The sequence below is a fragment of the Paenibacillus sp. MT86 genome, from assembly GCF_058792535.1.
In genome coordinates this window covers 3,597,815-3,828,500 of the sequence record NZ_CM179499.1, presented here as the reverse complement: position 1 = coordinate 3,828,500, position 230,686 = coordinate 3,597,815, and the positions used below count along the sequence as shown (strand labels likewise).

The 230,686-nt window shown below is 48.9% G+C and carries 195 protein-coding genes and 4 pseudogenes (2 of these 199 cut by a window edge); 140 read left to right on the top strand and 59 right to left on the bottom strand.

Features of this window, described 5'->3' with window-relative positions; all coding sequences use genetic code 11:
• From AC3RCL_RS16895 to AC3RCL_RS16865, 7 genes are all read left to right on the top strand, one after another.
• Positions 1 to 780, top strand: the 3' portion of a protein-coding gene (locus AC3RCL_RS16895) for a carbohydrate ABC transporter permease (RefSeq protein WP_090913611.1). Its footprint begins 105 nt before the window's first position; 780 of the gene's 885 nt are visible here — the last part of the coding sequence; its start codon lies beyond the left edge, outside the window; the stop codon is at positions 778 to 780.
• A gap of 36 nt (positions 781 to 816) precedes the next feature.
• A complete protein-coding gene (locus AC3RCL_RS16890) occupies positions 817 to 2,343 on the top strand; it encodes an ABC transporter substrate-binding protein (RefSeq protein WP_192572080.1) in 1,527 nt (508 codons plus the stop codon).
• 130 nt (positions 2,344 to 2,473) lie between these two features.
• On the top strand, positions 2,474 to 5,464 hold the full coding sequence (locus tag AC3RCL_RS16885; RefSeq protein ID WP_492530865.1) for a right-handed parallel beta-helix repeat-containing protein: 2,991 nt from the start codon (positions 2,474 to 2,476) through the stop codon (positions 5,462 to 5,464).
• Positions 5,431 to 6,246, top strand: a complete 816-nt coding sequence (locus AC3RCL_RS16880; RefSeq protein WP_492536393.1) for an Ig-like domain-containing protein — start codon at positions 5,431 to 5,433, stop codon at positions 6,244 to 6,246. The genes AC3RCL_RS16885 and AC3RCL_RS16880 overlap by 34 nt, the downstream gene beginning before the upstream one ends.
• Before the next feature lie 120 nt (positions 6,247 to 6,366).
• Positions 6,367 to 7,053, top strand: coding sequence for a hypothetical protein (locus AC3RCL_RS16875; RefSeq protein WP_492530863.1), 687 nt, complete (start codon positions 6,367 to 6,369; stop codon positions 7,051 to 7,053).
• Complete coding sequence (locus tag AC3RCL_RS16870) at positions 7,046 to 11,266, top strand: glycoside hydrolase family 2 protein (protein WP_492530861.1); 4,221 nt, start codon at positions 7,046 to 7,048, stop codon at positions 11,264 to 11,266. Before AC3RCL_RS16875 ends, AC3RCL_RS16870 begins: the two co-directional genes overlap by 8 nt.
• 46 nt (positions 11,267 to 11,312) lie before the next feature.
• Positions 11,313 to 12,473, top strand: coding sequence for a glycoside hydrolase family 88 protein (locus AC3RCL_RS16865; RefSeq protein WP_492530859.1), 1,161 nt, complete (start codon positions 11,313 to 11,315; stop codon positions 12,471 to 12,473).
• A gap of 145 nt (positions 12,474 to 12,618) precedes the next feature.
• Here the strand turns inward: AC3RCL_RS16865 and AC3RCL_RS16860 are convergent, their stop codons facing one another.
• Complete coding sequence (locus AC3RCL_RS16860; RefSeq protein WP_096773537.1) at positions 12,619 to 13,848, bottom strand: cytochrome P450; 1,230 nt, start codon at positions 13,846 to 13,848, stop codon at positions 12,619 to 12,621.
• A 201-nt stretch (positions 13,849 to 14,049) separates the two neighbouring features.
• On the opposite strand from AC3RCL_RS16860, the gene AC3RCL_RS16855 reads away from it, so the two are divergent.
• Positions 14,050 to 14,559 carry a helix-turn-helix transcriptional regulator gene (locus AC3RCL_RS16855; protein ID WP_492530856.1) on the top strand — a complete coding sequence of 170 codons (510 nt, stop codon included), beginning with the start codon at positions 14,050 to 14,052 and terminating at the stop codon, positions 14,557 to 14,559.
• 156 nt (positions 14,560 to 14,715) lie between these two features.
• Here AC3RCL_RS16855 and AC3RCL_RS16850 read toward each other — a convergent pair whose 3' ends face one another.
• Positions 14,716 to 15,354 (bottom strand): pentapeptide repeat-containing protein, encoded by a 639-nt coding sequence (locus AC3RCL_RS16850; protein ID WP_492530855.1) that lies wholly within the window; start codon positions 15,352 to 15,354, stop codon positions 14,716 to 14,718.
• Between the two features lie 216 nt (positions 15,355 to 15,570).
• Here AC3RCL_RS16850 and AC3RCL_RS16845 point away from each other — a divergent pair, with 216 nt between their 5' ends.
• From AC3RCL_RS16845 to AC3RCL_RS16750, 20 genes are all read left to right on the top strand, one after another.
• Positions 15,571 to 17,226 (top strand): DUF6138 family protein, encoded by a 1,656-nt coding sequence (locus tag AC3RCL_RS16845; protein ID WP_492530853.1) that lies wholly within the window; start codon positions 15,571 to 15,573, stop codon positions 17,224 to 17,226.
• A gap of 909 nt (positions 17,227 to 18,135) precedes the next feature.
• Entirely contained in the window at positions 18,136 to 18,531 is a 396-nt protein-coding gene (locus AC3RCL_RS16840) for a hypothetical protein (protein ID WP_492530851.1), read from the top strand.
• Between the two features lie 129 nt (positions 18,532 to 18,660).
• Positions 18,661 to 18,828: a DUF3502 domain-containing protein gene (locus AC3RCL_RS16835; protein WP_492530849.1), complete on the top strand. Its 168-nt coding sequence runs from the start codon at positions 18,661 to 18,663 to the stop codon at positions 18,826 to 18,828.
• Between the two features lie 52 nt (positions 18,829 to 18,880).
• A complete protein-coding gene (locus tag AC3RCL_RS16830; RefSeq protein ID WP_492530847.1) occupies positions 18,881 to 20,251 on the top strand; it encodes a BNR repeat-containing protein in 1,371 nt (456 codons plus the stop codon).
• A gap of 433 nt (positions 20,252 to 20,684) precedes the next feature.
• Complete coding sequence (locus tag AC3RCL_RS16825) at positions 20,685 to 21,323, top strand: spore coat protein (RefSeq protein ID WP_015735056.1); 639 nt, start codon at positions 20,685 to 20,687, stop codon at positions 21,321 to 21,323.
• Between the two features lie 176 nt (positions 21,324 to 21,499).
• On the top strand, positions 21,500 to 22,957 hold the full coding sequence (locus tag AC3RCL_RS16820; RefSeq protein WP_492530845.1) for a helix-turn-helix domain-containing protein: 1,458 nt from the start codon (positions 21,500 to 21,502) through the stop codon (positions 22,955 to 22,957).
• A 227-nt stretch (positions 22,958 to 23,184) separates the two neighbouring features.
• Complete coding sequence (locus AC3RCL_RS16815) at positions 23,185 to 24,144, top strand: ABC transporter substrate-binding protein (RefSeq protein ID WP_492530843.1); 960 nt, start codon at positions 23,185 to 23,187, stop codon at positions 24,142 to 24,144.
• A 312-nt stretch (positions 24,145 to 24,456) separates the two neighbouring features.
• Positions 24,457 to 25,956 (top strand): malate:quinone oxidoreductase, encoded by a 1,500-nt coding sequence (locus AC3RCL_RS16810; RefSeq protein ID WP_015735059.1) that lies wholly within the window; start codon positions 24,457 to 24,459, stop codon positions 25,954 to 25,956.
• A gap of 188 nt (positions 25,957 to 26,144) precedes the next feature.
• Positions 26,145 to 27,161: a glycoside hydrolase family 130 protein gene (locus tag AC3RCL_RS16805; protein WP_492530840.1), complete on the top strand. Its 1,017-nt coding sequence runs from the start codon at positions 26,145 to 26,147 to the stop codon at positions 27,159 to 27,161.
• A 296-nt stretch (positions 27,162 to 27,457) separates the two neighbouring features.
• Complete coding sequence (locus AC3RCL_RS16800; RefSeq protein WP_492530838.1) at positions 27,458 to 28,753, top strand: extracellular solute-binding protein; 1,296 nt, start codon at positions 27,458 to 27,460, stop codon at positions 28,751 to 28,753.
• 99 nt (positions 28,754 to 28,852) lie between these two features.
• Positions 28,853 to 29,725: a carbohydrate ABC transporter permease gene (locus AC3RCL_RS16795; protein WP_015735068.1), complete on the top strand. Its 873-nt coding sequence runs from the start codon at positions 28,853 to 28,855 to the stop codon at positions 29,723 to 29,725.
• 16 nt (positions 29,726 to 29,741) lie between these two features.
• Positions 29,742 to 30,572, top strand: coding sequence for a carbohydrate ABC transporter permease (locus AC3RCL_RS16790; protein ID WP_452520593.1), 831 nt, complete (start codon positions 29,742 to 29,744; stop codon positions 30,570 to 30,572).
• A 47-nt stretch (positions 30,573 to 30,619) separates the two neighbouring features.
• Positions 30,620 to 32,443 carry a sensor histidine kinase gene (locus AC3RCL_RS16785; RefSeq protein WP_015735069.1) on the top strand — a complete coding sequence of 608 codons (1,824 nt, stop codon included), beginning with the start codon at positions 30,620 to 30,622 and terminating at the stop codon, positions 32,441 to 32,443.
• Entirely contained in the window at positions 32,406 to 33,980 is a 1,575-nt protein-coding gene (locus AC3RCL_RS16780) for a response regulator transcription factor (protein ID WP_492530834.1), read from the top strand. Before AC3RCL_RS16785 ends, AC3RCL_RS16780 begins: the two co-directional genes overlap by 38 nt.
• A 40-nt stretch (positions 33,981 to 34,020) precedes the next feature.
• Positions 34,021 to 36,345 carry a glycoside hydrolase family 3 N-terminal domain-containing protein gene (locus tag AC3RCL_RS16775; protein WP_492530832.1) on the top strand — a complete coding sequence of 775 codons (2,325 nt, stop codon included), beginning with the start codon at positions 34,021 to 34,023 and terminating at the stop codon, positions 36,343 to 36,345.
• Positions 36,346 to 36,539: 194 nt separating this feature from the next.
• Positions 36,540 to 37,100 carry a TetR/AcrR family transcriptional regulator gene (locus tag AC3RCL_RS16770; RefSeq protein WP_277748833.1) on the top strand — a complete coding sequence of 187 codons (561 nt, stop codon included), beginning with the start codon at positions 36,540 to 36,542 and terminating at the stop codon, positions 37,098 to 37,100.
• A 38-nt stretch (positions 37,101 to 37,138) separates the two neighbouring features.
• A complete protein-coding gene (locus AC3RCL_RS16765; protein ID WP_277748834.1) occupies positions 37,139 to 37,543 on the top strand; it encodes a YvaD family protein in 405 nt (134 codons plus the stop codon).
• A 203-nt stretch (positions 37,544 to 37,746) separates the two neighbouring features.
• Entirely contained in the window at positions 37,747 to 38,739 is a 993-nt protein-coding gene (locus tag AC3RCL_RS16760; protein ID WP_036663222.1) for a helveticin J family class III bacteriocin, read from the top strand.
• Positions 38,740 to 38,952: 213 nt separating this feature from the next.
• Positions 38,953 to 39,771 carry an endonuclease/exonuclease/phosphatase family protein gene (locus AC3RCL_RS16755; RefSeq protein WP_492530828.1) on the top strand — a complete coding sequence of 273 codons (819 nt, stop codon included), beginning with the start codon at positions 38,953 to 38,955 and terminating at the stop codon, positions 39,769 to 39,771.
• A gap of 194 nt (positions 39,772 to 39,965) precedes the next feature.
• Positions 39,966 to 40,277 (top strand): hypothetical protein, encoded by a 312-nt coding sequence (locus AC3RCL_RS16750; protein WP_492530826.1) that lies wholly within the window; start codon positions 39,966 to 39,968, stop codon positions 40,275 to 40,277.
• A 65-nt stretch (positions 40,278 to 40,342) separates the two neighbouring features.
• Here AC3RCL_RS16750 and AC3RCL_RS16745 read toward each other — a convergent pair whose 3' ends face one another.
• Genes AC3RCL_RS16745 through AC3RCL_RS16730 form a run of 4 tightly spaced genes read right to left on the bottom strand, consistent with a single transcriptional unit; the run spans position 40,343 to position 44,540 of the window.
• Positions 40,343 to 41,578: a Ger(x)C family spore germination protein gene (locus AC3RCL_RS16745; RefSeq protein WP_492530824.1), complete on the bottom strand. Its 1,236-nt coding sequence runs from the start codon at positions 41,576 to 41,578 to the stop codon at positions 40,343 to 40,345.
• Between the two features lie 30 nt (positions 41,579 to 41,608).
• Complete coding sequence (locus AC3RCL_RS16740; RefSeq protein ID WP_096773560.1) at positions 41,609 to 41,818, bottom strand: CLC_0170 family protein; 210 nt, start codon at positions 41,816 to 41,818, stop codon at positions 41,609 to 41,611.
• Complete coding sequence (locus AC3RCL_RS16735) at positions 41,815 to 42,909, bottom strand: GerAB/ArcD/ProY family transporter (protein WP_492530821.1); 1,095 nt, start codon at positions 42,907 to 42,909, stop codon at positions 41,815 to 41,817. The genes AC3RCL_RS16740 and AC3RCL_RS16735 overlap by 4 nt, the downstream gene beginning before the upstream one ends.
• Positions 42,910 to 42,911: 2 nt before the next feature.
• Complete coding sequence (locus AC3RCL_RS16730) at positions 42,912 to 44,540, bottom strand: spore germination protein (RefSeq protein WP_492530819.1); 1,629 nt, start codon at positions 44,538 to 44,540, stop codon at positions 42,912 to 42,914.
• A gap of 170 nt (positions 44,541 to 44,710) precedes the next feature.
• Between AC3RCL_RS16730 and AC3RCL_RS16725 the strand changes: the two genes are divergently transcribed.
• From AC3RCL_RS16725 to cntE, 14 genes are all read left to right on the top strand, one after another.
• Positions 44,711 to 45,376 carry a GntR family transcriptional regulator gene (locus tag AC3RCL_RS16725; RefSeq protein ID WP_096773563.1) on the top strand — a complete coding sequence of 222 codons (666 nt, stop codon included), beginning with the start codon at positions 44,711 to 44,713 and terminating at the stop codon, positions 45,374 to 45,376.
• Positions 45,377 to 45,395: 19 nt separating this feature from the next.
• A complete protein-coding gene (gene ilvD, locus AC3RCL_RS16720; RefSeq protein ID WP_015735080.1) occupies positions 45,396 to 47,087 on the top strand; it encodes a dihydroxy-acid dehydratase in 1,692 nt (563 codons plus the stop codon).
• Between the two features lie 302 nt (positions 47,088 to 47,389).
• Complete coding sequence (gene ric / locus AC3RCL_RS16715; protein ID WP_492530816.1) at positions 47,390 to 48,088, top strand: iron-sulfur cluster repair di-iron protein; 699 nt, start codon at positions 47,390 to 47,392, stop codon at positions 48,086 to 48,088.
• A gap of 202 nt (positions 48,089 to 48,290) precedes the next feature.
• Entirely contained in the window at positions 48,291 to 49,160 is an 870-nt protein-coding gene (locus AC3RCL_RS16710; RefSeq protein WP_192572039.1) for a methyl-accepting chemotaxis protein, read from the top strand.
• A 181-nt stretch (positions 49,161 to 49,341) separates the two neighbouring features.
• Positions 49,342 to 50,064 (top strand): DUF421 domain-containing protein, encoded by a 723-nt coding sequence (locus tag AC3RCL_RS16705; protein WP_492530813.1) that lies wholly within the window; start codon positions 49,342 to 49,344, stop codon positions 50,062 to 50,064.
• A 153-nt stretch (positions 50,065 to 50,217) separates the two neighbouring features.
• On the top strand, positions 50,218 to 51,099 hold the full coding sequence (locus tag AC3RCL_RS16700) for a histidine racemase CntK family protein (protein WP_492530811.1): 882 nt from the start codon (positions 50,218 to 50,220) through the stop codon (positions 51,097 to 51,099).
• On the top strand, positions 51,080 to 51,886 hold the full coding sequence (locus AC3RCL_RS16695; protein ID WP_375119723.1) for a class I SAM-dependent methyltransferase: 807 nt from the start codon (positions 51,080 to 51,082) through the stop codon (positions 51,884 to 51,886). Before AC3RCL_RS16700 ends, AC3RCL_RS16695 begins: the two co-directional genes overlap by 20 nt.
• An 18-nt stretch (positions 51,887 to 51,904) precedes the next feature.
• Positions 51,905 to 53,200, top strand: coding sequence for an opine metallophore biosynthesis dehydrogenase (locus AC3RCL_RS16690; protein ID WP_492530808.1), 1,296 nt, complete (start codon positions 51,905 to 51,907; stop codon positions 53,198 to 53,200).
• 64 nt (positions 53,201 to 53,264) lie between these two features.
• Positions 53,265 to 54,842, top strand: a complete 1,578-nt coding sequence (cntA, locus tag AC3RCL_RS16685; RefSeq protein ID WP_492536391.1) for a staphylopine-dependent metal ABC transporter substrate-binding lipoprotein — start codon at positions 53,265 to 53,267, stop codon at positions 54,840 to 54,842.
• Between the two features lie 32 nt (positions 54,843 to 54,874).
• Positions 54,875 to 55,807, top strand: coding sequence for a nickel/cobalt ABC transporter permease (opp1B, locus tag AC3RCL_RS16680; protein WP_213578432.1), 933 nt, complete (start codon positions 54,875 to 54,877; stop codon positions 55,805 to 55,807).
• Positions 55,807 to 56,694: a staphylopine uptake ABC transporter permease subunit CntC gene (gene cntC, locus AC3RCL_RS16675; protein WP_486048493.1), complete on the top strand. Its 888-nt coding sequence runs from the start codon at positions 55,807 to 55,809 to the stop codon at positions 56,692 to 56,694. The genes opp1B and cntC overlap by 1 nt, the downstream gene beginning before the upstream one ends.
• Entirely contained in the window at positions 56,672 to 57,481 is an 810-nt protein-coding gene (gene cntD / locus AC3RCL_RS16670; RefSeq protein ID WP_492530805.1) for a staphylopine uptake ABC transporter ATP-binding protein CntD, read from the top strand. The genes cntC and cntD overlap by 23 nt, the downstream gene beginning before the upstream one ends.
• Position 57,482: 1 nt before the next feature.
• Positions 57,483 to 58,229: an ABC transporter ATP-binding protein gene (locus AC3RCL_RS16665; protein ID WP_492530803.1), complete on the top strand. Its 747-nt coding sequence runs from the start codon at positions 57,483 to 57,485 to the stop codon at positions 58,227 to 58,229.
• A gap of 30 nt (positions 58,230 to 58,259) precedes the next feature.
• Positions 58,260 to 59,474, top strand: coding sequence for a staphylopine family metallophore export MFS transporter CntE (cntE, locus tag AC3RCL_RS16660; RefSeq protein WP_492530801.1), 1,215 nt, complete (start codon positions 58,260 to 58,262; stop codon positions 59,472 to 59,474).
• A 147-nt stretch (positions 59,475 to 59,621) separates the two neighbouring features.
• Here cntE and AC3RCL_RS16655 read toward each other — a convergent pair whose 3' ends face one another.
• Positions 59,622 to 60,569 (bottom strand): ketopantoate reductase family protein, encoded by a 948-nt coding sequence (locus AC3RCL_RS16655; RefSeq protein ID WP_492530799.1) that lies wholly within the window; start codon positions 60,567 to 60,569, stop codon positions 59,622 to 59,624.
• A 241-nt stretch (positions 60,570 to 60,810) separates the two neighbouring features.
• Here AC3RCL_RS16655 and AC3RCL_RS16650 point away from each other — a divergent pair, with 241 nt between their 5' ends.
• The 4 genes from AC3RCL_RS16650 (at position 60,811) to bahA (ending at position 65,742) form a co-directional block, all read left to right on the top strand.
• Positions 60,811 to 61,380: a TetR/AcrR family transcriptional regulator gene (locus AC3RCL_RS16650; RefSeq protein WP_213578438.1), complete on the top strand. Its 570-nt coding sequence runs from the start codon at positions 60,811 to 60,813 to the stop codon at positions 61,378 to 61,380.
• 138 nt (positions 61,381 to 61,518) lie between these two features.
• A complete protein-coding gene (locus AC3RCL_RS16645) occupies positions 61,519 to 62,232 on the top strand; it encodes a response regulator transcription factor (RefSeq protein WP_492530797.1) in 714 nt (237 codons plus the stop codon).
• Entirely contained in the window at positions 62,229 to 63,386 is a 1,158-nt protein-coding gene (locus AC3RCL_RS16640) for a HAMP domain-containing sensor histidine kinase (protein WP_492530795.1), read from the top strand. Before AC3RCL_RS16645 ends, AC3RCL_RS16640 begins: the two co-directional genes overlap by 4 nt.
• 97 nt (positions 63,387 to 63,483) lie before the next feature.
• Complete coding sequence (bahA, locus tag AC3RCL_RS16635) at positions 63,484 to 65,742, top strand: bacitracin amidohydrolase BahA (protein WP_492530793.1); 2,259 nt, start codon at positions 63,484 to 63,486, stop codon at positions 65,740 to 65,742.
• A gap of 62 nt (positions 65,743 to 65,804) precedes the next feature.
• Here the strand turns inward: bahA and AC3RCL_RS16630 are convergent, their stop codons facing one another.
• Positions 65,805 to 65,975 carry a hypothetical protein gene (locus AC3RCL_RS16630; RefSeq protein WP_452539286.1) on the bottom strand — a complete coding sequence of 57 codons (171 nt, stop codon included), beginning with the start codon at positions 65,973 to 65,975 and terminating at the stop codon, positions 65,805 to 65,807.
• Positions 65,976 to 66,229: 254 nt separating this feature from the next.
• Between AC3RCL_RS16630 and AC3RCL_RS16625 the strand changes: the two genes are divergently transcribed.
• Positions 66,230 to 67,522, top strand: a complete 1,293-nt coding sequence (locus AC3RCL_RS16625; RefSeq protein ID WP_492530790.1) for a class II aldolase/adducin family protein — start codon at positions 66,230 to 66,232, stop codon at positions 67,520 to 67,522.
• 122 nt (positions 67,523 to 67,644) lie between these two features.
• Here the strand turns inward: AC3RCL_RS16625 and AC3RCL_RS16620 are convergent, their stop codons facing one another.
• Positions 67,645 to 69,633: a DUF4832 domain-containing protein gene (locus AC3RCL_RS16620; RefSeq protein WP_492530788.1), complete on the bottom strand. Its 1,989-nt coding sequence runs from the start codon at positions 69,631 to 69,633 to the stop codon at positions 67,645 to 67,647.
• 166 nt (positions 69,634 to 69,799) lie between these two features.
• The gene (locus tag AC3RCL_RS16615; protein WP_096773590.1) at positions 69,800 to 70,822 is read right to left on the bottom strand and encodes a LacI family DNA-binding transcriptional regulator; all 1,023 of its coding nucleotides are present in this window, start codon (positions 70,820 to 70,822) and stop codon (positions 69,800 to 69,802) included.
• Positions 70,823 to 71,172: 350 nt separating this feature from the next.
• Between AC3RCL_RS16615 and AC3RCL_RS16610 the strand changes: the two genes are divergently transcribed.
• The 13 genes from AC3RCL_RS16610 (at position 71,173) to AC3RCL_RS16550 (ending at position 86,688) form a co-directional block, all read left to right on the top strand.
• Positions 71,173 to 72,537, top strand: a complete 1,365-nt coding sequence (locus tag AC3RCL_RS16610; RefSeq protein WP_492530786.1) for a DUF4832 domain-containing protein — start codon at positions 71,173 to 71,175, stop codon at positions 72,535 to 72,537.
• Entirely contained in the window at positions 72,515 to 73,840 is a 1,326-nt protein-coding gene (locus AC3RCL_RS16605; RefSeq protein ID WP_492530784.1) for an acyltransferase domain-containing protein, read from the top strand. Before AC3RCL_RS16610 ends, AC3RCL_RS16605 begins: the two co-directional genes overlap by 23 nt.
• The gene (locus AC3RCL_RS16600; RefSeq protein WP_492530782.1) at positions 73,821 to 74,912 is read left to right on the top strand and encodes a DUF4832 domain-containing protein; all 1,092 of its coding nucleotides are present in this window, start codon (positions 73,821 to 73,823) and stop codon (positions 74,910 to 74,912) included. Before AC3RCL_RS16605 ends, AC3RCL_RS16600 begins: the two co-directional genes overlap by 20 nt.
• A 33-nt stretch (positions 74,913 to 74,945) precedes the next feature.
• Complete coding sequence (locus AC3RCL_RS16595) at positions 74,946 to 76,211, top strand: Gfo/Idh/MocA family protein (RefSeq protein WP_492530780.1); 1,266 nt, start codon at positions 74,946 to 74,948, stop codon at positions 76,209 to 76,211.
• Positions 76,212 to 76,241: 30 nt separating this feature from the next.
• Positions 76,242 to 77,168, top strand: a complete 927-nt coding sequence (locus tag AC3RCL_RS16590; protein WP_492530778.1) for an ABC transporter permease — start codon at positions 76,242 to 76,244, stop codon at positions 77,166 to 77,168.
• The gene (locus AC3RCL_RS16585) at positions 77,168 to 78,064 is read left to right on the top strand and encodes a carbohydrate ABC transporter permease (RefSeq protein WP_009590583.1); all 897 of its coding nucleotides are present in this window, start codon (positions 77,168 to 77,170) and stop codon (positions 78,062 to 78,064) included. Before AC3RCL_RS16590 ends, AC3RCL_RS16585 begins: the two co-directional genes overlap by 1 nt.
• Positions 78,065 to 78,133: 69 nt before the next feature.
• Positions 78,134 to 79,594 carry an ABC transporter substrate-binding protein gene (locus tag AC3RCL_RS16580; RefSeq protein WP_213578490.1) on the top strand — a complete coding sequence of 487 codons (1,461 nt, stop codon included), beginning with the start codon at positions 78,134 to 78,136 and terminating at the stop codon, positions 79,592 to 79,594.
• Between the two features lie 323 nt (positions 79,595 to 79,917).
• Positions 79,918 to 80,400 carry a DUF6530 family protein gene (locus AC3RCL_RS16575; RefSeq protein WP_213579808.1) on the top strand — a complete coding sequence of 161 codons (483 nt, stop codon included), beginning with the start codon at positions 79,918 to 79,920 and terminating at the stop codon, positions 80,398 to 80,400.
• A gap of 78 nt (positions 80,401 to 80,478) precedes the next feature.
• Entirely contained in the window at positions 80,479 to 82,695 is a 2,217-nt protein-coding gene (locus tag AC3RCL_RS16570) for an AAA family ATPase (RefSeq protein WP_492530775.1), read from the top strand.
• A gap of 261 nt (positions 82,696 to 82,956) precedes the next feature.
• Positions 82,957 to 84,114, top strand: coding sequence for an AI-2E family transporter (locus tag AC3RCL_RS16565; protein WP_492530773.1), 1,158 nt, complete (start codon positions 82,957 to 82,959; stop codon positions 84,112 to 84,114).
• A 631-nt stretch (positions 84,115 to 84,745) separates the two neighbouring features.
• Positions 84,746 to 85,231 carry an RrF2 family transcriptional regulator gene (locus AC3RCL_RS16560; RefSeq protein ID WP_492536389.1) on the top strand — a complete coding sequence of 162 codons (486 nt, stop codon included), beginning with the start codon at positions 84,746 to 84,748 and terminating at the stop codon, positions 85,229 to 85,231.
• Positions 85,232 to 85,331: 100 nt separating this feature from the next.
• A complete protein-coding gene (locus AC3RCL_RS16555) occupies positions 85,332 to 86,306 on the top strand; it encodes a DUF1835 domain-containing protein (protein WP_492530771.1) in 975 nt (324 codons plus the stop codon).
• A gap of 145 nt (positions 86,307 to 86,451) precedes the next feature.
• Positions 86,452 to 86,688 carry a DUF896 domain-containing protein gene (locus AC3RCL_RS16550; RefSeq protein WP_009590590.1) on the top strand — a complete coding sequence of 79 codons (237 nt, stop codon included), beginning with the start codon at positions 86,452 to 86,454 and terminating at the stop codon, positions 86,686 to 86,688.
• 181 nt (positions 86,689 to 86,869) lie between these two features.
• On the opposite strand, the gene AC3RCL_RS16545 is transcribed toward AC3RCL_RS16550, so the two are convergent.
• Genes AC3RCL_RS16545 through AC3RCL_RS16530 form a run of 4 tightly spaced genes read right to left on the bottom strand, consistent with a single transcriptional unit; the run spans position 86,870 to position 89,565 of the window.
• A complete protein-coding gene (locus AC3RCL_RS16545) occupies positions 86,870 to 87,631 on the bottom strand; it encodes a DJ-1/PfpI family protein (RefSeq protein WP_486048539.1) in 762 nt (253 codons plus the stop codon).
• Positions 87,628 to 88,266 (bottom strand): DUF2306 domain-containing protein, encoded by a 639-nt coding sequence (locus tag AC3RCL_RS16540; RefSeq protein WP_492530768.1) that lies wholly within the window; start codon positions 88,264 to 88,266, stop codon positions 87,628 to 87,630. Before AC3RCL_RS16540 ends, AC3RCL_RS16545 begins: the two co-directional genes overlap by 4 nt.
• Positions 88,267 to 88,288: 22 nt before the next feature.
• Positions 88,289 to 89,326: a DJ-1/PfpI family protein gene (locus AC3RCL_RS16535; RefSeq protein ID WP_492530766.1), complete on the bottom strand. Its 1,038-nt coding sequence runs from the start codon at positions 89,324 to 89,326 to the stop codon at positions 88,289 to 88,291.
• Positions 89,327 to 89,343: 17 nt separating this feature from the next.
• Positions 89,344 to 89,565, bottom strand: a complete 222-nt coding sequence (locus AC3RCL_RS16530) for an SHOCT domain-containing protein (protein WP_492530764.1) — start codon at positions 89,563 to 89,565, stop codon at positions 89,344 to 89,346.
• A 204-nt stretch (positions 89,566 to 89,769) separates the two neighbouring features.
• On the opposite strand from AC3RCL_RS16530, the gene AC3RCL_RS16525 reads away from it, so the two are divergent.
• Together AC3RCL_RS16525 and AC3RCL_RS16520 are read left to right on the top strand one after the other, a co-directional pair.
• Positions 89,770 to 90,456: a response regulator transcription factor gene (locus AC3RCL_RS16525; RefSeq protein ID WP_492530762.1), complete on the top strand. Its 687-nt coding sequence runs from the start codon at positions 89,770 to 89,772 to the stop codon at positions 90,454 to 90,456.
• Position 90,457: 1 nt separating this feature from the next.
• Complete coding sequence (locus AC3RCL_RS16520; protein ID WP_492530760.1) at positions 90,458 to 91,792, top strand: sensor histidine kinase; 1,335 nt, start codon at positions 90,458 to 90,460, stop codon at positions 91,790 to 91,792.
• Between the two features lie 101 nt (positions 91,793 to 91,893).
• On the opposite strand, the gene AC3RCL_RS16515 is transcribed toward AC3RCL_RS16520, so the two are convergent.
• From AC3RCL_RS16515 to AC3RCL_RS16505, 3 genes are read right to left on the bottom strand one after another with little or no spacing between them, the layout of a single operon-like run.
• Positions 91,894 to 92,985: a GerAB/ArcD/ProY family transporter gene (locus tag AC3RCL_RS16515; RefSeq protein WP_492530758.1), complete on the bottom strand. Its 1,092-nt coding sequence runs from the start codon at positions 92,983 to 92,985 to the stop codon at positions 91,894 to 91,896.
• 34 nt (positions 92,986 to 93,019) lie between these two features.
• Positions 93,020 to 94,237, bottom strand: coding sequence for a Ger(x)C family spore germination protein (locus AC3RCL_RS16510; RefSeq protein ID WP_277748878.1), 1,218 nt, complete (start codon positions 94,235 to 94,237; stop codon positions 93,020 to 93,022).
• Between the two features lie 34 nt (positions 94,238 to 94,271).
• Entirely contained in the window at positions 94,272 to 95,870 is a 1,599-nt protein-coding gene (locus AC3RCL_RS16505; protein ID WP_492530755.1) for a spore germination protein, read from the bottom strand.
• Between the two features lie 272 nt (positions 95,871 to 96,142).
• Here AC3RCL_RS16505 and AC3RCL_RS16500 point away from each other — a divergent pair, with 272 nt between their 5' ends.
• From AC3RCL_RS16500 to AC3RCL_RS16485, 4 genes are all read left to right on the top strand, one after another.
• Positions 96,143 to 96,694 carry a GNAT family N-acetyltransferase gene (locus AC3RCL_RS16500; protein WP_096773615.1) on the top strand — a complete coding sequence of 184 codons (552 nt, stop codon included), beginning with the start codon at positions 96,143 to 96,145 and terminating at the stop codon, positions 96,692 to 96,694.
• Between the two features lie 206 nt (positions 96,695 to 96,900).
• Complete coding sequence (locus tag AC3RCL_RS16495) at positions 96,901 to 97,557, top strand: SGNH/GDSL hydrolase family protein (RefSeq protein ID WP_492530752.1); 657 nt, start codon at positions 96,901 to 96,903, stop codon at positions 97,555 to 97,557.
• Positions 97,558 to 97,577: 20 nt separating this feature from the next.
• Complete coding sequence (locus AC3RCL_RS16490) at positions 97,578 to 98,609, top strand: AraC family transcriptional regulator (RefSeq protein WP_492530750.1); 1,032 nt, start codon at positions 97,578 to 97,580, stop codon at positions 98,607 to 98,609.
• A 66-nt stretch (positions 98,610 to 98,675) separates the two neighbouring features.
• On the top strand, positions 98,676 to 99,470 hold the full coding sequence (locus AC3RCL_RS16485; RefSeq protein ID WP_192571996.1) for an SDR family NAD(P)-dependent oxidoreductase: 795 nt from the start codon (positions 98,676 to 98,678) through the stop codon (positions 99,468 to 99,470).
• Positions 99,471 to 99,567: 97 nt separating this feature from the next.
• Here the strand turns inward: AC3RCL_RS16485 and tatC are convergent, their stop codons facing one another.
• The 3 genes from tatC to AC3RCL_RS16470 are packed head-to-tail and all read right to left on the bottom strand — an operon-like array spanning position 99,568 to position 101,185.
• The gene (tatC, locus tag AC3RCL_RS16480) at positions 99,568 to 100,305 is read right to left on the bottom strand and encodes a twin-arginine translocase subunit TatC (RefSeq protein WP_492530748.1); all 738 of its coding nucleotides are present in this window, start codon (positions 100,303 to 100,305) and stop codon (positions 99,568 to 99,570) included.
• On the bottom strand, positions 100,302 to 100,487 hold the full coding sequence (gene tatA, locus AC3RCL_RS16475; protein ID WP_015735144.1) for a twin-arginine translocase TatA/TatE family subunit: 186 nt from the start codon (positions 100,485 to 100,487) through the stop codon (positions 100,302 to 100,304). Before tatA ends, tatC begins: the two co-directional genes overlap by 4 nt.
• 17 nt (positions 100,488 to 100,504) lie before the next feature.
• A complete protein-coding gene (locus AC3RCL_RS16470; protein WP_015735145.1) occupies positions 100,505 to 101,185 on the bottom strand; it encodes a hypothetical protein in 681 nt (226 codons plus the stop codon).
• Positions 101,186 to 101,308: 123 nt separating this feature from the next.
• Between AC3RCL_RS16470 and AC3RCL_RS16465 the strand changes: the two genes are divergently transcribed.
• From AC3RCL_RS16465 to AC3RCL_RS16425, 9 genes and pseudogenes are all read left to right on the top strand, one after another.
• The gene (locus AC3RCL_RS16465) at positions 101,309 to 102,070 is read left to right on the top strand and encodes a gluconate 2-dehydrogenase subunit 3 family protein (protein ID WP_492530745.1); all 762 of its coding nucleotides are present in this window, start codon (positions 101,309 to 101,311) and stop codon (positions 102,068 to 102,070) included.
• Between the two features lie 30 nt (positions 102,071 to 102,100).
• Complete coding sequence (locus tag AC3RCL_RS16460; protein WP_192571993.1) at positions 102,101 to 103,813, top strand: GMC family oxidoreductase; 1,713 nt, start codon at positions 102,101 to 102,103, stop codon at positions 103,811 to 103,813.
• Between the two features lie 32 nt (positions 103,814 to 103,845).
• Positions 103,846 to 104,226, top strand: coding sequence for a c-type cytochrome (locus AC3RCL_RS16455; protein ID WP_492530742.1), 381 nt, complete (start codon positions 103,846 to 103,848; stop codon positions 104,224 to 104,226).
• A gap of 125 nt (positions 104,227 to 104,351) precedes the next feature.
• Entirely contained in the window at positions 104,352 to 105,065 is a 714-nt protein-coding gene (locus tag AC3RCL_RS16450; protein WP_492530740.1) for an alpha/beta hydrolase family protein, read from the top strand.
• Positions 105,066 to 105,172: 107 nt separating this feature from the next.
• Positions 105,173 to 106,525: an amino acid permease gene (locus tag AC3RCL_RS16445; protein ID WP_096773624.1), complete on the top strand. Its 1,353-nt coding sequence runs from the start codon at positions 105,173 to 105,175 to the stop codon at positions 106,523 to 106,525.
• Positions 106,526 to 106,827: 302 nt separating this feature from the next.
• The gene (locus tag AC3RCL_RS16440; RefSeq protein WP_492536387.1) at positions 106,828 to 107,910 is read left to right on the top strand and encodes a peptidylprolyl isomerase; all 1,083 of its coding nucleotides are present in this window, start codon (positions 106,828 to 106,830) and stop codon (positions 107,908 to 107,910) included.
• A gap of 161 nt (positions 107,911 to 108,071) precedes the next feature.
• On the top strand, positions 108,072 to 108,722 hold the full coding sequence (locus AC3RCL_RS16435) for a hypothetical protein (protein WP_492530737.1): 651 nt from the start codon (positions 108,072 to 108,074) through the stop codon (positions 108,720 to 108,722).
• Entirely contained in the window at positions 108,719 to 111,172 is a 2,454-nt protein-coding gene (locus AC3RCL_RS16430; protein ID WP_492530735.1) for a discoidin domain-containing protein, read from the top strand. The genes AC3RCL_RS16435 and AC3RCL_RS16430 overlap by 4 nt, the downstream gene beginning before the upstream one ends.
• Positions 111,173 to 111,401: 229 nt before the next feature.
• Positions 111,402 to 112,097 (top strand): annotated as a pseudogene (locus tag AC3RCL_RS16425) (alpha/beta fold hydrolase); the annotation flags it as partial.
• A gap of 82 nt (positions 112,098 to 112,179) precedes the next feature.
• Here AC3RCL_RS16425 and AC3RCL_RS16420 read toward each other — a convergent pair.
• The 7 genes from AC3RCL_RS16420 to AC3RCL_RS16390 all read right to left on the bottom strand — a co-directional run bounded on the left by AC3RCL_RS16420 (position 112,180) and on the right by AC3RCL_RS16390 (position 117,865).
• Positions 112,180 to 113,235: a hypothetical protein gene (locus tag AC3RCL_RS16420; RefSeq protein WP_492530732.1), complete on the bottom strand. Its 1,056-nt coding sequence runs from the start codon at positions 113,233 to 113,235 to the stop codon at positions 112,180 to 112,182.
• The gene (locus tag AC3RCL_RS16415; protein ID WP_096773628.1) at positions 113,225 to 113,800 is read right to left on the bottom strand and encodes a sigma-70 family RNA polymerase sigma factor; all 576 of its coding nucleotides are present in this window, start codon (positions 113,798 to 113,800) and stop codon (positions 113,225 to 113,227) included. The genes AC3RCL_RS16420 and AC3RCL_RS16415 overlap by 11 nt, the downstream gene beginning before the upstream one ends.
• Before the next feature lie 401 nt (positions 113,801 to 114,201).
• Positions 114,202 to 114,384 carry a hypothetical protein gene (locus AC3RCL_RS16410; protein WP_009590220.1) on the bottom strand — a complete coding sequence of 61 codons (183 nt, stop codon included), beginning with the start codon at positions 114,382 to 114,384 and terminating at the stop codon, positions 114,202 to 114,204.
• Between the two features lie 75 nt (positions 114,385 to 114,459).
• Positions 114,460 to 115,263, bottom strand: a complete 804-nt coding sequence (phnE, locus tag AC3RCL_RS16405) for a phosphonate ABC transporter, permease protein PhnE (RefSeq protein WP_192571986.1) — start codon at positions 115,261 to 115,263, stop codon at positions 114,460 to 114,462.
• Positions 115,260 to 116,084: a phosphonate ABC transporter, permease protein PhnE gene (gene phnE / locus AC3RCL_RS16400; protein ID WP_452520645.1), complete on the bottom strand. Its 825-nt coding sequence runs from the start codon at positions 116,082 to 116,084 to the stop codon at positions 115,260 to 115,262. The genes phnE (AC3RCL_RS16405) and phnE (AC3RCL_RS16400) overlap by 4 nt, the downstream gene beginning before the upstream one ends.
• Complete coding sequence (gene phnC, locus AC3RCL_RS16395; protein WP_492530729.1) at positions 116,081 to 116,854, bottom strand: phosphonate ABC transporter ATP-binding protein; 774 nt, start codon at positions 116,852 to 116,854, stop codon at positions 116,081 to 116,083. The genes phnE (AC3RCL_RS16400) and phnC overlap by 4 nt, the downstream gene beginning before the upstream one ends.
• A 21-nt stretch (positions 116,855 to 116,875) precedes the next feature.
• On the bottom strand, positions 116,876 to 117,865 hold the full coding sequence (locus tag AC3RCL_RS16390) for a phosphate/phosphite/phosphonate ABC transporter substrate-binding protein (protein ID WP_452520647.1): 990 nt from the start codon (positions 117,863 to 117,865) through the stop codon (positions 116,876 to 116,878).
• A 177-nt stretch (positions 117,866 to 118,042) separates the two neighbouring features.
• On the opposite strand from AC3RCL_RS16390, the gene AC3RCL_RS16385 reads away from it, so the two are divergent.
• From AC3RCL_RS16385 to yedF, 4 genes are all read left to right on the top strand, one after another.
• Entirely contained in the window at positions 118,043 to 119,653 is a 1,611-nt protein-coding gene (locus tag AC3RCL_RS16385; RefSeq protein WP_492530726.1) for a bifunctional metallophosphatase/5'-nucleotidase, read from the top strand.
• A gap of 146 nt (positions 119,654 to 119,799) precedes the next feature.
• Positions 119,800 to 120,300: a DinB family protein gene (locus AC3RCL_RS16380; RefSeq protein ID WP_213578538.1), complete on the top strand. Its 501-nt coding sequence runs from the start codon at positions 119,800 to 119,802 to the stop codon at positions 120,298 to 120,300.
• Positions 120,301 to 120,528: 228 nt separating this feature from the next.
• Complete coding sequence (gene yedE / locus AC3RCL_RS16375) at positions 120,529 to 121,683, top strand: selenium metabolism membrane protein YedE/FdhT (RefSeq protein ID WP_255250530.1); 1,155 nt, start codon at positions 120,529 to 120,531, stop codon at positions 121,681 to 121,683.
• Positions 121,673 to 121,900: a sulfurtransferase-like selenium metabolism protein YedF gene (gene yedF / locus AC3RCL_RS16370; RefSeq protein WP_192571981.1), complete on the top strand. Its 228-nt coding sequence runs from the start codon at positions 121,673 to 121,675 to the stop codon at positions 121,898 to 121,900. The genes yedE and yedF overlap by 11 nt, the downstream gene beginning before the upstream one ends.
• A gap of 175 nt (positions 121,901 to 122,075) precedes the next feature.
• On the opposite strand, the gene AC3RCL_RS16365 is transcribed toward yedF, so the two are convergent.
• Positions 122,076 to 123,011: a tyrosine-type recombinase/integrase gene (locus AC3RCL_RS16365; RefSeq protein ID WP_492530723.1), complete on the bottom strand. Its 936-nt coding sequence runs from the start codon at positions 123,009 to 123,011 to the stop codon at positions 122,076 to 122,078.
• A 245-nt stretch (positions 123,012 to 123,256) separates the two neighbouring features.
• Entirely contained in the window at positions 123,257 to 124,381 is a 1,125-nt protein-coding gene (locus AC3RCL_RS16360; protein ID WP_492530721.1) for a DUF4261 domain-containing protein, read from the bottom strand.
• 215 nt (positions 124,382 to 124,596) lie between these two features.
• Here AC3RCL_RS16360 and AC3RCL_RS16355 point away from each other — a divergent pair, with 215 nt between their 5' ends.
• From AC3RCL_RS16355 to AC3RCL_RS16295, 13 genes and pseudogenes are all read left to right on the top strand, one after another.
• The gene (locus tag AC3RCL_RS16355; protein ID WP_192571978.1) at positions 124,597 to 125,079 is read left to right on the top strand and encodes a GNAT family N-acetyltransferase; all 483 of its coding nucleotides are present in this window, start codon (positions 124,597 to 124,599) and stop codon (positions 125,077 to 125,079) included.
• 80 nt (positions 125,080 to 125,159) lie between these two features.
• Entirely contained in the window at positions 125,160 to 125,552 is a 393-nt protein-coding gene (locus AC3RCL_RS16350; RefSeq protein WP_145036252.1) for a VOC family protein, read from the top strand.
• 10 nt (positions 125,553 to 125,562) lie between these two features.
• Entirely contained in the window at positions 125,563 to 125,988 is a 426-nt protein-coding gene (locus AC3RCL_RS16345; protein ID WP_036663621.1) for a GNAT family N-acetyltransferase, read from the top strand.
• 63 nt (positions 125,989 to 126,051) lie between these two features.
• Positions 126,052 to 126,648 (top strand): AAA family ATPase, encoded by a 597-nt coding sequence (locus AC3RCL_RS16340; protein ID WP_036663100.1) that lies wholly within the window; start codon positions 126,052 to 126,054, stop codon positions 126,646 to 126,648.
• 380 nt (positions 126,649 to 127,028) lie between these two features.
• Entirely contained in the window at positions 127,029 to 128,000 is a 972-nt protein-coding gene (locus AC3RCL_RS16335; RefSeq protein WP_192571977.1) for a metal ABC transporter solute-binding protein, Zn/Mn family, read from the top strand.
• A gap of 1 nt (position 128,001) precedes the next feature.
• Positions 128,002 to 128,730 carry a metal ABC transporter ATP-binding protein gene (locus tag AC3RCL_RS16330; RefSeq protein WP_096773636.1) on the top strand — a complete coding sequence of 243 codons (729 nt, stop codon included), beginning with the start codon at positions 128,002 to 128,004 and terminating at the stop codon, positions 128,728 to 128,730.
• Between the two features lie 3 nt (positions 128,731 to 128,733).
• Positions 128,734 to 129,672 carry a metal ABC transporter permease gene (locus AC3RCL_RS16325; RefSeq protein ID WP_492530716.1) on the top strand — a complete coding sequence of 313 codons (939 nt, stop codon included), beginning with the start codon at positions 128,734 to 128,736 and terminating at the stop codon, positions 129,670 to 129,672.
• Positions 129,669 to 130,571 carry a metal ABC transporter permease gene (locus AC3RCL_RS16320; protein WP_492530714.1) on the top strand — a complete coding sequence of 301 codons (903 nt, stop codon included), beginning with the start codon at positions 129,669 to 129,671 and terminating at the stop codon, positions 130,569 to 130,571. Before AC3RCL_RS16325 ends, AC3RCL_RS16320 begins: the two co-directional genes overlap by 4 nt.
• A 131-nt stretch (positions 130,572 to 130,702) precedes the next feature.
• Complete coding sequence (locus AC3RCL_RS16315) at positions 130,703 to 131,236, top strand: GNAT family N-acetyltransferase (protein WP_036663096.1); 534 nt, start codon at positions 130,703 to 130,705, stop codon at positions 131,234 to 131,236.
• Positions 131,237 to 131,267: 31 nt separating this feature from the next.
• Complete coding sequence (locus AC3RCL_RS16310; RefSeq protein ID WP_192571975.1) at positions 131,268 to 131,777, top strand: NUDIX hydrolase; 510 nt, start codon at positions 131,268 to 131,270, stop codon at positions 131,775 to 131,777.
• Positions 131,778 to 132,091: 314 nt separating this feature from the next.
• A complete protein-coding gene (locus AC3RCL_RS16305) occupies positions 132,092 to 133,036 on the top strand; it encodes a glycosyltransferase (protein ID WP_492530710.1) in 945 nt (314 codons plus the stop codon).
• A 31-nt stretch (positions 133,037 to 133,067) separates the two neighbouring features.
• A pseudogene (locus AC3RCL_RS16300) lies at positions 133,068 to 133,514 on the top strand (hypothetical protein); the annotation flags it as partial.
• Between the two features lie 53 nt (positions 133,515 to 133,567).
• Complete coding sequence (locus AC3RCL_RS16295) at positions 133,568 to 134,098, top strand: phytanoyl-CoA dioxygenase family protein (RefSeq protein WP_492530708.1); 531 nt, start codon at positions 133,568 to 133,570, stop codon at positions 134,096 to 134,098.
• A 208-nt stretch (positions 134,099 to 134,306) separates the two neighbouring features.
• Here AC3RCL_RS16295 and AC3RCL_RS16290 read toward each other — a convergent pair whose 3' ends face one another.
• Positions 134,307 to 135,098, bottom strand: coding sequence for a helix-turn-helix domain-containing protein (locus AC3RCL_RS16290; protein WP_492530705.1), 792 nt, complete (start codon positions 135,096 to 135,098; stop codon positions 134,307 to 134,309).
• A 136-nt stretch (positions 135,099 to 135,234) separates the two neighbouring features.
• Between AC3RCL_RS16290 and AC3RCL_RS16285 the strand changes: the two genes are divergently transcribed.
• From AC3RCL_RS16285 to AC3RCL_RS16250, 8 genes and pseudogenes are all read left to right on the top strand, one after another.
• Positions 135,235 to 137,004 carry a glycoside hydrolase family 2 protein gene (locus AC3RCL_RS16285; protein ID WP_492530703.1) on the top strand — a complete coding sequence of 590 codons (1,770 nt, stop codon included), beginning with the start codon at positions 135,235 to 135,237 and terminating at the stop codon, positions 137,002 to 137,004.
• A 361-nt stretch (positions 137,005 to 137,365) separates the two neighbouring features.
• On the top strand, positions 137,366 to 137,698 hold the full coding sequence (locus AC3RCL_RS16280; protein ID WP_096773909.1) for a winged helix-turn-helix transcriptional regulator: 333 nt from the start codon (positions 137,366 to 137,368) through the stop codon (positions 137,696 to 137,698).
• Between the two features lie 270 nt (positions 137,699 to 137,968).
• Positions 137,969 to 138,697, top strand: a complete 729-nt coding sequence (locus AC3RCL_RS16275) for an NAD(P)-dependent oxidoreductase (RefSeq protein WP_492530701.1) — start codon at positions 137,969 to 137,971, stop codon at positions 138,695 to 138,697.
• A 14-nt stretch (positions 138,698 to 138,711) separates the two neighbouring features.
• Positions 138,712 to 139,170, top strand: coding sequence for a DUF2269 family protein (locus AC3RCL_RS16270; RefSeq protein WP_492530699.1), 459 nt, complete (start codon positions 138,712 to 138,714; stop codon positions 139,168 to 139,170).
• A gap of 69 nt (positions 139,171 to 139,239) precedes the next feature.
• Complete coding sequence (locus AC3RCL_RS16265) at positions 139,240 to 139,392, top strand: hypothetical protein (RefSeq protein WP_492530697.1); 153 nt, start codon at positions 139,240 to 139,242, stop codon at positions 139,390 to 139,392.
• A gap of 152 nt (positions 139,393 to 139,544) precedes the next feature.
• Positions 139,545 to 139,943 (top strand): YkvA family protein, encoded by a 399-nt coding sequence (locus AC3RCL_RS16260; protein ID WP_492530695.1) that lies wholly within the window; start codon positions 139,545 to 139,547, stop codon positions 139,941 to 139,943.
• 317 nt (positions 139,944 to 140,260) lie between these two features.
• Complete coding sequence (locus AC3RCL_RS16255) at positions 140,261 to 141,244, top strand: alpha/beta fold hydrolase (protein WP_492530693.1); 984 nt, start codon at positions 140,261 to 140,263, stop codon at positions 141,242 to 141,244.
• A 261-nt stretch (positions 141,245 to 141,505) separates the two neighbouring features.
• Positions 141,506 to 142,430: pseudogene (locus AC3RCL_RS16250) on the top strand (DUF2268 domain-containing putative Zn-dependent protease).
• Positions 142,431 to 142,667: 237 nt separating this feature from the next.
• Here AC3RCL_RS16250 and AC3RCL_RS16245 read toward each other — a convergent pair.
• Positions 142,668 to 143,498, bottom strand: a complete 831-nt coding sequence (locus AC3RCL_RS16245; RefSeq protein WP_192571739.1) for an ABC transporter permease — start codon at positions 143,496 to 143,498, stop codon at positions 142,668 to 142,670.
• Between the two features lie 2 nt (positions 143,499 to 143,500).
• Complete coding sequence (locus AC3RCL_RS16240; RefSeq protein WP_452515201.1) at positions 143,501 to 144,457, bottom strand: ABC transporter ATP-binding protein; 957 nt, start codon at positions 144,455 to 144,457, stop codon at positions 143,501 to 143,503.
• A gap of 547 nt (positions 144,458 to 145,004) precedes the next feature.
• Here AC3RCL_RS16240 and AC3RCL_RS16235 point away from each other — a divergent pair.
• The gene (locus AC3RCL_RS16235) at positions 145,005 to 147,836 is read left to right on the top strand and encodes a hypothetical protein (protein WP_492530690.1); all 2,832 of its coding nucleotides are present in this window, start codon (positions 145,005 to 145,007) and stop codon (positions 147,834 to 147,836) included.
• A 127-nt stretch (positions 147,837 to 147,963) separates the two neighbouring features.
• Here the strand turns inward: AC3RCL_RS16235 and AC3RCL_RS16230 are convergent, their stop codons facing one another.
• Positions 147,964 to 148,980 (bottom strand): phosphotransferase, encoded by a 1,017-nt coding sequence (locus AC3RCL_RS16230; RefSeq protein ID WP_492530688.1) that lies wholly within the window; start codon positions 148,978 to 148,980, stop codon positions 147,964 to 147,966.
• The gene (gene rsgA / locus AC3RCL_RS16225; protein WP_492530686.1) at positions 148,977 to 150,050 is read right to left on the bottom strand and encodes a ribosome small subunit-dependent GTPase A; all 1,074 of its coding nucleotides are present in this window, start codon (positions 150,048 to 150,050) and stop codon (positions 148,977 to 148,979) included. Before rsgA ends, AC3RCL_RS16230 begins: the two co-directional genes overlap by 4 nt.
• Before the next feature lie 530 nt (positions 150,051 to 150,580).
• Here rsgA and rarD point away from each other — a divergent pair.
• Positions 150,581 to 151,459, top strand: coding sequence for an EamA family transporter RarD (rarD, locus tag AC3RCL_RS16220; RefSeq protein ID WP_492530684.1), 879 nt, complete (start codon positions 150,581 to 150,583; stop codon positions 151,457 to 151,459).
• 173 nt (positions 151,460 to 151,632) lie between these two features.
• Here rarD and AC3RCL_RS16215 read toward each other — a convergent pair whose 3' ends face one another.
• From AC3RCL_RS16215 to AC3RCL_RS16200, 4 genes are all read right to left on the bottom strand, one after another.
• Positions 151,633 to 152,019, bottom strand: coding sequence for a hypothetical protein (locus tag AC3RCL_RS16215; RefSeq protein WP_145036689.1), 387 nt, complete (start codon positions 152,017 to 152,019; stop codon positions 151,633 to 151,635).
• A gap of 464 nt (positions 152,020 to 152,483) precedes the next feature.
• Positions 152,484 to 153,374, bottom strand: a complete 891-nt coding sequence (locus AC3RCL_RS16210) for a carbohydrate ABC transporter permease (RefSeq protein WP_015735575.1) — start codon at positions 153,372 to 153,374, stop codon at positions 152,484 to 152,486.
• A 65-nt stretch (positions 153,375 to 153,439) separates the two neighbouring features.
• Positions 153,440 to 154,330, bottom strand: a complete 891-nt coding sequence (locus AC3RCL_RS16205; protein WP_009590468.1) for an ABC transporter permease — start codon at positions 154,328 to 154,330, stop codon at positions 153,440 to 153,442.
• 97 nt (positions 154,331 to 154,427) lie between these two features.
• Positions 154,428 to 156,128, bottom strand: a complete 1,701-nt coding sequence (locus AC3RCL_RS16200; RefSeq protein ID WP_492530681.1) for an extracellular solute-binding protein — start codon at positions 156,126 to 156,128, stop codon at positions 154,428 to 154,430.
• Positions 156,129 to 156,492: 364 nt separating this feature from the next.
• On the opposite strand from AC3RCL_RS16200, the gene AC3RCL_RS16195 reads away from it, so the two are divergent.
• The 3 genes from AC3RCL_RS16195 (at position 156,493) to AC3RCL_RS16185 (ending at position 162,160) form a co-directional block, all read left to right on the top strand.
• A complete protein-coding gene (locus tag AC3RCL_RS16195) occupies positions 156,493 to 158,238 on the top strand; it encodes a sensor histidine kinase (protein WP_492530679.1) in 1,746 nt (581 codons plus the stop codon).
• Positions 158,235 to 159,659 carry a response regulator transcription factor gene (locus AC3RCL_RS16190; RefSeq protein WP_492530677.1) on the top strand — a complete coding sequence of 475 codons (1,425 nt, stop codon included), beginning with the start codon at positions 158,235 to 158,237 and terminating at the stop codon, positions 159,657 to 159,659. The genes AC3RCL_RS16195 and AC3RCL_RS16190 overlap by 4 nt, the downstream gene beginning before the upstream one ends.
• 725 nt (positions 159,660 to 160,384) lie before the next feature.
• Positions 160,385 to 162,160, top strand: coding sequence for a S41 family peptidase (locus tag AC3RCL_RS16185; RefSeq protein ID WP_492530675.1), 1,776 nt, complete (start codon positions 160,385 to 160,387; stop codon positions 162,158 to 162,160).
• Positions 162,161 to 162,274: 114 nt separating this feature from the next.
• Here AC3RCL_RS16185 and AC3RCL_RS16180 read toward each other — a convergent pair whose 3' ends face one another.
• The 3 genes from AC3RCL_RS16180 to AC3RCL_RS16170 all read right to left on the bottom strand — a co-directional run bounded on the left by AC3RCL_RS16180 (position 162,275) and on the right by AC3RCL_RS16170 (position 167,453).
• Positions 162,275 to 165,355, bottom strand: coding sequence for an FIMAH domain-containing protein (locus AC3RCL_RS16180; protein ID WP_492530673.1), 3,081 nt, complete (start codon positions 165,353 to 165,355; stop codon positions 162,275 to 162,277).
• 278 nt (positions 165,356 to 165,633) lie between these two features.
• Complete coding sequence (locus AC3RCL_RS16175; RefSeq protein ID WP_492530671.1) at positions 165,634 to 166,770, bottom strand: sensor histidine kinase; 1,137 nt, start codon at positions 166,768 to 166,770, stop codon at positions 165,634 to 165,636.
• The gene (locus AC3RCL_RS16170) at positions 166,767 to 167,453 is read right to left on the bottom strand and encodes a response regulator transcription factor (protein WP_096773894.1); all 687 of its coding nucleotides are present in this window, start codon (positions 167,451 to 167,453) and stop codon (positions 166,767 to 166,769) included. The genes AC3RCL_RS16175 and AC3RCL_RS16170 overlap by 4 nt, the downstream gene beginning before the upstream one ends.
• Positions 167,454 to 168,078: 625 nt before the next feature.
• Between AC3RCL_RS16170 and AC3RCL_RS16165 the strand changes: the two genes are divergently transcribed.
• Positions 168,079 to 168,480 (top strand): DUF6223 family protein, encoded by a 402-nt coding sequence (locus AC3RCL_RS16165; protein WP_492530669.1) that lies wholly within the window; start codon positions 168,079 to 168,081, stop codon positions 168,478 to 168,480.
• A 233-nt stretch (positions 168,481 to 168,713) separates the two neighbouring features.
• On the opposite strand, the gene AC3RCL_RS16160 is transcribed toward AC3RCL_RS16165, so the two are convergent.
• From AC3RCL_RS16160 to AC3RCL_RS16150, 3 genes and pseudogenes are all read right to left on the bottom strand, one after another.
• Positions 168,714 to 169,247 carry an efflux permease Rv1217c-related protein gene (locus tag AC3RCL_RS16160; RefSeq protein WP_492530667.1) on the bottom strand — a complete coding sequence of 178 codons (534 nt, stop codon included), beginning with the start codon at positions 169,245 to 169,247 and terminating at the stop codon, positions 168,714 to 168,716.
• The gene (locus AC3RCL_RS16155; RefSeq protein ID WP_492530666.1) at positions 169,213 to 170,328 is read right to left on the bottom strand and encodes an ABC transporter permease; all 1,116 of its coding nucleotides are present in this window, start codon (positions 170,326 to 170,328) and stop codon (positions 169,213 to 169,215) included. The genes AC3RCL_RS16160 and AC3RCL_RS16155 overlap by 35 nt, the downstream gene beginning before the upstream one ends.
• Positions 170,329 to 170,351: 23 nt before the next feature.
• Positions 170,352 to 171,168, bottom strand: a pseudogene (locus tag AC3RCL_RS16150) (ABC transporter ATP-binding protein).
• Positions 171,169 to 171,491: 323 nt separating this feature from the next.
• Between AC3RCL_RS16150 and AC3RCL_RS16145 the strand changes: the two are divergent.
• The gene (locus AC3RCL_RS16145; protein ID WP_492530664.1) at positions 171,492 to 172,088 is read left to right on the top strand and encodes a TetR/AcrR family transcriptional regulator; all 597 of its coding nucleotides are present in this window, start codon (positions 171,492 to 171,494) and stop codon (positions 172,086 to 172,088) included.
• Between the two features lie 157 nt (positions 172,089 to 172,245).
• On the opposite strand, the gene AC3RCL_RS16140 is transcribed toward AC3RCL_RS16145, so the two are convergent.
• On the bottom strand, positions 172,246 to 172,599 hold the full coding sequence (locus tag AC3RCL_RS16140; protein ID WP_036660610.1) for a DoxX family protein: 354 nt from the start codon (positions 172,597 to 172,599) through the stop codon (positions 172,246 to 172,248).
• Between the two features lie 139 nt (positions 172,600 to 172,738).
• Between AC3RCL_RS16140 and AC3RCL_RS16135 the strand changes: the two genes are divergently transcribed.
• On the top strand, positions 172,739 to 173,107 hold the full coding sequence (locus AC3RCL_RS16135; protein WP_492530661.1) for a winged helix-turn-helix transcriptional regulator: 369 nt from the start codon (positions 172,739 to 172,741) through the stop codon (positions 173,105 to 173,107).
• Positions 173,108 to 173,134: 27 nt separating this feature from the next.
• Here the strand turns inward: AC3RCL_RS16135 and AC3RCL_RS16130 are convergent, their stop codons facing one another.
• The 6 genes from AC3RCL_RS16130 to AC3RCL_RS16105 all read right to left on the bottom strand — a co-directional run bounded on the left by AC3RCL_RS16130 (position 173,135) and on the right by AC3RCL_RS16105 (position 178,343).
• Positions 173,135 to 173,875, bottom strand: a complete 741-nt coding sequence (locus AC3RCL_RS16130; RefSeq protein WP_492530659.1) for an ABC transporter permease — start codon at positions 173,873 to 173,875, stop codon at positions 173,135 to 173,137.
• Positions 173,872 to 174,783, bottom strand: coding sequence for an ABC transporter ATP-binding protein (locus AC3RCL_RS16125; RefSeq protein WP_492530657.1), 912 nt, complete (start codon positions 174,781 to 174,783; stop codon positions 173,872 to 173,874). The genes AC3RCL_RS16130 and AC3RCL_RS16125 overlap by 4 nt, the downstream gene beginning before the upstream one ends.
• A 17-nt stretch (positions 174,784 to 174,800) precedes the next feature.
• Complete coding sequence (locus AC3RCL_RS16120) at positions 174,801 to 175,211, bottom strand: DUF3021 domain-containing protein (protein ID WP_096773885.1); 411 nt, start codon at positions 175,209 to 175,211, stop codon at positions 174,801 to 174,803.
• The gene (locus AC3RCL_RS16115; RefSeq protein WP_096773884.1) at positions 175,208 to 175,666 is read right to left on the bottom strand and encodes a LytTR family DNA-binding domain-containing protein; all 459 of its coding nucleotides are present in this window, start codon (positions 175,664 to 175,666) and stop codon (positions 175,208 to 175,210) included. The genes AC3RCL_RS16120 and AC3RCL_RS16115 overlap by 4 nt, the downstream gene beginning before the upstream one ends.
• Before the next feature lie 339 nt (positions 175,667 to 176,005).
• Positions 176,006 to 177,388 (bottom strand): ADP-ribosylglycohydrolase family protein, encoded by a 1,383-nt coding sequence (locus AC3RCL_RS16110; RefSeq protein WP_492530654.1) that lies wholly within the window; start codon positions 177,386 to 177,388, stop codon positions 176,006 to 176,008.
• Between the two features lie 106 nt (positions 177,389 to 177,494).
• Positions 177,495 to 178,343 carry a helix-turn-helix transcriptional regulator gene (locus tag AC3RCL_RS16105; RefSeq protein ID WP_096773882.1) on the bottom strand — a complete coding sequence of 283 codons (849 nt, stop codon included), beginning with the start codon at positions 178,341 to 178,343 and terminating at the stop codon, positions 177,495 to 177,497.
• A 305-nt stretch (positions 178,344 to 178,648) separates the two neighbouring features.
• Here AC3RCL_RS16105 and AC3RCL_RS16100 point away from each other — a divergent pair, with 305 nt between their 5' ends.
• The 9 genes from AC3RCL_RS16100 (at position 178,649) to AC3RCL_RS16060 (ending at position 192,636) form a co-directional block, all read left to right on the top strand.
• Positions 178,649 to 180,322 carry an extracellular solute-binding protein gene (locus AC3RCL_RS16100; RefSeq protein WP_251496283.1) on the top strand — a complete coding sequence of 558 codons (1,674 nt, stop codon included), beginning with the start codon at positions 178,649 to 178,651 and terminating at the stop codon, positions 180,320 to 180,322.
• 114 nt (positions 180,323 to 180,436) lie between these two features.
• Positions 180,437 to 181,342 (top strand): ABC transporter permease, encoded by a 906-nt coding sequence (locus tag AC3RCL_RS16095; protein ID WP_009590100.1) that lies wholly within the window; start codon positions 180,437 to 180,439, stop codon positions 181,340 to 181,342.
• Positions 181,343 to 181,379: 37 nt separating this feature from the next.
• Positions 181,380 to 182,264, top strand: coding sequence for a carbohydrate ABC transporter permease (locus AC3RCL_RS16090; protein ID WP_176502408.1), 885 nt, complete (start codon positions 181,380 to 181,382; stop codon positions 182,262 to 182,264).
• A 40-nt stretch (positions 182,265 to 182,304) separates the two neighbouring features.
• Positions 182,305 to 184,035, top strand: a complete 1,731-nt coding sequence (locus tag AC3RCL_RS16085; RefSeq protein WP_492530649.1) for a sensor histidine kinase — start codon at positions 182,305 to 182,307, stop codon at positions 184,033 to 184,035.
• Between the two features lie 12 nt (positions 184,036 to 184,047).
• On the top strand, positions 184,048 to 185,730 hold the full coding sequence (locus AC3RCL_RS16080) for a response regulator (protein WP_492530647.1): 1,683 nt from the start codon (positions 184,048 to 184,050) through the stop codon (positions 185,728 to 185,730).
• Positions 185,731 to 185,826: 96 nt separating this feature from the next.
• The gene (locus tag AC3RCL_RS16075) at positions 185,827 to 187,101 is read left to right on the top strand and encodes a Gfo/Idh/MocA family protein (RefSeq protein WP_492530645.1); all 1,275 of its coding nucleotides are present in this window, start codon (positions 185,827 to 185,829) and stop codon (positions 187,099 to 187,101) included.
• Between the two features lie 317 nt (positions 187,102 to 187,418).
• Positions 187,419 to 189,905 carry a DUF4855 domain-containing protein gene (locus AC3RCL_RS16070; protein WP_492530643.1) on the top strand — a complete coding sequence of 829 codons (2,487 nt, stop codon included), beginning with the start codon at positions 187,419 to 187,421 and terminating at the stop codon, positions 189,903 to 189,905.
• Between the two features lie 412 nt (positions 189,906 to 190,317).
• Entirely contained in the window at positions 190,318 to 191,736 is a 1,419-nt protein-coding gene (locus AC3RCL_RS16065; protein ID WP_492530641.1) for a leucine-rich repeat domain-containing protein, read from the top strand.
• Positions 191,737 to 191,850: 114 nt separating this feature from the next.
• Positions 191,851 to 192,636: a stalk domain-containing protein gene (locus tag AC3RCL_RS16060; RefSeq protein ID WP_192571761.1), complete on the top strand. Its 786-nt coding sequence runs from the start codon at positions 191,851 to 191,853 to the stop codon at positions 192,634 to 192,636.
• 231 nt (positions 192,637 to 192,867) lie between these two features.
• On the opposite strand, the gene AC3RCL_RS16055 is transcribed toward AC3RCL_RS16060, so the two are convergent.
• Positions 192,868 to 193,779, bottom strand: a complete 912-nt coding sequence (locus tag AC3RCL_RS16055; RefSeq protein ID WP_145036652.1) for a DMT family transporter — start codon at positions 193,777 to 193,779, stop codon at positions 192,868 to 192,870.
• Between the two features lie 153 nt (positions 193,780 to 193,932).
• Between AC3RCL_RS16055 and AC3RCL_RS16050 the strand changes: the two genes are divergently transcribed.
• The 3 genes from AC3RCL_RS16050 to AC3RCL_RS16040 all read left to right on the top strand — a co-directional run bounded on the left by AC3RCL_RS16050 (position 193,933) and on the right by AC3RCL_RS16040 (position 196,919).
• Entirely contained in the window at positions 193,933 to 194,835 is a 903-nt protein-coding gene (locus AC3RCL_RS16050) for an AraC family transcriptional regulator (protein WP_096773874.1), read from the top strand.
• A 75-nt stretch (positions 194,836 to 194,910) separates the two neighbouring features.
• Positions 194,911 to 195,840 (top strand): poly(ethylene terephthalate) hydrolase family protein, encoded by a 930-nt coding sequence (locus AC3RCL_RS16045; protein ID WP_145036650.1) that lies wholly within the window; start codon positions 194,911 to 194,913, stop codon positions 195,838 to 195,840.
• A gap of 209 nt (positions 195,841 to 196,049) precedes the next feature.
• Positions 196,050 to 196,919, top strand: a complete 870-nt coding sequence (locus AC3RCL_RS16040) for a hypothetical protein (RefSeq protein WP_145036648.1) — start codon at positions 196,050 to 196,052, stop codon at positions 196,917 to 196,919.
• A gap of 220 nt (positions 196,920 to 197,139) precedes the next feature.
• Here AC3RCL_RS16040 and AC3RCL_RS16035 read toward each other — a convergent pair whose 3' ends face one another.
• Both AC3RCL_RS16035 and AC3RCL_RS16030 read right to left on the bottom strand, forming a co-directional pair.
• Positions 197,140 to 197,349 (bottom strand): hypothetical protein, encoded by a 210-nt coding sequence (locus AC3RCL_RS16035; protein WP_145036646.1) that lies wholly within the window; start codon positions 197,347 to 197,349, stop codon positions 197,140 to 197,142.
• Between the two features lie 225 nt (positions 197,350 to 197,574).
• Positions 197,575 to 198,033 (bottom strand): DinB family protein, encoded by a 459-nt coding sequence (locus AC3RCL_RS16030; protein ID WP_096773867.1) that lies wholly within the window; start codon positions 198,031 to 198,033, stop codon positions 197,575 to 197,577.
• 254 nt (positions 198,034 to 198,287) lie between these two features.
• Here AC3RCL_RS16030 and AC3RCL_RS16025 point away from each other — a divergent pair, with 254 nt between their 5' ends.
• Positions 198,288 to 198,812: a phosphotransferase-like protein gene (locus tag AC3RCL_RS16025; RefSeq protein ID WP_492530635.1), complete on the top strand. Its 525-nt coding sequence runs from the start codon at positions 198,288 to 198,290 to the stop codon at positions 198,810 to 198,812.
• 248 nt (positions 198,813 to 199,060) lie between these two features.
• Here the strand turns inward: AC3RCL_RS16025 and AC3RCL_RS16020 are convergent, their stop codons facing one another.
• From AC3RCL_RS16020 to AC3RCL_RS16010, 3 genes are all read right to left on the bottom strand, one after another.
• The gene (locus AC3RCL_RS16020; RefSeq protein ID WP_096773865.1) at positions 199,061 to 199,702 is read right to left on the bottom strand and encodes a peroxiredoxin-like family protein; all 642 of its coding nucleotides are present in this window, start codon (positions 199,700 to 199,702) and stop codon (positions 199,061 to 199,063) included.
• 72 nt (positions 199,703 to 199,774) lie between these two features.
• A complete protein-coding gene (locus AC3RCL_RS16015) occupies positions 199,775 to 200,287 on the bottom strand; it encodes a hypothetical protein (RefSeq protein WP_492530633.1) in 513 nt (170 codons plus the stop codon).
• A 319-nt stretch (positions 200,288 to 200,606) separates the two neighbouring features.
• Positions 200,607 to 201,191 (bottom strand): TetR/AcrR family transcriptional regulator, encoded by a 585-nt coding sequence (locus tag AC3RCL_RS16010; protein WP_492530631.1) that lies wholly within the window; start codon positions 201,189 to 201,191, stop codon positions 200,607 to 200,609.
• A gap of 459 nt (positions 201,192 to 201,650) precedes the next feature.
• Between AC3RCL_RS16010 and AC3RCL_RS16005 the strand changes: the two genes are divergently transcribed.
• Positions 201,651 to 202,079 (top strand): SRPBCC family protein, encoded by a 429-nt coding sequence (locus tag AC3RCL_RS16005; protein WP_452515147.1) that lies wholly within the window; start codon positions 201,651 to 201,653, stop codon positions 202,077 to 202,079.
• Between the two features lie 341 nt (positions 202,080 to 202,420).
• Here AC3RCL_RS16005 and AC3RCL_RS16000 read toward each other — a convergent pair whose 3' ends face one another.
• Complete coding sequence (locus AC3RCL_RS16000) at positions 202,421 to 203,110, bottom strand: helix-turn-helix domain-containing protein (protein ID WP_492530628.1); 690 nt, start codon at positions 203,108 to 203,110, stop codon at positions 202,421 to 202,423.
• 301 nt (positions 203,111 to 203,411) lie between these two features.
• On the opposite strand from AC3RCL_RS16000, the gene AC3RCL_RS15995 reads away from it, so the two are divergent.
• The 13 genes from AC3RCL_RS15995 to AC3RCL_RS15935 all read left to right on the top strand — a co-directional run bounded on the left by AC3RCL_RS15995 (position 203,412) and on the right by AC3RCL_RS15935 (position 223,327).
• A complete protein-coding gene (locus AC3RCL_RS15995; RefSeq protein WP_096773860.1) occupies positions 203,412 to 204,803 on the top strand; it encodes an ABC transporter substrate-binding protein in 1,392 nt (463 codons plus the stop codon).
• A 96-nt stretch (positions 204,804 to 204,899) separates the two neighbouring features.
• Positions 204,900 to 207,791, top strand: a complete 2,892-nt coding sequence (locus AC3RCL_RS15990; RefSeq protein WP_492530625.1) for an extracellular solute-binding protein — start codon at positions 204,900 to 204,902, stop codon at positions 207,789 to 207,791.
• A gap of 21 nt (positions 207,792 to 207,812) precedes the next feature.
• Complete coding sequence (locus AC3RCL_RS15985; protein WP_192571771.1) at positions 207,813 to 208,766, top strand: carbohydrate ABC transporter permease; 954 nt, start codon at positions 207,813 to 207,815, stop codon at positions 208,764 to 208,766.
• Positions 208,767 to 208,780: 14 nt separating this feature from the next.
• The gene (locus tag AC3RCL_RS15980; RefSeq protein WP_175495229.1) at positions 208,781 to 209,644 is read left to right on the top strand and encodes a carbohydrate ABC transporter permease; all 864 of its coding nucleotides are present in this window, start codon (positions 208,781 to 208,783) and stop codon (positions 209,642 to 209,644) included.
• Between the two features lie 18 nt (positions 209,645 to 209,662).
• Positions 209,663 to 211,123 (top strand): hypothetical protein, encoded by a 1,461-nt coding sequence (locus tag AC3RCL_RS15975; RefSeq protein ID WP_192571772.1) that lies wholly within the window; start codon positions 209,663 to 209,665, stop codon positions 211,121 to 211,123.
• Entirely contained in the window at positions 211,120 to 211,746 is a 627-nt protein-coding gene (locus AC3RCL_RS15970; protein WP_096773856.1) for a Yip1 family protein, read from the top strand. Before AC3RCL_RS15975 ends, AC3RCL_RS15970 begins: the two co-directional genes overlap by 4 nt.
• 12 nt (positions 211,747 to 211,758) lie before the next feature.
• Positions 211,759 to 214,317 carry a DUF5696 domain-containing protein gene (locus AC3RCL_RS15965; protein WP_492530621.1) on the top strand — a complete coding sequence of 853 codons (2,559 nt, stop codon included), beginning with the start codon at positions 211,759 to 211,761 and terminating at the stop codon, positions 214,315 to 214,317.
• Positions 214,314 to 215,231, top strand: a complete 918-nt coding sequence (locus AC3RCL_RS15960) for a carbohydrate ABC transporter permease (RefSeq protein ID WP_096773854.1) — start codon at positions 214,314 to 214,316, stop codon at positions 215,229 to 215,231. The genes AC3RCL_RS15965 and AC3RCL_RS15960 overlap by 4 nt, the downstream gene beginning before the upstream one ends.
• A 15-nt stretch (positions 215,232 to 215,246) precedes the next feature.
• Positions 215,247 to 216,191, top strand: a complete 945-nt coding sequence (locus AC3RCL_RS15955) for a carbohydrate ABC transporter permease (RefSeq protein WP_492530618.1) — start codon at positions 215,247 to 215,249, stop codon at positions 216,189 to 216,191.
• 196 nt (positions 216,192 to 216,387) lie between these two features.
• Positions 216,388 to 218,040, top strand: a complete 1,653-nt coding sequence (locus AC3RCL_RS15950) for an extracellular solute-binding protein (protein ID WP_374705879.1) — start codon at positions 216,388 to 216,390, stop codon at positions 218,038 to 218,040.
• An 87-nt stretch (positions 218,041 to 218,127) separates the two neighbouring features.
• Positions 218,128 to 219,888 carry a sensor histidine kinase gene (locus AC3RCL_RS15945; protein WP_492530616.1) on the top strand — a complete coding sequence of 587 codons (1,761 nt, stop codon included), beginning with the start codon at positions 218,128 to 218,130 and terminating at the stop codon, positions 219,886 to 219,888.
• The gene (locus AC3RCL_RS15940; protein WP_192571778.1) at positions 219,881 to 221,503 is read left to right on the top strand and encodes a response regulator; all 1,623 of its coding nucleotides are present in this window, start codon (positions 219,881 to 219,883) and stop codon (positions 221,501 to 221,503) included. The genes AC3RCL_RS15945 and AC3RCL_RS15940 overlap by 8 nt, the downstream gene beginning before the upstream one ends.
• A gap of 156 nt (positions 221,504 to 221,659) precedes the next feature.
• Positions 221,660 to 223,327 (top strand): glycoside hydrolase family 43 protein, encoded by a 1,668-nt coding sequence (locus AC3RCL_RS15935; RefSeq protein WP_492530613.1) that lies wholly within the window; start codon positions 221,660 to 221,662, stop codon positions 223,325 to 223,327.
• 105 nt (positions 223,328 to 223,432) lie between these two features.
• Here the strand turns inward: AC3RCL_RS15935 and AC3RCL_RS15930 are convergent, their stop codons facing one another.
• Positions 223,433 to 224,206 carry a helix-turn-helix domain-containing protein gene (locus AC3RCL_RS15930; protein ID WP_192571780.1) on the bottom strand — a complete coding sequence of 258 codons (774 nt, stop codon included), beginning with the start codon at positions 224,204 to 224,206 and terminating at the stop codon, positions 223,433 to 223,435.
• 320 nt (positions 224,207 to 224,526) lie between these two features.
• On the opposite strand from AC3RCL_RS15930, the gene AC3RCL_RS15925 reads away from it, so the two are divergent.
• The 5 genes from AC3RCL_RS15925 to AC3RCL_RS15905 form a co-directional block, all read left to right on the top strand.
• Positions 224,527 to 225,825, top strand: coding sequence for an endo-1,4-beta-xylanase (locus AC3RCL_RS15925; protein WP_492536385.1), 1,299 nt, complete (start codon positions 224,527 to 224,529; stop codon positions 225,823 to 225,825).
• A 98-nt stretch (positions 225,826 to 225,923) separates the two neighbouring features.
• Positions 225,924 to 226,958, top strand: a complete 1,035-nt coding sequence (locus AC3RCL_RS15920; RefSeq protein WP_492536383.1) for an endo-1,4-beta-xylanase — start codon at positions 225,924 to 225,926, stop codon at positions 226,956 to 226,958.
• 49 nt (positions 226,959 to 227,007) lie between these two features.
• Complete coding sequence (locus AC3RCL_RS15915) at positions 227,008 to 228,528, top strand: glycoside hydrolase family 43 protein (protein WP_492530610.1); 1,521 nt, start codon at positions 227,008 to 227,010, stop codon at positions 228,526 to 228,528.
• A 19-nt stretch (positions 228,529 to 228,547) separates the two neighbouring features.
• Positions 228,548 to 230,290 (top strand): SGNH/GDSL hydrolase family protein, encoded by a 1,743-nt coding sequence (locus tag AC3RCL_RS15910; RefSeq protein ID WP_492530608.1) that lies wholly within the window; start codon positions 228,548 to 228,550, stop codon positions 230,288 to 230,290.
• Positions 230,291 to 230,372: 82 nt separating this feature from the next.
• Positions 230,373 to 230,686, top strand: partial view of an alpha/beta hydrolase gene (locus tag AC3RCL_RS15905; protein ID WP_492530606.1) — the start only. 466 nt of this gene lie beyond the right edge of the window; 314 of the gene's 780 nt are visible here — the first part of the coding sequence; the start codon lies at positions 230,373 to 230,375; the stop codon falls past the right edge of the window.

The window sequence follows — 230,686 nt, the reverse complement described above, 5'->3', positions numbered from 1 at the left end:
ACGGACGAAGCGTCGCTTACCGACAAGGGCTATCAGTTTTTTCCAGAAACGTTCAGCTTGGAGGCTTATCGCTATCTTCTCGACGCACCCGACATTTTGCTGCGGGCATACGGGGTCACGATCACGGTGACCGTCATTGGAGCATTGGCAGGGCTTTTGCTCACCGCGATGACCGCATACGTCATCTCGAGACCGGATTACCGCTACAACAGGGTAACGACGTTTTACGTGTTTTTCACGATGCTGTTCAGCGGCGGGCTCGTCCCTTCCTATATTCTCATCACCCAATACCTGCATTTAAAGGACAGCTTGCTTGCCCTAATCCTGCCGGTTCTGCTCTCGCCCTTCAACATCATGGTCATGAAGGGATTCATGTCCAAAATTCCGCTTGAAATCGTGGAATCCGCCAAAATCGACGGGGCAAGGGAGCTGCGCATCTTTTTCCGGATCATATTGCCGCTCTCCACGCCGGCCTTGGCCACGCTGGGTTTGCTTATCTCGTTCACGTACTGGAACGAATGGTTCAACGCCATGCTGTATATCGACGATCCCGACAAGGTGCCGCTGCAGCTGCTGCTTGTGCGAACGCTGGGCAGCATCGAGTTCATAACCTCCAATTCGGAATTCTCGCAGCAGCTGGGCATCGATTTATCCAGCTTCCCGAACAACTCGGCAAGAATGGCGATCGCGGTGCTGGCCGGCGGGCCGATGCTGATCATCTTCCCGTTCTTCCAACGGTTCTTCGTGAAAGGGCTTACGGTTGGCTCCCTTAAGGGTTAACATACATCAACCAATAAACATTCAGGAGGTCATGTCATGAAAAAAAGATTATTCGGATTGCTCGCGGTCATCATGATCGCCATGTCCGCGCTTGCCGGCTGCGGAGGCAGCGGCGGGAAGAGCGATACGGGCAGCGGAACGACCGGCACGCAAGGATCGACACCGGAGGCGAGCGGCGCTAGCGGGCTTGAGCCCGCAGAGCTGACTTGGTATTATCCGCTGCTGCAGCTGCAGCCGGACCAGAAGAAGGTCGAAGAGGAGATCAACAAAATCGTGAAGGAGAAGCTGAACGCCACCGTCAAGCTGATGCCGGTCGCAATCGGGGATTACGTGCAGAAGATGAATACCGTACTGGCGGCAGGCGAGAAGTTCGACATTCTCTGGACCGGTTACATGCTGAAACCGGAAGAGCTTGTACGGAAAGGGGCTATTCAACCGCTGAACGGGCTCCTGGATGAGTACGCGCCGCAGCTGAAGACGGACGTCCCTCAGGTAATGTGGGATGGCCTCTCGGTGGACGGGGAAATTTACGGCATCCCGAATCAGCAAATCAACGGGTCGAGATACGGCTTTATCGTGCAGAAGCGGTTTGCCGACAAATACGGCTTGGATCCATCCACGATCAAAACGATAGCGGATATCGAGCCGTTCCTTGAGCAAATCAAGCAGAACGAGCCGGGCATCATTCCGATCGGCCTGTTCGGCGGCTCGTTTGTCAACCCGCAGGCGCATGACGATCAATATTGGGTCGTTCCGGGGCTTGACGATCATTTCTACATCAAGACCGATGACCCTTCCTATACGCTCCATCGCTATCCGGAGGAGGAGCTGGACAATTTCCGCCTGGCCAGCAAATGGTATAAAGCCGGGTACATCCACAAGGACGCGGCCACGGAAAAAATGACCGACTACCAATCCAAGGGCCAGATCGCGGTCGAGTTCGACGTCACGTTGAAGCCTGGGGTCGAGGCAGAGGTCAAGCCGAAGAACGGCGGAAACGATGTCATCATCATCCCGCTCAGCGATTGGTTCTCCAACGGTTATTCGGCAACGACCAACCAGTCGATCAGCCGCACTTCGCCGAATCCGGAACGGGCCATGATGCTGCTCAATCTGATCAACACCGATAAGGAGCTCTATAACCTGATGATCAACGGCTTAGAGGGAGTGCATTATGAGAAGCTGAGCGGAGAGTATATCAAAGCGATGCCGGATTCCAGGTATCGTCCGAACATGGATTGGGTCTTCGGCAGCGTCTTCAATTCCTACCTGAAGGAAGGCCAACCGGAGAACATATGGGAGGAAACGAAAAAAATCAACGAAAGCTCTGAAATCAATCCGGTCGGCGCCTTCAAGTTCAATTCCGAGCCGGTCAGCACGGAAATCGCGAACCTGAATGCCGTATGGGGCGAGTACAAACGGGGACTCGTGACCGGCACGCTCGATTTCGAGGAGACCTGGCCCGTTCTTTACGGCAAGCTGAAGGAGGCGGGCGAGGATAAATACGTGGAGGAGGTGACGCGTCAGTTCGAGCAATTCCTGAAAGATAAGGGCTTGAAATAATCGGCCAGTAAGCTTATAGACGGATGGAGACGAAACGGGAGAAACCTGCTGCCCGGGTGGGCTTTGACGACACTGCGCACGGCGCAGACAGAGCTGACCGGATTCCACGATGGAGGAAGGGGAGCGATTTATGAAGAAGCTTGTGCTTGCGGCACTGGCGGCAAGCCTGTTGTTTGCGCTGTATCCATTTCTGCCGGCCGCCGAGACGGCGTCGGCTTATGGAAATCCGCACGGGACGGCTTTTTACGTAGCCTTGGACGGAAATGACTCGAACAAAGGGACGATCAACAAACCGTTTCGAACGTTGGAAAAAGCGCGTGACGCCATTCGGGCGTTGAAAGCGAAGAAAGGGCTGCCTCGGGGCGGCGTCACGGTCTATCTTTGGGAAGGCCGGTACGAGCGCGCAGCCAGCTTTGAGCTGGGTTTGCAGGATTCGGGGGAAGCGGGCAAGCCGGTAACCTATACGGCCTATCCGGGCGAAACGGTTATCTTGTCCGGTTCTAAGCAGCTGGAGAAATCCGCATTCGTTCCGGTAGCCGATCCTGCCGTGCTGAACCGCATTATTAGCGAAGAAGCAAGAAACGAAGTGCTGGTCGCCGATCTGGCCGCCCTCGGTATTACCGATTACGGCGAGATGAGCCGGCACGGTTATTTCTTGGCCAACGATTTGAGCAAGGTGCCGCCGATGGAGTTGTACGTGGGCGGGCAAGGGATGACGCTGGCACGCTGGCCGAACGAGGGAACCGTCCAAATGGACGAAATCCTCGATCCCGGACCGACGCGGAAAGATCCGAACGGGGAGGTCCATACAAGAGGCGGGACCTTTACGTATACGTATGACAGACCGCAATACTGGACACAGGCGGACGACATCTGGCTGGATGGCATTTTCGGCTACAGCTGGGAATGGTCCTACAACAAAATCGCTTCCATCGACACCGATGCCAAGAGCATCACGCTCCGGTACGGGGAAATGAGCGGCATTTTCAAAAATTGGTACCCGGATTTCCATTTCGCGCAAAACCTGCTGGAGGAGATCGACATGCCCGGCGAGTATTACATCGACCGCAAGGCCGGAAAGCTCTATTTTCTGCCGAATGCCGAATTTATGACCGCGAATCCTTCCATTGAAGTGACGATGCTGAAGACGCCGATGATCAATGCATTGGAAGCATCCCATATCGATTTCTCTGAGCTGATCCTGGAGAACGGGCGCGATTCGGCGGTCGTCTTCATGGGCGGAAGCCATATGCGCGTCCTCCATAGCGAAATTCGCAACTTCACCAACAGCGGCGTGTTGGTCAACACCCAGAGCCGGTTCCATTATAACGACTTTACGGGGGTTCCCGGAACAGACCACAAGATCGAGTACACCCACATCCACCATATCGGGGGAACCGCCGTCACGCTCACCGGAGGCGACAAGACAACGCTCGCGCCGGGCAACAACGCCGTGGAGAACTCGCACATTCATGATTTTGCCTATTATCATAAGGCTTACAATCCGGGCGTCCTCTTGTCCGGAGTGGGCAACCGCATGTCGCACAACGAGCTGCATGATGCTCCTCATCCCGGTGTGCTGATCTTCGGCAATGATCATCTTGTAGAGTACAACGACATTTATGACGTTTGCAAAACCTTCTCGGATCTCGGCGCCATTTACATGAACGCGGGCGAAACGCCGCAGCAGCGGGGCACCGTCATCCGCCGCAATTACTTCCATAACATCGGCGAAGCCAAGCCCGGCGTGGAAGGGGTATATCCCGATAACTTCACGATGGGATTGAAGATCGACGAGAACATCTTTTATAAAATGGGCAACTCGGCGATCAAAAACAACGGCGGCGCGCATATTCTGACCCGCAACAATATATTCGTGGACAGCAAGATTCCGTACGACTACGCGGATTTGTTTCTCGGCGACGAGCCGGACGATCAGGTTCCGCTGAATTACATGCCGAAGTGGGAGGCGCTGTTCGAGGCCAACAACGACTTCGTCGGGACGCCGTATCTGGCCAAATATCCGGAGCTGGCGAACTTTTTCACGGAAAACCGCTATTATCCGGACACGAACACGTTCCACGGCAACGTCGTATACAATCCGACAGTTCCGCGAAGCTCGACAACCAACGCGGAAGGTGCGTACGACAAATTCAATCTGGTCCAATATGCGGATAACTGGGTTACTAACGAGGATCCTGGTTTCGTCAATCTGGCAGGAGGCGATCTGTCGCTGCGTCCGGATGCGCAAGTATTCCAGGCCATCCCCGGCTTCCCGGATATTCCGTTTCACGAGATCGGCATTAACGGGAGAGCAGGTACCACGAGCAGTCCGGACAGCTATCCGGTGCAAAACGTGGTGGTCTATGACAACCAAATCACGGTAGATCGTTGGAAAACGATGAAGCTGCGCACGGCGGTCCTCCCATGGAACGCGGATAATCCGAAGCTGGTCTTCACGTCGGCCGATCCCGGTGTCGCCACGGTCGATACTAACGGCATCGTCACGGGCCAGGCGGTGGGCCAAACGGTCGTCACCGTGGCGTCGGCGGAGAATCCGCAGCTCACGGCGGCGGTGGGCGTCACGGTCGAAGCCGGAGACGGCGTCATGGATTTCACCAATTTCGAGTCGGGGGCGAACGGCTGGCCGCAGGATGCGAACCGCAGCATCGTCAAAGAAGGCGACAACCGCTGGTATAAGATACTGAACGGGGCTACCGCACTCAGCGAGAAATCCTTCGCCGAATATGAGCTGAGCTTCAAGCTGAAGACGCCCGAGTCGATCGGTGAAAACGCAACGCTGTACGTGTTCGATCGCCAGGCGGGCAGCGGCTCGACCCGCGTCGGTTACAAAACACGTCCGGATGGATCCTCCTCCTGGCTGCTGTATAACGCAGCCTGGACCGTGCTGCGCGAAGAGAAGCTCCCGGCCACGACCTGCAGCCAAACACGGAATACGAGATCAAGGTGCTGGTCAAAGGCGGCGATGTCAGCGTATACGTGGACCGCCAATTCCGTCTCAAGGCTGCCGATCCGGGCCATAATGCGGCAGGCAAGGTCGGATTCTATGTCAACAACGTCAGCCATATGCTGTTTGACGACATCCGGTTCAAGGCGCTGAGCACGGAGCTGGCCGGCATCATACCGTCCGAGCGCGAAATACGGCTTGCCGCCGGCGAGCAGCATCAGATGCAGGTAACGTTCGATCCCGTGAATACCCCGGATACCGGCATGACTTGGCAATCCGCCGATCCATCCGTGGCGGAGGTAAGCGATACGGGCGTCGTCCATGCCGTATATGAAGGACAGACCATCATTACCGCCGTGTCCGTCGTCAATCCGCTTATCAAGGCGGATATCGCGGTGACCGTTTCGGGCCTCATGCACGAAACCGACTTCGAATCGGGCGGCAACGGCTGGCCGGTAGACCCGAACCGCAGCATCGAGGCGGATCTCGGCGGCAATCGCCGATACAAAATTTTGAACGGTGCCACGGGTCTGCTGGACCGCGTCTTTGAATCGTATGTACTCGAATTCAAGCTAAAGACCCCGTCGTCGATGCCGGAGGAAGGAACCTTTTATATTTTCGACCGTCAGGCGGGCAGCGGTTCGACCCGGATCGGCTATCGATCCCGGGCGGATGGAACCTCGTCCTGGATCCTCTACGATTCGGCATGGCAGAAGATCGCCGAGACCCCTTTGCCGACTCGCGACTTATTGCCGGACACGGAATATGCGGTCAAGGTCGTCGTGAAGAATGGGGACGTCGCGGTTTACGTGAACAACGAGCCAAGACTTGCCGCTACGGACCCGAATCATCAGCCTTCAGGCAAAGTGGGCTTCTATGTCAGCGGATTCGATTATATGCTGTTTGACGATATCCGCTTCTCGGTGGTGCCATAAGATATGCGGCGTGTCCTCCCGGTATCAGGGGGGGCCGCCTTTTACTATCGCAAAAGAAAGCTTCAGCTTATTGAAATTGAGACATCCTGTAACATCAAAATTGACAGCAGGAGGTGCTGCATGCCATTCATGCAACGATGTTTATATAGGGCCGAGGAAATCGGGGGAAATATCCGTTCCTGGTTTCGCGGGGAACGGTTTATTCAAGCGGTTGAAGATGCGATGAAGCGGGAGGGCGTACCCCGATTAAGTTTGTTTGCGGATGGAAGCCGGTTGTTTCTTTATTATGAATGCCGAGGTGAGCAGGTCCTTCCGGAAATTCTGCTGCCGGAAGCCAATTCGTGGCTGGCCGTTTGGCCGGGAGGGGGATTAGAACGACCATGGGCGGCCATGACCGATATTTTTCATTACCAAGCCCCCGCTTCGGAGAAGCATTGGGAACGCAGGTATAAAGACAGCGTGCCGTATGGAAGGATCGCCCGGCTGAAGCCCGAAGAGACGGCCAGCTACGTGTACTATCATTACCAGTACCAGGAAGAACGGCCTGGCGATGGAGACAAGTACGGGATCATCGGCCTGCATGAGAATCTGCTCTTCTTCTACTCCGAGCTTCCCGCTACGCTTGAGCCAGCGCCCTACAAAGGGAAGCTGAATACTTCGCTCCGGCCGGATGATTGGGCGGCGGCGATGGACCCGCATTTTATCAAGTGGGAGGAGGCGCCGAGCGGACAGGAGATCTGGCGGGAGCTGGAGCTTGTACGGGAAGTGCGCATCTCCGACGAAAGGCAGGGTACAAAGCATGCGTAACCGATGGTGCCTGAACGGAGAGTGGGACTTCATGCCGCTGTACGATCAGCCGCAGCGCCGGCAGCTTCCGGATGAGATCGTCTACGAGCCGGAGCCCGTCCGAGTTCCTTCCAGCTGGAGACGGTCGTACGAGCAGCCAAACGGCAGAACGTTCGGCGAAATTCACGAGCACGGATATGCTCCGATGGATCTCTACAGCTATCCCAAGGCGTGGGACGCCGCAGAAGCGGGCGTTCTGCACCGCTGCTTCCGGATTCCCGAACACATGGCCGGTCAGCGGATCGTCCTGCGGCTGGACGGCATTATGCAAAAAGCCGTCCTATTTCTCGACGGGGCGGAAGTCGCGGTTTGGGAGGACGGCTACCTGCCGCTGCGGCTCGATATCACGTCGAGCGTAGCGCCGGGCCGCGAGCATCATCTCCATATCCTATGCGGGAGCTTCGACAGAGTGAAGCTGCCGTCCGGCATGGAGAAAGTGACGGGATTGACAGGTTCATGGTTTGGCAATGTCGCCAGAGGGATATGGCAGGATGTCTATCTGGAAAGCTACCCGGTTCTTTCACTGGAGGATGTAACCATTTGCACGTCCGTGCGGAAGAAGTGCTTGGAGCTTGCGGTTATCGCCGGGACGGCCGAAACGGCTCCGGTTCTTGGGCCGATCCATGTGAGGCTGAGCGTGCGGGAACTTGGCGTATTGCGACAGGATGGAGAACTTTCGGAGGCAAGGGATGCCGATTCGTCAGGCAGCGGCACCCATCGATACGGGGTTCAAGATGCGAAGCCGCAGCAAGCTCAGGGCCGTGGAATTGAAACGGAGAGGCACCTCGTGGATAGAAGGACAGGAGGGAGAGCGGAAGCCGAAGACAATCTGGCCGTTCCGGTCCTCCAGGCGGAGCAGCCCGCTGAACAGGTCGATCTCTCTGCTGCCGGGATGCTTCGGTTGTGCGAGAACGAACGCGGCGGAGCGGTTTATCGCGCCTCCTTCACCCTGGATTGGCAGGACGCCAAGCTGTGGAATCCTGACACGCCATTCCTTTATGTCGCGGTGCTTGAACTTGTAGCAGGTGAGCAGGTTCTCGACCGGCGCGAAGAGGTATTCGGTTTCCGCGAATTTTGGTGCGAAGGTCCTCAATTTATGCTGAACGGGATCCCGATCCATCTTCGCGGCGATTCGTGGCATTTTCAAGGCGGACTCCAGCAGACGGAGACGTATATCCGTAATTGGTACCGGATGTGCCGGTCTGTCGGAATCAACAGTATCCGCCTGCATGCCGAACCCTATCCGGAAGATTATGTGCGGATTGCCGACGAGGAGGGCATGATGATTATCGACGAAACGGCCATATACGGATCGGGCAAATCCATGCTCGCCGACCATCCCGAATACTTGGCCCATTGTCGGTTGCATGTTCAGCGGCTCGTTCGGCGCGACAAGAATCATCCTTCGGTCATCATGTGGAGCTTGCAGAACGAAATGCGCTGGGTTGACGGCCGGGACGGCTACAGGTCGCAGATTCCCGGCTTCATGGAGGCAATGCGCGAACTGGATCCAACGCGGCCGATCGTCGCAGAAGGGGACAATCGGCTGCTGTCCAAAGCGCATACGGAAGTGGAGAGCCGTCATTACAACATCGACGGCACCATTGCTCAATGGGACCGTACCGTACCTTTGACCTTCGGCGAACACGGCGGATGGTGGTACATATGCCCGCAGAACGCCAGCATGTACGCAGGGCTGCAGGCCTATCGCGGTACGGACGAAAGCACGGCCGGACTGGCGCACAAGGAACGCCTATTTGTGGAGTATGCGCGGCGGCAAGGCGTCTCGGGCATAGCCACGTTTAATTTCGCCCATTATTTCATGCGGTCGATGCCGGAGAACGACGTCGCAGCTCCGCCGTTGGAACCGGGCTTGCCCGGCGTAAGCCCCAAGACGATCCCGGCTTATTCGCTGACGATCAACAACGGTATGCTCCCGGATCATCCGATGTATCTTCCTAATCCGGCTTTCGCCATCATGGCGGAGGCGATGAAGCCGGTTACGATGTTCGCGGCCGAATACAACGGCTGCTTCTACGACGACGCGCCCATCTCGCGCAGCTTTGACGTCTTCAACGACACGCTGTCCGCACAAGACGTGCGTATTGAATGCGAGGTCATGCAAGGGGAGACGATCGTGCTGGATCGTATCTTCACGTTCCGTCAAGAGCCGGCCGAGTCCAAGGCCATTGAAATCACATGGACTCCCATCCCCGTGGATACGGAAGGGACGGCGCTGCTGAAGGCCTCGCTGTTTCATGGCGAGCGTCTGATGTTTGAGCTGCGCAAGGAATACCGGCTTGTGCCGGGAAGCTTGCTCCATGATCCTGTCGAAGTCGGCCGCCCGGCGGCTTACTGGGGCTCTGAAGAAGATTATATCCGGATCCGCCGGCTAGTACCCGGCTGCCAACGGGCGAACCGCGAAGCGATCGCCTTGCTGTCGTCCGATGATTTGCTGATTATTGGCAGCAATGCGGAGGATTCGGACGGCAGGCTGGAAGCGGAGCTTAAAGCCTTCGTTGCGAGGGGCGGACGCCTGCTTCTGCTGGAGCAGACCGGCCTGTCGCTCGGTCGGCTTACGCTGTCGCGCAGGCCTTTTCTGCGCGCCTATGCCGGGGATTACCGTCATCCGGTGCTGAAGGGCTTGGGCGACGAGGACCTGATGTTCTGGCACGAGGAGCTGCGCGAAGAAGGGCCGTTACCGATCATACGCGCCGCGTTCGAAAAGCCGGTCCATGGCGATTTCACCTTGCTGCTGGAGTGCAGCGCCGGCGATTTCGGCGACGGGGGGGATCTTTGGTCGCCGCTGCTGGAATATCGGAGCGGAAGCGGCATGTTTCTGGCCAATCAGCTGGAGATCATGGCCAATCTAGACCGAGTACCGCAAGCTTGCCTGCTGCTGCGCAACCTGCTGGCTTATGCAGGGCGGGCCGAGGAAGCTGTCGTCCCCGCCGCCATGCGGACGGCAGGAGCGCTGGTAAGCCCTGGCGGGACAGCGGCAGCGTTCCTCGACCGACTTCGGCTGCGTTATAAGGTGCTGGATGCCGCAGCGGTGAGAGGTGAAGCTGCGGAGCGCGAATTCCCCGAGCAATCCTTCGGCCTGCTCGTGGCCGAAGCCCGCCTGCTTGGGTCGCCTGGCGCTGCCGAGGCCGTCAAGCGCTATGCCGAAGCCGGCGGGCATGTGCTTGTCCTGCCGGCGGACAGCAGTCAGCAGGACACGCTTGCCCGTTTGTTGGGCCGGCCGGTACGCGTGGAGCCGCACGAGGCCTACCATCTAGCGGCAGATTACTCCCACGACGCCGTGCGCGGCTTTAGCCCGGTTGATTTGTTCGGCTTCGATAAAGTGTTCCTTTCGCCGCGCGATGTCGTGAACCGGCCGCTGGCCAGCGATCAGCTGGAAGTGCCGGGCATGGCGGATGTGTGCGTAAGCATCGAGGGAACTGCCTGGAAGGACTATTTCGTGGATGGTTACACATCCGAATACAGCCGTCTTGCGTTGGTTGAAATCAACCGCAGGAACGCTCGCCGACCCGGTGCTTTTCTCGTTGGAGAGAGGATAGGGGCAGGTTCCATTCTCTGTTCGCAGCTTCTGACTGATCTTGACAGTGACAAAGCGCAGCGATTGTACACTCGACTTCTCGCCAATCTGGGGTCTGCCTTCGATGACCGCTTACTGGAGAGCGAGAAGGCTGACGGCGCATGGGCAGTGGAAGCGGTCATGGCGCTGCCTTGCCCGCCATACGTCGATTACGAAGCCATGAAAACGTATTATACCGATCCCGAATATTCACTCAATAATTTGGGAGAAGGCTTATACGGCTGGATGCAGAAAAAAGAGCGGAGGTCCGAGGACGGAAAGATGCGGATCGCCCATGCCGCGAACGAGCCATGGTTCTTGAGCTGTTTCGTACAGGTCCCTGAAGGCGCCGAGTCGTACCGCAAGGGATGCATGAGAATTCGATCGGAAACACCGTACGACATTTATTTGAACGGCGAGTTTGTGCCGGAGCCAGAACTTGAGCTTGTCCTGAAGAGCGGCCTTAACCGGCTGATCGCGATTGTCCATGGAAACGGCGGGAATATGGACTTCGGCATGGTCTTACTGCACGCGGATGGATCGTACATGAAGGATTTGGAATACCGCATGACCCTGGACGAAGTCGAGCCGAAATAGCGGTGAGAATGGAAGAGCGGGCTCTGTTTGGATGGAGCCGCACCAAATGAATAAGTTACGGGAGGGCAAGATGGACTGGAACGCTATCATAGAACAAACCTTGCATACGACCAAAGCGAATATCGCCCGGTTTGAAGATCGGTTTCCGCATGTCGGAAACGGAAACGGCAAATACCAACTGGTGGATCATACGGATTGGACGGAAGGATTTTGGCCGGGAATCCTGTGGCTGAGCTGCGAGTACGGTCAGGATTCCTATATCCGTGAAGCTGCAGTCCGATGCACGCATTCATTTCAAGCAAGATTAGCGGAGCATAAAAATCTGGATCATCACGATATCGGTTTCTTGTATTCTTTATCTGCACTGGCGCAATGGATGGTTGAACGGGACGAAGCGGCCAAGATCACGGCTCTTCAGGCGGCTGATGCGCTCATGAGACGATGGAGGCCCACGCTTCAGCTTATCCAGGCGTGGGGCCCTGAACATGACCTCCAAAACGGCGGCCGGATCATCATCGACTGCTTGATGAATTTGCCTTTGTTGTGCTGGGCAACCGAACAGACCGGGAGATCGGCATATGCCGAAGCCGCCCGCATTCATGCTGACAAAAGCCTGAAGTTCCTGGTTCGCGGCGATGCCTCATCCTATCATACCTTTTATTTTGATCCCGAATCGGGGGATGCCGTGCGCGGAGGTACCCATCAAGGATTTCAGGATGGTTCCACGTGGACGCGGGGGCAGGCTTGGGGCATATATGGATTCGCGCTGGCCTACCGTTATTTCGAAGAACCGCAATATTTGGACACGGCGATTCGAATGGCGCGTTATTTCATCGACCGTCTTCCGGATGATCAAGTCGCCTACTGGGATTTCGACGTTCCGCCAACGGCACTTACGCCTAAAGACAGCTCTGCTTCTGCGATTGCCGCTTGCGGGATGCTGGAAATCGCCGACCAGCTGTCAAGCGATGATCCCCGCAGGGAACTTCTCCTTGATGCCGTTCGGCGTTCCATGGATTCCATGGTACAGGGATATTTTACGAAGGGTAATCCGGACGAAGAAGGCTTTTTGCGGCATGGTTCGTATTTTGTCAGAGGGGGAATTGCGCCGGACGATTTTGTCATCTGGGGCGATTATTTCTTCCTGGAAGCGCTCATGCGTTTAAACAACGGGCGGCCCGGTTACTGGTATGAACCCAAGAGGTAAAAAAACAATAGAATGATTTCCTACTAAGCGAGAGACCCTGTCATTTCAGAAGCAGGCAGGGTCTCCCGATATTATAAGCCCTTGCTGTGGAGGGCTTTTTTTGATGTACCATTTGATGTACCAAATAAAATGAGACAGGTCAGTCTTACCGATGAACACGGATAGGAAGCTGAGTCAACATTTGTCCTGCCGCAGAAGGACTCAGGTTATCTTCCAGTTTAAATTCAGGAACGGGTTCAATGCGCGGGAAGAAATCCATGAACCTGCTTATCGCAATATTTGCTTCCAGCCGTGCCAGCGGAGCACCCAGGCAGAAGTGAGCGCCATTCCCAAAGGTTAAATGTTTTTTGTTATTGGTACGGTGGATGTTCAAGGTGAAGGGATCCTCAAATACCTCTTCATCCATATTGGCAGCACTCATCCATGCGACGACGAGATCCCCTTGTTTCATATCTACGCCGAGTACATGATTGTCCTGTTTGACGGTTCGATCCATTTTTGCAATGTTAAACCGATAGCGGAGCATTTCCTCGATGGCATTGGGAAGGAGCTCGCGGTTAGCCTGGATTTCCCCGTAAATTTGGTTGTTGTCATATAAGAACGAATAGAACGTATTAGCTAGCAGATGAGTCGTCGTTTCAATGCCTGCACCCAGGATGAACATCGTCGTTCGGACGATCTCATCGTCCGATAACCGATCCCCGTCCACCTCGGCTTGAATGAGATCGGAGATGATATCGTCCGCGAGATTGGCTCTTTTTTGGACGATATGAGGATAGAGGTAGTTGTAATATTCCTTGGCAGCTTGACGTTTCAGTTCTTGTACATCTTCCGAATGGTTTTTGGGCAGGGGAAGGAACAAATGGTTTACCCATTCCTTGAATAATAACCGGTCTTCGGAAGGAACTCCGAGCAGATCCGCTATAACGATCGTTGGCAGCGCACTGGCATAACTTTGGACGATGTCAATGACATGGGCGTCTCCCATTTCCTGCAGAAGCTGGTCTGCAATCTCTTGAATGCGCGGCTCCCAGAGCTTCAAGCTGCGAGGGGTGAAAGCCGCCGATATCAAGGCACGGCTTTTTTGGTGTTCCGGGGGGTCTGATTGCAGGTTGATCTTGCTCATTTTCTGGCCTTCGTCATTATCGGCGCCAACGCTGATCATCGTCCGCGTTCTAACACTAGAGAAATATTCATGATCCTTGAGAACCCTCTTGACGTCATCGTACCGGAAGACGTTCCAGGTTTGGGTCGCCTGATTATAAACGATGGGCTCATGCTGCAATTTGTGTTTGTACCATTCATAAGGATTGAATTCTTCGATCGGTGAACGGAATTGCGTGATTTCCTCTAAGGAGATGATCTCATGATTCATTACATTCCCTCCAATGCTAGTGTAATATAACATATGTTAATTTAACATATTGATTTAATTGGTCATAGTTTCCAATGACCCATGTCCAAAGTTCTGTTTATATTCTTCCTTGTCGGATTTTGATTGAACATATACGCTAGAGATGTGCTGTTAAATATGCAGCGGTATTGTCAAATCCGTCGACGAAAGGCCTGAACGATCATGTATCTTGAACTTCTCATTCTGATCCAAATCGATAAATCCCCGAAACACGGGTACGAAATAAAAAAAGAAATCCAAAAGGATCTCGGTTATTTGATGGACGTCAATCACAACATGTTATACCCGACATTGCGAAAATTTACGGATGAGGGATTTGTTCGTAAGCATCGAAATGAGCAGGAAGGCAGACCGAATCAGTATGTATATGAAATTACAGAAGCAGGGAGGGAACAAATCGCAAACCTCATTAACGAATTCACCGAAAAAGATGCAAAACATCAAATCGAATTCATGGTTAGAGTGTCCCTGTTCGATCGTATTTCGAAGGAGGACCGGAATCGGATTTTACATAGGAGAAAGAAGGATTTGGAAGAGCTGCTGTCAGATATCGAGAGAAGACTGGATGAAGGTGAGGACGAATTGTTCCGGGACGAGGTTCTACGGTATTCGGTCTCCCAGGTTCAAGGCGAATTGGCGTGGATCGATAGGCTGTTCAGCAGCTTAACCTGATGGGTAAATACGGCTTAGACCAGAGCTTTATTCATCGCAGCATTCAGCGCGACGATGTTTTAGCGCGAGCAAAAGAACCACGAAATCGCGGCTTTTTAACCGTGGATCTTGAGGGCTTTGGTAGTGGATGGGGTGTTGGGCTCGCAGGGTCGAAAATTAAGCAAAGGGTTTTCCGTTGATCTTGACATGCTCCATAATTGTATTATCCCAAACCGGTAGAGCTTCCGCTTCACTTACAAACCGGCTTCCGGATAAGGAGCCGTTATCAAAGATTGCTTCATTGAAACTGCATTCTTCAAAGAGGCAGTACATCAGATGTGCGCCGCTAAAATTAACATTCGAGAAGTTACACCGAATGAAGGCCGCGTCGCGTGCGATGGCGTGACTTAAATTGGCTCCGGTAAAATCGCAATCCTCAAACCTTTCTCCAATCCGGGCTTTTTTTAAATTGGTTTTTCGAAACGAACAATGGTTGAAATGACGCGTCACAAACGAACCGCCAAGTTTCATTCCATCAAAGCGGCAATGCGTAAACCTGGATGAGTTCAGACCCGTTCCGTCCATAAACTTGGCAAAAGATAAATCAACATGCTGAACATCCAGGTACTGGATATTCTCGCTCAAAGTGACACCTCGGAAATCCTCATGCCCTGCATCTGTCAATCCAAAGGGAGAGGAAGGGAATCTCCGTGCTTTTTTATGCATATTATGTTTGCCTGTAACCGCAGCCACAGCCTGATTCACTTCGGTGGTTTGCTCCGTATCCCATCTTGCGCTCCATTGTTTTGCGCTCAATGAACAACCTCCTATTTCCAGAATCGAATGTATGCTCTTAGAAATGATCTTTAAATGAGTCGGTTTTATAGTATCATAGATGAAGCAATAGATTCCAAGATTTGTATGGGGTCAAATCCATGAAGGGGCCGCTAATGGAGGTTTAAGTCATGATCATGGAGATTGTAAGGGTAGATAAGGAACAATACGAAATGATATAAAGGAGCATTGTGGAACATGGATCAGACACTGGAAACACTTTTGAACGAAATGAAACTGGAGATTGACAAATGGATGGCCCATATCAGCGATAAAAACGCGGAGGACATTGTAAAGCGTACTTCGCTGCAGATCGGGATTCACGACTATGCGCTGCTCGAATATGACAAGGGCAGGGTGAGCATGACGGATCATGACCTGGACTTATCGATGCCGATAGACAGGGGGACACCTGGTGAGCCGCTGACCGAAGAACATGTGCGAGAGCACATCGTTCCTGAGCTATCCACTTATATGCAGCATAAATTGGACGAGATGCCGAGCTCGTTAATCGATTATCAGTTTACGTTTAACGGCAAGTTTCGAGTGCGTGAAGGCGACCTGAACCTTTCCATTCTTACATATGCAGATGAGACAAAGAAGAAGCAATTACGGGAACGAATCGCAACCTATATTGCCAATAAGCTAGAAGCGGGAACCTATCCGACGAAACCGTTGGAGACGTTTTTCCTGTCCAGGCACATCCTGGACGAGGGGCTGTATCCTGACGCGGATCCCGCATGGATCATTGCCGTTTTTGAGCGGGTTCAGCAATTGAACAAAGGGAACCATCATCTCGCAGAGCATCGATCTAATCTGATTACGGCTTTACGGAATTGGGCGGAGCAGCGTTGGCTGCCGCGTTATTTCGATAATATCGGGACGCAATGGCAGCGAGAATACAAGAAAAAAATCGACATTCATTTGGAAAATACCGAGCAGGGTCCAATCGAACTGCTGATCTACGCCGCCATCCTGATTCTGAAATACGAGCCCTCTTATAGCAGAAGCACAGGATTGGCTATGTTGAATTGCGCTAAGGAGCTGGGGAGCGAACGGGCCAAACGATTGACTAAGGAAGGAAGCGGGACTTTCGCCAAGGAAGACGTCTGTTTGCGTGACGAAATGGTGGACTGCACGGCCAACGATGTGTTTGCCGAGGTCTCCATAGCCATTAAGCAGGAAACGGGGGAGAGTTACGCTCGCGCCCTCCGGTTTCTGACACGCCTCTTCAGTTTGGGATTCCCGAAAAGCTGCCAAATCAAACTGAAATCTTCGCTCAAGCAGTGGCTGCCGATCAAAGGATTGGCTAAGTCGGGAACGCATCGGTTCTTCGCCAACGCCTTGGAATACCCGGATTTGTATCCCTTCATGGAGGAGTATGCCAAAGCAGCGATGGAGCCGTTTGAATGGTATGCGGATACGGAAGGGGAAAAAAACTGCATGCCGGGAAGTTATGCCGTCTTTGGCCTCGGATTGAAGGATCAAACGTATTTCCCGTTGGTGGGGGAATACATGGGCAAAGTCGATGACGAACACCAATCCGTTCAAAACCATTTCACGGTAGCTTTTAAAGAGCGGCATGGTGTTCATACGGAAACCATTCCAACCTTGATAAAGTGCATGCTGCACTGCACCGATTCGATGAAACTGAAGATGCAATCGGACATGGAACACGATCGAAACGTCAGGCTAGTGCTCGATCAAGTTCGCGGACTCCCGTATTACCAGGTGGAGCATATCGTATATTTGATCTGGGGCGGTACGGACAAGCTGAAGAAGATAGCCGCCAAAGCCGAAGGGGAGAGGGCGCAGTGGCTCACCGAGCTGGCGGAGGCCGCCTGTCGGAAGTAATCGTGTTCACTAAGGCCAACCTTAAATGAGTCAATGATGAGCTGCTGAAAGGCAGCTCTTTTTATCCTTATCTAACCGTTCAAGGAAAAAATGATGCGAAAATGATGGAGTCGAAGCCGTTAATATAGTAGCTAAAGGTAGACGCATTGATATAAAATACGGACAAGAAGACAGGAAATATGAAGGCTGCTCGATAAATTGAAAGCGTTGTCTTTAAGATTCCTGTGGAACCTATGAATGCAGGGGAGGGGCCTTGGAATCCGCACGTTATGGGCATTGCAAATAGAAGAGGCTGAGCTTCGAGCTGGAGTTGCTTTATATTGAGACCATGAGGACAGAGGATTCGCTATTTTGCCGAAATGGGCTCATTATGGTGACCTTGCGGACCCAGGATCCGTTATTACACCATAATCGCAAATGATTCCACGCTAAATCCTGCAATAGCGGATCTCTTGTCCGCATATGGCTGTGAAAACAGGTAAATCAAAGAAATAGCGGAACCAGGGTCCTCTATTATCGCAAATCCATGAAGTTAAACGAGGCTGGATCGATTGCCGTGGTCCTAATGAGGGAAATGGTCATACGACGCAAATCCCTGGTGTTATTTTGGTAATATAGGACGAATATTGAGATCACGAGGACAGAGGATACGCTATTTAACCGAAATGAGCTTATTATGGTGACCTTGCGGACACATGCTCCGTTATTGCACCATAATTGCAAATGATTCCACGATGAATCCTCGCGAGGAAGGGACCCCAGGCATCATTCGCGGTCCAAACGGGCAGCCCGTCGTACAATTGAAGGGCATCACGATGGGCGCGAGCCAGCGAGCGGAATGGATCGTTACTATCAAGCCGCGAGATTCTGGCTGCCCAGGGAAACGCCACCGGCGAAACGCTGGAATGGATGAAAACGGATAAGAAGCCGCTGGAATTCAACAACCATTTCGACGCAGTCAGGAGCGGCTGCATCGGAGTGCTCAAGGAATTGTTTCCCGGGTTCAAGTACGGATGGTTTGATTATTATCTCGACCATGTGCCGAACTACATGCTTTATATGACGCCGGACAACATAACGATGATTTCGGTCGGCGCGCTCTCCAAGCATAAGGAAATTGCGCTTAAGCTGATCGAGAATGCCTTCACAGATCGTATATACCACAATCTCCTGCTGTATGGCGTGGAAGGGGAGAACTACAATCTGGAGGGGGATTACATCAGCTACGCGGGCATCAAGTCGGAGAACAATAAGCCGGGCTGGACGGGATTGTATGACGGCAGCATGAGCCAATTGGAAAAATAACCGGGAGAATGGCAGGCCATCGTTGAGCATTAGCATCCGGAAGGCGCGAAACGGGCCGTAGAGAACGGAGAGAGCCCGCTGGCGGGATTCCTCTTCGATACGGTACCGATAACGGCGGAGCTCGCAGCCATGGAGGCAGTCAGATCGCAATACATCGTACCGTTGACCGTCGGCATGTCCGAAGGTATCGATGCTGATCTTGCATTTGCGAGGCAGCAGATGAGCGAAGCTGGATTCCCGAGCTTCTTGGAGGAGCTGCAGAATCAGCTGGATGCATTCGCTGCCATGAAACGATAGGGGATAATCATGAAGCAATCAAGGATCCGACAAGGAAGCGAGGAGGTCTCAAATGACGAATTCCAATATAAACCTTAATGCTGAACCTGAACGCATCGAACGCATCCCTACCACCCTTACCGGTGATGGTGCCTGGTGCTGGTTTGCCGATCCGAGGGCGCTGCGACATGTCAATGCTGCAACGGGCAGCGACAAGACATACATCGGGTACATCGATGTTGAGGGCAGCATCCAGGCGGTTCAATATGATCATGTGACCTACGAACGCAAGCAAGTGCGGGTGCGGGCGGGTTTCCAGCAGGATGACCATAACAATCCGACGTTTATGGCACTGCCCGACGGCCGGGTGATGATTTTTTATGCCGAGCACTCGACAACCCCATATTTTTATTATCGCGTCACAGCCCGTCCTGACGATCTAGAAACCTTAGGGCCTGAAAAAATCATCGCTACCACGGGATATGGGAACACCACCTATCCTTCTCCCTTCGTGATGACGGATCAGCCCGGTTATTTCTATCTGCTGTGGCGGGGCATGAATTGGCACCCGACCGTCGCTAGGTACACGCTGCCGGATCCGGATGGCGACGTCACTTGCGACATGGAACCGAAACAGATCGTGGATTCCAGGTGTTCTGAACAAGAAACCGGAAAAAGGCCGTATGCCAAGTACGAAACGAACGGCAAAGACAAAATTATGATGACGTATACCTATACGCATCCGGACAATATGATTCCGAATTCATTGTACTATTCGTATTTGGACGTGAATACCCTGACGCTGCATGGCGCTGATGGACATCAGCTCGCAGATCTGCACCGCGGGCCGCTGAAGCTGGATAACAAAGAAACCGATCCGACCTACTTGGTCGATCGCCAGCCGGGCATACGCAACTGGAACTGGGATATAGCCGTCGATAAAGAGGGATACCCGGTGATCTTGTTTGTTAGGATCAGTAGGGATAAGGATCGCCACCATTATTGTTACGCTAAGTGGTCCGGCTCCGATTGGCGGATTACACCGTTGGCGGATGGCGGACGATGGTTCCACCAAAATGATCAAAGAGAATTATGCTATTCCGGGGGCATGACGCTGGATCATAACAACCCTTCCATCGTGTACATGTCAATCCCTGTAAAGGGTACATACGGTGAGGTTTTCGAAATTCATCAATGCGTCATTGCGCATGACGGGACGATCGCCGAAATAAATCAAGTCACCGAAAACTCGACTTATAACAACGTTCGACCTTTCGTTGTCCGCAATGCAGCTCTGGGCGAAGCGTATGATTTGATATGGATGCACGGGGATTACTACTATTGGGATCATTCGCAAGGGCGATTGGGTTATACGACGGGGCTGCGAACCTTGTGTGAAATCGTAGCGATTGAAGACGAAGGGAAGACCGATCCTTCGGCATAAGTCATATATCGGCAACGCCGAAAAGCATCTTGGGAGTCGACCGTTTCCAGATAGGGAGAAACGGTCGATTTTTTATTTGAGGTAAGGAATTTTTGTTAAATAAACTGCTTCCCGATGAAGGCAGCATGGATAATGGCTAAATAAAAGTAGTCCCCAACCCGAGAACTGTAATCGTATCTGAGAATATGCTTTGGGTCCGGCGACATATGGCTAGGCGTGATGATTGTCGTGACTTATGTAACCCCGGTTTTCCAGGTTGCCCTGCCGTTCATGCTGCTGTTGACGATATGGATCAGAAATAAGTCGACTGCCTGAATACTTTTGATTCATGTAATGAACAATAAACCTGGACTGCAAATGCAATCCGTTCGCAGCGCCACCACCGTGGATTTATAGCTGCATAAAAATCGAAAAACCCATAGGAGGTACATGAATGCAATTCGAACAACAGCAAAATCATCAGAACATGGAAACCGGCATGATTCCACCGCAATTGAACCATGGCGGTCATGAAATGTTCGATGTACACGAGGTACTGGCAGGAGCCATTAATACGATGAACACGTATACCATGCTGAGTGGACATGTGCAGGATCCGGAGCTTCGGGATATCTTGCAGCGCCAAAAGCAATTTATGGCGGATGAATATAATATCACCTTGGAATGCTTCAAAACAGGACAAGATCCATCCAAGTCGACGCAAAGCTATAAAATGAAGCAAGGGAACGACTTTATCTACGGCATGAAACCGGGACAACCGAAAAAACCGATGCAGTCCACTGCCGAGATCAATGATGAAACCATCGCGCTCAGCATGCTGAACGCCGTGAAATCCGGCGCTACCATGAAAACGAATGCAGCGATGGAATCCACGAATCCGGTTGTGCGCCGCGTCCTAGCGGATTCCCTTCCCAACTGCATCGAAATGGCGTATGAAATTTCGCTGTATCAAAACAAGCACGGCTACTATCAAGTGCCGCAGCTGCCTCAGCAAGATATGCAGTATATGCAGAACAGCTACGCCACGGCTCCGATCCAGTCGCAAATGCCAGGCAAAATGGCCCCTCACTAAATCCATAAAAGCGCCAAGTCCACAAGGAAATGGCGCTTTTATTTTTTCTGATTTCATCAGATCACATCAGTTATAAGAGAGAATTCAGCTAGAGCTGAACACACTATTTTATTGAGAATGATTATCAATGAGATTATAATAGGTTAAAACAGGAGTTCGTCAGAAGGAGAGCCAGCATGGAAGAAACGCAATATTCGCTGTTGGGAGTACGGTACATAAAGCAAGGTCACGCCGAAGAGCCAGTCGGGGGTTTCATGGAGACGCATACCCTATACCTGATCCATAAAGGCTCCGGCGACTTATATTTGAACGGGGGAAAGCACCGAACGAAGGCGAAGGCTGTCTGTTATTGTCCGCCGGGTTCGATCGTCGACATTCAACGGACGCCGTCTTCGCCGGTGCCGCTGGAGGTTTACGAATTGCGTTATGAAGTATGGGATCTCAAGGATAGCACCGCGTGCAACAGGGTATACATCAAGAATTTGTCTTCACTGATGGACACCGGCAAGCTTCCCTTCGCCGCAACGCACGAAGCTCTTGTCCTGATTCAAGAACTAAGCCAACGAATGCAAGATCAAGCAGGAGGCGGAGGACTTGCAGCTCGTCTTTGCATCGACGCGGTATTCAAACAGTTGTTGAGTGCGCTGCTGCGATCAACGAACGATAAGAATCGGGAAGAGGATTGGCTTGAGCGTATGAGACTTGCAGTTGAATATATGGAGAAGCATTATCACATAGCCTTAACGCGTAACGACATGGCAAAGAGAGCTGGATTTACGCCGGAGCACTTTTCCGTATCGTTCAAAAAAGCAACGGGCTCCGGTTTCACGGAGTATTTAACCCGGCTGCGACTCGAGAAAGCCAGAGAGGCATTGCTTGACGGCGACGATCGCAATCTCGACCGCATTGCACGGGAGGTCGGATACCAAGACGGCATGTATTTAAGCCGGAAATTCAAGCAGCATTTCGGCCACTCTCCACGCGATTATATGCAGCGGCCGAAGCGTATTGTGGCGCTGCAATATCTGGGCCACCTGCTGGCGCTCGGACTTACGCCCGTGGGAACGTCATCGAATCTGCTGCGCGCCCGCCCCTACAGGGGAATGCTTAAGCATGTAGCGGATATCGGAGATGCCAAATCGCACCATGCGATTGCTTCCGTGCAGCCTGATCTGATCGTCACGTCCGGACCCAACAGCGAGCCTTTGTCCCGGCTTGCTCCAACGATCTACCTTCCATGGGGGCAGGAAGACTCCTTAGACGAGCTGCTCCGGTTGGGCAGAGCGCTGAATCGCGAGCGGGAGGCGGAGAATTGGATTACTGCGTTTCGGGCGAAAGAGGAAGCTGCAGCCTCGATAGTCGCCGACAAAATCAGTACTCATAACGCGACGGCAGTTGTACTGGAGTTTTGGCAGGACCGGTTATGGGCGGTCAATGTCGCCTATGGCAGAGGCCTTCGCAATTTATACCGGACCTTTTCCTTTCGGCCGCCGGAGCCGCTGACTGATTACGTCCTGGGAGAAGGAATCGGCTTGGTATTAACGCCGGATATGCTTGCCGCGCATGCGGCGGATTATATATTCGTAACGTGTGGGAAGCGGGAGGAGGTGCAGCATATGCAAAACGGGTTATGAACACCAAGGAATGGAGGAGCCTGCCCGCCGTTCGCAACGGCAAAGTGTTCTTACTCGATCTGGAGCTGTTTAAGCATAATGACCCGTTAGCGTTAGAGCAGCAATTAAGCATCCAAACCGAACTTCTTACAAATGTCCATAGAACCGCAAACGGAGCGCAATAGACGAGCCTTCTCCCTATTAATATAATAATGATAATCATTATCAATAGGTGGAGGGTTTAATGGATGCAGTGGCTTAAAGGATGGAAACTGGCTCTGATCGGAAGTTTGGTCATCGTATTGGGAGCATGCGGGGATTCTGGACAGCAAAGCGAGAAGGTGGTGAACCAAGCGGGTCAACAAACAGAAGCAACACGAAAATTCGAAACGGTTATGGGAGAGATCGAGATTCCGAAGGAACCGAAGCGAATCGTTGCGACGCAATACCTGGGCCATTTGTTGACCTTGGGCGTTAAGCCGGTCGGGGCAGGTACGGCCAGCTTGAATCAATATTTTTTGCAGGACCTGACGGACGGAATCGAGGATATCGGCGATGATCAAGCGGCGCTTGAGAAAATCGTGTCCCTTGATCCCGACCTAATTATTCGGCCTTTGGATAAGAATTATGAACAATTCGCCAAAATCGCGCCGACGATTGTCATTCCTTGGGGAGCCAAAGATTTGTATGCTGAGCTGCGGGACTTCGGCGACTTTCTCGGGAAATCGGAGGAAGCCGAGGAGGCGATCCGGCATTACGAGGAGAAGCTCGCTGAGGCCAGAATCAAACTGAACGGCGTAGTCAAGGAAGGAGAAACCGTTGGCGTTTACGAGATTTGGGCGAAAAACTTCTGGGTTGTGGGAGAAAGCTTTGGCCGCGGAACCCGTAATCTCTATTCCGGTCTCGGCTATCAGCCGCCTGAAGCCGTGAAAGGGCAGGTCGTAAACGGAGGCGCCGGTTTGGACATTTCGCTGGAATCGCTGCCGGACATGGCCGCGGATTACATGTTCGTGACCGTCTACGATGCGGACGGGGGCGGGGAACGAGCCAACGAGATATTGGAGAGCGCGCTGTGGAAATCCCTTCCGGCTTACAAAAACAACCGCATCTTTACGCTGGATATCAACCAGTTCTCCGCAGGCGACCTGATCTCGCTTGAAAAGCAATTGGAGATTCAGACGAATCTGCTGCTCGGCAACGTGAAATAGCCGCAACACGGGAAAACCATGTCGAAACCCGCTTAAAGTCGCGATCCTCGCGGCTTTTTTTGTTATGACGTTAGCCGGATTATCAGTTGTCGGATATTGTGGAGGATCTTCTCACTTTGTTAACAACTTGAAATCGTTTATAATGATTAGATAATAGTAGATATTTTAATCTATCAATATTTATAATAGACTATAATATGGTGATTATTGACACAGAAAAGGTGTGTTTTCAGAAGACGCCTTGCTTTTTATCGACATTATTAGCAGGGACGCCTACTCTTTTTTCAAATATATGGGATAAGGAAGGGTATAATGAGCAACATGGACAAAAAAACAGACGTAATCTTGATTGGTGCCGGCGTCATGAGCGCGACATTGGGAGCCTTACTGAAGGAGCTGGTGCCCGAATGGGAGATCAAAGTGTTCGAGAAACTCGCAAGCGCGGGGGAGGAAAGCTCCAATGAATGGAATAATGCGGGGACCGGCCATTCCGCACTATGCGAGCTTAACTATACATCCGAAAAACCTGACGGATCTATAGACATCAGCAAAGCGATCAACATCAACGAGCAGTTTCAGGTCTCAAGGCAGTTCTGGTCTTATCTGGTAAGCAGCAATCTGATTCGCAATCCGCAGGATTTTATCATGCCTATACCTCATATGAGCTTGGTTCAGGGCGAAAAAGACGTGGCCTTTTTGAAAAAACGTTTTGAAGCGCTGTCAAATCATCCTCTCTTTCAAGGAATGGAATATTCCGAGGATCCCGAGCAGCTGAAGGAATGGATTCCGCTTATTATGGAAGGGCGCACATCGAACGAACCGTTAGCGGCAACCAAAATCGATTCCGGGACGGACATTAACTTTGGCGCTTTAACGCGCATGCTGTTTGAGCATCTGAAGAACAAAGACGTGGAGGTCAACTATAAGCACAGCGTGAAGGATATCAAGCGTACTCCCGATGGCTCGTGGAAAGTAAAAGTGTTGGATATCGATAACGGCAGAACCGAGTTCCATACGGCCAAGTTCGTCTTTATCGGCGGCGGAGGCGGCAGCCTGCATTTACTGCAAAAAACCGGCATCCCCGAATCCAAGCATATCGGAGGGTTCCCGGTAAGCGGTCTGTTCATGGTCTGCAAGAATCAAGAAGTCGTTGCGCAGCATCATGCCAAGGTATACGGAAAAGCCAAGGTTGGAGCTCCTCCGATGTCGGTGCCCCATCTGGACACAAGATACATCGATAACCAAAAAGCACTGCTCTTCGGTCCGTTTGCCGGCTTCTCGCCGAAGTTCCTAAAAACGGGTTCGAATTTCGATTTGATCGGTTCCGTCAAGCCGAATAACGTCTTCACGATGCTGGCGGCGGGGGTTAAAGAAATGGCGTTGACCCGATACCTGATCCAGCAGGTGGTGCTATCGAATGAGAAGCGCATGGAAGAGCTGCGCGAGTTCATCCCGAACGCGAAGAGCGAGGATTGGGAAATCGTCGTGGCGGGCCAACGCGTACAAGTCATTAAGGATACGGCTAACGGAAAGGGCACGCTGCAGTTCGGGACCGAAGTGGTTAGTGCCGCGGATGGTTCGGTCGCAGCCCTGCTCGGTGCTTCGCCCGGGGCTTCGACGGCCGTTCACGTGATGCTTGAGGTATTGCAGAAATGCTTCCCGCAGCAGATGAAGGAATGGGAACCGAAAATCAAGGAAATGATTCCTTCTTACGGGATGTCGCTTTCGAAGAATCCGGCCCTCTTTGAAGAAATTCAAGATACGACTTCAGAAACGCTAGGTTTAAGCTTAAAAGCACTGGTGCATAGTTAATCCCTTCCATGACGAAGACCAACCCGGTATACCGGGTTGGTTTTTTTATGCTGCCAAGCATCACAGATAACAATATTTCGGATAATATTGAAAGTTTACAGGATATTATGAATGGACCAAGCCTCTTATAATGAGTTAAAGAAAGCAGCTTGATAACACTTACATAGCAATCATGAGGAGGCTTATCCATGAAAATCACCCGGCATGCGGAAAATCCGATAGTAGTGCCTGGACTCTACGATTGGAGAAAGGTGACGGTATTCAATCCGGCCGTCATTATCGATAACGGAAAATTCTATATGATTGAACGGACGGCAGGATCCCTGACTCCCTGCAAGAACTACCTAGGTTTGCTGGAAAGCACGGACGGCGTGCATTTCACCCATGTGCTGGACGAACCGGTGGTAACGCCGGACCAGCTGGGATTCCCCTATGGCAGCATCCAGGACCCGCGAATCGTCAAGATCGACGACACCTTTTATTTGATCTATGCCTTGCGCCCGTGCGCCATGAACTATTACCCGACGGGAGCCGGCATCCCCGAACGCTCGATTCCCGAATATCCGGACGGCTGGGGCGAAGAGGAAGGCCATTGGCTGACGCGGTCCGGGATCCTGACTTCGAAGGATCTCATTCATTGGGAGTACCTGTGCGATACAACGCCGCTTGATATCAATGATCGCGACAACATTCTGTTCCCGGAGAAAATCAACGGCAAGTATGTGCTGCTTCGCAGACCGGAAGAATATGTAGGGGAGGAATACGGAACCGAAAAAGCGGCCATGTGGATCAGCTACTCCGAAGACTTGGTGCATTGGGACGAGCCGAAGCTGTTGGCAAAAGCCGAGAACAACGATTGGGAGTTTAAAAAAATCGGCGGCTCGACGCCTCCGGTTCGGACGGACAAAGGCTGGCTGGTGCTCTACCACGGCGTAGACCAAGATACGGTGTATCGCGTGGGGGCTTTGCTGCTGGATCTGGAGAATCCCGAGAAAATCATCGCCAGAACCCGCCGGTTCATTATGGAGCCGGAGACGTATTATGAAAAATTCGGCTATCAGATCCCGAACGTCATTTTCCCGACAGGCAATGTGGTCAAGGACGGTCTCCTCTATATCTATTACGGCGTAACCGATACGGCAATTGCCCTCGCAACGGTACCGTTGGATGACTTAGTGGATTATATTTTGAACGAACCGCAATAAAGACGCTTCAGGGCGTGGCAAATGACTTAGTTCAATGCCACGCTTTCCGTAGAACCTAAGATGTAAGCGATACCATTAAAATGGAAAAACGTGAATTTAATGTAATGAAAATTAACGCATTTGAGAGAAATATGATGAATAAGAAGCCCGTTTTGTCCAAAATGACTTAAAAAAATTAGATGAAATCGTTTTTTTAGCGGATATTGGGATCGCTAACCCGATTGTATAATTAATATATCTTATATTGTTAAATATAAGAACATGATATGTAATGTATAAAGAGAGGGGTATATTAAATGAAAACGTCTAAGAAGCTTAGAACGATGCTGCTCACCGGAACAGCTGCGCTGCTGCTCATGTCAACCGTCGCTTGCGGCTCCGGAGAGAAAGACGCTACCGAACCGGAAAAGGTTACCTTGAACATCATGCATCCATGGACATCGCCGAACGTGGATAACGAGGTGTATAAAGAGCGGATCGCCGAATTCGAAAAACAGCATCCCGACATTATCATCAAGCAGGACGGGGTAGCGGCAACGGAGTATAAAACGAAGCTGCGCACGTTGGCTGCCGCCAACAACCTGTCGGATATCAACGTCGTATGGCCTGGTGCCGACCTGGCTCCTCTGGTAGCCGGGGATCTGCTGATGCCGCTGGATGACCTGATGGATAACTGGAATGATATTTTGCCTGAGGACGCATTGGCCGGATTTAACCAGAACGGCAGTCAATTCGCCGTGCCGACCAAACAAACCTTCGTGGACATTATTTATTACAATAAAGAGATGTTCGCCGGGGTCGGTTATGACCAATTTCCGGCTACCTACGACGAATTCATCGATGCGGTGAAAAAGCTGAAGGAAGCCGGCATTACGCCGATCTCCTTGGGCAACAAAGAGAAATGGCCGCTTCAATCGTCCTTCTTGTCGATTATCGGGGACCGTTACGTAGGCAGTGACTTCTTGCAGAAAATTCTGAACAAGGAAGCCAAATTTACCGATCCCGAATACGTGAAAGCGATTGCCGTCATCGACGAACTGTCCAAGCTGGGAGCATTCAATACGGATGCGAACAACATGGATTCCGTCCAAGGGCAGGACTATTTCATTCAAGGCAAAGCAGCGATGCATATTTCTTCTTCTACCGTTGACGGGAGAATCCGCATCAATAACGAGGAAGGTGACAAATTCGGCATTGCGCTCTTCCCGAGCGTCCCTGGCGGATCCGGCGATCCGGTGAAAAGCGCGGGCGTCGTTCAGTACGGCATCTCCATTAAAAAAGGATTGAGCGATGAAAAGAAAGCGGCTGCCGAGGAATTCATTAAGTTTTTTGTCAATGAGGACCTGTACAAAGATCTGATCAGTAAAGGCGTTGTCGTACCGGCCAACGTTGAAATTCCTGAAGATGCGAGCCCGTATCTCAAGGAGATGCTGGAGTTGACCAACAAGGGAACGGCACCGGTGTTCGACAGCGTCATTCCGACGCAAGTTACCGACGTCATGCAGAACGGATTGCAGGCTCTGACCATCGGCAGAGGGACGCCGGAGGAACTCGCCCAAGAGGTTCAGGAAGCTTTCGACAGCATGAAGTAAGTTGCGAATTTCCTTCCTTAAGTCAAGATCATGATGGCACAAAGAAAAACCCGGCAGCGGGTTTTTCTTATTAAAGGCAGAAAGAAAGGAGTTAAGCCAATGCATACGCTTAAGCATACGAAATGGGCTATATTCTTGGGCTTGGCGCCAGCACTCATTATCTATATATGTATTGCCATATTTCCCATCGGCTTATCGGTTTATTATTCATTAATGAACTGGGACGGAATCACGCCCATGCGTTTTATCGGGCTGGACAATTTCGTAGATATTTTCAAGGATGATATTTTTTGGCTGTCCGTTAAGAACAACATCATTATCATGTTTACCGGGATAGCGGGTCAGATTCCGCTTGGCCTGCTGCTGGCCCTGCTGCTGAATCGAGGACTCAAGGGCTCCAGCTTCTTCCGGACCATCGGATTCCTGCCGGTCGTCATTTCATCGGTTATGGTATCCCTGATCTGGGGCATGGTGTACAACACGGAATACGGGATGCTGAATAACCTGCTCGGCGTTCTGGGTCTTGAGAGCTGGCAGCAAAATTGGCTGGGGGATCCGTTCTGGTCCATGATCTCCATCAGCATCGCTTATATATGGCAAAACTGCGGCTTATATATGATCATTCTATTGGCCGCGCTGCAGAATATCCCCGATGAAGTCAATGAGGCGGCTGCCCTGGACGGCGCGACTGGTCTAAGCCGGATCATGCGGATTACGATCCCGATGATCCGAGGAACATTGCTCGTGTCCGTTGTCTACAGCATCAGCAATTCGTTCCGCGTGTTCGATCTGATCCAGATCATGACGGGCGGCGGACCGGCACATGCGACGGAGGTTATGACCGTCTATATGTACAACAACTCGTTTATGAATATGAGATTCGGCTACGGCAGTGCAGTGTCCGTATTGATTCTGCTGTTTAGCCTTATCGTCATCACGATCGTAAATCGATTGGCGAGAGAAAAGGAATAGAAGGGAGAGGGAGGAGATGTACAGACAAACGAAATGGTTCCATTTATCGGCATACACTTTTTTGGGGATATTCGCTATTATTAATATAATCCCTTTCTTTTGGATGATCGTAGATTCGTTCAAAACCGAGCAGGAATATGCGGCGAACCCGTTCTCCATACCGACCGAGCTGCAGTTCTCCAATTACGCGAAGGCATGGGAAGTGGCGAATATGGATACCTACTTCCTTAACAGCATCATCGTAACGATCGTATCGTTGGTCGTGACGGTCCTTCTAGGATCGCTTGCGGCATACTTCTTGGCAAGGTTCAATTTTAAGCTGCGCGGTGCAACTTACGCGATATTTCTGCTGGGCATGGTCGTTCCGATTCATGCGACCTTGATTCCGATTTTCTTGATCATGCGGAATCTGCATTTGCTGGATACCCACTTATCGCTGATTCTTCCATACACGGCGTTCCATTTGTCCTTGACGATCTTTATCCTGGAGGGTTTCATGAGAGGGTTTCCGAAGGATTTGGAGGAGTCGGGCGTCATGGACGGCGCGGGCGTATTCAAGATATTCTGGTCGATCATATTACCGATCACGCGTCCGGCGATTTCAACCGTCGTGATCTTGAACTTTATCTATAATTGGAACGAGTACTTGTTCGCACTCGTCTTGATCAGTTCATCGTCGCTGAAAACATTGCCGCTTGGGCTCGCCAACTTTGTCGGCATTGAGACGGCCAGCCTTACGCTGCAAATGGCTGCGTTGACGATCGCGCTTATACCGATCATTATTTTTTACCTGCTCCTGCAAAAGCAGCTCGTTAACGGCATGACGGCAGGCGCAGTCAAAGGTTAATCCGGTTTCAGCTCAACATCATGAAGACATCGAAAGAGGGAATGGACATGCGCAGCAGTTTGGGCTGGATCGGGAATTATGGTCTGAAACAGAAGGCTCTGGTCATTTTCCTCTTTTTTGTCATTCTGCCTACGCTGGGGGTCGGCGTCCTGGCCCAAGACAAGCTGAACGAAGTGCTGCGCGGCCAATTTATCCAATCAAGCCAGCGCAGCCTGGAGATCGTAACGAACCAGCTGGAAGAACAAACGGCCATGATCGAGGATATCGCCGATTATTTGATATTGAGCAATGACATGCGCCAATACCTGCGCCTTGATCCACCGCCAGAGAGCGGGAGGGCGGAGCAGTTGAAGCAGAATCTCGAAGGATTCCTGACGTTTCAGCTCATGTCCAAAAACTATATCAAATCCATTTCGATTACCGGCTTTAACGGCAATTCCATTGAGATGGGCGAGCCGATTCACGGCAACGAAGAGTCTTGGAACCGGCTGGCGGACGAGCATAAAGGCGGAATCGTGTGGAGCAACGGCTATCCTTCCACCAGCGGCTGGTATGGTGAAGTAAACCTCGTCTCATTGTTCCGGGTTCTGAATTCCTATGACGAGATCACGCTCCCGCTGGCTAGGCTCGTCATCCGCATGGATGAAGCCAGTATTCTTAAACAGCTGCAGCGGGGGTTGACGCGGGACGAAGGCATGGTATTCATTGTGAATGCCGAAGGACAAATCGTACTGCCCTCCAAAGAATTGCTATCCTTGGATATCGGCGATGGGAAAGCGATTACGGATATCATAACCGCCGGGACGATGGGCTCTTCCACGTACCGACACGACGGGGAAGCGTATTTGACATTTCATCAACGGATGGAGAATACCGATTGGACGATCGTTTCCATGGTGCCCAAGGCTGCGTTGGATCAGGATGTACGCGGCGTATCCATCTTGATGCAGGTTATTCTCATCGGAATTCTCCTGTTGGGCTTATCGGCCTTGATCGGGTTCCACTATACGATTATCAGGCCGATCCTGCGCCTGAAGATTGAGACCAATCGCGTAAAGCTCGGCGATTTCAACGCTCGGGTCCCCATTCGTTCCAAGGATGAGATTTCCGAGCTGAACCGCAGGTTTAACGATATGGTCTCCACGATTCAGGAACTGATCGAGCATAAATACAAGCTGGAACTGAGGGAGCGCGAATCCGAGCTGCGCCTGCTGCAGGAGCAGATGGATCCGCATTTTCTCTATAATACACTGGATATGATCCGCTGGACCGCCAGGCTGGAGAAGGCCGTCGAGTCCAGCCAGCTCATCGAAATTTTGTCCCGATTCCTGCGTTCCAGTCTGAACAATGGCCATTACGAGACCAGCCTTGCTAAAGAAATGGAATTCGTACGCTCTTATTTGTATTTGCAGCAGAGACGGCTGGGGCGTAAACTGAAATATGCGCTGTACATGGAATATGATCTGGCGAATTCGCTTACCTTGAAGGCTACCATTCAGCCTTTGGTCGAGAATTTTCTCAAGCATGGCCTTGATCGGCGCGAGCCGGTCGCCAGAATAACGGTCATCGCGTATAAGCGGGAGGACGAGATTTGGATCGACGTGCAGGATAACGGCCGGGGTATGGACGATTCTACTTTGGAAGAAGTCAGGGAATCCCTGCGAATCGGAGTCCAAGCCGGCCGCACACGAGGTGCGCTCAGCAACATTCATGAACGTTTATACCTATTTTTCGGAGAACGCTACGGACTGGAAGTGATTGAGGCTTCATCGCAAGGAACCTTGATTCGCCTCAAGCTTCCATATTCTGAAACCTACGGTGGTGAATCGTACGATGCAACACGTGAAGACAGTAAAAATGCTGATCGTTGACGATGAACCGGTGATCTGTCAGGGCTTGCACTATACCATTGACTGGGCGGATTATGGAGTCGAGGTCGTCGCCGAGGCTTATGACGGCAATGAAGCTTTGCAGGTGGTGCAGGAACACGAGATTGATCTGGTTCTGACGGACATCCGAATGGAGGGAATGGACGGGCTTCAGCTTGCTAAGGAGCTGAAGCTCCGTCATCCTCAGATTCGGGTCATCATGATCAGCGGTTATGAGGAATTCGAGTATGCCCGCCAAGCCATCAAGCTTGATGTAACCGATTACTTGCTGAAACCCGTCGATATTGACGAATTGGTGGCCGCCGTGACCGGAATCGCGGAAGACATTCGCAACCAAGATATCCGTGTCGACGGATCATCGAAGGATGCCGAGCTGTGGCTTTCCGACATGGCAGCGCATAATGAAACTTCATTGGCCAAGGCGGTGCCCGGCGATTTAGTAAACGGTGCCGAATATAAACTCATGGCTACGCAGCTGGAAAAGTTCTCGAACCTTGCAGCTTCCGTATCGGAACAGGATTTAACGATGCTGCAGCATGTATGGATCCGGACGGTTCGTGAAAACCTCGAAACCAGCGGAATTCGTCAAGTATCCGTGTTTGTGCATAAAAATCTGCTATTGACCCTGCTGATGACGGATCAGCCGCGCCCGAAGCGGCAGTGGGATGAAATTCTGCAGGCGATGCTGGATGCCTGGCCGGAAGAGCATCGTTTGTATGGCGCGGTATCGGATGCTTACGCTTCCCTGGACCAAACGGCAGCCATCTGCTCGCAGGTGCGAGCGTTATTGCCTTATTATGCCTTGGAACAGCGCCCCTTGCTGGATCGCGAATATAAGTCCGAGGTGGATAACGGCCGGTCCAAGCACGATTTCGACAGTGCCGATATGGTCTCGAAACTGTCCGTGCCTTTATTCAAGCAGGATGCCGAAATGCTGGAAGAGCTAATCGACGGCATGTTCCGATTCTTCCGGGATCAGCGGTACCTGTTGACGGATATGGTGAACGTGTGTGATGAACTGTCCATCATGCTGCGGCAGCGACTTCGTCAAAGCGGCCTGACCCAGCTGGAGCATGGCCTGGAGAGAACGATCGACCTGGAGGTGTTCAATCATCCCGACGCGATTCGTCTGGCGATATCCACGGAAGTGTTTGATCTGCTGCAGCTGATCGACAGGGTCGGCATCGACAGATCGTTCTGGATCATTGAGAAGGCCAAGAAGTATATGGCGGATCATTATCTGAGCGACCTGAAAGCGTCGGAAGTGGCAGCGTATTTAAAGATTACGCCCAGCTACTTCAGCAATATTTTTAAACAAAGCACGGGAAAAAGCTTCAGCGAATACATGAACGAATTGCGCATCAACGAGGCGAGAAAGCTGCTGCTGACGACGCAGGACAAGGTGTTTGAGATTGCCGACCGCGTCGGCTACAAAGAATACAAGTATTTTGTATCCGTCTTCAAACTGTACACGGGCATGACGCCCAAGAAATATCGGGTCTTGAATATCAAAGAATGATTAAAAGCATGACGACCAGGATGGAAGGAGTATGGGGAATATGGAGAAATATCGGAATGCTGCGCTCCCCGTAGACGAGCGCGTAGAGGATTTATTGTCCAGAATGACGCTGCGGGAGAAGGTCGGGCAGCTGAACCAGCACTTGTACGGCTGGATGGCATATCGGCGAAGCGAAGGGACCGAAACGGAGTTTGAACTGACCGACCTATTCAAGGAGCATGTTGAATGGGGGGCCGGCATGGGGGCGCTGTACGGTCTGTTCCGGGCGGATCCTTGGTCCGGGGTGACCTATGAGAACGGGATTCCTACGCAGGACAACGCGAAGGTGGCGAACGCCATTCAGCGTTACGTGATCGAACACAGCCGGCTCGGCATTCCCGTCCTGCTCTCGGAGGAATGCCCCCACGGCCATCAAGCGCTAGACGGAACGCTTCTGCCCGTCAATACGGCCATCGGTTCCACCTGGAATCCCGAATTAATTGAAAGCGCCTATTCCCATGTGGCCTCCGAGATCCGCAGCCGAGGCGCGCATTTAGGCTTGGTTTCGGTACTGGACATCCTGCAGGATCCGCGGTGGGGACGCTCCGAGGAATGTTACGGAGAAGATCCTTACCTGGCTGCGCGAATGACGGAGGCGGTTGTGTTTGGCATGCAGGGAAGAAACCCGGAAGAATGGAAGAGACACGATAAGGCAGCTGCCGTGCTCAAGCATCTATGCGCTCAAGGAGCAGGGCAGGGCGGACGGAACGCAGGCCCGGTTCCCTCAGGCGAGCGCGAGCTGCGGGAAATCCACCTGCCTGCCGCGGAGGCGGGGATCAAGGCAGGGGCGGCTGGCGTCATGGCGGCCTATAATGAACTCGACGGCATTCCATGTCATGCCAATGATAAGCTGTTAACCGGTATTCTGAGAGATGAATGGGGATTTGATGGGATTGTTATGGCGGATGGAACGGCCATCGACCGTTTGGTGTCCATTACGGGAGACTATGAGTCGGCAGCGGCGCTTGCTCTCTCATCCGGGGTGGATCTAAGCCTGTGGGACAAGTCGTTCACGACGCTTGAACAAGCGGTGGAGCAAGGAAAGGCCGATATGGAGAGCATCGACCGCGCGGTTGGTCGGGTGCTTGGCCTGAAATTCCGGTTGGGGCTGTTCGAGCAGCCGTACGTTGACGAGGGCTTGGCTGCTTCGACAGTGAACAATGCAGCCGCCCGAGCGTTGAACGTTTCCGTTGCAAGAGAAGCGGTTGTGCTTCTTAAAAACGATGAAGGCGTACTGCCATTGAATCACAGCAGTATCAAACGGCTGGCGGTCATCGGTCCTAATGCGGACCGTCTCTACAACCAGCTCGGGGATTACACCAGCGTTCAGCGCGAGGGCAGCGGAGTCACGGCGCTTCAAGGCATTCGGATGGCTGCTCCCGAAGGCACGGACATCGTCTTCGCTCCAGGATGCAGCGTTCGAGGCATGTCCACCCAGGGCTTGCCTGAAGCAATCGAAGCGGCCCGTTCCGCGGACGCGGTCGTGCTCGTGCTTGGCGGCAGCAGTGCTCGTCAATTCGGAGGCACGTTTGACAATAACGGCGCAGCGATCGTAGCGGAGGGGGATCCGACGGAAATGGACTGCGGGGAAGGAGTCGATCTAGCCGAACTTCGCTTAGGCGGGATACAGGAGCAGTTGGTTCGGGAAATTCACGCGATCGGCAAACCGGTGATCACCGTGCTCATTCAGGGACGTCCGCTCGCCGTCGGCGAGGTGGGCGAGCTTAGCGATGCCTTGCTGTGCGCTTGGTATCCCGGCAGCGAAGGGGGCCGTGCCATCGGAGAAATCCTGTTTGGCCAAGTGAACCCGAGCGGAAAGCTGCCCGTCTCGATTCCACGCTCCGTAGGTCAATTGCCGGTTTATTATAATCAGAAAAACGCAGGGCGCCCTCGTCCCTATGTCGATATGCCGTCCAAACCGTTATATCCGTTCGGATTCGGCTTGAGTTACAGCTCGTTTGAATATGGATCTCCGGCCATCTCCCAGAATGAAGTAACGCTTGACGAGCTTCGCTCCGGAAGTCGTGTCGAGGTGTGCGCGGAGGTGAAGAACAGCGGAAAGCTGAAGGGGGACGAAGTCGTACAGCTTTACATACAAGCCGATCAATCAGGGATTACCCGCCGACTTCGAGAATTGAAGGGATTCAAGAAGGTTATGCTGGAGCCCGGGGACAGCACCACCGTTACGTTCGAGCTCGGCTTCGAGGAACTGGCCATCTGGAACCGCAACATGGATTACGATGTCGTCCCTTGCCGAGTTAACATCGTTGTAGGCGGCCACTCGGATTGGGAGAACGGTGTTGTTGAGTTGAAGGTAAAAGCCTGAAGCGTAAGCCTCTTTCAAAGGGTTTGCCTATATGTCTAAGCTATCGATGTTTTTGGAGACAGCATTCCATGCTGTCTCTTTTCGATGTGATCAGCCGCCTTTCGTTTGACACAAAGAAGGAATCGGGATAATATGTAAGGAAAATGCGGAAAATGATATTGTTTATATATTTTCCGGGGTAGGAGGGAATTTCTATGAGAGAACGAATTGTCGAGGCGGCAAGCAAGGAAATCCGGAGAAGCGGATTGCGATTTACGATGGGTGAACTGGCCAAACAGTTGGGAATGAGCACGAAAACTCTGTATGGCGTTTTCCCTTCCAAAGATGAGCTAATTGCCGAAATTCTCGAGGGGGCGATCGATGAGCTTCAGCATAAAGAGAAGGAAATCATGAATAACGCGAGCCTCAGCACATTGGAGAAACTTAGACGATGTCTGATTCTTATCCCGGCTGATTTTCAGTTTATCGAGCTAAACCTCATCACGGAGCTGCAGCGTTATTATCCTAACCAATGGAACCGCCTCGACCAATTTCTAAATGAGCAATGGGGCAGCATTGCCGAATTATTTCAGGAAGGCATTCGTCAAGGCTTGCTCCGGCCGTTTAACGCCAAAATATTCATTGATCTGTATGTAGGGGGCTTATATCGGTTAATGGAGGACTCGGCGGCAAACAGGAGCAGTATGACCCTTCAGGAGGGCCTGGGCGATATGGGAGAGATTCTTTTGGCCGGTATCATTAAGAGGGAAACTTGAGCCAACGATAGACCACGAAGGAGAAGAGAGGGTATGCCTTGAGCAAAACATTAAAAGGTTTGTTCTTAGTGACGGATATCGGATTTATTATGTATTGGGTCATTACCGCACTGGCCTTAATTCCTAAAGAGTATCTATATCAGGATTATACCAATGAGCTGCTGGTTATTTGGAATTGGTCGTTCTTTCCGCTGGACATATTCATATCCGTTACCGGGATGTACAGTCTGTATTTACATAAACGAAGAAATGCGAAATGGAAAAATCTCGCCCTTATCTCGCTTACCCTGACGTTTTGTTCCGGGCTGCAGGCGATCGTTTTTTGGATTATCAAGTCGGATTTCGACCTCATGTGGTGGGTGCCCAACCTGTACCTTTTGTTGTATCCGTTGTTATTCATCCCTAAACTGCTAGAGACAAAGGAAGCATTCGCCGAATCTTAAAGCGGATGCTCCTTTTCTTTATGATCTCTAGGGCATTTAATCGAAAAAAAAGGGCTAAAGGACCATGATTTCCTAAAACATTAAGTATGATAAGCACAGGAAATCCTTGAGGGAAATGGTAAACTCAAAGTGTACATTCACTACCTAGGAAAGGGGGCGCCGAGGAACTCACGGTATTCTATCATATTCATGGAGGTGGATTGATGTTTGACGTTCAAGGGCTGAGCCTTAAGAAAAGGCAATTTAAATTACTCACGTCCTTCATCCTTGCAATGCTTATCTTTTGTATGTCCGGTTTGCCCGCGTTCGCGGCAACCCCAGAGAAAACCGTCAACGCTTCGGCAACGCTTGCCTACAATTTAAAGGGACTTCAACACAACGTGGCTGTTCAAAAAGCCTACATCGCGGATAAATATCTGTATGTCACGCAGCGTTCCAAGGGAACCTGCTATCTTTCAAGATTGCTCATTAACGGCAATGACGCTACTTTTGTAGATAAAATGACCGTCACCAACACGGGGCACTGTCAAACGCTGGATATGTATACGTACAACGGCGTCAATTATTTCTATTTCAGTTCAAAAGCGGATCCTTCAACCGATTACTACTGGTCGCTTCAGGTAGCAAGACTGCAATATTCGGCCGGCAAGACGGTCGATTATACGGATCTGCATCGCTTTACCTATATGAATTACGCCAATAAAACGGGAGCAAGGCTGGGCGAGACCTACCGGGTTGATGGCGGCGGCAACAGTACGCATACGGTGTTCCGCGTTCAGACGAAGGAAGGAACCGTGACCTGGTCCATTTATGACACGGTCGCGCTCAATAAGCTGCTTGACAGCAATGAACAGGTGCGGATGGACAGCGCAGCCGCGGTGAACGCAGCGGTTGGCAGCTTCACGCAATCGGGCAGCGGCATCGTTAGACCGAACGGATCCTTCCAGGGGGCGGATATGCTCGGCCAAACGAAAATCTATACGTCAGGCGGAGCCGAAGGCGAAACCCCGCAGATTGCCATGATGACGAATACCGGGACTTTCAAAACCCTCGTGAAAATTACGAATGTAGGCAACCATGAAATCGAGGGAGTTCAGACCAAGAACGGCAACGTATATTTTACGATCGTGACGGATCCGGTCAATAAGCAGAATACGCAGAAGGTATATTACGTTCCGGACAGCATTTTTAATTGATGCGCAGGCGGTTTTGACTCATTGAATAGTTGCGATCAACCAAGCGAATGTAAGTCGCAGGTCACAGGCTGGACCATATTAAGTGTGTCTAGTCTGTTTCTTTTTTACCATTTTAAAGGAGCAGCTCGTGGCTTGATCTGGCGAAAATAAAACCCGTATATAATCAATTTGATTCTTACGATATTAATCTGACTAATGGAAGGAGATTCGTTCATGAAAAAATGCCTCATTTCGCTAATCGCTTGTTTGTTCCTCATTCCCCTGTTTGCAACGGGCGTCATGGCAGCGGGAAAGGGTCAAGGCAAAGAAGTAAGCACCACCGTAATGTCTTACAATATCCATCATGGGGTAGGAATCGATGGTCAGCTGAGCCTGCAGAGAATTGCGGATGTGATCCGCGACTCCGGCGCTGAGATTGTCGGGCTTCAAGAAGTGGATCGGCATTACGGGGAACGAAGCGATTTTAAAGACCAAGCCAAGGAATTGGCTGATTTGCTCGGCTATCATTACGCTTACGGCGCGAATCTTGATTTGGAACCGGGGGAAGGACAAACAAACAACCGTCAATACGGGACAGCCATCGTGAGCAAGTATCCGATACTCCGATCCGAGAATACATGGTTAAGCAGCTTCGGGAAGGAACAGCGCGGCGTTCTTCATGCCATCGTTAATCTGAGAGGAATCCATGTAGATGTTTACAACACGCATCTCGGGCTGGATGTCACCAGCAGAACGGCACAGGCTCAGGAAATCATTGACCTTGCTTCCGGCTCCCAGGGACCTGCGCTTCTCCTGGGGGATTTTAATGCGGAACCGAACAGTTCAGAGTTTCAATTACTGTTAAACAGCGGTTTATTCGTAAACAGCTTTGAGGGAATAGACGATGCCTATACGTTCCCTGTCATCAATCCGTCGGCAACCATCGATTATATTCTGACTTCCCCTAACGTCCGGCATGCCAATCAACGCGTGATCCAAACCGAAGCATCGGATCATCTGCCGATTGCAGCCGATGTGGAATTCAAGCGATAGGTACTAGCATCGGGGAGAATAAGTTCTAATTGTATCTCAGCATGACCGGGGGCTTCCACCAAGCAATTGCTTGGTGGAAGCCTCTTTGCATTTAGGAGATGAATCGATTTTCTTCCCTTTACAGTTTTTTTACCGTCCTGTCTATATCGATAAAATAGGTTATGCTACGATACAAGCACAGGGAGGGAGTGTGCATGATAACTTGGAGATTACCGCTGATTGTATTGACGTGCCTAAGCATGGCCGTAACAGGCTGCATGCAACGCAGCAGCGGGCAGGGCACGGACGGCATATTTTCGCACTCGGCAGCTTCGAAAATGGCCGTTACAGGTGCAAAGACAAAGCTTAAGTTCTGGTCGACGGGGCGACATGACGCGAACTATATCAAAGAGGTGATTCATCGCTATAACCAAGAGAATCCCGATAACATTGAGGTTTATGGCAAACAGCGGTCCAATCCTCCGCTAACCGCCCGTGATGTCGGCCCGAACGCCTGGATAAAATAAAGCAGCGCCGTGGGGACCCATCGTGTCTGCTGATCCACGTCGCCTGTCGCACGCATTCAGCGCCATCATTCGGCCTTCATGCCGACTCTTCGGACTTTCGATGTTACACGGAAATCAAAGGTTGTATTTTTATAAATTTCACTCCATTGATCCGCGGTTTTGACATGGCTGTTCCAATAGGATGGTTTTCTGGCTCGTACCAATTCGCCGAATCCGAAAATATCGGATTCTTTTTTTTGCGTTTTTTGGATTAGTCCGAGCATGAGTTCTTTAACGGATCGTTCGTTCTCCCTTGCAATTTCTTCAAGAATATGCGAGTTATCAAGCGGGAGGGTTTCCGTGTTTTTTTCTTCGACATTCACTTCCGTCACTGCCGTGATCGTAAAATGAGGAAGCCCGTTCTTGATGTCTACCTTGATTTCCGATTCCCGGTTCGTTGCATGGATGGTGACGACCTGAGAGTCGTCTCCAACATGAATGATTCCGCGATAACCTGCCGGACTGATTCCCTTAATGACCAAGTATCCGGCAATTTCAAACGGTTTAGTCACGCCGACCAGTGTGGCACCTTTGAAAAAAGCCATGCCGCTGATTTCCACGTTATCGCCCTTCATGATTTGGATGTAAGGCAGAAATCCTTCCTGGCCCTTCTTCGACGAATTGTTCCAGAAGGTTCCGATATAGTCGCTCGGGAACTTGCCATGCTTAACGGCGTCGTCCAGCGTGGAGGACAAATACAATGCCGGGACGCGCTCCAGCTTCGGAGCTGCTTCCATCAGTTCTCTCGCTTTCCCTTTGGATACCATCAGCCAGGCCATACGGCGAACTTCCGCGTTTCGGTGAAGATAGTCGTTTAAATTCTCCATTCCCTTTCTGGCAAATTCTTCAGAAACGACGATGACACGGAGATGTCCAAAAAACAATTTGCCTGATATTTGCTGCTGGAGATTCATCATCGCATCATCGACGGTATGTCCCACAACATCAAGCACCCACACAGTTTCTTGGGCGCCTTCGCCTGAAGCACCGCCTTCGCCGGGTCCGAGCGGTATTCTGCCGGGAAGAGCGATTTGAACGGATAACTGGATCATTTCTTGTTTCGGTGCGGGATATTTCCCTCGAAGATGAGAAATTTCATCTTCACGAATCTCGGCATCCTTGCCGGCCGAGTCGATTGATATACCTAGAACGACCGCGCGTTCCTCAATCTCCATCCGATCCCAGCAGCCTGTCAGAAGTGAGCAGAGGAGAAGAAGGATCATGAATTTTAGGTTAAAGCCGGCGTTTACTCTCTTACTCATTGAGATCCTCCTGAACTCAGACATCTAAACTCACACGAAGACTTTAACAAGGACGATAACCAGAAACCAAACCGTTACGATACCGATATTGATCCAACCCAGCACGCGGGATACTTTTTTTTCCTTGGTCATGTTCGATTGTCTGTACTTATTCGTGTCGATGAACAGATTGAACAAGCCGCAGAAGAGCCAGATCAGAATGGCAACATCCAAATAACCGCTGTAAATTTCCCCGATCATTTGGCTGCACCTCTTTTTTTGCGCAGAATGGCGATGATCAGAAGGATTCCGGGATACGCGATAGTAATCAGCAGTCCATATTTGGATATCATGCCGTTCACTTCATTCAATTGAATCAAGCTTTGGGGCAGCATGGCCAACACGAACAGAAAGGGTAGTATGAAGAAGGACAACATCCCATGATCCGCTAACCGGAATAACTTGCTTATCGAGTAAAGCGTAAAGTAGTAACAAGAGAACAAGGATGTAAATACAGCCGTTACCCATACGGCTAAAAAGACTGCATCCAAGCGTTCCAGCACATTGGCAGGCAATGAAGTGGCTTTGGCAAGCTCCAGTGTAGGCCACAACAGCTTTTTGGTTTCCTCGGCTCCGAACACACCCACGGTGGCAGCCACGATCAAAATATACAAAGCGCCGGTTACTAACATGGCCCATAGGCTGGACCGCATCGCTCTTTCAGGTTTGCACATGGCCGGAATGACCATCATCATAATAAAGTATCCTTGGAACACGGTGGAGAGCGTAATAATGCCTGCCGGTATGCCTCCGGGTTCAATTCCCCAAAGAGGGAGAACATTGACCAAGTCTGCATTTTTTAATGAAAGGGCGACGATCAAAAGGGCAGGTATCAGAATAAAGGGGCTGTAAAATAAGTGGATATACGCAAAGGTCATAATATTTCGACGTGAAGAAAATGCAGCCAGGAGCAGCATGACTAGCACCGTTACCTCCAGCGGTGTATTTTTCAGGACGGCCGTAACGACAACCTCACCGAATTCTCTGGCGACCAGAGAGGTCAAAACCGCAAAAAACCCAATCGAGACCAAGCTTGCGATTCGACCGAACCACTTGCCGATGATGACTTCGGTGTACTCCACGTACGAGTCATTCGGAAACCGCATGCCGAGCCGGGTCATGAAGAAAAGTCCGACAAACGCCAGCAGCATTCCCAAAAAAGTAACGAACGGAGCCCCGGCATCCGCAGCTTTGACCGCAGACAAAGGGAGTGCAAGAACGCCTACTCCCACGATGGTGCTGATCGTAATGGCAGAGGCTTGCAGAACCGTGATTTGGCGCTGTTCATTCATGGTTATCGACCTTTCTCGTCATTAGGTTGGACGGGATTCATGATATTGGTTGAGGAATGATCCACCTGCTCCTTCATTTGATCACCGAGCCTTGATGTGTCAAGCGGGTGGAGGAAGGAAGGCCTGTTCTTCATCTTCCACAGCGGTCCGCGAGTCAGAAGATCCCGCATGCCTTGAAAGTTGCCTGGGACGAATGGGCTTAGATAAGGAACTCCGAACGATTTAAGCGACAAAAGATGATTGGTAATCAGGATGATGCCGACCATGACGCCGTACAATCCGAAGATCCCGGCCAATATGATCAGCGGAAAACGCAGCAGACGGAGCGCAAGCGCCGCGTTGTAGGCCGGCGTTGCGAAAGATCCGATGGTCGTTAATGCAATGATGACGATGGTAATTGGACTAGCGAACCCGGCAGATACCGCGGCTTGCCCGATGACGAGCACGCCGACAATGGATAATGCGCCGCCCACCTGCTGCGGCAACCGGATCGTGGCTTCCCGCAAAACCTCCATCGAAATTTCAATAACGAGCACTTCGACCATCGCCGGAAAAGGGACGCCTGCACGTCCGCCTGCGACGGCGACGGCAAATTCCGTGGGAATCAGCTCAGGATTAAAGGAGATAATCGCCACATACAACGAGGGAAAAACCAAGGAAAATACCAAAGCCACCAGGCGGGACAGCCGAATTGCGCTCATCAATAGAAATCGTTCGGTATAATCTTCGACCGTTTGATAGAACTGGCTGAATACGGTTGGAGCGATCAAGGCGAGCGGAGAACCGTCGACCAGAATGGCCACTCGGCCTTCCAGCAGATTCGCCACGACTTTGTCGGGCCGCTCCGTATACTGGATTTGCGGAAACGGAGACCAATGATTGTCTTCGATAAACTGTTCCAGATACCCCGAATCCAGCACGGCATCGATTTCAATGGCGTCCAGGCGCTTATTCACTTCTTTAACGATGCCGGGATTGGTGATGCCATCCATGTAACAGACCGCAACCTTGGATTTCGTTTTCGTTCCGATCTCCATGGATTTCACGCGGAAATCCGGCGTTTGCAGCCGGTAGCGGAGCAGGGAAATGTTGGTGCCGAGCGTCTCGATGAATCCTTCCCGGGCCCCGCGGATCACCTGTTCCGTCGCCGGCTGCTCTATTGAACGCTGCGATATTTTTCGTGTATCAATGATAATGGCCTCGTCCAGCCCTTCGATCGCTACGACAGACTGTCCCCTTAGAAGATTGTCGGTGAGCACGGAGATTTTTCGTTCCGCGTATCCTTCGCTGTGATAAAGCGTATCCTTCATCAAAGTGTCCATCAACGCATGGCGAGGGAGGTCTGAAACATCGAGATGGCGAGGTCCATATTTAAGTGGTCTTAATAAAGTATTATTAATGACGGCGTGATCCGTCATATCGGAGAAATAAAACAATACGGCCGGATGCTGCCCGAACACATGGAAGGGATGTATCATAAAATCGTCGTTATCGCCGAGAATTTTCTTGATTTCGGATGTGGTCTCTTCTAAGCTCTCCGATATGTTCCGGCCATCTGAACTTGCATTATTTGAGTTGGAAGAGACTTCGTTACGGGATTGGTTTGAACCCGTCCATGTGGAAAATGGCATTGTTGTTTACACCTCACTTGTTTAAACGGTGGTCCTTAGCTGTTGGATAGTTTGATTAAGTATTTCCTCTGTTTGTTATTTTTATCAAACGAAGCCCTCTAAGTATTGTATTTAATATATGAATGCGATATATTGCATATAACAAACTTGAAGAGTAAGGATGATAAGCCATGCCAGTTCCTAAGAATTATGTCTCTCCCGTACGGATGACCGCAAAAGAAAGAGCCTTCTCCCAAATTCAACGGTGGATTATCGATGGCACGCTTCAGCCCGGCGAGAAATTGCTCGACGCCGAATTGGCGGAATCGCTTGGCGTAAGCCGAACGCCCATCCGGGAAGCTTTTCAACTGCTTGAAGTACAAGGACTCGTGTCCACGCACCCCGGGAAAGAAACAAAAGTTACGGCCATTGAAAGGGAAGATATCTTTAAGATGTATTCGACCATGGCCGTTCTTCAAGCATTGGCTGCCGAAGTGACCACTACCATCATTGTTCCGGAGCAGATCCAGCAATTGCGGGCGATGAATCTGGATTTTGAAAATGCCATGAAGAGCGGGCAAGCTTATCAAGCCATGGAGTTGGATGAACAGTTTCATAATTTCATCGTGGAGCTGTCAGATAATCCTTATGTCGCTGCATATAGTGCCTCGCTTCAGATGCATATCCGGCGGTTTAAGTACGTGTTCTTAAAACAGCCGATTGCTGCCGCACAGGCTTCAGTCGATGAGCATGCCTCGATCATCAGCGCTTTCGAGCAGAAGGACGGTGATCGGGCGCAAGCTATGATGAAACAAAACTTCATGCGTCCCATGCAGGAACTACACGGGTTACTCTAAATAGAGGGGAGAAGGAAGGATGACAAACAAAAAAGATTTACGCATTCGCAGTAAGGTAATCAGTGAGGGCGTCAACAGGGTACCGAACAGGGCGATGCTGCGGGCTGTTGGTTTCACGGATGCGGATTTTAAGAAACCGATGATTGGCGTAGCCAGCACTTGGAGCGAAGTGACCCCTTGTAATATGCATATCGACAAGCTAGCCATAGAGGCCAAGCAAGGGGTACGCAACCATGGCGGCGCTCCGCTTATTTTCAACACGATCACGGTTTCGGATGGCATTTCGATGGGACACGGCGGCATGCTGTTCTCCCTGCCCAGCCGAGAAGCCATCGCAGATTCGATTGAGATCGTGACGGGGGCCGAACGTTTCGATGGTCTGGTGGCGATCGGCGGTTGCGACAAGAATACGCCCGCCTGCCTGATGGCAATCGGACGGATGAATCTTCCTGCGGTTTATGTTTACGGCGGTACGATACAGCCCGGGAAGCTCGATGGCAAGAACGTGGATATCGTCACGGCTTTCGAAGCGGTCGGGCAATATCATGACGGAAAAATGACGGAGGAGCAGTTACATAAGGTGGAATGCAGCGTCTGCCCGGGACCGGGCTCTTGCGGGGGCATGTATACAGCCAATACGATGGCCGCTGCGGCAGAAGCCATGGGGATGAGCCTGCCCGGTTCCTCTTCCACGCCGGCTATTTCACCAGACAAAGCAGCGGAATGCGCTGCGGCTGGAAGGCAGGTCCTCTCCTTGTTGGAGCAAGAAATCTATCCCAGGGACATCATGACCAAAAAAGCGTTTGAGAATGCGATAACCGTCGTCATGGCTTTGGGCGGTTCAACCAACGCGTTCCTGCATTTGCTTGCGATCGCTCATTCGGTTGGCGTAGATTTGACGTTAGACGATTTCGAGCGAATCCGTTTGCGAGTTCCCCACCTTGCAGACCTGAAGCCAAGCGGACGACATGCCATGCAGGACTTAAACGAAGTCGGCGGCGTACCGGGCGTCATGAAATTATTGCTCGCCGAGGGGCTTCTGCATGGCGATTGTCTAACGGTCACAGGTAAATCATTGGCAGAGAATCTGGCGGAAGCTGCGCCGTTAGAGGGCAGCCAGGAAATCATTCGCCCCATTGATAAGCCGCTGAAGCCGAACGGGCCATTGGTTGTATTAAGAGGCAATCTCGCGCCAGAAGGTGCGGTCGCCAAAATGTCGGGTATGAAGAAGCTGCGTTTTGTCGGACCGGCCAAGGTGTATGACAGCGAGGAGGATGCAACCGAAGCGATTTTGAGAGATGAAATATGCAAGGGCGACGTGTTAGTCATTCGTTATTGCGGTCCTAAGGGCGGCCCGGGTATGCCGGAGATGCTGTCGGTCACGGCACTCATTGTAGGCAAGGGTCTTGGCGGAGAGGTTGCGCTGATTACGGACGGCAGATTCTCGGGCGGCTCGCATGGGTTCGTTGTCGGTCACGTAGCGCCTGAAGCACAGGTAGGCGGGCCGATCGCGCTGCTGAGGAATGGAGACATGATCACGATCGACAGCGAAACGCAAGAAATGACGTTCGACGTATCGGATTCCGAATTGGCTGCAAGGGCACAAGCATGGCAGCAGCCTCCACTCAAAGTTTCCACGGGCGTATTGTACAAATATGCAAAATTAGTGTCCTCAGCATCGAGAGGCGCGGTTACCGACTCTGCAGAATAAGTGGAATTTCCAGCCCGAATTAAAGCTTATAGTCAATATCTCGGCGAAGACAGGCATCGGTCCGAAGGCCGAGTAATGTGAACGATGACGAAGAAACGGGGCAGCTTTGAGAACAAAACAGGGATGATTTCATCCCTGTTTGTTGTTGTCCTGGCTACCGTGGTCCTTTCGATACTATCGTTCACATAGTGTTACATTTCAGTATGACTGCAATCACATGTGCGGGGATGGGAGTTTCATATACTTGAGTTGTAAGAGTGAAAAAGTTCACAAACACGTATTAAGTCTAGGGAGGTTTGAATATGAGTTCATTCACGCTTCAGAGCCAAGTATCCGATATTGTGACATCCATCCCGCAAACCGCGGATTTATTTCGATCCCTCCGCATCGATTTTTGTTGTGGCGGCCAGGTGCCTTTGGAAGAGGCAGCCAAGCAGCGTCTTTTGGATCCAGCCGCCGTTCTGGAGCAGATTCGGTCCGTAGAGAGCAAGTTTGCCGATTACCAGGAAAGCCGTCCCGCTTCATTGAAGGAATCCGAACTGATTGATCACATCCAACAAAAACATCATGCCTTCCTCCGTGATGAATTACCGGCATTAACGCCCTATGTAACGAAATTGGCCCGTGTGCATGGAGAGCATCATCCCGAGCTGCTTCGCGTGCAGGAGCTCTTCTCGGAATTGAAAAAGGAGCTGCTGGAGCATACGAAGGACGAGGACGAACATGTATTTCCGCTCATCTTGAAATTTGTGGCGGACCCTAGCCACCAAGCGGCAGCAGAGCTTAAGCCGCACTTATCCGAACTGGAACATGAACATGCTCATGCCGGCAGCTTGCTGCAGGAGCTCCGGGACGTAACATCCGATTTCGAGCTTCCGGCTGATGCCTGCGGTACGTATCGGCTTGTCTTTCAACGGTTAGCCATGCTTGAAAAGGATACCTTCGAGCATATCCATCTGGAAAACAACATATTGTTTGAGCGGCTGCGCCAAGCGGTATAACCTTTCGACAACGTCCCTTCCTCACCGAATGAGGAAGGGATATTTATTGTTCCAGCCCGTCATCCTACTCAACGATTCGCTGCATTCGGACGATAAATATCGTGATCAGAAGGGAAGATGCAGTTCCCAATGATACGCCAATAAGCTTAAGGACACGGTATGGCGGACAATAGCACCCGTATGAAGGGTTGGGGGAGATAGCATGAGCAATGTAACTGAAGAACAAACACAGCACGAGATGATAGGGGCCTTTGTCAAGGTAGCTCCACTTCTGAAAAGTCTTACGAATGATGACATCACGATTGGCATTTACGACACGGAGAAGCTCATCATCAACATTCCGGGAAGAACCTTTTCGCTGAACGTCAAGCCTGGGGACCCGCTCGTGGAGGGGGATATCGTAACCGATGCCATCCGCAATAATAAAGCTATATCGGCAGTCGTTCCGAAAGAGCTGTTTGGATTTCCGCTTGCTGCACGGGCGATCCCGCTGCATGACGAGTTTGGCAGGGTAATCGGCGGCGTAGGCATGGGTACAAGCCTAGAAAAAGCGAATATGCTGTTTGAGATGGCCGAGAGCTTTTCCGCGATTGTCGAGCAGACCACCGCATCCATTGAAGATATTAACCAATCCATCGCTCGCCTTACCGATCGGGTGTCGGACGTAACCGGCCAAATGTCGGAGGTTAGCTCCAGTGCGCAGCAGATCGGCAAGATTTCCACCGTCGTCAAGGAAATTTCGGATCAGAGCAGCATGTTAGGCCTTAATGCTTCTATCGAAGCGGCAAGGGCTGGGGAAGTCGGTAGGGGGTTCTCGGTCGTTGCCGATGAGATTCGGAAGCTGGCGACAAGCTCCAAAGAGAACGTGGACCAGATTAATGGCATCACCAAGAATATTCAAGAATTTTTGCAGCGGCTAAATCATGCTTTTGCCGATATCCACACGCTGACCGATACCCAGTCAAGGACGATTCAGGAGTTCTCGGCAACGATTCATGAGATTAGCATCAAGGCTGAGGAACTAGCACAGGTTGCTGAAGAAACCTTGTATTCCAAAGAAAATAAGCAATAGGATAACCGAAACTCTCCTAATTCTTTAATTTTATTTTGCAAGGAAGAAGAAATACGCTGATGTATTTCTTCTTTTTTTATTTGATTTATGATCTCCCTTATATACTCGATCTTGTATAGAGATTGAAGCATAAGGGGAACTTACTGAATATGTCAGATTTTGTGGGAAAGGGCTGAAGGAATTGGATTTTTTTGAAAGCCAAGAAACGCTGACGTCCGTCCAATGGATCTTAAGAGGCATCGTTAGCTTTGTGTTTTTACTTTTAGTAACGAAAGCAATGGGGCAGCGCTCCATATCCCAATTAAGATTTCTAGATTTCATTGTCGCTCTCATTCTCGGCAATATAATTGCTCACCCGCTTTCAGACGAGGGATTGGGCTTGGAAGGATCGATGATCACCACCATCGTGATCATTGTGTTGTATGTTACGGCAACATGGCTGAGCCTGAAGTGGCCGTTCATCAAACGATATCTAGATCCGCCACCCATTACGCTCGTTACAAATGGTCTCATCCAATTCCATAACCTGTCTAAAGCAAGGATCTCTGTCGATTATTTATTCTCCGAGCTTAGAAAAGAGAAAATAGAGGATATACAGAAAGTATCTCTGGCTTTGTGGGAACCGGGGGGATCCGTTTCCGTATTCGTGGACACCCCATACCAACCGGTTACTCCGGCTGATATGAACATCAGGACCCAACCATTTACGATCTCAAGGCCGATTATCGTTGATGGAAAAATCGATATGCTGCTCCTTCAGGAAATCGGTAAGGATCTTGATTGGCTCAAATCAAAAGTAACGCCCGTTCATAAGAATATTCAAGATGTGGCATTAGCCACCATTAACGATCATGAAGACTTGCGCTTTTATTCCATCCAAGGCAGCCAATATACGCATAAATAACTCTTCCGATGATGACGTCGAAAGAGTTTTTTTTGTGCAAAAATGTTGACTATTTCAAATGGCCATGCTATATTCTCATCATTCTAAATCGTAAATATTACGAATAAGGACATCAAGCCAACTGGCAATCCATTGGAACAGAGGGAGCCCGTGATGAAGCAAAAGATCGATTTTGTGAAATGCAATCCCACGCAGAACATGACGATTCTCATTAACACCAAGCTTCCGCCCGATGAACATAAACGCGTCGCTGCTAAAATCATGTCGTACGACAACGTTTATGCAGAGCAGGTTGGTTTTATCGAACAATCCAAGATAGATCATGCGGATGCGTTTCTGCGGATGGCAGGAGGTGAATTTTGCGGGAATGCTTGCATGGCCTTAGCGGCATACCTGGCAGAGGTTCAAGGGATGAAACGTCATATAACAACTGAATTTCGACTGGAGGTTTCAGGCGCGGAGCGGTTAGTGTCATGCTATGTAACAAAAAACAAGGAGGATTATTGCTGCCGGGTCAACATGCCGCTTCCGGTGACAATTGATCAAACGGTCCTTCAAGATGGGTGCTCCCTTGTTGACGCGGTTGTCGTTCGATACAACGATTTTGTTCATTTCGTGATTGAAGTGGAGCGCTGCGATGCGCAAATGAACAGCAGCATATTGGCCATGGCCAAGCACATCGGACCCTCTCTCGATACGGGAATGGTCGGGATCCTGTTATACAACTCCCGCACTAGGGAACTGACTCCGCTCATTTATGTACCGGAGCTTAATAGCGCGGTGTGGGAAAGAGGTTGCGGATCCGGAACGGCTTCCGTAGGCGCCTACTTAGCTTGGAAGCATAAGAGGGATGTCGAGGCTTCCATCAAACAGCCCGGCGGAACGATTCATGTAAAGGCACTATTTGATCAAAACCGGGTGACGCATCTGGAAATCGAAGGGGCCGTTGGCATTGCGGCTCAAGGCATCGCATTCATTGATCTGGATGAAGACCATATCGCGGGGGTGGGAATTCGTGAAACTAACCATGTTTGATCAATCCTTGGCTGATTATTTAACAAGGTTTAAGTACTTCGCAGACCGCTTCGATCATATTTCCCGTCACCGAACCGAGCTGGAACGTCTGGTCGATGATTATTCAACGTTTATCACCGACGAGTCCAACTCCAATATATGGGATGGGCTGGAGCGGCAAGGAACTGGAGGTTTAAACGGGCTTGCGGAGGAATTGAGAGCGTATTCGGCACGCTGCGTAGCGACCCTGGAGAAATATCGCGCATTGAAATTGATCAAGGGAGACACGGGGATCACCGATTATTTCAGGAATATCGAAGAATGCATCGAGAAAGAGTTCGGAAGCTTCCAAGTGACTTCGAAGTCGATCGTACTGCTGGTTGGCTCCGGCGCATTTCCGATGACGGCTCTATTGATCGCCAAGCGAACGGGAGCCGAGGTGATCGGCATCGACATTGACGATGAGGCCATTGGGCTCGGGGTCAAGGTTATCGAGGCATTGGGCCCGGAGCTGAAGATCCGGCTGATAAATACACCAGTAGAAAATCTTGATTACATACAAGAGGTCACCCATATCATTTTCAGTTCAACGGTTGCTGAAAAGTACGACATGTTGGAGCGGTTACATCCATTAACGAACGAAGAGGTCGTTGTGGCCATGAGGCACGGAAACGGTTTGAAGTCTTTATTCAATTACCCCATGAAAGAAACGGATGACGACAAATGGAAACTAGTTGATACGGTATTGCGCCAAAACGATATATTCGACATCGCGTTGTACAAAAAAGGCACCATAACACATGGCTAAACGAAGTGAGGTGTTCTTATGAGAGATATGGAGCGAGTCCTGATATTGGGAACGGGTCCAGCCGCCTTGCAGCTGGCAGTGATCCTTAAGAAAGGGGACCGTTGTCATTTGGGCATTGCGGGCCGGGAATCGGTCCGTTCCGCGGATTTCTTTGAATCGCTTTCGGCCAGCGGTCAAAGGGTTCGCGTAAGCATCCAAAATGAAAAACATCATGCCTTGGAAGGCGAGTGCCGTTTGGACGGCGTATTTCGTGGGATTGAGACGATCGAAGGCCAGTGGGATACCCTGATTTTGGCAGTGACCACCGACGCCTATTTGGAAGTCATGCGACAGATCGACCAAGACGTTCTGCGAAAAGTAAACAGCTTGGTGCTGATCTCCCCGACGTTCGGTTCCAACAGCTTGGTAACCGGTTATATCGGGCAATTGAATCCGGGTGCGGAAGTCATAAGCTTTTCTACATATATCGGGGACACCAGATGGGTGGGTGACCGGGTTTCCAATCATGTCATAACGACGGGGGTCAAGAAAAAAGTCTATATCGGCTCGACACGGGGCCGCTCAGATCTTGTTGACAGGCTGTGCGGTCTGTATAAGCAATCGGACATTGAAGTGGAATTCATGAGGACGCCCCTGGAGGCAGAAGCGCGAAATATTTCGTTATATGTCCATCCCGCTTTATTCATGAATGACTTCTCATTAAACGCCATTTTTGACGAATCGGGTACTCGCAAGTATGTCTATAAGCTATTCCCCGAAGGCCCTATTACGCAGGAACTGATCCGCAATATGTTATCCCAGTGGAAAGAAATGATGAACATTTTGGGTCGATTAGGGATGAGAAGCATCAATTTGCTGAAGTTTATGACGGATGATAACTATCCGGTGAGAAATGAGAGTTTATCACGCCGGGATATTGACAGCTTCGAGCACTTGGAAAGCATTCATCAAGAGTATTTATTGTATATCCGTTACGCCTCATTGTTGATCGATCCCTTCTCTGAGCCGGATCCTGAGGGAAAGTACTTTGATTTCTCGGCGGTACCGATCCGGAGATTATTTATCAATCTGGAAGGCTGCCTGGATATCCCGAGAATGCCGAAGGAGGACTATTATCGGATCAAGATCATACAAGGCATCGCCGGCTTCTTAAAGGTGGAATGTCCAACCATCGATCGGTTCATATCAGCATATGAAAGCAAAATCGTCAGCGTGGCACTTGCTCATAAGGACCGGTCGTTGTCCGGCGCCTTCGCGGTTCAGAGTTTCGGAGAAGAACTGGCCATGATATGCAAGGACCTAACCAATACATGAACGTTAACATAATCAAGTGGGTAGCAGGAGGGAAACCGTGAAAAGAAAAACCGTAATCATATGGATGTTTTTATGCACGATGGCGCTTTTGGCAGGCTGCGGAGAGACGAATCAGGCAAACAAATCCGCATCGGCTGTCCAGGAAGAATTAATCTATGCGACAGCAAAAGATATTCATGATATGAACCCGCATTTGTACACGGGGTCCATGCCGGCTCAGGGCATGGTATACGAGTCGCTGGTGGAGAACACGAAGGAGGGCATCAAGCCGCTGCTTGCGGAATCTTGGGACCTTTCCGAAGACGGCCGGACCTATACCTTTCATTTAAGAAAAGACGTGAAGTTCCATGATGGAGAACCGTTTAATGCCGAAGCGGTCAAATTGAACATCGACGCCGTGCAGCGTAATGCCGAAAAACATGCTTGGATTAAGCTGTCGAGCAAAATCAAAAACGTGAAGGTCGTGGATGAATACACTGTCCAATTGATCTTAAGCGAAGCTTATTACCCAACGCTGGTCGAATTGTCCATGACGCGGCCGTATGTATTCCTATCGCCGAAGGACTTCATTCAAGGAGAAACGAAGGATGGCGTTAACGGCCATAACGGTACAGGTCCTTACAAGTTCACGGAGCATAAAATCGATGAGTACGCCGTCTTTACCGCCAATGAAGAATACTGGAACGGTGCGCCGAAAATCAAGAAAATTACGGCCAAGGTGCTGCCTGCCGGCGAGACGACGTTTCTGGCCATGCAGAAAGGAGAGGTGAACTTCGTATTCACCGATGATCGGGGGGCAGACAGCATCGACGTGCAAGCGATGAATCAACTGGTTGACGCCGGAACCTATCAGCTTGTTCGCAGCGAAGCCATGAATACGAAAATGATTGTCGCCAACAGCAGCAAATCGGACAGCCCGGTAAGCGAAACCGCGGTGCGTGAGGCATTCTGGTATGCAATCGATCGCGAAACGATCAGCAAGGACATATTCGAAGGAACCGAAGCCGAGGCGAACAGACTGTTCTCCTCCAACGTGAACTATGCGGATGTCGAATTGAAGGAACGCGGCCATGATCCGGGAGCGGCCGAGTTAATCTTGGAACAAGCCGGATGGAAAAAAGGCAGCGGCGACGAGGCCCGGACCAAGTCCGGGCAGCAGCTGGCCATGAACTTATATTATGACAGCAATTCATCTTCGCAAAAAACACAGGCGGAATTCATTCAGCATGCGCTAATGCAGATCGGAATAAAGCTGGATATCATCGGCGAAGAATCGAGTTCGATCGCGAATCGAAGGTCTACGGGCGACTACGAGTTATTGTTTAATCAGACCTGGGGATTGGCGTATGACCCCCAAAGCACCATCGCTGCGTTCACTTCCGAGGCTTCTTATCTGCATACGACCAAAGGGATCGCCGAAGCAGATCATCTCTATGACCGGATACAGCAGGTTATGGTATCGACTGACGAGGAAGCCAGAAAGGCGTTGTATGCCGAGATCATGCGGACGGTTCACGATGAAGCCGTATTTATCCCGATTTCGAGCGGGAGCGTCACGGTTCTCGCACCGAAGAACTTGAAAGGCATTACGTTCAAGCAAACCCAATTTGAGCTGCCTTTTGAACAAATGTATTTCGAATAGGCTGCGTGCTCATCAATCGATAAGGAGTCATTATGGGAAGTTATATAGCTAAACGATTATTGCTGTCCGTTCCGATTCTGCTCATGATTTCATTCTTGACCTTTCTATTGATCAACCTGTCGCCCATGGATCCTGCCGAAGTGGTGCTCCGCGCCCAGGAAGTTCCCGAAATCACGGAGGAACTGATCGCTAAGACGCGTGAAGAGCTGGGACTGAATCAACCGTTCCTGAAGCAATATGCCGACTGGGTGATGGCCTGTCTTCAATTGGATTTCGGAGAGTCCTACGTCACGGGACAATCGGTGTGGTCCTTGATCAGCCCGGCGTTTCTCAACACGTTAAAGCTAACGTTGGTTTCGTCGATCATCATCATCGTCATGTCCGTCGTCTTGGGGGTTGTCTGCGCATTAAACGAAGGCAAAATGCTGGATCGATCGGTAAGAGGCGTTTCCTTCTTTCTGACGGCGATGCCTTCTTATTGGCTGGCTTCGATCATGATCTGGTATTTCTCCGTCCGGCTGGACTTGCTGCCGACCAGCGGCATGGACTCCTATCAAAGCTATATTCTTCCCGTAACGGTCATATCGGTGAGTTATGTCGGCATTTACTTCAGAAACGTAAGAAGCTCCATGCTGGGCCACTTGCATGAAGACTATGTGGTTTATGGGAGAGCTTGCGGTTTGCCCGAGAAGAAGATTACGAAACATATTCTAAGAAATTCGCTGCAAGTCGCCGTATCCATCTTTTGCATGGCGATCCCTATTATACTGGGCAGTACCGTAGTCATTGAAAATGTATTTGCATGGCCGGGACTTGGGCGACTGAGCGTGAAATCCATATTGAGCAGGGACTTTCCGGTCATTCAGGCCTATGTCCTGATACTGGCTGTAGCCTTTGTCTTATTCAACACCTTGTCGGACATGATCAATGCTGCGTTCAATCCGAAATTAAGGAAGGAAATCTGATGAGAGCACTGAAAAATCTGAGCAAAGACAAGCTGGCCAGCCTGTCACTGCTCCTTATTGCCGCAATCGTAATCTTGGGGCTGTTCGCCCCTATATTCGCGCCGCACGATCCGAACCATGTCGATATGAAGCTGCGTTATGCCGGCTCGTCCTGGGCGTATTGGTTCGGCAACGACCATTTGGGGAGATGCATCCTGTCCCGGCTGATTTATGGCATACGTCCCAGTATATTATGGGTTCTGGCCGCCTTGTTGGCATCGGTAGGCGTAGGTGCGGCCGTTGGATTCCTGGCAGGCTACTTCAAAGGCAAAACGGACGCGATTCTGATGAGAATTTGCGATATCATGCTTTCTTTTCCCGGGTATGTCATGACGTTAGCGGTTGTCGGCATTCTGGGTGCAGGCCTTGAGAACATCCTGATTGCCTTTGTTGCCATGAAATGGGCGTGGTTTGCCCGCGTCATCCGAACGTCGGTCCAGCAGTATGCCGAAATGGATTATGTGAGGTTTTCAAAAGCTGCCGGCATCAGCAATCGTAGAATCATTATGAAGCATATCGTTCCCGTAACATTCTCGGATATTGCCGTCATTGCCAGTGGTTCGATGTGTTCCATGATATTGCAAATCTCCGGATTATCCTTCTTGGGGCTGGGCATCAAGGCCCCTCACGCCGAATGGGGGATGATGCTGAATGAAGCGAGAGAGGTTATGTTTTCACATCCCGAGCTGATGTTGGCGCCCGGCTTGGCGATCGTCATTGCCGTATCGGCATTTAATTTTCTGGCGGATGGGCTTCAGGTCGCGCTGGATCCCAAACGAATGAACTCCGGCAAGCAGCCGCGAATTGCAAAGGTGGAGAAACCGAATGTTGAATATGCTAGAGGTTAACCATTTGAGGGTATGGGATTCGAATGAGGGCAAAGAGATCATCCGTGACAGCTCTTTTCGGTTAAAGCCCCAAACCTGCCTGGCAATCGTAGGGGAAAGCGGGAGCGGAAAATCCCTTACGTGCAGATCGATCATCCGATTGCATAAGCCCTGGATTCGTCAATCCGGAGAGATTCTGTTCAAAGGCGAGAATTTGAATCAACTTTCGGATAAAGAAATGAGAAGAAGAAGGGGTAAACAGATTGGGATGATCATGCAGAACGGCATGGGAGCGTTTGATCCATCTTCCGTAGTCGGCGTTCATTTCCAAGAGACGTTAAAAGCGCATTTCGGCTGGAGCAAGAGCCAAGTCGAAACCGCGATGAAAAAAGCGATGGAGAGCGTGATGCTCAACCATCCGATCGAAATCATGAATAAGTACCCTTACCAACTATCGGGCGGCATGCTGCAGCGCTTGATGATTGCGCTCACGCTGGTTCTTTCGCCCGACATCGTGATCGCCGACGAGCCGACGACGGCACTCGATACCATCTCGCAGTACGAGGTCGTTGAACAATTCATCCAGCTCCGCGAGCGAATGGGAGGCTCCATGATTTTTGTGTCCCACGACTTGGGGGTCGTGAAGAAGATTGCCGATGAAGTAATGGTCATGAGAAACGGCGTCATTGTAGAAAGCGGGAGCGTTGAAGAGGTATTATCGGCACCGCGGCATCCCTATACGCAGCACCTGGTTTCTACCCGTCTTGAGCTGAGCAGCCATTTCAACGAGATCATGAGGGGGGAGTAACGTGCTGAAGGTAGAGAACGTTCATAAATCCTACCGGGTAGGCGGCCTGTTTTCGAGGAAAAAGCAGCAAATTCTGCACGATGTAAGCTTCGAATGCAGAAGCGGCGAATGCCTTGGCATCATCGGCGAGAGCGGAAGCGGAAAATCTACCCTTGGACGATTGATTTTGGGTATTGAACAACCGGACCAAGGGGCCGTCTTATTCGAAGGAAACAATGTGAGGAATCGTCATGTGCGTTCCGGCAATATGAGTGCCGTTTTTCAGGATTATACGTCTTCGATCAACCCGTTCTATACCGTGAAGGAAGCCATTATGGAGCCCTTAACGGCGCAGGGGCAGGTACGTTCCGACCAAGACGCCCGAGTCGATCGTTTGCTGCATCAGGTCGGGTTGAACGCTTCCTACAAAACGAAATATGCGCATGAGTTATCCGGCGGAGAGGCGCAGAGAGTTTGCATTGCCAGAGCGATTGCCACGGAGCCCAAGTGCATCGTGCTCGACGAGGCGATCAGCTCTTTGGACGTATCCGTACAGATACAAGTCCTCCGCTTATTGAAGGAGCTTAAAGACATCTATCAGATGAGTTACGTTTTCATCACGCACGACATTCAAGCTGCCGCTTATATTTGCGACAGGGTACTTATTTTCAGGAGCGGCAAGGTGGAGGAGACGATCGACGTCAAGCAATTAAAGCATGTTCAGTCGGATTATGCCAAAAAATTAATGGAGCATTTGATTACGTTCTAACGTTTACACCCAAGCAGGAGGAGAAATATAGTGAGTGGAGCGATGTCTTGGCCGTTTTTGCGTTTATATATGCTGGCCCTGCTTTATTTCAGCGCCAATGCCTTACTCAACGTCATCATTCCGCTTCAAGGAGCCGCATGGGGAGCCAGCAGCACAACCATCGGTCTCGTCATGGGGGCTTACATGCTGACAACGATGTTCTTTCGGCCCTGGGCCGGGCATTTGATCCAAAAGCATGGGCCCGTTAAGGTGCTGCGCCTGGTTCTGTTGGTAAACGGCACTGCCCTGATTCTGTACACTTGTACCGGATTAGGGGGATACCTCATGGCTCGAATTTTGCAAGGCATATGCACGGCTTTTTTTTCGATGGCATTACAGATCGGCATCATTGATGCGCTGCCTGAGAAGGAGCGTTCGCAAGGCATTTCATTTTATTCATTGTTCACTTATATCCCGGGCGTGATCGGTCCGGTTCTCGCATTAGGCCTCTGGCAGACGGACGGCATGGATTCATTCACCGTTATTCTTGTTGCGATCGCCATTTGTACAGGTTTATTCGGGTACAGCGTCAAGATGGACAAAGAGAATGCCCCACCGGAACAAGCGACAAGCCGTTCAGGCGTGTTTCATTCCTTCGGGCAAATCGTCAAGAATCGGTTCCTGTTCCGATGCAGTGTCTTGATGCTGTCGGCATCCATCGTATTCGGAGCGGTCACCACGTTTATGCCTTTATACGGCGAGCAGCTGAACAGCGGCAGCGCCGGCATTTACTTGATGCTCCAGGCTTCGGTCGTAGTCGCTTCGCGGTTTGTCCTGAGAAAACGAATTCCGTCCGATGGCAGATGGCATTCATGGTTTATCATGGGTACCATGCTTCTTGTAACCCTGGCTTCGGCATGCATCAGCCTGTCTTCAGAGTTGGGAAGCATGCTGCTCTACGCAGGCGCCATTCTTATGGGCATGGCCCAGGCGCTGCTGTACCCTACCTTAACGACTTATTTGTCATTTGTATTGCCCTCGTCCAACCGCAACGTGTTAATCGGTTTGTTCATTGCGATGGCCGATTTAGGCGTATCCTTGGGCGGGGTCGCGATGGGACCGATCGCCGATTATTTGTCCTACTCCACCATGTATATGATCTGTGCAATGTTAAGCATGATGATGGTTATTTTCGCTTACGAGCGAAAAGGAAGCTTTGCTGCTTCAAACTCCACCCATATCAGGGAGAGAGAAGGGGATGTTTAGCAATGTGCTGTACTTTTCTCCCGATTCCCCAATAATCACATTCCACCTGAAGGTTCAAGAATCTCTGCTCGCTAGTTGAGCAGAGATTCTTTTTAATTTACTCTAAAGCTTCTTATACTGGCTACGTGATCGATCCATAGCCATCAACTATGAGCTCTGCCGCTCAGGCGGGGAATATTGTTGAAGCTCATCCCAATGCGGCGTCGCCATATTCGCGCTTTTCTTTAATTCGGCAAAAGCTTGCTGCAGCGCTGTTACCTCGTTGGCCGACACCGCCTTATCACTTAACAGAATTCTGCTGATCGGGATAGACAGCATCATCTTCAATAGAACGTAAAAGAGCTTTCTGTTTTTGCGGGTGAACTGCTTTTGAGCGGCAGGCGTAACCGTGAACCCGTTTTTCTCCAATACTTGATGCCCCTCATCCATAGCATGGATGACAAGATGAAGAAGCTTCCTGTCTTTAGCGGCTCTGCGCAAATTCCCGTTATATGTAGAAGCAATGGAATTTAAAGCCAAGATCATAACATAATGGCTCTTCAGCCACTCATTCATATTGTTTTGGTAGGTCCATGCATATTTGGTGTTTGCCAGAGCCTGATCGATGAACGGCCGCCAAGACAGATCCTCGCCTAAACCTCCGATATTGATTTTGGTTCTTGGGCCGCGCACGCTAATGACAAGGCCGTTCTCTCTCCAGCCGGCGATCGATTGAAAAGCGAAGGCCACATGTTTCGTTACGGGGCTATGGGCTTGCAAGTAGGTTTGCATATCCTGAGGGCTTGCATTGTTGCCCATGATCACGACATGGCGGCTGTGATTCGCAGCCAGTGCAGGCAATACGGCCTCGAAATCCGGATATTTCATCACGACAAAAATAAGGTCATATACATCGTCCGGCTCTAGCTCGCGGATGACCCTCACGTTATGAACCGTAGTTTTGAATTGAAAATAATGACGGATGACATTGCCGTTCTTCTCCAGCTCATCCGCTCTTTGTCCTCTGGCCAGCATCGTGACGTTGTGTCCTACGCGCACCAGCTCGTGGGCTAAATAACTGCCCAGAACGCCTGCGCCGTAAACCAATATTCGCATAATAGGTCCCCCATTGTAGATTAAACGCTTGGATCAAAACGAGTTTGCTCAAGCGCATATTGAATGTATTGATCATAGTTTTTAAATAATCGATTTGATATTTAAAAATTACAGCTTGATTCTATATGGATCTTGCTAAGACTGTCAAGAAGTTTTTAAATATTTCTTGTTTAGTTTAAAAACTGTACAGGTTATGTTAAACTACGCGTAGTGATGAATGCGGAAGCGAGTGAGGATTTTGATGAACAAATTCGAAGTAAGAACGCAGCAGAAGAAGGATGCGATCGTTCAAGCGGCCTTAAAGCTTTTTAAAGAAAAAGGCTTCGTCCACGTCAGCATCAAAGACATTGCCGAAGAATCCGGAGTGTCGTCCGTATCGCTGTATAACTATTTTGGCAGCAAAGAAGGGGTGGTCAAAGAATGCGCAAACGTTCTGATGCAGAATACCATCCGTATGGCCACGGAGCTGTTAAACCAAGATATCGAGTTTAAAGACAAGTTATCCCGCGTGCTTGCGATCTGCGCCGACCAAGACTATCAATTGCTTTGTACCCCAGGCGCGGTCGAAGATCAGGTGCTTGCGAGTTTATACAGCGAAAGCACCAATAAAATTAGACTGGAGCTTATTCAGGAATTTATTGAGCTGGGGAAGAAGGAAGGGGCGATTCATACTTCGGTTTCGCTGGAGACCCTATTGGAATTATTGAATGCCGTCGGGACGCTGCAAGCTTCCTGGGCAAGAGCCGGGAATTATAACCACAAGATGGCTGAACTTAACCAGCTTCTCTTGTTTGGTTTTATCGGACGCTAATGAATCAATAATAAAATGACCTCCGCCGTATCCGGTGAGAGGTTATTTCTGTTGTTTAATAATGCTGACGAGACAACGCAAAAAAGGAAATTAGCCTTCGAAGGAGAACCCTATACTACTTGAAGGAGGATGCTTTATATGCCCAGAACCATACTTGTGGTCGATGATGATCCGGATATCGTAGACATGCTGAAACTCTATTTAGACGCAGAAGGATATACGACTTTGGCAGCCTTCGACGGGCTTGCTGCGCTTGAGCATCTCCGAAGCCAACGCGTCGATCTCGCTCTGTTCGATATCATGATGCCGGTCATCGACGGATACCAGCTGCTCCGCACGATTAGACAGGATTATAAAATCCCCGTCATTCTCGTATCGGCCAAAAATCAGGAGCTTGATAAAATCACGGGTCTCAAGCTCGGAGCAGACGATTATGTTTCCAAACCGTTTAGCCCGATGGAAGTAATGGCAAGAATTCAGGCCCAGTTAAGACGGTCCTATGAATTCAATGAGCCGTCGGAACCTGACCCGGTTTCCGTCACCCGCATCGGTGATTTGGTGCTGGATCATCGCGAATACATACTGTATATCCAAGGAAAGCCCATTTCGCTCAGCGTGATCGAATATAAATTGTTAAACCTGTTTATGGGAGAACCGGGGCGCGTATTTACGAAACGTCAAATGTTTGAGCATGCCTGGGACGAGATGTACCTGGCCGACGATAATGCCGTTATGGTGCAGATTAGCAGGCTGCGGGACAAAATCGAGACCAATCCGAGAAACCCCGTTTATATCAAAACTATCCGCGGCCTCGGCTACCGGTTTGCCAAGAAAGATGAGTTAGACACATGAAAACGCCTAATCGTTTACAGCGTTCGCTGATCGGACAATACTTGTATTTCTTTGTTACGATTGCCATCATTGCGGCGTTATCGTTGTTTATATTGAATGCGCAAATCATGAATTATTTTCTCGATTCAACCGGGCAGATAAAGGTGGAGGAGACTCAGAAGGGCCATTCGCCCGCTACGCCAGAGGAGAGATACAGCGATCAACAAGAGCGCGTATTTTATAAAATGGCTCTTCAGACCCTGCTTCTGTTTCTCGTTTTGTTTGCGATCACCGTGTATGCGTTCGGAAGAAGGACCGCTTCGAGGCTCACGACTCCGCTCAGCTCCATAGCCGACGGTATTCGAAACATTGCCCAAGGTCAATACCGCAAAAGGCTAAACTTCAAAGCAAGCTATGAGCTCGCGCAGATCCAGGACGATTTCAATGATATGGCAGAGCGTCTCGAGCGGATGGAGCGGGAAAAGCAGGAGCTGGAAGAAAGCAAGCAGCGCATGCTGATCGACATCTCACATGACTTGAAGACACCGTTGACTACCATACGGGGCTATATCGAAGCGCTGGAGGCGGGACTCGTGGATACGGAAGAGAGAAGACGCCAGGTGTTGCGTTTGATATCCGACAAAGCCAGTCTGATGTCGGAGCTGATTGACGGCATCTTTGACCTGTCCAAGCTGGACAGTGCCGATGTTTCTATTTCCGTTGAATTCTCCGACATTACGGAATTTACGAGGGAAATCGCGGCCGAATATTATGAGGTTTTCGAAGATAAACAGCTTGTTTTCCGTTACGATATTCCCGATCGGGAAATGAGGGTCCCGTTCAACGCGATCTGGTTATACCGGGCGGTTTCCAATATGCTGTCCAATGCATGGAAATACAACCCTCCCGGCACAACCGTGGAATTGAAATTGGTAATCGCAGAGAACGGGGTTGAGATTCACGTTGCGGATGATGGCGCCGGTATCCCGGATGCCCTAAAGGATAGGGTGTTCGAAGCTTTCGTTCGCGGAGACAGGGCACGGACAAGCGATGGCGGCACGGGACTCGGTTTGGCGATTGCCAAACAAGTGGCAGAGAAGCATGGAGGAAAGATCAGGCTTACAACAACAAACGGGCAGACGATATTCATTCTGTTTCTGCCGAGCAATATGTAAGATTTCTGAAAGAATTGAGAAAGTGCACAGAAAGAGTGATCCGGTATCCTCAGGTGTAGAACGATCTACTAAATAGAGTGCAGGAGGACTGGGAAGAGTGGAAATACAAAAAGAGAAAGAGAACGAGAAGGGCATTGCCATTATACAAAGAATCGTTGCAAACCGGAAACGTATGCAGCCTTTAACTCCTGGATGGAAGGGGGCGTCGCTTGGACTAGGAGGCATCGCCTTCATTCTAATCCTGATCCAAGCCGATTATTTATTGACGGGGCACGGTTTCATAAAATATATCGCGGGCACGTTTTTGTTTGTTTTAGCGATTGCCATGATAAGCGGCTTGACCGCGTTGCTGCTGCACGGAGTCAAGAAACTGCCAAGCCGTTATATTTGGACGTTGACAGGCTCACTGACCTTGCTTGTATGCTGCTTCACCGTGCCGCCGAAAGTATCGGCCTTGTTCATTGCATGTTTGGCCTTTGTTTTTTCTTTATTTGGGGCATTGCTTTATAAAATTGCAGCCGGAAGCTACAGGCAAGTCTCAAAAGCAAGGAGAATCGGCGCCATGGCCTGCTTGTCCTTGATTACCATCGTGATCGGAGCGGGCAGCTTCTGGCTGATTCGGGAGGGAGATGAAGCAGCTCCGGCCATCACGTTACAACAGCTGAAAACCTCAAGCCGGTATGAAGAAACCTTGATGAACAATCCGGCAGAACAAGGCACATTTCCCGTCCAAAGCCTGTTATACGGAAGTCCTGACAACTACCGGAAAGAGTTTAATCAAAGCGGTTCGCTGACGACCAAAACGGTGGATGCAACCGAATTTGTCGATAAATGGTCCTCAGGGCGAACGAAGTCGCTTGGATTCGGACCGGATGCCATGCCGTTAAACGGAAAAGTATGGTATCCCGAAGGGGAGGGCACATTTCCGCTGGTCCTGATTGTGCATGGAAACCACTTAATGAACGATTATTCCGATCCCGGTTACGAATACCTCGGCAAACTGCTCGCGAGCAAAGGGTATATTTTCGTCTCCGTGGATGAAAATTTCCTGAATGCCGCCCCATACGAGGACCTTTTTCTGGTTAGCGCCCTCCAACGCGAAAATCCGGCAAGAGGTCTGCTGCTGCTGGAGCATTTGAAGACATGGAAGGGCTGGAACAGCGATCCGGACAACCCGTTTTATCAAAAGGTCGATATGGAACGAATCGCCCTCATCGGTCATTCCCGGGGAGGCGAAGCGGTCGCGATTGCGGCGGCCTTCAACAAACTCGGCAATCACCCGGATCACGGCCATATCAAGTTTGACTATAACTTCTCGATCCGCTCTCTCGTTTCCATTGCGGGAACGGACGGGCAGTATCAGCCGCAAGGCAAACCGCTGCCGCTGCAGGACGTGAATTATCTCTCTTTGCATGGAGCTCATGATATGGACGTCAACAGCCTGGACGCTGCCAAACAATATCATCGGATTCGTTATACCGAAGGCAAAGATTACATGAAGTCGATGATCTATGTCTATGGGGCCAACCATGGCCAGTTCAACGGAGGCTGGAACAGAGGGGATGGAGCAGGTCTTGCGAATCGTCTCTTTAACCTTCGTCAAATCATGCCGCGGGAAGAGCAGGAAACGATTGCCAAGGTGTTTATTTCCGGTTTTCTCGATGCAACGCTTAAGGACCAACGTCAATATCGGGAGATGTTCACGGATTTGGGTTACGCCAAGGAATGGATTCCCGACAACCTGTACGTGGGCAATGTTTACGATTCGGGGACGACCATGATTGCCGATTTTGAAGAAGACATCGATCTGCAGAGCACGACGCTGCCTGGCGGCAGCCTGATGGGCGAACATCTCCGGGTATGGAAGGAGGAGAAGGTAAGGACCAAGCATGGCTTGGCCGATTACAGCGCGGTTCGCTTAGGCTGGGACACGAGAGGAGAATCCGAACCTGCATCCTTCACGGTCACGCTGCCGGAACGCGGCATGGAAACGGGAACGGAAAGCTCTGTCGTATTTTCGATGGCGGACGCCCGTGGAAAAGACGCGAGCGGCGACCCGAATGAACTGATCAATGCAACGGTTTCCGTTGAAGACAAGAGAGGCAATCAGGCAAGTCTTCCCCTCAGCCACATATCCAAATTGCCGCCTGTTATCGAAGGTAAACTTCTCAAATGGCCGTTCTCGAATTCCGGGAACATTTCGGAGCCCGTATTTCAAAGCTATGATTTCCCGTTAAGCGATTTTGAACAAATGAATCCGGACTTCAACCCGCAGCAGCTGAGCAAGGTCCGTATTCAATTCAACCTGACTAAGCGGGGAACCGTGCTTCTGAGCGACATGGGGATCCGATCGTAACATGCTTGATATGGTCTGATAGGATGACTTTGATGACTGCCACTCGACAAGAACTAGATACGCTAAAGAAGCCGCCATATTGGCGGCTTCTTTAGCTCGGAATATTCGGACATTCCGCAGGCGGGGCTACCGCTGCTCAGGTGATGTATGAGGATGACCGGGTCGACGCCGGCATCGATATGGATGGAACGATGGGGCACATGCCCGATAACCCGCTCCCGGTGGCGCAGCACGGTTTGGATCGTCCTTTCATGCTCATGAATTCAGGCTGCAATAAGGAGAGCGAGGTTGATTCCCATGACCGCGATGGATTGTCAATCGTTCTGGCAGCATTTCTCCGGCTGGAAGCTTTCAGGATCATCATCAATATTATTTACGGCTTTTGTTATTGTTTTTGCCACATTTCTCCTCGATTATCGACAGAAGAAACAGTATAATAAAAACAAACAAAACTAAACAAAAACATTCGGATAGGGCGGTGGCAGGAATGAATCAGGATTTTGTGCATCCGGCAGATCAGCTTCTTCTCTTTATCAATCGCATTTACAACCATGGGATGACAACCACGTCGGGAGGCAATTTGTCGATCAGGGACCAAAACGGGGATATATGGATTACGCCAGCGGGAGTGGACAAAGGGTCGCTTAACCGGTCGGATATGGTATGCGTGAAGGAGGACGGCAGGGTAGAGGGAATTCACAAGCCTTCCAGCGAATTTCCCTTTCACCGGCTCATCTATCAAACCCGCCCGGATTTGAAGTCGATCATTCATGCCCATCCGCCTGCACTGGTTTCGTTCAGCATAGTAAGGCGCATTCCGGATACAAGGCTGCTTCCGAACGAAAGGCAAATCTGCGGCGAGATCGGAATCGCGCCTTATGCGCTGCCCGGAAGCGAGCAGCTTGGGGAGAACATCGCAGCCGTCTTCAAGCAAGGGATCGACACCGTCATGCTGGAGAATCACGGGGTCGTGGTCGGGGGAGAGGACCTATTTCAAGCGTTTCGTCGGTTCGAAACCCTCGACTTCTGTGCACGCCTTGAGATTGAGGCACGTCGAATCGGTAAACCGGTCCTGCTTAACGATGAGGATTACGAAACCGTGCGCAACAAAAGCACGCTGCAGATGGATACGTTCATCCGCGATTCCTGCACGTCGGAAGAAAAAGAGCTGCGCCGCGATATGTGCGGATTGATGAAACGCGCGTATAAACAGGGATTGTTCACCAGCACGCAGGGCACCTTCTCCCATCGATTGCAAGGAAACGATTTTGTCATCACGCCCTATGGCAAAGACCGCAATGATCTGGAACCGGAAGACCTCGTCCGCATAGAGAACGGCAAAGCGGAAGCGGGCAAACAGCCGAGCAAATCCGTTTTCCTCCATGAAGCGATCTATAACACGCAGCCGCATGTCCATTCGGTCATCATCGCGCATCCTCCCAACATTATGGCATTTGCGGTCACCGATACGGCCTTCGATTCGAGGACGATTCCGGAAAGCTATATATTGCTTCGCGGAACGCCGAAGCTCCCCTTTCATGCGGTGTATAACGAGCCTGAGCGTACCGCTTCGCTGTTTAAAGCCAATACGCCGATTGCCATTGTGAACAATAACTGCGTAATCGTTGCCGGTCAAAGCCTGCTCAACGCTTTTGATCGATTGGAAGTTGCGGAGTACAGCGCGAAATCCATTTTGTCGGCGAGAACGCTAGGCGATGTCATCCACATCGATGATGAGCGAATCCGCGAGCTTGAAGCAGCATTTCATCTGGAATCATGAGCAAGAACCAGGCGTTCATGATCTATAACCTTTAAATGAAGGAAGAGCAGCAGAGTTGCCGTGAATGATACGCGGCCATCTGCTGCTCTTTTTATTATGATAGTTGAAATCCGGTTAGCATGCTATTTGGTCCATGAACCGACCTTATAAGCTCCGTCTGAAAGCCGGTTTGTGTTAGCGAAATCAATCGCCGGCTGGTTCGTCGATGGATCGAGAATCGCAATGGCTAATTCATAAGTACCGCTCGGCAGTGTATTCGTAGGAAGAGAGCCTGTGACCGTGTGCTGCCCTGTTCTCCAGGTCGTTAAGTCCGCCGATGTGGTTTGGCGTGCCACGATCTGGCCGCCGCTGCGCAGCTGGATTTCAAGAGGCCAATTGAACGGGAAGTGCTGAACCCCCTTATTCTCCACCGTGACGGATACCTGTAGCGTGCTTCCGCTATTTACTTGCGGGTATGCAGCCTTGTTTACGACAAAGTGATAACCCATTCGTTTCTTGAGCGTATCGATGTTGCCTTGCAATGGATTCCCAACCGCCAGGGAAGCCGGAGAATTCGGTCCCAGCCAGCTTGGCTTGCTGAGCTCGGTTTGCCGAAGGGTCTCATTGAAGCCGCTGCCTGACGTAAGCGCAGCATTCATGCCATAAGCACCGCCATAAAATTCGCCGCCGGAGACGCGAGTATCCCAAAAGTTTGCATGTGCGGGTTGCTGCTGGCCGATGTCATCCCAATATCCGTTCTGGGTGCCTGTATACCAGCCCCAATCGGAATCGAAGCTCGGCTGATCGCCGAAGACGTCATTGTACATTCCCAGAATCAAACCCTTGTTGTTATTCTTGGCCAGCTCTACACTGCGTCTAATCAATAGCTGCGTGTGATCCTCCTGATTGGCAAAGGCATCGATATAATGCTGAATATATTGGTTGGATATGCTGTTCGGGGGAAATGCCCCCGTATAGTTGCTTTCCCCGTTCGGTCCGACATAAGGCCAGGTATGGAATTCGGCCCAATGTCCGAGCGAACCGATTTGCACAAAAGCGATCGGGCTATCCGGGGAGTCGTAATGGTCCGCAATCGCCTCGATTGCAAGTTTGTGCCTGGCGATCAGATAGTCGGAACTGTAATTAGGAGAGAAGCCCGTGTTGTTGCCGGCTCCCATGCCTCCAGTATCGTCGCGATAGGCCTTGCCCGGCGATTGTCCCAGGCTTGCCATGTCGTTGTACAGCCAATCCGGGATATCCCGGTGAGCCACGCCGGAAGGACTGTCCAGAATAAAGCGAAGGATTACCTTGACGCCGCGGCTTTTCCAATAGTCGAAATGATTGGAGGCTTCAATCGCACTGAAATCATAATTGCCCTTCGTCGGCTCAAACTCCTTCCAAGTCACGCCGGCATATACCAGCCGATGAGGTTGAGGATAATTGGTAGATTTCGCGGATGGAGCCCAGCCTTTAAACGGGTTATTCAACGGATCATTCAGCTCGGTTGGATAGAATTCGATCATATTGCCTCCCGGATGATGTGCTTGTAAGGTATAGACCGGAAGCGGCTGGTTCTGTGCCGGCAGGCGGTGCAAATCCGAATTGTTATCCAGATACCCGATGCTCACGCTGCTGCCTTCGCCAAGTCCAAGCGTAGAAAGAGGGATCGCTGCTTCAATCACGGATGAGGAACGTACATATTGAGAAGAAGTCAGAGACGATGAAAAATTCCAGCTCCAACTGCTTCCATTGCCTGAGTAGCGGTATAAGGTTTGGTTCTCGAGAAGCCACTCAACGCCCGTCGTGCCCCAGCCAAAAGCTTGATATCCGGTAGAAGCATTCCCGTCCGTATTCAACCAGAAGCTTCCCATCGTAGTGCTAAGGCCGGAGCCTTGTACAAGCAGATAAAGATTCTTGTCGTCATGGGAAGCCTTTAAGCTTTGAGCCGTTCCCGTATTCGTGGATAGGGCCGGAATGCCCTCCCAGTCGCTCGGATCGCCGTCAACAACGATAGAGGCAGAGGCAGCTTCCGCAGACCAAGTAAAGCGGGGAAAAGGGAATAAGGCAAGTAGAATGGCCGTCATGATAATTAGGGCAAACGGCTGCTTCCAATGGATACCCCGTGCTTTCATGTCAAACCTCCTCACAGAATTGTTCTTTTACTCTCAAGAAATCGAATCCTTCACCTCCTTTCCGAGCCAGGCAATTAACAATACGTGAATACGTGCAACGGTTCCAGGCGCTTGTTCTGAAAAAGCATGGAAACGCCGTTAAGTTTCTTCTTGCCAAAAAAGCCGTTTAAGTTGAGCTGCGTACCACCAAGCGTGTAGGCAAAATCACTTTTTTGGGCAGCAGCTTGTTTCCGTTGATTCGGTCGATTAAGTTATCGACAGCTACCATGCCGATTTCTTTCATCGGCACATCGATCGTAGACAGCGGCGGATTGGAATACTTGGATACCTCAATGTTGGATAGCCCAATAACCGCTACTTCGTCAGGAACGGAAATACCGTTGTTATACAGGCCGTTGAGGGCGGCCATAGCCATTAAATCGCTGCCGGCAAAGAAGGCAGTCGGGAAATTTCGGTTTGTACATAGATGATTGATTTTTTCGATGCAGACCGCCTCATCCCACATGCAATCAATAACCCAATCGGGATTGACCGACAATCCGGCAGCATGCATGGTTGCGTAGTAGCCCCGATAACGACGGCTGTCTTTGAGGTTGCTCGATAATCCGCTTCCCCCGATATATCCGATTCGGGTATGGCCTTTTTCAATGAGATGGCTGACGGCCATCGAAGCGACATTGTAATGATCGTAGCCGACATTGTCGATATCCCCGCGTTCCGTATCGATACCTACGATGTACGGGACCTGCTTGCGAATATATTCGTAGGTCTCGTGATCGAGCGATTCCATGAGAATGAGGCCGGTAATCGGTTCGCTGAATGTATTAAATAGGATCTTGCTGTCGTTCAATTCAATTCCCGTCCGGATAAAGGACATGTTGTAACCGGCGCCAAGCAAGCGTTCTTCCACGCCGGATAAGATCGACATGAAGTAGGGATCGTTGTATTTATCCTTGGTGACGCTTAAGACGCATCCGATTTTGATATGCGATTTGCTTTCGGCCGGATCCTGAGCAGAAACCTTGCGCTTGGGCCCTGATGCGATTTTATAGTTCAGCTGCGTAACGGCTTGCCAAACCCTTTCCCGGGTTTCGTCCGTGATTTTATACTTCGTATCATTGTTTAACACTCTGGACACGGTGGCTGTGGATACATTTGCAAGTTTAGCAACATCCCGAATCGTACTCATGTATAAACACATTCTCCTTTTAAGTTACTAATAATCGCCATTTTAGAGTTTATAGGAATGTTACATTGTTAACAATGATTTGCTTTTATTATAGATATGTTACGTTGTTTGTTGCGCAATATTGTTACGTTACTTCATTTTACATTCCTCCTTAATCAAAATCAAGAGTAACATGTATATTCCATACGTTGTCACTAGAAATTTCGAAGTATTTCAAAATTGATATTGCCAGATAACATGCGAATGATATAACATGAAATCACTAAACAAATTGTGTAATGAAACAGATTAAACGTAACAAACAACGTAACAAGCAGAGAGTTCTGTTTAGTACATGGGGGAGTTGGGATATGAACAAGAGAGTTACGGTTTACCCTATGATATCGGATGAAATGTTGACCAATCCGGGTATTGGCTTTACCACGGCGCCGGGCTTGATGGGAGATCCGGAACGGATTGTTGATAACCGGGGGGAAGCGCAGCGCAAATACAAGTTTGCGGAAGACAGCAGGACGTACAATCATCCGGACAGCAAAGTATATTTCTCCAGCGTTCGTTGGCGTGACATCGAAACGGATAAAGGTAGTTATGACTGGAGCGTACTGGAGGAAAAGCTGGATTACGCCAAATCATTAGGCTGTACTGCCGTGGTGCGCTGTTCGCCATATGCATTATGCGAAGAAGACGATATTCCGTCTTGGTTCCGGGCCGAATATCCGGAGGAGCCCGAGTTTCCGTTCTGGAGAGTAGACCCTCTGACCACCCCATATGCCGAGTATTGGTCTAATTTCATCAAGGCGTTTGCCGCCCGCTTTGACGGCCACCCGCTTATCAGCTCGATCGATTTGACCATAGTCGGAGCCTGGGGGGAAGGCGGCGGAACCGAATTTCTAACGCCTGGCGCGATTAAGCAGATAACGGATGCTTACTTGGACGGTTTTAAAATAACGCCTCTCCAGGCACTGCTGCATGATCCGCTGTCGATCCGGATCATAAATGAACGAAAAGCCAAAGTCGGATTTCGCGTGGATTGCTTGGGGGATATGGGCGGCTTTCATGGTGATCAGTGGTCGCATATGACCGATTTCTATCCGCAAAATATTCAGAATTTTGAGATGGGCGATGCCTGGGAGAAAGCGCCGATCCTGTTCGAAGCATGCTGGCATATGAATGACTGGTATCTGCAGGGCTGGGATATCGACTATATCATACAGGAAACGCTCAAGTGGCATATTTCATCCTTTAACAACAAAGGGACGGTAGTACCGGAACCGTGGAAAGAGAAGGTCAAGGCTTGGATTAACAAGATGGGCTACCGCTTCGAATTAAGGAAATTCGCGTACGATTCGATAGCGTTCGTTGGCGGAGAGCTAAACATCGATGCGTTGTGGGCTAATGTCGGCGTCGCTCCGATTTATCATCGTTATCCGCTGGCGGTGAGGTTAACCGGCCAATGTCGATCGTATACGCTCCATAGCAGTGAAGACATCAGGGAATGGCTCCCGGATGAGGATATTGCATGGACAGAAAGCTTTTCGCTGCCGGACGATATGCCGGCGGGCGAGTATGCGCTGGAGATTGGCATCGAAACCGGCGTGAAGGAAATCGGGAATATCCAGCTGGCAATCACGGGATATCAAGACGGCTTTTACCCGATGGGTAAGCTATTCGTCGAAAGGGGGAGGCAGGCTAATGGAAAGGCCGATGAATTATAAAGAAGTAACAGCGATCTGTGAATTTGATTATCTGCCTGATGGATTGGAAGCAAAATATGATCGCTATCTACCGGATGGCGAGCCCTATCTCATACCAAGGGGCTTCTTGAATGGAATCTTTGAGCGATATCAGACTCCCGAGGAGACTCGGCAATGGATTGAACAGGGGATTTTAGCGATAGAGGAAGACGCCGTATTGTTTCATTTCACCAAATTTATGGTGGAGGATCTGTGCTCGGCGCGCAATCGCTGTGATGAAGCCTTTTATACCAATATGACGCCCGCATGCATGAAGAAGTACGGCGAATTATATTCGTTTTTGTTGCTGCTAGCCTGCGTGGTGCCTTCCATGAAGATGCTGGAGAAGCGTTCCGTACCCCTAACCTATTATGAGGACATTCCGCATCAACCGCTGAAGCTGCAAATGGAAAAATTGGCACTGCAAGGCGATGCCAAGGTTCATGATTTCCCGTGGGTGATGAATTTCTATACCTGCTCCATCTTTCTGTTGGACCGCTTCTATTTTATTCCGTACCGATTCGAGGATTCCTTCACCATGTTCCGCCATAGGGATACGCAGGAAGTGCTTGCCCTTCGCCATCCCGGAGAGGATTTCCGCAGCGATGGACAGCGGAACGGAATCAACGATGTTTATGATCCGCAAGGCCGCTTCACATCGGAATGGCAGGAGAATGCCGAATTCATCATAGCGAATCGGATCAATCCCATGGGATTCGTCGAAAGAGAAACAACGCCGATCTTAAAGAAGGACTGGGATACCGTGCTTCAAAAAGGGGATACCCTGTTGGCGCTTCACATTCCTTCCGGGCCCGGGTACACGCCGGACAGGCTGAGGAATTCCATGGCGATGGCCATTGGGTTCTATGATCGATATTTTCCGGAATTGCCCATCAGAGGCTTCTGGAGTTCAAGCTGGCTTTATGATTCCAGGCTCTCGCTCGTTTTGGACAATGAAAAAAGCAATATCGTCCACGTTCAACGGCAGTTTTATAATTATCCCACCGATGAAGGGGACGGCATGCTGCGCTATGAAGTCTTTGGAGACCGGAATGCTGATCCGACGTTGAACACCGGCGAATATACGACCTCGCTGCAAAGAGCGGCAGCTGAGTATATGCGGACCGGGGCCAGATTCAATACGTTAAGCATGATCGTGCTGACGGAAGATATCAGCCGGATTGGCAGCATGCCTTATATAACCGACGCAGATATAGAATTGTTCCGCGGAACCGTTGACAGCCATTTACAAAGGAGCGAAGAGGATGGGGAAATATTCGCTTGAGAACTACGAGAAGTATAAAACCGTCAAAGTCAGGCCGAAGCCCTTGTCGGTCAAGGAGTACGAAACAATCCACGGTCGATTCGAATATGCGGCTTTTTCATGGAAGGAACTAGAACCTGCGCGAGGAGAGTATAAGCTCGGAGGGGTCGACAAGGTAATGAAAGCGATTACGAATCCTGTTCTTTTCCTGACGCCGGACCTGCCAGAATGGACGAAGGATAACCACGAAGCATGTTATGCGGCATTGATCCGAAAAGTCGGGAGTATGATCGATTCGGATAAACGCCTTGCGGCCGTTTTGATCTCGACCTTGGCAAACAGCAAGGAAGAATGGAACGCCTATATCGATTCCTTTGGATCCCAGGTACTGCTTGCAGATTTGCAGAATGAACCACTGATTCGATATTTAAAGGAGCGCGGCCGCGGCTTTGGCTTGCTGGTGAAGTGCGGCGAGGAGAATTGGATCGAATGCTGCGAAGCCTTTGCCAAACATCATTTGCAGCGGGTATGGAAGAGCTACCCGGTGTTCCTCCATGCGACCGATGAAGCTGGCGGTTCCCATATCAGACGGGAGGCCTTTCGCTGGCATGCCGGGATGTCCAACGTAAACCTAGGGCTTGGTTACAACCTTGCTTTACGTCGGTTAACCTACCCGGAAACGGTGTCCGGCAGCGGGAGCCTGCCGCTGCGATTCTGGTTCGTAAACTCGGGAAGCTCAAGAATCTATCGAAAATTTCAGCTGCGGCTGCAGCTAAAGCAGGAAAACGTGTCCCATGAATTTCCGCTGCACGCGGCAACGCATTCCTGGTTAACCGGCGACCTTGTCCATAACGAGATCGTACACTTGCAGGACATCGCGGCGGGAACCTATTCGCTTGGCATAGCGCTCTGTTTCGAAGACCGTTCTTCACTTACGCTGAATATACAGAACCGGCAACAGGATGGTTTTTATGAGATGGGTACGATACAAGTCGAAGCCGCCCGCGAGGATCCGCTCAAGAATATATGGGACACCTATTATCCGGAAGGATATTATCCCTTGGAAGATCCCCAGATGCCGGGACAAGAATAATCCATCTAGACAAATACGAGCTCGCTGGAGGTTATGGAGTTGAAACTAGCATTAATTGGTGCAGGACAAAGAGGCATGATCTATTCAAGGCACGCTTACCAAAGCGAGGAAATTGTGGCGGTCATCGAGCCGGATGCCGGCAGAAGAAAGGCAGCGGCGGATGAGTTTCAGATTCCGCTGGAGAAACAATTTGCATCCGTGGATGTGTTTTATGCAATGGGGAAAATTTGCGATGCCGTCATCATCTCTTCCATGGACAAGGACCATTACGAGCAAACGATGATGGCGCTTGATCTTGGCTATGATATTTTGCTCGAGAAGCCCATTTCACCAAGTCCGGTAGAATGCATGAGAATTCAGGAGAAAGCCAATGAAAAAGGACGCAAGGTGATTGTATGCCATGTACTCAGATATACGAACTTCTTTGCGGAAATTAAGAAAATCATCGATAGCAATGAACTCGGGAAAATCGTGACCATACAGCATAACGAGAACATCGGCAATTTCCATATGGCACACTCCTTCGTAAGAGGCAATTGGAGAAGAAGCGATCTGGCGAGCCCGATCATCATGCAGAAATCCTGTCATGACATGGATATTCTATCCTGGCTTGTGGACAGCGGGGCGAAGCGTATCTCATCGTATGGAAGCCTTACGTATTTCAAAGAGGAGAATGCACCGGCAGGCAGTGCGGAACGATGCCTCGACTGTAAGGCAGCCGCAAACTGCCGATTCGACGCAAGAAAAGCCTATTTGCCGATAAGGGGCCAATGGCCCGCTACCGTCATTTCGGCGGATCAGAGCGAAGAGGGACTGCTCCAAGCGCTAGCAACGAGTCCTTACGGACGCTGTGTATATCGGCTTGACAATGATGTATGCGACCATCAAGTCACCCTGATCGAATTCAAAAACGGGGTAACGGCAACGTTTAATTTAAGCGGATTCACAAACAAAATGTACCGTACGCTCAAAATCATGTGCGAGCATGGGGAAATCCGAGGCGACGATAACTTGAACATTATCGAAGTCACCCGCTTTAACTCCAATATGGCAGAATCCGTACAGCAAACCGTCATTCGGCCGGCAACGGTGAGCGGCGGACATAACGGCGGCGACACCGGTCTGATGAATGACTTCTTGGAGAATCTGGGGAATGCCGACTTCAGCAGCAGATCCTCCATCGACATGTCCGTTGAAAGCCATATGATGGCCTATGCCGCGGAAGAGGCGAGAATTACCGGTACCGTGATCGATCTGGATGAACTAAAGATGAAGCTGCAGCAAGGCATTACAGCATAGTCGTGTAATCACATGCAAAGGGGTGATGGAATGAGTTCGGCTGTCAAGGGATTTCTCTATGAAATAAAAAAACACAGGATCCTGTATCTCATGTGCGTGCCCGCGCTGATCGTGCTGATCATGTTCTCCTATATCCCGTTTGCCGGGATATGGATGGCGTTTACCGACTTCAATGTGGTCGACGGCATCTTCGGCAGCAAATTTGTGGGTCTGGACAACTTCAAATACTTTTTTTCGGAAAACAGCATGGGATGGAAGGTTACCTATAACACGCTGTATATCAACTTTTTCGGTCTCATCTTAGGCATTATCATTCCTGTCAGCATTGCCATTCTGATCAATGAAATCCGGCATAAAGCCTACCAAAAGATCGCGCAAAGCATGATGTTTTTTCCGTATTTCATATCTTGGGTTGTTGTCGGTGCGATTCTGTACGGAATCTTCTCCACGGATGTGGGCGTAGCGAATCATATTTTGAAGTTCTTCGGTGCAGAGCCGATCTCCTGGTACTCGGAGCCAAAGTATTGGAAGTGGATCATCATTCTGTCGAGCGTCTGGAAATGGAGCGGATACAGCTCCATTGTCTACATGGCGGCGATGTCCAATTTTGACGGGAGCCTATACGAAGCGGCCAAGGTCGATGGCGCCAACAAATTGCAGCAAATTCTTTACTTGACCGTGCCCATGCTGAAGCCAACAATCATCGTTTTAAGCTTGCTGAGCGTCGGACGAATCTTCTACGGGGACTTTGGGATGATTTACGGTATCGTTGGCAACAACCCGGTCCTGGCTGAAGAAGTAACGGTCATCGATACCTACGTTTATCAGTCGATGCGTACGCTGGGCTTTTCTTACTCGACGGCCATCGGGCTATTCCAGTCATTGATGGGCTTGATCCTGATTACGGCTGCTAACAAATCCGCTAAGAAAATAAACGACGGAGAGGGTCTATTTTGATGATGGAAAAGAATAGATTGCTTGGCGATAAATTGGTGATTGGCTTTGCCTATGCATTCATTGGCTTATTCGCACTCGTTTGTCTGTATCCTCTTGTATTAACGTTAAGCGTGTCCTTTTCTTCGGAACAGGCCGTTGCAAGAAACGGATATTCGATCATCCCTCTGAGCCCGAGCTTGGATACATATAAATATATCTTTGTTAATAGTGGGATGAAACTGCTCAAATCCTACGGCGTTACCCTGTTTGTAACCACTGTGGGGACGTTCGGGGCTCTGTTGATTACCAGCATGATTGCATTTTCCCTATCTATCAAAAAGCTGAAATACCGCAACGTGCTCGCTTTCATTAGCAACTTTACGATCATCTTCTCGGCCGGCTTGATACCGTGGTACATGGTCAGCGTCAATTATTACGGGTTGAAGAACAGCATTCTGGCTTTGATCCTGCCGTCCATATTCAGCGTATGGAACATGTTTCTGATGCGAACGTACTTTGCAAGCATTTCTCCATCTTTATATGAAGCGGCCGAGATGGACGGCGCCAATTATTTTACGATCTATGTCAAAATAGCCCTTCCGTTAAGCAAAACCGCACTGCTGACGGTTGGTTTAATGTATGCGCTTCAATATTGGAACGATTGGTGGCACGCGCTGATCTTCATTAACGAACGCGATTTGTTTCCGCTGCAGTATTTCCTCTACAACATTCTGTCGAACGTCAATGCGATAAGTTCCGGCCGAATTCCGTCAGGGGCATCGGGCAACATCACATTGCCTGCCGAAACCGTGAAGATGGCCATAACGGTCATTACGATCGGTCCGATCATTTTCCTGTATCCTTACATTCAAAAATACTTCGTGCACGGGATTATGGCCGGAGCGGTAAAAGAATAGACACCTGCGTGGTTATTGGCCGATTCAGGCTTTTAACATAGATTAACCATTTCATAGGGAGGGTCTTTCATGAAAGCAAAAAAAATGCTGATCTTGTTGGTTTTATTGATCGCATCCGTTTCGGTAATGGCAGGATGCAGCGGCAAAAAAGAGGGGGCAGCCGCGCTCGAAACCGTCACGATTTTGTATCCGGGGGAACGAAGCGATCGCATGAACGAATTTTTAAACAACGAATTCGCAGAGAAAATGGCTGCCGATCTCGGTCTAAAGGTCGAAGTCATATATGTGCCGTGGGCCCAGTACTGGGAACAGAAAGATATCATGCTGGCCGCGAACGAACCGATCGATTTGTATTGGGATGGTCTTCCGGATCTTTCCACGATCGTCAACAAGAAACAAGCCATGGTTCTGGATGATTTAATCCAGGAATATGGTCAGGATATGTTGAAAGTTTTGCCGATGGAACAGCTTCAAGGCGCAACCATCGATGGGAAAATTCACGGCATTCCGTCGGCCTATGCACCGTCCTCGGCCATGTACCAGCTGGTTGCCGTCCGCCAGGATATTCTGGAGGCCGTGGGGATGACCGACGTGAAGACACCCGACGATTTAAAAGAATTCGCGACCAAGGCGAAAGAGAAGTTTCCTGAAATGAAAGGACCCGCCGACATTATCTTCAAACCGTTGACTCGATACTTTACCGATGAACAATATAACTGGATCGCCGTCGAAGATTTGGTTGTATTCGGGGAAGACAGCAAGAAAGCATACAGCTATTATGAAACGGAAGCATTCCAGGAAGTGGCGAAATTTAACCGGGGAATGTATGAAGCAGGTTTATACACAGAGGATTTGACCATCAAATACAACGAGAGAGACTCCCGCATGCAGACCGGCCTATATTTATGGGTGGAAGGATCACTGGGCAAGGAAATGGAAATCGTCGATGCCATCAAAGCCAATGCCCCGGATGCCGAAGTTAAGACCTATTTGCTAGCCGAGGATAAGCCGCGTTATGTGACCGCCACAGGCGGGGAAGTTCTGGGCATTCCAGTCAATGCTCCGAATCCGGAAGGAGCCATGAAGTTTGTGAACTGGATTTATAAATCCAAGGAAAATTACCAGTTTGCTCTCTATGGCGTCGAAGGCAAGGACTACGAGATCGTGGACGGAAGAATCAACAAGCTCACCCCGAGTGAATTCTTCTATGAATGGATGTTCAGGAACCAGAATTACCAATTGTTCGGGCCGAACGTGGCCCAGGAATCCATCGATCAATATAAGAGCTGGGATGATCAGGCTGTTCGATCCGAATCCTTGGGATTCCGATTCAATAACGAAAAGGTTAAGTTGATCGAGACATCCTTGAAAGAAGTCGCAGGCAAAGATCTAGCTGCGATCCGTTCCGGATTTGTCGATTTTGAGACAGAGTATCCCAAAGCGATCCAGAAGCTGAAGGCGGCTGGGATTGACGAGTATGTCGCCGAGATACAGCGTCAGCTGGATGAATTCTTGGCAGCTAAACAATAGGGGTTTCTCCGTGTTCCAGCAACGAAGCGGCTGAAATTGAGAACTGTCGGTGAAACAGACCATACCATCATTAATTCCGAAGAAGTATCTCCTGAAAATGGGGATGCTTCTTTTCTTTTTTGTTCAATTCATAAATTCACGCTTTGCTGGGCGTTACCAGTCAGGTATTTACAACAAAATAAAATATGTCTATTATATAAATAGATGAATAATAAAAATGTTTATCAGAATAATGATCATTAATCATTACTTATATGTTCTATGGCAAACGATGCGCTTGAAATGTTTATGTAAGATCCATTTTTGAGAAAAGAGGAGAAATGATGGACATACACGCTTCTATGAATCATAAGCCTGTCATTGTGTCGGATAATTACGGGGAGGTCGATGGGCGGTTTGCGGGCGCCACCGATGTCAGGGCGTTATCCCTCGGACTGTCTCAGGGAAACGAGGAAGGCCAGGCAAATGTTGCCGCCAGAGTGTGGAGAAATACGGACGAGCAAGCAACCGAACAATCGTTAGAGCTTCCGATTCATCGCATTCTGGATTTGTCTATTCTCGTTTGCAGCGCACTGGCGCATTTTAGCGAAGCCTATCGATACGAGCAGCTCTATGATCCGCAGAATCCCGTGATCGACCGGATCGGGCTGCAGGGAAGCGCCATGACGGTAGCCGTATGCACGGACAATGAACAGATCCATGAGGATATCAGGCTGTTTAACGAGGCTTTGAGCGATAACGGCGAGATGATTGGTGAAAGACTGCGGACATTAACCAGAGCATTGAGAGAATTGGGGTACGAATAATGAGGAGGCATCCCGGATAGCGGGGGAATGGAGCGAGAGTATCCTTCCACGCTGGGAAAAGCTTGGAGGAGATAGGTTATGCTAGAACAGAATGACAATGAATATTACGTGCTGTCTCCCGGGAGAGCATTGACCGAAGAAGAAAAGAGCCTTGTCTGGACAAAACCGTTAACGCATAAAGGAAGTGAGGAAGAACGGCGAATCTCGAATGAAATTAAGCGGAATTGGGATCGGGGCGAGATGAAAATCGCCAATGTTTTGTTAGAGGGGGATGCCGGATCCGGAAAGACGCAGCTCGCCAAAGCTTTATCCGCGAACTTCAGGCTCCCCTACACCAAAGTCACATGTTTTGCCGATATGGATAAATCGGATATTATCGGAGCCATTTTACCGGTCATTACTTCCGATCAAATAGAGTACTTGGAACCTGCCGATCAGGCTGCCTTGAAAGCCCTATACGATAGTGACGGCTTTCGAAGTTCGACGGAGATTCTAATGGAGGCTTTGGGAATTTCGCGGGAGCATGCTTCGGCGAAGATGAAGCATGTATTGAAGCTGGCCGCGAATGCCGCAGAGAATAAGGCGGTAGAATATCGATTTTACGCTTCCGAGATCGTCAGAGCCTTTCAGAACGGCTATCTGCTGGAAATACAGGAACCGAACGTGATACGTGATGCTGCCGTATTAATGGCGCTGAATTCCGCGCTTGAGCCCGGCGGCACGCTGAATTTGCCGATGGGTATCGTGCACAGGCATCCGGATTTCATTGCGGTGATCACGGCCAACCGCAGTTATGCGGGATCCAGGCCGCTAAATGAAGCATTGCGAGACAGGATACAGCATTCGGAGAAAATGGATCTGCCAACCAAGGATATGATGATGGAGCGCGCAAAGGCCAAAATCGGCTGCGAGGACGATGAAATGCTGGACATCCTCGCAAGGGTCATCATTCTGTTGGACAAAACAGCCCGGGCCAATGCCATTAAGGGGGTTGCCGGCATGCGTTCCTATTTCTATTGGGCGGATGCCGTGGCTCAGGGATCTTCTGCAAGAGAATCCCTTTATCACAAAGTGATCTACAAGATTACGACCGATCCGGAAGAAATCAAACTGCTGGAAGATGCGCTGGAAGGCCAAGGCCTGTTGGGGCTGCTGGACGAAATTCCGGTTGAACCCCCAAGCAAACGAAGAGGGGATGCCGTGGAGATCTCCTGGGAAATCGATATGGATGTTGACTCCAATCCGGATCAGCAAGCCGGGGAAGAAGGGGTCCGCTTAAAAAAATCCGCTGAGAGCGAAGGCAGCACATCCGTTTCATCAGATGAATCAGCGGAGATGGAGAGCACGGATTCGGGCGAGGAGGGCAAGCCGAATTATCACCAGGCTAATCCTGAGCCCATGTCGGAAGAGGAGAAGCAGAAGGAACGGGATTTCCGCAAGAAGCTGAATCGGGTTTCCAGAGAAATCGTGTCCGATTCCCTTCATCGGTCGGTAAAGCTGATCGTTCATCGCCCTGATTATGATCCGAACCTACAGGAGGAATATGGGCGGTTAAGTCAGGGGCTTATGCCGATTGTACGGGAGATCGCCAGAAAAACGCTGCCGCTCTTGGAGCACGAAATCACCGCGGAGTATGCCAAAAATCAATACTATGGATCAAAATTTCAGGCAGACAGCGTAGCCTACCGGGACTTCAGGTTATTTGCCAAGAAACGGCCTCCGACGGAATTCCCTGGTCTTGTGGTCGGACTGAGGGTCGATGAATCCGCATCGATGGCTGCGTTCGGTAGATTGGAGGCAGCCAAGCGTGCGGTCATTGCGGTCTATGAATTTTGTCAGATTTGCCATATTCCTGTTCTGATCTACGGCGATACGGCCGATGTGTCCCGCTTGGAGCAGATGTCGATCTTCGCTTATGCCGACTATGATCATCCGGATGTTCGTGATCGCTTCAGGTTGATGGGAATCCGCGCGAGAAGCAACAATCGGGATGGTATGGCGTTAAGGATCATGGCGGAACGGCTGGCAGCTTCACCGAAGCAGACCAAGCTGTTGATCAGCATCAGCGACGGGCAGCCTAAGGCGATGGAAGACTATACCGGAAGTCTTGCCATTCAAGACATGCAGCAGACCTTATCCGAATATGAAAGAAAAGGAGTCAAATTTCTGGCTGCCGCCATCGGACAAGACAAGGATGTCATTAGCCGGATTTATGGTGCCGAGAGGTTTCTGGACATTACCAACCTGAATGAGCTGCCCGCAAAATTAGTGCGCATCATTTCTCGGTACTTATAAAACCGTGGGTAAAGCGTGTTCGTACAGCTTAAGCCTGTGTGTCTTCATGACACGCAGGCTTATTCCCTCATGAGATGACCGACCATAAAAACGAACCCTCATGCTGGCCCTTGGTTGACTGGACATGTGCCCTGAAGAAACATTATAGTTAAAAGAATGGAGTTAGCGAAGCTGTGCTCGATTATCTTGACGCCATGGGTGGCTTGCATCGATGCAAGTTTTGTGTCTGGAATCGATAAACCTAAATAAGGGAGGACATATATGGAGCAACCTCGCATTTGGCCGGATCGGTTCAAGCGCTTTTTTCTAAACAATAAGTTTGTGCTGCTTTTGCTTGTTCTGTTGCTGGTCGGTTTAAACGTCATGGTATTAAGCAAAATCTCGTTTGTTCTGCATCCGATCGCGGTTCTGATCAAGACGATCGTGCTGCCGATCATTTTATCCGGAATCCTGTATTATTTGCTGAATCCCTTGGTGGATATGATGGAAAAAAGGAAAATCAAACGCGGATGGTCCATCCTGATATTATATCTGTTGATTGCCGGAATTTTGACGGTTGTGGTGCTGGCGGTCATTCCGGTGCTCCGCACCCAGATTATGAGTCTGATAGACAATTTCCCGACGTACAGCGAGAAAGTCAGGCAGCAGTTTGAAGAGCTGACCGGCAGCCAGTTGTATAGTCAGCTGCAAGAAGCCGTGAACATCAACTCCCAGGAATGGTGGGGCACGATAACGCAGAAAGCAACCGAAATCCTGAACTCGACATGGAGCAAGGTAGGCGGTTTCCTCGGCGCGTTTACGGAGATCGTGTTGTCGATCATTACGGTTCCTTTTGTCCTGTTCTATATGCTGAAAGACGGCAAAAAGCTTCCTCGGAAAATCTTGTCGTTCCTGCCGACCCAGAGTCGTTCGGGGATCCTGCATGTGCTTCAGGATATCAATCACCAGATCAGTTCGTTCATCCGCGGTCAGATTATTGTCAGTGTCTGCATCGGTATTCTGCTGTACATCGGGTACATGATCATCGGCCTGGATTACGCGCTTATTCTTGCCATGATCGCCTCGTTCACCAGCGTAGTCCCCTATTTGGGGCCTGCCATTGCGATCACGCCCGCGTTGATTGTGGCTCTGGTCACTTCGCCGGTGATGCTGCTGAAGATGGTGGCGGTATGGACGATCGTGCAGCTGATCGAGGGCAAATTCATCTCTCCGCAAATTATGGGCAAAACGCTGAAAATTCATCCGATTACGATTATCTTTGTCATACTGACTGCCGGCAATCTGTTCGGCGTGGTTGGCATTCTGTTGGCCGTACCCGGCTACGCTGTTCTCAAGGTTTGCGTTACCCATATATTCGAATGGTTCAAGAACACATCGGGATTATACGATCCTTCGAATGATGGCCATATGTCCAAATAATAAGGCGTGCCTATTGATGAATAGGAGGCGTAACCTTGACAAACTTTAACCGAGATCCATAGAAGCGTATGAAGCTGCGCTTGCGAAGCCGCCGTTTTGGCGGCTTTTTTAAGTTCAAGGTTCCGGAGTAAAGCTTAATCGTAGACGCTTTAAAGATGGGTGAATTATGTGAAAGCGGCTTTAAAGAGAGCTGCTTTACGCGAGAGCTTCGAAGTGTTAACGTTTGAAGCTCCGCGTACGTATCGTTCCTCCAATCGCTGTTGTCGCCGAATTTCTGGATTGTATGTTAGGGGTTGAAATTCGGCTCCAAAGGCGACCGCTCCGCTTTTCCGGAATCGATTCGTCCTCTTCACTCCTTCGAAGCTAATGGATTGCCAGGTTACTGGAGAAGAGCACATCTCCCTGAACACAAGGGTGGTGGGAGGTAGGAGAGCCGCCCTAAGCATAAAATATGGCGGCTCTTGAAGGTAATATCTTTTAATGATTCTTGCTTGCTCCTGGTCTTTGTTGTTTGAGGAAGTCGCCATGGTTTATCCCGTCTTCGCGGATTCATTGCAAATAAGAAACTGAATCAATATAATGGATATCATGGGTCTATGGTAAATAAAATAAAGCAAAGGAGGAAACCGCCATACAGTTTTCCAAAAGCGTTGACTATGCTCTGCACGCCTTAATTCATCTGGCTCAATCGGAGCGTGACCACAACATCGGAATCAAGGAGCTGTCTGCGACACTAGGCGTTTCGGAAAGCTATTTGTCCAAAATCATGTCCAAGCTGAGACAGGACGGAATCGTGCGTGCCGTGCCGGGGGTAAACGGTGGCTATGAGCTGGCAAAGCCGGCCCGGCAGATTACATTTTTAGAAGTGATCCAAGTGATCGAAGGAAGGCAGCAGCTGTTTGAATGCTCCAATCTCAATTCGCAGCAGCATCGATTGCTGACCGAAGAGAAGCCTAGCGACAGGAACGAAGACAAGCCGGGTGCTTGCGTATGTCTGGTCAAACAGGTGATGGACGGTGCGGAACGGCAGTTGAATCAATACTTGGAGGAGCAAACGATCCAATCGGTATTGGAGGCTGCTTCCAAACGCGGCAGCTGCTCGACTAACAAGAGGTGACGAAACAGTTGAACTTCGCTTCGGAGGGATCCTTATCGATAAGCTATACGAGAAATTGCAAGGGTTTGGGGAAAGAGAGAATTGGCTTTTACTCCGTCGGTTGCTGAACACAGCGATCCAGGATGCCACGAACGTCGGGCATGAAGAGAAAAGGGCTGCTGAGCGATTGTACAAGCTGATCGAACATCATGCAGAGATCGTTCACCATGAGCGGCTGCAGGAGGAGAATCTCCAAACGCATGTTCATATCATTTTCAGTCTCTCGAATGCCGGTTCATTAAAAGTGGCGCTCAGTCAAGTGGGGAATCGGGAGAAATCCCGCGTATTAGCATTTAATGAATGCTTTTCCACCGGCCCTATCAGGGATTTAAGCACAGCGGAAGGGCAGCAGCGCAGGCAGTTCTGGTTGATGGAACACGACAAAGAAGCCTACTTTTCCAACATGATCAACCAAGAGCACCAAATTGAGCGGATGATTCAAACACTAAAGACCATACCGGAGAGCAAGACCGTGGTCATTTGGTGCGCGGATAACGCCCATGATCAAACCGGGCTTCGCTTTGCATCGTACTTGCTGAGGGAGCGGAAAAGCGTTCATGTGGTGAATGTGACGCAAATTCTCAAAGAATCGAGTATGCAGCTGAATAAGGGTGAGATCCCAGTCTATCAATCCAGGATCGATCGGGAGATTTACATTGAAATCGTTAAAACTTATGGTGATGGGATTCCGCTGGACTCGGATCTAAGGAGACGGTACGAATCCGAATGGCTGGAGCTGGCAGGACAAGATCACGTCCTTCGATTCTGGGAAGAGGACGGGGTCATCGGCTGCGAAGAGGATCGAATGGATGCGCTTATCTTACAATCGGTCGCTGAACTGCAAGAGCAGCACCATTCTGGTGATCTGGTTAAAGCAGGGGACGTCTTAGATCGTATATTCGAAATTTCACGCCATTTCGTAAGTTATTCTTATATCGTGCACAGAATCTGGTTTTTAGTCAGTGAGGGGGTCCTCATGTTCAAGGGGTTACCGGGCTTTCCCCATCAATTTTCGATAGGTTTGCCTAAAGCTTAAGGAGCCGCCAAATGGGCGGCTTTTTTGATTTGACTGGAAAATCCATTCGCATCTTGGCATGGTTTCCTTGGATTAATTGCAACCACAGGTTATTTACAGTAAACTGTCTGTTACAACTTGTTATACGGAAGGATGAAAGATAACCATGACCATACCTTCATTGCATAGAATTAATGAACTGAGCCGCAAGCAGAAGACCGAAGGTCTGAGCCAAGAAGAATATACTGAACAGCAGCAGCTTCGTCAGGAATATTTGCAAGCCATCCGAGGGCAGGTTCTCTCGACCATGTCTACGTTGAAAGTTGTGGACCCGAATGGCGAGGACGTTACTCCGGAGAAACTGAAAATTACGCAAAAACAGAATACGTCAAAGCTCCATTAAGCTTCGTGCTTGGTTAGTTTCTGTTTTGGATTCATTGGTCTCCGCACCCGCACAGGGATAGGCAAACGTTTACCCTGTGTATGGTGTGGAGTTTTTTTGTGCGAAATAAACTATATATATCACCAGATAGTTAGAGCTAAAGAACGAGTTACGGTTGATTTTTGCTTTGTAAACTACAAGTTTAAAAGTTGATCGGTGCAATGCCCTCAGCTTGCCAAACTGTACCTCTTCGTTCGTACTCGAATAACTGTTCAACAGCATTTGCGATTTGAGGTCCCAATTCACGCTCAACCAAATATAGGGAAACATCAAGTCCAGATGTCACACCGCCACCAGTCACCAGGCGAGGACCATCTTCAACGACTCTTGCATCAATCGGATTTGCACCGAGAGCTTTCAGTGCAGTCATTCCGATCTGATTGGTAACGGCGTGTCGATCCTTCAACATGCCGCCCATAGCAAGCAGCAATGAACCTCCACAAACGGTGGCAACCGTAACATCCTTATTATCCATGGACTTTTTTAACATCGCAGGGAGACGGGTTTGCAGGGCTCCTTTTAACACATTCGGAATGGCATCTTCCGAATTGCCTGCTGGTTTACCCGAAGCTCCAGGAACCAAGATAATTCCGGAGCGATTAGGGTCTAAGACGGCTTCGGCTTTGAGGGAAGGGCCATTCAAACCGCTCGGGACCGAGCGCTTGCCTTCTGCGGATACCAATTCCACGGTAACTTTTCCTCCAGAGTACATTCCAGCTGCAGCGAATACTTCATATGGGGCCAGTGCATCCAGCAGATCAAACCCGTCAAACAATACGATTTGAACATGCAGATTTCTGTTTTTGAATTCATCTTGATTCTTATTCGCTTTCGCGCTTGCAGCCGGAGCAAACAAACTAAGTATCAGTGTTAACGACATAAGTAAACTAATCATTTTTTTCATTCGATTACCCATTCCTTTCGTTTCGTTCTGATGATGATTTCAGGAATAACGATCAGCAGCGCAATAGAGACGTAAAGGCCAATGGTGTAGCTTGTGGCGTAAACCAAACCGAAACCCTGATGAACAAGAGAAGTGATAAGATGAATCAACAGGTTCGTGAAGCAGAAGGCGTAACTCCGGATCATCCAGTTCCGGTGCCGGTCGATTCGTTTCCTCTTGATCTGGATGAGCGCCGTAATGGTGACAAACAGCCAGATCAGATTGAGCGCGTTGAATCCCATGCTGCTGATTTTTCCGCCGGTGGCGTAAGGCGCCATATATCCGGAGGTCAGGACAACCAGCATTACGGACACGAGGTAAACGTAGCCGTTGAAACGATGGAACCTGCGGCTTTTTTCAAACATTCGATTGGAAAAGTTGATCAAGCCCGACGCCATGGCCAGACATGCAAATCCAACATGAACGTACATGACATTCAACCAGACCGGAAGATTCAGCTCCCGCTTCAGCCCGGTTTTACGGCTTAAAAAACCAGCGGCACCGGGATCGATCCAATAGTTTTTGACCAGGGCGTATAGAATAAACACAAGGCTGACACAGGCCAGGAGCCGGTATAATGATTTCCGTTTCTTCATGCAGTTCCACAACCTCCGAATCTTAAGAAACCCGTGTTCCGGTTAATTTGGATGCCGGCAGCATGCCGGCCTTGACGGTTCCGGTCATAATATCTCCGTCCGCGGTAACTTCGAATTTCAGGTTCAGGCGCATGGGCTTCGTGATGGGAAGCGACCAGGCCAGCTTGCCGTTCTGAAGCACAGGGCTCCTGAATCGGATGGTTTCATCTCCTTGCGTTGCCGTTCCTTCGATGATGTCGTTCCTTGCCGATATGGAGAGCCTGACTTCCATTTTCCCCACAGGCGTAGCGATCATCGTATCCCAATCCCCTTCGAATATAGATGCCTGCGTGAGTTGGTGACCCGAGGCTGCGTTAGTTAACGCCGCATGGTTCGCTGCTGTGTTCGGTTCGCTGTCGTCCGGCAAAGACATCTGCGTGCTTGGTGCCAGACCGATCCCCTTCCAAACCGTTCCTCTTCGTTCGTACTCGAATAACTGCTCTACCGCGTGCGCGATGCGCGGTCCGAGTTCTCGTTCCACCAAGTACAGTGCCACATCAAGCCCGGATGTGACACCGCCGCCGGTAACGAGGCTACCGTCGTCCACGACCCGTGCCTTGATCGGGACTGCCCCGGTTGCACCAAGCAAGCCCATGCCAAGGTGATGCGTTACCGCAGATCTCCCTTCCAATAGTCCGCCCATAGCCAGCAGCAGAGAGCCGCCGCATACGGTAGCGACTACGATGTCCTGCCGGTCGAGTGCCTGCCCGATCATACCGGTCAATTCGGTATTCATTGCCCGGCCCAAAATAGCTGGGATCGAATCGGGGCCATCACCTTCGACCTCGCCCGACGCTCCCGGTACGAGAATGATGCCCGCGCATTCCGGATTCAGTCGGCTGCTCGCTTCAATTTTTAATCCGTTAACGCCGCTAGCCACAGCCCTTGACCCTTCGGCCGTAACCAATTCCACGCATAACTCATGTTCTGCAAACGACGCTGCCGCGCAAAAAACCTCGTAAGGCGCAATGGCATCCAGCAGGTCGAAACCATCAAATAACACGATTTGTACAGTTAGCAATATAAATCCTCCCGTCTTTATTGGGCTAGAAGCTCTTTCAGCATGCGATATTCCTTCTCGTCCAGTTCACCCTTTGCCAATCGGCTCTTCAGAATCAAAGCGATGTCCCTGTCCTGCAGACTGTCGTCTTTGTAGCGATGGCGAATCGCGTAGATCCGAACAGTTGCTATACTAAAAAGCGTAAGACAAAACAAAACGCCGAAAGGAAAAAACGAAAACCCGTCGTTTTCCAATCCCATAAGATAACATCCCTTTAACATGGATTGCCCGGACGACCACCTGAATGAAGCCCGCCCGTGTTCGCAAATAGAAGTTTAACAAACGAATATCTCAAACGAAGTCGTAAAAAGGTCACAAAAGTATAAACAAACCATCACAATTCATGGGCTCTCGTCGGTTCATGCAAAAAAAATGATAAACTAGATGGCAAAGGTGGGATTTGCATGAGCGGAGACAATACGATACTCGTTGTAGACGATGACCAAAGCATCGTTGAACTATTAAGGGACTTTCTTGAGAATGACAGCTTTCACGTGAAAACTGCTTGTGATGCGGAGGAGGCATGGGCCATATTCCAACAGCATCCCATTCATTGCATGGTTCTGGACATCATGATGCCGGGACAAAATGGATTTGAGCTGTGCCGCCGGATTCGGGCGGAAAGCCATGTTCCGATTCTCTTTTTGAGTGCCCGCAGCGACGATGTGGACAAAATCCGGGGGCTGACGCTCGGCGGCGACGATTATATCGTCAAAACGGCTTCTCCCGGGGAGATCGTGGCCCGCGTGAAAGCCGTACTGCGGCGCTCCGCGACCCGGCAGCCAGTGGAGGGGAGGGTGTTGGATTACGGCCGCCTCCGGTTGAATTTGTCCACAAGAGAAGTGGTCGTGGAAGGCAATAACGTCGTGCTCACGCCGAAGGAGTTCGAACTTCTGCGATTATTCGCCGAGCATCCTAGACATGTTTTCACCTATGACCAGCTGCTTGCGAAATTTTGGGACGGGGTGGGCGACAGGCATACGATCCGCGTCCATCTCAGCCGGCTGCGCGAGAAAATCGAAGCCGATCCGAACCAGCCGCAATTCCTCGTTAACGTGTGGGGAGTAGGCTATCGCTTTGAGGGTGGTTGACATGAAGACGCTGCGCATTCGTACCTTTACCATGCTTAGCTTTTTCTTTATCCTTCTGTTACCGTGGATCTTTTTTGTCACTGCCCATTTTATAGAGACCAAGACGCTCAGCTTCGAAAAGGGGCGTTTGCAAAATGTGACGCTGCAAAGTAATTTATCGGACATGATACACTTCATTGAAGCTGGCTCCGGCCAATGGACGGAACCGGCTTGGCAAAATCAATTGAAAACGGCGCTCCATGAAGCGAATATGGATGTTCTTATTCAATCCACGGAAGAGCGGGAGCTGTATCGGTCTAATCCGGAACGCGGCGGTACGTCGTTGTCAACGGAACGATTCTCCGTCATCAAGGATGGTCAATTGCTGGGCAGGGTAACTCTGTATTTGCCAAGAACCAATGAAAAACAGGTCATGTCGGCTTTTGCAGGACTTCTGCTTGCTATCTTGATTGTCGGAATGGGAATGAGACGGTTCGTGCTCAAACCGCTTGAGAAGATGGGAAATGCAGCCAGGCAAATCGCGACAGGCGATTGGAAGGCGCGGTTGCCCTCATCCAGGATCACCGAAATCGCCGAAGTACGCGATGGATTCGAAGTGATGGTGAAGGGGCTTGAGAAATCCTATCAAAAACAAGCCGAATTGGAACAGGAACGCCGATTCGTGATTGCTGCCGTTGCGCATGATTTGCGGACGCCGTTGTTTGCGTTGCGGGGTTATTTGGATGGCTTGGAACAAGGAATCGCTCAATCCCCGCAAATGGTCGCCAAATACGTAGCGGTATGCAAGGAAAAATCGGTGCAGTTGGATCGTCTTGTGGAGGATCTTTTCACATTTACGAGGATGGAATATTTGGAGGCGGAACTTAGCCGCAGCCTCGTTGATTTGAGAGATGTTATCCAGAATTCGATGGACAGCCTGCGGCCGCTTGCGGCTGACAAGCATATTACCTTTACCGCACAATTCATGGGCGATTGTCTACTAAGAGGTGATACGCATTTATTGGAGCGCGCCATGAATAATCTCCTGGACAATGCCGTCAGACATACACCCTTGGGTGGTGAAATTGCTGTGCGATGCAGCAAGGACGACAACCGGATCAGGTTTACGATACGCGATAACGGACCGGGCTTCTCCTCGGCAGACCTGGAGCGCGTTTTTGAACCCTTGTACCGTGGGGAAAGGTCTCGAAGCCGATCAACTGGAGGCAGCGGTTTAGGGTTGACCATTTCACAAAGAATCATAAGGCGGCACGGAGGTGAAATAACCGTCAGCAACCATCCGGAGGGAGGAGCGCTGCTGGAAGGATGGTTACCTGCCGCAACCCCCGAACAATAGGATATGGATGGTTGTTAGTCTTATCCCTCTCAGTGACACGCTTAAAAAGCCGCTTATTCGCGGCTTTTTTGATGAACATCCATATTGACCCAATCCACCGATCAGCCGGATTTGGATGAACGACCTCCTTTGATTAATATTATCAAAGCAAGAAGCAATGGCAGTCCGATCTGGAAGATGGGAAAGTGGTATTTCAAATTTTGAGCGAACCCGATCCAGATATGATAAATAAAGTTCGGCGAAGTGAACGATATGGTAAAAATGAAAGCACCCACGATCACGGTGGTTTTTTTATGGCTGATTTTGACCAGGCTGGAGAGACCGAGTACGGCACCGAGGTAGAATGCGGTCATTTTTACGAAAATGCCGATATAGATCAGCAAGATGATCAACGGGTCCAAACGCTCCAGAAAATCGGCGATTTCGATGAGACGAACCGACCGGAGCAGCGGAAAAGTTGATATGCTCGTTATGGAGGGATCCAATATCGCAAGGTTTAATATGTTGAATATCATTAAAAAGATGCCCACGAATATGTAGGAAGACAAGGATGTCTTGGACAGCGTTTTCTTATCATCGAGATGATTCCAAAACATGAGAAAGACCACGATTTGACCGAACGGAAAACTGATCACCTCCGGCAAAGCTGCTTGCAGCACCGGCCGGATTCCGTTTTCAAGCATGGGCATAAGGCGGTCAAGGTGAATGATATTCGAACCGATGAACATAAGAACGATCAAGATATATCCGATCATCGTAAAAGGAAGAAGAAATTCCGTGACGCGAAAGAATACCTCAATGCCTTTCCAAACGGCATAACCGGACAGTAAGACCATCAAGAGAATCAGGATGAACAGCGGTGTGCTGGGGAGAAAGGAGATATTGATGATGTCCGCGAACTCGCGGGTATTTCGCATGGATTCATATGCAAAATAAACGATATAGGCTGCAGTAATAAGGGAGCCCAAATATTTCCCCAAATGCCGATTTAGAATTTGGGGAAGAGCATGCTCCGAATTTTTGTTCTGGATATAGAGGTAGACGCACAACAGCAGCAATCCCGCGAGCATGGCAACCAGCACGACCAGCCAAGAATCTTGTTTAGCTTCAATCCCCAGCTCATATAATGGGGTGCTGCCGATCATAAACAAGATGGTCATGGCTATGATTTGGTATTTACCGATCTTCTCCATTGGGGACCTCCTTGTTGTAGGTATCGATTGCGGTCTATTTATTGGGTTCAATCAGATTCGAGAAGGGTTTATTGATCATATTCGTGTGCTCCACGTTGACTTCAAGATTCAGGTCGAGTTCCAGCTCCTGAAGCGGATGCTCCAACTTTGAAAGGCGTTTGCTGGCCGCCGGATATCTTCTGTGAATCATATCCAAAAAACCAACCACATCCACATTCAAATCCTTCATCCTTTTCCACGTAGCCAAGACTTCTTCCTTGATCTGCTCGGCTATCGCTTCCTCGAGTTTCGAAATGACTTCCGGTTTCGTCAAATCCATCGTACAGCTGGTTTCATCAATAGCCCCCTTGGTTTGAATATGGACCATCATGTTGACTGAACCGTTGACCAATCTGGGATCTACCCGAGTCGAGGAATGGGTGACGCGGTAACTCGATAACCGGGTTGCGTCTTGATCGCTGCATGGGGTAACAATGATCAGGTTTTTGACGCTGTTCGAAAGCCAAGCGACGCCTCTGCTTTCTCTTCGCTTCATCCATCCGACCAGTCTGTCTCCCCGAAATACGCCTAAATCCCCAAGCTTGAGTACCGCTTGATTGCGGGTCGACTTTAAGGCATCCAAGGTGGATTGCTCCTCTTGATTGCCGGACACTCTCAACTCGGGTGCCATGGCGCTTTGGTACGGATTGGCGACCATGGATGCAAAATCGATCAATTTAATATTTTTCACCTGGGACAGATTTTCTTGCCCTTGCGTAATGACCCGTTGAATCGCATTGCCCGATATTTTCTCCAACGGAATAAGCACTTCCAACAGATTGGAGGCTTTGTCCTTGGTCAGCAGAACCGACATGGTTTCCCGGCTTTCCATGGGACGGAGGAAAAAATCAAGGATTTGTTGTACGCCTGCGTTCCGAACGACTTGTTCATTAATAATCAATATGGAGTTATGGGCGAAAAACAACGCGCGCGGCGCTTCTAAATTCGCATTCTGCATGGCTTCGCGAATGGTCTTGCCCCTGGTGGAGAAGATGGTGATCGGAGATTGACTTCCCCCGGATCCACCACCGGTCTGGGTGGCGATGGACTGCGGAATGACGACTTGGAAGGAGATGATCCATTCGTCTTCGCTGCGGTCTATGGACGTCGCCGAGACAATGCTAAGCGAGTTTAACTCTTTACTGTCCCAGCAACCGTTGAGAAGCAACGAGGCGGTCATCATGAGAATCAGGAGTTTAAGCTTCCGGTTCATCTGTTCTTCACCTCCGACTTATACCGTTTGTATACTATTTGTTCCCATCGGAAGGCGATGGACGCTGGTTCATTTTTTGTCGTTTCGCGTTTTTACGATTGATTAAGGTGGGTCTTGTCACCATGGCCCACCATGGAACTCGCACCAGCACGTCTTTTTGGTCTAACGGGATAAATGGAGCGAACGGCGTAAGATACGGCAAACCGAATGATCGCAAGCCGGCTAGGTGGATCAGCATGGCGAGTAATCCTGCCATAATCCCAAAGAGCCCTAAAGTTGCCGCCAATATCATAAAACCGAATCGGAGCAGTCTGGCGGAGTTGGCTATGCTCACGGAAGGCGCAACAAAGCTCGCGATGGCGGTAAATGCAACGATGATCACCATGGCAGCTGACACTAAACCTGCCTGTACAGCGGCTTGACCCAGTACTAATGCGCCTACGATGGATATCGCAGAACCCATCGCCCTGGGCATGCGCACACCGGCTTCCCTTAATACTTCGAACGTAATTTCCATCGCCAAGGCCTCGACAACGGCGGGAAAAGGGATGCCTTCCCGCTGTGCTGCAAGGCTGATTAGCAGGGTCGTTGGCAGCATTTCTTGATGGAATGTGGAGATGGCAATATAAAGTGAAGGAAGAAGCATCGACACCACAAAGGAAATGATGCGCAACAGGCGCAAAAAAGTGGCGATATCGAACTTTTGGTAGTAGTCTTCGCTCGATTGAAACAATTTGAATATGGTGATGGGAGCAATCAGCGCAAACGGTGTCCCGTCAACCAAAATGGCGATTTTCCCTTCCAGGATCGCACCTGCGATAGCATCGGGGCGCTCCGTATTGGTGATGGTAGGAAAGGGGGTGAACGTTGTATCTTGTATAAACTCTTCGATATACCCGCTCTCCAGGATGCTGTCGGTATCGATCCGGTCTAAACGATTCAATATTTCTTGTACGATCTTATCATTGGCGATGCCATTCAAATACATAACGGCAACATCCGTTTGGGTGACGCGGCCAATCTTACGATCCACGATCCAAAGGTTCGGGCTTTTAATCTTCCGACGGATCAAGGCGGTATTCGTGCGGATATTTTCGGTGAAACCTTCCTTCGGGCCCCGAACGACGGTCTGGGATTGAGGCTCTTCTACTCCGCGTTCTTCTCCTCCAATAGAGCTGGCGATAACGCCATGAGAGGATCCGTCGATGAGAATGACAGTATTGCCTTCAAGGATGGCGGAGATCAATGGCTCCATATGCTCCAAATCGCTGATGCTGCCAATGGATAAGAACCGGTTTTTGATAATGGACAAGATTTCAGCAGGGTCAGAGGTATGCAGCTCTTCGTCGTAATCCTTTGAGGTTAAGGATTGCATGATCGAGTGATTGATGGTGAGCGTATCAACCAATCCATCGATATAAATAACGGCTAGGGTATGATCGCTTCCAAGCATATGACTTAGGGTGCGAATGATGATATCCCGGCTATGGCCGGTTTGTTCCCGGATTCTATGTAAATTCTGATCCAAGCAGTCGGATAGACGAGAGGCTTCGGCGGTTTGCTTCGTTTGCCCATTATGATGAAGCAGGGCCGTATTCGATGGGGGTTGCTTTGTTCGTTTAAAAAAGGCCACGGGATCAGCTCGCTTTGACAAGATTCATACGATCTAAAGTTCCCTAAATCTGGTTTAATATTCTTTGGGCGAACCGCTCGAGATCGAACCGGCTATCGTCTCACTTCTCGGAAACCGTTAACCCGTCCGATCTCATCGCTTTTGTGAATTTGCGAGGCAGGTTAGTTTAACTATAAGTGTTTTATCGTCTGCACAGATCGGCGAATCCATGGTACTTTATAGTTAGCTTGGATCTCTCGAATAAGCGGAAAAAAACTTGGAGGCGTGGGGTAATGAAAAAAAGGCTTGAAACACGGATCGAAGGGGACCGCATTGTGCTCCGTCCCGTAAGGGAAGATGAATTTGATGTATACTTCGAATTATTGCAGGATGCGGAGTCTAACCGATTAACGGGGACACAGCAGACGTTCACCAAGGATTCGATTGCGGCTTGGATTCATAACATCGGATACGCCCATGAGGATCGCCTGGATATGATGATTGCGGAGAAGGAATCGGACGAATTAATCGGAGAAGTGGTCCTGAACGAAATCGACCTCAACAATCGCAGCGGCAATATCCGCATATCGATCTCCGGTCGGCACAGCAATAAAGGATACGGCACGGAGGCCTTAAAGCTTATGCTGCGTTATGGTTTCGAAAGTTTACGTTTGCACCGAATCGAGTTAGGCGTATATGCGTTTAATCCCCGGGCCATCCATGTCTACGAGAAGCTTGGTTTCAAACGGGAAGGTACCCTGCGAGACTCGCTATATTGGGACGGAACATTCCATGATATGATTGTAATGTCGATTCTGGAGGAAGAATATCGGCAGCTGCCATAGCCATTCCTGTATCCTTATATCATATTACGTAAGAAGTCGCCAGAATCGGCGACTTCTTTATTTGCTATTATAATTGGAGTTAATGTATAACAATTCAACCTCAGTTGTTAAATCTAGGAACCAGCCTCCGATACACTGGTCAAGGTAGAGGGAATTTAGGTACAATAGCTAAACAATCTCATTATTTAAGATTGGAGATAGCGACTATGGAGAATCAGAGAAAAACCATATTATTTCAGGGTGATTCGATAACCGACGGCAATTGGGGAAGAAACCAGGATCCTAATCATATTTTGGGACATGGCTACGTCTATCTCATAGCAGCGCAGCTCGGATTGGAATTCGCCCAAAGCCAGCCGCTATTTATAAATCGCGGGGTCAGCGGCAATCGCTTATCGGATCTGTATGCAAGATGGAACGAAGATGCCTTTAGCTTGAAGCCTGATCTCATCAGTATTCTGGCAGGTGTGAACGATGCAGGCCGTATCATTCAAGGTCAGCCCGAAGGAGCAACAGACCGTTTCGAACGAATCTATCGCCAGCTGCTGAGCGAAACAAGGGAAGTTCTCCCGGAAACCGGCCTGGTGCTGTGCGAGCCTTTTGTTTTGCAAACGGCGGCTACCGCGAATGGATGGGATCAATGGCGCAGCAAGATCGATGAATACGGTTCAATCGTTCGGCAGCTGGCAGAGGAATATCACACGCTTTTTGTTCCATTGCAGGAAGTATTCAACCAAGCAGCCCAAAACGTTACGGCGGAATACTGGTTATGGGACGGTGTTCATCCTACGTCAGCGGGACACCAGTTGTTGGCCAGGGAGTGGCTAAAGACCGTCCAGCAAAGTGACTTGGCTATCCGATGATGAATAGGAGTTCTATAGATATGAAGCCTCACGTGTCCGACCGGATTAAACTCCCTCCGGGATTTTGGACAGGATTAAGACAAATGGGGATTGCCGCTGAGGACGTGGCCCGTAAAGCGCGCTTGCCGCTTGCGATCATCACTGGAGCGGAAGTCACCACCGCCCAATACTTCGCGATTTGGCAGGCGTATTCCGATCTCGTAGGTGATCTGGCCAAAGGCATCGTCGAGCTTGCAACCGTCTTTGAAACGGCGAAGTACCCGCCAACCGTCTTAGCGACTTACCACGCTCGTGACTATCGCGAGGCTTTATATCGAATGTCCCGGTACAAACAGCTTTGCCCGCCTGAAGGTTTGCGTATCACCGAGGAGGGCGAGCTCTGCACGATTGATCTGGAGTGGGGGAACAGCCTGCAAACCGGTCCGCCGATGCTGGTCGGAATCACGCTGGCATATCTGCTTGAGCTCGGACGCCGGGGGACAGGTCAACCGTTGAGGGCACGACTCGTGGAATTTTCCGAGCCTATGGGCGATGTAGAGACTCTTGAAGCTTATTTTGGCTGCCGAATCCGGTTTGGCGCAGCACGCAATCGGCTCTCGCTGCTTCGACAAGATCTGGACCGTCCCTTTATCTCTTACAATGAAGAACTGCTGGAGATCCTGACTCCCGCCCTGGACCGATCGCTTGATGAACGGCGGAACAGCCGTTCCGTTTCCGATATGGTCAAATGGTTCTTGAAACGCTGCCTCATCGGAGGGCGCCCCGACATTCACGATGTCGCGAAAGAAATGGGAATGAGCGACCGTACCCTGCAGCGCAAGCTGACAGATGAAAACACGAGCTACAAGCAGCTGTTGACACAAGCCAGACATGAGCAGGCGATCGAGTATTTGGCAGACCCTTCTATCGATATTAAAGAAGTAGCGTTTTTGATTGGTTATGCAGACCAGAACTCATTCTACCGAGCGTTCCGCATGTGGGAAGGCGATACCCCTTCGAATTGGCGTGCTGCAAATGGCACGAGAAGCAAGAACTTTGGCGCCATAGGCTAGTTACCGGCCTATCCATACAAGGTAATATAATCATGATCCAGATTACAAAGGAGAAATGTTTATATTATGGATATGGAATTGAACAATAAAACAGCGTTGGTTACAGGCTCTACGAAAGGGATAGGCAAAGCGATTGCCATGGAACTTGCCAGAGAGGGAGCCCATGTTCTCATTAACGGACGAAATGATGAAGAGGTTGAACGAACCGTACAAGAAATAAAATCGAAATTTCCGAATACCTCTCCGCAAAAGGCAACCGCCGATTTGGTGGATATCGGTCAACGGGAGGCTCTATTCGAAAAATACCCTCATGTTGATATTCTGGTTAACAATATGGGGATATACGAAATCATGTCGTACGAGGACGTTGACGATGAAGTATGGGAGACGTACTTCCGTACCAACGTGCTTGCTGCAAACGGATTAACCAAATTTTATTTGCCTGGCATGCTGAAGAATGATTTTGGCCGCATTATCTTTATGGCGAGCGAAGAGGCCGTGATGCCTTCCGGACAAATGCCGCAGTACTGCATGACAAAATCCATGCTGTTATCCTTGGCCAAAAGCTTGTCCAAATTAACGAGAGGAACCGAAGTTACCATCAATACGATCATGCCGGGACCGACTCTCTCCGAGAACGTGCAGCATATTATCGAGGGTATATACGCCAATGAAGATATGACCTTTTCGGAAAAAGAGAAGGCATTCATGGCCGCAAACCTGCCACAATCTGAAATTCAACGATTCATTAGGCCTATTGAGATTGGCAGATTGGCAACATTTTTATGCAGTCCTTATGCTTCCGCGTTTAGAGGCTCTCCTATTCGTATGGATGGGGGAATGGTTCCGACCATTTTCTAACGTTCATGAAATAACAATGTTGGCTTCAAACACCAAAAGCTTGGGATCCCAATAGGAGATCTCCAAGCTTTTTTGTTGTTTTGCTATAACAAAGGTGTTACTCGCTTATGAGCTCCAGCTTGTTCAGCCTTTTGTGGTACACCATGCGAGACAGTCCGATGCTGATCTCATATAAGAGGAACAGCGGCACGATGACGAGAATATCCGACACAAAATCCGGCGGCGTTATGGTGACGGCTGCAACCGTCAGCAGCAAATAGGCAATTTTCCGCATTTTCGATAAGCGCAGCGGATCCAGAATGCCGATCGACGTTAAGAACATGATGACAACCGGCATTTCGAACAGAACGCCGAACGGTACGGTCATATTGATCATGAAGCGGAAGTATTTTTCGGCGGTATAAGCCGTAATGAAATGATTCGAGAGCGAATCCAGGAAGGACAGGACCATAGGGTATACGATAAAGTAGCCGAAGGCCAGACCTCCGAGAAAGAGTCCCCCGATTGCGGGGATATACGCCAAGGAAGCCCGGCGTTCCACGGTGCTCAGACCGGGGACGACAAATCGCCATACTTGAAAACCGGCTACCGGCATCGTCACCGCAAGGGCGATCACGCCGGCGATCATGAAGTATACCCAAATCACATCCGTCGGTCCCAGCACTTGGAGCTGCCCTTCAACGTCGCGAGTCAGCATTTCATACAGCGGCTCCACATATAGAAAAGCGGCACAAAGGGCCACCAAGAAGGTGCCCAATGTGATGAGGATCCGCTTGCGGAGCTCCGTTAAGTGCTCTAATAGATGCAGCTCCTGCTCCTGTCCCTGCTCGGTCATTTCAATTTATCTCCGTCTTGAATATCTTCCGCTGAAACCAGTTCCCGCGTGGAGTTCTTGAATTCGCTGAGCGTTCGGCCGAAGGCCCGTCCTAGTTCAGGCAGCTTCGAAGGGCCGAAGATAATCAAGGCGATCAACAAGATGAGAATCAATCCTGTCACGCCGATGTTTCCTAGTGGCATATGATCAACTCCTTTAGCTATTTTTTATCCGAAGCCATCCGAAGCAGCTCCGAAATATCCCTGGCTATCGACTCGTCGCGCGGCGAATCATGCAGCTTCGTGGCAATGCGGTCTATCAGCGCAGGGGCTTGCGGATTGGTCACCGTTAGAATTTGCACTTCTTCATTAAACATCTTCTTCACTTGCTCTTTGGCTTGCGACATATTATCGTTGCCCGCGGCCTTGACTCCCATTACACCTTCGTTCGGCTCACCTTTGCCCGACATTCCTTCCGTCTGACTTAACACCTTCTTCTGCATGCTGTCATAGTGGTTGGAAGAAACCTGTGATTCTGCGCGTGCCAGGACAATCGTGTCATTCAGGACAAAAGCCTTCACTCCGTCAATGCCTTGACCTGCGAGTCTTGACTGTACATGGGAAGAGACGCCGCCTTCATGCAGGCTGGATGAACCGATCATGCTGTAGACGGACATGCCCATACCGCTTGTGGTTTTGCCTTGGACGTTGGTTGTTTCGGTTTTTGGCCCATGATAGCTCGGAATCACATCGGCACTGTGCAGGTGAACGGTGTCGGCATTACCTGGCTGGGTGGACTGCGCGTTTTGTTGATTGTCTGTTTGATTCAAGCAGGCTGTTAATGAAAGAAGCAGTACGGATCCCAGGAGGGGACCTTTCCACCTGCTCCAAAATGGTTTCATGAGCATTCGCCTCCATATCGGTAGTAATTTTATCATGCCCGGATGGAGAATAATGTATGAATGAAATTTTGATGGGGACAATACCCATTATTCAAAATGATGAAGAGTAGGGGTGCTGAAAGTTTGAGCGAACAAGACCAACAACAAACCAAACCAGCGAAGCCTGACGGCTCGCAGACGATGTCACGGCGGAAGTTCCTAAGAAACTCCGGTTATGCCGTGGGAGGTGTCGTGCTGGGCGGTGTACTCGGATATCTTCTGCCGAAGCAGAAAACTCCGCCTGCAGCACCGGCGCCTGCCCAGAATGATAACAACTACAACCAAGCGTTAATGTTCTTTAACCAGGAACAATACAGGATCACGGAGGCAGCCGTAGAGCGCATTTTTCCTGCGGATGACAATGGTCCTGGAGCCAAAGAGTTAGGCGCTGCATTTTTCATCGACCACCAGCTGGCCGGTGATTGGGGCTTCAATGCAAGAGATTATATGCAGCCCCCTTTCTATGTTGGAGAGAAAACGCAAGGCTATCAAGGCCGATTAAGACGGCGAGAGATATTCTATATCGGTCTCCGCGAGATTCAGAACTACAGTCAGAAAAAGTATCAAAAAGACTTCCCGAGCCTGGCGCCGGAGGAACAGGATGCCGTGTTAACTGCCTTTCAGAACGACGAGGTCAAATTGACAACGATCTCGGCCAGCGGGTTCTTAAACCTGCTTCGCAGCAGCACATTGGAAGGGGTTTACAGCGACCCCCTATACGGCGGCAATAAAAATATGCAAGGCTGGACGATGCGCCAATATCCGGGTAACCAAATGGCTTACACGAATATTATTGATAAGAATTTCACCGTCATCCCGCCGAAGAGTTTAAAGGACCACCTATAACAGCTCATCCATAGCGAAAGGAGTACACAAATGGCCAAAAAATTACCGAAAACGGATGTTGTCATTATCGGCGTCGGCTGGGCTGGCGGGATTATCGCCTCGGAATTGACCAAGAAGGGTTTATCCGTCGTCGGTTTGGAAAGAGGTAAAGAAAGGGTAACGGAAGACTACTACATGGCTCACGATGAGCTCCGTTACGCGCTTCGGTACGATTTAATGCAGGACCTTTCCAAAGAAACGATTACCTTTCGCAGCACCGAAAAAATACGTGCACTTCCGATGAGGCAGTACGGATCGTTTCTGTTAGGGGAGGGACTGGGAGGAGCCGGCGTGCACTGGAACGGGCAAACGTTCCGCTTCCTGCCCTACGATTTTAAAATCCGGAGCATGACGGAAGAACGTTATGGGAAAGATAAAATACCGGCGGAAATGACGATCCAGGACTGGGGCATCACCTACGATCAACTCGAGCCGTATTTTGATAAGTTCGAGAAGACGACCGGCATTTCCGGCGAGGAAAATCCCTTGGCAGGGAAACGTTCGAATCCGTACCCTACACCGCCCATGCTCCACACGCCATCCATGAAGATGTTTGCGGATGCTGCGAAAAACCTGAAACTCAATCCGTATACGGTTCCTTCTGCCAATCTGTCAGAAAGCTACACGAATCCGGATGGCATATCACGAGCCGCATGCCAGTATTGCGGATACTGCGAGCGGTTTGGCTGCGAATACGGAGCGAAAGCGGATCCTGTCGTTACAGTGATTCCTGTTGCGAAAAAAACCGGAAAGTTCGAAATCCGAACCCATTCTTATGTTCGAAGAATTCTGCATAAAGGCGGTAAGGCAACGGGCGTCATGTATACGGACCTCACGACCGGAGAGGAAATCGAACAACCGGCGGATATCGTAGTATCCACGGGATACGTATTTAACAATACCCGTTTGATGCTCCTCTCTAAAATCGGCAAACCATACGACTCGTCCAGCGGGTCGGGCGTGATTGGCAAAAACTATGCCTATCAGGTGATCAAGGGGAATGCCGCCGGATTTTTTGAGGATAAATTCAATTTGTTTGCCGGTGCGGGAAGCCTAGGTATGGGTCTGGATGATTTTAACGGCGACAATTTTGATCACTCGGACTTGAAGTTCATTCATGGGGGGAATATTGCCCACACCATAACCGGACAAAGACCCATTCAAAACAATCCGGTTCCGGAGGAATCACCGCGTTGGGGAAAAGAGTTTAAGGCGAATTCCTTGAAGTATGCAAACAGCGTGCTGTCCGTAGGCTCTCAGGGCTCATCAATGCCTTTCCGGCATCACTATCTGGATTTGGATCCAACCTATAAGGACGCATTCGGAGACCCGTTGATACGAATCACGTTTGATTTCGAAGAGCAGGACCGCCAGTTGGCCAGGTATCTTTCCGATCGCTGCGCGGAGATCGTGCAGGAGATGGGAGGCCAGAACATTATGAAATTGAAGGAACTGGGACCTTACGAAATTACGACATACCAATCGACTCATAACACCGGCGGGGTGATTATGGGAGAGAACCCTGGCAATTCGGCCGTCAACAACTACATGCAAATGTGGGATATGGAAAATTTGTTTGTGGTAGGCGCATCCGCGTTCCCGCATAATAGCGGCTATAATCCGACCGGGACTGTCGGGGCTCTTGCTTATCGCACAGCGGAGGGAATTCTGGAATACAGCAAAAAAGGCGGGCTGTTAGTATAGCTTGCATTATACAAAAGGAGGCAGTTTCAGAAATGTTCAAAAAAGGGTTACTGTTTGTACTGCTATTGACAACTTTTGCTTTTGCAGCGGTAGCATGCGGCGGCAATAATACATCCGAGCCTGCTCCGGCTCCTGCAGAAAACGGCGGACAAGCTCCGGAAGGAGCAACCGGCGGGAATGCAACCAACGATGAAGCCATGAAGCTGTACAATGCCAACTGCATGGCTTGCCATGCTACCGACTTAGGCGGAGGCGGAAGCTTTCCCAGCCTGCAAAACGTAGGATCCAAATACGATGCCAGCCAAATTGCGGGCATAATCAAGAATGGGCGCAATGGAATGCCGGCGTTCCAAGGCAAGCTGACGGAACACGAAATTAATGTACTGTCCCAATGGTTGGCTGCCAAAAAATAAGACGAACCGATTGAAAGAAAGCAGGACCCTCATGATACAATGCAGATACGGATGCATGGTAATCATGAGGGTTTATTATATTGTACAAGGAATTTTGAAACGATCTAGGAGGGGCTTTTAGAAACATGACAGAAGCATTTGTATCCCCCCATAGTACCTGTTCCCTGGATTGCAGTACGGTCGTTTGTTTTTTTGCCGGTGTTCTGACCTATCGGAATAACTTTGAAGACGCAGCCAGCGAGATAGCCCGAAGATACCCAAATGCCAAAATTGTGATGATCTTTCCTTACGGGATGGCCAACGGCAGGGAGGGGGCTTCTTTATTTCGTCTATTGGCCCGGCAGCTTACTCAAGTCGGCTATGATCTGGCGCGTGAGCGCTCCCTTAGAGTAATCAACGCTGCGGAGATCCTCAGCGACCATGTCGCAGGCTGCGACCGCCTGATCCTGATCGGGCACAGTGCTGGAGGCGTAGTTGCCTACCGGACAGGATTATATATGAAAGAGAAGTTTGGATTGCAGAAAGTTCAGGTGTTTGCCGTGGGGTGTCCCAAATTCTATTTGAAGGACATCCCCTTCAATAATCGGTTTACATATATCACGGGCCAGAATCCGGACAGGATCACCCAAATCGGCAGCTGGCGCAAACCCGGTTCGAGAGTGTACCGGGGAAAGCCGGGGCGTGAGATGCAATTGGATTTTAATCCGGATCATCAAGGATGGCGGTTTCATGCGTCCTATTTTCTGAAATCGGCCTGGACCGATTCGAACCAAACGTTCCGTACCAATTCGGAAGACCTGGTCTCCAAAATCCATGAATTGGATTCAGAGAATGAATAGATTCCGTAATATATATTATGTAAACTAATAATTTCTTTTTGCTTCCTTTACCGAAAAGGTTATACTAATCATTGGGTTTATACGATCGTCATCAGGAGGATATGCATATGGCAATACAAGATGGAGATTCACTACAGAAGAAATTGAGGCCAAGGCATATCAGCTTTATGGCTATGGGCGGCGTCATCGGCACCGGCATATTTAAGGGAAGCGCCGAGACGATCGGTCTCGCCGGGCCTGGCGTGATTTTCTCTTATATCTTTGCGGGACTGCTGCTGTTGGTCGTCATGGGTGCCATGACGGAGATGGCTACGGTATATCCGGGGCGAAACATGAAGGACTTTGTTCGGCAAGCGTTCGGAGAGCGGGTATCCTTTGTCATGGGCTGGATGTATTGTTTTATGTGGCTGTCGGTTTGCGTGATCGAAGTGATTGCGGCAGGCAGCTTTCTGCAGTACTGGTTTCCCGACGTACCGCTGTGGATGCTGAGCCTGGCAAGCGCAGCGCTCATTATTCTCATCAATATGATGAGCGTGGGGAGCTTTGGCGAAGTGGAATTCTGGCTTGCGGGCATCAAAATCGCCATGATTATGATCTTTATCGTACTCGGGAGCTTACTGATGTTTGGAGTGATTCCGAGCTCCGATGCTCCGTTCCTTCACAATTTCACAGCGCACGGCGGGTTCCTGCCAAACGGATGGTTTGCCATCTTTTCCGCCTTGCTGGTCGTTACCTTTTCGTACGGCGGCTCCGAGCTGATCGGCCTCACATTGACAGAAACCGAGGATGCGGACAAAATCCTGCCGAAAGTCGTGCGCAATTTTATTTTACGGGTGATTTTGTTCTTCACGCTGCCGATTCTGATTATATGCGGATTGATTCCGTGGAACCAGCTCGGCGGAGAGGCGAGTCCTTTTGTTCAAGTGCTGTCGGCTACCGGGCTTCAGGGAACGGCCCACATCATGAATTTTATTCTCGTGACGGCCGTGCTGTCGGCAGCCAATTCCGGCATCTATGGCGCGACGCGCATGATTTATTCCATGGCAGCCGCCGGAGAGGCGCCAAAGAGCCTGGCCAAAACCACGAACAAAGGCATACCGCTTAATACGTTGAAACTCTGCGCGATCATACTATTAGCGGGTTCCTTGCTTGGACTGATCGCGCAGGACCAGCTGTTTCGGGTTTTGATGGCGGTCCCTGGCTTTGTCGTTGTGCTGGTATGGATCTGCATTTGTTTCTCGCAGCTGAAACTGCGCAAAGCTTATCCGAAGCAGCCCAGCTTTAAGGTATGGGGGTTCCCCTACATAACCGGGGTAACTGCCCTCTGCTTGTCAGTGATTGCGGTCCTGTTTCTTATTGACGGTCAGAACCGGGTCAGCATCAGCGTATGTCTGGCCGTTCTGCTGCTATTGGTTGTCTGGTCCATCATGAAATTCAAAAAAGAGAGCAGAGTCGAATAATTGAAGGATGACGGGCTCCAACTTCACGGCAATCGAACAAGCCGGACATGGTGTCATGATCCGGTTGCGAGCCGCATGGCTGCAAACAAGAAAACCTAAATTAGAAAGAGAAGGCGGCAGAGGAAAGAATCCTCTGCCGCTTTTTTATGCGTGGAACAAGTAAAGAAAGTGAAAGGAATGTAAAAAAGGAGAAATTGATAGCGCTTACTTATGGAAATTATAATGAATTATACATAATTTGGAGATGCCTTGGTAGAATCGTCTTCATTAAAAATCTAATGACGAGGGTGCTGATGGGTTTGATGGTACATAAATTTTGCAGTCTGAAATGGCTGTCCATAGCCGGACTCTTCATCTTGATCGTGGTGACGATCCTTTTAATCGCAAAGCCTGCATTTACACAAACACATCATGAAGACGCTTATATCGCGACAGTTGACGGAGTAGAGATTCATGTAAGCGAATTTCAAAGAGCCATCGATGCCAATCGAGCCGGTATCATCAAGTATTTCCATGAAAAATATGATGCTGCACCGTCGGCCGCATTTTGGACTACGCCATACGGAGGTAACGAGATTCCGCTTGAGTTGATCAAAAAGAAGGCGCTCGAAGATAGCATCGATCAGAAAATTCGACAGATCCTTGCCAAAGAGCAGGGAGTGCTCCCCGATATCAGTTACGCCGGTTTTATGCAAAACTTCAATCTTGAAAACCAAAGAAGGCAACAAGCCATCAAGAATCATCAGGTAATTTTCGGTCCTGCTCAATATACGGAGGACGCCTATTATGAATACATGATGGCGAATACGGCCTTATCGGTCAAGAACCATCTGATGGAAGATGACTGGAAGCCGAGTGAACAACAGCTGATCACGTTTTACGAGGCGAATAAGAGAAGGTTGTACCATGCACCCGCAACGGTGAAGGTACGCCAATTATCGTTATCTTTTCTGGATGCCAATCGGAATGTCGATACACTTCTCAAAACGCAGGTGAAACGGAAGATTGAGAAGGCCAGGGAGAAAATCTCATCCGGGATTTCTTTTGAGCAAGCCGTAAAGGACATTAAACAAGATGACCGGGTTACGGAGCAGGTCTATAAGTTGGATAGTTACAGGCACAATGTCAGAAGTCCGGTAGCGCAAGCTTCGGCTGACCTTCTTCCAGGGGAGGTAAGCGAAATTATTGAAGAGAACGGTCGCTTCTATCTCATGCAGTGCATGGAGAAAGATCAGTTAGGTTCCAAGTATCTGGCATTTGACGGTATAAGAGAACAAGTGTTAAAGGACTATATCGATAACCAATATGAGGAGTACGTACGTGAACGGTTAACCGATGCGAAGGTTGTATTGAATGAGGAGTTGTACAGAAATTTCCTGATGTAATCGCCGATTTGGCATTACATATATAACAATGAAAGGAATGAAGAGGATTGAGCCAATCGTTTTTCAAAAAGCTTATCTGTATGGTTTCGATTTTTGCTTTCGTTTGCAATTGGGTTACCGTTTCACCGTCGACCGCTTTAGCTGCGGGAACCACATATTATGTGGACAGCACAGGGGGAGATGATGGGAATAACGGCACAAGTCAAGCCTCTGCATGGAGATCGTTGGATAAAGTGAACGCGACTACCTTTGCCCCAGGCGACAAAATCTTGTTCAAAGCCGGGGAGAGTTGGAACGGCAGACTGTGGCCTAAAGGTTCAGGTTCAAGCGGAAATCCGATCATTATCGATATGTACGGTTCCGGAAGCAAACCATTAATCGCAGGAATTACGTCCGAACTGGAAGCCGTATTTTTGAAAAACCAGGAGTACTGGGAAATCAACAACCTGGAGGTAACAAACAGCTCGCCGCTGCCTTTTGATCGAGATTGGGAGAATCCGCGGGGTCAAAGGCGCGGTGTTTATATCTTGAATGAGGAAGCTGGTTTATTGAATCACATCTATATCAAAAACATGAACATCCATGATGTCGATGGATCGTATACCACACGCTCCGGGGGGATTATTTTCGATTCGGTTGGGTCGATGACACCCAGCGCTTTTAACGATGTTCTCATTGACGGTAATATACTGACGGACGTGGATGCCTATGGTATATACATTGGCTCCAATTGTATCTTGCGCTACGGAATGGGCGATTTATGGCCTTGGGTGCCTAAACCATACGGCCCTGGACGCCGTCTACCCAAGTGAAAATATCCAATAATACGGTCATCAGAGCAGCAACAGGCGGCATCGCGTGGAATGTCACCGATGGAGCGGTAGTCGAGCGCAACACCGTTCAACAAGCTACGTATTTGGCAACCAACGCTTCCATTTGGTGGGCGTATGCGGACAATAATCTCGTTCAATTCAACGAATCGTTTGCCAGTGTGAACGGCGCGGAAGACGGGCATGGCTTCGACGTGGATGCAGGAAACATCAATTCGTTGGTTCAGTACAATTACAGTCATGATAACGCTGGCGGCTTTATGCTGTTCGTAAACGACACGTATTACACAATCAATACCATCGTTAGATACAACATTAGCCAAAACGACAGAAAAAGCATATTCCGATACAGCGGTTCCATTGATAACGTCTATAACTACAATAATACGATATACGTAGGAAAATCATCCGGCAACCCGGTCATGAGCGATTACTTCACCAAGGCTTCGGGTGCTCCGCGCAACATTTATAACTATAATAATGTGTACTACAGCGTCGGCGATAAGGGATGGGATTTGACGGGCCAGACGTTTGACTACAACGCATATTACGGAGGGAACACACTCGTGCAGGCCGATGCCCATAAGATAACGGACGATCCGAGATTCGTTGATCCCGGTAGCGGCGGGAATGGCATGGATACAGTACATGGGTACCAATTGCAAGCGAATTCGCCACTCATTGGAGCAGGCATTCGTGTAAGCGATAACGGAGGGCGGGATTATTTCGGCAACCCGATATATAATGGCGCTCCCGACATCGGTGCCCACGAATACGAGGGCAGTGTGCCACCAGCCGGGAACATGCCTGATCCGATCGTCATCGTTCCGAAACGGCCAGCCAGCACACCTGTTGACAATCTGGCTTCGCAGGCAGCTGCTAGTACGACATTTGAATCGTCCTCTTCAGGTCCGATCGAACATATCATCGATAATGAATACGACACGGCATGGGAAACCGGCATTACGCCTTCATTTCCGAACGATATCACGCTCGATTTCGGCGAGCAAACGCTGATCGCCAACCAATTGAAGTTAAATACCAGATACGGGCAAGAATGGGGAATCACGAACTTTGATCTTGAATACAGCAATGGTTCGGGATGGATTCCCCTGCGCACAAATATTAATCTGACTTGGGATCTGAACACGGGGGCAAACGAGATCAAATCCGTGGAATTTCCACTTACTCGATTCTCTAAAATCAGATTGAAGGTCCATGACGGTGATAACCAATCGGGGCGAATCGCACTGAACGAGCTTGAATTGTATAACAATCCCGAACTGTCCAAAGATATGGTCACCACAACCTTTGCTACGGGGGCAGGCACCATTACCAGCATCATCGACAACAATTTGAACTCTGCATGGGGAAGCACCGGTGATATTGCCTTCCCGGGTTATATTACCCTTGACTACGGCAATCATAGCGTACCGGTCAACAAGGTTACGTTAGTTACGTTTTTTGGAATCGGGCAAGGCATCACTAATTTTGACGTGGAGTATTTCGACGGTAGCCGCTGGGTAACGGCTTTATCTGACGCATCGATCGAATGGGAGTTTAATGACAGCACCAAAGAGCGCCAGAGCGTTTCTTTTCCAACGGTAAACGCCAATAAACTTCGATTAAAGGTGAATGACGGGAATCGGATATGGGGAAACATTGCATTAAATGAACTCGTCGTTGAGCATACCTCTGATAACGTCCCCGTTACCGGAATTACGCTTGACAAACCGGAGCTCGTGTTTAATTCCTCTTCCGGCCGAAGCGTAGGGCTCCGAGCAACGGTTTTGCCTGATCATGCAACCAATAAAAATGTGACATGGAGCACGAATCAAGACCAGGTGGCAACGGTAGACGATCATGGCATCGTGACAGCAGAAGGTGAAGGAAGGGCTGTCATCACGGCTACGACGGACGACGGTGATTTTCAAGCCTCCAGCCATATTACGGTGGATTGGACGGCTCCGGAGATTATGATAAACCAAGTCGCATCTTCCGAATTCAACACGGGTGTGTTTCAACCCGAATTTGAAATGGCAGACACGCTGTCAGGTATCGACCAAGCAAAAACCGAAGTCATGTTGGATGGGAAGGTCATAACGGATCTAATGGGTATTCCTTTATACAAATTTGAGCTGGGTACACATACATTTACGATAAAGGCTGTGGCCATAGCAGGGAATACATCTACACAATCCGTAGACTTTCAAGTGAAAACAAGTTATGCCTCTCTTGAGGAACTGGTTCAACGTTTTGCAGACGAGGGAACAATCAACAACAAAGGGATTGCTAACAGTCTGCTGAAAAAATTGCAAAAACAAAACCTAAGCAGTTTCATTTCAGAAGTCCATGCACAAAAAGGGAAACATATCTCCACCGAGATTGCGGAATATTTAATACGTGATGCAGCAACGCTCCATAATCCATAGCAGATTATTTATTAGCCGTCATCCATGCCATTATATTGCTGGCGGACTCATTAGATTCATAGCCTAAAACTCCATTATTCTCATAGCTACGGCTCATGCGCAAACTTCCTTGCATGTGAGACCGTAGTTTTTTTTGCCAGTTCATACTCCGTTCATATTGTCGTTACGGGGAGTACATCTTCATTGGTTAAGATTTCATTAGCGGCACATGGAGGAAGCCTAACCAACCGATGAATTATCTCCATTTTATAGAGTTGTTGCCGTTGAACCTTTTGGTTATGGCTTAAGTGATGGAACCGATAAAGAACGAACCACGGAGAACATCGTAAGTGAAGTCCATGAAGCTCTACAGCAGCTTAATATTAACCGTTATACGCTCATGGGCCATTCCATTGCAGGCATTTACGGAATTGATTATGTGAGCAAATATCCAAACGAGGTAAACGCATTTGTCGGCATTGATAGCAGTGTTCCGACACAACCAGGCATGGACGTTAAATTCCCAATGAAAAAGTTCGCGTTTCTTAAAAAATCAGGTCTTATGCGATTGATGATGAAGCTCGGTCCCGATCCCTATGCTGCTCTAGCATTTGATGATCATACCAAAGAACAAATGAGATTGATTACAAATAAAAACGCGTTAACCGCCACGATTTTTAACGAGATGGAGCATATTCCTTCTAATTTTAAAGGGGCTCAGGATTTAACCTTCCCTAAAGATCTTCCGCTTCTTCTCTTTGTACAAGCGGATAATCCAGACTTTCCAACCTGGATTCCATTGCATGAAGAGCAGGTAAAGGATTCTGACTACGGAAAAGTAATACCCCTTGAAGGAGAGCATTATTTGCATCATACCGAGTACAAAGACATTGCAGAAACCTTTAGCGAATTTATCGAAGAAGTAAAGGAGGGGCAAGCCCTTTAACGAAAATGTGCATAGAATGGATTCAATGAAAAAGCCGGGCTTTCCTTCATGAAGGAATCCGGCTTTTTGTTGGATCAATGAGTTATTTCTTTGAAGGCGTTACCGTTTTGTATTCGATAACTTGCAATACTTTCGGTTCAATAGCTTTTAACATTTGATCATTTGAAAGGTTGTTGGCAGGAAGTTCGCCATTCGCTTCACTTTGGATTTGCAAGTCAACCTGTGATTGTGCAATGACATCCACAACCTGCTGCTTCGAGACATTTTTGGATGCTGCAATCTCCACTACGGATTTACCTTTAGCTAATTCTTGCTTTAGTTCAATCGGGCCCATGTTGAGTAAGGAAAAAAGTTTGTCGTCATTCAAAAAGGCATCTGCAAAATAATCAGGCTTGCCATCCGTAGTGAAGAAACCTTCTACTTTATCGTCTGAGGACGACGTTTCACCTCCAATCAGCGAAAGACTGATGGAATGGTCCTGAACCAGTACCTGGTAGAAGGGGGCTGTTGATCCCTTTTGGGTGTAATTCAGCATCAACGTTTTCTGATCCGGGTTCTCCATTGGCTCCATAGCAAACTCGTACGCTTCGATGCTGCCGTATAATGCATGGATCAGATGATCGGCCTTCGACTTGATTTCCTGTTCGGTTAAAGCCGTCAGCGGCTTCTCCTTAGGCTCCCAATTCTCTTGAATCACGTGTTCGATCTCACCCGTCACACTGTTGGTATGAAGGGCTATCTTTTTGCCGGTTCCTCCTTTTTCCTGAAGGATGATGCTGGTTTGGACACCTTGAACGGTGCTTGCATCGATGATCTCAAACTTTTTGGTTTCGGGAAATGCGCGGTACAGCTTCTCAAGGGTAGCTTTGCCAATCTCATCCGTCTTGACTTGTTCAGCGGTCATCGGCGTTCTGGTCAGCATTTCAATCAGGGTAGGTGCAGCAAATGCTGCGGTTGGAATCAAAATCGCCGTTGCTACTATTCCAGCTATAAAACGTTTTTTCATGGTTTTTCCGCTCCTTTGTCTTTGCAAATATTGTGTATAGGATTGCTCGATTCGGTTGGTAATGGCTTGAGGGCAATCCAACGTTTCTGCTTCTTTGCGCAGATGCTCTCGGATTTTGCGTTCAATAGTCATTGATCTTTTCCATCCTTTCCGGGGGGAGATTCCATATGTTTTTTCGAAGTGCCTGGATGCCCGCATGACATCTGGACTTGACGGTACCCAGCGGAATATCGAGTAGGGTCGCAATCTCCTCCAGCGTATAGTCGTGAAAAAAGCGGAGGATAATGACCGTTCGCTGTTTATCCGTCAGTTTGTGGATGGCCTGCGATATCATTTGGTTCGTCCCGTCCATTAACACCGAAGGTTGATCCCAATGCGACTCTTCCCGGGCGAAGGCACGAATGCGCTCGAAAATTCGGAATCTCCGCCAGCGCTTGACTCGAAATCTTTGCACTTGACGGATGACGAGGCCATGCAGCCAGAAATGGAAAGGTCGGTTCGTATCGTAATTGGCCAGCGACGTCCACATTTGCATATAAATCTCATTCATGACATCTTCCCGGTCCTGCGGATGATCCACCAGAAAGGAAACGGTCCGGTAGACGTCCTGATAGGTGGCATCATACATCGCATGAAATGCCTGTTGATCACCGTCTTTCATTTGTTTGAGTAATTGGAACATATATTCACTTTGCATTCAGAGGGCCCTCCTGGGTAAGCAGCTTACACCCTATATTGTCTCTCTATCGAAAAAAGGTTCGGGTTTTTGATTATTTTTTCTTAAACGATCGCTGCGTTACTTTGAGTTTCAAAGGCGATGTAAGCTGGAGGAATTAACATTGGTTGATAAAATGATGACTCGGCAGTCTCTATTATAGAAGCGCTGGATATGAATTTACTATGGAATACGTGGAAAAGTAGAGGATACTCTATCTGCTGGTCAACAAGGAATAACTTAAAAACCTCGTATCCTTCACGGATACGAGGTTTTTTTAATCATGGAGGGGATTTGAAGATCCATGCCAAGCAAAATCAATGGTGTGACATTGTTATAGGCAAGATCATAACAGATCTCGAATATAAGAGGGAGGTTGCACGTTAATGGTGAATGTCGCACTTGTTCATGATGAAGGAAATTTGATTCTCCAATCGGTTCAATCGTTCCTGCGTTTCCGAGTCTCCAGTGCCTTGTCCCCGCAACGCAGCAAGCTCTTGCTTAAGTTGATGGAGATCGTCGCCGGCTTTGGAGCAGTCGTAGTCGCTTTCCAAGTTGTCGAGCATTAGGGTTCCTCCTAGGTTCAAATATGTTGTTCTTCCCTAGTATGGAGGATGCTTCCAAAGTTATTCACGGTTTGGTTAAACCAGCTTTTTCCGGAGCGATCCCGAAATGAAATCGACCAAGGTGATCATCACGATGATGCCGAGCAAAATGATGCCGACGCGGTCCCAGTTCCGTGAGCTCAGCGCAAAAATGAGCGGTGTGCCGATGCCGCCTGCGCCGATGACCCCGAGGATGGTGGCGGAGCGAAGGTTAATCTCGAAACGGTAAAGGATATACGAGAGAAAACCCGGAAGCACCTGCGGCAGTACGGCGAATCGCACCATTTGGAGCCGCGTCGCCCCCGCGGCGATCAGTGCCTCGGTCGGACCCGTATCAATCTGCTCCACCTCTTCGGCGAACAGCTTGCCTAGCATGCCGACGGAATGCAGGCCTAATGCGAGTACGCCGGCAAAAGATCCGGGCCCGACCGCCTTGATAAACAGCAGAGCCATCACGATTTCGGGAAAAACGCGGATCAAGCTGAGCAGCGTTTTGCCGGAGCCGGAAGCGAATACCGTCCGGCTCATGTTAGCTGCGGCCCAGAAAGCGAACGGGATGCAGATCAATGCCGAGATGACCGTCCCCAATATGGAAATGGCCAGCGTATCGAGCAAGCCCCGAAGCAGATCTTCTCCGCCAGGCAGGTAGACAAAATCCCAATCCGGCGAAAACAAACCGGAGAATATGGCCCTCGTCACCTGACCGGCGGTCTCCTTGACCCCGGAGAACGGAATGCCCGCGAAAGCCCAGATATAAACAACGGCAAGCAGGGCGTAGATGAGCCAGCGAAGGCGGCTTTTTTTCGGTTGGGGAACGACGTCGTTCCATGATTTGCTCATATCCATTTCTCCCGCAATTTCGTACTAAGGTAATCGATTATCAGGACCACGATCAGGGTGAAGATGATGATCATGCATGTTTTGTCATATTCGAAGAAGCCGAGCGTTACTTCATAATAATGACCGATGCCGCCGGCCCCCACCAAACCGAGTACGGCAGCGGCACGGACGTTGATTTCGAATGTGTACAAGGTGAAGGAAGCGAAATGCGCCCGAATTTGCGGGACGACGCCATACACGATCAACTGCGCCAGATTTGCACCGACTGCGGTCATGGCCTCCAGCGGACCGGGATCTATCGCTTCCAGCGCTTCATAGGTGAGCTTCGCGATCAAACCCAGCGAAAAGACGGATAGGGCAAAGATTCCCGGCAGTGGACCGAGTCCCAGTATCGCGACAAAAAAAGCGGCGAGCAGCAGGTCCGGAATCGTACGGACCAAGTTCAGCAAAAAGCGGACCGGATAAGTGATCCAGCGGCTCTTGATCAGATTGCCTGCACATAGCAGCGCCACCGGAACCGCCAAAAAGGCGCCAAGCGTGGTCCCGATCAGCGCCATGCGTATCGTCTCCAGCATCGCCTGCCAGATGTTGTCGAGATAGCTCCATCTCGGCGGGAACATTTCCTGCAGCAGATCGAGCATGTTCGGGAGACCTTCCACAAGCTCCTTGAAGGTAGCATCCGTCTGAAGCGCACTGACCCATACCAGCAGCAGCAGGAATGCCGCCGTTAAATAATGCTTTAGTTTGCCAGGCGGTTTCGGACGGAGCAGGGGAGACTGCCCCGGTTGCTCGAATGGCGCCGTGTCGAGTTCCATCTTCATACCGCCGTTTCCTCCCATATTCCATCCTTGCCGAATGGCCGTCCGTATATTTCCGTAAATCGCTCGTCCGTCGCGTCCGACACGGGGCCGTCAAAAACAATTTCTCCGGCGCGCATTCCGATAATCCGCGTAGCATACTGCCTGGCCAGATCGATCGAATGAAGATTCACGATGGTCGTAATATCGGATTCCGCGTTAATCCGTTTCAGGTCATCCATGACCTGCTTTGTGGTCAAAGGATCCAGGGAAGCCACCGGCTCGTCCGCCAGAATGATCTTTGCCTCCTGCGCCAGCACTCGGGCGATTGCGACCCGCTGCTGCTGTCCGCCGGACAGCTCGTCTGCGCGGGCATACGCCTTTTGGACAATGCCTACCCGATCCAGCGCCTGAAAGGCCAAGTCCATATCGGGCTTGGGAAAACGGCCCAATAGGGTGCGCAGGGTGGAATGGTAGCCGACACGTCCGGCCAGCACATTGCGAAGCACGGAGGAGCGCTTCACCAGGTTGAAGCTCTGAAAAATCATCCCGATATCCCGGCGGATGCGGCGCAGCTCCTTGCCCTTGGCCGATGTAATCGATTGGCCGCCAATCACGATTTCTCCCTCGGTAATGTCATGAAGCCGATTCATCGACCGCAGCAGGGTCGACTTACCGGCACCGGACAACCCGACGATCGCCACGAACTCGCCGCGGCCGATCGTCAGATTGATATGATGTAATCCTTTGGTTCCATTAGCGTATGTTTTTGAAACATTGCGAAGTTCAATCATGGCCTTCAGTCCCTTATCTTTTTACTCGGTCTTTACCTTTTCGCCATATTCCCGGACAATCTCAAATTGAGTGTCTTCCGATTTGACATAACCTTCATGCGTGTAAATTTCGGATATGATTTTGTGGCCTTCCTCGTCTTGTCCGATCTCGATAAACGCGTTTTGCAGCTTCTCCACCCATTCGGGGTTCATATCGGAACGCACGCTGATCGTATCGTTCGGAATCTTCTCGGTATAGGTCAGCACGCGCGTATCTTCAAACACGGTCGGGTAATCCCCCTTGACGACATTGCGGGCATCCTGGAAGATGGCTGCCGCGTCGACATCGCCGTTCAGCACGGCAAGGACTGCCTGGTCATGACCTTTGACCGTAACCGGCTGGACATCCTTCAGCGGATCTATTCCGTTATCCATCAAGACCGCAGCCGGCCATACATAGCCGGCAGAAGACGAGACGTTCTGGTAGGCGATTTTCTTTCCCTTCAGATCAGCCACGGATTGGATGGCAGCGTCTTTTTTCACGATCATCATCGCCTTATAAAAATCAACAAGCTCTTCCGTCGGTTCGCCGGTTTCATCCTTGACGCCGAAACGCTGGGCCTGAAGAATAACTTCGGCAGCGCCCTTCTCCTTGGCTAAAACATAGGCGGTGGGCGGCAGGAAGCCTACGTCCACTTTCTTGGATGCCATTGCTTCTACGATGGTGTTATAGTCGGTCGATACGCTGACCTCTACCGGGATGCCGACTTTATCGGACAACAGCTTCTCTAGCGGTTTAGCTTTGGCCTCAAGCGTGTCCGCATTCTGGGAAGGGACGAATTGCACCGTCAGTTTTTCCGGGACGTATCCGGTCGGTTCCGATGCTGGGCTGCTGTCCGCATTCGTACCTTGCGGTTTCTCCTGGCTCGCGTTGGCAGCGGCTTTGCCGCCAGTGTCGGCATTCCCTCCGCATCCGCTGAGGACAGCGACGGATAAGAGCAGGGGCATCGTGAATTTCATCCATTTTTTCAAAGCAATGACCTCCGTTTTTTAGATAACGTATTTTGTCTTACCTGCTTCACTATAAGGACGGAGTGTTAATGGTCTGTCAATGAATTGATAACTCTTTGTAAAGTTTTGGAATTTTAATATAAAGCTGCATCTCGGTTGATAGAATAGCAAGGAGAAGATAAGAACAGGAGGGATGGCATGAAATCGACGATCGCAAGAACGATCGCCGTGCTGGCTACTAGCGACCTGCATGGGCATCTGTATCCAACCGATTACCGAACCCGGGACGAACGGGATATCGGACTTGGCAAGCTGGCTTCCCTGATCCGTGAAGAACGGCGCAGACATCCGGGCTTGCTGCTGATTGATAATGGAGATGTGATTCAGGGATCTCCGCTGGCTGCCTATTCATTAAAAAACAATGCCGAAATACACCCCATGATTGCGGCTATGAATGGACTTGGTTATGATGCGGCGGTGCTGGGAAACCACGAATTCAATTATGGTATGGGGACCGTGGACAACGTCGTGCGAAGTTCCGTGTTCCCTTGGCTGTCAGCAGGCATCCGGCTGCAGTGCAGCAAGAAGCCGGCTTTCGGACGGCCTTACCTGATCAAGGATCTGAACGGCATCAAGGTTGCGGTTCTAGGCGTGACGACGCACTATATTCCGAAATGGGAGAACCCGTTTCATATTCAGGGTCTTGAATTCCATGATGCATTGGAAACCGTCAAGGAATGGGTGCCGCGCATCCGAAGGGAAGAGCGGCCCGATGTGATGGTTGTGGCATACCACGGCGGATTCGAGCGTGATATGGTGACGGGGGAGCCGACGGAAAATCTGACGGGAGAAAATCAGGCCTATGCGATGTGTGCTGAGGTAGAGGGCATCGATGTGCTGATCACCGGGCACCAGCATCGCCTGCTGGCTACGCATTTGCATGGGGTGGCGGTCGTTCAGCCCGGCTGCAACGGCCAGGCTATCGGCAAAATCAGCGTTGATCTCGTTCGGGAACAAGAACGCTGGGTCATCGTGGAGAAACGAGCCGAGCTGCTGCGACCGGAGCACGGGACGGCGGCCGATAAGAACCTGCTTTCTTCCAGCGGGGATCTCGAAGACCGGACTCAGGCATGGCTCAACGAAACGATTGGACGCGTTCACGGCAATATGAGCCTGAGCGATCCGGCAGCCTGCCGGCTTGCGGAGCATCCTTTTATCGAGTTCATTCATCGCGTGCAGCTTGAATTCGCGGGGGTTAACGTTTCCTGCGCGGCTTTACTAAGCGAATCTTCCAAGGGCTTCGGAGAGATCATTACGAGGCGGGATATCCTTACGAATTTCATGTTTCCGAATACCTTGGTCGTGCTGCGCCTGACCGGCAAAGACATCCGGGCCGCGCTGGAGCAGACGGCCTGCTATTTCGTGGTCGGCCCGAACGGGAGCCCTGCCGTAAATCCGGCATATTTGGAGCCGAAACCCCAGCATTATAACTATGACATGTGGGAAGGCATTGAATATACGCTAAACATTGCGGAGCCTCCGGGATCCAGGGTGACCAATCTGAAATACAACGGAGTAGACCTCCCGGACGAGAAGGAGCTGGATGTGGTCATGAACAGCTACCGGGCAAGCGGAGGAGGAGACTACGTCATGTTCCGGGGCAAGAAAGTGATTCGCGAGATTCTCATCGATACCGCAGAGTTAGTAAAGGAGTATATTTCAGGACGTGGGTTCATAACGGCTTCTTGCAATCACAATTGGAAAGTGGTCGTCGAAGCCAATGTCTCGCTTCCAAAGATCGCGAAATAAATTCATCTATTGATGACAATACTTGTCACTATTAGCGATTATGATTGATCTGAGCACGTCATCCGATTTCCTCTCTCGGGGGGAAGGAACGTGTAACCGATTTTACCAAGCAGAGAACGAGTTTCTCAAGGAGGGATGGGGTTATCATGTATAGAACCGTTGCCGATTTCATCACGGAATGGAAGGACGAAGCCGCTCTAACGCAGAGGATTTTAGACAGTTTGACGGATGAATCCTTACAGCAGCAAGTATATCCTGAAGGGAGGACGCTCGGAAGGATTGCATGGCACTTCGTAACGAATATTCCTGAATATTTGTCTGAATTTGGCCTTGTCATCGAGCAGATACCAAATTCAGCAGAAGTACCCGCGGCAAACCAAATCGCGGAGACGTTTAAGCTTCTAAGTTCCGACGCAGCAAAAGCAGTTGAAGAACAATGGACGGATGAGACGTTAACGCAGGTTCAGAATGCTTTCGGTCGTCAGGAATCCAATGCTACCATCTTCATGGGATTGATCAAGCATATTGTCCACCATCGGGGACAGGTTACCGTTCTGATGCGACAAGCGGGATTGAAGATCCCGGCGGTATATGGTCCTTCAAAGGAAGGGTGGATACAAATGGGAGTGGAACACCCGCCGCTGTGAACGTGTACGAGCTTGTAAAACTCGCCATTTGCAAGCAAATGAAGCCGCGAATTTCGCGGCTTTTTTTGTTGAATCTTTCCCTCCCGCAGCGAGGATTTTATAGTAAAATGAAATTTGTGGGTTTTATGATCGATCAGGATCGTGAATTTTCTGGTAGAGGAGTTATTGAGCAAGGTGAAAAAATTATATTCAACATGGTTCGGGAACTACTGGAGCCCCTATCTGGTTATGGCTATGGCCGGTATTCTCAGCGCCGTCTATTTCGGTATCACCCATACGGTTTGGGCCGTAACCGGTGAGTTCACCCGTCTGGGCGGGCATCTTCTGGAATTCGTGGGGGTGGATGTTTCCGGCTGGGCGTACTTCGACCTTGTCCATATGAACGGCACGACCTGGACGCGGACCGACGGATGGATCGTCTGGGGCATGTTCATCGGAGCCCTGATTACGATTCTGCTAAGCGGCAATTTCAAGATCCGCATGCCGAGACAGAAGCGGCGGTATGTACAGGGGTTTGCCGGAGGCATCATCGCGGGTTTCGGAGCCCGACTGGCCCTGGGCTGCAACCTCGCTGCCTTTTTTACCGGTGTGCCTCAGTTCTCGCTTCATGCCTGGATCTTCATCGTGGCTACGGGGGCAGGCACTTTCCTGGGTGCCAAGCTGGTCAACACAAGGTGGTGGAAAGGCAAGCCCGTGCTGAAAAAAGGCGGCAGCCTGCCGAGCGTTAAACAGGGTAAAAACCGGCAACCGCTCTTTGGGGCGGTACTCGGTCTGACTTACCTCGCGCTGATTGTCTGCTTCTATGCAACGGGCCGCACCATGCTGGGGACCGCCGCTCTATTCGGCGCAGCGTTCGGCATCTTGATTGAACGAGGGCAGATCTGTTTCACTTCCGCTTTTCGTGATCTGTGGATCAGCGGCCGGGCCACGATGACCAAAGCGATCACTTTGGGCATGGCAGTCAGTTCCGTCGCCACGCTGGTCATTATTCTTGTGTACGGATTAGAGCCGATTACGAAAATTGCCGCTCCCAGCACCTTGATTGGCGGACTGCTGTTCGGTCTGGGCATCGTCATGGCCGGCGGCTGCGAAACCGGCATGATGTACCGTTTGATGGAAGGACAGGTTGTCTTCTTGCCTGTGTTTATCGGTAACATTGTAGGAGCTACCGCATTAGCATACGCTTGGGATCACATGGGGGTATACGATCTGCTTGTGAAGAGCGGCTCGCCTGTCAACCTGATCACCGCCATGGGTCCGGCGGCTGCTTTAACGGTTACGCTCATCGTACTCGGGGTCGGATTCGCTGTCGCCGCGTACTGGCAAAAAAACTACCGCTTCGGCGTAGGATTCAAGAAAGGGGATGCAACCCATGTCCGTTGATTTTACTCTGGATCTCCGGGGGGAATCTTGTCCTTACCCGGTCATCTATACACTCGAAACGCTGCGTGATATGAAAAAAGGACAAATGCTTCAGGTCATTTCAGACTGTCCGTCCGCGTTTCGGAACGTGCCGGAGGAAGTCGTCAAGCACGGCTACACCATGGCACAGGAACCGGTCAAAAATGGCCAGGAGTTCAGCCTGTTCATTCAGGCGTAACAGGAGCATCATATTTGCAGGAAAGCCCCCTAGTGAATGGGGGCTTTTTCGCGTGCATACGGGACTTGGGAATCCGAACTTCCTTTGGCAGCATGGTTGCTGCCGTTTTCACTTGCAGAAGGAACATGAGCGGTGACTATGTTACAGGTTGAGTGCTTGCAAACCGTGTCCTTTGTCACGGCTTAGTCGAGAAGAGAAGGGGGATCGCCGGTCGGATTTTGTTCATGGCGCGCTCTTTAGTCTCATCCAGCACATGGGTATAAATCTGCGTGGTGGATATATCCTCGTGTCCGAGGAGCTCCTGCACAGCACGCAGATCAGCTCCGTTGCGCAGCAGCTCGGTGGCAAAGGAGTGTCTTAACTTATGAGCGGATAGAGATTGCCCGGATAACTGCGGAAACTGCTCGGTCATCGCCTCAAACGTCTTCTCGGCTATCGTCTGCACCATGCGTTTACTGATTCTGCGCCGAAACTGCGATACGAAGAAGGCGTTATCCTTTGAGCTTCTGGGTGCCATCCGTTCTTCCAGGTACATTTGCAGCAGCTTGTTCAATTCGGCGGGGAGGGGGATGTACCTCCATTTATTGCCTTTACCCAGCACTCCGATGCTGGAGTTCTCCAGATCAAAGTCCGATACATTCAGCTTCACGATCTCGCTAACCCGAAGACCCGCATAAGCCATAAGCGCAATGATGGTCACGTCTCGAATTTTATATCTGCCTTCAATCCCGCTCAGGCAAGCATCCAGAATCGGCTTTTGAAGATAGGTAGGCTGACGGTTTTTCTCCACCTTGGCTTTTTCGATATCCATGGCAGGATTGGTGCTCGCCAATTTGAAACGGATCATGACTTTATAGAAGAGACGGATGGCGGACTGGCAGCGATTTCGATATCGTGCGCCGGCACCGCTTTCCCGCACCTGCGTCAGATAATACATCACATCAATGTCTGTGATATCCGTGATGGGTTTCCCTTCAAGGCTGTTCAGAAAGTGCTTGATATCATGAAGATAGGCCTGTTGTGTATCCTTGGCGTATTCGCGATCCTTCATATAGGAGAGAAACAGCTTCATTTCCCGCTCATAGTGCTCAAAAACTTCGGTATAGTTCATCGCTTCACACCCGTCCAATCGTTTAGAACAGAAATTGCATTAAATATAGATTTAATGCAATTTCTATTATAGCAAAATCGAGCAATTTGGCAAAAATGATAGCGGCCGCCCAGCGTATGCCAGTTGCAAATTCCGTCAAGGAGTGGAAGCCGTCAACAAAGTCGTAGTCGTTGGAAAATATAAAAAGCACGCCAAGTCCATATCGATGGCTAGGCGTGCTTTGTCGGAGAGTTGATTCGTTAAATTCAGTATTTGATTTTAAGAGTGTCATCAGGAAGATACACGCCCTCGGAGCGGGTAATCGGAAGCTTCTGTTCCGCGGAGAAGCCGATGGTTTCCCCGTCCCTTAGCGTGACGTCCTGCTCCACGATGTATAAAGCAATGTCCATCAGGAATTCACGGAGCTCGGCAGGGGTCGCCTGGCTGTCCAGCACCTCGATCTCATCCTTGCCGAAGGCTCTGAGCCCATAGGTATATCCGTTGATTCCGGTTTCGGTGCCAACTAAACCAAAATATACGAGATTTAACAGGGGAAACAGATCTTCGGTCTTCATCGTTTCGGCCATATCGATATAGAACTCAGGCTGAAATACGGTGCCGGACGAGTAGAGCCCGACGGCATTCGGCAGCTTCAGGCAGCTGGCCGCCAGTTTGGCGTACACTTTTCCGCTATCCAGCGGAGACGCGGAGCGCTTCAGCACGGCCAGAATAAGCTGGGCAACATGGGTTTGGGTGACCTCGGCGGCCTCGGGCCACAGGTAGTTCCCTTGAGCGTAATGCTCGGCCTCGCCATCCGGCACCGGGGCATTGATGAAGCTGACTGCAATCATGCAGCCCTCCGCCTCAAAGACCAGCATGCCTTCCTTCTCCTCTTCGGCGCTGCCGTCTTCCGGGGAGCAGGAGATGCTCCAATCGCGCAGAAGATTGGCTTGGATCTGCTCCAAATCGCATTCTGGCGAGTTCAACAGAACGAAGCCGTTGAATATGCCGGATGACGTTTGGTTGTCTGCCGCGTCATCCTCTGGATTCTCCGCCGATTCATACTGCGCCGCCTGCTGCATCCAATACTCCCGGATCATATTGACCATGGATATCGCTTCCTCCTCCGCGGTGGCAGGATGATAAGGCTGCATCTCACTGAATACATGACCGCAATGCTCGGTGTCCGAGGCATGTTCATAACCGCCGCACACGCCAACCAGCCATTTACCAAGCATGGATTTCTTATATTTAAATATGTAGTAATGCATGCCATGGAGATTGAATTCTCCGGCTAATTCGATTTTGCTGGGCTTATGTCCAAGCTCTCGTTCATTTGCCAGCCATTCGATCATGGCTCGCTTGGCCGCTTGCTGTTGGACTGTCGTCATGGGTTTCTCTCCTTAACTATGTGTGATATATTAACTGTTATATTTTACAAGCTATTGAATGGCTCAGCAATAGATGGAAATTGCTAGTCTATGACCAGTAGATGGTATGACCATTGCCGTCTTCACATATAACTGGCAGGATGGTTACATAGAATGTGGAATAGGGTGTTTCGTTAAAATTATAAAAATGCTGAGATGGCATGAGAGGTGAGAATGTGAAACTTGCAAGGATTTCATATGAACAGAAGAGCGTATTGCGCAGCCTCATGGAGTTATATCAATACGATATGAGTCCGTATGAGGATGATAGCGATAATGACGTTAACGAGTACGGTCTTTACGATTATAAGTATGTAGACCATTACTGGACCGAAGAGGGACGCCACCCTTACTTTGTCAAAGTATCCGGGAAGCTTGCCGGATTTGTGTTGGTGAGGGAAATCGAAGCATCAGATCTTTCAGATCCCGGTTACTCCATGGCAGAATTTTTTATTCTTAAGAAATACCGCAAGCAGGGTATCGGCAAACAGGCGGCATTCCAAGTATTCGAATGGTTCAAGGGGAAGTGGAGCATCGCTTGGTTGGAAAAAAATCTGCCGGCGCAAAACTTCTGGACAACGATCATCTCGGAATATAAGGCGGGCGAATATTCGGAAACCACGTATGCAGGCAACCCTGCCATCGAATTTTATTCTTAGCATTCAGCACTTACGAAAAGTTCTTGTTAAGCGAGTCGGACGATTGTATTATGGAAGGAAAAGTAGCCGGAGATGATCTTATGAGCAGGATTCAATTCTCAGTTCAAGTTCGATTGGTATCCGATCTTTCCCGATCCAAGCAGTTTTATGAAGAGGTGCTCGGTTGTGAAGTGAACGATGTTTGGGCGGTCAGGGATGATTTTGCGCTAGGTTTCAAACTGATTCAGGCGGCAACGATGACGGACGTTAACCCGAATCCGCCAGGCCAGGATCAACAGACGCCTTGGGATACATACGCCTATGTGGATACGCACCGCGAATTAGACGAGTTGTATGAAGAACTAACCTCTCGCGGGGCAGAAGTGGTACAAGAGCCTGTGCTCATGGAAGCAGACTGGGGCGTGTGGAAGGATTTTGCGATCAAGGATCCGGACAATTACGTGATTGCATTTGGCTCTGGTAAAAGGAACTGACGGTGTGATGATGGACATCGATCTGAAGCGGATTTTGATAAGCAGCGACCCTTCCCTCCTGGATATGGATGCCATTGTACATTTTTTGCGTCAAAGCTATTGGGCTAACGAACGCTCCGATGAAAAAATTAAGAAATCGCTAGAGGGCTCAACATGTTTTGGCGCCTATATCGACAACCGGCAGATCGGATTTGCCAGGGTCGTGACCGACGACGCAACCGTGTATTGGTTATGCGATGTGTTTGTGGATGAGTCTTACCGTGGGCATGGCATAGGAAAGAAGTTAATCGAAACGATTACCACCAGCGATGACTACCGAAATTTATTCGGCATCTTGTCGACGCGGGATGCCCATGGTCTATACGAACAATATGGATTTGTCCGCGATCACGGAAAAACGTTGACTCGATTGCCGGACTTTCTGAGAAAAGCATAATTTTACATAAGAGACGACATGTGATACAAGCAAAACCCTGTTAAGGAAGGGGTACTTTCATCTATGATTATTTGGGTGAACGGTGCATTCGGCTCGGGCAAAACCCAGGCTGCGCATGAGCTGCAGCGAAGAATACCGAACTCGTGCGTGTACGATCCGGAGAATGCAGGTTATTTCATTCGCGATAATCTTCCGAAGGATGCCACACGCGATGATTTTCAGCATTATCCGATGTGGAGGGAGTTTAACTACTCCATGTTCAAGTATATGGACCAGGAATCCGATCAATTGATCATTGCTCCGATGACCATATCAAACGCGTCATATTTCGATGAAATCGTTGGGAACCTGAGACGGGATGGCGTTGTTGTCCGGCATTTCACCTTGTGTGCTTCCAAGGAAGTCCTGCTAAGACGATTGCGGAGCCGAGGGGAAGGTGCGAATTCGTGGGCAGCGCAGCAAATCGATCGGTGCATGAGCGGATTCTCGAATGAAGTGTTCCAGCGTCATATCGATACCGATCATCTGTCAATCGACGAGGTGGTAGAAACCATCGGTGCTTTGGCCGATGTGAAGCTATTGCCCGATAACCGCAGCAATAGCAGGAAGAAATTCGACCGTTTAAAAACCAAGTTTGCGCACATTCGGTTTTTTGGATAACCCAAGGGTTGTGATTGATCAAACCATATGAAAAAAAGACGATTTCTCTTGACGAGAAGTCGTCTTTTTTTGTGCATTGAACATGAATGAAATCCTAGCCTATTAAAATATTTAAATACAGCTAAATATTTTGCCTATGCGAAAAATAGATCCTGATTGCTCGGATATTATGGATTAAATCAAGCTTTTGAAGAAATGAAATGAGATACCGCGTGTACGAATTTATAAAATAACATTGACAAAAACCTAAAGATGGATTATTTTTTGTACATAGGAATTAATGTTGCATTAATCCAAAACAATTGTACGACGGCAGGACGAGGTTTTCATTTACATTAGAATGGTCGACTCATTATTTATTTGGAGTGGAGGAGAAGAAGATGAAGAACAAGAGGACTAGTAGAGGCAGGATATTCATGGGGGCAGCCATTCTGGTTTTGTTGCTGGTATTATCCGCATGCGCATCGGGGGAAGCGAAGCAGAGCGGAGCGGCAACCGAGCAGGCCGACAAGAAAATACGCGTGGTAACCACTATTGGACAGATTGCGGAACCCATCTCCGTCATCGGAGGAGATCGGGTGGAGGTGCTGAGCTTGATGGGACCTGGCGTCGATCCGCATTTATATAATGCCACACAAGGCGATATCAAGAAGTTGGATAGCGGGGATGTTATTTTCTATAGCGGACTTCATCTGGAAGGCAATATGACGGAAATCTTCGAACAGATCGGAAAAAACAAACCCGTGCTGGCGATAGCGGACGCCATCCCGAAGGATCGGTTGCTTCAGGATGACACGCAGGCGACCGATCCCCACGTATGGTTTGATATCGATCTATGGAAGACCTCCTTGGACTCTGCAGTGGAAGAGCTGAAGTCGCTGTCTCCCGCCGATGCCGACTATTTTGAAGAGAACAAGCAGAAGTATTTTGCGCAATTGGATGAGCTGAAAGCGGAGGCAAAGGATAAGCTGGGGCAAATACCGGAAGAGCAGCGGGTCATGGTTACCGCTCATGATGCCTTTGGGTATTTCGGCCGTATGCATGGTCTGGAAGTCGTCGGCCTTCAAGGCCTGAGCACTGAGGATGAAATCGGCCTCTCGGATATTAACGGCACGATCGACCTACTGCTGGAACACAAGGTGCCTGCCGTATTCGTCGAGTCCAGCGTCAACCCGGCATCGATCAATGCCGTCATTGAAGGAGCTGCCAAGAAAGGGCTGGACATTAAGCTTGGAGGCGAGCTCTTCTCCGATGCCATGGGCGAGACGGGAACGACGGAAGGCACTTATATCGGAATGTACCGTCATAATGTCGAAACAATCTATCATGCGTTAACAGGAAGTGGTGAATAAGATGTCTGTACTTGAAGTTCAAGATCTCCATGCATCGTATCGAAAAAATAAAGTGCTTCACAACGTGTCCTTCAGCGTGGAGCAGGGCTCGCTAACCAGCATTGTCGGGCCGAACGGCGCCGGCAAATCCACCTTGCTTAAAGTCATGCTGGAGCTTCATCCGAAGCTGTCGGGGAATGTTTCCTTCTTCGGGTCCAGCTTAAGCCAAACGAAAACCCGCGTCGGCTATGTGCCGCAGCGGGGGTCCGTGGACTGGGATTTCCCGACCGATGCGTTGGATGTCGTCATGATGGGTTTGTACGGACGGGTAGGGTGGCTGAAACGGCCAAACAAGAGCCATAAGGATAAGGCGATGGCATCGCTTGATCAGATGGGCATGGCAGACTTTGCCGACCGGCAGATCAGTCAGCTCTCCGGCGGACAGCAGCAGCGCGTATTTCTCGCAAGGGCGCTCGTTCAGGATGCCGATCTCTATTTCATGGATGAGCCGTTAGCTGGAGTCGATGCCGCAACCGAGCGGGCGATTATGACAACCCTGAAGGATCTGAAAAAGGCGGGCAAAACCGTGATGGTGGTCCATCATGATCTGCAGACGGTTGAAGATTATTTCGACCATGTGCTGCTGTTGAACCGTACGGTCATTGCGCACGGGAAGACGGAAGACGTCTTCACGAAGGATCAAGTTTACCGCGCATACGGCGGTTCGCTTCGCTGGATGAAGGAGGCGTAAAGCATGCTCAATTCATTATTGTCGCCGAACACACAGTGGGTACTGTTAAGCACGTTAATCCTGGGCATGGCAGCCGGCATGATCGGCTGTCTTGCCTATTGGAAGCGGCAAAGCCTGATGAGCGATGCATTGTCTCACGCGGCGCTGCCGGGTGTCGTGATCGCATTCGCTTTGACGGGAAGCAAGAACCTGCTGGTCATGATTCTCGGGGCAGCCGCCAGCGCTTTAATCGGGGCCTGGATGATCCAGTGGATTCGGACTTCCAGCCGCATTAAAGAGGATACGGCGATGGGCATGATACTATCCGTGTTTTTCGGTTTGGGCATTATGCTGCTGACGATCGTGAACCGTACGGGCGGCGGGAATCAAAGCGGACTGGATAACTTTATTTTCGGGCAGGCGGCATCCATGGTTCGCAAGGATGTGGTTACGATGCTAATCCTGGCTGTTCTGGTCATTCTCGTTGTCTCGATTGGTTTTAAAGAATGGAAGCTATTTCTGTTTGATCCCGATTTTGCCCGGGGGTTAGGGCTGAACGGCAGACTGATGAATACCCTCTATATGGGAGTGCTCGTTCTCGTCATCGTCATCGGCATTCAGGCCGTCGGCGTCATATTGATGGCGGCCATGCTGATCATTCCGTCCGTCAGTGCAAGATACTGGACACAATCCTTCAAAATGATGGTCATTCTGTCGGCTGTATTTGGAGGCGGCGCCGGGTTCGTCGGTACACTCGTGAGCACTCTGGGAAAAGGATGGCCTACAGGGCCCTTTATCGTTGTAGCTTCCTCCGCGTTGTTCACGATCTCTCTGGTCTTCGGCGCAGAGAAGGGTCTTCTGATTCAGGCTCTGCAGCTCCGCTCCCAGAAAAAAGAGCATAGGGACGCGGGCAGTCAAACCGTTCTTGGTCCCCGGATTTCCGAGAGGGGGAGCAATCAATGACTTATACCGCATGGATCTTACTCACAGCCTCGCTCGTCGGATTGTCCTGCGGCATCGTCGGCGTGTTCCTGATTCTGCGCCGAATGGCGATGATGGCCGATGCCATCAGCCACACCGTGCTGCTCGGCATCGTCACGGCGTTTATCGTCACCCGAGAACTCAGCGGTCCGCATATGCTGGTCGGTGCGATCATAGCCGGCCTGCTGACGGCGGTACTGGTTCAATGGTTTCATTCCCGGGGCGTACAGCAGGACGCATCCATCGGCGTTGTTTTCACAACCTTGTTTGCCATCGGCGTCATCCTGATTGCGACCCAAGTTGGCAACGCCCATCTGGATACAAAGCATGCGCTCATGGGCGAAATCACGTTTGTGCCATGGGATGTGATGCACGTTCCGCTTCTAGGCGAGGTACCGAAAGCGACCTTTATGCTGGCAGCCGTTCTCTTGGTCGTGCTTATCGTGATCCTGGCATTCTATAAAGAATGGAAGATCACCTCCTTTGATCCGGCACTTGCGGCCAGCATCGGCATTCCCGTCGTGCTTATGCATTATGTGTTCATGTCGCTCGTCTCCATCACAACGGTGGCCTCCTTTGATGCCGTGGGGGCGATCATGGTGGTGGCTATGTTAATAACGCCTGCCGCGGCTGCTTATCTATGGACCGATAAACTCTCCATCATGCTGGCGCTAAGCGGGGCCTTTGGCGTCATATCGGCATTTATGGGCTATTATATCGCGGTATGGCTGGACACCTCCATTTCGGGATCCATGGCATTCGCAACCGGAATCGTATTTATCATCAGCTTTCTGTCCTCTCCGCGACATGGCGTGCTTTCCCGTTATATTCATAAGTTCAAAACGCATGACAAGGAGAAGAAACTGGAAGGATTTTCTTAATGTGAGATATTGAAAGAAGCTTGGGGGATAGGCTGCCCGGCTTCTTTTTTTATCTGCGACATACAGCGTGGTATAATTGGAAAAAATCACCTCCGCCTGTGCCGGAGGCTTCATGAAGGAGTGAGGTACCTATGCAGTTAGAGTCCCCTAGACTGACGATCCGCGATTTCCGGGATGAGGATTTTGCGAGTATTCATGCCTATGCTTCAGATCCAAGAGTGACCGAGTATACGATGTGGGGACCCAATACGGAAGAAGATACATGGAAGTATGTAGGGGAAATCCGCCGAATGATAGAGCAGAGCCCCCGTGACAGCTACGAGCTGGCGATCGTATTAAAGGATGGCGGCCAATTGATCGGAGGCGTGGGGCTTCATCGATCCGATACGAATGCAGAGCTTGGATACTGTCTGAATCCCGCTTATTGGCGGCAGGGTTATGCTACCGAGGCCGCTAGGGTCATGTGCCGCTTCGGCTTCGAGGAACTGGGAGTCAACCGGATCTATGCCACCTGTCGGCCGGGAAACGTCGGGTCTGCTAGCGTCATGCGTCACATCGGAATGAAGCAGGAGGGGCATCTACGGCAGCACTTATGGTTTAAGGGCCGTTATCATGATTCCTATTTATTCTCCATCCTGAAAGAAGAATTCGACGGGAGGAAATGACCAACCGTCTTGAAAAGGAGCACCTGCCCGTATGGTAAATAGCGAGTTATTGATCCGCCATAACGGAATATCGATTTACGAGGAAACGTCAGGCAAAGTATATTATACCAAGGAAAATTATGTGTCCGTTGTTGTTCTGGCAAAGGATGGCGATCAGCTGCTGCTGATCCGTCAATACCGAGCGGCCGTGGATGATTACGTTATTCAGCTGCCTGGCGGCGGCGTAGGCGAGGAAGAGGACCTGGAATCGGCGGCTCGACGTGAAATGCTGGAGGAAACAGGCTTCATCTGCGGTGAGCTTCACTACCTAGGCAAGCTGTACCCGGCGTCCTGGAGGTGCAACGAGATCGCACATGTCTATTATACCGATGAGGTAATAAGCCAATCCGGCCAGCAGCTCGAGGGATACGAGCGCATTGACGTGGTACGTATGAGCGTCACGGACTGCTGGCGCGGGATAAAGGAGAATAAGCTGCAGGATTCCGAACTGATTTTTGCCATGATGCAGGGCTTGCTTAAGGAATTCATTCAGCCATCATAATACGGAGGTTCTTGATTAAATGGATTTTGTAGAGATTTTCATCATTAGAATGGATGCCATGCTTCAAGAGATGAGAGCATTGAGAAAAGAAATTCAAGAGATCCGTGCCAATGAACATATTATCGATAAAAAAGTTTAGTTATCAGTCAAATTCATTGGAATTATACGGCTGCCTTTAGTGTAGGTTTCATTCTACGCCATGGGCAGCTTTTTATTGTTAATGATGGACGTATTCATCATTTTGCATGGTCTTGCAAACTTGTCGGGGAGGAGTCGAATATACTCTATTACGAGCGGATAAGGAGGTCGACATTATGGGAAGGCACTTGCTGATCTATGACGTGCCCTGGTGGATCCTGGGTAAGAATGCCAAGGTTATTCAGCAATATCATCCATCGTTGGACCTCATGTCTATGAGCGAATTGGATCTCTATCTTGAACACAAAAGCAGTGGAGAGTTGAATCACCAATATGATCACATATCCGCCATGTGTCTTGGCATTGCGGCTTATTGCGTTTTCAAGAATATCCGCATCGATTCAGCGGCAGCCGTCTCCTATTATTACTTCAGTAAACACTACGAAACCTATAGGGAATGGAAGGATGAACTCGTTCCCGATCCTGACTTTCTCAGGCTGGTCCTTCCTAGAATCGGAAAGCTGGGCGCTATAAATCGGAGACTGGCCTCCATCTTGCAGGCTGTAGCGCCGAACACATCTGTGGAGTATATCGGTCATTTCGTGGATGACAAATTGTTTCAGCCATTGCATATGGCTCGAATAGACAATGCTCCAATCGTGATCGGATGGGCCGGAGATCCCTCGAAAACCTCTAAAAACTACAATACTTTGTATATGCGGATTAAAGAGCATTTCAAGAGTGATGAAGGAATCGCTTTTATCGAAACTTCCGGTGCTCACACTTACGAAAGCATGCCGGGTTTTTATCATAAGTTGAACTTGTTGTTGAACACGGGAGCCAATGAAGGAAGCGGGGCTACTGTGCTGGAAGCGTATGCTTGCGGGGTTCCCGTTCTTTCCACGAATGTCGGTAATGCAAAAGATGCAGCTCACCCGGCTGCCCATGGACTGATTTTGGATAGTGACTCTCCCGAAGATTTTATACACAAGATTAACCATTGGAGAAGTCGGACGGATGAACTTCGAGAAATCGGGTTAAGGTGCAGGAGTCATATAGAGTCAGGTTGGAGGATCGACCATGCGATGAGCCGATGGCTCCGCGTTTTGTTTCAAATTTAGTCAAGCTCTGCAGGAGAGGAGGAAGAAAAAGATGTTTGAACAAGTTTCCGTTCTGATTCCCTACCAGTCGGATCAAGGCGGGCCGAGGGATGCTGCGCTCAGGTGGGTGCTGGATTTCTACTCACGGACGATGCCGGGCATAGAAGTATGCATCGGTGAGGTCTCCGGTAATCCATTCAGCAGGTCGAAAGCCATTAACCGCGCAGCCCGCCAAGCAACCAGAGATGTATTCATGATTGCCGACTGTGATATCGTATATGATCCCAACCTCGTGCTGGAAACGATATCTTACGTGAATGATCGTCAATGGGTTATCCCCTTCAGTCGTATATTACGGCTGCCGGAGGACATCTCGCAAATGATCCTGTCTCAAACAGCGGATTGGCCGATCCCAACGATACTGGGAAATAGAGATGAGAACAGCGCTTATTATCTGGGAGGGTTGAATGCATTAAAACGAAATGCGTTTGATGCGGTGGGGGGATATGATGAACGGTTTATCGGCTGGGGCGGGGAGGATGAGGCCTTCGCTTGTGGGTCGTTCCCGGTTCCAATCACGAACCGATTTACCCACCGCCAGGGAATAACGGCGGCAGTGTTCATGCTAAAGAAGCATTCACCGATCTCCATTCCGTGGAGAATGTCAGTCACCTCGACGATGAGGTCAACACGTTATCCAAAGTGGTGTCCAATTATCCGGCCCCCATTCCAGTGCGAATGAAGCCTGGAGATGTGCTGTTCTTTGATTCCCATTTGTTCCACCGTTCATATCGGAACCGAACGAAGGACCGTTATCGCCGCTCCTATGTGTGCCATTATTGTAACGCTCGGTCGTTCGTTCCGTGGGACCATGACGGTTATGAAGGCGAAAGCGGGAATTACCGCCAGATATTGGCGCGAGGCCGGACGCATCTTGCTTATGCGGAACCGATATTTGATACCCCGGTAGATATTACACAGCACGATGAGATACCCGAATCATCCAGCGTGACGTTGATGGGCATGGATGACGGCATGATGCTGCCTGTAGTACAGGTGAAAAAAGTACAGGATTGGAGGTAAAAATTGCATAAGAGGAAAAGTCCCTCAGTTCAATGCTTGAACTGAGGGACTCATTATTTTGCAAACAGAAACGGACTAGCGTTCGACCATAAGCTAGTCCGTTTCTGTCTGCATCGAGTCACAAATCGCGTTGATTATTTGCCTCGAAAACACTGCACAATACGCGCAGGTTGATTCCTTTTCTGAAGTAATGAGGAGAGAAATAGAATTATTGCCTACCATCAGCCCTTCCTCTGTATTCACTCGGAGTTAGTCCTACGTATTTTTTGAATTGCCGCATAAAATGTACATCGTTCTCATAACCGCATATTCCAGAAATATGGCTGATCGCATACGATGTGTTCTTCAGTAAATAGGAGGCGTATCCTAGTCTGTTAAGGATGATATCGTTAATTACCGATATGCCAAAGATTTGTTTGTACATATGCTGGAAATACGCCCGACTCATATTCATCTTGTCCGCCAAGAACTCGACCGTATACCAAGTAGAAGGAGAATTGAAAACTTCATTTCTCAGCTTCAGGAACTGATCGTAGTATTTACTAATCTGATGGTGTGGCTCCAAATGATTTCGAATATCGCTAAGCTTCATGAACAGGCAGCGAATGGTATAATCGATGATCTCATTTCGGAAGGTTCCGTTCTGCAGATTCTCCCAATGAATATCATTCACTTTTCTGGAAATATAGAAGGGGTCGTATGCTTTGAATAAGGTATCTAAAGGGAGATTCAGGCGATCAAAAAAAGCCTCTGCGTCCTCCATATCAAAGTGAAACCAGTCATGGACCAGAGGTTGTTCAGCATGCTGGTAGAAATACGGGCTGTTTTTGTTAAAAATAATAAAGGTATTAGGTTCAACAAATACAGCCTGCGAATGAATCTTAAGCTCCATTTTGCTCCGGAAGAATAAAAAGACGTAATCCCCGGAGCCGTCCGGGCGGTCAACAGTGAAGCCTTCCGGATGAATCACGTTATATCCACATCGGTTTAGATGTATCAATGATTTCCACTCCTAGAAAGGATAATAGATCAGTCAAAGGATAGGATAAATCATTTTCTTTCTCGGATCAAGATAGTAATCTGTGATAAGAAATACAGATTATACATCAGTTATTAGAGAGAGGATAGGTGCTAAAATGCCCACAGCAGCTACGAAATTTTATATAAAAAACTATCCGAGACCCCAATTTGTACGGAGCCAGTGGCTGGATCTGAACGGAGCGTGGGATTTCTGTTTCGATGATGAAAAAGCCGGTGTTGCGGAACGCTTTATGGACCATTTTCCCGCTGCACAAAAAATAAACGTTCCCTTTACCTATGAAACCCAGGCGAGCGGAATCGGCGAGGAGACATTCCATGCGCAGATTTGGTATCGCAGAAAACTGACACTTTCCCCAGAAGCGGAAGGGAAACAAACGATCCTGCATTTCGAAGGCGTGGATTATAAAGCTACCTGTTGGGTGAACGGTGGTTTTGCGGGGGAGCATGAAGGGGCGTATGCTCGGTTTTCATTGGATATTACCGACCTCCTCAAGCAAGACGCCGAAAATGAAATTGTGCTGAAAGTGGAAGACAGCGATAGTTGTCTGCAGCCTCGGGGCAAACAGCGCTGGGCCGGACGAAATCATGATTCGTTTTATGTGCAGACGACAGGCATTTGGAAAAGCGTCTGGTTCGAACATGTCCATGACACCCGCTTGGATAAGGTGAAAATGACACCGGACATCGACCGCCAAATGATTCGGTTCGACTTCCGCTTTAACGGGACGAAAAACAAAAAAGATCTCCGGCTGGAGACAGAAATCACATTTAAAGGCGAAACGGTAAGAAAGCTGAGCCTTTCGGTGGACAGAGCCTGGCTGACGGTGGAAACAAGCATGATGAGCGGCATCAACGGGCCATGGCTGCAGAACATGTGGTCTCCGGGCAATCCCAATCTGTTTGATGTGGAGTTTGTGCTGTATGAAGGAGAACGGGAGATCGACCGGGTGGGTTCATATTTCGGCATGCGCAAAATCTCGATCCGAGACGGACAAATTCTTCTGAACAATATTCCCCTTTACCAAAGATTGATTCTGGATCAGGGATACTGGAACGAAAGTCATCTGACGCCTCCGTCCGAAGAAGCGCTGATCGAAGATATCGAGGCGATCGCCGAAATGGGCTACAACGGTTTGCGCAAGCATATGAAAATTGAAGACGCTCGTTTCCTATACTGGTGTGATGTCAAAGGTATGCTGGTCTGGTCCGAAATGGCGGCTGCTTTTGAATATAACGATGAGTCCGTGGAACGTTTTACAAAGGAATGGATTGAAGTTGTGCAGCAGCAATACAATCATCCCTGCATCATTACCTGGGTACCATTTAATGAATCCTGGGGCATTCAGAATATTATCCATGACGATCGGCAGCAAAAATTTACGGAAGGTATTTATTATTTGACCAAATCTATTGATCCTTATCGCCCAGTCATCACTAATGATGGATGGGAGCACACCATTTCTGATATTTTGACTCTTCATGATTATGTGGAGCGTGGCGAAGATTTGTACGAAACATACAAGGATAAAGACTCGATTACGGGTAGCAACGGTGCGTACAACGAGTGGAAATTTGCGTTCGCCCAAGGCTACAGTTATAAAGGGCAACCGATTATCATCAGCGAGTTTGGCGGGATTGCATTCAGGAGCGAGCATGGCTGGGGTTACGGCAATCAGGTTGAGAGTGAGGAAGCTTTCCTGGAGCGATTCGCCAGCATAACCGGAGCGATTAAAGCAGTTCCGTTTATCTCCGGTTACTGTTATACGCAGATTACGGACGTTCAGCATGAGGTTAACGGCCTGCTTACCGAAGACCGAAAACCGAAAGTGTCGCTGGAAAAGATCCGGGAGATTAATTTGGGGTAGGGAAGCAGGGAAGAAAAAAGAGTACTAAGAAAAGACAAAACAAAAGATAATGCAGGTTTGTATAATGATGGCAAGCAGTCCACCCTAGGTGAATGACAAATTCCGAAGCGGTCGCGGATAGCCACGGAAGGTTGGGGTACCAGTGTCCTCGGCGTTATTTTTTGACAGCTCGTTCCAGTATGGTTCCCACAAGGAAAACAATTAATATTATCAAATTACCGATAAATGTCCAAGTCATAACAGTAATACCATCGGCGATTAGAATGGTTTCTGATTGACTTGATGGTATCCGTAATGTAAAATTTTGTTATATTAATATCGGATAATACACGTACTCAAAAGTAAGGGGGATGATTGATCCATGATTCATCAGCGCGAATGTCCAGTCGAAACACTCCTGCATGTTTTAGGCGGCAAATGGAAGCCATTGATTTTATGGCATTTGATTGAATCCACAAAGCGATTCAACGATCTGGAAAAGCTTATACCTGATGTTTCACAAAAAATGCTTTCCCAACATCTCCGAGATTTGGAACGCGAAGGCATAGTCGACCGAACGGTCTACCCTGCTATCCCTCCAAAAGTTGAATATTCCCTTAGTGAATACGGCAGAACATTGATTCCTGTAGCAGAAGTCATGTGTGCTTGGGGAGAAAATCATAATAGACGGAAGTATGAAGAGTCAGCGTCATAAAGCTGATTTAATGAAATCGAATCTAATTCAATCAACCCATAACAGAAGCTGCCACGGAATTCCGGGCAGCTTTTTTTCGTCTACAGCCGCACAATCTGCCACAAGATTTTTCCTATTGTCCCGACCTCCGCGCACAATATGGGTTCTCTTTCTGTGAAGCTTACTTTTAAGTAAGTACCCTACTTTAAAGTGGGTTCTTAACATCTTTTTGAAGCGATGCTAAGCTTGAGTCAACCAAATATTGGAGCCGTTAAAGAGGAGGAAAGAACAATGAACATTATTGTTTTTGGAGCGACGGGGAATACGGGGAAAAGAGTACTGGCACAAGGAATAAAAATGGGGCATAAAATGACCGCGTTTGTTCGGAATTCTGAGAAGCTCTATGATCAACTAGGTGAGCCTTCCGCAAAACATGTGAAGGTGATCGTGGACGATATGTTGAACCCAGTGAGCGTCAGCGAGGCGCTTGCGCATCAAGACGCCGCTATTATTGCGGCCGGTCATGCGGGACAGGGGGAAGAGTTTGTTCGTATCGTCGATAACATCATAAGCCAATGTGAATTGGAGCCTAGTTTCTCTGGGCGGGTATGGGTCATGGGAGGAGCCGGTCTGCTGGATATTCCATATACCGATCTGATCGGCAACCATTTACCCGGCTTCCCACCCGAGTATAAAAATCACAACCTGAATTTCGAAAGGCTGCAACGGACTGGGCTCGATTGGTCCATGATGTGTCCGGGAACCATGATGGATTCAAGAGAGCATCCAGATCCGGTTCATCTACATGTAACAGCGGAAACCTTGCCCGTTCCGATGTCGGAGACGATCAAGGAATATTCCGAGGCAGAAATAGCCGGTCATTTGTTCAGCCGATTTCAAGAACTCAATGTTGCTTATGACGATGTTGTAATGTGTATGCTCAACCATCTTGAGCTCGGAGGAGCATTTAAAAGGAAAAGGGTCGGGCTAGCCTATCAAAGCAAGATTTCGGTGCGCTGAGGAGAAGGGGGAGCATGGGTTTGTTTGGATTACTGCTCGTTTTGCATATATTGGCTACGATCGCCATCATTGGTCCCGCTTTCGTAATGCCCATCATTCGAAGATCCGCTAGAACCGTCGGCCAGCTGCACTTTACTTTTGGTATAACGACCAAACTTGCCATCATACCTAAAATGGGCGGCATTCTGCTTATTGTAACCGGGGTTTGGCTTATGATCATAACCAAAATGGGGATATCCCAAATGTGGCTGAATGCGTCCATCCTTTTATCGCTCCTCATGATCGTCCTCATCGACGGATGGATCGAGCCGCGTTTGAAAAAGATCATCAAGCTCATATCTGAAAATCAAGACCAGAGTCATGAAATACCCGCCGAGTTCGGACTGCTGATCAAAAAGATCGTCCCCATCGAGACGGCAGCACAGCTGATGATGATTGCCATATTGGTGCTTATGGTCTTAAAACCTTTTTAAGGAGCCGATGGAGCATCATAACTCACTTTAATAGCCACATGATTTTGGTGATATAATTAGGAAAGTGCTGTGTTAAGAGAAAAGGCGGTGATTGAAATAGGGATTTTAAAAGCGGGTTATGGTCTAGACCAATTGAGTTCTGATAAGTTAGCTGAATTAATAATACTTTCTGGAGAACTATCTAATTATCGTTCTCTCGTTCGTGATGACGGTATAAAATGAAGCCAAAATTCACTGGCAGTTTGACGAAAGATAAGGGAATGATAGCCAAGAAACGGCAGCCGATCCAGCTGCCGTTTTCTGAAATAAGGAACATCATTTGTTCCGTTAATGTGCGGCGCCAGGGGACATAGCAAATGATTTTGGAGGTCTTTATGAGAGAAGCGAAGGTTCTAACAAAAGCAAAGAATAAGGCAAGAGAAATTAAACGAAATGTTTTTGTTTTGTTCCTGGCCTATAAAGATCCAAGAGTACCGTGGTACGCAAAGTTGTTTGCGGTGTTAGTGGTTGCCTATGCTTTCAGTCCGATCGATTTGATACCGGATTTCATTCCCGTTTTAGGTTATCTTGATGATTTGATTATCGTGCCTTTAGGAATTACGATCGCCCTTAAAATGATCCCACAATCGGTTATTGAACAATGTAGAGCTAAAGCGGAGGAGATCAGGAAGCAGGGAAAACCGAGAAACTGGGTGACTGGCGCGTTATTCATTTTGATTTGGGTATTAATTGCCGTGTGGGTCGGAAGCATCTGCTATAAATTATTCACTTAAGGTAGGTTATAACTGCTCTTAATTGCATCTTTTCACCTTATGATCAACTCGCTGTTTACGGATTACAGCAAAGTGCTCACTTGTTATTTATTGTGCTTCCGAGATACCAATTTAAAGTCGCTATTTTAGCGGCTTTTTTTGTTTTGTCCGTACAAGATCTAGTCCCTGGCCGAGGACAAAAGGGGGTGTCGATTACCAATAAACTTTGTTCATGCTCCGTTCATATTGCATTCATTGAGAGGACATCTTGGTTGGCTAGACTTGCATTAGCGGACCCCATGGCCAGTGTACAGATAGACAAGAAGGAGCTGAAGAGTTTGACGCAACCAGCAGGAAAGGAAGCAAGGAATAGTACAAAAACAAAGAGAGTACTACATATTTTGCTTAAAATAATCGTCGCAGTAGTTATAGCCATCCTGCTTTTTTTCGCCACCGTGTATACCGTAAATAAAATCAGCAGTCATGCAGAACAAAAAAGAATGGAGCCATACGGTCAGCGTATAGCTGTAGATGGAAAACAGATGAATGTTTTCATTCAAGGTCAAGGTGAAGAAACCATTGTGATTCTTCCCGGTTATGGAACAGCGGCACCTGCACTTGATTTTAAGCCGCTCATATCAGAGTTAATCCCTTATTATAAAGTCGTCGTGATTGAACCTTTTGGTTACGGTTTGAGCGATCGAACCCAGAAGGAGCGCAGTACAGCAAATATCGCAAGTGAAATTCACGAAGCGTTACAAAGTCTCCAGATCAATCGTTATATCCTCATGGCTCATTCCATTTCGGGGCTCTATAGTCTGGATTACGTGAACCAATATCCAGATGAAGTGCGTGCGTTTATCGGGCTGGATAGCAGCGTTCCGACTCTGAGCGAACAGAAGATTGATTCGTCAGACACAGAACCGGTTAAATGGTTCCGCAACTTGGGCTTCGCCCGGTTACAATTGAAACTAAGCGCTGACCCTTATGAAGGACTGCCGTATGATCAACAAACCAAAGAACAATTGAACATTATGATACGGAAAAACATGTATAACAACACGCAATTAAATGAGGCAGTGAGCATGTATTCCAACTTTAAAGCAGCAGAACAGCTGAATTTTCCTCCCGATTTACCTATTCTTTTCTTTGTTCAAGCGAATCACCCTGTAACGGACCGATGGATCCCCGAGCATGAGAAGCAATTAGAGGAATCTGTACATGGAGAAATGGTTTTATTGGACGCGGGACATTATTTATATCGTTCTCATCCAAAAAAAATCTCGGACAAAATAAGGGATTTTACGGGCGGGATAAAATAATTAGATCCCATTATGGTGTGTTTCGATTGCATTACCAAAAATAAACTGGAACGAGTTGAATGAAAGGGAGCAGATTCCGCCAGCAGCTGCTCCCTTTTTCAAATGAAGAAACGGGCAGGAAGAGATAATAAATGAATATATCTATAATCGGCATATCCTCGTTGTCTTCTATTCAAATATGATGTTTATGTATTATGGTTAGAAATCGATCGTAGCCCGTGCAAAAGTCTCTCTATGAATACATAACTAGGAGTGATAGAAATGAACATAAGAACATTGCGTTCAGACCATATTTATCAAAAAGTTGCCCAAGCTTCGCCCGAGGAAAAACTTGAATTATTCAGAAACGAAATGATGGCTCCCTTTATGAAACAATGGCAAATTCAACAGATCCCTTTTCGAGCGGAAGAGGCTAACGGTTTTGACGTTATTACGTTTAATAGCATAATGCATCGATCTCCTGATCAGATTACCGAGCAGATTTCACATGAGGTAGATTTAATTTCGTCAGATCCTTTTTGGTTAGAGTGTGAGCACGCAGTAAGGAAAAGCCTCCAACTATTTATGGAACATGATATAAACCTCCCTGTTTCTGAATATTTATTTACTATTCAACTAGGGAATCCGGAAAGCCGTGCCTTAACCATTAACGATGGTTATAGCGGTTTTGGGGGCATTCCCGGGTATATCTGGGGTACCATCTTGCCAAATGCGTACACGATTCCTCGAATGAAGGCTGCGCTCGCGCACGAATGCAACCATAATGTGCGATATCAATTTATTCAGTGGGATCACACCGTTCATTTGGGCGAGCTCATTGTAAGTGAAGGATTAGCCGAAAACTACGCTACGTTCATGTTTGGAGAAGAATTGCTCGGCCCTTGGGTAACGAGAACAGACGCAGTAACACTGAACAGGCGCATAAAGCCTGTGCTTTAAGAGCAATTGCAGTTAACGGGTTTTGATAATATCGCTCCGTATCTTAATGGTGACGAGATCGCCAAACTTCAAAACTTTAAACCGGTCAACATGCCTTATAGTGCCGGATACGCGTGCGGATATTATCTAATTCAATATTATTTAAGGAAAACAGGTAGAACGATTTTCGAGGCCCATAACGCCTGCTGCTGAAATATTAGACGAAGTAAAAGAATTCTGGAATGAAGAAACGGTGATTAGCTCTTAAAATCTCGTTCAAATAACAGATACCATTTGGAATCTGCATTGCCCACGTTTATAAAATTTCGGGCAGAGGGACAACGCCATCTCACATTAAAAGCCGCTATTTTAGCGGCTTTTTTTCTTTGATAGGTACAAGTATGTGTCCAGCGTCGCCTGAAAAGACGACTTTGTTCTGCTCGTGATTATCTATTTTCGTCGAGGTTGCTAGTTAACGAACGTAAACAAGGAGAACTTTTCTTTACTACTCAACACGCCAATCAACCTTTTTCAAGATCAATACGATGGAGATCAGCGAGAAAAACAAGAGAACAAGCGTGTTCCAGGCGACAGAGCCGGACCAGCCCGATATCAATACCTCCCGCATGGCCTCAGCGGCGTAAGTGGTTGGGAAGATATAAGAGAACCATTGCAAAATCATAGGCAATTGATCCATATCCACCATGACAGGCGTCAAAAACGAGATGAACATCATCAGCGCCTGGACCAGCATGTTGGTCAATTGATGGCTAGGTGACCAGAAGCCGATCAGTACACCCGCGCCAACCACGCTAAAGACGGTGAGCAGCAATACAGGGACAAGTCCCCAGCTGTAGTGAAATTGAATGCCGTAAGCAAGTTGACCAATCATCGCCAAGATAATAAAAGACGGTACGCACATGATCAAGCCGCGCAGCAGATTGGCGAAGATGAAGTTTACCTTGGCGATCGGCAGGGACGAATAGTACGTGAAATGGCCTTGATGCTTCTGCCAAGATATCTCTTGAGCCATGGAATTGAGTCCCATGACGATTAAGCCGAAAAGCATATTCCCCGTAATAATACGTGTCATGACCGCCGGCGTTGGGTCGACCGTAAAGAATTTGAGAAACAACAACGTCGTTAACGGAAACATGCATGCCATGATGAAAATCCAAACCCATGCCTCGCGGATGATCGTAAATTGAATGCGGGCTAAGATCAGCCATTCCGTGATTCTGCGCTGGATTATGCTCTGCTGTTCGTGCCCTTGGAGAAAGACGGTTTCTTGCAGCTGCAAGTCATGGCTTTGCATGGATGGTTTTATCTTTTCCATGTTTAGACTACCTCCTCTTTGGCATGCTTATCCTGATCATCATCAATATGAAAATAGACATCTTCAAGATTCGGAGGGACCAACGAGTATTCTTCAATCGGTAATTGCTGCTCAGTCAGGCAGTCGATCGCGTAGCTGGCGTTTTGCTTCTCGATCAGTGTCCGGATTCGGTTTTCTCCCGTTTTGGTCCACTGCCCTAGTGCGCTTAAGCTTCGGCAAACATAATCGCTTTCGCCAAAGGAAGTCGTAATTTCCAGCTTCATCCGCTGATCTACCCTTTGTTTTAAGACACCGACATGATCGATGGCCAATAGCTTGCCGTGATTTACGACAGCAACTCTATCCACGACCTGTTCGGCCTCCAGCACGTTGTGTGTTACCAAGATTACGGTTACTCCTTGGCGATTGCGTTCCTGAATCAGATCCCATACGAGCCTTCTCTTTTTAGGATCCAGTTCATTGGTCGGTTCATCCAGGATCATGACGGGGGAAAAACCGATCAAGCAAGTACCGATCCCGATTAAACGCTTTTGTCCGCCGGAAACGTTTTTCAACAGCTTATGACGGAGGTCTTGCATACCAAAGCGTTCCAACAATTCCTCTGTTTGCTTTAAGGCGGACTCCTTCGTCAACCCACGCAATCTTCCTGTAAAATACAAGGCTTCCCAGGTTTTTAAACTGGTCAGGGCGTGAGGCTCTTGTGAGTAGTAGGCGACCTCCTGGGCAACTCGCTTGGTTTGTGTCTGCACGCTGGTTTCTTTATAGCGTACCGTACCTGAGGTGGGAGCAAGGTGGCCTACCATCTGCTTGATCAGCGTGGATTTGCCGGCTCCATTCGGACCGAGCAAACCGAGAATTTCCCCTTGTTGAACGTCGAAGCTTATGTTTTGATTGGCGACAACCTTGCCTTTTTTGTATGTTTTATTCACAAGCTCTAATTGATAGATCAGCTTCATCATGCTTGCCCCTTTCAGTTTTCGAACTAGGTTTTTCTGCTGCGTGGTTAAATACAAAGAGAATTCTTTGACTGTGTAACGGTATATCAACAGGCGTTAATACAACGATAACTTATTGCTCTGAGAAGAAGTGAGGGACGGCAGAATGGTTTTTGTCTCCGTCTGAGGACGGAGACGGCATGCCGTGCCCCAGTACCGCACCATGACCCACGCGCCTCAAATCCCGACTGGGGATGTTCGGTTTGCTGTCCGATGTGCCGAAAGAGTGGATAAGGAGGCCGTTCCGGTGCGGATGCTGCTCCCCGGAGGGACGGACGGAAGGTGGTTTACGAAGCTCGGCATTGGATACAACTTTACAGCTTGTCCCTGTATATCCGACCCCGGACGGCGCGGCGCCATTGGCAAACTGGGAACACGACATCATTTATCGGAAAGAATTATATTTACATGTATAATACTTGTATACGAATGAAGGGATATGATAAGATGAGAGCGTATTGAAAGCGTTTACTACCTGTTGAAAAAATTTATTCGCAAAGGGGAGAGTTTAGTGAGAAGCAAGTGGAGGAGTCGGCTTGCCGGAGCCCTAACCGTCATCATGATGTTCGCAAGTATCGGGTGGGCAAAGTCGATCACGTATGCAGCAGACGAAGAATTGACCAACGTTTTGATCAACGGCGGCTTCGAGGATTCCGAAGAAGATGGACGCTTGCCGGGCTGGCAGCCCGATGAAGACGCAGCTGTCATTACAGTAAGTGAGTCCGTGTACGCAGACGGGGAACGAAGTCTTCAAGTGGAACGCTTGTCGCCCGCCGCAGGCTCCGGAGTTGTGAGCGATGCATATGCCGCCCAACCATTCGGCAATGTCATCATGACAGCAAGCGTGCTATCAGATGAAGGCCAAGGCGGTAAAGCAGACCTCAGGTTTTATGATGCAAGCGGTAAGCTTGTCTCCGTCGTGAGTGGCCTGATTGGAGAACCATCGGGCAAATGGCGGAGTTTAAGAGTGGCTGCTACTGCTCCTAAAAATGCAACGGAGGTCAGGGTAGCCTTTGGTTTTAATGGTGACCTAACCGGCAGGTATTTCGTTGACAGCGTCTCATTGGAGTCGCAGGCTTCCTCCCCGTACTTAACGAATTTAGGACCGCAATCTTCAAGTTTAACCTTAATGACGGCTGCATTCGGTAAAGATAGGAATGGTCAGGATGCTTTGTTTACGGTCGCACAGGGTGATCCGGCACAATTCATCGTGATGGATGTTGCTTCGAAAGAAGTGAAATCCACTCATCCACTTGTTGCGCTTGACGGGAGCAACGTTTCGGCAGCTTGGGCGATTGTGACAGCCTCCGACGGAAAGGTATACATCGGAAGTACGCCGAACGGGACGTTGTTTCAATATGATCCGGCAGAGGATAAGCTGCGTGCCATCGGGAAACCTGTTCCTACCGATACCGTCATCTGGACGCTAGTAGCCGGGGAAGATGGCAAAGTGTATGGAGGAACAGGATATTCCCAATCGCTGTTTGAATATGATCCCGTTACCGACCAGACTCGAATCCTTAAATCCTTCAAGACTTCATCGAAAGAGGCTCATATCCGCAGCCTTGCTTACGATTCCGATCGTCAAATGATCTATGTTGGGGGAGCAGACGTCGCTAAGCTTTATCAATACGATCTTGCTAGCGGCACGTCGATTGCGCTTCATCATCCCGAATTTATCGGCAAGACTTCGGTTTACGATCTCCAGTATGCAGGAGGTAAATTGTTCGTGCGCGTGGATCCCGGACCGGTTATGTTCGTGTATGATCCCGATACCGCTAGCTGGATCGTTAACAATAATACTGCCTATAATGCACGAGGATTTTCACCGTTATCGCCTGACGGCGAAGAGGTATTCTACACCTATTACGAAACCCTTCCAGGTGGCGCGCAGCAATGGTCTCTCTATTCATACGACGTGAGAACGGGAGATTACGGCTCGCTGGGTGTCGACGTCAAAGGAGCAGGCGTAGCTTTTGGTTATGTACAGCTGGACCAGGCAAATTATCCGGGCTGGACATTAGTCGGATTGGCCGGAAATAGCGGAAGAGCATTTTATTACAATCTGGAAACCGGTTTGATTGAAACGCCGGAGCTTCCGTTTCCGGCACAGTTCGTGGAATTGTTTAATATCGGGAAGAGCACAGATGGGCAGATACTGTCCTCTGGCTTCATTTCAGGCGGGGGTATGGGGATTTACTCCCCAACCCGTAACGAGACCAAGCATTATCCTCAAATCGGCCAAGTCGAGGGATTCGGTTCCTTGAACGGGAAAATGTATCTCGGCGTTTATCCTAGAGCGACTATCTTTGAATACGATCCAGCCAAGCCATGGAACCGAACGGACCCATCAGAGCCGAATAATCCGCTGCGGCTTGGTCAGCTGGGTTCAGAGCAAGACCGGCCCGTTGCCATGCTCGGGGTCGAGGAAGAAAACCTGTTATATATCGGTTCTTATCCAATCGCAGGCAAAACAGGCGGGGCTCTTACCGTCTATAATCCCGTTACCGGAACGTTTGATGTGAAACGTGACATTATATCCGGGCATTCGATCAATTCGTTGCTTTACAAAAATGGAAAGCTGTTTATGGCCACCGGCGCGATGACAGGCGGAGAGGGGAAGCTTGCCATTTACGATACAGCATCCGGCCGAGTAGAGCTGGAACAGGTACCTGTTGCGGGCAAAAAAGCAGTAACCTCTTTGATATGGGGCCCTGACGGTAACGTTTGGGGAATGGCGCTAGGGTCTCTGTTTATCTATGATCCGGAGCGCCAAGAGATTATTTACAGCGAAGATATGTTTCCTGCAGCAGATTATGCACACAGCAATCCTCGCTTAACCGTTGGAACCGACGGGAATGTGTACGGTACCATTTTTACGGGATATGTTGCTGACCATACGTACACAAGCAAAATGTTTAAGATTGAAGCTGCAAGCAAATCGCTGTCCATCTTGTTGGAGAGCAATGCGGAAAAACTGGCCCAGGACGATTTTGGCAACTTATATTTCAAATACGGCAGCGAGCTGATGAAGTATAGCGATCCGAATCTGGTCGTGCAGCTAGACAAAGTACAGCTTGAGGCTGAATCGCTCCAGCTTCGTCCGGGAGATGAAGTCGGTTATTCCTACGAAGTATTCCTTGATAAAGGAAGAACGACTAAGGAGTTATCCGGCGCAGTCATTGAGTATTTGAGCAGCCGTCCGGATAAGGCGGAGATCGACCCGAAAGGAAAGATCATCGCCAAGCATCCGGGGCAAGCCGAGTTGTCGATTCGAATTACATTGAACGGGGTAACGGTTGAATCCAATAAAATCAAGGTGAAAATAACCGGACCTTTTTAAAACGTGTATGATATAGCAATATGAGATGTTATCACGAGCTAGCTTCCGGGGACGATCGAATGGGAGTTATGAAGAAACTCCGAAAACCCACTATATTCAAGGGTTTTCGGAGTTCTTTTTTTAAAAGTCAACCCAGTACAGGGGTGGTCTTCATGTCATGGATTTTTTGGAGCGTATGGAAATGCTTCGTCTTTTCGTCATCGTCCTCTGTGTGGAGATACCACTCCACAAGCCTGTATCCGAAGCCGAGGAGGATCAGCTCGTAGACGCAATGTTCGGCGATAGGGGGTACATCCGCATATTCCGAAAAGCCTTTGTAATACGCGGGGACACATCGCTGGTAGTTTTCGACCATGTGATCGATATCCGCTTCATCTGCAATCAGGCTTGCGAGATCCTCGCCCAGGTAGCCCCATCCGGATGTGTCCCAGTCAATGAGTGCGATTTTCCCGTCGGCATAGATCAGGTTGGTCACCCAGAAGTCCCGGTGGCATAGCACGAGAGGCAATTTTTCGATGCGATCGAGAATCTCGTCTGCATGCTCATCGATGTCGATGAGCATTTGCCGCACGTGCTGCGGAAAATCGCAGTTCTCCGAGCGTATATAATCGTAGACGACCGGCCAAGACCGGTAATGGAGATACGTATTCTTCATGAGATCCGCATGGCTCAGGTTGGTCAGGCTCTGCAGCACAGCGGGCTGCTCCGCATACAGCTTGCCTTGATAGCGTCCTAACTCCAGCGCAGCCTGTTCATACATGTCACCGGTCAAATCTAAACCGGTTACGCCATCGATATATTCCAGCCACAGCTGGAATTCATTTTCCTCGGCATTGATCTCGGCGTGATAACATGTCGGCCAGCGGAAGGCATCCGAGAACGTCGCTCCCAAGTCAGACGCATAAAGATCATATTCCCGGCGCCATGAACCCGGATCGCCGTAACGCTCCCATTTCTGCTGGATTTTGAGCACGATACGGTACGTCAATTGTTCGCCATCCGCGGTATCGGCGATTCCCGTTACCAGGTACACATTTCCCACAGTTCCGCCCTGCAACGGCTTGGTTTGGCAGTCGGCCGAGATGATATCCTTCTTGAACTGTCGGCTTAAGGCATAGATCAGCGATTCGAATTGAATATTCATATTTTCCATCCCCCGTTTTTTTTCGTTTGTTTGCTCCACATGGCGTTCGTTTTGTTTCGAGCCCTCTTGTCGATGAGGTAGCTGGTTTTATCCTGGACATACTTGTTCTCATGCTGCTGGGCAACATAATGCTCCCACCGTTCACGCGGCAATGAACCGTCGGCAAGCGCGGCAAGAACGGCACAGCCCGGCTCGGCCTGATGGCGGCAATCCGTAAATCGGCACTGCGGGAACCATGCCTCCACATCGGTAAAGCTTGCGCGTATGCCTTCGTCAGCATCAAAAATCCCAAGCTCACGCATGCCCGGCGTATCAATGACCATCGTACCGGAGGGCAGCATGAACAGCTGACGGTGCGTTGTCGTATGCCGTCCCCGGCTGTCGACCTCCCGGATTGCCTGAACCTTCATTACGTCCTGTTCTATCAACGCATTGAGCAAAGACGATTTACCAACGCCGGACATGCCGAGAAAGACGACCGTTTTACCTGGCATCAAGTAGGGATCGAGTTCGTTCATCCCCAAGCCTGTATGACTGCAGATCGCGTGAACCGGCACATTAGGGATGCTTTGTGTGACTTCTGCGAGCAGGAGATTATAATCTGGGGCGAGATCAGCCTTGGTCAGAATGATGACCGGCTGGCCGCCGCTCTGCCTGGCTTGTGTCAGATACCGCATGATACGGGTAACGTTGAAATCCCAATTCAGAGAAGAAAGGATAAATACATAGTCAAAGTTGGTTGCAACGACCTGTTCCCGCACGGTTTTGGCATAGCCTGCGGCATGTCCTGAGTAATCCGCGCGTGAGAACTTGGAGCGACGGGGCAATACCCTGTCGATGAGAGAATCTCCGCTTTCGTTGTAGTGCAGCAAAACAAAATCACCGACGCAAGGAAAGTCTACTCGCGTTTCCGCACCGTGATAGAACGCCCCCTTGAGCACCGCCGTTACCTCGCCGCGCTCGGTCATGACCCTGAAGCGCTCGCGCCGAAGCTCCGTCACCCTGCCGGGCAATAAGCCGCCTTGAATTGCTTCTATTTCTGAGTAGCCATAAATTTTCAAATCCATCATGTTTTTTTGTTAGCTCCTTTAATGTTGTTTTTTGGACGCAAAAATGCCACGGTCAAGCAGCCTCTAAAGAAGCTGCTGTCGCGCGGCATCAGGACGCAAAAAAGATACGACCTTCATCGTATCTCGCAAACAGCAATATTCACGAAAGGTTACTTTGAATGGCACACCAAATAATACGGGCGTTGTCCCGCTTTATTCGCGTATGCCTGCTATTCAGTTTTAAGACCAAACCACCAAATAAGTAGTCGCCATTAAAACACATCTCCCTTCGTGATAGGAACTTGCTTATCGCTAAGCTGTCTATAAAATAACCTATTTTGGAAAAATAATCAATGACTAACAGCGCAGAATGTGTCTGCTGCTTGCTTCATCGAGTCTGCGAACGAACGGAAAACGATAGCTCAAAATACAACGAGAATCGAACAAGAGCGTGACTGTCTGCCAGCGGACACGAATTATATGCTTTACTTAAGCGAGGATCGAGGCGTATAATCCGTTAAGACATCGGAGCTAGAAGAGGGGAAATCATAATGAACAATGGGTTGGTTAACGCTATTATCGCGTATATCATGTGGGGGGTTCTCCCGCTTTATTGGAAGTTGTTTGACAATGTGCCGGCAGGCGAAATTCTGTCGCATCGGGTTGTCTGGTCGTTCGTTTTCATGGGTATTCTCGTCGCCGTCCAGCGACGCTGGGGCGACATGAAGCGGGTTGCGGCTAGCCGCTCGCTCCTGCTGTCGCTCGCCGCCAGCGGACTGCTGATCGCTGCGAATTGGCTCATCTTCATCTGGGCGGTCAACAACGGCCATGTTGTCGAGACAAGTCTCGGCTATTATTTGAATCCGTTGCTGAACGTATTGTTAGCGGTTGTCTTCCTTCGTGAAAAGCCTAACCGCGGCCAATGGCTCGGGATTGCCATCGCTGGCACCGCGGTGCTCATCATCGCCATCGACTACGGGCGGTTCCCGTGGGTCGCGATCTCGTTGGCCGTATCGTTTGGCTTGTACGGCCTCGCCAAGAAAAAGATCGTGCAGGACGCTTCTGTAGGCTTGTTGTCGGAGACGGCCGTAATCCTGCCCGTCGCGCTCGGCTACTGGATCTATTTGGCCGCCGTGGGCAAGACGACGGCATGGACGCTGCCTGCGCCGGTGTTCGTCGAGCTGCTTCTTTCCGGCGTGGTAACGGCGCTGCCGCTGCTCTTCTTTGCGCGTGCGGCCGCCCGGATGGCGCTATCCACGCTCGGTTTCGTACAATACATCGGGCCGACGATCATGCTGTTACTGAGCATATTCGTGTTCAAGGAATCGGTCTCGCCGGTTCTGCTTATCGGCTTCGCGCTCATCTGGACAGCGCTCGTTGTATACGCTGTGGCATCGGTTCGCAGCACGAAACTCGCGAAGGCGAGCTGACGGTAAGGGCTTCAAGGTACAGACATAACGGCCATTTCCGTCCGATAGGGGCGGAGATGGCCGTTTTCCGTTACATATTGTGTTTCTCTGAATTTGCTGACGTCAGCGCCGATGACAATTACAACGTCAAGGATTCGAGAGATGGTGGGAAGAGATAACAGTTATATCAAACGTTAACGGCGTAGTGTTTTGGCAATGAATCCAACGATGAATCCCCAAATGGCATTTATAGCAAAGACACTTACAAGAGCAAACGGATTAGTTAATGGACCTTGTAATTTTCCATCAAGAAGCGGAGAGACTAAGCCGCTAAGGATGACGGCATATAAGGCATAACTCATACCCGCAAAAATAAGAATGACCACTGGAGAAGCGGGTTTCTTAATTAAAACGATAACGAGCCAAGCTAAGGAAATAAGAATCGTCATGAGAATGCTGCCGAATTGTTGTCCGATCAAATCCATGATCCCCGTCATCTTCATAATGGGTCTCACTAGAGCTAATGCGCCAAGACCAAGAATAAACAACAAATTTTCTTTTACGATATCGAGCGTTTTCATTATAAACAATTACTTTCTGGTGTGATTGAACGATGTGAGGACCAAAATTCTTGATATTCTCGAAAGCGGATGGGTCGGCCTAATGTTCGTTACTGAATTTCTAATCCGTAGCGTTCTTGTTTACCGTTTTAAAATAACAAATTCATGTTGTGAACTTATGACGATACATTGTGTTTTACGTGAAATTTCATCTGTTTGAAATCTTTATGAAGAACGATCGAAGACGGTCTCGAAGTGAAGCGATTAACGCACGGTGAACCATACGAAGGTCAGCCATTAGGGGGATATTTGTAGAATTAAAAAAGACAACCAAGATAATGAGGTTGTCTGTACATAGGATAACAATGCACATGCGCTGGGAGGGATGATACGTACTCCCGGCGCCTGTTTTCAGTATATTTTTATATTCATGTAAAGAAGAAAATGGCTCGGATCTCTGAAAGCTGTTGTCCTGGGTGGCGGAGCTACTCTTTAACCGAACCCAGCGTAATCCCGTGAATGAAGAAGCGCTGGAGGAACGGATAGACGATGAGGACAGGCAGCATGGCGATGAAGATCTTGGCGGCATCGAGTGTCCGGTTGGATAACTCAGACAAGCGACGGTACTGGTCCTCGGACATCGTCGATGGATCGACCGAGACGACAAGCTGCTGGATATACGTCTGGAGTGGATAGAATTGCTCACGGGACATGAAGATCAGGCCGTACAAGAATTCATTCCAGTGATACACGATACTGAACAGCGAGACGGTCGCCAGCACCGGCACGGCCAGCGGGATGTAGATCTTGAACAGGATGTACCAAGGTCCCGCGCCGTCGACAAGGGCAGCTTCATCCAGCTCCTTGGGCAGGTTGCGGAAGAAGTTCATCGTGAGGATGACGTTGAAGACGAGTGTCTGCGCGCCGCCGACCAGGACAAGTGCCCAGATGCTGTTCAGCATGTTGAGCTCTTTGACCGTCAAATACAGCGGGATCAGTCCACCGTTGAATAACATCGTGAAAATGAGAATCCACATGAATACATTGCGCCCCTTGAACTCTTTCGCTGTCCGCGAGAGCGGGTAAGACATGAGCACAACCATGATAAAATTAAGCATAACCCCCAGCAGCACTCGCTGGGTCGAGGTCCAGAAGGATCGGAAGAACTGCTGGTCATTGAGAATCTGGGCATATGCGTTGAGATTGAAATCGACCGGCCATAGCCAGACCTTACCGGCCGCAGCGGCAGAGTTGGAGCTAAGCGAAAGGGAGAGGGTGTACCAGATCGGCAGAATGCATGACAACGTAATGCCTATCAGGACAACAATCAGTATAATATCCGTCACACGGTTGCCGAACGTCCGGTCTCTGACCACGGTCAGCACCTCCTACTCTAGTTGGAATGGGATTGGTTTATATATCTTTGCAACAGGATGAATCCTTAGAATATGCGATAGTTAACAAAACGGTAAGCCAGATAATACGAGACGGATATCAGCAGGAAGCCCACAACGGACTTCAGCAGGCCGACGGCGGTCGCAAGTTCATATTGCAGGTTAAGCAAACCTGTACGATAGACCCAGGTGTCAATAATATCACCTGTAGAATAGACGAGCGGGTTGTACAGATTGAAGATCTGGTCAAAGCCCGCGTTAAGCACATTACCCAAGCTGAGTACCGTAAGCAATACGGCTGTCGTGCGGATCCCTGGCAAAGTGATATGCCAGAGACTTCTCCAGCGTCCTGCGCCATCGATGTTGGCAGCTTCGTACAGTGCCGGGTTGATCCCCGTAAGCGCGGCAAGATAGATAATGGTGCCAAAACCGAATTCCTTCCAGACGTCACTGCCGACAACGAGGAACGGAAACAGTTGGGAGTCGGCAAAGAACAGTTTAGGCTGGAATCCGAACAAGGCAGTCAGTTGATTGACGGGTCCGTTATAGGAGAACAGGTCGAGTACAATGCCCCCCAGAATAACCCAAGACAAAAAGTGGGGCAGATAGACGATGGTCTGAATCCAGCGTCTGAGAATCATCAAACGCAGCTCATTGAGCATGAGTGCAAACAACAGAGGCGCAATCAGATTGGCGACAATCTTCATGGACGCGATCACAAGCGTATTGCTGAAGACTTCCTGTGTATCCTTCAGCAATAACATATACTTGAAGTGCTCAAGCCCTGCCCAATCCGAGCCCAGGATACCTTTGCCTGGATTAAAATATTGGAACGAAATGATGATGCCGAACATCGGAACGATGCTGAAGACGAACAGCCATAGAAATCCCGGGATCAGCATCAGATAATAATGTTTGGCGAAGCCTTTCATACGCATGACAGCACTCCCTTCCCCGAATCCTGCATCGAGTGATCCAGAGCTCCTGACAGCTGCCGGGAGCTCTGGCTATTATGGTTCGTTGTATGCCTTAAGATCACTGCGCAAGCGCGTCCTTAACCTCCTGGGTAATCTGGTCGCCGCCTTGACGTTTCCAGTTCTCGACGAAGGAGTCGAATGTCTCCAGCGGAGCCGCACCCATGATGATGCGCAGGAAAGTCTCGTCCTCTAATTTGCGCAGATTCACCCAACGGCTCTCCATTAACGGTGACTGCTCATACAGAAGACTGGGCACCTCCTCAAACTCGGTATCAACCAGCGGCCTGCCGCCCACCATGATGGAGTACGATCGAGTCCATGCTCCCCAGTTCGCTTCAGGGTTCCATGTTGAAAGATCCATGGAATCGTAAGGCTCGTTTTTGATCGTCTTAATGCTTGCGATGTCCGAAGGCAGCAGTTTGTAGGCCTTGTCATTTGCAAAATCCTCGGCGGTTTTATTGCCTGCCAGCACATCACGGAGGGCTTTGACTGTAAATTCAATTTCGTCGGATGGAGCGTATACCACGCGGAGCGGATAGTAACCAGGACCGCCTTTGCTCGGGTCAAAGGTGTTCTCTTGCTCGTTTTTAAACAGATTGTTTAGCAATTTCATAGGAACTTCCGGATGCTCGTAATCTTTCCGAACCACCACAAACTCAGTAGAAGGTGTAGCAGCATGTGGTTTAAATTCGCCATTTTGATTCAAAGGCAGAGCATAAGCCTGCCAATTGGCTTCGGCATCATTTTTTACGGCATTGGTTAGCGGGCCGTAAGCCATCCACCATGGCGCAAAGAACATTCCGGATTTTCCGGCGATAATGGGCTCATCCGCTTTGTTACGAACACCCATCTCTGGATCAATAAGTCCTTTGGAATACAAATCTCTTAAACTAGCTAACGCCTCACGTGTCTCCGGCAGGATTGAGCCGTATACAGGGCTGCCATCCTCGCCCTCGAGCCAGTATCCAGGGAAGGAGTCATGGGCGGAGAAAATTGCGTCAAAACCGTATAAATTGTTCTTCGACTCAAGGAAGTTCGCGTACAGCTTGCCACCACTTTCGGGTCCGGTGATCCCAATCGTATCGCGCTGACCGTTACCATCAGGATCATTTTCGACGAAAGCACGGGCGACTTCCTCAAGTTCTGCCATCGTGGTTGGCGGTTCAAGGTTCAGCTTATCCAGCCAGTCCTGCCGGATCCACAAGAGGTGAATGCCATCGGCATTGGCTTGCACACCCGGGAGGGCCATGATTTTGCCATCGAATGTTACTGCATCCAGGGCAGCACCGTTGGTGTTTTCAATGATTGTTTTTATATCCGGGGAAGCATATTGCTCATACACCTCCGTTAAATCGGCAATTTGGTCGGCTTCGACCAATTGGCGCAGCTCAACGGCATTGACGACCATAGCATCCGGCAAATCGTTACTTGCAATGGCGAGACTAATTCTCTGACGAAGATTCTGGCCAGAGGCAGCAAATTGATGATCGACGTCCACATTAAGCGCTTCCTTAATCTGACGAGTGTATTGATTGTCGAGCGGCGTGTCGCCAGGAGGCAATTCATTATCGGTGGGATCGATTTCAATACTGATGCTGATCTGAACTGGTTCTTCGTAGCGGCCAAATGGATCGGCGGGTTCGCTGGACTCCGCGCTTTTCTCCGGTGCAGCCGGCGTGTTATTCGTTGGATTGCTGCAAGCTGCTAGAACGAGAAAACAGGCCAGTAAAAGCGCTAACGTCTTTGACTTGTTTTTCATAATTACACCCCTTCTTTCAGATGAATGGAATAACTATTCGTATGGACCATTTAACTGTAGCACAATGAAACCGCCTTCATGGATAGAAGGTGGTTTCTAAATGAGGGGGTCATATGTACAAAAATTTACGGCTGTTGCGGGTGGTTGGACATTTCACCCACTACGGAGAAGACATTTGTCTACCCGTGATTTTTTCAATTGAACGTTAACGGATTTGGCACCTGATTTATTGAAATCTATGCTCAATAATCATTTTAATTTGTGTTATATTCTAGAAAGATTTTTCCGCCTGTTTCTGATTATGCGCATCATAGACCATATGATTCAAAGAGAGGAGGAGTCGATAATCGATGGGGATGAAACGATGAAACCGGAAAAGGATTGGAAGTCCCGCCTGAAGCGATTGACCTTGAAAAATCGAATTCTTTTACTGTTTGCCGCAGCAACATTGATCCCTTTCATCTTCACCTGTTATCTGTCATACAACACCATTACATCCATTCTGAATACGAAGCTGCAATCCGGCATTCAAAGCAATTTAAAGCAGGTCCGATTGTCGCTTGAGAACACGCTGGACAATCTGAATCACGTTTCCCAACAACTGACCTTTAAGGGGAATGTCGGTAGGCAGCTTGAGAAGTTTTTGATGGCGAAGCAGCCGTATGACCGGAGTTATCTGACGGATGAAATCAAAAACCAGCTGAATCTAATCACGTTCACCAATCCCAATGTCGGATTAACGCTGTATTATTTACGCGACGATCGGACCACTCTTTTTGAGAATACAGGCATGAAACAGCCATTCGATATCGATGACCTTCCCATCATAGCAGCGTATTATGGCATCACCTATTTTGGACCGCATATCAGTAAAGATCGATTCAACAATCAATATGTGCTTTCCGCCTTGCGAAAAGTTGATTTGCCGGAGAGGGAAGACGCCTATGTCTACATTGAGTCCGGTTTCAAGCTGACGCAGAGCATTCTTGATTTGGATGAAGTGAGCAAGCATACCAATCATTTAATTCTGGACAACAATGGAAGGGTTTCATACAGCGAGCTTCAAGATATCTTTCCTGAAAATTCATTTTTTTCGGACACTCTAGCGCCTTCCCTGGTAACAGGCATTACGTCCGACTATTATTGGTATCGACAAGTCAGCAATCAGGGCTGGAGTGTGGTCTCGCTTATTGCGAAATCCGACTACAACCGCGAGAAAAATAGCTGGATGATGCAGATGCTGGGGCTGGCGCTGCTGTTCGCTGTAGTCAGTCTGACCATTGGCTGGCTTCTATGGAAAATGGTGTACCGGCCGCTGTCGCGCTTTAATAAGGAGATCAAATCGATTGCGGGCAGCAATTTTAATGCGGCTGCCACGCAATCGCGTATCCCGGAATTTGAGATGTTGTTAAACCAGTTTCAACATATGAAGGTTCAGATTACGCAGCTGTATTCTGAAATCAAGGCCAAGGAAAAGCGCAGAGCGGATCTGGAGATCGAGAAGCTGCAGTATCAGATTAATCCGCATTTTCTGATGAATACGCTGGATACCGCGCATTGGCTAGCCGTTATGAACGGTCAGGAGGAGATCGACAGGCTTGTCACTTCGTTGAACAAACTGCTTTACTACAATCTCCGTAAAGGCAACAGTGTCGCGACGATCAGGGATGAGATTGATTCGCTGAAGCAATATCTCATTCTCCAGCAGATTCGATACAATTTTCAGTTCGATGTCAATATTCACGTGGACGACGCATTACTCGAAGTGACGGTTCCTAGATTCATTCTGCAGCCGTTGGTTGAAAATTCGCTGTATCACGGGCTAGATGATAACGGCAGAATCGAGGTGGTGGTTAGAAAGAATGACAGGCTTGAGATCGAAATTCGAGATAACGGCGGGGGGATCTCTGAGGAAAAGATTGAGGCATTGCTTGAGCAGGAACAGACTGAACGCCATCGAGTGGGTATGGGAATCGGACTGAATTATGTCAAACGAATGTTAGAATTTCATTACGAAGGGAGAGCGAGTCTTACGGTAACAAGCGAGCTTGGCAAAGGAACCCGCATCATCATTTCGATACAAATCGAGGAGGAGAATTTAACGAAATGATCCATGTTCTCATCGTAGACGACGACAAGCTTGTACGTAAGGGACTGATGTCTTTTTTGCCATGGGAATCGTTCGGAATGAGAGTTGTAGGCGAAGCAGCCAACGGGGAGAAGGCGCTCGATTTTTTGAAGGCGAATCGGGTAGATCTGTTAATGACCGATCTGGCCATGCCGGTAATGTCGGGCATAGAGTTAATTCGGGTTGTGCGCAAGCAATATCCGAATATCGCGATCGCCGTGCTGACTCTTCATCAGGATTTTGAATACATTCAGGAAGCGCTGCGACTGGGTGCCATTGATTACATTGCCAAGGTTGAGCTTGAAAAAGAACAGTTCGAAGAAGTGTTTCAGCGCATTCACTCGCGCATTGTGGAAGTGAAGCAAAAGCACAAGAATGAGTCGGATTCGATAGTAGCGGCTTGTTCTTGCGATACGGCCTATGCGCTATTGACGTACCCGGATGAGCCATTGACAAGCAGAATGGTAGCGGATTGCGTTTCATTGGGCTGGATAGCGGAAGCGGATGGATCTATTCCGATGTGGCTGACGGAACTTCCCAAGGAGGTTCCGTCTCATGGCAATGAAGAAGAAGACCCGTTGCCGCCGCTTCCAGACGGAACGTGCAGCACCGGATGGCATATGGTACGGCTACGGCATACAGCCGGTTTATCTCCATCCGAGCTGCTTCAACGAATACGGGCCTATAGGAGCAGAGATTTTTTCTACGACTGCGACGGCAATGAGCCTTATCCGATTGAGAAGTCTGTCATGAAGCTGATGGCGGAACGTCCTGAACCGGGAGAAGAAGAGACGGCCACTGTAAAGGAATTACTACACGCCTTCACATGGGTCCATGACGATGAAGCCTTTGATAAGCTTTGCAGTCGATTGAAAGAACTGCGTATACCCGTCTCCAAGCTAATGCAATGGATCTATGGATGTATGGTTGACTGGAACCGGCTTTATAGAGCGATACAACCTGATGATATCAAGATGCCTGACACATTTACGTGCTGGCGGGAGGTTGCGGACTGGCTGAAACAATTCAGGGAAAATGGGATAACGCTATCAGGCAGCCTGCAGTTGAGCCCCGAAGTGAGCGGCAGCATTATGACCGCGGTCAAAATCGTGCACGACGAACTTGAGTTGCCGTTATTCGCTATCGATGTCGCGAAGCGGGTCAATCTGAGCCGGAGCTACTTCTATCAATGTTTCAAAGAAATCGTTGGCTATTCCTTCAATGAATATCTGCGCAAGGTACGGATCGATAAGGCGAGGGAATATCTGGAACAGACGGCCAGGCCAATTGTCTGGATTGCCAAGCAAACCGGATACGAGGATGAGAAATATTTCAGCAGAACCTTTCGAGAGCAGACAGGCATGCTGCCGAGCGAATATAGACAGCGGTATAAGGCGAGGTAGTGACTAGTTAAACTCCTAAAATACTAAAATTATTTTGTTACAAACAATAACTGTGATAAAATGTAATTATCAATAAATGGAAGGGATTGATATTATGAACTTATCAATCTTAGCTCTTATTCTTGTTGGGATAATCACTATCTTTGCCATTGCATTTACAATGATAATTAAGCTACTTGGCCGGAAATTTAATGACAAATCCAATATGTATTTTCTATATGCATCGATTATCTTGATTATCCAATCATATCTTATAATTAAGGATTATTTAGGAAAACAGCCTCTAAGTTCAGTCAATACTTTATTCTTCTTAATGGCGTTTATGCTGATTTTTCAAGGAATAAAACGAAAAAAATCAAATATGTAGCAAGATTAATAAGCCACTTGGAAAGGAACCAGGTGGCTTATCTATGTCGTGTACAATTTTATCAAATATGATAAATATAATAGCCCCCCATTTTTACAAACGCTACAGCGATACCTTTGAAGGGGGAAGGGAAATCATTGAAGGTTACTCGGCAAGGGCTTCAGCAATGTTGAGGAAGGAGTAATCAATCGGATCAACATACGCCCCAGCCTAGGAGAATATATAGGCTGGGCTTTTTATTTGCCCTAGAGATTTCGAGGGATAGTTTATATAATATGTAATATATTAACATTCCACGTGTTTTAGATTTGCAAGAATGACTAAAGAGATAAATTATTGAGCTGAAAGGTGGAAAAAGGTGAGACTAAAAAAAAGAAGAGACCGGATGTTCTTTGTGTTTATCAGTGTATTGTTTATCCTCATTACTGCAGGATGTTTTGCATCACAGGAGGCTCATCAGCTTGAGCAAGTGAAAGAGCAAGCGAAAGAGCAGAAGCAGGAGCAGGGGCAGGAGTACGACCAAGGAAGTGGAATGAAATTTTCCAGCCTTTCTGAACAGAAGATCGAGGATATCGCTAAGCTCAGTAAGGTATGGGGATTGGTGAAATATTACCATCCTAAGGTTGTATCTGGGGAAATAAATTGGGATTATGAGCTTTTTCGTGTGATGCCTTCTATTATAGATGAAAATTCGGATGTGAACTCAATCCTCTATGAGTGGGTTCATACGTTAGGTAATGAGAACGTCCCCGGGGCTCTTGAACAGCTATACCAAATTCCCGAGGATTATAAACATCTCAGACCAACTACAGATTGGTCCAAGGACGAGGAATATCTCGGAGCAGATCTGAGTCTTGAATTATCAATGCTTTTGAATTCGAACATTTCAGACCGAGAACATGCATATGTAAGTTTTAAGGATGATTCACCCCAACCGAGTATGCATAATGAAAACTCTTATATAAATATGAAATTTGATGATTCAGGCTACAGATTACTTGGTTTATTCCGCTATTGGAATATTATTGAATATTATTATCCTTATAAAGATGTCATCGAAGAGGATTGGGATCGAGTGCTTCTGGAATTTATCCCTAAAATGATAGATGGGTCTGATTATGACTCCTATTACATGACCTTAGCAGAACTGACAACTAGAATACATGATTCTCATGCCTATTTGTTGGGCAAAAACAGAAAGACTGTTACTGACTATTTTGGATTGTATCAGCTTCCCGTAAACTTTATCGAAATTAATAATCAGATTGTTATCAGTAAAGTAATAAACGAATGTGGACTTGAAGTCGGAGACATTGTGCTAAACGTTGGCGACGATAGTATCGATGAATTATTAGAAAATAGAAGAAAATATATATCACAGTCTCGAGAAGACACGTCAGCTCATTTCTTTCCTGCATTATTCCGAACTCAACAGAAGAATACTGACGTTACCGTTATCCGACAGGGAAATACGATGAAAATAAGTGCAACAGGCTATCGACAATGGTTTAATTTCTTTGTTGATACGAAATCGCAAGCAATGGAGAATGGAGACATCTACTATATCAATGCCGGTCTGTTGGAAGAAGGAGAGATTGATAAACTCATGAAGGAATGGTGGAATACAAAAGGTTTAATTCTTGATCTTAGAAACTACCCTACTAGCGAACTTTCCTATAAATTAGCTCAATATCTGATCCCTTCCGAAAAAGAGTTTGCCAAATTGTCATATCCTAATCCTGCAATACCAGGTGAATTTTATTATATGCATATTTTCTCAGGGAAGCCTCAAAATATAAATGACGAGGTTTACAAAGGAAAACTCGTGATGTTAATCAATGAACATACGATAAGTAACGGTGAATTTACAACGATGTCGCTGAGAAATACAGAAAATTCAATAGTTCTTGGGAGGCCTACTGCCGGAGCTGACGGTAATAAAGTTATATTTACTCTACCAGGAAATATAAAAACTGCAATAAGTGGAAGAGGAGTATTTTATCCAGATAAAAAACCAACGCAAAGAATAGGAGTGCAGCCTGATATTCGTCTTGATCCAACCATTGAAGGAATGATGGAAGGTAGGGACGAGTATGTTGAGAAAGCCGTAGAAATAATTAAAGCTGATTATTAAACAAAGGCGAGGCAAATGGCTGCATGCACGAAAGCCTAAAGGTAATGAATTCATCCACGCAAACAGCGTGTACCGATAGGTACACGCTGTTTAGGCTTAACTCTAGCATCGATTTCAACTGTCCAATTGTTGATTTAAGATATTCAGCAGCTCCGCAGCCTGGAGCAGCAATGCCTCCTTGGCGGCCGGAACGATATAGTCATTCATTTTCGGATCTGCAAGATCTCGGGTGAATTTCTCAAGATGGTGGATGGCCTGAGTCGTATGTTTTTTGAGCAATTGATGTTCGGTTTGCTTCAGGCTGTTCTCCAATTGATTCGCGAGCGGCTTAAGAATCTCGCCCGAAGCCAGTCGAAGATTGAATTCCTGTTGAAGTTTCTCTGTCAATTGTTCCGCTGTCGCACGGACTTCAACCACTACCAAGTTGGAGAGTACGGTGATACCGTTCAGAACAACCGTGGCCTGTAGTTCTGCCCTCCCGGCACCTATAGCTTGTATGGTACCAGAATCGGACACGGTGATGATGCCTTCGTCAGAGCTCTTATAGTTGATCGAAGCTTTGGCCAAGTCTGCGGATTTTCCATTAAACAGGGTTCCGCTCAGCACAAGCTGTGCCTGGTCTCCAACAGTGAGTAACGATTCATCCAAATTCAATGCGACTTCTTTTAAGGCGATTGGGAGCTTTTTGAGATGGGAGCCTTCCGCATAATAAATTCCCCCATCTTCTGCCAAGGTCATGAGGTTGACGCTGTCCGCTATTTTTTGGGAATCCATTGTTTCCGGATTGATCACCGTTAGAGTATGACCGACCGTGGTGTAGAGCAGACCATCGTCGCCAAAACGGATAAAATAAGGTCTCCATGTACTTCCGGAAGAGGTATTCGGATATAACAGCTTGCTCTTTTTGATCACCTGTGAAGCTGCGTCCATGGCAAAGACCGAATATACGGTGGTTCCTGTAGCTGTTTTCCCCCAAGTCACACCCCATAAAAGACCGTCTGGCCCTTCCATCAGGTCACCGATCAGCTGGTGGGATGTCATGCCGGGGATCGCAGGAGAGAACTCCTTGACTTTGCTTTTGGTTTTGGGATCAAAAATAAACATTTTGGCTTCCGAAGCTGCGGGGGTCGAGCCTCCGCCTCCATGGATCGTTGTTCCTCCAAAGACCAGACCGTCTTTATAGGCAACGGACATCACGCTTTGATTCTCCACAATATCCGGAAAGGTGGTCCAGGTATCGGTTGGTTCATCGTACATGGTCAATGCCCCTTTAACGAGACCATAGTCGGCGATCGTTCCGATGAACAGCTGGTCGTCGCCTGAAGCAAAAGCGAACGGCCTGCTCTGACCATCCTCAATATTGAATGCGAGCGAAGGATTGACGTCTTTCTTGTACGGCTGGGATGGATCGTATCTGTAGATGACAGCCCCCCCATAGGTGCCGAAATATACTTTATCGTTTAAAAAGCCGATCCCTTCGATTTGTGGAAAGACACGTTCCTGTAGTTCGTAGACATTGGATCTTGGATCAAATATGGATAAGGCTGTATGGAAGCCTCCCATATACAGTTTCCCGTCCGGCCCCATCTCCAGGCTCTGAATATCAATGCCTTCCGCTTCAATTTCAGGCATGATGGTCTCCACCGACCGATCTTCAGGATCAAACAACACGTATTCCAGCTTTTCTGTTACCATGGCCAGCAAGGTTTTGCCGGCTTTATGCCCGGTTTGCGGAGTGACCCAATCATAGGCCCGGACCGTTGAATTTGGCAGAACAACACCCTCTAAAGGGATAATTTCATTGGTCGCCGTATTATAGGTGACTAGTTCACTGTTAACTACATTCCGGAAATACACCAGATCTCTGTCCAGTGGGGAAGGAGGGGAGATCATACTGTCAAAACGGGTTGGAGAAGGCCAAGGGAGAGATTGAAGCACTTCTTCGGTTTCTTCATCCAAGATAAACAGGGTAGTAGCGCCCGAACGTACGAACAGCTTTCCATTATACGACCAGATGTCGGCGATCATGTCATTGGCTCCGGAGTTCGGGAGCTTGACTTCAGATTGTTCACCTGTTTGACGATCAATCTTGTATAAAAAAGCAGGGTTTCCCACCCCGACATAGATATACTGCTCGGTCACACCGATTCCTCGAGCGTACATGACGTCCTCACGAACGCTTCCGAGATCACGGAATTGATTGGAAGCAATATCATACTCGAAGATTTTGGAGTTTGGGTACGTGGCCCCGTAAATTTTGCCGTCCGAGGTGGCTGCCAAATCCCAGACCAGCTTTTCAGATGGATTGACGCCTACAGACTCCAACGTTTTCGCGGCAGGGGAATAACGATACAGCATGCCGTTCTCCACGCCGGATATGTATACATTGCCGTCGGAACCGGCTGCTACACCGTATACCGTGTTCACGCCTTGGACCGGAGAGGAATAGATGATTTCGCCGGTTGAGGCATCCAGTGCATAGAAAGTCGAAGGCGTTCCATTCGTTGCAAAGTAAACCTCGCCGTTCGCCATGGCGGCCCCGCTGGTTTTGACCGTTTTCGTCGCGGCTCCTAGATCAATCGGATCCCCGAAGGCAACGGGGATATCTGCTGCAGTGGATGCGGACACGGTCATATGATCGAAATAGGTGGTACTGTAGCCGGCAGTACCGGAGTACAGCATAATCTTGGCTGTAACGGCACCGGCTGGCGCGACGCTTTCATGCGCAAAATCCAACCAATCGCTGCTTACGGAGGATAGGGAGGAGCGGCTGTTGCTGATTTCCTTATTATCGGCATCGTAGTAATATACAATCATCGCCACCGAGCCCTGTTCCAGCCAGGTTTTCACGGAGGTGACATAACTGCTTCCTTCCGTGACCGGAACGGAAGAACTGATTAATCCCAGTGACTTTGGCCCTCCATCGACCATCTTTAAAGCGTAGTTTCCCTCATAGCTTTTGGAATCTGTGATCGAGATGGAATATTCGTCAGTCAGCGGTGACCAATAATATGTCCAGTCCGGTATTTCACTACCACTTCCCAAGGTTTCAAAACCCGCGTTGTTAATGACGGGATAGGAATTGGAGACCATCATGGTGGAGCTCTGGGCAAATCCAGAAGCAAGAGGTACAAGTGAGCTTAAAGTTAAGGAATAAGTGAACAGGATGGCCGTTTTTTTAATCCAGGAATTCATGAATTTCCTCCTTTATGTGGTAAATTTCGATAAACTATTTGATTTTGTTGTTTGCGTTCTCCTTTCTAGTTCAATAGTGGTAAAAATGTAAATAGATTATATGAGGGGCCATATATAATGTCAATGTCTTTAAATTCTCTATAAATATGCTGTGCCTATACTCTCCCCAAAGGTCTTGTCTCAGCCTTATAAAGCTACCAGACCTGGATATATGAGGATATTGAACGTAAATGGAATTCCTGCAAGTTTATATGCCGAGTTATCAACTTTTATAGACATCATCGCCCTATAGGCAGAAAAACGGTAAATGTAGTACCTTCATCAGACTGACTCGCAACGCGGATGAACCCGCCGTGGGCTCTTACAAAATGATGGGCGATAGATAACCCGAGCCCCGTACCGCCTGTATGCCTCGAGCGCGCTTCGTCTACGCGGTAAAATCGATCGAATAGGTAGGGCAGCTCTTCCGCCGGTATTCCGATGCCGGTATCGATCACCGAGACACATGCAAAGAACGCATTCCTATCAAAGACCCGGTCTTCGATTTCAACAGTAATCTTCCCTCCACGAGGCGTGTAACGAATCGCATTAGTCAGTAAATTAATGAATACCTGCGTGATCCGTCTCGCATCGGCCATAACGGTAACCGGACTCGAAATCGTATAAAGACAAACGTCTAATCCGTTTTCTTCCGCTTCGTATTTCACGTCGTCCACAATTCGTTCTAGGTGCATCGTCAGATCGAGCGGTTTGCGTTCGAGCGACAACCGGCCCGATTCGGCCAGCGACAATATATGAAGATCGTTCACAAGCTGACTGAGCCGGATTACCTCATCGTGAAGCCGAAGCAGCATTTCCGGCGGGACATGATGACCGGCCTGCTGATAATTCTCCAGTTTAAGCTGCATCACGGAGAGCGGCGTGCGAAGCTCGTGAGCAATGTCGGCCACCAGTCGCCTGCGGGTCTCTTCGGCTTCACGCAGACGGAACGTCATATCATTGAACGTTTGGGCAACTTTCCCATACTCATCTTTCGTGTCTACAGGTACTTTGACGTTCAGGTCACCCTCCGCCACGCGCTCTATGGCGGCTATAAGTTTTTTGAGCGGGAGGGTAAGCACCCCCGACATCCAATAACTGAAGAACAACCCGATCGCAACAAAAAAGAACAAGCGCACGCCGTGCGTGACATTAAGCAGTTCGTTCAGCTGCATATTGTCAAGGATATAAGATTTAAAAATTTCGATTTGCTCTTCGGGCGATGCGCTCAAATAGTTGGCATCGATTTGTTCCCTTTGAAATTGATCGATCAAGCCGCTTGTGTAAACCTGCGTTGTCAGGGAGAAAGTGATACTTACAATGAAAACGATCAGTCCCATACAGACAAACATTTTCATGCGGACCGTCATCTTCATGTACGTTCACCGAACCGGTAACCGAAACCATATACCGTTTGAATATATCGAGGATTGGCAGGATCGTCTCCCAGTTTGCGGCGAAGATTCCGGATATGGGAATCCATCGTTCTTTCGTATCCCATGTACTCATCCTCCAAAGCAGCCTTTAACAATTGCAAACGGCTAAAGACAATGCCGGGACGACCCGCGAGTGTGAACAGAATTTTGAATTCGGTAGGTGTCAATTGGAGTTCCTGACCGTCTTTGAATACCTGACATTTGGCCTCGGAAATGATCAGGTTGTCTCTTTCCAAGAATATCGACTTGTCTTCGGGTCCGCGTAAACGGCGAAGCAAAGCTCTGATGCGCGATGCGAGCTCGCGCAAGCTGAACGGCTTCGTCAAATAATCATCTGCGCCAATTTCCAGACCGACGATTTTATCTGATTCGTCCGATCGGGCCGTGACCATAATAATGCCGCAATGCGAGGTTTGTCTTATCTCGCGGCATACGTCGATTCCGCTTTTTTCCGGGAGCATCCAATCAAGCACGACGAGATCAGGCCGCTCAGAGCGGGCAATCATGAGCGCTTCCTTGCCGGTACAGGCTGTCGATACCTTGAACCCTTCACGTTGCAAATAGGTCTGCATCTCCTCCAGCATTCCCGGTTCATCCTCCACAATCAACAATTTCGGTTCCATTCCCATCATATCCTTCCCTTAGTTTGATTCCATAGCGAGTACACGCCGCTTACCGAAAATTATAACGTGATTAGGTAGGTTCTTAAAGAAATCCACACAAAGAGCGGAAGATCTGCATAAGTTCTCGACATTTGTTTTGTAAACTGGCTGTGAAAGGAGAGAGATAGCCGCGAAGAACAACAAGGACAATTAATATGGGAATCGGATTCTGAGAAACGTGATTTTTGAAAACGGAAGGATGAACTGCGGATTGTTACGATATCGATTGAGAAAGCGCTGTTTGAACTCGGCATTAAGGGGTGATTATCCGGAAATTCCGTAACAATTGAGTAGAACGGAAGTACGACATTGCTTGATCAGATCTAAATAAACAAAAACGTTTGAATTAGCTGAGTTCAGCACAATCATTGCATACGGACGAGTTTACTGATCGTTGGAACGTCTAGGCCAGAAATGAGAATCTAGGAGGAGAACCCTGCTTAAAGCGGGCCTATACCCGTAATGATATTGTCGCCAGGTTTTGGCGGTAAACAGATCTTACTAGTTGATCTAGCAGGAACTCCTATCAAACTCATGAAGTCTCCTTGCAAATGATGAAAAAACAACCGAGAGGGGTAATTAACAAATGAAATTGAAGCTAGTTACAATCGTAATGCTTTGTGCATTTCTACTTGCTCCAACTATTGCCTCTGCTGAAGTGACCAACGGTAATGTCGGATACGGATTAACCCCCGGGCGACTCTGGGCCACGATGGACGCGGTGGTGGGCCTGATCAGCGCGGTCATCGGTGGGCTGTCTCTGGCCCGCTCCGTACGTCGTACCGGAAATGGTGGGCGAAACGGGTCGATCGTGGCCATGGTATTAGGGCTGATCGTCTTAGTCTACGCTATAGTGCATCTGACCATATTCACTGGTGATTTCGGTACCGGCGCCGGGAGAGCTGGGGCGATCATTGCTATTGTAATGGGGCTGATCGGTATGATCCTCGGTGCGCTAACTCTGGCCCGCTCCCGCCGCGCCGGCTGACCCGACAATGATGCTTCCTATTCCAATACTTAAAGGTGATTTAAGCCAATGGGCGGATCTACGCGATGGATGAAGCACTACGCGTTTCAGCGAATAATGGCGGGCGAGCAGTTTGGCAATATTGTTAGTTATGCAGATAAACTTCGTAAATGAAAAAAACGGGCTGAATATGCACAATTCAGCCCGTTTTCCGTTCGATTTGTATCAAAGTATGAGATCAGTTTATTTATCGGTTAAGCTCCTTCAATCATATCGCGTTTGCGATATCCCACAAAGCCCAAAACCATGAAGGCAATACTGATCGCTGAGATCGCAATAAAGGTTGCAGAATCAAACGGATCTACCGGCATCCGTGGAATCCAGCTTTGAACGGCTGTTTTCGAGAACCATTCCGGCAAATCCAAAATGCCGCCAAAGTAGTTTAGAGCAAAGGAATAGCTTAGGTACGCATATACGCCTTTGCCTAGTCTTGGTGCCCAACCTAAAGCCAAAGCGGCAAGTCCAGTAAAAAACAACACGGAGGGCAGGAAGTTATAGCCAGCGGCGAAAAAATCCCCCATATTCATGGGCGAGCCGTCACCCATTGCAGCAATGGCCGTCCCGCCAAGTCCGCTTGAAGCGAGCAAAATGCCAACGATTCCAGCAACGATAGCCAACATGACACTCGTCCAATAGAGCTGAGCTCGCGTCACTTTTGTAGCATAAAGCTGGCTTAAATGCAGCCGCGTTTCTTCAGAGAAAAGTTTGTTTACGATCGCAATCGGCAAAATGGAAACTAATCCAAATCATGACCATCATAATGGTCCCGGTGAAGGCTTCTTCGATGGAAACGCCAGATACCGTAAACATTTGACTCATGATTTCATTGCTTTCAAGGAACGTCTGCATATCTCCATAAATCGAACCATAGGCTGCACCCATGATGACGAAAGCAATCAACCAGCTGAACATTACGCCTTTGTTCAGCTTGGTAAACAGGCCGGGCACGGACAGCAATGATTTTTTTGCCGACTCCCGTCCTTCACGTTCGGGCAAATAACCGGCTCCCATATCTCGGCGGCCTTCAAGGCCAAAAGCGATGATCACGACGATGACGCTGAAGACTATCGCCACAATTAGGGGGACCCAATGGTTTCCTGTAAAAGGATAGGTTAGATACGTCCAACCCATCGGATTAATCATGGAGAGATCCGTATTCGACACATCCGTTCCGGCGCGAAAAATATATAGCAAGCCTACAATTCCGAGTGATGAACCGGTTGCACCGGATGAAGTCGGCATGATTTGTGCCATAACTAAGGCAATTACGGCTCCCAAGATCCCGGCCATGCCGATGGATGCGCCAAACAAAAAGGATCCTTCGGCCGAAATCGTATCTGCTCCATAGCTAGTCATCATTCCGCCAATCACGAGTGCTAATATCATATTGATCACAACAACTTCGGCAATTACCGCAAGCGAGTTGGCTTGACGGCCCACTTGGAAGGAACGGACGAGTTCAGTAAGCCCAAGATCTTCTTCTTTGCGTGTATGGCTTACTACATGCAATGCAGCGATAATCATCGCAAACAAACCGCAGAATAACAACATTTCGTGCGCATACATCGCACCCAAAGTATAATCTGCCGATGTCTCAACCGGTGTCGGACCTACCATGGAAATCATGGCAGGATTTTGCAAGGTTTCATACATTCCTTGCAAACCTTGTCCCTTGCCGATTTCTTCAAAAGCAGGAACAAATCCGGCTGAAAACAAGCCTAAACCTAAAATCCAGATGATGATTTTTTTCCAATCACGTTTCAGATATTGGACGAATAGTACACGCGAACGTGCAAATTTTTCTTGCATTATAATTTCCTCCGTTTCCGCCCTTAGACTTCATAATGACGCATGAATAAGTCTTCCAGCGTAGGCGGCACGGACTCAAACTTCTTGACGCCCAATTTTGCCGCTTCGGACAAAATTTCATTGATACATTCGTTATCCGCGGAAAATGTCGCTTGATTGCCGGATTGCTTGAAAACGGGTTAAGTGACGCAGCTCATCCAATGTCCCGGTTTCAACCACTTTGCCTTGGCGAATGATGACCACTTTATCGGCCAGCCGTTCCACTTCGCTCAAAATATGAGAGGACAGTAAGATGGCTTTTCCTGCAAGCTTGATTTTTTCGACCTCATCCTGGAAGACGGCTTCCATCAGCGGATCAAGGCCGGAAGTCGGTTCGTCGAAAATATACAAATCGGAATTAACGGCCAAAGCCGCGATCAGGCCGACTTTTTGCCGATTTCCTTTGGAATAGCCCTTGGCTTTCTTCTTCGGATCCAATTCAAACCGTTTAATCAAATAGTCGCGTTTATTTTTGTCTCTGCCGCCATGTAATTTCATAAATAAATCAATGATTTCACCGCCAGTTAAGCTGCCCCAAAGCGCCACATCCCCAGGAACATAAGAAATTCGTTTATGAATCTCAAGGCTGTCTTTCCATACATCCTTGCCAAAGATCTTCGCTTCCCCGGCATCCCGACGGATAATCCCAAGTAACGTACGAATTGTTGTGGATTTCCCCGCGCCGTTCGGCCCGATAAATCCGACAACTTCCCCGGCATTTACCGTAAATGATACGTCTTGCAACGCTTTGAACTTCCCGAAGCTTTTTTGCAAGCCTTGCACCTTTACAATGTTTGTCATAGCACTAAAACTCCTTCTTAACCAGTTTTAGTAACGTGCTTTCCAGTCTAAAGCAAAGCTTCATCTTGATAAATAATGAACTAAATATTTAGATATAGTTCATATATTCGCTGAAAATGCTTTGTTTTAAACCAAAGTTCATTTACAACTTCAGTTATACACCCGATTATGATCATAGTCAACGCAAATAAAGCTAAATTTAGAACTCTAATACGTTTGATAATTCATAATTTCGATATATAATAAATAGGAAGGGAAAATACGAACTAAATCCTTCTTAAAAATTTTTTTTAGTCATAATAGCCAGAAAGCAGGAATGAGGAATGAATGGTTTTGAAAAGCGGACGCAAGCGAAGAAAAATCAAGTCTTGGAGGCAACTTTTAACTTGTTGAATACCGAAGCCGGCATCGAAAATGTAACAGTGGATGAGATAGCTAGACATGCCAATGTCGGTAAAACGACGATATTTAAATATTTTGGGAGCAAGGAAAACCTGATCCATGAGGTGTTTAAATATTTTTTAACTCAAATGGGGGAAAATGCCCGAGAAATCATGGCCGAAAATAAACCCTTCGAAGAAACGATCATTGCCATGAGTCAGATCAAAATTCATTTTCTGGAGAAGATCAACAAGCAGTTTTATTTCGATTTAATGGATTATTTTACAAAGAAGGACGATAACGGATTATCACTGATGATGCAGGAGTACGTCAACGAAAGCTACAGTCTTATGTTGGATTTATTTCATCGTGGGCGCAAAGAAGGCAAGGTTGATCTGAAATATTCGGATGAATTTCTGCTGATATATTTCCAGGCCCTGGTTGAAGGGATATCCAGCCCGCATATCTACCAAAGGATACTCCCTTATACCGCCCAGTGGACGGAATTGCTGGTAAAAGGGATTGCGCCAAGCAAATAAAGGTAGAAGAATGAGAGAGTAAGGGCAGGATCGTTTGAGATCATTAACGGTGGACCGTACCATCGATCGTGGTAGAGCAAAGAATCGACCTGCAGGTCGATTCTCTGCTGCTATATTCACTACTGAAACATTGAATCCAGCTTCGGCAGATGCTGGTTTAAAAACGACCGATCACAATAAATACAGTTAACACAAAGAAGACAACGTTTACGCCTATTTCTCGATGCTCCTTGCGTGCAACATGGTATAGGGCGCCAAGAAGAACGATTGTGGCAAGACCTGCAGCGGCAATAGGCGTCAATATGGGCGCGATATACATCGCTAGTGGCAGAATGAGTCCGAAAGCTCCTACCAATTCTGCTACCCCAATAAAGACGACGAACGCTTTGGGAACGTCTTTCACCCATCCCCAAGACGCGTTGGCTTTTTCAAACTGAAACGCCTTTAACCATCCTGAGTAAACAAACCCCAGCGCAGCAAGCCCTTGAATGATCCATAATGCGATATTCATGAATGGTGCTAACCTCCTTATTACTTATTTGCGTTCTCTGAGGTTATAATAGTCTAGTAATTGGGTTCAATGAAGTAGGCACTTTATCTAAACATAGTGAATAAAAAGTTACCTAAGGTACAGGGAAGCGGGGAGTTCAATGAAAGAGTATTGCAAATTTGAATCAGCGCTTGATATTTTGGTGGGGAAATGGAAGCCCGTCATTTTACTTCAACTGATTTCCAACGGTACCATGAGATTCAGCGAGCTTCAAAAATCGATACCGGGTATAAACAAAAAAATGCTTACCCAACAGTTAAGAGAGCTTGAGTATAACGATATTGTACATCGAGAGGTTTATAACCAGGTCCCTCCAAAAGTAGAGTATTCAATTTCCGAGTATGGCAAAGGTTTAAGCACGGTGCTAAAGGCATTGAACAATTGGGGAGCGGCTCATATGGAGCATATGAATACGCTCTATGGAGTAGATTGTTTCAGGTATGAAACCGGGTCAACCGATTATAAATGAGGCGATGCAAGTCTTCTTATAATATTCCTATTTCCCGCTCCACCGGAAAAACCGTGTAGCAAGCACAACAGATACAATGGCAATGCCAATCAAAACAGCTGCTTCAAAGCCATACTCCGTAATTGGCGCTTCTGTCCACGTCCCCCGCAGCAACTGAATGACGTAATAGAGCGGGAGTATTTTCGCTGCATATTGAAGAACCGTCGGCATCATTTCCAGCGGGAATGTCGCTCCTGACAGGAACAGCATCAGGTTTAGAAATAATGAACTGATTGCGGAAGCAGCCTGAGTGTTTTTTGCTAATGAGGTCAGGAATAAAGCAAACGGGAAAAAGGCGAGGATGCTAATAAGCAATGAAAGCAGGGTGCTTCCGATGTAGGCCGGCAGGGTTAAATCGTAGAGCAGCATGCCAAAGACCATCAGAAGCATGGCGGATATTGCAAAGATGACGGTCCCTTGAATGGTATGGGCGGCGAGGATTTTCCATGGCTGGAGCGGTGTTGATTGATATCTTCGCAATACGCCCGTTTCCCGGTAATTGGTTAAAACAGTTCCCAGAGTAAAAAAGGAAGTTGTTACGATATTGACGCCAATCCACGAAGGAACAAAATATTCCGCAAAAGCCTTTTGACTCATGTTATCTCCAACAAACATGGATCCAAACAGCCCGATCATCACAATTGGAAAGAGAAACGTCCAAAACATGCTTAAACGGTCTCTAAAGAACATTTTCGTTTCTAAACCGGCGAGTTTTACGATTGCGTTCATCCGATCTTCTCCTTTTCTAGGTACTGGATAAATAAATCATCGAGAGAGCCTTTCTCAAACCTGAAGCTGGACAATGGGAAGCCTTTTTCCTGACAGTAACTGAAAATGTGATAAGCCGTTGTCTGCTGGTCATCACAAAACACTTTAAATTCGTCTTGATTCTTTTCAACGCGCTCCACGCCGGGAAGCGAGCTTAGATATTCGGGGGCGACTCCTTCACTGATAAAGGTAAGACAATTAGCAGCACCTTCGTTTAATAATTCACGAGGGGAGTTTAAAGCTTTTAATTGGCCGCTGTAAATCATCGCCACCCTGTCGCACAGCTGCTCAGCTTCTTCCATATAATGCGTGGTCACCACAATCGTACTTCCACGATCCCGTAACAGCCGGATCAAAGACCACATTTCCCGCCTTGCTGAGGGATCAAGACCCATGCTCGGCTCATCAAGAAATAAGATTTCAGGCTCATGCAGAGTGGCTAAAGCAAGAGTTACCCGCTGCTTCCATCCGCCGGATAGGTCATCAAATTTTACGTTCAGCTTTTCGTTTAAGCCAAGCAATTCTATGAAATGATCTTTTTTCGTGGCATTATCATAAAATGAAGAAAAGAGATCCAGCGCTTCTTTTACTTTCATTTTCTTCTGGATCGAAGTGGCTTGAAACTGGACACCAATTCTCTTGTTTAACTCCCGAAGCTGCTTATTGGGAACGAGTCCAAGGACTTCAACCGCTCCCTCGCTTGGATCAGAGATTCCTTCCAGGATTTCGAGGGTGGTCGTTTTCCCTGCGCCGTTCGGCCCGATAATTCCGAAGATTTCACCTTTGTAAACATCAAAGGAAAGATTCTTTACTGCCTTGGTCCCGCCAAAGTTTTTCGATAGATTGCGAACTGTAATGACACTCTCCATGCGTTTTCTCCTTTTATTCAATGTCTTCTAAGATCGTTATTCAGCTTTTTCGATTCATTTTTAAAATAAAGATAAAATCCAATCCATCCGATGGCGTAACCGATAATAGAGATTCCAAGGAATATCAAAAAGTTCTTTACATTAATGTGAATCCAGCCGATCCATTGGCCTAATAAAAAGTAGACGATGGTGACTGTTAAAAAGTGCAAGGCAGTTTGTATGGGCAGGCGAAGTGAGCGAATTTTGAAATAGAGGGGTGTGACATTAAACAGCCAGCCGCAGAATATATAGCCAAATGCATTTTTAATAAAATGCATTCCGTCTATTGTCGATTGTCCGCCAAAATAAATAAGCGCACTTGTAGTCATTACAGCAATAAAGGCCCCGAAGAATATACCGATCATGCTTCTGAAAAGAAATGCATTCATTTCGTTTCCCTCCTGTTCATCTTTAGAATTTCTTTAATTCGGCCAATGTAATGACGCGAAACATATTCTTTTTCACCTGATTTAAAGTGAACACAGAGGGTCCCGTTAAATGATGGTTCGAAATGGCTCATTGCATGCAGGTTTGCAATGACGGATTTTGAGATCCTGATAAACCGGTGGGAAGGAAGGGAGTTTTCGAGCTCATATAATTTTTCTTTTATTTTAAAGATTCCTTCTGAGGTGGCGGCTGTGACCACATCGCCTTCTGTACGAAAGTAGTGTACTTCCTCGTGCTTAATTAAGTGCTGATTCTCTCCATCTTTTCCGACGATCAAATCCATATCATTCTTATTGAGGTACTCGAGGATCTCCTGGATGGCTGGGGTCAATTCTTTGCAGTGAATCGTAACCGTGGTTTCTTCGTTGCGCGGGTCGATGTCGAGTGAAATTTTCATGTATAGACGGCTCCTCCATTCCATACGCTCTATAGGTTTAGTATAGATGGCGATTTTTCAATTGTCATTAAAACAAAGGCGACACGCAGGACGCGGGTAGTAAGATGCATGTATCGGCGTCCGACCTGCAGCAAAGCAGATAAAATACTACACGAAAATGCATTAAGCCTTCAAAAATGAATTATCGAAATGAACTCATCGGACGTACAGAACACTTGCCAAGAGGAATTTGATAAAAAAGAGAAGGCAGCTGGTCAGAGCGATCAGCTGCCTTCTTAAGTGAACGGACATATTAGTTTAATATGATACCGCATTATACTCGATTCATCCTAAATCATGTTAATGCTGCAATTTTCGAAATACGCGATAGCTTCTTTGCGCGCATTCGGAGATGGCAATGGGGTGGAAGCCACTGACATCGGCATACAACGTATCGTTTAGCGGCGAGATCCACTTCTCAGGAAGCGCCGCCGCTCCAAGGGATGCGCCAAGAATGGAACCGACGGTGGCGCCATTGCAATCGGTGTCCCAGCCACCAAGTACGGCTGTTGTTATGCCTTTCTCAAAATCGCCTCCGGAATGAATGAGCGCAGCCGCGCATAATGCAGCATTATTATTGGTATGAACAGGGTGATAGTGCTTCACTGCTTCCCATATTTTACTCACCAAATCTATTGTGTCTTCCGTTTCCTCGGCAATGTTGACCGCTAATGCGATATCTTCTGCAAGACGGCTGTGTTTCGGAATTTCACTCAATCCGATCTCAACAATTCGCTTCATATCACTTTCAACGAATGCGGCGGCAATCATAGCCGAGCAAAACATGGCGCCATAAATACCATTCTTCACATGGGAGAAGGAAGCGTCCCGCCAAGCAAGCTCAGCTGCAAGCTGGGGCTGGCCGGCAGCACCGTATGCATAGCCGTCCACACGGATTTGGGCGCCGATCCATTCGCGGTAGGGGTTTAAATAAGAACGGCCCCATTGGATGTGTTTCTCCCAGTCATCTGGTCGATCGCCGCTAATATGTGAAGTGACGCGAGAGAAATTAAGATAGGACTGCGCTTCAGCCGTGAATACCTGCCCGAATGACAAATGACGATGCCACAGCTTGCCCACATCCCAGGAGTTGAAATCGAGCCCGCGTTCCTCAAGCATGAGCAGGCCGAGAACGGTATATCGAATATCATCGTCCGTTTCCATAAAACGAATGTTATCCCGGCAGCTGGCCAAGCTGCTCCACCTTGCGATCTCGATACCGTACTCGGCTTCTGCAGTTGATTCACCCGGTGTATAGTGGCGAATCGGCCATTGCCCTGCGCCTTCGAACCACAACTTAACATTGTGCCAGCCGGGTCTTCCGCCCGAGCCTTGCATGAAGGAAGGAGCTTCGAGAGGTTTTCCGAGCGCACAACCAGCCGAACGGCCGAGCCACGCACCATGAAATTTATCCTGCCATTTAAGCTCATCCCAGTTTCCGGACAGGAATCTCGGTCCATCCGGACGTTCGGCGCGAATGGCCTCCAATTCCGACGGCTCGAAATACTTGAAATCCGCATGCGGTTCAAGAGCCATTAAAGCCTGGTATACTTCCATTAACTTTGCTTCGTCTGTGCCGGCTGCTTCCAGACGCTCGGCCATCCCCTCAACATGACAGCCTTCTTCTCCGCGCTGTTTGATTTCATCCCGAACTAATTCCCTCAGTCCAATCCATTTCGTCATCAAGGTTGCCCTCCTGAAATCCATATAATCAAAATATGCCTTGATTATAACCAGCCATGCCGGCAATGGCTTCTCAAATCATGAAAGCGTTATTCTCATTTTTTGCTCATTCCGTAATCCCTATTGATTGCCGATAACGGATCGGAGACAGGCCGACAATCTCTTTAAAAACACGGTAAAAGGTCGGCAAGCTTTGAAAGCCGCATTCGAAAGCAATATCGGCTACAGCTTTGTCTGTTCCTGCCAATTCCCTCTTGGCAGCCTGGATACGCAGCAAGGAAACATATTCCGAGAAACGATAACCGGTCGTTTCCAGAAACGCCCGGCTCACGCGCGAGACGCTTAAACCAAGTTCATCAGCCAATTCCCCTAAGCTAACCGGCTCGTGGTAACGATGCTCGACCAAAGCGGCAAGCGATTGCGCCTGGCGAACGGAATGTAGCATATGATGACGCTCATCATCGGTCAGCAAACCGTTGTAATGTCGAAGAAGACGGCCGCACAGCTGAATGAGCGCGCTTTTGGCCATTGCCAAATAACCGGGGGACTTTTCCCGCAGTTCTTCCGCTATAGCCAGCACCCAAGGCGTAAGCTGTTTGGCGAGCGGCGAGCCGCCCATAATATGATTGCAAAAATGAGTGGAGCGATAGGAGAATGGCAGCAGAAGACCGGGCTCCTCCGCTAGCAGCAGAGCGGGATCAAAATTAATAAAAAGATAGCGGCTCGGGTCATCGGGGGCAGATTGGGCAATATGCCGTTCATCATTGTTGACCAGAAATAAGTCGCCAGGTTTTGCTGCATATTGTTTGTTGCCAAAGAAAAAATAGCCTTTGCCTGTTAAACAGAGACCGATCTCCAGGCTTGCGTGCACATGAGGCGGCTGCCGATAAGTGGCAGGGGTCCATTCGAAAGCATTGATAGCAATGGGATGGTCATAGGCAATATGAAGTCTCATTATGTCCAACGCCTCCAGACAATCATGAATTTATATGCTAAGTATATAGACAAGGGATGACTTCAACCAGATACTGTTATTTACTTTCATACATACATTTTGAGGTATTTCTAAATGAAAAGTAAATGCTGCCGATGTATAAGTGAATCACGATAATTATTTGCTTTTTGCCTGGTGTCAAGAGGTGTATACGAAAGTAAAGACTAGTATATAGAACAGCGGGGGGCTTCTTTCTATACTGGAATTATGAAAGACTGCAATACAATTTGCAGAAAACTAAACGAAATGTACCGGAGGGGTAAAATTTGAAGAGCAAAAAGGCACTTGCAATGATCTCCTTGACGCTTGCATTGGCGATTACAGGCTGCGGATTCAAAACGTCGTCTGAGCCAAACCAACCACCTGTAAATTCCAAGGAACCAATTGAAACAACAGGCACAGGAAACAGCAATGATATCATTGAGGTTTCAACGGTTTCGCCAAGCGATCCTTACTTGAAATTCGACGAAGGTGAAGACTTCGACAAAAACTCAGTTTATGACGTTTATGAACAAGATATCGGTGTCAAAATTACAAACAAGTGGATTGCAGACATCAGCCAATTCAAAGAGAGAGTAAAAATTGCGATCGCATCCAACGATCTTCCCGATTTCTTGCTTGTAAACGCTGCACAGCTTAAGGAGCTGACGGAAGCGGATATGATTATGGATTTGACAGAGATTTATGATCAGCATGCTACGGAAGAGACGAAAAAGTTTCTGACCATGGACGGCGGCATGCAGATGAAAACTGCGATGATCGACGGGAAAATGATGGGGATTCCAAGCTCATACAACCCGTTCAACTATCAATACTTGTTCGTTCGTACCGACTGGCTGAAAGAACTTGGCTTGCCTGAGCCTAAAACAATGGATGATTTCATTGAAATTGCCGAAGCGTTCAAAACCAAGAATCCTGGCGGCACAAAACAAGCTTACGGTATTGCGGTCAGCAAAAACCCATTTAGTATCGAGACAGGCGTTACCGGTCTGAGAGCGTTCTTGAACGGCTATCACGCTTATGAAAACATTTGGATGGAAGATGGGAACGGCGGTTTGATGAACAGTGATATCCAGCCCGAGATGAAGCAGGCGCTTGCAGCGCTGCAAGACATGTTCAAAAAAGGGTTGATCGATCCTGAGTTTGCGGTTAAAGATACGGAAAAAGCCGCTGAGCTCATCTACGACGGCAGCATCGGCATGGTATTTGGTGCTTCCTGGACACCGGCGCAGCTTGTGCAGGGCGCTGTGAAAGACGGGAAGGTTGTTCAAGAATGGGGAGTGTTCCCTATCCCTTCCGTAGACAACAAGCCTACATTGAATCAAATTGGTCTTGGTGTTGACGAGTACTATGTGATCTCTAAACAAGCCAAGCATCCTGAAGGCGTTATCAAATTGCTGAACCAATGGATCGTCGTTGATAATACGATGAATCCGACAGATGAACAAAAAATCTATCTGTATGGTAAAGACAAACAAGAAAAAGGCAACAACTACTGGCTGCTGAACCCGCTTCGCGTAGGCAAACAGATGGATAACAACGGCGAAATTCTGCCGAAAGCGATCGAAACGAAAGATCCTAGCATTCTTCAAACTGCAGACCAGAAGGGTCGTTATGAACGTGCGATGAAATTTATCGATGGTAGCGATATCAATATGTGGTGGGAAGTGCTGATTTCGGGGCCGAACGGAGCGGTATCGCATAACCCAAAAATCCAGCAAAACAAAGAATACCTGCAAAACAAATTCTACGGCGCACCTACGCCGACGATGGCAGACCGTCAAGAAATTTTAACGAAGAAACGTGATGAAATATTCATCAAAATCATAATGAACCAAGTATCCGTAGACGAATTCGATACATTCGTTGAAGAGTGGAAGAAGCTTGGCGGCGATGAAATCACGAAAGAAGTTAACGAGTGGTATCAATCGATGAAATAGGATCTGTAGCGCAAAGGAGGGATTGAATCTATGCAATCCCTCCTTTTTTCAAGAACAATCAGGTTCTTGAGCAAGGCATGCACAGCATGATAAGTGAATCAGCGAGGTGAAGATATGAATAGTCTGACGCGCATGTGGAAGAAGGAATGGCCGCTTCATTTGATGCTGCTGCCGGGTTTAGCTATGATTGTTATTTTTAGTTACATTCCTATGACAGGAATCATGATGGCTTTTCAAAAATATGTGCCGAATAAAGGGTTGTTCGGCTCCCCGTTTATCGGATGGAGGAACTTCCAGCTGTTAATGGATTATCCGGATATCGGCCGCATCTTCTTTAATACGGTATACATTGCTGTAATGAAAATCGTTGCCGGTTTGTTCGTGCCAATCACGATAGCAATTTTGCTTAATGAATTGCGTAGAGAATGGATGAAAAGAACGTTCCAAACCCTGGTCTATCTGCCCCATTTTCTATCCTGGGTGCTGCTGAGCGGGATTTTGGTCGATATTTTGTCTCCTTCCTCCGGCATATTGAACCAGCTGCTTGGATGGTTCGGCATGAAGCCGATTTTCTTTCTTGGCGATAATAACTGGTTCCCTTATGTCATGGTCATCTCCGATGTATGGAAAGAATTTGGATTTGGTACCATTGTTTATTTGGCCGCACTGACAGGAATTAATCCTACGCTGTATGAAGCCGCTCAAATCGATGGTGCGGGCCGCTGGAAACAAACGCTTCACGTGACGCTGCCGGGCATGATGCCGATCATCGTTCTTATGCTGACGCTTAATATCGGCAATGTGCTGAATGCGGGATTTGATCAAATCTTTAACCTGTACAGCGCACCGGTTTATGAAAGTGCCGATATCATTGATACTTTTGTCTACCGTATGGGGATCCAGCAAGCCCAGTTCGGATTTGCCACAGCTGTCGGCTTATTGAAATCCGTCGTATCCTTTATTTTCATTTCCGTATCCTACGTACTCGCATACCGACTAGCGAATTACCGTATTTTCTAATAGATGAAAAGTCGGTGATTCAGAAAGGAGACTGACCGTGGTTATTAAACCGTCATTCGGAAGAAGGGCTTTTCTAGTTTGCAACCTAGTCTTTCTAGCGTTTATATCTTTTTTATGCTTAATGCCGATCCTTCATATTTTGGCGATTTCGTTTAGCTCGGGTTCGGCGGCGGCAGCCGGCAAGGTTGCGCTGTGGCCTGTAGAGTTTACAACGGCGGCTTATGATAACGTGTTCGGCAAGCCTGAGTATGTAAGAGCCTTTGGCATTTCGATTCAACGGGTTGTTGTCGGGACGGTATTAAGTATGTTGTTAACGATTATTACAGCTTATCCTTTATCCAAGGATCGCAATACGTTTCGTCTAAGAACCGTCTATGCATGGATATTTGTTTTCACGATTTTGTTCAACGGCGGACTCATTCCTACCTATTTGACAATTAAAAGCTTGGGACTTATTGATACTCTCGGAGCGTTGGTGCTACCTATGGCAATTAACGTGTTCAACGTCATCCTGCTATTGAACTTTTACCGCAATCTGCCCAGGGAGCTTGAGGATGCTTCACGGATTGACGGAGCCGGGCATTTTGCAACGCTTTGGAAAATATATGTTCCGCTATCGTTGCCCGCACTGGCAACAACGGGGCTTTTTACGATGGTAGGGCATTGGAATAGCTGGTTCGACGGCATGCTTTATATGAATCACCCGGAAAATTATCCGCTGCAAACTTTCTTGCAAACCGTTATTATTAAGATGGATTTCCGATTTCTTAAATCAGAAAATGTGGAACTCATGCTCCAGCTGTCTGACCGTACAAGCAGGGCGGCACAAATCTTCGTAGCGGCTTTCCCGATTCTTATTGTCTATCCATTCTTGCAGCGGTTTTTCATCAAGGGCATTGTAATGGGAAGCGTAAAAGAATAGACAAAGAAGGTCGTAGATCTCGGGCACAGGAGAACAGACGATGAAAAGTATATTCTTTTTACAGGATTCCTCTATATTCAAAAAAATAATGGCTGCCTTTTTGGCGGCCTTACTGCCGCTTATGGCGATAACCTGGATGATGAATGAGCAAGGGGCCGATCATATCCGCAGTGAAATATCCGATTCGATTTTGAATACGACAAGGTTTTATTTAGACTCCCTGGATCAGGAAGCAGACCGGATCAGCCGATATCTGCCTAACTACGTTATGGACAGGGATTTGATGGAAGTGGCGGCGACAGGCGAGCAGATGAACTCCTACGAGCGGTCGTATAAAATACTGGATATTCAGCACCGCCTGGATTTAATGAAAAATTCCAGTCCGTTCATTCGCGAGGCGAAGGCGTACATTCCGCATATCGAGCGCACGGTGCTGAGCAACAGCTTTGAAACCAAGCTGGATGCAGAAGAATATGAAGCGATGCAGCCAGACAAGAAGCTTTATACGGAGCCCTTTATTTATTGGCAGGACCGGCTGTTTATTACGATGCAGTACCCTGCAGGCAAAAAGGACCCGCTCTATGTGGTGGGCGTAGAGCTCTCAACCGGCAAAATTAAAGAGACCTTAACGCAAATCGGCAACAGCAGGGGTGGTCAGACCGTATTGTTTAATCTGGAGCGCGGCTGGGAAATCAATAGCGGTTCCGACCTTGAATTTCATGATCTGATGAAGGAGCTGGCTTTTGAAAAGCAGGCGGCGAAAATGGATGAAGGCTATGATACGATCCATTATAAAAACAAGCGATATCTAACCGTATTCAAGTATTCCAGCCTATGGAATTCATACATGGTAACGAGCATACCGGAAGAGATGATTCTCGGTTCATTGCAGGTATATAGGGCATTGTTTTGGTGGGCTTGCGCGCTTGCTGTTTGTATTTTTTTATTTTTTACCTATTTTATCATCCGATTAATATACCGTCCGTTGTTAAAGCTGGTGCGTTCCTTCCGCCGCATGCAGCAAAACGAGCTGGAGCCGATCTTGATCGACCGCAGGCAGGATGAGTTCGGCTATTTATACCAGGCTTTTAACGATACCGTGAAATCTTTGAAAACACTGATTGAGGAAAATTATGAGCAGCAGATTCGCAATCAGCGTTCGGAGCTGAAGCGATTGCAATCGCAAATCAATCCTCATTTTTTATATAATTGCTTTTTCGTGCTTTGCCGCTTGATTAAATCCGATACCCAGAAGGAAAAAGCCTACCAGTTCTGTTTGTACATAGGGCAATATTTTCAGTTCATTACTCGCCATCATGATGACGACATTCTGCTGGAGATGGAGCTTGAGCATTCCCGCACTTATGTAGAGATGCAGTCGATCTGTTACGGGGAACGAATCGAAGTGCTGTTTGAAGTCGAAGCCCAGCCGATTGAAGTTCCCCGATTGATTTTGCAGCCTATTATTGAAAATGCTTATAAGTACGCCCTTGGCAATATGCGCGGCACGGGCGAGCTATGGGTGCACAGCAAGCTGCGAAATGATGCTTTTTACATTTACGTAGAAGATAACGGCGAGTTCATTACGGATGAGGAAATCGAAGCGCTTGGCAAGAAGCTGCGTTATTCAACGAACCAGATGGAGGAGACAACCGGCCTGCTTAATGTTCATCGCAGAATTCAGCTTCGTTATGGAGAAGAGTATGGGATTACCGTATCACGCTCTGAGCTTGGCGGGCTTCAAGCTATTATTAAACTGAGCATGAGCTAAGGAGGAATCGCCATGTACAGGCTTTTAATCGTGGATGATTTGCCGATTATTGTAGATGGTCTTCTGGAGTTGTTCGAGAAGACGGAGCGTTTGGAGCTTGAAGTCATGAAGGCCTATTCCGGCGAAGAAGCGCTTGCGGTGCTGTCCCATCACCGGATGGATATTGTGATTTCGGACATTAAGATGTCCGGCATAGAGGGCATTGAGCTGCTTCAGGAAATAAAATCGCAGTGGCCGGCGTGCAAAGTTATTTTATTGACAGGGTTCAATGATTTTCACTATGCGAAGAACGCCCTTACATTTGGTGCCTTTGATTATTTGCTGAAAGTGGAAAGCGACGAGAAGATCATTCATACCGTTGAACGGGCGATAGAGGAAATCGAAGAGGAACAGGGTCAGGCTCAAATGATCTTGCGGGCCCAGTCCAAAATGAGAATAGCGATGCCTTCCTTGCAGAAGGAATATATCTGGGGCTTATTTCAAGGCAAGACGATGACGGGGCAGCAGCTTCGGGACGCTTTTGCGGAAATGGACATTCCGCTCGACGCATCGCTCCCTGTCTATTTACTGATTGGCAGGATCGATGCCTGGAAGGAAATGTTCACGGCACCGGACAAGGCTTTGCTCGCTTACGCACTTCAAAATATCGGCGATGAGTATTTATCCGCCCATGTGCGCTGCTTCTCCGTCGTATTTGATATGAACAAAATGGTATGGATCTTTCAGCCTAAAGCCGGTCCGGAGATAACGGCGGATACCGGTACGATGGAATGGACCCGGGCATACCGCTATGTGAGCGGCAATTTGGAGACGATCCAGGCGACCAGCAAAAAGCTGCTGAGCCTCTCCGTATCTTTTCTTATTGGCAGCGAGGCTGTCCCATGGAATCGGCTGTCGGATCGTTTTCATGCGATGAAATACGGGCTTATGCAAGGCCATGGTTTGTTCCATGAGGTCATCATGACCGATCAAGATCTTCAGAAGTCCGAAGAAAAAGAGAAGGCGAAAAGCTATCATGACAGCTTTTTTCACGCTCGCGTACAGCTGCTGATGAGCTGTCTTGAAAATAATCACCGCGAGCAGTTTAATCATCAATTCGTCGAATTGACAGACATCTGGAACGATCCGGATACTCCATATGAGCGCAAGGTTGAGTTGTACCATTTCCTATCTGCGGTATTTCTGGCGCATTTGCACAAAAATAAAGATATGCGAGACTATATGAATACCCAGATTAACTTGGATAAACTGTTCCGCCAGGAGGAGACCGCTTCATGGACGGAGCTCATTCCATACTATTGGCAAATTGCGGACTGCTTTTTTGAATGGAATGCGCTTCGAGGGACAGAGCTGCCGGCGGAGGTCGTCAATAAGGTGCATCGTTATATAGAGGAGCATATTGCGGATGATATATCCCTAACCGCGATCGGGGATTATGTCAGCTTGAATCCATCCTATCTCTCAAGGCTATACAAACAGATAACGGGAATCGGTCTCTCTAAATACGTAAATGATTACCGCAATGTCATAGCAAAAGATATGCTGCTCAATACATCCATGAAGGTCAATGAAATTGCCGCCAAACTCGGCTACAATTCAGCGCTTGCCTTTATCCGCTTTTTTAAGAAGCAAAATGATATGACGCCGCAGGATTTTCGAACGGCTCGCAACGAAACCATGCACCAAGGTCAATAAATGTATATGGAATGTAAGCAATGATCTATTTTGATGCGCGGAGTCACCCCTTACAATGAAGTTATGATGCAATTGGATATGCAAGGGGGAACAGCATTGAGAACATTAACAGCAGTACTATTAGGCGCAGGCAGTAGAGGAAGATACATCTATGGACCGTATGCGGAGAAATTTCCGAATGAACTGAAGTTTGTTGCGGTAGCCGAGCCTGATGATGAACGCAGACAACGTTTTGCAGAGATTCATCAGATTGCTGAAGAACACGTTTACAATTCGTGGGACAAAGCATATGAGCAGGGGAAAATAGCCGACGTGATGATCATCTGCACGCTTGATCGGATGCACTATATACCAGCAATGAAAGCGATGGAGCTTGGCTACCATGTCATGCTGGAGAAGCCCATGTCACCGAATGTGCAGGAATGTATAGAATTGGAGCAAGCTTCTCTTAAGCATAAGCGTTTGCTGGTGGTCACGCATGTGCTTCGCTATTCCCCGTTCTGGTCGGGCATCAAGAAATGCATCGAGGATGGGGAATTGGGCGCGATCGGCACCATTCAGTTAACCGAAAACGTAGGCTATCACCATATGGTTCATAGCTACGTACGCGGCAATTGGCGCAATTCCGAGGAAACAAGCCCGATGATTTTGGCCAAGTCCTGCCATGACCTGGACCTCATCTCCTGGCTGATGGATGAACCGTGCACTGCGGTCAGCTCCTTTGGCTCATTGCTTCATTTTAAAGCCGAGAACGCGCCGGAGGGTGCTACGGACCGCTGCATCGATGGTTGCGAAGCCGAGAGGGAATGTGCTTTTTCAGCGATTAAAATGTACTTGGAGCAACCTGCCGATCATTGGGCGCGCTATATGACGCACGATTTATCACAGGAAGGCATTATCCGGGCGCTCAAGGAAGGACCGTTCGGCCGCTGCGTCTATCGCTGCGATAATAATGTCGTCGACCATCAGGTCGTCAATATGGAATTTGCCAGCGGCGCTAATGCTAATTTCATTATGTCGGGATTAACCCAAAGCGGTACTCGCCGTGTGCAGATTATGGGTACGCAGGGAGAGATCATGGGCGACATGGATAAGGGTTCTTTTACGCTGTACCGTTATGCGACGGGCGAAGAGATTGAAATTAAATGCAGCGTGCAGGGCGACGGCCACGGCGGAGGCGATGAGCGCATGGTGAGCTCCTTCCTTAAAAATGTACATAAGTTCGACCGCAACCCGTCTCAAGGCCTTACATCGGCTACCGCTTCCTTGCAAAGCCATTTGATTGCTTTCGCTTCCGAACGATCCCGTTTGCAGCAGGGCAGAAGCATCAAGCTGACCGAGATGTATCAGAAGGAAGAAGCGGGTGTTTAATTGTACACAACTGTGGAACTTGAATTAATTCGACCGCAAATTCGCCGTATGAGTTGAATGAAGCCGCGAGGGTGGACGGCGCCATAGCCGCTGCAGATGATGATCTGCCGGCTAATGGTTCACCTTCGGACTGATCTTCTAAGACATTTCGCGAGCAAAGAAGGGAATGAGGAATGAGAATTTTTTATTTTTGAAAGCGATTCCAATCAGGGCGTTTGCCGAATTTCGTGAAAGGGGGGATCCATTTAGGTATTCATCACTAAGCGGGTAAAGAATTCAGGCATTTCTACACTTGAGATTAAAAAGGAGCTGACCTAATGACGTTGAACAAGAAATGGGGATCCGTCCTGCTGACAGTAGTATTGCTGATTTCCTCGATTTCTGCGGTGCAGGCAAAATCGCCTGTTCCGGCAATGGAGGAGACGCAATTCCGCAATCTTGCGGCCGGTCTCCCATATGAATGGTCCGAGGAGCCAGAAGCGTCGCATCCTGACAACGGTTACAAACTTACGGATGGAAAATACGGCACGTTGGATATGAATGACCCGGCATGGGTAGGGCATCTGCGTGGAAAAACGCGGGAAGTCGTCTTTGATCTCGGTGAGGAAAAGTCAATCGGAAAGATTACCGCTCACTTCTTCCAAGATTATCCTACCAACTCGATCCTCGTACCTTTGACCGTATCGATGTATGTCTCCGATGATAAAGAACATTGGGGCCTGCTGTCACATAACGCCACTCAGCTGCTCTGGGGGGAAGGACCGCCAAGGCAGGAGAACTTTGAATGGGACGGCAGCCGGGATGGAATCAAAGGCGGGAATACGGACGGCAAGCTGGCTTATGCGCGTTATGTTAAAGTAACCTTTACGATGCATCCTTCGCAATGGGAATACATTGACGAAATCGAAATTATAGGTACGGATGGCAAGGCTCAGGGGGCGGTAAAGGTTCCTGCCGAACAGCCTCGTTTTTTGGAGCCGGGAGAAGCTACAGCCGGTATCCGGAACCTGAATCTGCTGTATAACGGGCAATATGCAGATGGGTTGGGCGATTGGAACAAGGAACGGATCATCCCGAACATCAGTTATGTAAATCAAGATGGCGAGCCTGTCGACTGGCTTTTTGACGGTATATTATATCTCGGACTGGCTTCGCCTGCCGGCCGTGACTTCGGTGTCGGACAAACGATCCTGGAGGACTGGAACTGGTATTTGGATAAAACCTTCGCACCCGCAGGGGATATGCAGCAGTTGAATGAGGCAACAGTGGAAGTCGGAGCCAAGCTGGACCAGCCTGATCATAAAATGAAGGTTGTGCTCATGATTCCGAACCCGGGGGAATACGTAAACGACTTTGGCGACGTTGACGGTGACGGGGTATCCGAAAGCTTTAACGACTCGGTTGTCGGCAAAGAGAAAGCGCTCGAAAACCGGATAAAAGCGATGCAGTGGTGGCTGGATCAGGTTCGCCAGAGGTGGCAGGAGGCGAACTATTCCCATCTGGAGCTTGTCGGGATGTACTGGCTGGAAGAACAAATTAGCACAAGCGATACAGGTCCGGATTTGATCAAAGCTGTAAGCAGCAAAGTCCATGACATGAACTTGAAATTTTTCTGGATCCCTCACTCATTGGCTTATAAAAGCTTTATGTGGAAAGAAGTAGGGTTTGACGCCGTGGCGCTTCAGCCTAACTATTTCTTCGGCGGAACGGATTCCGACCGTTTGGAAGATGCCTCGAACCTGGCCAAGCAATATGGGATGTCGAATGAGCTGGAGTTCGATGATCGGATGCTGACGGACGACGTATTCCGCCACCGCTATGTCGAATACTTGAACAGCGGCGTTGAAACCGGCTTGATGCAAAATGGTTTTAGAGCTTATTACCAAGGCAATAATGCCGTTTACAACTTAGGGGTAAGCAAAGACCCAAGCTTGCGTTTGATGTATGACTGGCTGTACCAGTTCTTGAACGGAACGTACACGATTGACAACAGCCCGACACCGGAGACAATGGAGGAGCTTGTACGCAGTTATGTCGCGTCGAACGAAATCAATTCGGCTTTTGGCAATGAGTTGTTGTATCGTTTGCAGATCATCAAGCTGCTTCTGGAGCAAAACAAGCCGAAGGATGCCGTAACGTATATGCAGGATTTCCTCGTACACATTCACGACCCGGCCGTGCAAGCACAAGGGTTGATTTCGGCACCGGCAGCAACGGTGCTTGATACCTATGCCCAAGTTCTCATGGAAACTTGGTCTGACGACTGGGGCCTCAGCAATCTGGCTCAAGGTCTAAGCTATGCCATTTCGCGACCGCCTAACAGCAACTATCCCGATTCCGGGAATGAACTGACGAACGGCCTATTCGGCGGAACGGATTTCAGCAACGAGCAGTGGCAGGGCCATGCGGGAAGCGCCTACCCTGAAGAACGAAGCCGCACCATCACATTGGATTTGGGCCGCAACAAATCGATCGGATCAATCAGAGCCCATTTTCTTCAGGATCAAGGACCTGGGATCTATTTCCCTCAGAACGTCGCTTTTTCCGTTTCAACGAACGGCCAAACCTGGAGCTCGCTGGCAACCGTTTCTCCGCCATCGGCTCATGATGCTGCCTCTGCCGAATTCGTGAGATGGAGCGGCTCAGCAGACGGCGTGCCGGGGAAAGCGGGAGCCGATAAAGTGTTCGCCCGCTACGTCAAGATCGAATTCCCGGTCAACGTCTGGGTCTTCCTTGATGAAATCGAAGTTCTTGGCATGGACGGCAAGGCGAATGGAGCCGTCGTTTTGCCGCCGACGCCGTAAATACCGGGCATCCGGTAACGGCAGTGAATTCCATGACATATTCTGTCGCGCCATGATGCACGGTATCTTATGATTCCTAATAAAAAGCCATGGGCGCAGCATTATTTTTCACGCTGTGACCCATGGCTTTTGCTATTGAATCGGTCCTGGCGCCCCCATGGGAAGTGAATGACTCGAGGAAGCCGAGTTGGACGAGATGTTCGACTACCATGAGAAATATGCTCGAGCGTATGAGCACTAAATAAAGAATCGTGTAAGGCTGGAGGATTTATGGAAAGGTTAGCCAGAGTCTACTGGTTGGCCTTTTTTTGTACTCGTCTTGATGGCACAATGGAAAAAAATGTACTGCAACTTTTATCGGTTATAAGCGTCATTACCATAAGACACCAGTAGAAGAGGGGATAGAAAGGAAATGAATAAGGTTTTATCAGGGCTCGTATTCGTTTTGGTAATGATATTCAGCTTACCGGGCCAGGCATCTATGGAGCAGGCTTCCCTGGATGTAAGTTTTCAGGACGAACAGTTGGAGCAAGCAATAAAGCAGATTTTAAAAAAGGATGAAAATGCGACTGTTACACAGAAAGATATGGAATCATTAACATTACTTGATCTTTCAAGACGAGGAATTAAAAGCATTCAAGGCTTGCAATATGCTTCCAATGTGAAATATCTTGACTTGTCCAATAATGAAATTGACGATATTACGCCTCTCAAGCCATTGATTAAGATTCGCGAACTTGATATTGCGGACAATCAGATCGCTTCAATTCAGGATTTGTCCGCCGTGACGGATTTGGAAATGTTGATCGTAAACCGGAACCAAATTTCGTCGATTGATGTGATCAAGCAGCTTGGGCGTCTGCATACATTCGAAGCGAACGATAATCAAATCTCGAATATAACGGCATTATCGTCGGCCACAGAATTAACATGGTTACAACTGAACGGGAACCAGATCGCGAATATTCAGCCCTTGAGCAGATTAACCAAGCTAAAGAATTTGGAAATAGCGAGCAATCGATTCTCGGACCTGAGTCCACTTAAGCCTCTATCCAAAAGTTTAATGAGCCTAAACATCGGAAGCAATCGAATTTCGGATCTCCGTGCGCTTGAAGGGATGACGCTAATGAGGGCTCTTTCCGCGGAAAACAATAAGATCAAGAAACTAGATCCACTGAAAAAAATGTCTAACCTGTCTTCCTTGAATCTAAACTCTAATTTGGTTTACAATCTTGAGCCTTTGAAATCCTTAAGCGAACTTCATTATTTACATCTAGCGGATAACCGTGTGTGGAATTTGGATCCCATTCGAAATCATACGTTCGATCCTCCTCATTTTGACACGGGAGCAATTAGATACGCGTTGGATTTAAGCGGTAACTATTTGGATTTAAGAAGTACGACCAAAACGTATCAACTTCTCAATAAGCTCGGTGGGGATGGATCCCGCCAACTGAAAGCCCAGCGATTAGTGATCGGGAGCAGAACTGCTTACTTAGGAGAGAGTTCCTTTAAGTTAAGCGAAGCCCCGTTTATTGCATCGAGCCGCACATATGTCCCGATTCGATTTGTATCCGAGCGATTGGGTTCGAAGGTAGGGTGGAACCAAAGCAAACAAGAGGTAACGATCAGCAAAGACAACACGACGATCCGTTGGAAAGTGAATGAGAAGAAAGCAAACGTGAATGGAAAAACCGTTTCATTTGATGCGCCGTTACTGTTGAAGAAGAATAGTTCGTTTATCCCCGTACGCTTCGTGTCCGAGCTGTTAGGCTCTCCCGTTGAATACGTGGCGAATCCCAAAACGGTAATCATATTTGAGCGAAAATAGCTTCATTACGTACTGCCTGAGCCCTCCGGCGTAAATTGCTGGAGGGGTTTGTTTTAAAATAACAAGGATTGAGTTAAGGTCAAGGATTTAATCGAACCGTGGGAGGAGTCATCCATGAAAAAAACAATACTCGCACTAACATTTTCTTTAGTGTGTACCTTACTAATCGGTAATCCTGCGATAAGCTTCGCCGATAATTTATCGAACACGGTTGACAATGGAATAATCGAAAATGGACGAATGCTGATTCCATTACGCGCTGTTTCAGAGAAATTCAATTCAGAAGTAACTTGGAACCAGGCAAAAAAAAGCATTACGATTATTCGCGGCAAACGAGAGCTATTGCTGCGTGTGAACTCTCGCACAGCTTTATTAAATAACGCTGCTTTCAGCCTTGATGTGCCAGCAAAAATCGATCATGGAACGACTTATGTGCCCGCACGTGTTTTTGCTGAAGCTTTTGGCGGAACGGCGCTGTGGTCCAAACAAGAGCGAAAAACAACCATTACGATCGGTCTGCAACAGGTCTTTATCCATACAGAGCCGCAGAAGCCTTGGAGAATGAGTCAAGAAAGAATAAACGTACTGAATGAAAAGATAAATGAAGCCACCGATCTCTCAAGCTATTCCCAAATCCGAACACATTTCAGACCTTATTTCACGGACTCATTTATTAACAAGATTATTCACAGTAATGGCATTAAAAATAACGCTATACTAACAAAAAAGGCCGATATTACTTATAGTAGTACCACAGCGGCGAGAATGCACCAATCGGCTTACTTTGAAAGCGGACCTATCAATCTTGAGCTTGTTGATCGTTTTGTATTCTATAAATTGGTTGATAACCAATGGAAGGTAGATGATGTGAACGTGGGTAGACAAATTATTGCGCCATAATACGGTCGAGAGCAGGATAAGCGCCAGAAGAATTATGATGTCGCTGCATGATATTTTTAAAGAAGGGTTTAAAAACAGCCGATCCACGTGGATCGGCTGTTTGTGTTTAAGCTAATGAGCAGCTTAATAATGTTATACCTCATGCAATCGTAAGGGATGCAATGTATCCTATTCCATATGGAGGATGCTGGCTAGTTACATTCTACCGATGTACTAATACTGCATCACTGATCAATGCGAAAGATTTTTGTGAGCTGAATATCTTAAGGTTTGCAGCCAAAAATATGTCAGCATGCCCAGCAGCGTAATCATTCCACCTACAAATTGAAATGCGGAGATCGTTTCTCCCAACAACAGATAAGCCAGCATAATGGCCAAAACGGGTTCGCCGATAATGCCTACGGAAACCGTTGTTGCACCAATGGACTTGAGCAGCACGTTGAAAACATATTGGCCAAAGATCGTGGGAATGATCGCAAGCAGAAGGAAGTATGTCCAATCCGAAGCGTTGTAATGGGTCAAAGAATGGTGATTCCACAAACTGTAGACGAGCAGGACACTCCCCCCAGTAAAGAAGACGACAGCACTATATAGATTCGCATTGATTTTGTGGCTCACTTTCTGTCCGACCAGCATATAAGCCGACACCAGTATGGTTCCTATCAGTGACAAACCGTCCCCGATCAATGCCTCTCTTGAAACTCCAATATCTCCCCAAGCGATAATAAGCGAGCCAAACAAGGCGGCAACCAAGCAGAGAACGGTCAACACACTCGCTCGTTCCCTAAACATATAGTACGAACCGATCATCACAAACAAGGGCTGTAGCGCCAGGATAACCATGGAACTCGCCACGGAGGTATATACCAACGACTCCATCCAAAACAGGAAATGCAATCCCAGAAGCAGGCCGGCCAAAAAAACGGTTCTCCAATCCTTCGAGTCCAGTTTCGAGGAGCGGAGCGTTTTCCAGGGGACAAACGGAAGTATGATGAGTGCCGATAGATAAAGTCTGTACATACCGGCTACAGCGGTTGGCGTGTCCGATGATTTGATCATGATCGAAGATACGGATACCGACAGAATGGCGATAAAAAGCAGGATATACGGTTGAAGCTGTAACGTTAATTTATATCTTTTCAATGATTACCCTCCAAGAGGGCCTATCCGATCGTCTGTGCACAGGCTAGTGATAAGCCAAATTCATGATATAATAATATCATCGTATATTATTGTATTGTGTAATTATATCCTTCAATACTATAGATATATCGTCATAGAAAGGAGCTAGTTGGAATGGCAAAGCCGCTGCATGAAACTATATTGTATCCCGACGATTCGTTTCCTTATATCATGTACACGCATACGCTTCATAAAAGCATTCCCGAAGGCAGAGGATTCAACGATCTGCATTGGCACGAAGATCTGCAGATCACGTTGGTGACGAAAGGAAAACTGAGTATTCAAGTAAATGGGATGGATCATGAGCTGGAAACCGGCCAGGCGATTCTGATCAACAAGGGAGTTCTTCATGTGGCGACGCAGCTAACGCATGACGGTCAATATGTGAGTTTCAATTTTCCTGAGAAACTGCTCGCCTTCCACGCGGACAGTGCCATGGAAAAAAATTATGTGCTCCCTTTTACCCATTCTTCTTTCGTTTCGCTTGTGATCACAGGAGACGCGGAGTGGGAGAAGCAGGTATTGGACCTGCTCTGGGAAATGAGAAAGAAGTTTAATATTAAAAAAAGCTGGGGATGGGAATATGAGATTTCGATTCAAACCGTACAGCTATGGTACATCTTGATCTCCAATATGTCGGTCTCTCCCGTGGAAGCACCAAAACACGTGAAGCGGCAACAGGAGAGACTGCAATTCATGCTTAGCTTCATACATCAAAACTACTCGTTTCCTGTAACGCTGCAAGAAATTGCCGATGTTGCGCATCTGAGCATCTCGGAGTGCACCCGATGTTTTAAAAAAACGGTTCATATGACCCCCTACGAGTATCTGATCAAGTACCGGATAAAGAAAAGCAGCGAATTATTAATATCAACGGACGACACCATAACCGAGATCGCCCGCAGGGTAGGCTTCAATCATGTCAATCATTTTATTCAGTCTTTTAAAAAGTACCACGAAAGAACACCCAAAGATTTTAGAAAGCATAGAGCTGAAATGAAACATTCCAAAGTTTAACGTATATCCATTCAGTTTCATACTTTAACTGAGAAGACGATAGAGAAATCGGTAGTCTATCGTGAGGTCACGTATATGTCGGTTCTGAAAAAACGCAAGTGGATTTTATGGTTGTCCGCTTTAGTCCTGATCGTTGCAGTTCCAATAACAATTTTCATGCAAATTATCATTCATTCAAATATACCAGAACTTGCGGATGGTAGCATTGAGCAGCGGTATGCGCAGAAAGGAAGCTATCATGTAAAGGTAGAAGAAGTTAAGAGAATGAGCGGGGAGGCTTTATTTAGAATATACTACCCGGCATTTCAAGAAGACGAATCCTATCCTATTATTTCATGGGGGAATGGAACAGCTGCCACGCCAGATCGTTATGATGAGCTCTTGACTCATCTGGCTAGCTGGGGATTCATAGTAATAGATTCGTACAGCAAGACAACAGGAACAGGCAAAGAAATTGTGGAGGCTATTGATTATTTGAAAAATGAAAACGAACAAGCAAACAGCTTGTTTTATCAAAAAATACAAATGGAACATATTGGTGCAGCTGGGCATTCTCAAGGGGCTACAGGTGTCATTAATGCACATACCAACTATAAAAGTGGATCGTTGATTAAGACGGTTGTTTCCATCGCTCTCCCGGATTTGAAGCATTGTGATCCGGAAGATGTGTACGATACAGCACGTATTACCGTTCCTTTTCTCATTATGGGAGGTACACGAGATTTCATAATCTCACCGGTATCAACGAATCAATTAGCCTTACATAATACTCATGCAAGCACGCCAGTTATGATGGGGATGGCGAAAGGTGCTGCTCATACAGCGATTGAAGGTAATGGGGGCAATCATAGGGGGTACTTGACGGCTTGGATGAGATATCGGCTGTTTGATGATCAGGAAGCCATGAAGGCATTTCATGGGGATTCTTCCGAGATGATGCTAAATACGAATTGGGTGGACGTTGAACAAGCTAATATGGATGATCATACATTCGTGAATCCATAACAATCATGTTCGGTTATATCCCCTCGTGGGATTATGTTCGTGTAATTTATAGGACTTTCTCTCTGGCGGAGTGCTCTTTTGCTTGTATAGACGAAAAGAATCATTTTTCCGGGAAGTTTGATGAAATGGGTATACGACCTCTGTTGAATATAATACGATCAGTCTTATTACGTAACAAGTTCGAATTTACGACAACGGAGGGAAACGCTTTGAAGTACATTAGGACGATTATGATGATAGTAGGCGGCATCTGCTTGTTGGGCATTGGCTGTACCGTTCAGAAACATGAATCGGAGATAACCCTAAGCGAACTCAAACAATCCGATAACAATATTCGCGTACCACATAATGACCGACTGCATATGTCTACTGATCAGAGGTGGGTTGAGGAAGAAGGGCATCAGTCTGATCTGATTCGGCTTCAATGGACGGCGGAAAGGGCTAAACCTGCAATCGTGTGGCTCGACGAGAAGGGAATGAACAAAACGGCGATCATATCGCATGACAAGGCTAACAATCCTGATCAGCACGACCATAAGCATATCTCATTCGAGACGACGATGTCGCCAACGGGGGAATATCCGAACCAACTGTTTACCCGGTTTGAAATTCCTTACGATACTGACGTTAGCGAGATTCGTACGCATTCTTCCAACTTCAATGTAATGAACGGCATATTGCGAGTCGCAGGGGAAAAAGGGACTAACCGGGATATCCAGTTCAGTGTAGCCGGCAAGGAAAATGAGACGATAACGAGATGGGCCCTTCGGGCAGATAGTTCCGAAGAACCGGGGGATAATTCCGGAGCCGATATGCAGTTCGTTCGTTACGACGATGACGGCAACGTCGTTGATTCCCCGCTAACCATAAAGCGCAGCAGCGGTAATGTCGGTTTAGGTACGAATGACCCCGATACCAAGTTAGATGTAAACGGGGATATGCTTCGAATCCGGGAGAAATTTACGCCAGCTTCATCCACAGATGCCTGTAGTCAGGGTCAGATAGCATGGGACGACGATTATGTATATGTTTGCGTTACCGAAAACAAGTGGAAAAGAACAGAGCTCTCGTCCTGGTAACATTGGATAGGTGATAGGCGAAAAGGGGCAAGTGCGGGAAAGGGGCCTTGTCCTTTAACGGTATATGTCAAGGATTGCCGCGGCACAAGAACATGGGCTAAAAAACCATAGTGGGTGTTTCGGCATAGCAAGCATCATCGATCCGGGTAGTTCAACAATCAAAGGAGAACTCCGCAAAATGTGTTATCCATATTTAATTTTGTCATTTATCGCATCCCATTCACTCTTTCTTTTTTTTGAAGAAATCGAACTTGATCACATAATCAAAGAGAAAGGTGATTGCAACAGCTCCAAGTGGAATCATTGCGTATGCCCAAGGCGGATTATTTGGAGCTTCACCAGGGGGTGCATCAATTAAAATCTCAAAAAGAACAACACAGTAAATTACGGCCAATACAATACCTGTTATGTTCCTGCCTTTTTTACGCATGGCTATTTTTCACCTTCCTTAACTTTAACAACCACTGAATATAAATCATCTTATTCTAGAAACGTTGAGAAGCGGGTCTTCCGCAACTTGAAGGTCTGGATAAGCTAAAGTGAACTGTTAAAGAAGGAGAGTCGGAAAGTCATTTTCAGCATCGTTTTCCTGTGGATTAGTCCGACGTTGGGTAGCAACAGGCTTTACCACTATAAGACAAAATGATTCTTAGGTTCAGAATAGGGGACCGGGGAATCCATTCAGACGTGCGATGACGCCGATTTGACCGACATGGTACGACTCATGCTCGAAAACATGATGGAAAATCCATCGCAGAGTCGGGGCCGAAGGCGGTTCCCAACCGTCTGAAAAACGAGGGAGCTGTATGGCTGGTGCATATTCATCGTAAACCATGGAATTGAGCTTCAGCTCCGTTTGGTTCCGAATGTCGATATAGGCCTGTAAAATTTGCTGCGAGTGCTCCAAAGACTGCGGAAGTAGACATTTTCCCTTAGAACTAATCACGTTAATCCACTCGTCTTCGCTGCGCGCGATGTGCTCAACGATCCAGGCGATAGTGTTGGGATGATCGGGATGCTTTGCATACCACTGTTCTTCCGTCAATTGGTTTAAATAAGGGATCAGGATCTTCCTTACATCATTTCGATAAGGAAAAAAAGCAACTAGTTTCATGACTCCTCCGGTAAGAAGATAGAATAAGTAAAAATTGAACTATCATCATAGAGGTTCATTATAGCTTAATATATGGACGGGAACAACGGAATCTCAAAGTTACGATAGTTGAAAGAAAACAGATGGAGCAGTTTGCCTGTTGGCAGCTGCTTCATTTTCATTACTCATAGTTCAATTATAATTGTTTTCTCAATCCTGTTGATACGTTGAAACTGTTAAACTGTAATTAAATTGAACGAATTGGGGAATTAGAGATGAGCAAAGGGAAAATCGTGTTTTTGAACGGAGTAACCAGTTCAGGAAAAACATCTATTGTAGACGCTATTCAATTAAAATCGGAAGAGTTTTATTATGTTGTTGCAAACGATCTATTTGAGAATACAATTGGCGATCACTATCTTCGAGAAGATTATTGGAAATATTTAAGTGATGCCATTATTATGATGTATCATACCGCCAAACTATTTTCTGACCATGGTAAAAATGTGCTTATCGATGGCATCTTGGTAGAAAGACCTGAGTTAAAGCCGCATTATGAAAAAGTTAAGGACATATTTGCCGGGTACCCCTTTTATATGGTTGAAGTGTTTTGTCCTTTGGAAATTTGCCGCCAAAGAAATATTGAACGTGGAGATAGAGCTGAAGATCAATCAGACTGGCAAAACAGAATGATGGCAAAAGATATACAGTACGACTGTACTGTCAACACATACATAAATTCATCTGAAGAGTGTGCGGGTTCGATTCTAAAATGTTTGCATGGTAGGTCAAAAGATTAATCATGTTACGCCTCACGGGAAACAGCTCAATAACAACAAAAAGGCAGCCGACCAATGTGATCGGCTGTTTTTTTTCAACTGACGTGCTGAGTATTCTGTAGATAGGTGAAGAGGGACAAAAACATGGCATCTTTGGTACCGTTTTTAGGTAGTATACAATTTCAATATAATTGCAAACCTCAAAGCGCCTTGTATTCGTGTTCTTGATGTTGCGAGCTAAAGGTGTTTTTCTGACAAAGAACAAAAACTTAAAGCTTTCTCAACTCATGCAGAATGTCTTCCGGATCCAATCGCTGCATAAAATCCGGATTGACATAGGCGGAACGGATAATACCAGATTCATCGATCATGAAGGTGGAAGGAATCGGCAGGACCCAGCGGTTCATCGCATTGTATTCCGTTAGGTCCATGCCTACTTGTTTCATAATGTTCTGGATGTAGTCCGGAACGTCGTAAAGAATATTATAGAAGGCTGCCACGAGACCGTTTGTGTCGCTAAGCACTTGGAAGGACAGCTCTTCTTTCTCTTGCTGGGAAAGCGTGTTGTCCGGACTTTGTGGGCTGACTGCGATGAGCTGACCCCCGAGGGCTTCAATATCCGGAAGTAGCTCCTGATAGCTCTTAAGCTGAGTGTTGCAGAACGGGCACCATCCGCCCCGGTAGAAAGTTAGGACAACAGGTCCTTTGGACAGTTCATCATAGAGGTTAACCGTTTCTCCCAAAGCATTTTTGAGTGTGAAATCCTTGGCCTTCTGCCCCTCCTGTCGGCCGTAAGCTATACCGGACTCCTGTTGCTCCTGGATCTGTCGGAACATCTCTGCTTGGATCTCCAAAGGGGTATGCGCTATAAATTCCTGTTTGACTGTGGCTAATGCTTGAGTTAATGACATGTTTTGCTCCTTCTTTTTAGTTAATTATCCTCTCGGTTTAATCCTTGACTCATTATCTTCCTTTCCACATCTTTAGGCAGACATCTCGGTTGACGAGTCGAAAGTATCCAGTCTGTTTTGCCTGCGTAAATGGATGATTTGTGCTGTCAAACCAACGATAAAAATGACGAGGAGAGTGGCTTGGGCGCCAAGTAGGACTGGCGAACTCAGATCGGAGACTAAGGGGTTGCCGTCTGGAACACGGGTCAGGATTTCAGTAACAGTCGGCAACATCAGCAGAAACGCCGTCAGGCTAAGGAAAATGGTCTCAAGGTACTTGCCGGAACGCCCAAAGCCTGAAATACACCCGACGCCGTATCCGCCGAGCAGCAGCAGGATCGTTGCCGTGCTAATGACATAGCTTACCGACTGATGAGCGATGGGGAATACCGTGAGGGCGCCGATCATCATCGAAATGAAGTAGACGACACCAGGCCTTGACCTAGGGACAATTCGTCCGTAGCGAGCAAACATATATGTAGCCAGCGGAATGGCGGGCAAGCTGCTGAGCGTATGCACCCAGCCGAGTGATGAAATTCCAAACATAACTGACTCCTTTCAGTCCTTAAAGACAAGGGTGATTTGTTTTGTTATGTCGATAGATTTACGCGATCCAATAATTGCGACTGACATCATGTCCTTCGCGCCACCAACTGTCGGACTGCGAACGAACATGCCTTCTTCGTAGACTGCCGAGAACTAGATGACCCATATATCGGCACTTAGCGGATATGACGCGATTCGTTCGACAATAGCGAGCATATCCTCAACAGTACGTAGCCTCCTCTCTAGATGACTTAAGCTAAGGGGTTAAGTTAATCTCTTGTGATCTCGATCATGTCTGTAATTTTCGACACTGGACCAATCACAATGGAATTGCGAGTCGCTCCAAGAGCGGGCCTGTCACGAAGCTGAACATATTCGGATCGCCATAGGCCCGCGCCGAAAGCATAGCTCCGTGAACCGTAGCCATGAATGCTTCGGCCTCGGCCTTCGGGGTACTTCTAAGTTGAAGTTGCCCAAGCCGCGATCCGCGATCCAGCACGGATGTCAACCACGTTGACAGATAGCTGAAATGCTCCCTGACCTCCATGGCAACCTCCTCGGGCAGGACAGGGAGTTGACTTGCCAACAACGCGCAGACACAAATCGGAGCGCTAGCGTCCGCGATGCAGGCTTCCCAATAGCCAACGTAAAACCGAAGCTGTTCGAGAGCATCGGATACATGGAGTTCAATATTCTCCATCCCCGCTTCAGCTTCTTCCCGATACCGTGCAACCAGTGTTCGAACCAGATCGACCTTGCTTGGAAAATGGTGATGGATGCTCGCCTTACGAATCCCAACCACGTCAGCGATGTCGGCATAACTAAAACCGTTGTAGCCGCTATCGATGATCAAAGAACGAGCACAAGTCAGGATGTCGTCAGAAGTAGTAGTTGAATTTTTCATATAATCAGTCTACCTACTAGTAGGTAGACTGTCAAGTGAGTTCAGAAGTCTTATAAAAACTAAAGGAGGTGTAGCTGGTCAGAGCGATCAGTTGCCTTTTTAAGCTAACGGTAGTGGACGTGGCCCCCAATTATCGGGGGGAGTTCGTGATCGACTGAATCTGAAGCTGATCGAGACCCAACCCTTCAGCTCCGGCGTCGTGGTGCTTCGCTACACGCTCGTTCGTTAGCTGCCTGTGCCTGGCTGATCACCGCAGCTAGGCACTGCCAGACGAATCTATATGAGCACAAGATGCAGCCGGCTAACATCTGTCGGCTGCTTCGACGTGGAGCTTTTCTGCTGAACCTAACGAGCAAAGATACAAGTAGTGAGGAGGTATAAATTGACATTTTGCAGATTAATGAATACAATCAACACAGAACAAATGTTCTTAAAATCGGAATTGGAGGAACAAGTTCAATGGATTTGATTATTGAAAAAACCAGACATATTCATGCAAGTAAGAAAGTTGTTTGGAAGGTATTAACTGATCCTGATTCCATTAGAGATTGGTTAGGGGTACATATTGAAACGGATTGGAGAGAAGAGAGTCCGATCACATTTTCATTCTCATGGGACGGAAAAAACCTTACCGATAAGGGACATATATTGAAATTCATGGAACCGGACACTTTCTCTTATGATTATTGGAGTGGGTTTTCGGGAACTCCAGACACTCCAGAAAATTACTCAATTATTGCGTTCCGATTATTTGATAATCACGACAGTACAACACTTGTTTTAACGCACCGCAACTTTTCAACACCAACGATGTATGAACACTCGGATAAAAACTGGGAAGAGACTTTAGACAAAATAAAGCTATTAGCAGAAAAAGTGATATCATAGTTCAATTAACTTGTCGGGCACAAGAGCATAATCCATTGAGAGTCGCTAATTTAGCGGCTTTTTTTGTTTTAGCGGCACAATACGAACCGAAATGTACTTCTCTGTAGTTTATGTAGCCCCCTTAAGTCAAATAATAAATGACAGACGCATAAAGTTATGAAATTATTGCTCTCATCTGCAGGTGTTAATAACATAAAACATGCACACGCGCTAGTTGACATGCTGGGCAAGCCGTTGCCAACTCCAACGCACAGTGCATCCCCATCTCGATGTACGGACACTCCTGGGTGGGTCCCGGTGGCAAAGGGGGACAGTCCTTGGATAACCTAGGGCTTTTGGCGTTAGGAGGGGACCATCTTCCGATATTCGTTCGCGCTTACGCCGGTATAGGATTTAAATCGCTTATAGAACCAGTCGATTTCCGTATAGCCCACCTCATACGCAATTTCGTAAACCTTGAGATCCGTTTGCTCCAGCAATATTTTCGCTCTTTCCATGCGCTGGATGAGCAAATATTCGTTAAAACTCATATTTTCATGGTTCTTGAACTTTTGACCAAGATAGGAGCGGTTGAAATGGAATTTGCTCGATAAGTCTTTCAGGGTAATATTTTCGTGAAGCATTTTTCCTACATATTCCTTTACTCTGTGGATCACGTCATCCTCAGTGCGGTGATGGTTCGCCATTATAGCAGCTACGCTCTTCACCAGTTCCTCAGCCGGCAACGTGCTCGGTAAGTAATCACTGACCTGAAGCTGCAGCGCTTTTCGAATGACGGCAAATTTCATGGCATCCTCGATGACGATGATGGGCAATCGGCTTATCCTCCGGATCCGACCGCACAGTTCCAACCCTTCTTTAGGTTTGCCGTTCATGTTGATGACGGCCAGCGAATATCCATTCTCCTCAATCAGATGCAGCGATACGTCGCAATCATGTTCGCATACGTCCATGTTCGTCCCGCATTTGCCCCAATCCTGCAGGCGAAGCATGTCGCTTCCGGAACAGCAACTCAGATTGATGTACAGCATCTTAGATATGATGACTCCCCCCCGTACATTTCCTTAAACGGAATATCATTCAAAATGTTTACGCTTACATTATGTTGCCCTGATCCCGTTCTTCACAATGTGCTTTTCTTTGCATAGCTAGCCGTTCTTTACTTCTTTGATATCTGGGTTATAAAGATCGGTGAACATGCCGCAGAACAAGCTGGCTATCTAGCGTTTCACAGGTTGAACATCCCGATTTCCCCAGGTTGTTGCATGGAAATGTAAGCGCTAAACTTTGGATGAATATGGACCAAACATCAATCGTTGAGGGGGATTAAAGATGCGTGTTCGCAAATTAATGGTTCTGTTATTAGGATTGGCGCTGCTGCTTGCAGCCTGCAGCGGAGGCTCAGGCAACCCAAGCAGCGGCAACCAAGAAACCGTGGAATCGGAGACGAATAGCGGCACTGAAAACGAGACGTCGAAGGGAACGGACGAGACCGAAAACAGCGGCGAGGAAGAAGTCTACAGAACGCCGGATATGGATTTTGATTTAGGCGGCAAGACCATCAAAATCGTCTCTTGGTGGGATATGACGATTCCGGAGGATACCCCGGACAATATCGAGCGCAAGAAGAACCTTGAAGACCTGATGCAAAAGCATAATTTTAAAGTGGAGTACGTGGCGATCGATTATGGCGAGTACCAAGAGAAAGTTACCGCTTCCCTGATAGCCGGTGAGCCGATCGGCGATATCGTTCGACTTGGCAAAACCTATACGGTCCCTACCTTGGTTAAACAGGATCTGCTTTGGCCGATCGACGAATACACCCAAAACCCCATCGCCTTTAATCAAAAGGTTACGAAGGAATACTACACGTATAAAGGCAGGGGGTATGGGTTTACCGAAAACCAGGCAAATCTGGTTCAAGGCTTCTTTTACAATCGTACACTTATGAACCAGCTTGGCTTAAAGCCGCTTCAAGAGTACGTGAACGAAGATAACTGGAACTGGGAAACATTCATCCAAGTGGCTAAGGAAGCCAACAAAGATACGAACAACGATGGCAAGCTGGACACTTGGGGGCTAGCAAACTCCTCGCTCATGGACCATGCCTTGTATTCCAACAATACGGGGCTGACCAAAGAAGATAAGCAAAATCTCGATGATCCTGCAACATTGGATGCACTTCAATTCATTTCTCGTATTGCTACCGAGAAAATAGCAAGACCGACCGAGGGCGGCGACTGGACGGAGCCAGGGCAATTTTTTCGTCAAGGCAATACATTAATGTACGCCGGTGCCCTCTATGAGATGAGCGGCTTGCAGACGGATATGCCGGATTACGACATCGGTTTCGTACCTTTTCCAAAAGGGCCGAACGCAACGGAATACCACTCTGCCGAAGCACTCTTCCAGGCGCTTACCATTCCGAAAGCAGTCGAAAATCCGGAACAGTTGCTGTATATCTGGGAGAAAATCAATGACATTGATTCCGTATACGATTATCCGGACCAAGGCTCGTACGAAACGATATTCTCGAATGAAGATGACTTGAACAACGCCAAGATGGTGGCGCCAAATATGATTATTCTTGACCACAATACATTCCCGAATTTGAAGTACTACGATTTCGTCGGGGAGCTGAATGAAGGGATATCCGTTTCCACCGTTGTTGAGAAGTATAAGTCAACGTTTCAAGCGGCCATCGACGAAGTATATGGTCCTTGACCTTGAATATTGGCCGAAGACCGATCGTCCCTGCGGAGCTCATTGCTGCGGCAGGGGCGGTCATTGGATGGATTAACCGTGTGGGAGGGAGAGAAATTGAACACCAGGAACAAGCGTTTCGGCAGCGCCATACTTGTCATCGTCCTATTTTTTTTGTCTCTATGGGCCTTCTACCCTTCGAAATCGACAAACCAAGGCACCGTTCAAGCGACCGCCGACTTTGAAGCGATCATGGAAACGGAAGGGCAGGACGGGTACAGCCAGTATTTAGACGCCCATGCATCGGCAAATCGTCCGGACCGCATTGTCCGCATCGAAGGCGAGTCTTTTGTATCAACCGCTGGGAAGGGATTCGAGATCGCGGAGAAATTACACGGTTCCGAAGGCAAATCCGTGATCACGCCAGAGGTAGGTTCCATCACATGGGACGTGAACGTGGAGCAACCGGGCTTATACCATATACGGATCCGATACTATCCTATTGAAGGGAAGAGTTCGGCGATCGAAAGACAGTTCTCTATCAATGACGAGGTGCCTTTCAAAGGTGCGGATATCGTGCTATTCGACAGGGTATGGGGAAATCGGGACGAAGAAATCAGGCAGGATAACCGGGGAAACGATCTGCGGCCAAGGCAGGTCGAAAAGCCTTCGTGGCAGCTTGCGCCGTTCTCCGATCGGTATGGCTATTATGATGAGCCGTATTCCTTTTATTTTGACAAGGGCAAGCAGAAGCTTACGCTAACGTCCTTGCGGGAGCCGATGGCCATTGATTATATCGAGCTCTACCAGGATCATGCCTTGAGAACGTACGAGGAGCTGGCGAATGAATATGAGTCCGAGGGCTTGGAGCCGAGCCGGGATCAGTACATTCTGATCCAAGCGGAGGACGCCAAGCGGAAATCGTCGCCGACCTTGTATCCAACATCCGACAGATCCAGCCCGACCGTGGTGCCTTACGACGTTTCCAAAATCAGAGTCAACACCATCGGAGGCGTCAACTGGAAGCTGCCGGGGCAATGGATCGAATGGGAGTTCGAGGTGGAAGAAGACGGATTATACCAAATCGCCTTAAAGCAAAAGCAGGACCAGCTCCGCGGAGTCTTCGCCACCCGCAGCCTTATGATTGACGGGGAGTTTCCTTTTCAGGAAATGAAACGAATCCGCTTTCATTACGACCGCGATTGGCAGATGAATGTGCTGGGCGAGGAAGAGCCTTATCTATTCCATTTCACCAAAGGCACGCACCGGGTCCGAATGATGGTGTCTCTTGGCGAGATCGCGCCGCTCTTGCAGACGATGGAATCCAGCGTGCTGGAACTGAATGAAATGTACCGAAAAATATTGATGATCACCTCCAATACGCCGGATCCGTTCCGCGATTATCAATTGGAGAAGCGGATTCCGGATATGGTGGAGGTGTTCGCCGAGCAGGCCGAAATCATTCAGAGCGTGGCCGATTACCTGGAAGAGGCTACGGGCGAGCGAAGCGATAAGGTAGCCGTCCTGCATTCGATGGTGCACCAGCTGAACGAGCTTGCCGATAATCCCGAAACCGTCGCGAAGCGATTGGATACGTATAAGGTGAACGTAGGCGGTCTGGGAACCTGGATGCTGCAGATTAAAGAGCAGCCCATCTCGCTCGATTACCTTATCATTCACTCGCCGGATCGCAAGCTGCCCAAACCGGACGCGTCGTTTCTCGAGATAACGGGCCATGAGCTAGGCGCTTACGTGGCTTCATACACGGAAGACTATGACACGATCGGCAACGCCGGCGATGAAGAAGACGCCATTACCGTTTGGGTAACGACCGGACGCGATCAGGCCCAAGTGCTGAAAGCATTGATCGACGACACGTTTACGCCTGAATCGGGCATTCCGGTGCATCTCCGGCTTGTTCCGGGAAATATCCTTCTGCCAGCCACGCTTGCCGGAGAGGGTCCGGATGTCGCCATGCAAATCGGCGAGGATGTGCCGGTCAACTACGCGATGAGGGGCGCAGCGGCCGATTTGACGAAATTCAATGATTTCGAGCAGGTGGCCACCCGGTTCCGCGATAGCGGGCTGGAGCCTTACAAATATAACGGCGGGGTGTACGCCTTGCCTGAGCAGCAAACCTTCCCGATGCTGTTCTATCGCAAAGATATTCTGGAGGAACTTGGTTTAAAGCCGCCGGCGACCTGGCAAGAAATCTATGACATGATATCCGTGCTTCAGAAGCACAACATGGAATTTTATTTGCCGCTGGAAGCCACCAATGCAAGCCTGGTCCCGAATGCGACGTTCGCGATGCTGCTCTACCAGAACGGCGGGCAGTTCTACCGCGATAACGATACGAAGAGCGCGCTCGACTCCGACATCTCCATGGAAGCCTTCAAGAAGTGGACGCAGTTCTATACCAGCTACAAGTTCCCGCTTCAAGCGGATTTCCCGAACCGTTTCCGGACCGGAGAGATGCCGATCGGGATTGCGGATTACACGACGTACAACATGCTGACGGTCATGGCCCCAGAGATTAAGGGACTGTGGGATTTTACGATCGTGCCGGGCACTGAACGCGGGGACGGCACCGTGAACCACGAGGTTGCCAGCCATACGTCCGCCGTCATGCTGCTTCAGAATTCGAAGAGCAAAGAGGCCGCCTGGGAATTTCTGAAGTGGTGGACCGGCAAGGAGACGCAAATTGCGTATGGACGAGAGATGGAAGGCTTGATGGGTGAGGCGGCCCGCTATCCGACGGCCAACATCGAAGCGCTGGAGGAGCTGCCTTGGCCGATGAAGGATTACCGGAATTTGGAGAACCAATGGCAATGGGTACGAGGCATTCCGCAAGTGCCAGGGGGATATTTCACGGGCAGGCATTTGGACAATGCGTTTAGAAAAGTGGTGAATGCCAGCGAAAATCCGCGAGAAGCCTTATCCGATTATATTCTGTACATTAACGATGAAATCGAGATCAAGCGGAAGGAGTTCAATTTGCCATATTAACAGGGGGAGGTGCGGTAGTCGATGCAACCAGGAATTCAAACCGTGAAGAGCCCCAAATCGAATGTGCAGAGGAACAGCCGTTGGGTCTCCTTCATAAATGAGTTAAAACGCAGCAAGCATTACTATTTGCTGATGAGTCCGTATATGATTATTTTCTTTCTGTTTACGGTTATTCCAGTGGTCTTTTCCTTTGCCCTAAGCTTCTTTTACTTTAACATGCTGGAATTTCCGAGGTTCGTCGGTTGGCAAAACTATTCGAGACTATTTCTGAATGACGATATCTTTATGATCGCCTTGAAAAACACCTTGATGTTTGCAGTCGTAACCGGTCCTGTCAGTTATATCGCCTGCTTTGTATTCGCATGGATCATCAATGAACTGTCGCCCAAAGTGCGAGCGTTCATGACGCTGGTCTTTTATGCGCCTTCCATATCGGGAAACGTTTATTTCATTTGGCTCATCATCTTTTCCGGTGACAGCTACGGGTATTTAAACGGATTTCTTATGAAAGCCGGCTTTATCTTGGAACCGATTCAATGGCTTCTGAATGAAAACTATATTCTTTGGATCGTGATTATCGTACAGCTTTGGCTCAGCCTGGGCACCAGCTTTCTGGCTTTTATCGCCGGTCTGCAAACGATCGACAAGTCACTGATCGAAGCCGGGGCAATGGACGGCATAAAAAATCGTTGGCAGGAGCTCTGGTATATTACGCTGCCGTCCATGAGGCCGCAGCTGATGTTCGGGGCCGTCATGCAGATTACAACCGCATTCGCGGTCGCGGATATTTCCATCGCGCTCGCCGGGTTTCCGAGCGTTAACTATGCGGCGCACACGATCGTAACCCATCTGATGGATTTCGGCACGATCCGCTTTGAACTCGGCTACGCTTCGGCCATTGCGACGTTCCTGTTCCTGCTGATGGTAGGGACCAACAAGTTGACGCAAAAAATGTTGAGAAAGATAGGTGAGTAACGTTGGCTGCGAAAATGATTCGATATTTCCGGCTGCCGAGAACGCTGAACCGTTCTTTGCCCGTTAGCATTTTGCTGTTTGCGCTGCTCGCCTTGTTCGGAGCCTTCATGGCATTGCCCTTGATTTACGCGGTAAACAACGCATTCAAGCCGCTGGACGAATTGTTCATTTTCCCTCCGCGGTTTTTCGTAAACAATCCGACGATGGATAACTTCCTGGACTTGATGGTGTTAATGGGGAATTCCTGGGTACCCTTATCGCGCTATTTCGCAAACACGCTATTGATCACCATCATTGGAACGGCCGGACATATCCTGCTGGCGTCCGCAGCAGCCTATCCGCTGGCCAAATACCGGTTTCCCGGCTCGAAAGCGCTGTTCTCCATCGTGGTGCTCGCCCTGATGTTTTCGCCCCATGTAACGGCGATCCCGAACTATATGGTCATGTCTTGGCTGGGGTGGATCAATACGCATGCCTCCATCATCGTGCCTTCCTTGGCTTTTCCGCTCGGGCTGTTCCTGATGAAGCAGTTTATGGAGCAAATTCCCGACGCGCTGCTCGAGGCGGCCAAAATTGACGGGGCCAGCGAGTATCGGATTTACTGGTCCATTGTGATGCCGAACGTGAAGCCTGCCTGGCTGACGCTTATGATTTTGCAATTTCCGGCGCTTTGGGGCAGCGATGGCGGCAGCTTTATATACAGCGAGCATCTGAAGACGTTACACTTCGCGCTGGGACAGATCACGGAAGGCGGAATCGCAAGAGCCGGCGTCGGCGCGGCCGTTGCTTTGCTCCTGATGATCGTTCCCATCACGCTCTTTATCATCTCCCAGAGCAGCGTCATGCAGACGATGGCCACTTCAGGGATGAAGGATTAGAAAGGAGGCATGACCAGATTGATCAATAGCTTGCGCAAACTGAAAACGCCTCTCCTCATCTTGATCTGCTGCTTATTGGGGGTTGGCGCAGGAACGGGGAACGTAAGCGCCGAGAGCGCCGCGGACTCCTACAATTATTCCTATTGGGGCGATGCCGTCGCAGTGCCGGCCGCTTATGTGGCGACCGAATGGATCAGCGGCTCGGACCTGGGGACGGGACCTTTCCAAGAGCCCAGCGATCTCCACGTCGCCGCCGACAATCGCGTATACGTACTGGATTCAGGCAACAATCGGATCGTTGTGCTGGACCGTGATCTAAAGCTGGTAAGCACCGTGGATTCCTTTACGAGAGAGGGCAAGCCGGATACATTCCTTCAACCGCAAGGGATTTTCGTGACGGATGACGGCGATGTGCTTGTAGCGGACACGGGTAACAAGCGGGTGGTTCACTTAGATGCGGATTTTCAGCTGGTCAAGATCATCGATTCGCCGGAGTCGGAACTATTGCAGGATTCGTTTAAATTCGAACCCGTGCGGGTCGTAATGGACCATGCGCAGCGAATTTATGTCATGGCTGGCGGCGTGTTTGACGGGTTCATGGAATTCAACGCCGAAGGGGCGTTTACTACTTTCATTGGCGCGAATCGCGTTTATATCGATCCGATCGAATATTTCTGGAAGCAGATCTCGACTAAAGCGCAGCGAAGCCAGATGGTCATGTTTACGCCTACGGAGTTTACGAATCTGGATATTGATTCGGAAGGATTTATCTATGCCACTAACGGAGACCAGTGGGGGAACAACATTAAGAAGCTAAACGCGCAAGGCAGCGACATTTTACGAAGAACTGGGTATTCCGACCCGCAGGGCGACATTCTTTACATCAGCAGCGAAGGTCCTTCTAAGCTGATCGATATCGATGTTACAGACAGCGAGATTTACTCCGTTCTCGATGGCAAGCGAGGGCGGGTGTTCACTTACAACGGGGACGGTCATCTGATGTACGTATTCGGCGGGCTGGGGAACCAATTGGGCCAGTTTCATACGCCGGCCGCCATCGATCGAATCGGCGAGGATTTTCTTGTGCTGGATAAAGCGCTGGGCGAAATCACCGTCTTCCGAACGACCGAGTACGGGCGAACGCTGAATGAAGCAGTCAAAAGCTATTACCGTGGCGAGGAAGAAACCGCTTTTGCGTTGTTTAATCGAACGATCGCCATGAATGCCAATCTGGATTTTGCCTATGCGGGGATCGGTAAAGCCTTGCTTCGTCAAGGCGATTATAAGGACGCCATGAAGCATTTTAAACGCAGTTTGGATCAAAAAAACTATTCCAAAGCATTCCTGCTATATCGAAAAGAAGTCATGAGAGAGCATTTTCCGGTGATCATGACCATGCTGTTCTTAGCCGGAATCGGTATTTTTGCCGCGGCAAGGCTTCGGAAAGTGAAGGAACGAAGAAAGGGGGCTTCCGCATGAGCAGGGATTGGATTCGATTCCCCCTAAATCTCATGGTTCATCCCTTTGAAGGCTATTGGGACCTGAAATACGATCGCAACCGAAAATTCACGTTGATCATTTCATTTTGCGTATTGTTCCTGGTGGCCGTTACGAACATTTTGGGGAGCCAGTACAGCGGTTTTCTAGTCCATGTGTACAATCCAGAGACCATGAACAGCTTCATGGAAATCGTCTATGTGATCGTGCCGGTATTGTTCTGGTGCGTGGCCAACTGGTCGCTTACGACCTTGATGGACGGAGAAGGCAAATTCGTCGAAATTTTCACGTCGACCTGCTTTGCGCTTCTGCCGCTCGTGATCATTCAATTTCCATGGATTTGGCTCAGCAATCTCGTTTCGTTGCAAGAGACCGCCTTCTATTATTTTTCCAACTCCGTTGCGGTTCTTTGGTTCGTATATCTGCTGTTTATCGGCAATATGACCGTACATCAGTTTTCCCCGTCCAAAACGATCGGAATTATGATGCTGACCCTGGTCGCCATGGGGTTCATGGCTTTTATCAGCTTGCTGTTTTTCAGCTTGGTCCAACAGATCGTGGCCTTTATATCCGTCATCTATCAAGAATTTGTCATGAGAACTTAAGGAGGAGGAAAAATGGGCAATTTCGCTAGATATATGCTGCTTGCTGCCAGTGTACTGACAGCGCTGATCATGGCCGGATGTACGGATAAAGGACCCGATGAGGCAGGTGGCGATCAAGTCAACAGGCTCACCGAAACGTTTAAACTCGATTCAACCCTTAAGGCGTCGTTCGCCAATCCGAAAGTCCAAGGCATGAAAGGCATCGCCGAGAACGATCAACTGCAGCTGCTAGCGGACGATCAGACGGGGGCGATCGCCGTCGTGCATAAAGCGAGCGGGGAAGTTTGGCACAGCAATCCTCCCGGGCGCGAGTCGGATCCGCTGGCTGCAGGCGTGAACAAGAGTTTGTTGTCCTCTCAGCTGAAGCTTGATTTTTATAATAGTTTCGGACAAATAAACTCCGTCAATTCGCATGCCGATAGCGTGGCCTATAAACAAATCGGCATGGAGGAAATCGCAAATGGCGTTCGCGTAAACTACCGGTTCGGCTCGGACAAGAAAACAATCGACGACATGCCCATGAAGATCAGCAAGTCGCGCTTTGAGCAGAACCTGTTAAGCAAGCTGGACAGCACGGGCCAGCGAACGCTGAAGATCGCTTACACCGAGGAAGCGGAACAGGGGATGTATGTCCGGTCCGACGGCGCGCTTAAAGGCCTTCAGCTGGAGCGGGCGCTTAAAGCCTTTGAGGATGCAGGGTATACCGAAGAAGATTTGCTGGTCGACATTGAGGAAAACCATTTGGATCAGACCAAGCCTGAACCGCGGGTATTTCATGCTTCGGTTGAATACACGCTGGACGGCGACAGTCTGCTCGCCAAGATCCCGGTTTCCAGCATCGATTTCCCGGCTGAATATCCGGTGAACACCATATCGTTCCTGAGTTTCTTCGGTGCCGGGGGAACGGAAGAAAAAGGCTCGATCTTCATTCCGGACGGATCGGGGGCGCTGATCCATTTTAATAACGGCAAGACCCGGTATCCAGCCTACCAACAGAACGTGTACGGAACGGACCGAACCATGAGCCGCATCGAAACGGCAGAACTCAGCCAGGAAATCAGGCTGCCGGTGTTCGGAATCATCCGTCAAGCCGGGGCATTTATCGGCATCATCGAGGAAGGGGCTCCGGCCGCGACAATCAATGCTGACGTTAGCGGCAGACTGAACAGCTATAACTACGTTTACCCGACGTTTACGGTGATCAACAAAGGCGACTTAAGCCTGGATGCGAACGGCCAGCAGCGCTCGCTTCCGAAATTTCAGGAAGCTCCGATGCGAAGCGATTTTACGGTCCGATATGCCTTCGTGGGCAAGCAGTCGGCTTCCTATCAAGGGCTTGCTGCCTATTACAGGAAATATTTGGAGCAGCATGGCGGTCTTCCCGCAATTGCCGAGAGGAACGGGGACAATATGCCGTTCTATCTGGAGCTCGTAGGCAGCATTTATAAGAAGAAGCATTTTGCAGGAATTCCCTATCGGGCGCTGGAGCCGCTCACGACCTTTGAACAAGCGCAAAGTATTCTGACAGACATGAGCCAGCGTGGAATCCATGACATCAAATTGAAGTATAGCGGCTGGTTCAACAAGGGGCTGGCTCATGAGGTACCTGGCAGCGTCTCCGTTGACCAGCAGGTAGGGGGAGAGAAGGGACTTCGGCGTCTGTTATCCTATGCTAACGAGAATGGGGTAACGCTATATCCGGATGTCGCCATCCTTACGGCATTGTCCGGTTCCGGGTTCAACGTAACGAAGGAGGCGGCCAGAACGCTGCGAGGCGTCCCCGCAGAGCTCTATTCATTCAATCCGGCATTGAATCGCCGGGATCGGACCGGTTCGCCGGCCTATGTCATATCGCCGCGGTTTATAGGTAGTTACACGGAAGCTTTCTTAAAGGACTATGGCAAATACGGCGCAAATGCCGTTTCGCTGAGTGATCTGGCCGCCGAGCTCGATAGCGATTTTCGCAAGCACCGCCAAATTGACCGCACGGAGTCCGAGCAGCTGTCTCAGGATGCGCTGAACAAAATTGAAGATGCCAATCTTCAGGTCATGGCTGACGGAGGAAATGCTTATGCGCTGCCTTTCTTAACCGATATCACCCACGCGCCCATGGCAAGCAGCAGGTTTAAAATCGAGGACGCGGAAATCCCGTTCTATCAAATGGTCGTCCGCGGTTATATCGATTACACAGGCTCACCCTACAATCTGACTGCGTATACCGATCCCAAACCGTATATATTGAAGTGTTTGGAGTACGGTTCCGGCGTGTACTTCCAATGGATCTATGAACCGAATCACAACATAAAGGACACGGCGCATAACGACTTGTTCTCCGCCAATTACGAGATATGGATCGATGAAGCCGCCCGTATCTATGAGGAAGTGAATGCTTTTCTGAAAAAGGTTCGCCATGATCGGATCATCGGACATGACGAATTGGCTGACGGCGTATTCAAGACGATATATGAGAGCGGCGTTTATGTCATCGTGAATTATAATCATGTACCGGTGACGATTGACGATCTAACCATTGAAGCCGAAAGCTATGTGACAGGTGGTGAAGCGCCATGAAATTCATAACCCAGCGATTGGGGGGAAAGCAAAGGAGCTATGGGAAACAGAAGGCTTTATGGGGCATTGCTTATGTTATGCCTTGGCTTCTCGGCTTTATATTTTTCTTCCTGATCCCTTTGCTGACTTCCCTGATCTACAGTTTTAGCACTGTAACCGCGAATTCCGAAGGAATCGGCATTACGCTAATGGGGATGAAAAATTATGTGACCGCCTTTACGGTCAACACCAGCTTTAATCGAATGCTGACCGAAGCGATTGTTAATATGGTGGTGAACGTGCCCTTGATCGTTATTTTCAGCCTCTTTCTGGCTGTTGTCCTGAATCAGAAATTCCTTGGCCGTTCCTTTGCCAGATCGATATTCTTCCTGCCTGTCATTCTTGCTTCCGGGGTCATACTGACCCTGGAAAGCAGCAGCCTCGTTCAGGCGATCAATGATCAGAATGCCGGTTCCGGAGGGCTGATCAACGCTTTGGGAAGCTTTGAGCTCGAGCGATTAATGCTTCAAGCCGGCGTAAGCGAGACCATCGTAAACTATTTAACGGGAGCCGTGGATCGTATCTATGATATTGTAAGCCAATCCGGCGTACAGATTCTCATATTCCTGGCTGGCATCCAGACGATATCTCCCCAGCTGTATGAAGCGTCCAAGATGGAAGGGGCAACGGGTTACGAAGCCTTCTGGAAAATCACGTTTCCGATGGTCAGCCCGCTAATCCTGGTCAATATGATTTATACGATTATCGACTCGTTCTCCCGAAATGAGCTGACAGAGTTAATCCGGACCACGGGCTTCGTTCAGTTCGATTTCGGCCTTAGCTCAGCGATGGCCTGGATTTATTTCTTAGCCATTACTATCATCCTATTAATCAGCGCATATTTGGTATCCAGGAAGGTCTTTTACCATGAATAGAAGAAGGTGAATACTATGCCGGTATCTCAGTGGCTATCGCTCGAAAATTGGAAACGATGGCTCTGGTCTTTCATACGTTTAACATTGATCGCAGGCCTGTCCTTTGTCATTCTGTATCCGATTCTGCAAAAAATCTCGACGGCCGTCAAAGACAAGGCCGATCTTTATTCACCGGTCGTCGTATGGATTCCGGAAAATTTCACGATGAGCAATTTCTTTGATGCCATCCGCATTATGGATTACTGGGAAACGCTGTTTAACACGTTTGCGCTGTCGGCGACGACGACGGTCTTGACAGCCGCTTCTTGCGCGCTTGCGGGATACGGCTTTGCCCGTTTGAAGTTCAAGGGCAGCCAATTTATGTTCGCTTGCGTTATCCTGACGATACTGGTGCCCCCAACCACGATTCTCATTCCTATATACTTGAATCTGAAAGATTTTACGCTGATGGGCTTGATCCCGCTCATAACCGGGAAATCCGTCAATCTGTTAAACAGCTATTGGCCGTTCATTCTGACTTCGCTGACGGCCAATTCCCTCAAAGCCGGTTTGTACATTTTTATATTCCGACAATTTTTCCGCGGCATTCCGAAAGAAGTGGAGGAGGCCGCGTATATCGACGGCGCGGGCGTCGGAACCACCTTTACCCGCATCATGATGCCGAACGCGATTCCTGCCGTCATTACCACGACGTTGTTCTCCTTTGTCTGGCAATGGAACGACAGCTTCTACACGACGACGTATCTGACTTCAAGCAAGGTCATGTCCACCCAGCTTTCATCGCTGCCGTACAATCTGTCCATCATGCTGGGCGGCGATCCGTCGAAGGCAGACCCTTTTTATCTGAGTATGGTGCAGGATACCGGCATCTTGCTGGCCATCCTTCCGTTGATCGTCATTTATTTGTTCGTCCAGCGATACTTCGTGGAAAGTATCGAGCGTACCGGTATCGTAGGCTAACATTTCAAGATGAAAACCGCCACCCCGAATCTAGGGGATGGCGGTTTTTGCTTGCATGCAGCAACAAGTAAATAATGGGATAGTAAGTAAAAAAATGTTTATTGTGGGCCGGAGCCTTTAAAGTATAATAATACAATTAATCGATAGGAAAGGGTGTTATCTGTTGCTGATCATCGTAAAGAACTTCTCCAAGGTCATGCTAAGCGCTTTACTGTTTGGTTCAACACTGGCGTCTTGTCACCAAAGCAGCGGTATCGACCACAATCGGGGGCCGGAAACACGCGGGGAGGGCGTATACAACGATAAGTCATTAAGCGTTTATCATCCGCCGATCGAAGTCACGCTTGTGAGAGAAATCGGCGACGGCTTGGAAGATATTCTGAAGGCATTGCCTGATGAAACGCTGGAGGACAATCGCTGGAGTCAGTTGTACGAACAAGTTCTTGGCATTCAAATCAAATACAAATGGGCTGTGAGAAGCGAACAATACCACAAAAAGCTGGATATTATGCTGGCTTCAGGGGACATTCCGGATATCGTCAAGGTCAATGCCCAGCAGCTCAGGCAATTGAGTCATGCCGGTCTGATCCAGGATCTGACGCAGGCTTATGAGGAATATGCTTCAGCTTTGACTCGGCAAGTTCATCGTCAGGAAGGGAGCGGCACCCTGGAATCCGGCATAATCGGTGACAAGCTGATGGGCATACCAGAGACCGATTCCTCTATCGAAAAGGCGATGTTTCTGTGGATTCGAACGGATTGGCTGGACCGATTGGAACTCTTGCCTCCGCAAACGATGGATGATGTCCTGGCAATTTCGAAAGCGTTTACAGAACAGGATCCCGACGGAAATGGCCAACAGGACACCTATGGAATAGCGGCTACCCAATATTTGTGGGACCCCGTCATGGGCTTAACCGGATTCATGGCCGGTTATGGAGCCTACCCGAACATATGGCTTGAAGACGAGAGCGGCAAACTCGTATACGGAGGCATTCAGCCCGAAGTGAAACAGGCGCTCAAAGCGCTTCAGGATATGTATCGCAACCATGAAATCGAGAGTGAATTCATTTTTAAAAACGGAAGCAAAGCAAAACAGCTCATAGCCGATGGGAAGATCGGAATGGCCTATGGAGAGCAATGGGGAGCATTCTTGTTTCAATCCAGCCGAAGCGGCGATCCGGATGCAGAGTGGCAGGCTTTTCCCATTGTTACTGACTCCGGCAAGGCGCCAAAGGTTCCGCTTAAATTTACCACAAGTTCTTTTTACGCCGTAAGAAAGGATTTCGCTCACCCGGAAGCGATTCTGAAAATGTTCAATTTGCATCTTGAAAAAAATTGGGGCAAAACGGCCGAGTACGGGACTTACTACAACGATTCCTCGCCCGTGTGGGGTCTATCTCCCGTGACTCCTTTCCCTGCTGATAAAAACCTCGAAGCCTACCGGCAAATCGCCGAAGCGCGTCGACAAGGCTCGACGTCACAGTTACAAGGTGAGTCCGGATTCATACAAGACCGAATCGATCGATATATGGATAAGAAAGAAGACAGCGAATCCGGCTGGGGATGGGAAAAAATCTACGGGGCATCCGGTGCGATGAGTATCCTGGACCAATACGAGAAAAACGATCAGTTGTTATTCGATGCATTTGCCGGCGCTCCGACCGAAACCATGATCGAAAGAAGAAACATTCTGGACAATCTTCAGCATGATTACTTCGTTAATATCATCCTCGGCGAACCCGTCGACCAATTCGACAGGTTTGTCGAGGAATGGTATCGGCTTGGCGGCGCGGACATTACGGCCGAAGTGAATCAATGGCATGAGGACAAGAAAGGCCGTCCATAGAACCATGAGCCCCGCAAGCATGATTGGCTTCAAAGGCCATCAGGCGGCTAATCATCAAGCATATTCACACGCATCGGAGGAGTTTAATTGCTTAAGTTACCCGTGAATTCCATTCGTAATACCATCTTTATTCGATTGGTTGCTACCTATCTATTCGTTATTCTTCCGCTTATCATTCTCGGTGTTTATCTGTATAACTGGAGTTACCAATACGCTAGCCAGGAAATATCCAAAAATTCGCAAGCGCAACTTTCGGCTTACCTGGACGGGTTGAACCGGGAAATCGAATGGTTGGAAATTCAGCAATACGATATTTTGCAGGACGGGGAACTCAACAAAATGGCGCTGACATGGGAGATGATGAGCACGGTCGATAGAAAAGCAAGCCTCCATTATTTGCTGCCTCGACTGGTCTCCATCAAAAACAGCAGTGTCTACATAAAAGACGTATTCGTTCATATCCGCGGCATGGATAAAACGATTTCAGCCATGACCGGGATGAACCCATTCGACTCGAGACGGTATAACAATGTCCAAGTAGGAAAGGCGCGCGGCAATGCGAGACTCTTGCAGATCGACGATACGCTCCATCTTGTAGCGGCTAAATACGGAGCTAGAAAAGGGGAAGAGCCGTTCCTGATCGTTCAGATCGAACTGGATCCGAGCAAACTCAGGGAATCCCTGATGCAAATCAGCGTATATCCGGAAAGCGGGGCTTTTATCGTCTCCGAGCCGTCCGGATTTGCTCTGGCCAGCCATGAGGAGGCGGATCGTTTAATGGGAGGGGCCATGCAGGCCATCCCAAATGCGAATCGCCAAATGATAACGATCGGTACAGCCAGGTATCTGATCGATAAGGCGTATTCCGACAAGCTGAAATTATCCGTGTTCACCTACTTGCCTACCGAGGTGGTGAAGCGGCCGCTAAGTAAATTTTATGTCTGGGCCTGGCTGTTTGCAGGCACGACGCTCTTAGCCATCGCCATCTATGCCGTATCGACATACAAGCTGGTTCATAAACCGCTGCTCCTGCTTGTCCAAAGCTTCAGGAAAATGGAAGATGGCATGTTTAATATCCGGATCAGGCATGGACAAAGGGATGAGTTCGGCTATTTATACGATCGATTCAATCATATGCTTATCAAGCTGCAGCATTTGATTGATCAGGATTTCAGGCATAAGCTCATGATGCAAAGGGCGGAGCTGAAACAGCTCCAATCCCAGATCAATCCCCACTTTTTATATAATAGCTTCTTCATCTTGAGTTCCCTGGCCAAAACGGGGGATGTCGCGCAAATCGAGTTGTTCACGAACATGCTTGGAGAATATTTTCGATTCATTACCCGCAATGATGCGGACAACGTTCCATTGCTGGAAGAGACAAGGCATTCCCGCATTTATACCGAGATTCAAAAGCTCAGATTCTCAAGGCGGATCCGCGTTCAATTCGGGGAGCTGCCGAAGGAAATGGAGACCATCAAGGTGCCGCGATTGATCATTCAGCCTATTATCGAAAACGCCTATGAGCACAGTCTCGAAAAAATGCAGGATGAAGGTTTGCTGCATGTAGCGTTTCATTTGGATAATGACGAAGCCTCCATCGTGATTGAAGAAAATGGAAACGGGCTGACGGATAACGAAATCGAAGCGCTAAACAGGCGGCTTGAACGGACGTCCGAATCCGTTGAATCCCCTGAATCCCCTGAAGTGACGGGCCTTATCAACATCCATCGGCGAATTGCCTTAACGTACGGGGAAAGCAGCGGATTAGTTCTTTCAAGAAGTCCATTGAATGGATTGAGGGTCCAGATTCGAATCAGGCTGACGGAGGGGAATGGACATGTATAGATTGCTGGTCGTCGACGATGAAGAGATTATTACGAACAGTTTGTTCGAAGTATTTCATCAATGGATGCCCGAAAAGCTTGATGTTTGCCGGGCCTACTCCGGCAAGGAAGCGCTGAATTGGATGTCGCGCACGAGAATCGACATCGTTCTGACGGACATACGCATGCCGGGCATGAGCGGATTGGAATTGACGGAGAGCATCCGCGCTCTCTGGCCAAGGTGCAGAATTATCTTTCTGACCGGGTACAGTAATTTCGATTACGCTTATCAAGCGATCCAGATGCCCAATATTCGCTATTTGTTGAAGACGGAAGGTTTCGATAAGGTCATGGAGGTCGTGAAGGAAGTTATCCATGAAATCGAGAGCGGCAACCGCATGAAAGAATGGCTTAAGCAATCTCGCATGCAGATCGAAGCGCTGGAGTGGATGGAGCAGGGGGAGTACTTCCGGCAATTCGTAGCGGACAGCAGCTTGCTTGGAGCGGATAACGAAGCGATGATTGACGATTTCCAAACCTTGAACATTGGGCTGGATCCGAAACTCCCTGTACTGTTAGCGCTTGGCCGCGTAGCGTATTCAGCAGGCAAAGCATATGCAGAAAAGAAAAATGGCCATCGATCGGTAAGATGGATATGGAATTCTTTTATGGAGGAGCATGTCCGCAGCATCGGCGTCGTGGACAAACACGGGGATTTATTATGGCTGCTCCAGCCGCGGTCCGAGAACCCAACCGGGGATCGTCTGGTTCTTTATTTGGAGGGTACGCTTGAACTCATCCAGGAAGCCTGCCTTGATTCTCTTGAACTTACCGTATCGTTCACCATAAGCGGCTTCCCGTGCCGGTGGGAGGATGTGACACCACAGTATGAACGGCTGCGAAGGCTGCAGCAGCTAAAGCTGGGCGACGGAATTCCGATGATTCTCAAGGATCAAACCGACTCTGACAAATCGCCGCACTGCAAGGAAGGAGTGGAGGCGAGTCATAAGGCGGACATCTTGGAAGCACATTTGGAGGCCGGAAGGGAAAATGAATTTATGGAAGAATTGGAGCAGATGTCGGAATTCGTGCTGACCGTGGACGATCTTCATCAGCACGCTGCCCAAGCTTATTATTCTATTGCGCTGGTGTTGTATGCGAAGCTGACCCGGCTAGGTCTTCAGGATCCGACCGGTGAACGGGGAAAGCTGCTGGACTTGGAAGGCCATGATTCCATGAAGGAAGCTTTTCGGTATTTGAGGCGAACGGCCGAAGACATCTTCGCTTTCAAACGAATGGATGAGCGAGGCAAAACGGCGCATGTCATTGATCGGGTATGTCAATATATCGAGGAGCATTTGGATCAGGACGTGACCCTTGTGCATCTTGCCGAACGCTATTATTTCAATCCGTCCTATCTATCGCGCTTGTTTAAGCAAGAACGGGGAATCAACATCTCCGAATATATCGAAAAATGCCGAATACGAAGAGCCAAGGAGCTGCTTAAGGAAGGGGATTTGAAAGTAAGGGACGTGGCTCCTCTTGTCGGATACGATGCCGCCCATTCCTTCACCCGCTTCTTCAAAAAGGCGACGGGGTTAACGCCTCAGGAGTACCGGGACAATCTCGTGAATTAGGCCGGCCACCTACCATTAGTCCGGTGTTTTCAGATGGAATGTCGGGTTGTTACCTTGCTTAGCAAGAGGTACACTTTTTACGACCACTTCCGGAATGTCGACCCGTAATGGGAATGACAGGTCGCCAAGTAACGATGGAGGAGGGCGTGTTCAGGGATGAAGCCCGTAAAGCCGTTACTGGTCATATCTACCGTATTCGCGTTCGTTTGCATAATGTTTGTCTTTGCAAACCTTGCGAATCGTGGCCAAGACGATCCAAAACTGTTAAACCAGGAGTTGAGTGACCAGATGAGTGATGAAATCAAAGCAGGCAAGGCGGGAACTGAAATGATGGACCAGGGCAGCAGCAGCATGGATACGATTCGGGATGCGGACAGCACCCGCAGCGAGCCGTACGCGGTCGCGATCGGCAAGATTCCTCCGAATGGGAATCCGGTCGTCTCGCATAAATTCGGCGCGGATCCCTATGCGCTGGCAGTAGACGGACGTGTATATTTATATAACACGTATGACGCACTAGAGTATGACGGTGACGGGAACGTCAAGGACAACAGCTACAGCACGATCAACAAGCTGTCCGTCATCTCTTCTTCGGATTTGGTCAATTGGACCGATCACGGCGCAATCCAGGTTGCAGGACCGACCGGCGCTGCCGCATGGGCAACGCAATCATGGGCACCAGCGGCCGCGCACAAGGTGATTCACGGGGAAGATCGATTCTTCCTCTATTTTGCCAACAATGCCAGCGGCATCGGTGTACTGACGAGCGACAGCCCCGTTGGCCCGTGGATAGATCCTATAGGAAAGCCGCTGATCACAAGAAACACGCCTGGCGTGGAAGGAGTCACGTGGTTATTTGATCCCGCCGTACTCGTTGACGATGACGGGAAAGCCTATATCTACTTTGGCGGCGGCGTTCCGGAAGACAAAGCCGAAATGCCGGATACGGCACGCGTCATGCAGCTTGGCGAAGATATGGTCAGCGTGCTTGGAGAAGCCGTCACGATTCCGGCTCCTTATATGTTCGAGGATTCAGGAATCAACAAGTTTGGTGGAAGGTATTACTATACGTACTGTTCCAATTTCTCCGGAGGAACGCGGCCGGAGAACAGTCCTCCTCCAGGCGAGATCGCTTATATGGTCAGCGAGCATCCGATGGGACCCTGGACGTATCAAGGGACTATTTTGAAAAATCCAGGGCATTTCTTCGGGGTCGGAGGGAATAATCATCACGTCATCTTTCAGCTCCGACAAAACTGGTATATTGCCTATCACGCCCAAACGTTGTCGAAATCCATGGGGGTTCCCAAAGGCTATCGCTCAACCCATCTGAACCGGGTTTATTTCGAGCCGGAGGGTACCATCAGGGAGATTGAAGCTGACATGGAAGGCGTGAAAGGGATCCAGCCGCTCAATCCTTTCCAACGAACGGAGGCGGCAACGATGGCATGGAATGCCGGAATTCAAGTCGATACGTCTACGGCTGCTGAGGACTCGCAGGGCGGCCCGATACTGACGGTCACGGACATCCATGACAAGGATTGGATCGCTGTGGCCAATGCTGATTTCGGGAAAGGAGCATCTGCGTTTACGGCTTGGGTCTCGGGTATATATGCGGGAGGGCGGCTGGAGCTTCGGCTGGATCGTCCGGATGGAGAACGGATCGGTACGGTGGACGTACCGCCTTCATCCAGTACGGAACAGCGTAGGGAATTCTCCATAGAGGTTTCGGGCGCATCCGGCATCCATCATCTTTACTTCGTATTTACCGGGCAGCGGGATCAGAGGCTATTTGATTTCGAAGCATGGAAATTTCATCATTGATTGCTGATATTGCCTGTTCGTTAATAACATGATTGCAATCTAAAAAGGCGCTCTCGAAAAAAGCAGCGCCTTTTTTAGGTTTCGAGGTTATAATGTACGTACAAGTTAATGCTGGCCAGAGGCGATCTGAACTGTCTGCGATCCATGCATTTTTCTAAACATGTTAGCGCTTACGCCGGCATAGGACTTGAATTTTTTATAGAACCAGTCCATATCGTTATAACCCACCATGTCAGCGATTTCGTATATCTTCATGTCGGTGTGTACCAGCAAGAATTTCGCTTTCTCCATCCTCTGCTGCAACAGATATTCGTTAAAGGTCATCTTCTCGTGGAACTTGAATTTTTGGACTAAATAGGAGTAGTTGAAATGCATCCGCTCGGCAATTTCTTTCAAGGTGACGTTTTGATACTTCGAATCTTCCAAGTATTCCTTGACCTCTTGAATGACCTGATCCTCCTTTTCCGCATGGACATGGGACACTCTAAGACACGGATTCCCGTCACCGGAATCGGTTGCCGGCGTGATCATCTGCAAGCTGGAGCTGAGCTCTTCGATCGTGAACGGTGCTGGCAAATAATCGTTGACTTGCAGCTGCAAGGCTTTCCGGGTCCAATAAAAGTCCGTGCTGCCTCCGGCAACAATGATAGGGACCCGGCTTACGCACCGGATTTGTTCGCATAACTCCATGCCTGCGGAATCTGAACCGAACGCATGGATAATTACTACCGTGTAAGGCTCCAAGGCAACGAATTGCATAGCGGACGAGGAGGACCTGACGCAGCGGCACCGCGAGCATCTCAAATCATTCCAATCCGGCAGGCTTCCCGGTGTTTCTACATCATGAGTTTCCAGATCAACAAGCAGAATATCATGCACAATGCTTCCCCCTAACTTCTTTGTAATAACGCTTACATACGGTTTGATAACATTATGGGGAACGGAAGGCTGGATCACAATGTGCCGATCTTTATATTTCTAACCGATATTTACTTCTTACTGAATATAACCGGTATGTGAACGCGTAAGAAATTTTGACAACCTGAGATTGGACGGGTGAAGGACCCCAATTTGGCAGGTTGTTGCAAAAACAATGTAAGCGCTAATATGGAGTTATGACCATTCGGGCGGGGTTCCGGGTTCCGTACCGGATTTCTGTTTTTTGCTCGAAGCGGAAAGGAGGCAGTGTTTTGCTTCGTATGTCTAAACTCGGCAGATGGGCGGTAACGTCAGTGGCAACTGCGGTGGCAGCGTCCGTTGTTCTCCTCTTAAGCGTGTCCTATATGGACAGCCGCAACAAGCAGGCCGCGGAAAGTCAGGCACAAGGAACACTGGAGGAAGGAGCCGCGGAGCTAAGGGGGAACTCCGAAGCGTCGAACGGGAATTCGAGTGCCGAATCCCCAGCCAGGGCAAACAAACCCGCGTCTACTGAACCGCAGGCACAACCGTCTGTACGGCAAGATATTCCATCGCTTCATGAACTATTCGAGGAGGATTTTCCGATCGGCGCCGCGATCGAACCGAATCAGACCAACGGCCCATCGTCGGAGCTGCTGAAGAAGCATGTCCGCTGGCTGGTGGCGGAGAACGCAATGAAGCCGGATGCGATCCAGCCATCGGAAGGCCAGTTTAAATGGACGAACGCCGACCGAATCGTGGAATTTGCCAAGGAGAACAACATGCAAGTCCGTTTCCATACCCTGGTCTGGCATACCCAAGTTGGTGCATGGTTTTTCCAAGATGCGGAAGGCAAGCCGATGGTGGATGAGACAGACCCCAAGCGCCAGGAAGCGAACAAAAAATTGCTGCTGGAACGCCTGGATACCCACGTAAGGACGATCGTCGGCCGATATAAGGGCGAGATTACGTCATGGGACGTGGTGAATGAAGTCATTGAACCCGGGGATCCGGACGGGATGCGCGCGAGCGATTGGTATAAAATTGCCGGTACCGATTACATCGCAACGGCTTTTCGAGCGGCTCGGGAAGCCGGAGGACCTGAAGCGAAGCTCTATATTAACGATTACGGAACGGATAACCCTGTGAAAAGGGACCGTTTGTTTCAGCTGGTGAAAGATTTGCTGGAGCAAGGTGTTCCGATCGACGGTGTCGGACATCAGACGCATATTGACATGTATGGTCCATCGGTGGATTCCATCATCGCGTCGATGCGAAAATTCGCGGAGCTTGGCCTCGACAATCTCGTCACCGAGCTCGACATGAGCATTTATGCCTGGAACGACCGCAGCGATTACGGCCAAGATCTCCCGCAAGAAATCCTAAACCTGCAAGCCGAACGATATGGCGAGTTGTTTAAGGCATTCCGCCAAAACAAGGACATTCTTAGCGGCGTCGTGTTTTGGGGCATCGCCGACGATCATACCTGGCTTCACGGTTTTCCGGTCGAACGTACCAATGCGCCTTTGCTGTTCGATCAACGACATCAGCCCAAACCGGCATTTTGGGTCGTTGTTGAGGCGGCGAAGACCGAGTTATAAACAGACGTTACCGCAGAGTCGAGCAAGAATTATGGATAAACAATTGTATAGCTCGATGCCGATTACCGAAAAAAACGTGATAAGGAGAAAGCCGAATGATGAGAATGAATGTGGAGAAGCTGCCCAAGCTTCATGAAGCCTTTGGAAATAGCTTCAACATCGGAGCTGCCGTGAATCCGATCACGACGGTGACCCAAAAGGAATTGTTGACGCACCATTTCAACAGCGTTACGGCGGAAAATGAAATGAAATTCGAGCGATTGCACCCATCGGAAGAGGTATATACATTCGAGCAAGCCGACCAGATTATATCGTTTGCCAAATCGAACGGAATGGCGGTGCGAGGACATACCCTCGTATGGCATAATCAGACGCCGGAATGGGTGTTTCAAAACAGCTCCGGCGGAAAAGCCGGCCGCGAGCTGCTGCTTGCGCGGATGAAAGCGCACATCGATGAGGTGGTTGGCCGTTATCACGGAGATATCCATGCTTGGGATGTCGTGAACGAAGCCATTGCCGACAGCGGAAGCGAACTTCTTCGTTCTTCCCCGTGGCTTGCGTCAATCGGGGAGGATTTTATCGCCAAGGCATTCGAATACGCGCATGAAGCGGATCCGCAAGCGCTGCTGTTTTATAACGATTACAACGAATCCGTACCGGAGAAGAGGGAGAAGATTTACGCGCTCCTTAAATCGTTAAAGGAGCAGGATGTGCCGATTCACGGCGTCGGGCTTCAAGCTCATTGGAATCTGGAGTTCCCTTCGCTTGACGATATCCGCAGGGCCATCGAAAGATATGCAAGCCTTGACCTGATGCTCCATATAACGGAGCTTGACGTATCCGTTTTCACGCATGAGGATAAGCGGACCGATCTGGCGGCGCCGACGGAAGAAATGCTTGAGCGCCAGGCGGAGCGTTACGGACAATTGTTCCGGCTGCTTAAAGAGTACAGCGGCAGCATAACTTCCGTAACCTTCTGGGGCGCGGCGGACGATTATACCTGGCTGGATCATTTTCCGGTAAGGGGCCGCAAAAATTGGCCGTTTGTCTTCGATGAGAATCATCATCCGAAGGAATCTTACTGGAACCTGTTGAAGGAAGCCAGGGCAGATCAGACATTTCAGGATGTTTGATCGCGCACCGTTCCCAGCAGTCTCCAATAGTTGAAGGGAGAAACCATCTATGAACAAGACATTGATCACAAATCCGATCATATGGGCGGACGTGCCGGATGTGGATGTCATCCGCGCAGAGGATGCTTATTATATGGTCAGCACCAGCATGCATTCGATGCCGGGTTGTCCGATCATGAGATCCGAGGATTTGATGCATTGGGAAATTGTCGGTTACGTATATGATACGTTCGAAGACAATGAGGCCCATCGTTTGGAAGACGGCCAAAATATATACGGGCAAGGATCCTGGGCGGCCAGCCTGCGCTATCATCAGGGCAAATTCTATGTTTGTTTCTCCAGCAACGATACCAGGAAATTTTACTTGTACTGCACGGACAATATCGTTCAGGGGCCGTGGCAGCGTTCGGTCATCGACGGACTTCGGCATGATCCGGGCCTGCTCTTCGATGATGACCGCGTCTTCGTAATCTACGGCAACGGGGATATTTACATCACCGAGCTGACCGCGGATACCACGGCTCTTAAATCGGACGGAATCCACCAGCTGCTGTTCAAAACGGAAGCGGAGGGTATCGGACTTCGCTGCGAAGGCTGCCATGCCTATCGAATCAACGGTTATTATTATTTGCTGTTCATTGAATGGCCGAAGGCAGGCGTCGGCAACGGCCGGCGCAGACAAATCTGTTACCGGTCACGGGAATTGCTCGGCCCCTATGAACGAAGAATCGTATTGGATGACGATCTCGGATACCGTAACAAGGGAATTGCCCAGGGAGGAATATTCGACACGCCGGATGGCAAGTGGTACGCGATGCTGTTCCAGGATCATGATGCCGTCGGCAGAATCCCGTGCTTGGTGCCGGTGGCCTGGGAGGAGGATTGGCCGGTGTTCGGCATGGAAGGCAAGGTGCCGGAACGGTTTGATGTCGACTTGCCGCAAGGCGCGGAGAAGCCGCTCGTGATCAGCGACGAATTCGAATACGAATCGGATAAGCTGGCGCTGAATTGGCAGTGGAACCACAACCCGGATCATCGGCTGTGGTCGGTGACCGAACGCCCCGGTTTCCTAAGACTGACGACGGGCAGCTTGGCTGCAGGCGTGCTTCAGGCGCGCAATACGTTAACGCAACGTACGGAAGGGCCTGCTTGCATGGGATTGGCCTTGCTGGATACGGATCGTATGAAGCCGGGCGATCGAGCTGGGCTTGTTGCCCTGCAAAGCCATTTCGGCACCGTAGGCGTTAAGGTGGCAGAAAACGGCGACAAGTTCATCGGGATGAGCGTGAACGATGGGGATGGCCTAGAGAAGGAGCTGGAAACCGTACATTTTCACGGCAGGGATGTGCATTTGAAAATCCATTTTGATTTTGAAAACAGCAAAGATGTGGCTTCCTTTCATTATTCTGTCGACGGGTCGGAGTGGATGCCGATCGGCGGAGAGCTGAACATGCGGTATACGTTGGATCACTTTATGGGTTATCGGATCGGGTTATTTTATTATGCCACCACGCAAATCGGCGGCCATGCCGACTTCGATTATTTCCGCTACGAAAAAGCCGAACGGTAGAGCAGGAGGATGACGAGCCATGGCAGACCATGGGACGACAGCGGCAAATGAAACGGAAGGCCCGGCCGCACCGCAGGATCCGGCAGTCGGACGCCGCGGACTTTACATCCTATATGAGACGATGATCGAAGCGACGATTCGTCCCGATGGGAAGTATACGCAAGAGATTTACCTGGACGGGAGCCAACTCGTCGATAAAGCCCGTTTTACGGGAGGTGTGACGGATGAAACCATTCTTGAGCTGCTAAAGAGCAGCAGCGGTCTCCGCCGGCTGGTGGACTGTATCGGGATCTCCGTTCATGCTCATGAACGAGACGTATCGAGCGCCCTATTCACATTTTGGAACTGGGGAAAAGCGAATCCATACGAAACGGGATCCCGGCAGACTATAACCTGTCCAGCCAACGGAACGGAAACGCTCTTGGTTCTGGATGACGACGAGTGTCGATATTCGGATGACCATGTTCCGGGCAAATTCGTCTTGGAGTTTGAGCGAGGGGGCGCGTTGGCAACGGCAAGCATCGTATTCTATCTTCGTGACGGTTACCAAGTTCCCGAGGTTGCAGCCGACCCGCCGGTCGATGTGGAATCACAAGCATATCAAGACATGATTAAGAAATCGCTCATAAGCCCGGGCCATAACAAACGACTAAAAGCGGCGATCGAAAAAGCGAAGCGAGGCGAGCCCGTAACCATCGCCTATATCGGTGGTTCCATCACCCAAGGGGCCGGTGCTGTCCCGCTCCATTCCCAATGCTACGCATACCAATCCTATGACCTGTTCAAGCGAAGGTTTGCACCAGCCGCCGACAGCCCGATGCGTCTGATCAAAGCCGGCGTAGGCGGCACGCCGTCGGAGCTGGGCATCGTCCGCTATGATCGGGATGTGCTTCGAGAAGGGGAGGTACAGCCGGATATCGTGATCGTCGAGTTTGCCGTCAACGACGCCGGCGACGAAACGAAAGGAAACTGTTACGAGAGCCTGGTCCTCAAGGCTCTTCGTGCCGATCACAAGCCGGCGGTGATTTTGCTGTTCAGCGTATTCGTGAACGACTGGAATCTTCAAGACCGGCTAGCCCCCGTAGGCTGGCATTACAACCTTCCGATGGTCAGCGTGAAGGATGCGGTCACGGAACAGTTTCGATACAGCAAGGAGCAAGGCAACGTGATTACGAAAAGGCAGTTTTTCTACGACATATATCATCCGACCAATGCAGGACATCGGGTGATGGCCGATTGTTTGGGCTGGTTATTCGAGGTAACCGATCGTTCCTCCATCGACGAGGAGGACCTGACGGATGTACAGTCTCCGCTGATCGGAAACGACTTCGCTTTAACGAAGCTGCTCGATCGCAGGAATGGCGACCGTTTCGCCCGCATTGATCCTGGCGGTTTTTCGGACATCGACACGGATCTGCAGACGGCGGAAATGGACGATCATGCATACGGGACGCCGCAATTCCCGCACAACTGGATGCATACGGCCGATTCCGGCAAGCACAGCTTTAAAATGACCATCCGGAGCAAGAGTCTTATCCTTGTGTATAAAGATTCCGGAAGCCGGGCATTCGGGACCGCGAACATATGGGTAGACAGGAAGCTGAAGAAGACCGCCGATCCGCATGAAGTCAATTGGACGCACTGCAGCGCCGTGATTTTATACAATGAGTCCAAGTCAGAAGAACATGTGGTAGAGATCCAAATGGCGGAAGGGCACGAGGATAAGCGATTCACGATTTTGGGCTTCGGTTACGTCCCGTAGGATTGCGATAGCTTAAAGTTCCAAGGGTAGGCTTGATTGGGCATTAACCGGCCTAAATCAATAAGATGAAGGGGAGAGGAATATGAAGGAGACGGCACCGGCATTGGCCGGATTCGACCGGCAACGGGAACATATCGACAGGGGAATAATCGAAACGGTGGAATATGCATCCGAAACGGTAGGCAACTTTCGAAAGGCGACGATCTATACGCCACCAGGGTATGGCGATGATAAAACGTACAACGTGCTTTATTTATTGCATGGGATCGGTGGTGATGAGTCGGAATGGCACCGCCATGCGGATCCGCAGACGATTCTGGATAATCTATGCGCGGATGGGAAACTCGCGCCGATGATCGTCGTTTTTCCCAATGGCCGTGCGATGCCGAACGATCG

Excerpts from the sequence above, each read along its gene's own strand:
- AC3RCL_RS16890 (WP_192572080.1), top strand. The coding sequence starts at position 817 with ATGAAAAAAAGATTATTCGGATTGCTCGCGGTCATCATGATCGCCATG.
- AC3RCL_RS16885 (WP_492530865.1), top strand. The coding sequence starts at position 2,474 with ATGAAGAAGCTTGTGCTTGCGGCACTGGCGGCAAGCCTGTTGTTTGCG.
- AC3RCL_RS16880 (WP_492536393.1), top strand. The coding sequence starts at position 5,431 with ATGCTGTTTGACGACATCCGGTTCAAGGCGCTGAGCACGGAGCTGGCC.
- AC3RCL_RS16875 (WP_492530863.1), top strand. The coding sequence starts at position 6,367 with ATGCCATTCATGCAACGATGTTTATATAGGGCCGAGGAAATCGGGGGA.
- AC3RCL_RS16870 (WP_492530861.1), top strand. The coding sequence starts at position 7,046 with ATGCGTAACCGATGGTGCCTGAACGGAGAGTGGGACTTCATGCCGCTG.
- AC3RCL_RS16865 (WP_492530859.1), top strand. The coding sequence starts at position 11,313 with ATGAATAAGTTACGGGAGGGCAAGATGGACTGGAACGCTATCATAGAA.
- AC3RCL_RS16860 (WP_096773537.1), bottom strand. The coding sequence starts at position 13,848 with ATGAATCATGAGATCATCTCCTTAGAGGAAATCACGCAATTCCGTTCA.
- AC3RCL_RS16855 (WP_492530856.1), top strand. The coding sequence starts at position 14,050 with ATGTATCTTGAACTTCTCATTCTGATCCAAATCGATAAATCCCCGAAA.
- AC3RCL_RS16845 (WP_492530853.1), top strand. The coding sequence starts at position 15,571 with ATGGATCAGACACTGGAAACACTTTTGAACGAAATGAAACTGGAGATT.
- AC3RCL_RS16840 (WP_492530851.1), top strand. The coding sequence starts at position 18,136 with ATGAAAACGGATAAGAAGCCGCTGGAATTCAACAACCATTTCGACGCA.
- AC3RCL_RS16835 (WP_492530849.1), top strand. The coding sequence starts at position 18,661 with ATGGAGGCAGTCAGATCGCAATACATCGTACCGTTGACCGTCGGCATG.
- AC3RCL_RS16830 (WP_492530847.1), top strand. The coding sequence starts at position 18,881 with ATGACGAATTCCAATATAAACCTTAATGCTGAACCTGAACGCATCGAA.
- AC3RCL_RS16825 (WP_015735056.1), top strand. The coding sequence starts at position 20,685 with ATGCAATTCGAACAACAGCAAAATCATCAGAACATGGAAACCGGCATG.
- AC3RCL_RS16820 (WP_492530845.1), top strand. The coding sequence starts at position 21,500 with ATGGAAGAAACGCAATATTCGCTGTTGGGAGTACGGTACATAAAGCAA.
- AC3RCL_RS16815 (WP_492530843.1), top strand. The coding sequence starts at position 23,185 with ATGCAGTGGCTTAAAGGATGGAAACTGGCTCTGATCGGAAGTTTGGTC.
- AC3RCL_RS16810 (WP_015735059.1), top strand. The coding sequence starts at position 24,457 with ATGAGCAACATGGACAAAAAAACAGACGTAATCTTGATTGGTGCCGGC.
- AC3RCL_RS16805 (WP_492530840.1), top strand. The coding sequence starts at position 26,145 with ATGAAAATCACCCGGCATGCGGAAAATCCGATAGTAGTGCCTGGACTC.
- AC3RCL_RS16800 (WP_492530838.1), top strand. The coding sequence starts at position 27,458 with ATGAAAACGTCTAAGAAGCTTAGAACGATGCTGCTCACCGGAACAGCT.
- AC3RCL_RS16795 (WP_015735068.1), top strand. The coding sequence starts at position 28,853 with ATGCATACGCTTAAGCATACGAAATGGGCTATATTCTTGGGCTTGGCG.
- AC3RCL_RS16790 (WP_452520593.1), top strand. The coding sequence starts at position 29,742 with ATGTACAGACAAACGAAATGGTTCCATTTATCGGCATACACTTTTTTG.
- AC3RCL_RS16785 (WP_015735069.1), top strand. The coding sequence starts at position 30,620 with ATGCGCAGCAGTTTGGGCTGGATCGGGAATTATGGTCTGAAACAGAAG.
- AC3RCL_RS16780 (WP_492530834.1), top strand. The coding sequence starts at position 32,406 with ATGCAACACGTGAAGACAGTAAAAATGCTGATCGTTGACGATGAACCG.
- AC3RCL_RS16775 (WP_492530832.1), top strand. The coding sequence starts at position 34,021 with ATGGAGAAATATCGGAATGCTGCGCTCCCCGTAGACGAGCGCGTAGAG.
- AC3RCL_RS16770 (WP_277748833.1), top strand. The coding sequence starts at position 36,540 with ATGAGAGAACGAATTGTCGAGGCGGCAAGCAAGGAAATCCGGAGAAGC.
- AC3RCL_RS16760 (WP_036663222.1), top strand. The coding sequence starts at position 37,747 with ATGTTTGACGTTCAAGGGCTGAGCCTTAAGAAAAGGCAATTTAAATTA.
- AC3RCL_RS16755 (WP_492530828.1), top strand. The coding sequence starts at position 38,953 with ATGAAAAAATGCCTCATTTCGCTAATCGCTTGTTTGTTCCTCATTCCC.
- AC3RCL_RS16750 (WP_492530826.1), top strand. The coding sequence starts at position 39,966 with ATGATAACTTGGAGATTACCGCTGATTGTATTGACGTGCCTAAGCATG.
- AC3RCL_RS16745 (WP_492530824.1), bottom strand. The coding sequence starts at position 41,578 with ATGAGTAAGAGAGTAAACGCCGGCTTTAACCTAAAATTCATGATCCTT.
- AC3RCL_RS16740 (WP_096773560.1), bottom strand. The coding sequence starts at position 41,818 with ATGATCGGGGAAATTTACAGCGGTTATTTGGATGTTGCCATTCTGATC.
- AC3RCL_RS16735 (WP_492530821.1), bottom strand. The coding sequence starts at position 42,909 with ATGAATGAACAGCGCCAAATCACGGTTCTGCAAGCCTCTGCCATTACG.
- AC3RCL_RS16730 (WP_492530819.1), bottom strand. The coding sequence starts at position 44,540 with ATGCCATTTTCCACATGGACGGGTTCAAACCAATCCCGTAACGAAGTC.
- AC3RCL_RS16725 (WP_096773563.1), top strand. The coding sequence starts at position 44,711 with ATGCCAGTTCCTAAGAATTATGTCTCTCCCGTACGGATGACCGCAAAA.
- ilvD (WP_015735080.1), top strand. The coding sequence starts at position 45,396 with ATGACAAACAAAAAAGATTTACGCATTCGCAGTAAGGTAATCAGTGAG.
- ric (WP_492530816.1), top strand. The coding sequence starts at position 47,390 with ATGAGTTCATTCACGCTTCAGAGCCAAGTATCCGATATTGTGACATCC.
- AC3RCL_RS16710 (WP_192572039.1), top strand. The coding sequence starts at position 48,291 with ATGAGCAATGTAACTGAAGAACAAACACAGCACGAGATGATAGGGGCC.
- AC3RCL_RS16700 (WP_492530811.1), top strand. The coding sequence starts at position 50,218 with ATGAAGCAAAAGATCGATTTTGTGAAATGCAATCCCACGCAGAACATG.
- AC3RCL_RS16690 (WP_492530808.1), top strand. The coding sequence starts at position 51,905 with ATGAGAGATATGGAGCGAGTCCTGATATTGGGAACGGGTCCAGCCGCC.
- cntA (WP_492536391.1), top strand. The coding sequence starts at position 53,265 with ATGTTTTTATGCACGATGGCGCTTTTGGCAGGCTGCGGAGAGACGAAT.
- opp1B (WP_213578432.1), top strand. The coding sequence starts at position 54,875 with ATGGGAAGTTATATAGCTAAACGATTATTGCTGTCCGTTCCGATTCTG.
- cntC (WP_486048493.1), top strand. The coding sequence starts at position 55,807 with ATGAGAGCACTGAAAAATCTGAGCAAAGACAAGCTGGCCAGCCTGTCA.
- cntD (WP_492530805.1), top strand. The coding sequence starts at position 56,672 with ATGTTGAATATGCTAGAGGTTAACCATTTGAGGGTATGGGATTCGAAT.
- AC3RCL_RS16655 (WP_492530799.1), bottom strand. The coding sequence starts at position 60,569 with ATGCGAATATTGGTTTACGGCGCAGGCGTTCTGGGCAGTTATTTAGCC.
- AC3RCL_RS16650 (WP_213578438.1), top strand. The coding sequence starts at position 60,811 with ATGAACAAATTCGAAGTAAGAACGCAGCAGAAGAAGGATGCGATCGTT.
- AC3RCL_RS16645 (WP_492530797.1), top strand. The coding sequence starts at position 61,519 with ATGCCCAGAACCATACTTGTGGTCGATGATGATCCGGATATCGTAGAC.
- AC3RCL_RS16640 (WP_492530795.1), top strand. The coding sequence starts at position 62,229 with ATGAAAACGCCTAATCGTTTACAGCGTTCGCTGATCGGACAATACTTG.
- AC3RCL_RS16625 (WP_492530790.1), top strand. The coding sequence starts at position 66,230 with ATGAATCAGGATTTTGTGCATCCGGCAGATCAGCTTCTTCTCTTTATC.
- AC3RCL_RS16620 (WP_492530788.1), bottom strand. The coding sequence starts at position 69,633 with ATGAAAGCACGGGGTATCCATTGGAAGCAGCCGTTTGCCCTAATTATC.
- AC3RCL_RS16615 (WP_096773590.1), bottom strand. The coding sequence starts at position 70,822 with ATGAGTACGATTCGGGATGTTGCTAAACTTGCAAATGTATCCACAGCC.
- AC3RCL_RS16610 (WP_492530786.1), top strand. The coding sequence starts at position 71,173 with ATGAACAAGAGAGTTACGGTTTACCCTATGATATCGGATGAAATGTTG.
- AC3RCL_RS16605 (WP_492530784.1), top strand. The coding sequence starts at position 72,515 with ATGGAAAGGCCGATGAATTATAAAGAAGTAACAGCGATCTGTGAATTT.
- AC3RCL_RS16600 (WP_492530782.1), top strand. The coding sequence starts at position 73,821 with ATGGGGAAATATTCGCTTGAGAACTACGAGAAGTATAAAACCGTCAAA.
- AC3RCL_RS16595 (WP_492530780.1), top strand. The coding sequence starts at position 74,946 with ATGGAGTTGAAACTAGCATTAATTGGTGCAGGACAAAGAGGCATGATC.
- AC3RCL_RS16590 (WP_492530778.1), top strand. The coding sequence starts at position 76,242 with ATGAGTTCGGCTGTCAAGGGATTTCTCTATGAAATAAAAAAACACAGG.
- AC3RCL_RS16585 (WP_009590583.1), top strand. The coding sequence starts at position 77,168 with ATGATGGAAAAGAATAGATTGCTTGGCGATAAATTGGTGATTGGCTTT.
- AC3RCL_RS16580 (WP_213578490.1), top strand. The coding sequence starts at position 78,134 with ATGAAAGCAAAAAAAATGCTGATCTTGTTGGTTTTATTGATCGCATCC.
- AC3RCL_RS16575 (WP_213579808.1), top strand. The coding sequence starts at position 79,918 with ATGGACATACACGCTTCTATGAATCATAAGCCTGTCATTGTGTCGGAT.
- AC3RCL_RS16570 (WP_492530775.1), top strand. The coding sequence starts at position 80,479 with ATGCTAGAACAGAATGACAATGAATATTACGTGCTGTCTCCCGGGAGA.
- AC3RCL_RS16565 (WP_492530773.1), top strand. The coding sequence starts at position 82,957 with ATGGAGCAACCTCGCATTTGGCCGGATCGGTTCAAGCGCTTTTTTCTA.
- AC3RCL_RS16550 (WP_009590590.1), top strand. The coding sequence starts at position 86,452 with ATGACCATACCTTCATTGCATAGAATTAATGAACTGAGCCGCAAGCAG.
- AC3RCL_RS16545 (WP_486048539.1), bottom strand. The coding sequence starts at position 87,631 with ATGAAAAAAATGATTAGTTTACTTATGTCGTTAACACTGATACTTAGT.
- AC3RCL_RS16540 (WP_492530768.1), bottom strand. The coding sequence starts at position 88,266 with ATGAAGAAACGGAAATCATTATACCGGCTCCTGGCCTGTGTCAGCCTT.
- AC3RCL_RS16530 (WP_492530764.1), bottom strand. The coding sequence starts at position 89,565 with ATGGGATTGGAAAACGACGGGTTTTCGTTTTTTCCTTTCGGCGTTTTG.
- AC3RCL_RS16525 (WP_492530762.1), top strand. The coding sequence starts at position 89,770 with ATGAGCGGAGACAATACGATACTCGTTGTAGACGATGACCAAAGCATC.
- AC3RCL_RS16520 (WP_492530760.1), top strand. The coding sequence starts at position 90,458 with ATGAAGACGCTGCGCATTCGTACCTTTACCATGCTTAGCTTTTTCTTT.
- AC3RCL_RS16515 (WP_492530758.1), bottom strand. The coding sequence starts at position 92,985 with ATGGAGAAGATCGGTAAATACCAAATCATAGCCATGACCATCTTGTTT.
- AC3RCL_RS16510 (WP_277748878.1), bottom strand. The coding sequence starts at position 94,237 with ATGAACCGGAAGCTTAAACTCCTGATTCTCATGATGACCGCCTCGTTG.
- AC3RCL_RS16500 (WP_096773615.1), top strand. The coding sequence starts at position 96,143 with ATGAAAAAAAGGCTTGAAACACGGATCGAAGGGGACCGCATTGTGCTC.
- AC3RCL_RS16495 (WP_492530752.1), top strand. The coding sequence starts at position 96,901 with ATGGAGAATCAGAGAAAAACCATATTATTTCAGGGTGATTCGATAACC.
- AC3RCL_RS16490 (WP_492530750.1), top strand. The coding sequence starts at position 97,578 with ATGAAGCCTCACGTGTCCGACCGGATTAAACTCCCTCCGGGATTTTGG.
- AC3RCL_RS16485 (WP_192571996.1), top strand. The coding sequence starts at position 98,676 with ATGGATATGGAATTGAACAATAAAACAGCGTTGGTTACAGGCTCTACG.
- tatC (WP_492530748.1), bottom strand. The coding sequence starts at position 100,305 with ATGACCGAGCAGGGACAGGAGCAGGAGCTGCATCTATTAGAGCACTTA.
- tatA (WP_015735144.1), bottom strand. The coding sequence starts at position 100,487 with ATGCCACTAGGAAACATCGGCGTGACAGGATTGATTCTCATCTTGTTG.
- AC3RCL_RS16470 (WP_015735145.1), bottom strand. The coding sequence starts at position 101,185 with ATGAAACCATTTTGGAGCAGGTGGAAAGGTCCCCTCCTGGGATCCGTA.
- AC3RCL_RS16460 (WP_192571993.1), top strand. The coding sequence starts at position 102,101 with ATGGCCAAAAAATTACCGAAAACGGATGTTGTCATTATCGGCGTCGGC.
- AC3RCL_RS16455 (WP_492530742.1), top strand. The coding sequence starts at position 103,846 with ATGTTCAAAAAAGGGTTACTGTTTGTACTGCTATTGACAACTTTTGCT.
- AC3RCL_RS16450 (WP_492530740.1), top strand. The coding sequence starts at position 104,352 with ATGACAGAAGCATTTGTATCCCCCCATAGTACCTGTTCCCTGGATTGC.
- AC3RCL_RS16445 (WP_096773624.1), top strand. The coding sequence starts at position 105,173 with ATGGCAATACAAGATGGAGATTCACTACAGAAGAAATTGAGGCCAAGG.
- AC3RCL_RS16440 (WP_492536387.1), top strand. The coding sequence starts at position 106,828 with ATGGTACATAAATTTTGCAGTCTGAAATGGCTGTCCATAGCCGGACTC.
- AC3RCL_RS16420 (WP_492530732.1), bottom strand. The coding sequence starts at position 113,235 with ATGACTATTGAACGCAAAATCCGAGAGCATCTGCGCAAAGAAGCAGAA.
- AC3RCL_RS16415 (WP_096773628.1), bottom strand. The coding sequence starts at position 113,800 with ATGCAAAGTGAATATATGTTCCAATTACTCAAACAAATGAAAGACGGT.
- AC3RCL_RS16410 (WP_009590220.1), bottom strand. The coding sequence starts at position 114,384 with ATGCTCGACAACTTGGAAAGCGACTACGACTGCTCCAAAGCCGGCGAC.
- phnE (WP_192571986.1), bottom strand. The coding sequence starts at position 115,263 with ATGAGCAAATCATGGAACGACGTCGTTCCCCAACCGAAAAAAAGCCGC.
- phnE (WP_452520645.1), bottom strand. The coding sequence starts at position 116,084 with ATGAAGATGGAACTCGACACGGCGCCATTCGAGCAACCGGGGCAGTCT.
- phnC (WP_492530729.1), bottom strand. The coding sequence starts at position 116,854 with ATGATTGAACTTCGCAATGTTTCAAAAACATACGCTAATGGAACCAAA.
- AC3RCL_RS16385 (WP_492530726.1), top strand. The coding sequence starts at position 118,043 with ATGAAATCGACGATCGCAAGAACGATCGCCGTGCTGGCTACTAGCGAC.
- AC3RCL_RS16380 (WP_213578538.1), top strand. The coding sequence starts at position 119,800 with ATGTATAGAACCGTTGCCGATTTCATCACGGAATGGAAGGACGAAGCC.
- yedE (WP_255250530.1), top strand. The coding sequence starts at position 120,529 with ATGGCTATGGCCGGTATTCTCAGCGCCGTCTATTTCGGTATCACCCAT.
- yedF (WP_192571981.1), top strand. The coding sequence starts at position 121,673 with ATGTCCGTTGATTTTACTCTGGATCTCCGGGGGGAATCTTGTCCTTAC.
- AC3RCL_RS16365 (WP_492530723.1), bottom strand. The coding sequence starts at position 123,011 with ATGAACTATACCGAAGTTTTTGAGCACTATGAGCGGGAAATGAAGCTG.
- AC3RCL_RS16360 (WP_492530721.1), bottom strand. The coding sequence starts at position 124,381 with ATGACGACAGTCCAACAGCAAGCGGCCAAGCGAGCCATGATCGAATGG.
- AC3RCL_RS16350 (WP_145036252.1), top strand. The coding sequence starts at position 125,160 with ATGAGCAGGATTCAATTCTCAGTTCAAGTTCGATTGGTATCCGATCTT.
- AC3RCL_RS16345 (WP_036663621.1), top strand. The coding sequence starts at position 125,563 with ATGGACATCGATCTGAAGCGGATTTTGATAAGCAGCGACCCTTCCCTC.
- AC3RCL_RS16340 (WP_036663100.1), top strand. The coding sequence starts at position 126,052 with ATGATTATTTGGGTGAACGGTGCATTCGGCTCGGGCAAAACCCAGGCT.
- AC3RCL_RS16335 (WP_192571977.1), top strand. The coding sequence starts at position 127,029 with ATGAAGAACAAGAGGACTAGTAGAGGCAGGATATTCATGGGGGCAGCC.
- AC3RCL_RS16330 (WP_096773636.1), top strand. The coding sequence starts at position 128,002 with ATGTCTGTACTTGAAGTTCAAGATCTCCATGCATCGTATCGAAAAAAT.
- AC3RCL_RS16325 (WP_492530716.1), top strand. The coding sequence starts at position 128,734 with ATGCTCAATTCATTATTGTCGCCGAACACACAGTGGGTACTGTTAAGC.
- AC3RCL_RS16320 (WP_492530714.1), top strand. The coding sequence starts at position 129,669 with ATGACTTATACCGCATGGATCTTACTCACAGCCTCGCTCGTCGGATTG.
- AC3RCL_RS16315 (WP_036663096.1), top strand. The coding sequence starts at position 130,703 with ATGCAGTTAGAGTCCCCTAGACTGACGATCCGCGATTTCCGGGATGAG.
- AC3RCL_RS16310 (WP_192571975.1), top strand. The coding sequence starts at position 131,268 with ATGGTAAATAGCGAGTTATTGATCCGCCATAACGGAATATCGATTTAC.
- AC3RCL_RS16305 (WP_492530710.1), top strand. The coding sequence starts at position 132,092 with ATGGGAAGGCACTTGCTGATCTATGACGTGCCCTGGTGGATCCTGGGT.
- AC3RCL_RS16285 (WP_492530703.1), top strand. The coding sequence starts at position 135,235 with ATGCCCACAGCAGCTACGAAATTTTATATAAAAAACTATCCGAGACCC.
- AC3RCL_RS16280 (WP_096773909.1), top strand. The coding sequence starts at position 137,366 with ATGATTCATCAGCGCGAATGTCCAGTCGAAACACTCCTGCATGTTTTA.
- AC3RCL_RS16275 (WP_492530701.1), top strand. The coding sequence starts at position 137,969 with ATGAACATTATTGTTTTTGGAGCGACGGGGAATACGGGGAAAAGAGTA.
- AC3RCL_RS16270 (WP_492530699.1), top strand. The coding sequence starts at position 138,712 with ATGGGTTTGTTTGGATTACTGCTCGTTTTGCATATATTGGCTACGATC.
- AC3RCL_RS16260 (WP_492530695.1), top strand. The coding sequence starts at position 139,545 with ATGAGAGAAGCGAAGGTTCTAACAAAAGCAAAGAATAAGGCAAGAGAA.
- AC3RCL_RS16245 (WP_192571739.1), bottom strand. The coding sequence starts at position 143,498 with ATGGAAAAGATAAAACCATCCATGCAAAGCCATGACTTGCAGCTGCAA.
- AC3RCL_RS16240 (WP_452515201.1), bottom strand. The coding sequence starts at position 144,457 with ATGATGAAGCTGATCTATCAATTAGAGCTTGTGAATAAAACATACAAA.
- AC3RCL_RS16230 (WP_492530688.1), bottom strand. The coding sequence starts at position 148,980 with ATGAATATTCAATTCGAATCGCTGATCTATGCCTTAAGCCGACAGTTC.
- rsgA (WP_492530686.1), bottom strand. The coding sequence starts at position 150,050 with ATGATGGATTTGAAAATTTATGGCTACTCAGAAATAGAAGCAATTCAA.
- rarD (WP_492530684.1), top strand. The coding sequence starts at position 150,581 with ATGAACAATGGGTTGGTTAACGCTATTATCGCGTATATCATGTGGGGG.
- AC3RCL_RS16215 (WP_145036689.1), bottom strand. The coding sequence starts at position 152,019 with ATGAAAACGCTCGATATCGTAAAAGAAAATTTGTTGTTTATTCTTGGT.
- AC3RCL_RS16205 (WP_009590468.1), bottom strand. The coding sequence starts at position 154,330 with ATGCGTATGAAAGGCTTCGCCAAACATTATTATCTGATGCTGATCCCG.
- AC3RCL_RS16200 (WP_492530681.1), bottom strand. The coding sequence starts at position 156,128 with ATGAAAAACAAGTCAAAGACGTTAGCGCTTTTACTGGCCTGTTTTCTC.
- AC3RCL_RS16195 (WP_492530679.1), top strand. The coding sequence starts at position 156,493 with ATGAAACCGGAAAAGGATTGGAAGTCCCGCCTGAAGCGATTGACCTTG.
- AC3RCL_RS16190 (WP_492530677.1), top strand. The coding sequence starts at position 158,235 with ATGATCCATGTTCTCATCGTAGACGACGACAAGCTTGTACGTAAGGGA.
- AC3RCL_RS16180 (WP_492530673.1), bottom strand. The coding sequence starts at position 165,355 with ATGAATTCCTGGATTAAAAAAACGGCCATCCTGTTCACTTATTCCTTA.
- AC3RCL_RS16175 (WP_492530671.1), bottom strand. The coding sequence starts at position 166,770 with ATGAAGATGACGGTCCGCATGAAAATGTTTGTCTGTATGGGACTGATC.
- AC3RCL_RS16170 (WP_096773894.1), bottom strand. The coding sequence starts at position 167,453 with ATGGAACCGAAATTGTTGATTGTGGAGGATGAACCGGGAATGCTGGAG.
- AC3RCL_RS16165 (WP_492530669.1), top strand. The coding sequence starts at position 168,079 with ATGAAATTGAAGCTAGTTACAATCGTAATGCTTTGTGCATTTCTACTT.
- AC3RCL_RS16155 (WP_492530666.1), bottom strand. The coding sequence starts at position 170,328 with ATGCAAGAAAAATTTGCACGTTCGCGTGTACTATTCGTCCAATATCTG.
- AC3RCL_RS16145 (WP_492530664.1), top strand. The coding sequence starts at position 171,492 with ATGAATGGTTTTGAAAAGCGGACGCAAGCGAAGAAAAATCAAGTCTTG.
- AC3RCL_RS16140 (WP_036660610.1), bottom strand. The coding sequence starts at position 172,599 with ATGAATATCGCATTATGGATCATTCAAGGGCTTGCTGCGCTGGGGTTT.
- AC3RCL_RS16135 (WP_492530661.1), top strand. The coding sequence starts at position 172,739 with ATGAAAGAGTATTGCAAATTTGAATCAGCGCTTGATATTTTGGTGGGG.
- AC3RCL_RS16130 (WP_492530659.1), bottom strand. The coding sequence starts at position 173,875 with ATGAACGCAATCGTAAAACTCGCCGGTTTAGAAACGAAAATGTTCTTT.
- AC3RCL_RS16125 (WP_492530657.1), bottom strand. The coding sequence starts at position 174,783 with ATGGAGAGTGTCATTACAGTTCGCAATCTATCGAAAAACTTTGGCGGG.
- AC3RCL_RS16120 (WP_096773885.1), bottom strand. The coding sequence starts at position 175,211 with ATGAATGCATTTCTTTTCAGAAGCATGATCGGTATATTCTTCGGGGCC.
- AC3RCL_RS16115 (WP_096773884.1), bottom strand. The coding sequence starts at position 175,666 with ATGAAAATTTCACTCGACATCGACCCGCGCAACGAAGAAACCACGGTT.
- AC3RCL_RS16110 (WP_492530654.1), bottom strand. The coding sequence starts at position 177,388 with ATGACGAAATGGATTGGACTGAGGGAATTAGTTCGGGATGAAATCAAA.
- AC3RCL_RS16105 (WP_096773882.1), bottom strand. The coding sequence starts at position 178,343 with ATGAGACTTCATATTGCCTATGACCATCCCATTGCTATCAATGCTTTC.
- AC3RCL_RS16095 (WP_009590100.1), top strand. The coding sequence starts at position 180,437 with ATGAATAGTCTGACGCGCATGTGGAAGAAGGAATGGCCGCTTCATTTG.
- AC3RCL_RS16085 (WP_492530649.1), top strand. The coding sequence starts at position 182,305 with ATGAAAAGTATATTCTTTTTACAGGATTCCTCTATATTCAAAAAAATA.
- AC3RCL_RS16080 (WP_492530647.1), top strand. The coding sequence starts at position 184,048 with ATGTACAGGCTTTTAATCGTGGATGATTTGCCGATTATTGTAGATGGT.
- AC3RCL_RS16070 (WP_492530643.1), top strand. The coding sequence starts at position 187,419 with ATGACGTTGAACAAGAAATGGGGATCCGTCCTGCTGACAGTAGTATTG.
- AC3RCL_RS16065 (WP_492530641.1), top strand. The coding sequence starts at position 190,318 with ATGAATAAGGTTTTATCAGGGCTCGTATTCGTTTTGGTAATGATATTC.
- AC3RCL_RS16060 (WP_192571761.1), top strand. The coding sequence starts at position 191,851 with ATGAAAAAAACAATACTCGCACTAACATTTTCTTTAGTGTGTACCTTA.
- AC3RCL_RS16050 (WP_096773874.1), top strand. The coding sequence starts at position 193,933 with ATGGCAAAGCCGCTGCATGAAACTATATTGTATCCCGACGATTCGTTT.
- AC3RCL_RS16045 (WP_145036650.1), top strand. The coding sequence starts at position 194,911 with ATGTCGGTTCTGAAAAAACGCAAGTGGATTTTATGGTTGTCCGCTTTA.
- AC3RCL_RS16035 (WP_145036646.1), bottom strand. The coding sequence starts at position 197,349 with ATGCGTAAAAAAGGCAGGAACATAACAGGTATTGTATTGGCCGTAATT.
- AC3RCL_RS16030 (WP_096773867.1), bottom strand. The coding sequence starts at position 198,033 with ATGAAACTAGTTGCTTTTTTTCCTTATCGAAATGATGTAAGGAAGATC.
- AC3RCL_RS16025 (WP_492530635.1), top strand. The coding sequence starts at position 198,288 with ATGAGCAAAGGGAAAATCGTGTTTTTGAACGGAGTAACCAGTTCAGGA.
- AC3RCL_RS16020 (WP_096773865.1), bottom strand. The coding sequence starts at position 199,702 with ATGTCATTAACTCAAGCATTAGCCACAGTCAAACAGGAATTTATAGCG.
- AC3RCL_RS16015 (WP_492530633.1), bottom strand. The coding sequence starts at position 200,287 with ATGTTTGGAATTTCATCACTCGGCTGGGTGCATACGCTCAGCAGCTTG.
- AC3RCL_RS16010 (WP_492530631.1), bottom strand. The coding sequence starts at position 201,191 with ATGAAAAATTCAACTACTACTTCTGACGACATCCTGACTTGTGCTCGT.
- AC3RCL_RS16005 (WP_452515147.1), top strand. The coding sequence starts at position 201,651 with ATGGATTTGATTATTGAAAAAACCAGACATATTCATGCAAGTAAGAAA.
- AC3RCL_RS16000 (WP_492530628.1), bottom strand. The coding sequence starts at position 203,110 with ATGCTGTACATCAATCTGAGTTGCTGTTCCGGAAGCGACATGCTTCGC.
- AC3RCL_RS15995 (WP_096773860.1), top strand. The coding sequence starts at position 203,412 with ATGCGTGTTCGCAAATTAATGGTTCTGTTATTAGGATTGGCGCTGCTG.
- AC3RCL_RS15985 (WP_192571771.1), top strand. The coding sequence starts at position 207,813 with ATGCAACCAGGAATTCAAACCGTGAAGAGCCCCAAATCGAATGTGCAG.
- AC3RCL_RS15980 (WP_175495229.1), top strand. The coding sequence starts at position 208,781 with ATGATTCGATATTTCCGGCTGCCGAGAACGCTGAACCGTTCTTTGCCC.
- AC3RCL_RS15970 (WP_096773856.1), top strand. The coding sequence starts at position 211,120 with ATGAGCAGGGATTGGATTCGATTCCCCCTAAATCTCATGGTTCATCCC.
- AC3RCL_RS15965 (WP_492530621.1), top strand. The coding sequence starts at position 211,759 with ATGGGCAATTTCGCTAGATATATGCTGCTTGCTGCCAGTGTACTGACA.
- AC3RCL_RS15960 (WP_096773854.1), top strand. The coding sequence starts at position 214,314 with ATGAAATTCATAACCCAGCGATTGGGGGGAAAGCAAAGGAGCTATGGG.
- AC3RCL_RS15955 (WP_492530618.1), top strand. The coding sequence starts at position 215,247 with ATGCCGGTATCTCAGTGGCTATCGCTCGAAAATTGGAAACGATGGCTC.
- AC3RCL_RS15950 (WP_374705879.1), top strand. The coding sequence starts at position 216,388 with ATGCTAAGCGCTTTACTGTTTGGTTCAACACTGGCGTCTTGTCACCAA.
- AC3RCL_RS15940 (WP_192571778.1), top strand. The coding sequence starts at position 219,881 with ATGTATAGATTGCTGGTCGTCGACGATGAAGAGATTATTACGAACAGT.
- AC3RCL_RS15935 (WP_492530613.1), top strand. The coding sequence starts at position 221,660 with ATGAAGCCCGTAAAGCCGTTACTGGTCATATCTACCGTATTCGCGTTC.
- AC3RCL_RS15925 (WP_492536385.1), top strand. The coding sequence starts at position 224,527 with ATGTCTAAACTCGGCAGATGGGCGGTAACGTCAGTGGCAACTGCGGTG.
- AC3RCL_RS15920 (WP_492536383.1), top strand. The coding sequence starts at position 225,924 with ATGAGAATGAATGTGGAGAAGCTGCCCAAGCTTCATGAAGCCTTTGGA.
- AC3RCL_RS15915 (WP_492530610.1), top strand. The coding sequence starts at position 227,008 with ATGAACAAGACATTGATCACAAATCCGATCATATGGGCGGACGTGCCG.
- AC3RCL_RS15910 (WP_492530608.1), top strand. The coding sequence starts at position 228,548 with ATGGCAGACCATGGGACGACAGCGGCAAATGAAACGGAAGGCCCGGCC.